This window comes from Erwinia pyri (assembly GCF_030758455.1).
GTDB lineage: Bacteria > Pseudomonadota > Gammaproteobacteria > Enterobacterales > Enterobacteriaceae > Erwinia > Erwinia pyri.
Map to the genome: position 1 here is coordinate 2,852,950 of NZ_CP132353.1, position 228,923 is coordinate 3,081,872.

Annotated in this window: 208 protein-coding genes and 5 tRNA genes (2 of these 213 only partly in view); 90 read left to right on the top strand and 123 right to left on the bottom strand. The window is 54.7% G+C overall.

All coding sequences use genetic code 11. The features are described 5' to 3' along the window. Both Q3V30_RS13450 and Q3V30_RS13455 read left to right on the top strand, forming a co-directional pair. Positions 1 to 182, top strand: partial view of a Kdo(2)-lipid IV(A) acyltransferase gene (locus tag Q3V30_RS13450; RefSeq protein ID WP_306206448.1) — the end only. It extends 739 nt beyond the left edge of the window; the window shows 182 of its 921 coding nt (coding positions 740-921); its start codon lies beyond the left edge, outside the window; its stop codon occupies positions 180 to 182. A 404-nt stretch (positions 183 to 586) separates the two neighbouring features. Further along, positions 587 to 985 (top strand): MysB family protein, encoded by a 399-nt coding sequence (locus tag Q3V30_RS13455; protein WP_306206450.1) that lies wholly within the window; start codon positions 587 to 589, stop codon positions 983 to 985. Between the two features lie 50 nt (positions 986 to 1,035). Here Q3V30_RS13455 and Q3V30_RS13460 read toward each other — a convergent pair whose 3' ends face one another. The 3 genes from Q3V30_RS13460 to Q3V30_RS13470 all read right to left on the bottom strand — a co-directional run bounded on the left by Q3V30_RS13460 (position 1,036) and on the right by Q3V30_RS13470 (position 5,531). Further along, on the bottom strand, positions 1,036 to 1,275 hold the full coding sequence (locus Q3V30_RS13460; protein ID WP_306206452.1) for a YceK/YidQ family lipoprotein: 240 nt from the start codon (positions 1,273 to 1,275) through the stop codon (positions 1,036 to 1,038). 166 nt (positions 1,276 to 1,441) lie between these two features. Further along, on the bottom strand, positions 1,442 to 4,000 hold the full coding sequence (gene mdoH / locus Q3V30_RS13465) for a glucans biosynthesis glucosyltransferase MdoH (protein WP_306206453.1): 2,559 nt from the start codon (positions 3,998 to 4,000) through the stop codon (positions 1,442 to 1,444). Next, positions 3,993 to 5,531 (bottom strand): glucan biosynthesis protein G, encoded by a 1,539-nt coding sequence (locus Q3V30_RS13470; protein WP_306213206.1) that lies wholly within the window; start codon positions 5,529 to 5,531, stop codon positions 3,993 to 3,995. The genes mdoH and Q3V30_RS13470 overlap by 8 nt, the downstream gene beginning before the upstream one ends. A gap of 270 nt (positions 5,532 to 5,801) precedes the next feature. Between Q3V30_RS13470 and mdoC the strand changes: the two genes are divergently transcribed. Then, entirely contained in the window at positions 5,802 to 6,926 is a 1,125-nt protein-coding gene (mdoC, locus tag Q3V30_RS13475; protein WP_306206455.1) for a glucans biosynthesis protein MdoC, read from the top strand. Positions 6,927 to 6,987: 61 nt separating this feature from the next. Here mdoC and Q3V30_RS13480 read toward each other — a convergent pair whose 3' ends face one another. Beyond that, positions 6,988 to 8,457, bottom strand: a complete 1,470-nt coding sequence (locus Q3V30_RS13480; protein WP_306206457.1) for a phospholipase D family protein — start codon at positions 8,455 to 8,457, stop codon at positions 6,988 to 6,990. A gap of 154 nt (positions 8,458 to 8,611) precedes the next feature. Here Q3V30_RS13480 and Q3V30_RS13485 point away from each other — a divergent pair, with 154 nt between their 5' ends. After that, on the top strand, positions 8,612 to 9,796 hold the full coding sequence (locus Q3V30_RS13485; protein ID WP_306206459.1) for a glycoside hydrolase family protein: 1,185 nt from the start codon (positions 8,612 to 8,614) through the stop codon (positions 9,794 to 9,796). A 31-nt stretch (positions 9,797 to 9,827) separates the two neighbouring features. Here the strand turns inward: Q3V30_RS13485 and Q3V30_RS13490 are convergent, their stop codons facing one another. From Q3V30_RS13490 to Q3V30_RS13590, 21 genes are all read right to left on the bottom strand, one after another. Next, entirely contained in the window at positions 9,828 to 9,968 is a 141-nt protein-coding gene (locus tag Q3V30_RS13490; RefSeq protein ID WP_306206461.1) for a hypothetical protein, read from the bottom strand. Between the two features lie 1,205 nt (positions 9,969 to 11,173). Beyond that, entirely contained in the window at positions 11,174 to 12,406 is a 1,233-nt protein-coding gene (locus Q3V30_RS13495) for a beta-ketoacyl-ACP synthase (protein ID WP_306206463.1), read from the bottom strand. Continuing rightward, on the bottom strand, positions 12,403 to 13,134 hold the full coding sequence (locus tag Q3V30_RS13500; protein ID WP_306206465.1) for a 3-ketoacyl-ACP reductase FabG2: 732 nt from the start codon (positions 13,132 to 13,134) through the stop codon (positions 12,403 to 12,405). Before Q3V30_RS13500 ends, Q3V30_RS13495 begins: the two co-directional genes overlap by 4 nt. Beyond that, positions 13,131 to 13,604: a hotdog family protein gene (locus tag Q3V30_RS13505; protein WP_306206466.1), complete on the bottom strand. Its 474-nt coding sequence runs from the start codon at positions 13,602 to 13,604 to the stop codon at positions 13,131 to 13,133. Before Q3V30_RS13505 ends, Q3V30_RS13500 begins: the two co-directional genes overlap by 4 nt. Further along, a complete protein-coding gene (locus Q3V30_RS13510) occupies positions 13,597 to 14,754 on the bottom strand; it encodes a beta-ketoacyl-[acyl-carrier-protein] synthase family protein (RefSeq protein WP_306206468.1) in 1,158 nt (385 codons plus the stop codon). Before Q3V30_RS13510 ends, Q3V30_RS13505 begins: the two co-directional genes overlap by 8 nt. Next, positions 14,751 to 15,320 carry a DUF3261 domain-containing protein gene (locus tag Q3V30_RS13515; RefSeq protein ID WP_306206470.1) on the bottom strand — a complete coding sequence of 190 codons (570 nt, stop codon included), beginning with the start codon at positions 15,318 to 15,320 and terminating at the stop codon, positions 14,751 to 14,753. The genes Q3V30_RS13510 and Q3V30_RS13515 overlap by 4 nt, the downstream gene beginning before the upstream one ends. Further along, a complete protein-coding gene (locus tag Q3V30_RS13520) occupies positions 15,317 to 17,635 on the bottom strand; it encodes an MMPL family transporter (RefSeq protein WP_306206472.1) in 2,319 nt (772 codons plus the stop codon). Before Q3V30_RS13520 ends, Q3V30_RS13515 begins: the two co-directional genes overlap by 4 nt. After that, entirely contained in the window at positions 17,607 to 18,206 is a 600-nt protein-coding gene (locus tag Q3V30_RS13525; protein ID WP_306206474.1) for an outer membrane lipoprotein carrier protein LolA, read from the bottom strand. Before Q3V30_RS13525 ends, Q3V30_RS13520 begins: the two co-directional genes overlap by 29 nt. Continuing rightward, positions 18,203 to 18,625 (bottom strand): acyl-CoA thioesterase, encoded by a 423-nt coding sequence (locus Q3V30_RS13530; RefSeq protein ID WP_306206477.1) that lies wholly within the window; start codon positions 18,623 to 18,625, stop codon positions 18,203 to 18,205. Before Q3V30_RS13530 ends, Q3V30_RS13525 begins: the two co-directional genes overlap by 4 nt. Beyond that, positions 18,619 to 20,325, bottom strand: coding sequence for a glycosyltransferase family 2 protein (locus Q3V30_RS13535; protein ID WP_306206479.1), 1,707 nt, complete (start codon positions 20,323 to 20,325; stop codon positions 18,619 to 18,621). Before Q3V30_RS13535 ends, Q3V30_RS13530 begins: the two co-directional genes overlap by 7 nt. Then, positions 20,319 to 20,666 (bottom strand): ApeI family dehydratase, encoded by a 348-nt coding sequence (locus Q3V30_RS13540; protein ID WP_306206481.1) that lies wholly within the window; start codon positions 20,664 to 20,666, stop codon positions 20,319 to 20,321. The genes Q3V30_RS13535 and Q3V30_RS13540 overlap by 7 nt, the downstream gene beginning before the upstream one ends. Beyond that, the gene (locus Q3V30_RS13545; RefSeq protein ID WP_306206483.1) at positions 20,653 to 21,996 is read right to left on the bottom strand and encodes an AMP-binding protein; all 1,344 of its coding nucleotides are present in this window, start codon (positions 21,994 to 21,996) and stop codon (positions 20,653 to 20,655) included. The genes Q3V30_RS13540 and Q3V30_RS13545 overlap by 14 nt, the downstream gene beginning before the upstream one ends. Further along, complete coding sequence (locus Q3V30_RS13550) at positions 21,993 to 22,553, bottom strand: COG4648 family protein (RefSeq protein ID WP_306206484.1); 561 nt, start codon at positions 22,551 to 22,553, stop codon at positions 21,993 to 21,995. Before Q3V30_RS13550 ends, Q3V30_RS13545 begins: the two co-directional genes overlap by 4 nt. 10 nt (positions 22,554 to 22,563) lie before the next feature. After that, a complete protein-coding gene (locus tag Q3V30_RS13555) occupies positions 22,564 to 22,812 on the bottom strand; it encodes an acyl carrier protein (RefSeq protein ID WP_306206485.1) in 249 nt (82 codons plus the stop codon). Positions 22,813 to 22,834: 22 nt separating this feature from the next. Further along, on the bottom strand, positions 22,835 to 23,101 hold the full coding sequence (locus Q3V30_RS13560) for a phosphopantetheine-binding protein (protein WP_306206487.1): 267 nt from the start codon (positions 23,099 to 23,101) through the stop codon (positions 22,835 to 22,837). A gap of 25 nt (positions 23,102 to 23,126) precedes the next feature. Further along, positions 23,127 to 23,906, bottom strand: a complete 780-nt coding sequence (locus Q3V30_RS13565; protein ID WP_306206489.1) for a lysophospholipid acyltransferase family protein — start codon at positions 23,904 to 23,906, stop codon at positions 23,127 to 23,129. After that, the gene (locus tag Q3V30_RS13570; protein ID WP_306206491.1) at positions 23,899 to 24,627 is read right to left on the bottom strand and encodes a beta-ketoacyl synthase chain length factor; all 729 of its coding nucleotides are present in this window, start codon (positions 24,625 to 24,627) and stop codon (positions 23,899 to 23,901) included. Before Q3V30_RS13570 ends, Q3V30_RS13565 begins: the two co-directional genes overlap by 8 nt. A 371-nt stretch (positions 24,628 to 24,998) precedes the next feature. Next, positions 24,999 to 26,375 carry an efflux transporter outer membrane subunit gene (locus Q3V30_RS13575; RefSeq protein WP_306206494.1) on the bottom strand — a complete coding sequence of 459 codons (1,377 nt, stop codon included), beginning with the start codon at positions 26,373 to 26,375 and terminating at the stop codon, positions 24,999 to 25,001. Then, positions 26,375 to 27,469 (bottom strand): HlyD family secretion protein, encoded by a 1,095-nt coding sequence (locus tag Q3V30_RS13580; protein ID WP_306206496.1) that lies wholly within the window; start codon positions 27,467 to 27,469, stop codon positions 26,375 to 26,377. Before Q3V30_RS13580 ends, Q3V30_RS13575 begins: the two co-directional genes overlap by 1 nt. Next, entirely contained in the window at positions 27,469 to 29,166 is a 1,698-nt protein-coding gene (locus Q3V30_RS13585; RefSeq protein ID WP_306206498.1) for an MFS transporter, read from the bottom strand. The genes Q3V30_RS13580 and Q3V30_RS13585 overlap by 1 nt, the downstream gene beginning before the upstream one ends. Before the next feature lies 1 nt (position 29,167). Beyond that, entirely contained in the window at positions 29,168 to 29,599 is a 432-nt protein-coding gene (locus Q3V30_RS13590) for a MarR family winged helix-turn-helix transcriptional regulator (RefSeq protein ID WP_306206500.1), read from the bottom strand. A 218-nt stretch (positions 29,600 to 29,817) separates the two neighbouring features. Between Q3V30_RS13590 and Q3V30_RS13595 the strand changes: the two genes are divergently transcribed. The 5 genes from Q3V30_RS13595 (at position 29,818) to Q3V30_RS13615 (ending at position 32,738) form a co-directional block, all read left to right on the top strand. Further along, complete coding sequence (locus Q3V30_RS13595; protein WP_306206502.1) at positions 29,818 to 30,654, top strand: AraC family transcriptional regulator; 837 nt, start codon at positions 29,818 to 29,820, stop codon at positions 30,652 to 30,654. A 52-nt stretch (positions 30,655 to 30,706) separates the two neighbouring features. Beyond that, complete coding sequence (locus Q3V30_RS13600; RefSeq protein WP_306206504.1) at positions 30,707 to 31,114, top strand: DUF2000 domain-containing protein; 408 nt, start codon at positions 30,707 to 30,709, stop codon at positions 31,112 to 31,114. 214 nt (positions 31,115 to 31,328) lie between these two features. After that, a complete protein-coding gene (locus Q3V30_RS13605; RefSeq protein WP_306206506.1) occupies positions 31,329 to 32,021 on the top strand; it encodes a hypothetical protein in 693 nt (230 codons plus the stop codon). A gap of 2 nt (positions 32,022 to 32,023) precedes the next feature. Further along, on the top strand, positions 32,024 to 32,212 hold the full coding sequence (locus tag Q3V30_RS13610) for a hypothetical protein (RefSeq protein ID WP_306206508.1): 189 nt from the start codon (positions 32,024 to 32,026) through the stop codon (positions 32,210 to 32,212). 46 nt (positions 32,213 to 32,258) lie between these two features. Continuing rightward, entirely contained in the window at positions 32,259 to 32,738 is a 480-nt protein-coding gene (locus Q3V30_RS13615) for an Hcp family type VI secretion system effector (protein WP_306206510.1), read from the top strand. Positions 32,739 to 32,861: 123 nt separating this feature from the next. Here Q3V30_RS13615 and Q3V30_RS13620 read toward each other — a convergent pair. From Q3V30_RS13620 to uvrY, 6 genes are all read right to left on the bottom strand, one after another. Continuing rightward, positions 32,862 to 32,947 (bottom strand) — tRNA-Leu (locus Q3V30_RS13620). 12 nt (positions 32,948 to 32,959) lie between these two features. Then, positions 32,960 to 33,033, bottom strand: a tRNA-Cys gene (locus Q3V30_RS13625). A gap of 39 nt (positions 33,034 to 33,072) precedes the next feature. After that, a tRNA-Gly gene (locus Q3V30_RS13630) sits at positions 33,073 to 33,148 on the bottom strand. Positions 33,149 to 33,306: 158 nt separating this feature from the next. After that, positions 33,307 to 33,855, bottom strand: coding sequence for a CDP-diacylglycerol--glycerol-3-phosphate 3-phosphatidyltransferase (gene pgsA / locus Q3V30_RS13635; protein ID WP_306206512.1), 549 nt, complete (start codon positions 33,853 to 33,855; stop codon positions 33,307 to 33,309). Positions 33,856 to 33,926: 71 nt separating this feature from the next. Beyond that, complete coding sequence (gene uvrC, locus Q3V30_RS13640; RefSeq protein ID WP_306206514.1) at positions 33,927 to 35,759, bottom strand: excinuclease ABC subunit UvrC; 1,833 nt, start codon at positions 35,757 to 35,759, stop codon at positions 33,927 to 33,929. Further along, positions 35,752 to 36,411 (bottom strand): UvrY/SirA/GacA family response regulator transcription factor, encoded by a 660-nt coding sequence (gene uvrY / locus Q3V30_RS13645; RefSeq protein WP_306206516.1) that lies wholly within the window; start codon positions 36,409 to 36,411, stop codon positions 35,752 to 35,754. The genes uvrC and uvrY overlap by 8 nt, the downstream gene beginning before the upstream one ends. A gap of 237 nt (positions 36,412 to 36,648) precedes the next feature. On the opposite strand from uvrY, the gene Q3V30_RS13650 reads away from it, so the two are divergent. Together Q3V30_RS13650 and Q3V30_RS13655 are read left to right on the top strand one after the other, a co-directional pair. After that, positions 36,649 to 36,873, top strand: a complete 225-nt coding sequence (locus tag Q3V30_RS13650; protein WP_306206518.1) for a DUF2594 family protein — start codon at positions 36,649 to 36,651, stop codon at positions 36,871 to 36,873. A 74-nt stretch (positions 36,874 to 36,947) separates the two neighbouring features. Continuing rightward, entirely contained in the window at positions 36,948 to 37,286 is a 339-nt protein-coding gene (locus Q3V30_RS13655) for a GlpM family protein (RefSeq protein ID WP_306206520.1), read from the top strand. On the opposite strand, the gene Q3V30_RS13660 is transcribed toward Q3V30_RS13655, so the two are convergent. From Q3V30_RS13660 to Q3V30_RS13670, 3 genes are all read right to left on the bottom strand, one after another. After that, positions 37,283 to 37,909, bottom strand: a complete 627-nt coding sequence (locus Q3V30_RS13660) for an acyl-homoserine-lactone synthase (protein WP_306206522.1) — start codon at positions 37,907 to 37,909, stop codon at positions 37,283 to 37,285. The two genes, Q3V30_RS13655 and Q3V30_RS13660, sit on opposite strands and share 4 nt — an antisense overlap. A 128-nt stretch (positions 37,910 to 38,037) precedes the next feature. Continuing rightward, positions 38,038 to 38,760: an autoinducer binding domain-containing protein gene (locus tag Q3V30_RS13665; RefSeq protein WP_306206524.1), complete on the bottom strand. Its 723-nt coding sequence runs from the start codon at positions 38,758 to 38,760 to the stop codon at positions 38,038 to 38,040. Between the two features lie 794 nt (positions 38,761 to 39,554). Continuing rightward, entirely contained in the window at positions 39,555 to 40,253 is a 699-nt protein-coding gene (locus Q3V30_RS13670; protein ID WP_306206526.1) for an extensin-like domain-containing protein, read from the bottom strand. A gap of 206 nt (positions 40,254 to 40,459) precedes the next feature. Between Q3V30_RS13670 and cycA the strand changes: the two genes are divergently transcribed. Next, positions 40,460 to 41,854, top strand: a complete 1,395-nt coding sequence (cycA, locus tag Q3V30_RS13675; protein ID WP_306206528.1) for a D-serine/D-alanine/glycine transporter — start codon at positions 40,460 to 40,462, stop codon at positions 41,852 to 41,854. A 33-nt stretch (positions 41,855 to 41,887) separates the two neighbouring features. Here the strand turns inward: cycA and rutR are convergent, their stop codons facing one another. Continuing rightward, complete coding sequence (gene rutR, locus Q3V30_RS13680; protein ID WP_306206530.1) at positions 41,888 to 42,547, bottom strand: HTH-type transcriptional regulator RutR; 660 nt, start codon at positions 42,545 to 42,547, stop codon at positions 41,888 to 41,890. Positions 42,548 to 42,826: 279 nt separating this feature from the next. On the opposite strand from rutR, the gene rutA reads away from it, so the two are divergent. Genes rutA through rutG form a run of 6 tightly spaced genes read left to right on the top strand, consistent with a single transcriptional unit; the run spans position 42,827 to position 47,845 of the window. Beyond that, a complete protein-coding gene (gene rutA, locus Q3V30_RS13685; RefSeq protein WP_306206533.1) occupies positions 42,827 to 43,918 on the top strand; it encodes a pyrimidine utilization protein A in 1,092 nt (363 codons plus the stop codon). Continuing rightward, positions 43,918 to 44,664: a pyrimidine utilization protein B gene (rutB, locus tag Q3V30_RS13690; protein ID WP_306206535.1), complete on the top strand. Its 747-nt coding sequence runs from the start codon at positions 43,918 to 43,920 to the stop codon at positions 44,662 to 44,664. Before rutA ends, rutB begins: the two co-directional genes overlap by 1 nt. Positions 44,665 to 44,682: 18 nt before the next feature. Continuing rightward, on the top strand, positions 44,683 to 45,069 hold the full coding sequence (rutC, locus tag Q3V30_RS13695) for a pyrimidine utilization protein C (RefSeq protein WP_306206537.1): 387 nt from the start codon (positions 44,683 to 44,685) through the stop codon (positions 45,067 to 45,069). Positions 45,070 to 45,080: 11 nt separating this feature from the next. After that, positions 45,081 to 45,932 (top strand): pyrimidine utilization protein D, encoded by an 852-nt coding sequence (gene rutD, locus Q3V30_RS13700; protein WP_306206540.1) that lies wholly within the window; start codon positions 45,081 to 45,083, stop codon positions 45,930 to 45,932. A gap of 13 nt (positions 45,933 to 45,945) precedes the next feature. Continuing rightward, entirely contained in the window at positions 45,946 to 46,470 is a 525-nt protein-coding gene (gene rutF / locus Q3V30_RS13705) for an NADH-dependent FMN reductase RutF (protein ID WP_306206542.1), read from the top strand. Positions 46,471 to 46,519: 49 nt separating this feature from the next. Then, the gene (rutG, locus tag Q3V30_RS13710; RefSeq protein ID WP_306206544.1) at positions 46,520 to 47,845 is read left to right on the top strand and encodes a pyrimidine utilization transport protein G; all 1,326 of its coding nucleotides are present in this window, start codon (positions 46,520 to 46,522) and stop codon (positions 47,843 to 47,845) included. On the opposite strand, the gene Q3V30_RS13715 is transcribed toward rutG, so the two are convergent. Further along, a complete protein-coding gene (locus Q3V30_RS13715) occupies positions 47,842 to 48,768 on the bottom strand; it encodes a DMT family transporter (RefSeq protein ID WP_306206545.1) in 927 nt (308 codons plus the stop codon). The genes rutG and Q3V30_RS13715 overlap by 4 nt on opposite strands. A 95-nt stretch (positions 48,769 to 48,863) precedes the next feature. Then, complete coding sequence (locus tag Q3V30_RS13720; RefSeq protein WP_306206546.1) at positions 48,864 to 49,052, bottom strand: con-10 family general stress protein; 189 nt, start codon at positions 49,050 to 49,052, stop codon at positions 48,864 to 48,866. 352 nt (positions 49,053 to 49,404) lie between these two features. Between Q3V30_RS13720 and wrbA the strand changes: the two genes are divergently transcribed. From wrbA to Q3V30_RS13735, 3 genes are all read left to right on the top strand, one after another. Then, entirely contained in the window at positions 49,405 to 50,004 is a 600-nt protein-coding gene (gene wrbA / locus Q3V30_RS13725) for an NAD(P)H:quinone oxidoreductase (protein ID WP_306206547.1), read from the top strand. 12 nt (positions 50,005 to 50,016) lie between these two features. Next, entirely contained in the window at positions 50,017 to 50,247 is a 231-nt protein-coding gene (locus tag Q3V30_RS13730; protein ID WP_306206548.1) for a YccJ family protein, read from the top strand. 172 nt (positions 50,248 to 50,419) lie between these two features. Then, positions 50,420 to 51,793, top strand: a complete 1,374-nt coding sequence (locus Q3V30_RS13735) for an NAD-dependent succinate-semialdehyde dehydrogenase (RefSeq protein ID WP_306206549.1) — start codon at positions 50,420 to 50,422, stop codon at positions 51,791 to 51,793. Positions 51,794 to 51,846: 53 nt separating this feature from the next. On the opposite strand, the gene Q3V30_RS13740 is transcribed toward Q3V30_RS13735, so the two are convergent. The 8 genes from Q3V30_RS13740 to Q3V30_RS13775 form a co-directional block, all read right to left on the bottom strand. Further along, positions 51,847 to 53,016 (bottom strand): phospholipase D-like domain-containing protein, encoded by a 1,170-nt coding sequence (locus tag Q3V30_RS13740; RefSeq protein WP_306206550.1) that lies wholly within the window; start codon positions 53,014 to 53,016, stop codon positions 51,847 to 51,849. A 61-nt stretch (positions 53,017 to 53,077) separates the two neighbouring features. Next, on the bottom strand, positions 53,078 to 53,719 hold the full coding sequence (locus Q3V30_RS13745; RefSeq protein ID WP_306206551.1) for a MotA/TolQ/ExbB proton channel family protein: 642 nt from the start codon (positions 53,717 to 53,719) through the stop codon (positions 53,078 to 53,080). Positions 53,720 to 53,738: 19 nt separating this feature from the next. Continuing rightward, the gene (locus tag Q3V30_RS13750; protein ID WP_306213207.1) at positions 53,739 to 55,973 is read right to left on the bottom strand and encodes a TonB-dependent receptor family protein; all 2,235 of its coding nucleotides are present in this window, start codon (positions 55,971 to 55,973) and stop codon (positions 53,739 to 53,741) included. Positions 55,974 to 56,006: 33 nt separating this feature from the next. Then, positions 56,007 to 56,765, bottom strand: a complete 759-nt coding sequence (locus Q3V30_RS13755; protein WP_306206552.1) for an energy transducer TonB family protein — start codon at positions 56,763 to 56,765, stop codon at positions 56,007 to 56,009. Between the two features lies 1 nt (position 56,766). Next, entirely contained in the window at positions 56,767 to 57,174 is a 408-nt protein-coding gene (locus Q3V30_RS13760; RefSeq protein WP_306206553.1) for an ExbD/TolR family protein, read from the bottom strand. 498 nt (positions 57,175 to 57,672) lie between these two features. Next, positions 57,673 to 59,322, bottom strand: coding sequence for a bifunctional glucose-1-phosphatase/inositol phosphatase (gene agp / locus Q3V30_RS13765; RefSeq protein WP_306206554.1), 1,650 nt, complete (start codon positions 59,320 to 59,322; stop codon positions 57,673 to 57,675). A gap of 290 nt (positions 59,323 to 59,612) precedes the next feature. Beyond that, positions 59,613 to 59,700 (bottom strand) — tRNA-Ser (locus Q3V30_RS13770). Between the two features lie 227 nt (positions 59,701 to 59,927). Continuing rightward, positions 59,928 to 60,015: transfer RNA gene (locus tag Q3V30_RS13775), tRNA-Ser, on the bottom strand. A gap of 217 nt (positions 60,016 to 60,232) precedes the next feature. Here Q3V30_RS13775 and yccA point away from each other — a divergent pair. Beyond that, positions 60,233 to 60,889 carry an FtsH protease modulator YccA gene (gene yccA / locus Q3V30_RS13780; protein WP_306206555.1) on the top strand — a complete coding sequence of 219 codons (657 nt, stop codon included), beginning with the start codon at positions 60,233 to 60,235 and terminating at the stop codon, positions 60,887 to 60,889. Positions 60,890 to 61,040: 151 nt separating this feature from the next. Further along, the gene (tusE, locus tag Q3V30_RS13785) at positions 61,041 to 61,367 is read left to right on the top strand and encodes a sulfurtransferase TusE (RefSeq protein ID WP_306206556.1); all 327 of its coding nucleotides are present in this window, start codon (positions 61,041 to 61,043) and stop codon (positions 61,365 to 61,367) included. 61 nt (positions 61,368 to 61,428) lie between these two features. Here the strand turns inward: tusE and yccX are convergent, their stop codons facing one another. Further along, positions 61,429 to 61,707 carry an acylphosphatase gene (yccX, locus tag Q3V30_RS13790; protein ID WP_306206557.1) on the bottom strand — a complete coding sequence of 93 codons (279 nt, stop codon included), beginning with the start codon at positions 61,705 to 61,707 and terminating at the stop codon, positions 61,429 to 61,431. A gap of 88 nt (positions 61,708 to 61,795) precedes the next feature. Between yccX and rlmI the strand changes: the two genes are divergently transcribed. Continuing rightward, positions 61,796 to 62,986, top strand: coding sequence for a 23S rRNA (cytosine(1962)-C(5))-methyltransferase RlmI (gene rlmI, locus Q3V30_RS13795; protein WP_306206558.1), 1,191 nt, complete (start codon positions 61,796 to 61,798; stop codon positions 62,984 to 62,986). A 64-nt stretch (positions 62,987 to 63,050) separates the two neighbouring features. After that, positions 63,051 to 63,368 carry a heat shock protein HspQ gene (gene hspQ, locus Q3V30_RS13800; RefSeq protein ID WP_306213208.1) on the top strand — a complete coding sequence of 106 codons (318 nt, stop codon included), beginning with the start codon at positions 63,051 to 63,053 and terminating at the stop codon, positions 63,366 to 63,368. Between the two features lie 59 nt (positions 63,369 to 63,427). Here the strand turns inward: hspQ and Q3V30_RS13805 are convergent, their stop codons facing one another. Next, positions 63,428 to 63,844 carry a CoA-binding protein gene (locus Q3V30_RS13805; protein WP_306206559.1) on the bottom strand — a complete coding sequence of 139 codons (417 nt, stop codon included), beginning with the start codon at positions 63,842 to 63,844 and terminating at the stop codon, positions 63,428 to 63,430. Between the two features lie 187 nt (positions 63,845 to 64,031). Between Q3V30_RS13805 and Q3V30_RS13810 the strand changes: the two genes are divergently transcribed. Together Q3V30_RS13810 and Q3V30_RS13815 are read left to right on the top strand one after the other, a co-directional pair. Further along, positions 64,032 to 64,673, top strand: a complete 642-nt coding sequence (locus tag Q3V30_RS13810; RefSeq protein WP_306206560.1) for a YccT family protein — start codon at positions 64,032 to 64,034, stop codon at positions 64,671 to 64,673. A gap of 82 nt (positions 64,674 to 64,755) precedes the next feature. Continuing rightward, positions 64,756 to 65,214 (top strand): methylglyoxal synthase, encoded by a 459-nt coding sequence (locus tag Q3V30_RS13815; RefSeq protein ID WP_306206561.1) that lies wholly within the window; start codon positions 64,756 to 64,758, stop codon positions 65,212 to 65,214. 53 nt (positions 65,215 to 65,267) lie between these two features. Here Q3V30_RS13815 and helD read toward each other — a convergent pair whose 3' ends face one another. After that, entirely contained in the window at positions 65,268 to 67,322 is a 2,055-nt protein-coding gene (helD, locus tag Q3V30_RS13820) for a DNA helicase IV (RefSeq protein WP_306206562.1), read from the bottom strand. A gap of 132 nt (positions 67,323 to 67,454) precedes the next feature. On the opposite strand from helD, the gene Q3V30_RS13825 reads away from it, so the two are divergent. After that, positions 67,455 to 67,901: a YccF domain-containing protein gene (locus tag Q3V30_RS13825; RefSeq protein WP_306206563.1), complete on the top strand. Its 447-nt coding sequence runs from the start codon at positions 67,455 to 67,457 to the stop codon at positions 67,899 to 67,901. Between the two features lies 1 nt (position 67,902). Then, complete coding sequence (yccS, locus tag Q3V30_RS13830; protein ID WP_306206564.1) at positions 67,903 to 70,041, top strand: YccS family putative transporter; 2,139 nt, start codon at positions 67,903 to 67,905, stop codon at positions 70,039 to 70,041. Here the strand turns inward: yccS and Q3V30_RS13835 are convergent. Next, entirely contained in the window at positions 70,038 to 70,667 is a 630-nt protein-coding gene (locus tag Q3V30_RS13835) for a TfoX/Sxy family DNA transformation protein (protein ID WP_306206565.1), read from the bottom strand. The two genes, yccS and Q3V30_RS13835, sit on opposite strands and share 4 nt — an antisense overlap. Before the next feature lie 212 nt (positions 70,668 to 70,879). On the opposite strand from Q3V30_RS13835, the gene sulA reads away from it, so the two are divergent. Both sulA and ompA read left to right on the top strand, forming a co-directional pair. Continuing rightward, complete coding sequence (sulA, locus tag Q3V30_RS13840; protein WP_306206566.1) at positions 70,880 to 71,389, top strand: SOS-induced cell division inhibitor SulA; 510 nt, start codon at positions 70,880 to 70,882, stop codon at positions 71,387 to 71,389. 347 nt (positions 71,390 to 71,736) lie between these two features. Further along, the gene (ompA, locus tag Q3V30_RS13845) at positions 71,737 to 72,801 is read left to right on the top strand and encodes a porin OmpA (protein ID WP_306206567.1); all 1,065 of its coding nucleotides are present in this window, start codon (positions 71,737 to 71,739) and stop codon (positions 72,799 to 72,801) included. Positions 72,802 to 72,902: 101 nt separating this feature from the next. Here the strand turns inward: ompA and matP are convergent, their stop codons facing one another. Next, the gene (gene matP / locus Q3V30_RS13850) at positions 72,903 to 73,358 is read right to left on the bottom strand and encodes a macrodomain Ter protein MatP (RefSeq protein ID WP_306206568.1); all 456 of its coding nucleotides are present in this window, start codon (positions 73,356 to 73,358) and stop codon (positions 72,903 to 72,905) included. A gap of 184 nt (positions 73,359 to 73,542) precedes the next feature. Here matP and Q3V30_RS13855 point away from each other — a divergent pair, with 184 nt between their 5' ends. After that, on the top strand, positions 73,543 to 75,297 hold the full coding sequence (locus Q3V30_RS13855) for a Lon protease family protein (protein WP_306206569.1): 1,755 nt from the start codon (positions 73,543 to 73,545) through the stop codon (positions 75,295 to 75,297). A gap of 68 nt (positions 75,298 to 75,365) precedes the next feature. Beyond that, on the top strand, positions 75,366 to 75,884 hold the full coding sequence (fabA, locus tag Q3V30_RS13860) for a bifunctional 3-hydroxydecanoyl-ACP dehydratase/trans-2-decenoyl-ACP isomerase (protein ID WP_056236835.1): 519 nt from the start codon (positions 75,366 to 75,368) through the stop codon (positions 75,882 to 75,884). Positions 75,885 to 75,949: 65 nt separating this feature from the next. On the opposite strand, the gene rmf is transcribed toward fabA, so the two are convergent. The 6 genes from rmf to rlmKL form a co-directional block, all read right to left on the bottom strand. Then, entirely contained in the window at positions 75,950 to 76,117 is a 168-nt protein-coding gene (rmf, locus tag Q3V30_RS13865) for a ribosome modulation factor (protein WP_306213209.1), read from the bottom strand. Positions 76,118 to 76,396: 279 nt separating this feature from the next. Next, positions 76,397 to 76,963, bottom strand: coding sequence for a membrane integrity-associated transporter subunit PqiC (pqiC, locus tag Q3V30_RS13870; RefSeq protein ID WP_306213210.1), 567 nt, complete (start codon positions 76,961 to 76,963; stop codon positions 76,397 to 76,399). Next, positions 76,963 to 78,603, bottom strand: a complete 1,641-nt coding sequence (gene pqiB, locus Q3V30_RS13875; protein WP_306206570.1) for an intermembrane transport protein PqiB — start codon at positions 78,601 to 78,603, stop codon at positions 76,963 to 76,965. Before pqiB ends, pqiC begins: the two co-directional genes overlap by 1 nt. Beyond that, complete coding sequence (gene pqiA, locus Q3V30_RS13880; protein WP_306206571.1) at positions 78,590 to 79,864, bottom strand: membrane integrity-associated transporter subunit PqiA; 1,275 nt, start codon at positions 79,862 to 79,864, stop codon at positions 78,590 to 78,592. Before pqiA ends, pqiB begins: the two co-directional genes overlap by 14 nt. Before the next feature lie 20 nt (positions 79,865 to 79,884). Continuing rightward, the gene (locus Q3V30_RS13885) at positions 79,885 to 81,792 is read right to left on the bottom strand and encodes an ABC transporter ATP-binding protein (RefSeq protein ID WP_306206572.1); all 1,908 of its coding nucleotides are present in this window, start codon (positions 81,790 to 81,792) and stop codon (positions 79,885 to 79,887) included. 6 nt (positions 81,793 to 81,798) lie between these two features. Next, the gene (rlmKL, locus tag Q3V30_RS13890) at positions 81,799 to 83,916 is read right to left on the bottom strand and encodes a bifunctional 23S rRNA (guanine(2069)-N(7))-methyltransferase RlmK/23S rRNA (guanine(2445)-N(2))-methyltransferase RlmL (RefSeq protein ID WP_306206573.1); all 2,118 of its coding nucleotides are present in this window, start codon (positions 83,914 to 83,916) and stop codon (positions 81,799 to 81,801) included. A gap of 146 nt (positions 83,917 to 84,062) precedes the next feature. Here rlmKL and Q3V30_RS13895 point away from each other — a divergent pair, with 146 nt between their 5' ends. Further along, on the top strand, positions 84,063 to 85,175 hold the full coding sequence (locus tag Q3V30_RS13895) for a YcbX family protein (protein ID WP_306206574.1): 1,113 nt from the start codon (positions 84,063 to 84,065) through the stop codon (positions 85,173 to 85,175). 2 nt (positions 85,176 to 85,177) lie between these two features. On the opposite strand, the gene Q3V30_RS13900 is transcribed toward Q3V30_RS13895, so the two are convergent. Next, complete coding sequence (locus tag Q3V30_RS13900; protein WP_306206575.1) at positions 85,178 to 85,723, bottom strand: cell division protein ZapC; 546 nt, start codon at positions 85,721 to 85,723, stop codon at positions 85,178 to 85,180. Positions 85,724 to 85,886: 163 nt separating this feature from the next. Continuing rightward, the gene (pyrD, locus tag Q3V30_RS13905; protein WP_306206576.1) at positions 85,887 to 86,897 is read right to left on the bottom strand and encodes a quinone-dependent dihydroorotate dehydrogenase; all 1,011 of its coding nucleotides are present in this window, start codon (positions 86,895 to 86,897) and stop codon (positions 85,887 to 85,889) included. A gap of 367 nt (positions 86,898 to 87,264) precedes the next feature. On the opposite strand from pyrD, the gene ssuE reads away from it, so the two are divergent. From ssuE to ssuB, 5 genes are read left to right on the top strand one after another with little or no spacing between them, the layout of a single operon-like run. After that, on the top strand, positions 87,265 to 87,816 hold the full coding sequence (gene ssuE, locus Q3V30_RS13910) for an NADPH-dependent FMN reductase (protein ID WP_306206577.1): 552 nt from the start codon (positions 87,265 to 87,267) through the stop codon (positions 87,814 to 87,816). Positions 87,817 to 87,825: 9 nt separating this feature from the next. Beyond that, positions 87,826 to 88,782: a sulfonate ABC transporter substrate-binding protein gene (locus tag Q3V30_RS13915; RefSeq protein WP_306206578.1), complete on the top strand. Its 957-nt coding sequence runs from the start codon at positions 87,826 to 87,828 to the stop codon at positions 88,780 to 88,782. A gap of 13 nt (positions 88,783 to 88,795) precedes the next feature. Next, positions 88,796 to 89,947, top strand: a complete 1,152-nt coding sequence (ssuD, locus tag Q3V30_RS13920) for an FMNH2-dependent alkanesulfonate monooxygenase (protein WP_306206579.1) — start codon at positions 88,796 to 88,798, stop codon at positions 89,945 to 89,947. A 2-nt stretch (positions 89,948 to 89,949) separates the two neighbouring features. Continuing rightward, positions 89,950 to 90,741, top strand: coding sequence for an aliphatic sulfonate ABC transporter permease SsuC (gene ssuC, locus Q3V30_RS13925; protein ID WP_306206580.1), 792 nt, complete (start codon positions 89,950 to 89,952; stop codon positions 90,739 to 90,741). Continuing rightward, entirely contained in the window at positions 90,738 to 91,526 is a 789-nt protein-coding gene (gene ssuB / locus Q3V30_RS13930) for an aliphatic sulfonates ABC transporter ATP-binding protein (protein WP_306206581.1), read from the top strand. The genes ssuC and ssuB overlap by 4 nt, the downstream gene beginning before the upstream one ends. Before the next feature lie 442 nt (positions 91,527 to 91,968). Here the strand turns inward: ssuB and pepN are convergent, their stop codons facing one another. Next, positions 91,969 to 94,584, bottom strand: a complete 2,616-nt coding sequence (gene pepN, locus Q3V30_RS13935; protein ID WP_306206582.1) for an aminopeptidase N — start codon at positions 94,582 to 94,584, stop codon at positions 91,969 to 91,971. Positions 94,585 to 94,832: 248 nt separating this feature from the next. On the opposite strand from pepN, the gene pncB reads away from it, so the two are divergent. The 4 genes from pncB to Q3V30_RS13955 all read left to right on the top strand — a co-directional run bounded on the left by pncB (position 94,833) and on the right by Q3V30_RS13955 (position 100,482). Continuing rightward, positions 94,833 to 96,053 (top strand): nicotinate phosphoribosyltransferase, encoded by a 1,221-nt coding sequence (gene pncB / locus Q3V30_RS13940; RefSeq protein WP_306206583.1) that lies wholly within the window; start codon positions 94,833 to 94,835, stop codon positions 96,051 to 96,053. 179 nt (positions 96,054 to 96,232) lie between these two features. Continuing rightward, positions 96,233 to 97,633: an asparagine--tRNA ligase gene (gene asnS, locus Q3V30_RS13945; RefSeq protein WP_306206584.1), complete on the top strand. Its 1,401-nt coding sequence runs from the start codon at positions 96,233 to 96,235 to the stop codon at positions 97,631 to 97,633. A gap of 301 nt (positions 97,634 to 97,934) precedes the next feature. Further along, positions 97,935 to 99,083 carry a porin OmpF gene (gene ompF, locus Q3V30_RS13950; RefSeq protein ID WP_306206585.1) on the top strand — a complete coding sequence of 383 codons (1,149 nt, stop codon included), beginning with the start codon at positions 97,935 to 97,937 and terminating at the stop codon, positions 99,081 to 99,083. A gap of 208 nt (positions 99,084 to 99,291) precedes the next feature. Then, on the top strand, positions 99,292 to 100,482 hold the full coding sequence (locus Q3V30_RS13955) for an amino acid aminotransferase (protein WP_306206586.1): 1,191 nt from the start codon (positions 99,292 to 99,294) through the stop codon (positions 100,480 to 100,482). Between the two features lie 206 nt (positions 100,483 to 100,688). On the opposite strand, the gene Q3V30_RS13960 is transcribed toward Q3V30_RS13955, so the two are convergent. The 7 genes from Q3V30_RS13960 to cmoM form a co-directional block, all read right to left on the bottom strand. Beyond that, positions 100,689 to 101,318, bottom strand: a complete 630-nt coding sequence (locus Q3V30_RS13960; protein ID WP_306206587.1) for an MBL fold metallo-hydrolase — start codon at positions 101,316 to 101,318, stop codon at positions 100,689 to 100,691. Between the two features lie 44 nt (positions 101,319 to 101,362). Further along, positions 101,363 to 101,911 carry a peptidoglycan L,D-endopeptidase MepK gene (gene mepK / locus Q3V30_RS13965; RefSeq protein ID WP_306206588.1) on the bottom strand — a complete coding sequence of 183 codons (549 nt, stop codon included), beginning with the start codon at positions 101,909 to 101,911 and terminating at the stop codon, positions 101,363 to 101,365. A gap of 186 nt (positions 101,912 to 102,097) precedes the next feature. Next, positions 102,098 to 103,909, bottom strand: a complete 1,812-nt coding sequence (gene ldtD / locus Q3V30_RS13970) for a L,D-transpeptidase (RefSeq protein WP_428979210.1) — start codon at positions 103,907 to 103,909, stop codon at positions 102,098 to 102,100. Between the two features lie 166 nt (positions 103,910 to 104,075). Continuing rightward, positions 104,076 to 108,533 carry a chromosome partition protein MukB gene (gene mukB, locus Q3V30_RS13975; RefSeq protein ID WP_306206589.1) on the bottom strand — a complete coding sequence of 1,486 codons (4,458 nt, stop codon included), beginning with the start codon at positions 108,531 to 108,533 and terminating at the stop codon, positions 104,076 to 104,078. Further along, positions 108,530 to 109,255 (bottom strand): chromosome partition protein MukE, encoded by a 726-nt coding sequence (mukE, locus tag Q3V30_RS13980; RefSeq protein ID WP_306206590.1) that lies wholly within the window; start codon positions 109,253 to 109,255, stop codon positions 108,530 to 108,532. Before mukE ends, mukB begins: the two co-directional genes overlap by 4 nt. Beyond that, entirely contained in the window at positions 109,236 to 110,558 is a 1,323-nt protein-coding gene (gene mukF / locus Q3V30_RS13985; RefSeq protein ID WP_306206591.1) for a chromosome partition protein MukF, read from the bottom strand. Before mukF ends, mukE begins: the two co-directional genes overlap by 20 nt. Next, complete coding sequence (gene cmoM, locus Q3V30_RS13990) at positions 110,551 to 111,339, bottom strand: tRNA uridine 5-oxyacetic acid(34) methyltransferase CmoM (RefSeq protein ID WP_306206592.1); 789 nt, start codon at positions 111,337 to 111,339, stop codon at positions 110,551 to 110,553. Before cmoM ends, mukF begins: the two co-directional genes overlap by 8 nt. Before the next feature lie 127 nt (positions 111,340 to 111,466). Here cmoM and elyC point away from each other — a divergent pair, with 127 nt between their 5' ends. Beyond that, the gene (gene elyC, locus Q3V30_RS13995) at positions 111,467 to 112,255 is read left to right on the top strand and encodes an envelope biogenesis factor ElyC (protein ID WP_306206593.1); all 789 of its coding nucleotides are present in this window, start codon (positions 111,467 to 111,469) and stop codon (positions 112,253 to 112,255) included. Here elyC and Q3V30_RS14000 read toward each other — a convergent pair. The 12 genes from Q3V30_RS14000 to serC form a co-directional block, all read right to left on the bottom strand. Beyond that, a complete protein-coding gene (locus Q3V30_RS14000; protein WP_306206594.1) occupies positions 112,232 to 113,125 on the bottom strand; it encodes a YcbJ family phosphotransferase in 894 nt (297 codons plus the stop codon). The genes elyC and Q3V30_RS14000 overlap by 24 nt on opposite strands. Positions 113,126 to 113,178: 53 nt before the next feature. Continuing rightward, positions 113,179 to 113,925, bottom strand: a complete 747-nt coding sequence (gene kdsB, locus Q3V30_RS14005) for a 3-deoxy-manno-octulosonate cytidylyltransferase (RefSeq protein ID WP_306206595.1) — start codon at positions 113,923 to 113,925, stop codon at positions 113,179 to 113,181. Then, complete coding sequence (locus Q3V30_RS14010; protein WP_306206596.1) at positions 113,922 to 114,104, bottom strand: Trm112 family protein; 183 nt, start codon at positions 114,102 to 114,104, stop codon at positions 113,922 to 113,924. The genes kdsB and Q3V30_RS14010 overlap by 4 nt, the downstream gene beginning before the upstream one ends. An 84-nt stretch (positions 114,105 to 114,188) precedes the next feature. Beyond that, positions 114,189 to 115,397 carry a winged helix-turn-helix domain-containing protein gene (locus Q3V30_RS14015; RefSeq protein WP_306206597.1) on the bottom strand — a complete coding sequence of 403 codons (1,209 nt, stop codon included), beginning with the start codon at positions 115,395 to 115,397 and terminating at the stop codon, positions 114,189 to 114,191. Between the two features lie 83 nt (positions 115,398 to 115,480). Further along, positions 115,481 to 116,470, bottom strand: a complete 990-nt coding sequence (gene lpxK, locus Q3V30_RS14020; RefSeq protein WP_306206598.1) for a tetraacyldisaccharide 4'-kinase — start codon at positions 116,468 to 116,470, stop codon at positions 115,481 to 115,483. After that, complete coding sequence (msbA, locus tag Q3V30_RS14025; RefSeq protein ID WP_306206599.1) at positions 116,467 to 118,215, bottom strand: lipid A ABC transporter ATP-binding protein/permease MsbA; 1,749 nt, start codon at positions 118,213 to 118,215, stop codon at positions 116,467 to 116,469. The genes lpxK and msbA overlap by 4 nt, the downstream gene beginning before the upstream one ends. 35 nt (positions 118,216 to 118,250) lie before the next feature. Further along, positions 118,251 to 120,515, bottom strand: a complete 2,265-nt coding sequence (locus Q3V30_RS14030) for a ComEC family protein (RefSeq protein WP_306206600.1) — start codon at positions 120,513 to 120,515, stop codon at positions 118,251 to 118,253. A gap of 207 nt (positions 120,516 to 120,722) precedes the next feature. Next, positions 120,723 to 121,007: an integration host factor subunit beta gene (gene ihfB / locus Q3V30_RS14035; RefSeq protein WP_013201528.1), complete on the bottom strand. Its 285-nt coding sequence runs from the start codon at positions 121,005 to 121,007 to the stop codon at positions 120,723 to 120,725. A gap of 85 nt (positions 121,008 to 121,092) precedes the next feature. After that, positions 121,093 to 122,769 carry a 30S ribosomal protein S1 gene (rpsA, locus tag Q3V30_RS14040; protein ID WP_306206601.1) on the bottom strand — a complete coding sequence of 559 codons (1,677 nt, stop codon included), beginning with the start codon at positions 122,767 to 122,769 and terminating at the stop codon, positions 121,093 to 121,095. 128 nt (positions 122,770 to 122,897) lie between these two features. Beyond that, positions 122,898 to 123,584, bottom strand: coding sequence for a (d)CMP kinase (cmk, locus tag Q3V30_RS14045; RefSeq protein WP_306206602.1), 687 nt, complete (start codon positions 123,582 to 123,584; stop codon positions 122,898 to 122,900). Between the two features lie 206 nt (positions 123,585 to 123,790). Continuing rightward, complete coding sequence (aroA, locus tag Q3V30_RS14050; RefSeq protein WP_306206603.1) at positions 123,791 to 125,077, bottom strand: 3-phosphoshikimate 1-carboxyvinyltransferase; 1,287 nt, start codon at positions 125,075 to 125,077, stop codon at positions 123,791 to 123,793. A gap of 82 nt (positions 125,078 to 125,159) precedes the next feature. Continuing rightward, positions 125,160 to 126,245: a 3-phosphoserine/phosphohydroxythreonine transaminase gene (gene serC, locus Q3V30_RS14055; protein ID WP_306206604.1), complete on the bottom strand. Its 1,086-nt coding sequence runs from the start codon at positions 126,243 to 126,245 to the stop codon at positions 125,160 to 125,162. 213 nt (positions 126,246 to 126,458) lie between these two features. Between serC and ycaO the strand changes: the two genes are divergently transcribed. The 4 genes from ycaO (at position 126,459) to pflA (ending at position 132,683) form a co-directional block, all read left to right on the top strand. Next, the gene (gene ycaO / locus Q3V30_RS14060; RefSeq protein WP_306206605.1) at positions 126,459 to 128,216 is read left to right on the top strand and encodes a 30S ribosomal protein S12 methylthiotransferase accessory factor YcaO; all 1,758 of its coding nucleotides are present in this window, start codon (positions 126,459 to 126,461) and stop codon (positions 128,214 to 128,216) included. Between the two features lie 356 nt (positions 128,217 to 128,572). Beyond that, positions 128,573 to 129,424, top strand: a complete 852-nt coding sequence (focA, locus tag Q3V30_RS14065) for a formate transporter FocA (protein WP_306206606.1) — start codon at positions 128,573 to 128,575, stop codon at positions 129,422 to 129,424. Between the two features lie 82 nt (positions 129,425 to 129,506). Continuing rightward, positions 129,507 to 131,789 carry a formate C-acetyltransferase gene (pflB, locus tag Q3V30_RS14070; RefSeq protein ID WP_306206607.1) on the top strand — a complete coding sequence of 761 codons (2,283 nt, stop codon included), beginning with the start codon at positions 129,507 to 129,509 and terminating at the stop codon, positions 131,787 to 131,789. A 153-nt stretch (positions 131,790 to 131,942) separates the two neighbouring features. Beyond that, positions 131,943 to 132,683: a pyruvate formate lyase 1-activating protein gene (pflA, locus tag Q3V30_RS14075; protein ID WP_306206608.1), complete on the top strand. Its 741-nt coding sequence runs from the start codon at positions 131,943 to 131,945 to the stop codon at positions 132,681 to 132,683. Positions 132,684 to 132,743: 60 nt separating this feature from the next. Here pflA and Q3V30_RS14080 read toward each other — a convergent pair whose 3' ends face one another. The 6 genes from Q3V30_RS14080 to lrp form a co-directional block, all read right to left on the bottom strand. Further along, on the bottom strand, positions 132,744 to 133,895 hold the full coding sequence (locus tag Q3V30_RS14080; RefSeq protein WP_306206609.1) for an MFS transporter: 1,152 nt from the start codon (positions 133,893 to 133,895) through the stop codon (positions 132,744 to 132,746). 290 nt (positions 133,896 to 134,185) lie between these two features. Beyond that, positions 134,186 to 135,478, bottom strand: a complete 1,293-nt coding sequence (gene serS / locus Q3V30_RS14085) for a serine--tRNA ligase (RefSeq protein ID WP_306206610.1) — start codon at positions 135,476 to 135,478, stop codon at positions 134,186 to 134,188. A gap of 93 nt (positions 135,479 to 135,571) precedes the next feature. Beyond that, positions 135,572 to 136,915, bottom strand: a complete 1,344-nt coding sequence (locus tag Q3V30_RS14090) for a replication-associated recombination protein A (RefSeq protein WP_306206611.1) — start codon at positions 136,913 to 136,915, stop codon at positions 135,572 to 135,574. 7 nt (positions 136,916 to 136,922) lie between these two features. Then, positions 136,923 to 137,534: an outer membrane lipoprotein periplasmic chaperone LolA gene (lolA, locus tag Q3V30_RS14095; protein WP_306206612.1), complete on the bottom strand. Its 612-nt coding sequence runs from the start codon at positions 137,532 to 137,534 to the stop codon at positions 136,923 to 136,925. 184 nt (positions 137,535 to 137,718) lie between these two features. Further along, positions 137,719 to 141,390, bottom strand: a complete 3,672-nt coding sequence (locus Q3V30_RS14100; RefSeq protein WP_306206613.1) for a DNA translocase FtsK 4TM domain-containing protein — start codon at positions 141,388 to 141,390, stop codon at positions 137,719 to 137,721. A gap of 119 nt (positions 141,391 to 141,509) precedes the next feature. Next, entirely contained in the window at positions 141,510 to 142,004 is a 495-nt protein-coding gene (lrp, locus tag Q3V30_RS14105; RefSeq protein ID WP_013201514.1) for a leucine-responsive transcriptional regulator Lrp, read from the bottom strand. A gap of 528 nt (positions 142,005 to 142,532) precedes the next feature. Between lrp and trxB the strand changes: the two genes are divergently transcribed. From trxB to infA, 5 genes are all read left to right on the top strand, one after another. Continuing rightward, the gene (trxB, locus tag Q3V30_RS14110) at positions 142,533 to 143,501 is read left to right on the top strand and encodes a thioredoxin-disulfide reductase (RefSeq protein WP_306206614.1); all 969 of its coding nucleotides are present in this window, start codon (positions 142,533 to 142,535) and stop codon (positions 143,499 to 143,501) included. 138 nt (positions 143,502 to 143,639) lie between these two features. After that, positions 143,640 to 145,409 carry a heme ABC transporter permease/ATP-binding protein CydD gene (cydD, locus tag Q3V30_RS14115; protein WP_306206615.1) on the top strand — a complete coding sequence of 590 codons (1,770 nt, stop codon included), beginning with the start codon at positions 143,640 to 143,642 and terminating at the stop codon, positions 145,407 to 145,409. Next, positions 145,406 to 147,133: a heme ABC transporter ATP-binding protein/permease CydC gene (gene cydC, locus Q3V30_RS14120; protein WP_306206616.1), complete on the top strand. Its 1,728-nt coding sequence runs from the start codon at positions 145,406 to 145,408 to the stop codon at positions 147,131 to 147,133. Before cydD ends, cydC begins: the two co-directional genes overlap by 4 nt. A gap of 32 nt (positions 147,134 to 147,165) precedes the next feature. After that, positions 147,166 to 147,858 (top strand): leucyl/phenylalanyl-tRNA--protein transferase, encoded by a 693-nt coding sequence (gene aat / locus Q3V30_RS14125; protein WP_306206617.1) that lies wholly within the window; start codon positions 147,166 to 147,168, stop codon positions 147,856 to 147,858. Positions 147,859 to 148,209: 351 nt separating this feature from the next. Continuing rightward, positions 148,210 to 148,428 carry a translation initiation factor IF-1 gene (gene infA, locus Q3V30_RS14130; protein ID WP_002211347.1) on the top strand — a complete coding sequence of 73 codons (219 nt, stop codon included), beginning with the start codon at positions 148,210 to 148,212 and terminating at the stop codon, positions 148,426 to 148,428. Positions 148,429 to 148,516: 88 nt separating this feature from the next. On the opposite strand, the gene clpA is transcribed toward infA, so the two are convergent. After that, positions 148,517 to 150,793 (bottom strand): ATP-dependent Clp protease ATP-binding subunit ClpA, encoded by a 2,277-nt coding sequence (gene clpA, locus Q3V30_RS14135; RefSeq protein ID WP_306206618.1) that lies wholly within the window; start codon positions 150,791 to 150,793, stop codon positions 148,517 to 148,519. A 27-nt stretch (positions 150,794 to 150,820) separates the two neighbouring features. Next, positions 150,821 to 151,141: an ATP-dependent Clp protease adapter ClpS gene (clpS, locus tag Q3V30_RS14140; protein ID WP_306206619.1), complete on the bottom strand. Its 321-nt coding sequence runs from the start codon at positions 151,139 to 151,141 to the stop codon at positions 150,821 to 150,823. Positions 151,142 to 151,458: 317 nt separating this feature from the next. Between clpS and cspD the strand changes: the two genes are divergently transcribed. From cspD to ltaE, 4 genes are all read left to right on the top strand, one after another. After that, a complete protein-coding gene (cspD, locus tag Q3V30_RS14145) occupies positions 151,459 to 151,686 on the top strand; it encodes a cold shock-like protein CspD (RefSeq protein ID WP_306206620.1) in 228 nt (75 codons plus the stop codon). Between the two features lie 315 nt (positions 151,687 to 152,001). Beyond that, a complete protein-coding gene (locus tag Q3V30_RS14150) occupies positions 152,002 to 152,901 on the top strand; it encodes a LysO family transporter (protein ID WP_306206621.1) in 900 nt (299 codons plus the stop codon). A gap of 109 nt (positions 152,902 to 153,010) precedes the next feature. Beyond that, positions 153,011 to 154,732: a ubiquinone-dependent pyruvate dehydrogenase gene (gene poxB, locus Q3V30_RS14155; protein WP_306206622.1), complete on the top strand. Its 1,722-nt coding sequence runs from the start codon at positions 153,011 to 153,013 to the stop codon at positions 154,730 to 154,732. Positions 154,733 to 154,792: 60 nt separating this feature from the next. Next, positions 154,793 to 155,800, top strand: coding sequence for a low-specificity L-threonine aldolase (gene ltaE, locus Q3V30_RS14160; RefSeq protein WP_306206624.1), 1,008 nt, complete (start codon positions 154,793 to 154,795; stop codon positions 155,798 to 155,800). A gap of 60 nt (positions 155,801 to 155,860) precedes the next feature. Here the strand turns inward: ltaE and Q3V30_RS14165 are convergent, their stop codons facing one another. Continuing rightward, complete coding sequence (locus tag Q3V30_RS14165; RefSeq protein WP_306206626.1) at positions 155,861 to 156,688, bottom strand: N-acetylmuramoyl-L-alanine amidase; 828 nt, start codon at positions 156,686 to 156,688, stop codon at positions 155,861 to 155,863. Then, on the bottom strand, positions 156,688 to 157,008 hold the full coding sequence (locus Q3V30_RS14170) for a heavy metal-binding domain-containing protein (RefSeq protein ID WP_306206628.1): 321 nt from the start codon (positions 157,006 to 157,008) through the stop codon (positions 156,688 to 156,690). Before Q3V30_RS14170 ends, Q3V30_RS14165 begins: the two co-directional genes overlap by 1 nt. A 107-nt stretch (positions 157,009 to 157,115) precedes the next feature. Here Q3V30_RS14170 and Q3V30_RS14175 point away from each other — a divergent pair, with 107 nt between their 5' ends. From Q3V30_RS14175 to Q3V30_RS14200, 6 genes are all read left to right on the top strand, one after another. After that, the gene (locus Q3V30_RS14175) at positions 157,116 to 157,658 is read left to right on the top strand and encodes a lipoprotein (protein ID WP_306206630.1); all 543 of its coding nucleotides are present in this window, start codon (positions 157,116 to 157,118) and stop codon (positions 157,656 to 157,658) included. A 203-nt stretch (positions 157,659 to 157,861) separates the two neighbouring features. Continuing rightward, positions 157,862 to 158,590 (top strand): arginine ABC transporter ATP-binding protein ArtP, encoded by a 729-nt coding sequence (gene artP / locus Q3V30_RS14180; protein WP_306206632.1) that lies wholly within the window; start codon positions 157,862 to 157,864, stop codon positions 158,588 to 158,590. A gap of 14 nt (positions 158,591 to 158,604) precedes the next feature. Beyond that, positions 158,605 to 159,336, top strand: coding sequence for an arginine ABC transporter substrate-binding protein (gene artJ / locus Q3V30_RS14185; RefSeq protein ID WP_306206634.1), 732 nt, complete (start codon positions 158,605 to 158,607; stop codon positions 159,334 to 159,336). Positions 159,337 to 159,343: 7 nt separating this feature from the next. Beyond that, positions 159,344 to 160,060: an arginine ABC transporter permease ArtQ gene (gene artQ, locus Q3V30_RS14190; RefSeq protein WP_306206635.1), complete on the top strand. Its 717-nt coding sequence runs from the start codon at positions 159,344 to 159,346 to the stop codon at positions 160,058 to 160,060. Continuing rightward, positions 160,060 to 160,728 (top strand): arginine ABC transporter permease ArtM, encoded by a 669-nt coding sequence (gene artM / locus Q3V30_RS14195; RefSeq protein ID WP_306206637.1) that lies wholly within the window; start codon positions 160,060 to 160,062, stop codon positions 160,726 to 160,728. Before artQ ends, artM begins: the two co-directional genes overlap by 1 nt. A 118-nt stretch (positions 160,729 to 160,846) precedes the next feature. Beyond that, positions 160,847 to 161,584 carry a transporter substrate-binding domain-containing protein gene (locus tag Q3V30_RS14200; protein ID WP_306206639.1) on the top strand — a complete coding sequence of 246 codons (738 nt, stop codon included), beginning with the start codon at positions 160,847 to 160,849 and terminating at the stop codon, positions 161,582 to 161,584. On the opposite strand, the gene rlmC is transcribed toward Q3V30_RS14200, so the two are convergent. Both rlmC and Q3V30_RS14210 read right to left on the bottom strand, forming a co-directional pair. Next, positions 161,581 to 162,714: a 23S rRNA (uracil(747)-C(5))-methyltransferase RlmC gene (gene rlmC, locus Q3V30_RS14205; protein ID WP_306206641.1), complete on the bottom strand. Its 1,134-nt coding sequence runs from the start codon at positions 162,712 to 162,714 to the stop codon at positions 161,581 to 161,583. The two genes, Q3V30_RS14200 and rlmC, sit on opposite strands and share 4 nt — an antisense overlap. 57 nt (positions 162,715 to 162,771) lie before the next feature. Next, positions 162,772 to 163,245, bottom strand: a complete 474-nt coding sequence (locus Q3V30_RS14210; RefSeq protein ID WP_306206643.1) for a YbjO family protein — start codon at positions 163,243 to 163,245, stop codon at positions 162,772 to 162,774. Positions 163,246 to 163,590: 345 nt separating this feature from the next. Here Q3V30_RS14210 and Q3V30_RS14215 point away from each other — a divergent pair, with 345 nt between their 5' ends. The 3 genes from Q3V30_RS14215 to Q3V30_RS14225 are packed head-to-tail and all read left to right on the top strand — an operon-like array spanning position 163,591 to position 165,841. Beyond that, positions 163,591 to 164,256 carry a nucleoside recognition domain-containing protein gene (locus Q3V30_RS14215; protein ID WP_306206645.1) on the top strand — a complete coding sequence of 222 codons (666 nt, stop codon included), beginning with the start codon at positions 163,591 to 163,593 and terminating at the stop codon, positions 164,254 to 164,256. Next, positions 164,246 to 164,713 carry a YjiG family protein gene (locus tag Q3V30_RS14220; protein ID WP_306206647.1) on the top strand — a complete coding sequence of 156 codons (468 nt, stop codon included), beginning with the start codon at positions 164,246 to 164,248 and terminating at the stop codon, positions 164,711 to 164,713. The genes Q3V30_RS14215 and Q3V30_RS14220 overlap by 11 nt, the downstream gene beginning before the upstream one ends. Before the next feature lie 24 nt (positions 164,714 to 164,737). Further along, on the top strand, positions 164,738 to 165,841 hold the full coding sequence (locus tag Q3V30_RS14225; protein WP_306206649.1) for a M20 peptidase aminoacylase family protein: 1,104 nt from the start codon (positions 164,738 to 164,740) through the stop codon (positions 165,839 to 165,841). Positions 165,842 to 166,499: 658 nt separating this feature from the next. On the opposite strand, the gene potI is transcribed toward Q3V30_RS14225, so the two are convergent. The 8 genes from potI to Q3V30_RS14265 form a co-directional block, all read right to left on the bottom strand. Continuing rightward, positions 166,500 to 167,345, bottom strand: coding sequence for a putrescine ABC transporter permease PotI (potI, locus tag Q3V30_RS14230; protein ID WP_306206651.1), 846 nt, complete (start codon positions 167,343 to 167,345; stop codon positions 166,500 to 166,502). Continuing rightward, positions 167,342 to 168,304: a putrescine ABC transporter permease PotH gene (potH, locus tag Q3V30_RS14235; protein ID WP_306206653.1), complete on the bottom strand. Its 963-nt coding sequence runs from the start codon at positions 168,302 to 168,304 to the stop codon at positions 167,342 to 167,344. The genes potI and potH overlap by 4 nt, the downstream gene beginning before the upstream one ends. 10 nt (positions 168,305 to 168,314) lie before the next feature. Beyond that, positions 168,315 to 169,448: a putrescine ABC transporter ATP-binding subunit PotG gene (gene potG, locus Q3V30_RS14240; protein ID WP_306213212.1), complete on the bottom strand. Its 1,134-nt coding sequence runs from the start codon at positions 169,446 to 169,448 to the stop codon at positions 168,315 to 168,317. 120 nt (positions 169,449 to 169,568) lie between these two features. Then, the gene (potF, locus tag Q3V30_RS14245) at positions 169,569 to 170,678 is read right to left on the bottom strand and encodes a spermidine/putrescine ABC transporter substrate-binding protein PotF (RefSeq protein ID WP_306206655.1); all 1,110 of its coding nucleotides are present in this window, start codon (positions 170,676 to 170,678) and stop codon (positions 169,569 to 169,571) included. A gap of 419 nt (positions 170,679 to 171,097) precedes the next feature. Continuing rightward, positions 171,098 to 171,577: a YbjN domain-containing protein gene (locus Q3V30_RS14250; protein WP_306206657.1), complete on the bottom strand. Its 480-nt coding sequence runs from the start codon at positions 171,575 to 171,577 to the stop codon at positions 171,098 to 171,100. Between the two features lie 88 nt (positions 171,578 to 171,665). Next, positions 171,666 to 172,568 (bottom strand): 30S ribosomal protein S6--L-glutamate ligase, encoded by a 903-nt coding sequence (gene rimK / locus Q3V30_RS14255; protein WP_306206659.1) that lies wholly within the window; start codon positions 172,566 to 172,568, stop codon positions 171,666 to 171,668. A gap of 18 nt (positions 172,569 to 172,586) precedes the next feature. After that, on the bottom strand, positions 172,587 to 173,309 hold the full coding sequence (gene nfsA / locus Q3V30_RS14260; protein WP_306206661.1) for an oxygen-insensitive NADPH nitroreductase: 723 nt from the start codon (positions 173,307 to 173,309) through the stop codon (positions 172,587 to 172,589). Beyond that, on the bottom strand, positions 173,293 to 173,571 hold the full coding sequence (locus Q3V30_RS14265) for a YbjC family protein (protein ID WP_306206663.1): 279 nt from the start codon (positions 173,569 to 173,571) through the stop codon (positions 173,293 to 173,295). Before Q3V30_RS14265 ends, nfsA begins: the two co-directional genes overlap by 17 nt. A gap of 200 nt (positions 173,572 to 173,771) precedes the next feature. Here Q3V30_RS14265 and Q3V30_RS14270 point away from each other — a divergent pair, with 200 nt between their 5' ends. Further along, a complete protein-coding gene (locus Q3V30_RS14270; protein WP_306206665.1) occupies positions 173,772 to 174,035 on the top strand; it encodes a GrxA family glutaredoxin in 264 nt (87 codons plus the stop codon). Positions 174,036 to 174,125: 90 nt separating this feature from the next. Here Q3V30_RS14270 and ybjM read toward each other — a convergent pair whose 3' ends face one another. After that, positions 174,126 to 174,500, bottom strand: a complete 375-nt coding sequence (gene ybjM / locus Q3V30_RS14275; protein WP_306206667.1) for an inner membrane protein YbjM — start codon at positions 174,498 to 174,500, stop codon at positions 174,126 to 174,128. A gap of 597 nt (positions 174,501 to 175,097) precedes the next feature. On the opposite strand from ybjM, the gene Q3V30_RS14280 reads away from it, so the two are divergent. From Q3V30_RS14280 to Q3V30_RS14290, 3 genes are all read left to right on the top strand, one after another. After that, positions 175,098 to 175,835: a phosphatase PAP2 family protein gene (locus tag Q3V30_RS14280; protein WP_306206669.1), complete on the top strand. Its 738-nt coding sequence runs from the start codon at positions 175,098 to 175,100 to the stop codon at positions 175,833 to 175,835. 2 nt (positions 175,836 to 175,837) lie between these two features. Further along, positions 175,838 to 176,443, top strand: coding sequence for an undecaprenyl-diphosphate phosphatase (gene ybjG, locus Q3V30_RS14285; protein WP_306206671.1), 606 nt, complete (start codon positions 175,838 to 175,840; stop codon positions 176,441 to 176,443). A gap of 488 nt (positions 176,444 to 176,931) precedes the next feature. Beyond that, entirely contained in the window at positions 176,932 to 178,215 is a 1,284-nt protein-coding gene (locus Q3V30_RS14290) for an HAAAP family serine/threonine permease (protein ID WP_306213213.1), read from the top strand. Positions 178,216 to 178,302: 87 nt separating this feature from the next. Here the strand turns inward: Q3V30_RS14290 and Q3V30_RS14295 are convergent, their stop codons facing one another. Continuing rightward, the gene (locus Q3V30_RS14295; RefSeq protein WP_306206674.1) at positions 178,303 to 179,505 is read right to left on the bottom strand and encodes a serine hydrolase; all 1,203 of its coding nucleotides are present in this window, start codon (positions 179,503 to 179,505) and stop codon (positions 178,303 to 178,305) included. Positions 179,506 to 179,778: 273 nt separating this feature from the next. Between Q3V30_RS14295 and Q3V30_RS14300 the strand changes: the two genes are divergently transcribed. Then, positions 179,779 to 180,435, top strand: coding sequence for an HAD family hydrolase (locus tag Q3V30_RS14300; protein WP_306206676.1), 657 nt, complete (start codon positions 179,779 to 179,781; stop codon positions 180,433 to 180,435). Positions 180,436 to 180,556: 121 nt separating this feature from the next. Here the strand turns inward: Q3V30_RS14300 and Q3V30_RS14305 are convergent, their stop codons facing one another. From Q3V30_RS14305 to Q3V30_RS14315, 3 genes are all read right to left on the bottom strand, one after another. Continuing rightward, positions 180,557 to 181,672: a PQQ-dependent sugar dehydrogenase gene (locus tag Q3V30_RS14305; RefSeq protein ID WP_306206678.1), complete on the bottom strand. Its 1,116-nt coding sequence runs from the start codon at positions 181,670 to 181,672 to the stop codon at positions 180,557 to 180,559. 110 nt (positions 181,673 to 181,782) lie between these two features. Beyond that, a complete protein-coding gene (locus Q3V30_RS14310; protein WP_306206680.1) occupies positions 181,783 to 182,445 on the bottom strand; it encodes a DUF3313 domain-containing protein in 663 nt (220 codons plus the stop codon). A gap of 175 nt (positions 182,446 to 182,620) precedes the next feature. After that, positions 182,621 to 183,553 (bottom strand): LysR family transcriptional regulator, encoded by a 933-nt coding sequence (locus Q3V30_RS14315; protein WP_306206682.1) that lies wholly within the window; start codon positions 183,551 to 183,553, stop codon positions 182,621 to 182,623. Positions 183,554 to 183,651: 98 nt separating this feature from the next. Here Q3V30_RS14315 and Q3V30_RS14320 point away from each other — a divergent pair, with 98 nt between their 5' ends. The 3 genes from Q3V30_RS14320 to rimO all read left to right on the top strand — a co-directional run bounded on the left by Q3V30_RS14320 (position 183,652) and on the right by rimO (position 186,026). Then, positions 183,652 to 184,089: a DMT family transporter gene (locus tag Q3V30_RS14320; RefSeq protein WP_306206684.1), complete on the top strand. Its 438-nt coding sequence runs from the start codon at positions 183,652 to 183,654 to the stop codon at positions 184,087 to 184,089. Continuing rightward, entirely contained in the window at positions 184,089 to 184,580 is a 492-nt protein-coding gene (locus Q3V30_RS14325) for a DMT family transporter (protein ID WP_306206686.1), read from the top strand. The genes Q3V30_RS14320 and Q3V30_RS14325 overlap by 1 nt, the downstream gene beginning before the upstream one ends. Before the next feature lie 117 nt (positions 184,581 to 184,697). Further along, positions 184,698 to 186,026, top strand: a complete 1,329-nt coding sequence (gene rimO / locus Q3V30_RS14330) for a 30S ribosomal protein S12 methylthiotransferase RimO (RefSeq protein WP_306206688.1) — start codon at positions 184,698 to 184,700, stop codon at positions 186,024 to 186,026. Positions 186,027 to 186,214: 188 nt separating this feature from the next. Here the strand turns inward: rimO and Q3V30_RS14335 are convergent, their stop codons facing one another. The 6 genes from Q3V30_RS14335 to Q3V30_RS14360 all read right to left on the bottom strand — a co-directional run bounded on the left by Q3V30_RS14335 (position 186,215) and on the right by Q3V30_RS14360 (position 193,044). Then, positions 186,215 to 186,664, bottom strand: coding sequence for a DUF4385 domain-containing protein (locus Q3V30_RS14335; RefSeq protein ID WP_306206690.1), 450 nt, complete (start codon positions 186,662 to 186,664; stop codon positions 186,215 to 186,217). Positions 186,665 to 186,740: 76 nt separating this feature from the next. After that, entirely contained in the window at positions 186,741 to 187,640 is a 900-nt protein-coding gene (gene gsiD, locus Q3V30_RS14340) for a glutathione ABC transporter permease GsiD (protein WP_306206692.1), read from the bottom strand. A 9-nt stretch (positions 187,641 to 187,649) separates the two neighbouring features. Continuing rightward, positions 187,650 to 188,570: a glutathione ABC transporter permease GsiC gene (gene gsiC, locus Q3V30_RS14345; protein WP_306206694.1), complete on the bottom strand. Its 921-nt coding sequence runs from the start codon at positions 188,568 to 188,570 to the stop codon at positions 187,650 to 187,652. A 64-nt stretch (positions 188,571 to 188,634) separates the two neighbouring features. Continuing rightward, positions 188,635 to 190,170, bottom strand: a complete 1,536-nt coding sequence (gene gsiB, locus Q3V30_RS14350) for a glutathione ABC transporter substrate-binding protein GsiB (protein ID WP_306213214.1) — start codon at positions 190,168 to 190,170, stop codon at positions 188,635 to 188,637. A gap of 45 nt (positions 190,171 to 190,215) precedes the next feature. Continuing rightward, a complete protein-coding gene (gene gsiA, locus Q3V30_RS14355; RefSeq protein WP_306206696.1) occupies positions 190,216 to 192,072 on the bottom strand; it encodes a glutathione ABC transporter ATP-binding protein GsiA in 1,857 nt (618 codons plus the stop codon). A 9-nt stretch (positions 192,073 to 192,081) separates the two neighbouring features. Continuing rightward, the gene (locus Q3V30_RS14360) at positions 192,082 to 193,044 is read right to left on the bottom strand and encodes an isoaspartyl peptidase/L-asparaginase (protein ID WP_306206698.1); all 963 of its coding nucleotides are present in this window, start codon (positions 193,042 to 193,044) and stop codon (positions 192,082 to 192,084) included. A 253-nt stretch (positions 193,045 to 193,297) separates the two neighbouring features. On the opposite strand from Q3V30_RS14360, the gene moeA reads away from it, so the two are divergent. The 3 genes from moeA (at position 193,298) to Q3V30_RS14375 (ending at position 196,975) form a co-directional block, all read left to right on the top strand. Further along, on the top strand, positions 193,298 to 194,527 hold the full coding sequence (gene moeA, locus Q3V30_RS14365) for a molybdopterin molybdotransferase MoeA (protein ID WP_306206700.1): 1,230 nt from the start codon (positions 193,298 to 193,300) through the stop codon (positions 194,525 to 194,527). 1 nt (position 194,528) lies between these two features. Further along, the gene (moeB, locus tag Q3V30_RS14370; RefSeq protein WP_306206702.1) at positions 194,529 to 195,281 is read left to right on the top strand and encodes a molybdopterin-synthase adenylyltransferase MoeB; all 753 of its coding nucleotides are present in this window, start codon (positions 194,529 to 194,531) and stop codon (positions 195,279 to 195,281) included. Between the two features lie 149 nt (positions 195,282 to 195,430). Then, positions 195,431 to 196,975 (top strand): sensor domain-containing diguanylate cyclase, encoded by a 1,545-nt coding sequence (locus tag Q3V30_RS14375; protein WP_306206704.1) that lies wholly within the window; start codon positions 195,431 to 195,433, stop codon positions 196,973 to 196,975. A 65-nt stretch (positions 196,976 to 197,040) separates the two neighbouring features. Here Q3V30_RS14375 and Q3V30_RS14380 read toward each other — a convergent pair whose 3' ends face one another. From Q3V30_RS14380 to ompX, 8 genes are all read right to left on the bottom strand, one after another. Continuing rightward, positions 197,041 to 198,636, bottom strand: a complete 1,596-nt coding sequence (locus Q3V30_RS14380) for an ABC-F family ATPase (RefSeq protein ID WP_306206705.1) — start codon at positions 198,634 to 198,636, stop codon at positions 197,041 to 197,043. Positions 198,637 to 198,741: 105 nt separating this feature from the next. Next, complete coding sequence (locus Q3V30_RS14385) at positions 198,742 to 200,229, bottom strand: sugar porter family MFS transporter (protein WP_306206708.1); 1,488 nt, start codon at positions 200,227 to 200,229, stop codon at positions 198,742 to 198,744. A gap of 606 nt (positions 200,230 to 200,835) precedes the next feature. Beyond that, positions 200,836 to 202,389 (bottom strand): efflux transporter outer membrane subunit, encoded by a 1,554-nt coding sequence (locus Q3V30_RS14390; RefSeq protein ID WP_306206711.1) that lies wholly within the window; start codon positions 202,387 to 202,389, stop codon positions 200,836 to 200,838. Position 202,390: 1 nt separating this feature from the next. Continuing rightward, complete coding sequence (locus tag Q3V30_RS14395; protein WP_306206713.1) at positions 202,391 to 203,959, bottom strand: DHA2 family efflux MFS transporter permease subunit; 1,569 nt, start codon at positions 203,957 to 203,959, stop codon at positions 202,391 to 202,393. Beyond that, positions 203,956 to 205,083: an HlyD family secretion protein gene (locus Q3V30_RS14400; RefSeq protein WP_306206715.1), complete on the bottom strand. Its 1,128-nt coding sequence runs from the start codon at positions 205,081 to 205,083 to the stop codon at positions 203,956 to 203,958. The genes Q3V30_RS14395 and Q3V30_RS14400 overlap by 4 nt, the downstream gene beginning before the upstream one ends. 159 nt (positions 205,084 to 205,242) lie before the next feature. Beyond that, complete coding sequence (locus tag Q3V30_RS14405; protein ID WP_306206716.1) at positions 205,243 to 206,358, bottom strand: SLC13 family permease; 1,116 nt, start codon at positions 206,356 to 206,358, stop codon at positions 205,243 to 205,245. Positions 206,359 to 206,382: 24 nt separating this feature from the next. After that, entirely contained in the window at positions 206,383 to 206,835 is a 453-nt protein-coding gene (mntR, locus tag Q3V30_RS14410; protein WP_306206718.1) for a manganese-binding transcriptional regulator MntR, read from the bottom strand. A 350-nt stretch (positions 206,836 to 207,185) separates the two neighbouring features. Continuing rightward, positions 207,186 to 207,698 (bottom strand): outer membrane protein OmpX, encoded by a 513-nt coding sequence (ompX, locus tag Q3V30_RS14415; RefSeq protein ID WP_306206720.1) that lies wholly within the window; start codon positions 207,696 to 207,698, stop codon positions 207,186 to 207,188. 386 nt (positions 207,699 to 208,084) lie between these two features. Here ompX and rhtA point away from each other — a divergent pair, with 386 nt between their 5' ends. The 6 genes from rhtA (at position 208,085) to glnQ (ending at position 212,720) form a co-directional block, all read left to right on the top strand. After that, positions 208,085 to 208,978, top strand: coding sequence for a threonine/homoserine exporter RhtA (gene rhtA / locus Q3V30_RS14420; protein ID WP_306206722.1), 894 nt, complete (start codon positions 208,085 to 208,087; stop codon positions 208,976 to 208,978). A gap of 378 nt (positions 208,979 to 209,356) precedes the next feature. Continuing rightward, entirely contained in the window at positions 209,357 to 209,860 is a 504-nt protein-coding gene (dps, locus tag Q3V30_RS14425; protein WP_306213215.1) for a DNA starvation/stationary phase protection protein Dps, read from the top strand. A 99-nt stretch (positions 209,861 to 209,959) separates the two neighbouring features. Then, the gene (locus Q3V30_RS14430; RefSeq protein WP_306206724.1) at positions 209,960 to 210,223 is read left to right on the top strand and encodes a DksA/TraR family C4-type zinc finger protein; all 264 of its coding nucleotides are present in this window, start codon (positions 209,960 to 209,962) and stop codon (positions 210,221 to 210,223) included. 288 nt (positions 210,224 to 210,511) lie between these two features. Further along, positions 210,512 to 211,258: a glutamine ABC transporter substrate-binding protein GlnH gene (gene glnH / locus Q3V30_RS14435; RefSeq protein ID WP_306206726.1), complete on the top strand. Its 747-nt coding sequence runs from the start codon at positions 210,512 to 210,514 to the stop codon at positions 211,256 to 211,258. Between the two features lie 83 nt (positions 211,259 to 211,341). After that, on the top strand, positions 211,342 to 212,001 hold the full coding sequence (gene glnP / locus Q3V30_RS14440) for a glutamine ABC transporter permease GlnP (protein WP_306206729.1): 660 nt from the start codon (positions 211,342 to 211,344) through the stop codon (positions 211,999 to 212,001). Then, positions 211,998 to 212,720: a glutamine ABC transporter ATP-binding protein GlnQ gene (gene glnQ / locus Q3V30_RS14445; RefSeq protein WP_306206731.1), complete on the top strand. Its 723-nt coding sequence runs from the start codon at positions 211,998 to 212,000 to the stop codon at positions 212,718 to 212,720. The genes glnP and glnQ overlap by 4 nt, the downstream gene beginning before the upstream one ends. Before the next feature lie 181 nt (positions 212,721 to 212,901). Here glnQ and rlmF read toward each other — a convergent pair whose 3' ends face one another. Next, positions 212,902 to 213,834, bottom strand: a complete 933-nt coding sequence (gene rlmF / locus Q3V30_RS14450) for a 23S rRNA (adenine(1618)-N(6))-methyltransferase RlmF (protein WP_306206732.1) — start codon at positions 213,832 to 213,834, stop codon at positions 212,902 to 212,904. 125 nt (positions 213,835 to 213,959) lie between these two features. On the opposite strand from rlmF, the gene Q3V30_RS14455 reads away from it, so the two are divergent. After that, positions 213,960 to 214,589, top strand: coding sequence for a flavin reductase family protein (locus tag Q3V30_RS14455; protein WP_306206734.1), 630 nt, complete (start codon positions 213,960 to 213,962; stop codon positions 214,587 to 214,589). Here the strand turns inward: Q3V30_RS14455 and hutG are convergent. Together hutG and hutI are read right to left on the bottom strand one after the other, a co-directional pair. After that, positions 214,586 to 215,362 (bottom strand): N-formylglutamate deformylase, encoded by a 777-nt coding sequence (hutG, locus tag Q3V30_RS14460; RefSeq protein WP_306206736.1) that lies wholly within the window; start codon positions 215,360 to 215,362, stop codon positions 214,586 to 214,588. The two genes, Q3V30_RS14455 and hutG, sit on opposite strands and share 4 nt — an antisense overlap. Further along, positions 215,359 to 216,579, bottom strand: coding sequence for an imidazolonepropionase (gene hutI, locus Q3V30_RS14465; protein WP_306206739.1), 1,221 nt, complete (start codon positions 216,577 to 216,579; stop codon positions 215,359 to 215,361). The genes hutG and hutI overlap by 4 nt, the downstream gene beginning before the upstream one ends. Before the next feature lie 76 nt (positions 216,580 to 216,655). Between hutI and Q3V30_RS14470 the strand changes: the two genes are divergently transcribed. After that, positions 216,656 to 218,011 (top strand): formimidoylglutamate deiminase, encoded by a 1,356-nt coding sequence (locus Q3V30_RS14470; protein ID WP_306213216.1) that lies wholly within the window; start codon positions 216,656 to 216,658, stop codon positions 218,009 to 218,011. Further along, positions 218,008 to 218,556 carry a HutD/Ves family protein gene (locus Q3V30_RS14475; RefSeq protein WP_306206741.1) on the top strand — a complete coding sequence of 183 codons (549 nt, stop codon included), beginning with the start codon at positions 218,008 to 218,010 and terminating at the stop codon, positions 218,554 to 218,556. Before Q3V30_RS14470 ends, Q3V30_RS14475 begins: the two co-directional genes overlap by 4 nt. Here the strand turns inward: Q3V30_RS14475 and hutC are convergent, their stop codons facing one another. Further along, a complete protein-coding gene (hutC, locus tag Q3V30_RS14480) occupies positions 218,557 to 219,312 on the bottom strand; it encodes a histidine utilization transcriptional repressor HutC (protein ID WP_306206743.1) in 756 nt (251 codons plus the stop codon). It lies immediately after the preceding gene. A 376-nt stretch (positions 219,313 to 219,688) separates the two neighbouring features. Here hutC and hutH point away from each other — a divergent pair, with 376 nt between their 5' ends. The 3 genes from hutH (at position 219,689) to Q3V30_RS14495 (ending at position 224,227) form a co-directional block, all read left to right on the top strand. After that, complete coding sequence (hutH, locus tag Q3V30_RS14485; protein ID WP_306206745.1) at positions 219,689 to 221,251, top strand: histidine ammonia-lyase; 1,563 nt, start codon at positions 219,689 to 219,691, stop codon at positions 221,249 to 221,251. Between the two features lie 10 nt (positions 221,252 to 221,261). Then, a complete protein-coding gene (gene hutU, locus Q3V30_RS14490) occupies positions 221,262 to 222,947 on the top strand; it encodes a urocanate hydratase (RefSeq protein ID WP_306206747.1) in 1,686 nt (561 codons plus the stop codon). 122 nt (positions 222,948 to 223,069) lie between these two features. Further along, positions 223,070 to 224,227 carry a M20 aminoacylase family protein gene (locus Q3V30_RS14495; RefSeq protein ID WP_306206749.1) on the top strand — a complete coding sequence of 386 codons (1,158 nt, stop codon included), beginning with the start codon at positions 223,070 to 223,072 and terminating at the stop codon, positions 224,225 to 224,227. 185 nt (positions 224,228 to 224,412) lie between these two features. On the opposite strand, the gene ybiB is transcribed toward Q3V30_RS14495, so the two are convergent. Together ybiB and dinG are read right to left on the bottom strand one after the other, a co-directional pair. After that, the gene (gene ybiB / locus Q3V30_RS14500; protein ID WP_306206752.1) at positions 224,413 to 225,381 is read right to left on the bottom strand and encodes a DNA-binding protein YbiB; all 969 of its coding nucleotides are present in this window, start codon (positions 225,379 to 225,381) and stop codon (positions 224,413 to 224,415) included. 18 nt (positions 225,382 to 225,399) lie between these two features. Beyond that, complete coding sequence (gene dinG, locus Q3V30_RS14505; RefSeq protein ID WP_306206754.1) at positions 225,400 to 227,562, bottom strand: ATP-dependent DNA helicase DinG; 2,163 nt, start codon at positions 227,560 to 227,562, stop codon at positions 225,400 to 225,402. Between the two features lie 291 nt (positions 227,563 to 227,853). Between dinG and Q3V30_RS14510 the strand changes: the two genes are divergently transcribed. Continuing rightward, on the top strand, positions 227,854 to 228,923 hold the 5' portion of the coding sequence (locus tag Q3V30_RS14510) for an iron-containing alcohol dehydrogenase family protein (RefSeq protein WP_306206756.1). 16 nt of this gene lie beyond the right edge of the window; the window shows 1,070 of its 1,086 coding nt (coding positions 1-1,070); it begins with the start codon at positions 227,854 to 227,856; its stop codon lies off the right edge, out of view.

A 228,923-nucleotide genomic window follows, 5' to 3' on the forward strand; every position in this document is an offset into this window, starting at 1 on the left:
GAAAAGGGTATGAGATGGTGATCTTGCCTGAAGAGCAGGCGATGCCGCTGGATGATGAGGCAGCCACTGCTGCGCGCATGAACAAGGTAGTTGAGCATGGCGTACTGATGGCACCCGAGCAGTATATGTGGCTCCATCGCCGCTTTAAAACCCGTCCTGCTGGCGAAGCCTCTCTCTATTAGTTCTGCAGTTATTCTTTGCACCTTCAGGGTGGCAGGCTTTTTGAGCCTGCCACCCTCTTCTACGCGGCAGGTAAATTATTGCTGCACGCTACAGCTGAGCGTTGCCCTCTGTTAACGCTTCTCTCACATCTTCTTGCTGGCAAAAAATCTGTTCGTTGCCAGGTTAATCCTGCTGCTGCCTTTTGCGCTAACCTTCTCTTGCCGGGAAGTTTGGTGGTAGGATCTGCTTCTGCCCCTGGCTGATTTAAATCTGAACATCGGCTTTTCTGGCTATGATCTCTTCAGTAACTCACTGAAACATGGTGATAAAACCGCCTGATAACTTTTTTTGTTCTCAGGTTTTCCCCTGACCAAACTTCGACTATCCTTCTAAAACCTGAAAATGAAGTTATGGAGAAATCCCCATGAGCATGTTTGCAACGCTGGAAGAGGCCATAGACGCCGCGCGTGAAGAGTACCTTGCGGCAAACCCGGAAGTGGAAGAAGCGGATGCTTCGGTTGGTCAGTTCAATCTGCAGAAGTATGTGATGCAGGATGGCGATATCATGTGGCAGGCCGAATTCTTTACCAATGAAGGCGACGAAGGAGAGTGCCTCTCTCTGCGCAGCGGCGAAGCAGCTCAGGCTATTTTTGATGACGACTTCGACGAGATTGAGCTGCGTCAGGAGTGGTTGCCGGAAAATACGCTGCACGAGTGGGACGAAGGTGAGTTTCAGCTTGAGCCGCCGCTGGATACCGAAGAAGGTAAGGCCGCAGCGGACGAATGGGAAGATGACAACAGCGACTCCGACCGCTACCAGTAATCCTGCCCGATAGCGCAAGCCTGCCAGCCCGGTCAATTCTGCCGGGCTACTTATTCGTAAGGCCCATGACTGGCGTCAACAGGCAACAGCAGCGTATCGACAACCAGCGACAGCGGCAGATCGATAATCGTCAGAAAGCGCCAGGGCGTGTCACGAACGTCCCACTGCACGCCGGGATAATATTGATTACCGTGCCCCTGGCCCGGGAAAGTGCGGCTGATAATGCTACCACAGCCGCTCAGCACCAGCACGCTCAGGGCGAGCAGCAGGCTGCGGAATATCATCTTCATCACCCTTGTCCCTTTCTCTGAATAAAACACGCTATTGTAGAGTAACCCCGCCCTGCCGTTCAGGCAAAACAGGTAAAATTTCCGTCAGATTTTTGTCATGCTTTCCGCCGGGTAAAACATAAAAAAAGGCCGGGAGCGTTCTCCCGGCCTTGATGCTGTTCAACCCTTAAGGTTTTGGCTGAATCGCCTGCGGATTCATTTTCAGCGACTTATAGTAATCGAACCAGTCGTGATACTTGTCGGCATGCTGCCACAAGCGGTAATGCATCCTTGAAAGCGTCACCGGGTCGCTGATCAGCGCCAGGCGACGATCGCGGTCCAGCTTAGCCGGTGATTCACTTAATGCCTGATCGACCTGGCGATCGCGGGCAAATTCCAGCACATCGCTTTTCAGGTGGCGGGAAGTCGCCATTGCGCTGGCGAGGGCGTTAAACGACGGGTTAAACACCGCGTGCATAAAGCCATCCTTCAGCGCGCGCTCGCGGTTCAGTTCGAGGTAGCGATCGGTATCCATCAGCTCTTTCGGCGGCTCGTACTCTTCCGGGATCAGGAACAGCTTGGCGCGTTTAGAGGCGTTACCTGTTGTCGAGCGGCTGGAGTAGACCGAAACGAAAGGCGACAGGATCAGCGAGAAGACGATCGGCGCCAGCCACCACAGGAAGTTCAGGTCAAGCCAGCCCATTCCTGCTGCCCAGACGATACCCAGCGCCATCTGCCAGCCGTGGCGCTTGAACGCTTCGCTCCATGGCGTGGCATCATCATCACGCTGCGGTGAATTCCACACCACTTCCCAGCCCAGGAAGGCGCTGACCACAAAAATGGTATGGAACAGCATACGCACCGGTGCCAGCAATACCGAGAACAGCATCTCCAGGAACAGAGAAAGAGTTACGCGCATCACGCCGCCGTACTGTTTCGCACCTTTAAACCAGATCAGCATGATACTGAGCAGCTTCGGCAGGAACAGCAGAACCATGGTGGTGGAGAAGAGCGCTATCGCCAGCTCAGGGCGCCACTGCGGCCAGACGGGGAACAGCTGCCGGGGCTGCAGGAAGTACTGCGGCTCCATAAGCGTATGCACCACCTGCAGCGCGGTTGAGAGCGCCAGAAACATAAACCACAGCGGCGCAGAGAGGTAGGACATCACCCCTGTCAGGAATACCGCACGGTGAACCGGGTGCATGCCTTTTACCAGGAACAGACGGAAGTTCATCAGGTTACCGTGACACCAGCGGCGATCTCGCTTGAGCTCATCCAGCAGGTTTGGCGGCAGCTCTTCATACGAACCGGGCAGATCGTAAGCAATCCACACGCCCCAGCCTGCACGGCGCATCAGCGCCGCTTCCACAAAGTCGTGGGAGAGGATGGAACCGGCAAACGAACCTTCACCCGGCAACGGCGCCAGCGCACAGTGCTCGATAAACGGCGCGACACGGATAATGGCGTTATGCCCCCAGTAGTGGGACTCCCCAAGCTGCCAGAAATGCAGACCGGCAGTAAACAGCGGGCCATAGACGCGGGTAGCAAACTGCTGGCAACGAGCATAGAGCGTATCCATACCTGACGCTTTTGGCGAAGACTGGATAATACCGGCGTTCGGGTTCGCTTCCATCATGCGCACCAGACCGGTCAGACACTCACCGCTCATCACGCTGTCCGCATCCAGCACCACCATGTAGCTGTACTGGCTGCCCCAGCGACGGCAGAAGTCATCGATGTTGCCGCTTTTACGCTTCACGCGGCGACGGCGACGGCGATAGAAAATGCGCCCTTCGCCGCCCACGTCACGCACCAGCTCCATCCAGGCTTTCTGCTCGGCCAGCGCAATATCGGGGTTATAGCTGTCGCTCAGGATATAGACGTCAAAGTTCTGCTGTTCGCCCGTTCTGACCACCGATTCCCAGGTGGCGCGCAGACCCGCGTAAACGCGTTCCACATCTTCATTACAGATGGGCATGATCAGCGCAGTACGGTGCTCCGGGTTGATCGGCTCATCACCGTTCAGACCGTAAGAGATACTGTACTTGTCCTTGCCCATCATCAGCTGCAGGAAGCCCATCAACGCCGTCCAGAACCCGGCAGAGACCCAGCAGAACAGCACCGCGAACAGGAACAGGATCCCCGTTTGCAGCACGTAAGGCAGGATCTGCAGCACCGACTGCTGCCAGTTCTGGTTGATCATCTCCATAGGATCGATCAGCGCCCAGCCCTGGTAAGGCAAAATGGTTTTCATGTACCACGTCGCTACAACGGTCTGTGCGATGGTCAGCAGCAGCAATATATAGCGGCGGATCGAGCCAACATGTCGCCACTTATCTTCCTGCCGCTGCTCTTCAGCATTGGCATAGCGATGGGTGGATTTGCGGCCACGCACGGAATCCCAGGCGCGCGCAACCGGGTTGGTGCGCCAGGCTTCCGGATACATGGAGGAGCGGCTGTGGCGAGGCATAGCCTTCAGCGTGGTGCGGTTGAGCTCATCGGTGTCGAACTGTTCCCCGCGGCCCAGCGAATCTGGCCAGCTCATCTCAATACGTGATTTGACCGACTCCAGCGGCACGTCGTCAGGACGCTCCGCTGCAGGGGCGCCTTCTGCGAGCGCGTGGTGTAGCTGAACAAACGCCTCCTCGGGCTGTTCAGGCAGCGTCTCGCGCAGCGCCCCTTTCCGCTCCGGGGGAAGGGGCAGCGCATCGATATAGTCAGTGGGTAGTACAGTAGGCTTATTCATTGGCAGGCAACTGATAGCTCCAGGTTTCTGTCAGCGTCTTATCACCGTTCATCAGCGCAGCACGCATCTCGGTAGCTTGCTTGTTGTCTTTAATGCGTAAACGCATTACCAGACGCCAGCCTTTGGTTACCGGATTATAGCGCACGCTGTTTTCCACCAGCTCACCGTTGTTACCGATGCTGACCTGAGGCGTCACCTGGGTGGTATCGGGCAGCTTGCTCATCTCCTGACCGGTAAAATCGACCACAAAGGCTACGGTGCCATCAGGCTGGCGAACCAGGTTAGACTGTTTCACGTCGCCCGTTGAGCGCAGCGTATCTTTCACATAGGCCAAATCTGGCGAATGCAGCTGGCTCTCGTCCCGGGTGAAGTGCAGACGATATTTAAAGTTCATCTCTTTGCCAGGATCCGGCAGGTTTTCCGGCGTCCAGAACGCAACGATGTTGTCGTTGGTTTCGTCGGCCGTCGGGATCTCGACCAGCTCTACGCGGCCTTTACCCCAGTCACCCTGTGGTTCAATCCAGCCGCTCGGACGGAGATCGTAACGATCGTCCAGATCCTGATACTGGTCGAAGTCACGTCCGCGCTGCAGCAGCCCAAAACCTTTCGGGTTCTCGACGGTAAAGGTGCTGACCGCCAGATGTTTCGGGTTGTTGAGCGGACGCCAGATCCATTCGCCGTTGCCGGCATGGATAGAGAGACCGTTGGAATCGTGTAGCTGCGGACGGAAGTTCAGGTTTGGCGAAGGTTGGTTCGGCCCAAACAGGAACATACTGGTCAGCGGCGCCACACCGAGCTTGCCGACTTTATCGCGCAGGTAAACTTTAGACTGCACGTCTACGGTGCTCTCTTTACCCGGGGTGATCAGGAAGCGGTAAGCCCCTGTTGCCCGAGGTGAGTCCAGCAGTGCATAGATCACCAGATGCTTATCAGAAGGTTTTGGACGTTCAATCCAGAACTCTTTAAAGCGTGGGAACTCTTCACCGGACGGCAGCGCCGTATCGATAGCCAGACCACGAGAAGAGAGACCATAGACCTGGCCTGCACCAATAACCCGGAAATAGCTCGCGCCCAGGAAGCTGGTGATCTCGTCATCCTTCTTGTTTTTGCTGTTCAGCGGGTAAAGCACCTTGAACCCGGCAAAACCGAGGTTTTTTACCGTTTCCGGATCGTGCTTTACGTTGCCAAAGTTAAAGTAATCAGGTGAATACTTAATTTGTCGAACCGTCGATGCGGTGACTTCATTAATCTGCACCGGCGTGTCGAAGTACATCCCTTGATGATAGAACTCAAGCTTGAATGGGGTCTTCAGCTTACTCCAGTAGGCTTTGTCACGATTGAACTGAATCTGCTGATAATCCGCATATTTCATGTCGCGCAGTTGGGAAGGCAAATTGCTTTTCGGCGCTTCATACCCTTTCCCAGCCAAATCTTTTGCCTGCTTTGCTACATCATCAATGTTGAATGCCCAGCTTGAGCTGGCATACATTGACAGCAAAACCGTTACGCCAAGCCAGCGCAATTTCATCAGTTTTGGCTTATTTTTCATTTTAATCAGCACATCCCCCCCTTTCGTGTGCTTAAATCAATCCTATCCATCTTAATGGATTATTCAGCATTCCGACAGCTCGGCAATGATTTAGTTCATCGCCTTCTCTGCTGTAAGCGCCTTATTCTCAAGTGTTTAACTGATACAGATTAGCCTGATAGTATACTCGCAAATTCTCGCCTAAAGTGAGCGTTAAGCTTTAGCGTGGTTCAGGGTGAGCCACTGCAATAACGTGTTGAATACTGGATGATTATGACGACAAAGAAACAGGAAAGAGAGTATTTTTTTGATTCGATCAGGGCTTATTTAATGCTGTTGGGCGTGCCGTTTCACGTTTCCCTGATTTATTCCACGCAGTCATGGTCGGTTAACAGTGCACTACCTTCTGAATGGCTTACCCTGCTAAATGATTTTATTCATGCTTTTCGCATGCAGGTGTTTTTCGTCATCTCCGGCTATTTTTCCTACATGCTTTATCTGCGCTACCGCTCAGGAGAATGGCTGAAAGTCAGGCTGGAACGCGTGGGGATCCCGATGCTGGCGGCAATTCCCCTTCTGACGGTGCCGCAATTCTTTATGCTTAAGGCCTGGACCAATAAGATAGGTGACTGGCATGCCTTTTCTCTTTACCAGAAATTCAACGCCCTTGCGTGGGATCTGATTTCGCACCTCTGGTTCCTGCTGGTGCTGGTGGTCCTGACGACTCTAGGTCTCTGGTTGTTCAGATGGCTGCGTGACGGCAAGGGGTCAAAAACAGAGTATTCTGACATTACCTGGACCAAATTAACCTTTGCCATTCTGCTTTGCGCCCTCACGTGGGGAGCGGTTCGTCGTCTGCTGTTCCTGTTTGCTCCGCAAATGTTGGGCGACGGGCTGTTTAACTTTGCGGTGATGCAATCCCTGTTCTTCCTGCCGTTCTTTTTCCTGGGCGCTATGTCCTGGAAGTATCCGGCGCTTAAGGCGCTGTTTGTAAAACCGGTGCCCTGGACATTTATCGGCTCCGCCCTGGCTTTCGTGGCTTATGTCCTGAACCAGACTTACAGCAAAGGGGAAGGCTGGCTCTATGAGATTGACGCCATTGTGTCAATGACCATGGGGCTGTGGATGGTGAACGTGGTGTTCTCGCTGGGCCATCGCCTGCTTAATTCCCATTCGCCTCGCGTGACTTACCTGGTCAATGCCTCGCTGTTTATCTACCTGGTGCACCATCCGCTGACCATCTTGTTTGGTATATTCCTGGTGCCCCACATCAGCAACAACACCGTGGGCTTCTTTACCGGGCTGCTCTTTGTGTTTGGCATCGCGTTTCTGCTCTACGAGATCCACCTGCGTATTCCGCTGCTGCGCTTCCTGTTCTCAGGTAAACCGCAGCGCTGAATAAAAAAGGGCGGATAAATTCCGCCCTTTTCTCTGCTTTTTTACACTGCCCACCGGCAACTTACAGCAGCCACTCGATAGGCAAACGCCATACCAGCCGCACCATCAGTCGCTGCATAAAACGGGTGCGGGGTTCATGTTTATGAACCTGCTCTCTATCCCCTTCTCCCGGATATTCCACCCAGTTCACTCTTCCCCACTTATCCAGGCGCAGCGTCCAGGCGCGCTCCTGTATCTGTCTGATAAAGCGCTGGTGGATGCTGCTGGCCAGTGCTTCGCTCTCGATAACAAAACCCATCTCGGTATTCAGCATGGCTGAACGGGGATCAAAATTGAACGACCCGATAAAGACTTTTTCATTGTCCACGCTGAACGTTTTGGCGTGCAGGCTGGAGCCTGAATTACCGGTGAGGCCACGGTCATGCGGCGCTTCATTTGCGGAGTGAGGCTTCAGTTCATAAAGCGTGATGCCGTGCCGCAGCAGCTTCTTACGCCATTTTGCATAGCCCGCATGCACTATAGAGACATCGTTCGCCGCCAGAGAATTAGTGAGAATGGCGATCTTTACGCCGTGTCTCACCAGCGAGAGCAGCTGCGCCACACCGGCGCGGGTCGGCACAAAATAGGCGGAGATGATATCGAACTGCGACTGAGGTTTGCCAATCACTTCCAGCATGCGCTGCGGCAGTAACGACCCCGCTCTAGCCTTACCCAGCCCTTTACGGGGATCGTCGCTCAGCAAGCGCGTTTTCGCCCACACCAGCGGCAGATCGCCTGCTTCCAGCTGCGTAACAAAGGAGGAGGCGTGGATACGTTCAAGATAACGCTCAACCTTAGGATCGCTGTGCCAGGCTTCAGGCAGCTTTACGGCGGCGTGTGCCCGCTCCTCATTGATATCAACCACCTTGTTAAAGGGTTCAACGGCGCGGCTCTTCCAGTAGCGTTCAAAATCTTTTTCAACTTCCCCAACCACCGGCCCGATGGCCAGTACGTCCAGGTCGGAAAAGAGTGGCGCTTCGCCCGCGCCAAAATACTCATCGCCCACGTTGCGCCCGCCGACAATGGTGGCCTCCCCGTCTACGGTGAAGCTTTTGTTGTGCATACGCCGGTTCACCCTGGCAAAGTCGGTCAGATAGCCCAGCGCACGCAGCGTACGAAAGGAGAAGGGATTGAAGAGGCGGATCTGGATATTTTTATGTTTAGAGAGCTGAGTCAGCGTCTCATCAAGCCCCATGGTGTTGTTGTCATCCAACAGCAAACGGACTTTAACCCCCCGATCGGCAGCCTCCAGCACGGCGCTGAACAGCAGCCGGCCAGACATATCGTTCTGCCAGATATAATACTGAATATCCAGCGTGTGCTCCGCCATACTCATCAGCAGATAGCGGGCGGCAAAGGCATCAAGCCCATCTTCAAGCGGATGGATGCCGCTGTGCTCAGGGTGATTTTCCACCAGCGGCGATACGGCCCGGGTCAGCCGGGAGTGCTCAAAGGCTGGCTCGTAGGGTTCCGGAGTATAGGCTTCAGCCATCAATTGTCCTTAGTTCAGGTAAATTCCTGCTGGATCCATTATTAATGCAGTTGAATGACATTGTCATGCGACTGTTCTGATTGCGGTCAGTTTAGTCAGGTAGTCTAGACTTAGCGCAATGCGTTGTGATAGTCCCTGCGAAGAGGAAGATGCCATGAATACCGACACGCTAACACCTGCGACTCAGCGCCACCGGCCAACGCTGTTCAAGAGCTTCTTTCAGGGCAGCTTTGCCTGCTCAACCGCCTGTCGTGACCAGGGCCGTCGCGTGGATCTGGTGGTCAACAGCGGTCACGATACGCTACTTAATAAAGATTATGCTCAACTGGCTGCAGAAAATTTGCTGACTGCCCGAGACGGCGCCCGCTGGTATCTGATTGAGAAACAGCCTGGCGAATATGACTGGTCCACTTTTTTGCCGATGTTACATGCAGCCAGAAACCACGATATTGAGATGATATGGGAGCTGGCGCACTTTGGCTGGCCCAGCGGGCTGGATATCTGGCAGCCAGAATTTATCGATCGCTTTGCTGCTTTTGCCCGCGCGGCCGCCTGCCTGATGCGTGATGAAGGATTTGAGGCTCCCTTTATCACCCCCATGAACCAGATCTCTTTCTGGTCCTGGGCCGGAGGCGACGTCGCCTGGTTCAATCCTGGCGTAACGGGCCGCGGCAGAGAATTAAAACAGCAGCTGGTTCGTGCCTCCCTGGCGGCTATGCGCGCCATTCGGGAAGAGTTGCCAGCGGCAAAATTCGTGCTGACCGATCCGCTGGTTCACATAGCCTCGTCGGAGCGCTCCGACGCCAGCCAGCAAAATGCCCGTCATCAACATGAAGCTCAGTTTGAGGCATGGGATATGCTTTGCGGTCGTCTGCAGCCGGAACTGGGGGGCGATCCTGCGCTGTTCGACGTCATAGGGGTGACCTGGTATCCCGACAATCAGTGGTTTATCACTGGTGAACCGCTTGAGCCGCATCAGCCCGAATATCGTTCTCTCGCCTCTTTACTGGAGGAGATTTGGCAGCGGTACCAGCGCCCCTTGCTGATTGCGGAAACAGGTGCTGAGGGTGACCAGCGCGTGCCCTGGCTGAAATATGTGGTAGAGCAAACGAGTGCGGCATTAGATAAAAGCGTGCAGGTAGAGGGCATCTCTCTGTTTCCAGCCGTTGACTACCCTTCCTGGGCGGATGGGCGGCGTTCACCCGGCGGCCTGTTTGGTCTGCCCGATGCTAACGGTAACAGAACGATTTATGAACCTTATGCGCTTGAGATCCGCAGTCAGTTAATCAGGATGAAGCAGGCCGATCGGGCCTCACATCCTGAATCCAATCAGGAGTGAAGGCTATCTTAAACAGGGTGCAGGCGGTTGGTCAGGTCATCCAGAGAGTGATGATCAGCACAAAAACGATCAGCGTAAATGAGGTGAGAGCGAGAGCAACGATAGCGAACTGCGCATCGTCCAGTGATAAATGAGGCTCTTCGGGAAAATCGTGTTCAGGATGGTTGTTCATTTTTTATCATCATCTGCTGGCCAAACGTCCCGTGTTTAAAGCCAGTATATTTTATAGGCTCGCCTTCACTGGGCGAAACCGGATGATCCATAAACTATTCAGAGGATTAGCAAAAAATTCGAAACAAAATTTTTGCTTTGACCCTTCCCTGTCAACCTGACTCCTCTCCCCTGACGATCAGGAAGACTGTACTATAGCACAGTCTGACCCTGATAAAATGGTTAGTCTGTTGAGAAGACAGAAATAAAAATTTTCCCTGGCAAGCGAGGCTTAAGCGCTGGAATTCAGCTGCTGAACCGGGTTATGCCGCTATTCTGACTCGTTTCGCTTTAGTCATAAAACGGGCCGCTGCTGCCGCCCTTCGGGATCAGAAATCGTAAGAGAGCGAAAGCTTTAACTCACGCGGGTCTCCCTGACAGATGTAGATGTCATATCTATCCACCCGACCAGTATGGTTGGCACGGTCAGGGGTGATGAGTCTTATATGGCTTGCTTTAAGGGCACGTTGTCTGAGGAATTGCTGTTCTGGTCAGGGATGATGTGTCTTGTGTGGCTTGCTTTAAGGGCACTTATCTGGGGGTAGGGTAACAGGATCAGGGAGAGGGGGCTGAACACAAAAACGCCGTGAACCCTTCCGTGGGGGCTGCGAAGCGGCGACCATGCCGCTTAGCTTTTGCTTATCAGCCCCCTCTCCCTTCCCCCCAGCGTTGGTGTTGCCTGTCAGAGAAAATAAAACCAACGTCCACGTCCAGTATCAAATCTGGTTTTGACCTGTGTGAACGCTAAACCCACCAACAACGCTGAATTTAACGGGTGGCACCCAGGAGTGCCTTAGCCGAGTGTATGCCGCAGGGATGCGGCATCCAGGCTTGCGCTAATGCTAGCTCTATAACTGGTTTAATATTCTGCACTACGGCGTCTCGGATAACGTGCTCTGTGGTGACGCCTTTTCACCGCAGCTGGTTTTGACCCGTGTGAACGCTAAGCCCACCAACAACGCTGAATTTAACGGGTGGCGCCCCGGAGCTCGTTAGCCAGGTCTCTGCCGCAGGGATGCGGCAGCGAAGCCTCCAGGGAGGGATTCACGGCGTCCTGGATAACGAGCTTCGGGGTGACGCCAAATCACCGTAGCTGGTTTTGACCTGTGTGAGCGCTAAAATCAAAGGCAACGCCAAATCCAACCAATGTCCGCCCGCATCTAATCTCTACTCCGTCCAGCGGCGGAAAATCAGCGAGGTATTGATGCCGCCGAACGCGAAATTATTCGACTGCACATAATCGGTTTGCAGCTCGCGCGGCTGGTGCATGATGTAATCCAGCTGGCCGCAATCCTCGGCAGGATCGGTGAGATTCAGCGTGGGCGCAAACCACCCTTCGCGCATCATCTCAATGCTCAGCCAGGCCTCCAGCGCACCGCAGGCGCCCAGCGTATGCCCGAAATAGCTCTTGAAAGAAGAGATCGGCGTACCGTTGCCAAAAATTGCCGCCGTGGCCAGACTTTCGGCCACATCGCCCCGATCGGTTGCAGTACCATGGGCGTTGATATAACCGATATCACCGGCAGTCAGACCGGCCATTTTCAACGCGCCTTCCATACAAACCTGCATGGTTTCACGCTGAGGCTGCGTAATATGCGCCGCATCACAGTTGGTATAAAATCCAACTATCTCCGCATAAATCGTCGCACCACGCGCCTTTGCATGCTCCAGATCTTCCAGCACCAGGGTCCCTGCGCCCTCGCCTATTACCAGACCATCCCGCTGCTTATCGAAAGGAGAAGGCGTAGTTTCTGGCGCATCGTTGCGTTGACTGGTGGCAAACAGCGTATCGAACACCGCCGCTTCTGACGGACAAAGCTCCTCTGCCCCGCCTGCCACCATCACCGTCTGATAACCGTGTCGGATCGCTTCCCACGCATAGCCAATGGCCTGGCTGCCAGAGGTGCAGGCACTGGATGTCGGGATCACCCGGCCACGCAGCCCAAAGAAAAGACCGGCATTTACCGCAGCCGTATGCGGCATCATCTGCACGTACGTGGTGCCAGTAATATTATTGGTATGCTTCTCGGTCAGCATGGTGGCAAATTCGCTCACCGGCCCGGTACTGCCGGTCGATGAGCCGTAGGCGATACCGGTCTCGCCATTGTTCAGAACGGGATGTTCCAGCAGCCCGGCCTGCTCCAGCGCGAGTTCACTGGCGCGGGTCGCCATCAGTGAAACCCGGCCCATTGAACGGATGCGTTTACGCGTGTAGTGCTGCGGCAGGGTGAAATCATCAACCGGTGCGCCTAAAAGCGTATTAAGGCCGTCATAGACCTGCCATTCCGGCATCTTACGCACCGCATTCCGCCCGGCACGCATTCTCGCTGAAATTTCCGGCCAGCTGTTGCCGAACGCCGTCACGCCGCCCATTCCCGTTACCACAACCCGGCGGATCACAGCATGCCTCCGTTGATGGAAATAACCTGACGGGTCACATAACCTGCGATATCCGACATCAGATAACTTGCCAGGCCAGCCACTTCATCAGCCTGCCCCATCCGCTTCATCGGGATCATCTTCATCGCCTCTTCAACCGCAACCGGCTCCATCTGGATCATTCCGGTATCGATCAGGCCTGGTGCAATACAGTTCACGGTGATTTTGCGCTTTGCCAGCTCAATCGCCAGCGCTTTGGTGGCACCAATAATGCCTGCCTTAGCGGCGCTGTAATTGACCTGCCCGCGATTGCCCATCAGCCCGGAAACGGATGACAGCGTAATAATACGCCCCCCTTTGCGCAGACCAATCATCGGCATGATGCAGGGGTGAATAACGTTGTAGAAACTGTCCAGATTGGTATGGATCACGCTGTCCCAGTCCTCTTCGCTCAGGGCAGGAAACGCACCATCGCGGGTAATCCCCGCATTGCTGACCACGCCGTAATAGGCACCAAAATCGGCAATGTCCTGCTCTATCAGCGTGCGGCACTGCTCTCTGTTGGCGATATCAAAACCCAGCGAGCGCCCTTCGCCGCCCGCCTGCTGCATCTGGCGCAGCGTCTCTTCTGCTCCCGCCTGGTCGCTGTGATAATGCACAACGACGCTAAAACCTTCGGCAGCCAGCCGCAGGGCTATCGCCCGGCCAATACCTTTGCTGCCACCCGTGACCAGTACTGAACGCGTCATTGGTTATTACCCTGTTGCATAAGTTGGTTGAGTTCTTCCCGGTCAGGCTGATAAGTATTTAACCTGCCGCTGGCGTAATGTTCGCCATTAATCGTGATGTTACCCTCGAAGCTGCCAATTTTTTCATCGCGCATTAACAGCGTGACGGTAACTTCAAGCGTGGCCCCTGCGGGAAAAACTGCTGCCTGGCAGCGATATCCCCTACCGCCCAACAGCATCCCTGGCGAGGGCTTGTTGTTATTTTGTGCACGTCCGTGCCAGCCGGACCAGACGCCGATGGTCTGAGCGATAATTTCAATGCCGAACCAGGCGGGAAGATCGCCCTCAGCATTGAGAAAAGGCGACAGCACGCCCTCACCAACTGTTACCTGGCAGCAGGCACTCTCTTCGCTTACCCAGAGAACCTCTTCCACCAGCACCATTGGCGCATCATGCGGCAGATAGTCAACCGCCCGTTTGTCATCAACCATTATGCTTTCCCAGAATCAGGCAGGTATTATTGCCGCCAAAGGCAAAAGAGTTACTCATTATGGCGGAGCCGGAGAGCGGGCGAGGCTGGCACAACAGCCCACACTCTGCCAGCGTATCATCCTGAACAGTGAGGGTGAAATCCTGCGGCGGCAGCGGCACAGGCTGAGTAAGCAGCAGCCAGCTTATCGCCGCTTCGCAAATGCCCGCTGCCCCCAGCGTATGTCCGGTCAGATGCTTTGTGGAACTACAGGGAACGGTATCGCCAAAGATCTGGCTGACCACATCCGCTTCGATCCGATCGTTCAGCCGCGTGGCGGTGCCGTGCAGATTGATATACCCCAACGCGCCGGGTGCCAGATCCGCCTGCTTGAGCGCCATCGTAATCGCCCGAATCGCCCCTTCGCCCTGAGGATGCGGCGCGGACATATGGTATGCATCAGAGGATTCCCCCACGCCCAGAATGGCCACGGCCTGAGGCGTTTTGGTCAGCACCATCAACGCCCCGCCTTCGCCGATGGTGATACCGTCCCGCTGCTTACTGAACGGCGCGCATTGCGTGGGCGAGAGCGACTCCAGGCTGTCAAAGCCGTTAACCGGCATGCGGCTCAGCGTATCTGCCCCGCCAACGATCGCCACATCCGCCAGGCCAGCCTCAAGCAACCGCTGCCCGCTGATCAACGCGCGGGCGCTGGAGGAGCAGGCGGTGGAAAGCGTGTAGGCGGGGCCAGACAGCGCCAGATAGTGCGCCAGAAAACGCGACGGATCGCCCAGCTCCTGCTGATAATAGTGATAATTATCAGCCTGCTCTGCGACCCGGTTATCCGCTTCATTCAGGCCGGAGGTGCTGGTGCCCAGCACCACAGCGATACGATCGCGGCCAAAGGTGGCGATCGCCTCATCAACCTGCGGCTGGATTTGTTGCAGAGCGGCCAGCAGTAGCTGGTTATTTCGGCTACGATGCGCGGCAAACGTTTCAGGTATCTCCGGCAGATCGGCATCCACCCTCCCGCTCCAGCAGGGTTTACCGTGCAGCAGCCAGCCGCTGTCCGGACGCATGCCGGGCGCGACACTTCCTGCCAGATTAATGGCCGTAGCTGCCATATCGTTTCCCAGCGCACTGAGCATGCCCACCGCCGAAATGTAAATCATTGTGCATCCAGATGTTGAATAAGTATTTGATAGCCAAACGCAAACTGCTGCACGCTGACAGGTTCACGCCTGTCGCCGCGCTGCAGATAGCGGATCTCGGTAACCAGTTTGCCCTGCTGATCGCGCAGCTGGCGGCGATCTTCTCTATCCTTCAGCGTCCAGCCTGCAGGCAGATGGGGTTGCCATGCCGCTACCGGCCAGTGGCTCAACATAATATCAGCCAGCACCTGGCTGGCTGGCGGCATCTCGGGCAGAACAATCGACTGTTCGGTATGAATGCCGCTGCTGTCGTAAGTTACCCTGAACAGCCGGATCCCCAGCGAGGAGAGCCCCGCCAGCGTCAGCTGCTGACTCTCTGCGCTAAGCAGCACCAGCAGGGACTGCTTTTTGCCTTTAAAAGTCCCGGTGAGCAGCTGTTGCTCAGTGAAGGCGGGTGTAATACCCGGCGCGGGCAGCGTCACCTTAACGCCAGGCTCCAGCCAGGCTTCGGGACGGGTTTCATCCGGTTTGCTGGCACAACCCGCCAGCAGCATCAGGGCAAGCGCGGCCACGGCAGTCGCTCTCATCTCTTTTTCCTTTTAGGCGGCATGGCCAGGGGAGCCAGTAAAAACGCGGTAAAGATGCCGCTGCATAACACAATGCCAAAGCTGGCGATCGCCTGGGTGCTGCTGAAGACCAGCATGCCCAGCGTCAGCAGGGTCGTTGCCATTGCCAGCGTCACCGCCAGCAACGAGGTTATCGGCGTGCCGCGGGGATTACTGAAGAAAAGGGTGTAATTAATGCCAATCCCCAGTACCAGAACCAGCGCCAGCAGGGAGAAGAGGTTCAGTGAATGCCCGGAAAGTGACAATGCAGCCAGCCCGCCCCCCAGCGACAACACCGAGGGCAGCACGCTGATTGCCCCCTGCCGTAAGCCGAGCCGGAAGATATAGCTCAGCGCGATGGCGACCAGCGCCGCCGCAAGCAGCCAGCCCAGTAGCGTGCGGTAAAAGGCAAAGAGCCGATCAAAGGTGGCTTTGCGATCGATCCAACTCACGCCCGGCAGACTTTTAGCCAGCGCGGCCAGCGCGGCGCTGTTGCTCACCCCTTCCACCGGCACCAGCACACCGCTACGGCCTTGTGAAACAGAAAGCCACAGCAGACGCCATCCTTCACTGTTTGGGCTGTTAAGCCATTGCTGAGGCGTTAATGTCATGGCTGAAAGATCGGGCGCGGCAACCTGCACACCCGCCTGCTGCAGCTGCGCCATCACTTGAGGCGCGGCGTTGTTAAGCAGGATGTTATCCTGCTGCTGCTGTCGTAAAGAGGCGAGCGGCAGCAGACGATACTGCTGCAGCCACTGCTGCGTTTTGGCCTTCTCCAGCTCAGGAGCAAGCGCCTCAAGCCGTTGCAGCGTCTGCTCCGGCGTGTCGCCATAAACCACCATCCAGGTCTGATCGGCGCGTTGTCCGCTCAGCTGCGTTACCTGTTTCTCCTGCGCCAGCAGCGCTGGCGGCAGCGCCTGGAGCTGCGAGATATCATCATTTACCTGCAGCTTTACCAGACCAGTGAGTGAAATGGCCGCCACCAGCAGCGGCAGGCCAAGGCGGAGCCGCCGGTCTCTTCGCCAGCTTGCTAACCAGCGCCCCATCAGGGCTAACTGCGGGACCGGACGAACCGGCAATCCCTTCACTAATAGTGGATACCAGCAGATCACCGTCAGGCAGGAGGCGGTCAGCCCCACGGCGGCGAAGAGAGCCAGCTGACGAATTCCCGGGAAGGGTGCAAAGAGCATAATCAGCCAAGCAATCGCCGTCGTGCCTAATGCCAGCAGCAAGGCGCGGATCACTTTTTGCAGGCTCTGCGCAGGCGTGGCCTCCGCACCGTGAACCATACGCTCCGTCAGGTAATACAAGGTATAGTCCGCCGAGATACCGACAATGCTCAGGCTCATAACCAGCGTCATCAGATGCAGTTCGCCAAACAGCAACAGCGTTACGACAATCCCGGCCAGCGCCCCCACACCTACCGACAGGGCGCAAAGCAGTAGCGGACGAAATGAACGAAACACGGAAAATACCAGCAGCAGGACCCCGATAACGGTGGCCACCCCTAGCGTGGAGACATCGTGCTTTGCCTGCTGGCTGGCATAATCACTGAACCAGACCGTGCCCCGGGAAAGCAATTGCGCCTCTGGATAGTTTCTCTCCAGTCGGTTTTTAAGAGCGGCAAGCTGCGCCACAATCGCGCGGCTTTGCTGCATATCGAAAGAGCTGCCGTTGAGTTCACCATGCAGGAAGTACCACACTCTTCCCTGCTTATCGGTGGTGGTCAGCCAGCCCTGGCTCAGGCCAAGTTTTCCGCTGTTTTGCTGTAGCGCCAGCTGCGCACCGCGCACCAGCAGCAGCGGGTCATGCGACAGCTCCTGCCCGCTGACGCCAGCAAAGGCTGAATAGAGCTGTGCCAGCACCCAGTCGCCCTGCGCCGAACCGCCGTTTGCCAGCCTGGCGCGGGTGGCGGGGTCGATCAGCGCATTGCGGTGCTGCCAGGCAAATTTCCCCCAGGCCTGCTGTTTGTCAGCCGCCATCGGTCCCTGAACATTGTGCAGCATCGGCAGCGCCTGTAGCTGCTTCAGATACCACTCCGCTACGGCCGGATCGGGGGTATCGCCAGCGCTGACCAGCCAGACAAGCTGGCGATCCAGGCGCTGCATAAAACCCTGTTGCAGCTCGGGAGGGATCTCCCCCATCGCCTGTTCCGGCAGCAGCGCCAGCACGCTGCTGTTGATGGTCGCTCTGGGCAACAGCATGACCAGCAAGGCTACCAGCACCAGGCAGATCGCCAGCCAGCCCAGCGCAACACGACGTGGCGTATCAGAAAACAAAACGCTGTTGCTCCTCACTGCTCAGGCTGGTCGTGGTACGCTGATTGCTGAGAGAAATTGCCGTTTTGTCACCCTGACGGTCGTTCAGCTCAATTGCCTCCAGCCAGGCTGCCCCCTGCAGGGTGATGCTATTAAATAATTTATCCAGCGGTGAGGTTTTTGGCGTCAGAACCAGCTGCCATCTCCCCTGCCCGCGATCCTGAAAATCCAGCGCGAAGTTCTGCTCCAGCACCTGACGATCGGCGCGGAACAGCGCGCGCAGCAGATGATTGAACTGAAACATCTGTGGGTTACTCTCAGCCGTGACGATCTGCGGGGGCTGGCCGTTCATCACCTGCATCATGCGGCTTTCATCCAGCACCAGCGTCAGAGGGAAAGGCCTGGCCTGATGCCACCACAACCCTTGATCCTGGGCAATCAGCAGCTCGCCGCTCGATTTCAGCGGCGCCATCCCTTTGATCTCCCGTAGCTGGGTAAAGTCAGCCCGCACTACCGCCTGGCTGGCGAAACGTTGCTGAAGATCGTCAAGCGTCACCGCCTGAACAGCTGCGCTTAACAGCAGCAGCCCGGCAAGCAGGCAGCGGATCATGGCTGCACTCCCAGGCGCTCAAACAGGATCGGCGGCGAGACGAAACGCATCTCCTGGCTGCTCTCCTCCACCGCTACCTGAATGGTATAGCCGGTAGTGAGGCGCTTACCGCTCCGGGCGTCAAAGATCTGATAGCCGATACGCAACCGGTTCTCCACCTCTTCCAGCGTGGCGCGCACGCGAATGGTCTGCTCAAAGGTCAGCACCGCGCGGTATTTCACCCGCGTATCCACCACCGGCCAGAGGTAGCCAGAGGCTTTCATTTCCCGATAGCCATAATTAAATTTTCGCAACAGCGCTTCGCGGGCAATCTCAAAATAGCGGAAATAGTTGCCGTGCCAGACAACGCCCATGGCATCAACATCATGAAAAGGAATGCTCATTTCCACTTCAACAGAAAAACGCGGGTCGTTTAACACTGTGATTCCTCTTTCTCATCCGTTTGCGGTTGCTCCGGCAGTTGCCAGAAATCGAAAAAATTAAACCAGTCCAGCGGCGCTATCAGCGCGTGGTGCGCCAGCCTTCCGGCATACCTGTCCACTGCCTGCTGTAAAGCCTGCTGGCGCGTAGCGCGGGGTAATACCAGCGGGTCGGCAAAGGGTTCACAGTGCAGCCGCAGCTTTCCCTCTTCCCGCAGGGCAAACATCAGCAGCACCGGACAGCGCAGCGCAGCAGCCAGCACGAAAGGTCCCTGCGGAAAAGGCGCGGGCTTGCCGAGAAACTCACTCCAAATCACCCGTCTTACCCCGCCTCGCTGGCGATTGACGGCTGTACGGTCACCCACTATCGCTATCCACTCGCCGGCATCCAGCTTCTGCTGCAGCAAAATGGCGGTTTCCGGGCCAATCTCCGTCACCGGCATCACATGCCTGCTCGCCTCTGGCGCTATCTCATCCATCACCTGACGAAAACGCTGCGCATTGTCGGTAAAGACCAGCGCATTGATCACCAGCCCGCTCACCTGCTGCGCCAGCGCCCGGCAGGCTTCAATATCCCCGAGATGCGAGGCCAGGATCAGCCTGCCGCCTGGCTTGCCGCCGGCGATCGCCTCTTCGGCACCGGGAGCAAAATCGATCTCTTTCCCCCAGCGCAGATCGCCCCGCCAGCTGGCAATTTTCTCCAGCATCGATTCGCCAAAACGCAGATAGTGATGAAAACTGTTCACCCGGCCGGGCAGCGAGCGATGTTGCTGGCGGGCATACTGGCGAATATGTTTGATCCACTGACGGGAAGCTGCCCGCTGAGGGCCGCCGGTAAGCCAGTAAAATCCGATCACCGGCCAGAGCAACAGGGTGAATACCCCGCGACCGAAGAGCTGATAAACCCACAGCATAAATCTCAGCCCCGACCGCCCCTTACGCTCCTTTATGCCCGCCCAGTGTTCTTCGCGGCGGCGCTTAAGCAGCGAAGGGATGCGCGGCAGCATGCCGAAAAACAAGCGCGTATGCATCCAGGAGATGCGCAGGTTGTCATGAAGCGCATCGAAATGCGATACGCCATCAACAGGATAGGTGACGCGGGTGGGAATAAAACGGCTTGGCGTGCCGCGCCAGTAAAGGCGCACCATGACTTCAGTATCAAAGTCCATCCGCGCTCCGATGGGATGGCGCGTCGCCAGTGCCAGCGTCGGCGCCAGAGGATAGACGCGGAAGCCACACATGCTGTCCCTGATGGAAAACGACAGGGTTTCCACCCAAACCCAGAAATGGGTGATGTAACGGCCATACAGACGAGATTTGGGGATCGAGTCGTCATAGATCGGCTGGCCGGAAATCAGGCAAGCCGGATGCTGGCGCGCGGCTGCCAGCAGCGCAGGGCTGTCCTCAATCTGATGTTGGCCATCAGCGTCAACCTGCAGCGCATGGCTGAATCCGGCAGCGGCAGCGGCCTGTAGCCCGCGCATCACTGCCGCGCCCTTACCCCGATTCTGCGGCAGACGAATCAGCGTGACGTTAGCATGATCTAATGCGGCCAGGCAGCCCTGCGTAGCCTCATCGCTGCCGTCGTCGATAATAAACACCGGCAGGCTAAAAGGGGCCAGCCTTGCCAGCACGGAAGCCATCATCGCCCCGTGGTTATAGCAGGGGATCACCACGCAGGGGGAAAAGTCCGCTAGCACAGCGTGATCTTCCCGCTGCTGGCGCGCAGGGGCTGTTCGCCGCCCAGGATCTGATAGTCGAACTGCAGACAGCTTTTCTCACTCTGCCAGCTCAGCGTCAGTTTCAGCGTGTGGCCCGGCAGAATGGGCTGCTGAAACTTGATGTTTTCAACCGCCGAAAACTGCCTGTCGGGTGCCAGCATGGTCACGCCGTAATGCATCACCCAGTCAAGCTGGGCGACGCCGGGCAATAACGGCTGCGTGGGGAAATGGCCGCGGAACCAGAAGAGATCGGGTTCCACCTGCAGTAAAACTTCTGCTTTTCCAGCCTGCTGCTGGCGGGAAAGCTCAACGGGCAGCATAAAATAGCTCCTGTATTTGTGGCCAGGCACGCTTGCTTTGGCTGTTATGAGGGATGCTGTTCACAATTCGCCAGTACCTCGGCATGGCAACCGGCTCCAGCCAGCGGTAGAGTTCGTGCCGCCATTCGCGCTTCATCTGCGCCAGCGTGCTTTCATCATAGTGGGCATCCAGCACCAGCACCACGCCAATGCCGTTGCGTTCAGGACGGCTGACTGCCAGCGCCACGGCATCCACCACCTGCGGCAACGCCAGCAGCCTTCGCTCAATTTCACTCAGCGAAACGCGCTTATCTTCAATTTTTACCGTGCGATCGTAGCGGCCGCCGAGCTGGAAGCCTGCGTGAGTAAACAGAAGTTTATCGTCCAGCTGCAATCCTTGTGGCTGGGGGATCAGCGGCGACCTGGCCCACCAGCGCTGTTGGGCATCCTGCAGGAAACTCACGCCGCTAAAGGGTTGCCATAGCTGCTGTTCAGAGGTGCGGCTGCGCACCGCCAGCACGCCAGTTTCGGTGCTGCCATATATCTCCTCTACCGGCTGATTCAGCCAGCTGTTGACCTCCTGCGCGCAGGACCAGGGCAGTTCGCCGCCTGCGGAGACGATCAGCTTGCAGCGTGGCGCAGGCAGGGTGCGGTCCAGCCTGCGTAAAAAGGCCGGACTGCTGATCAACAGGTGATCTTCAGAGGCCGCCAGCGCAGAGAGCTGCTCGCTATAGAGGATCTGACGACACTCAAAGAGCAGCCCCAACGCCAGCGGCAGGATCAGCCGGAAGGTGAGGCCATAGAGATGCTGATGGCTGACCGTGGCGATCACCGTGCATTGCGCAAGGCGATCTCCCCAGTGATCCGCCAGCCAGCGCGCCTCTTCGTCGAGCGCGCGCACCGGCTTGATCACTTGCCGCGGGGTGCCGGTCGAGCCGGAGGTAAACAGGACGACAACGGCATCGGGACAAACCGCAGGCAGAGCGGAACAGCGGGCTGCTTCTGCATCTACAGAGAGAGGAAGCTGGAGGATTGGGCAGTTAAGCGTAAACGAGGCGTCGGTTAACAGCGCGTCAAACTCGCTGCTCTGCTCCTGTAAAAGCGACTCGCGACAGTGGCCGGGGATCACCGGCACTTTTCCGGCATGCAGCGCGGCCAGCAGCGCCACGCTGAACAGATAGCTGTCTTCAAAGCAGAGCGCCCACCTGCGGGCGGGATGTGCCAGCAGACGATGGCCCAACGCCGCCACCGCCTGCTGCCACTGCTGACGGCTGAGCAGCTCCATTCCACGGCGCGCTACCGCCCCTTCAGAGGGCGCGCTCAGCCACTGCGCCATGGGCAGCGTGCTCATGCCTGCTTTCTCATTCGCTGCCGCAGCAGCCATTCGCCCGCCATCAGCAGCCCCATCAACAGATAACTGACCAGCCCGTTCCACCACGTCCACCAGAGAAGATTGTTCATCAGGCAGGTCGCCAGCGCGACGCTCCCGTTAATGATAAAAAACAGCGACCAGATCTGCGTTACCCGCCGTGTCCAGCGCACCGCGCGCGGCGGCAGGTCAGGTTCACGCAGCCGGGCCAGACGCTCTACCAGCGGCATACGGCTGAATAATGAACCAGCAAACAGCATCAGCATCACTGCGTTGACCATTACCGGATACCACAGCAGCAGATGGTTTTCACGCAAAAACAGAGTGCTGAGACTTAACGCCGCACCGGCCAGCGCCAGCCATTTGCCCAGCAGGGCAAGCGCCCCCTGCCGCCCTCTTAGCATCAGCCAGCGCAGAATAAACAACACGGCGGCAAGAGGCAGCAACCAGCGCCAGGCGGGATGCGTCAGCGAGAGCCAGACCATAAGTGGCCAGGCTACCATCATCAGCGTGCTGACGCCCTGCAGGAGTCTGAGCATTGCCCGGAAATTACCCTTCGCGGATCAGCTGATCGACCGCATCAACCACATCCTGAACGGTGCGGACGGCTTTAAACATCTCAGGCTTAATTTTACGCCCGATACGTTTTTGCAGATGCACCACCATGTCCACCGCATCAATGCTGTCCAGCTCCAGATCTTCATATAACCGTGACTCAGGCTTGATAGCTTCCGCGTCGATCTCAAAAAGTTTCACCAGCAGGCCGGTGACTTCCTGATAAATTTCATTCTTATCCATAAATAACTCGTGATGTTGTGGATCAGGCACCCAGCTTGCGCTGAGCCAGAATAAAAGCCGCCAGCGCCGAGACGGAGTAAAAATGCTGACGCATCTCTTCGCTCTCTGCCGAGAGCACCACGCCATAGCGATTCTTCACCGCCAGACCAAGCTCCAGCGCATCGATAGAGTCCAGCCCCAGCCCGTCGCCAAATAGCGGGGCATCGCTCTCTATATCCTGCGTGGCAATCTCTTCCAGATTGAGGGTGTCGATAATCATCTGTTTAATTTCAAGCGCCAGCTCTTCCATACCTGTTTCCGAATAATTTTTAATGTTATGGGGTTAATGCCTGCTGCAAAAATTGGGTCAGATGCCGGGCAGCCAGCGGCTGCGCATCCTCATTCCCGGCCAGAAAGTGTTGACTCTCTATACGCTCTCCTACCGTGACGGTGAACAGCGGTTTTTCTGGCGGGACCTGGTACCAGCGGCTCTGTTTATCCAGCATCCGTTGGGTGCAGCGGATGTGCACAATACGCAAGTCACAGCGGCAACGCACGGCAATATTCGCCGCGCCGCGCTGCAGCTTCAGCGGTTCGCCGTAGCGGGTCCGGGTGCCTTCAGGAAAAATCATGATCGCATCGCCGTTATTCAGCCGCTGCTGGCAGTCTGGCAACAGTGTTTCGGCCTGACTGTTGATCAGGTAACTGGCCGAGCGGATCACCCCGCTGACGAAGAAATTCCGCTGCAGGTCAGCTTTTACCAGGCAGTCCACATCCGGCATCACGGAAGCCAGCATCACGTAATCGATAAGAGAAGGATGATTAGCCACTACCAGACAGCGGCGATCGCGCCTCAGCTCTTCAGCCCCCACAATGCGATAGTCGAGCACCCCCAGCGCGCGGGTGGTGCGCAAAAAGCAGCGGAAGCTGAATGAAATACTACGCCTGGCCCACTGCCGACGGCGCAGAGGGTTTCGCTGGATCAGCAGCAGCAAATTGAACCACACCACCGACAGCAGTACCCCACCCAGACCAAACAGTGAAAAGCAGACGCCGGTCATCGCTATTCGCCAGAGCCTGTTCACTGCAGCCGCGCACCCTGCTTTCTCACTCATCACGACGCGTCCACTGCCAGTTCAGCCTGTCGCCCTTCAGGGTAAAGGTGGCGGCTTCAGCCAGCACGGCATGTAAAAACAGCAGACTTTGCGGCAACTCCCCTTCTTCTTTATGCGCAGCGGGGATCGATTCACAGCAGTAACCCTCACCAGCAGCGAGGAGCAGCGCCACGGCATAGGGGCTGCGTAACGTTTCTGCGGGAAGGTGTTGATGATAAAACTCGGGGATAGCGCCATCGAAATCGACCAGCAGCACCTGCTGATAACCGGCGGCGTGCAGCGCGGTCACTTCAACCAGCCCCTGCTGAAAAGAGTCCACGCCAGCCGACAGCGAGGTGCTGACCAGCGCTTTTGCGGCAGCAATGGTCAGGCTGCCCACGGCGGCATTGTGCACCGACATGGCGAAATCGGTGGGAGAGAGATCCTCTTCACGAGCCAGCGAGGTCAGGATGCGCAGATTACGCTCCAGCTCGCCGTGACGGCTGCTGAACACGATGGCATCCACGCGCTGGCGCTGCAACAGGGCCAGACCGCTCTCCACGGCGGCGCGGCTTCCGCCCATTAAACGACGGGCTGTCATCATCGGCAGAAAGCGTGTTCTGGCCATCGGCTGGCTGGCATCGATATCCGGCTGGCCGCCTGCCCACTGTTGCCAGTCGGCCTGCTCATTCAGTCCCGGCGCCATCGCCTGCCAGTCAAGGAGTGTAAAAGCTAATCTCATACGTCAAATCTTCTTAAAGCGTCCCTGCGGCGATGCGGCAAAGGCATTGCGCTACAGCTTAGCGCTGGCCTGGCCTCATTAGCACTCAGATTTACCCGCAATTGCGAGCCATCCCCGGTTTTGTTCAGCGAGCGGGTATGAAGGGATTGTCGGCAGAGAGCAACGAATCTTTAGCTTCCCTGAAGCATTTTGCACCGGGAAAAAGCTGACTGCTTATTTAACAGCCTGAAAGGCGAGGCGCCCTGAGCAAGAGTGGTAATCCAGCTAATGTCATCGCGGTGAATCACCCTCAGTTCTTACGCTGAATGGCGCTGATGTCGCGCATAATAGCACTCGTTGCTAAAGAATGCGACGCGCTGACGCGCCTTTTATCAGGAGGTCCAGCCGCCGCCCAGCGCGCGATAGAGGTCAATCTGTGCCTGCAGTAAATTATTTTTAACCTGTACCACGTTTAACTGCGTTGTAAAGAGCGTCCGCTGCGCATCAAGCTCGTCCAGATAAGAGGCGTAGCCGTTTTGATAACGATTGCGGGAGATGCGTAGCGCTTCGCTGACCACCTGTTCCTGTTTTTGCAGCTCGACCAGCTGTTGCTGGTAGCGCTCAATAGCATCCAGATCGTTATTCACTTCGCTGAAGGCGTTGCGCACCACTTTTTCATAGCTGTACAACGCCTGGTTGCGGGTCGCCATCGACACATCCACCTGCGCCGTCAGCGCCTCCCGGTTCAGCAACGGCGCCAGCACGCTGCCGCCAATGCTCCACAAGCGGAAAGGATTATCCACCAGTTGATGCAGAACAGAACTTTGCATTGTACCGGTGGCGGTCAGATTAAGAGCGGGCAGGAGCTGGGCACGGGAAGATTGCAGCGTGCCGTCGGCCGCCAGCAGCAGCCGCTCGGCCTGAACAATATCCGGCCTGCGCTGCAGAAGCTGCGACGGCAGAACGGCGGGAAGCGTCTGCGGCGCTACATGATCGAACTTACTCTGCCGCGCGATTTCCCGGGGATTCATACCCACCAGAATACTCAGCGCATTTTCCTGCTGCGCAATCTGATGTTGCAGCACCGGAATTTGCGCTTTAGCCGTCTGGTATTCTGATTCAGACTGCACCCACTCCAGTTTGGAGGTATAGCCCGTTTCATACTGCCGCTGGGCCAGCTTCAGCGAATCCGTTCGTGATGCGAGGGTGGCCTGGGTCACCCGCAGCTGCTCATCCAGCGAAACCAGCGTCATATAACCGGAGGCCACCGAGCTGGCAACGGTCAGTTCAGCAGCAGAGGCGGCGGCCTGTTGGGCGGCGAGCGTGGCTTTTGCTGCATCGATACTGCTGCTGCGCGCTCCCCACAGGTCGACATCATAATTGGCCTGGAGCAATCCCTGAAACACGGCGCCTTCATAAGGCTGGCCCGTTGCTGAAGAGAGTGACCGGGCATGAGAGGCGGAGACGCCTGCATCCAGCGTCGGGAAATTATCTCCCAGCGCGCCGCGCAGCTCGGCCCGATACTGGTCGACTCGCGAACGAGCAGTCAGGATATCGAGGTTATTCCGCAGCGCCTGCTCAACCAGCCGGTTAAGATCGCTGTCACCAAATGCCTGCCACCAGTTGGCCTCCACAGCTGAAGCCGGCCCCACCTGGTTGCGCCACTGTTGCGGGATGGGCAGTGAACCGGGGGCTTTCTCTACTTCTGTGGCGCAGCCGGAAAGCGTGGCGGTGAGTAAAGCCGCCAGCAAGGAAACAGACCAGCGCATTACTTCTCCTCCCCTTTCTGAACGGCATCGGAAGTATCAATATTGACCTCTACGGACATGCCCGGCCGCAGATGCGCGACGTTATCACTGGTGATTTTGATGCGAACAGGAATGCGCTGGGCAATCTTCACGAAGTTGCCGGTGGCGTTGTCTGGCGAAATAGCGCTGAACTCGGAACCGGCAGCCGGAGAGATATATTCGACCTCTCCCGTAAAGCGTTCTTCATTCAGGGCATCAACCGTAAAGCTTACCGGCAGCCCTGGCTTCACCCGCGCCATCTGCGTCTCTTTCATGTTGGCAACCACCCACATCTGTGCCGGTACAAGGGAAGTCAGGCGGGTGCCGGCCGTGACGTAAGCTCCCTGACGAACCGAAATCTGACCGAGCTGGCCGTCGCGCGGCGCGATAATTCGGGTGTTATCCAGATCGATCTGCGCCAGTTCCAGTGCAGCCTGTGCGCTCTCCACATCGGCTTCAAGCGAGGCGCGATTAACCAGTACGGTTTGCAAATCCTGGCGGGAGACCTCCAGCGTCGCCTTCATCTGCTGAACATCGGCCACCGTCTGGCTGTTGCTGGCGCGTGAGGCATCTCTTTCACGAATCGACAGGGAGCCGTCGGAGACCAGATTCTCTACGCGCTTCAGATCGAGCGCGCTTTTTACCGCCTGTGCTCTGGCATTCTCCAGCGCGGCCTGATTACGCTCAATGACTGCCTGAGCGCTGCGCCGCTGCTGAATATTATTGGCCAGCGCGGCTTTCTTTATCGCCAGTTGCGCCTGCGCCTGATGCACCTTCTGCTTATAGATACGGTCATCAATGGTCATCAGCAGTTCACCCTGTTTAACAGGCTGATAGTCCAGCACCTCTACCGAGGTCAGATAACCATTCACCTGCGGACTGATAAATGTCACCTGGCCGCGTACGTAAGCATTCTCGGTTGACTGGATCTGACTGGTAAAAGGGGGAAGCTGCCAGGCGTAAAGGATCACCAATACCCCCACTACTGCGATGCTCGCGCCAAAAGCGACAGATAAAATACGCAGTTTATTGTTTCGTTCCTGTTCAGAGCGCTGGCTCTCTTCCTGCTGACTCATTAATGCCCCGTGCTGATCGAAGTGGTTGGTTGTTGCATGGCCCGCTGCTCGGCTTCCGCCTCACGCTTAGCCTGAAGCCAGTTAAGATATCGCTGACGTGAAAGACGCCACAGCACCCAAATCAGGGTGATAAAGGCCATGCCGGCGGTCAGTAAATAGGTGTCGTTATAGGCGAGGACGTTAGCCTGCAGCGTGGCAACCGTTTGTAGCTGCGCCGTCCCCTGCGCGCCGCGAAGAACGCTGTCGCCGATAAAACTGTTGAACAGGCTGGTGTACTGGCTGAGCCTGTCGGTGACGTTAGGATTGAGCAAGGAGAGCTGATCCGCTATCAGGCTGGAGTGATATTTTTCGCGCCAGGTCTGGAATGTGCCCAGCAGAGCCGAGCCCATCAACCCACCGATATTTTGACTCATGCCGAACAGCACCACCAGGCTTACCAGATTTTTGGGTTGGGTCACTACGCTGCCAATATTCAGCAATAGAGCGGGAGCAATAAAGAAGGTGCTGCTGAAACCTAACAGGAACTGGCTGAAATACATGTTATTGGCTCGTGTTAGCGGGCTGGAGTGCGCATCCATTAATGAAGCCACCATGATCAGCAACAGCGACATCACAATCGGCCAACTCAGATGTTTTACGTTGATAGTCAGTGCGCTGACCACAATACCGGAGAGCACTCCGGCAAGAATGGCCAGCGCCAGATAGTTCATCTGATCGTTGAGCAACCCCACCTGCTGCAGGTAGCCAATCGCTCCGGTGTTCTGTTCCGCCAGCGTCACGCGCAGCATAATCATGACGATGCCTAAACGGAAAATTGCCCCGGTACCCAACCAGCGGGTGTTTATCAGCGGATTACTCCGGTTATGTTCCAGCACCACGGCGGCGATCACCAGCACCAGCCCTGATGCCAGGCAAACGCCAAGCCATGGCGTGCTGGTCCACCATTCAATACGTCCTAGCGACAGCACGGCACAGAAGAGTGCCATACCCGGCGCCATTAAAAAGAAGGTGAGGAAATCCTTCTTTTCGAAAACTTTAATCCTGTCGCCCGGCGGCAGTTTCAGGATCAGCACCGCCCCAAGGCAGACCATCGCCAGTCCCAGCTCAAACAGATAGAGACCACGCCACTCATCAAGCTGTAACAGCTCGGAAGAGAACAGCCGTGCAAGCGGAATGGCTAATTGTGACGCGCCTAATCCAATCGTCAGCGCCTTCAACCGGTGCTTTGCCGGCCACGCCTGTACCTGATAGTAAATGCCCAGGGAACTGAGCGCTGCCCCCACCATGCCATGGGCAGCACGCACGATGATTGCGGAACTGAGATCGTTGACCAGCAGGTGAAAGAACGAAACCAGGGCGTACAAGACCAGAAACGCTTCGGTAAACGCACGCAGGCCAAACTGCTGGCGAAACTTCACCAACAGCAGATTAATAGAAATATTCCCCATCACGTAAACCGCAGGCAGCCAGGCAATTTCATTGCTGTAAGCGCCGAACACGCCCTGAAGGTTAGTGAGATTCGCCGTGACCAGCGCATTACTCAGCGCCCCGGTGATGGAAATCAGCAAGCCGATAAGGCCAAACGCAATGCGTTTAGGGGTGGGATGCAGCGGCGTGGAGGGCGAGCCGGGAAGCATCGGCTTTTCGCCTGGCCCCCATTCTCGCGGGGCGAACGGGTCGGGTCTGTTACTGCCCATGCTATTTCGCCTCGGTGGCTTTCAGCAGTTGCTGAAGCACCCGCTGGGTAACAGCCAGCTCATCGCGGTTGATCCCTGACAGCAGTTCGTTTCTTAACCTGTCAGCCTCAATTTTGAGTTTCTGATAGAGCGCCTCGCCCTGCGGCGTAACGTGCAGAAGACGCTTACGCCGATCCTCCTCCGGCTGAATACGCTCCACCAGCTGCTGCTTTACCAGACGATCTATCAACGGAACCACGCTGGCATCTTCAAGCCCAAGCGCCTGAGCCAGCTCTTTCTGGCTGATTGGCGCCTCCTGAATGGCAATGGTCGCCACCGCCATCCAGCTGCTCATGCTCAGTCCGTTGTCTTTCATGCGGCGATCGACAGCCTGACGCCAGGCGTGGGCCGTTAAATGGAGTAAACGCGAAAAATTGAGTTCCTGAGCATTCAAAATATAGAGGCCTGATAATTAGAGGTCTAACTAAATTAATGGGGTAATTATAATCAAGGATAATAGACGGCAGGAAGAGAGAGGGAGACAAAAAAGTAAAAATTCTGCTGGTTTTACCCTGAAATTGCGTAGCCGTTTCCGGAAGAATTTTCTCAGGATTGCGGGATCTTCAGCGTCGGCTGTATCCTGAGAGCAGAGCTTGCCTGAAGGATCTGCGGATGAATAAACCTGACTGGGTAGAGATGTCAAAAGATGAAGAGATGCCGGTGGAGGCGATTCGCGCCCATTTTACCGGACACGCCTACGATCCGCACTGGCATGACAGCTGGCTGGTGGGCGTCACTGAGCAGGGGGTGCAGCAGTTTCATTCCCGTAAGAAGAAGCATCAGAGTTATCCCGGCACGGTGTTTCTGCTGGAACCAGGGGAACTGCATGACGGCGATGCCGTTGACGAAAACGGTTTTACTTACCGGATGCTCTATATTGACGCCGCGTTTATGCAGCAGCAGTTGAGCACGGTATTCAGTACCGTTCCCGACAGCTTTGAGCTGAATTTTGCCCGCACGCTTTCCGGTGACCGCAGGCTGGCGCACGCCACCTTTCATGCCTTTCAGAGCCTGCACGACCGCGAGCTGAAAATCGTGAAAGAGACGGCCATGCAGCAGCTGTTTGCGGCGCTGACGCAGCATCAACACTGGCGGAAAGCGATTGTCGTGCCGCAGCACGAAAAAACGCTCGCCCTGAAAACAAGAGAGTATCTGCACGACCATTTGCATGAAAATATTGGGCTGAGTGATATTGCGAACGCGCTTGGCGTGGATCGTTTTCGCCTCTCCCGGGAATTTCAGGCCAGGTTTGGTCTGCCGCCTCACGCCTGGCTCGTTCAACTACGGCTGACCCACGCCCGCAGATTGTTATCGCAAGGCAAAGATCCTGCTGACGTTGCCGCACAGCTGGGTTTCGCCGATCAAAGCCATCTGGGGCGCTGGTTCCGCCGCGCTTATCAACTGACCCCTGCCTGGTATCAACGCTGCTGCACAAATCTTCCAGACTGAACCGCCCTCTTCTCTTACCCTGCTGGTTTTCAGCCGTAAGGAGAAGTGCCAGATGAACGATCTGCGTTGCGTTGTGATTTTGAATAGTGGGCTGCCGGTGGGAAAAGCGGTAAATGCAGCCGCCGTGATCTCATTAACATTAGGCCAGCGACACCCCGGATTTGTCGGTCCGCAGCTGGTAGATGGTAGCGGTCAATCGCACCCCGGTCTGATCCCGGTAGGCATCCCGATCCTGGCTGCCAGTAATGAACAGCTGGCGATGCTGGTTAACGAATGTAGAGAACGCGCTTTTGATGCCATCCTTTTTCCCGTAGAAGGACAAATGACCGTGGATTATGCCGCATTTTCTGAAGCCGTCCGGCAGATCCCCACCTCGGACCTGCAGCATCTTGGTTTGGGGATCGTGGGTGAGAAAAAAGCGCTGCGCAAACTCACCGCAAAACTAAAATTGTTTGGTTAAATAACCGCCTCTGAGCGGTTTCACCGATCAGGCGTCCGGAAGCGATCTGGCTTTAACGTCACGAGAGCGATTTGGCTGTTTACATTAAGAGCAGATAACCTTACTTTAAGTATGGATAACCGTTCAGCTCTTTACGGGTAAACCAGGCAGGAACGCCTGGCGGGCGGTTAACTTCTTTTCAGCAAAAGAGGTCAGAAACCAAAAGGATTAGGTTATGTACTACCGAAAGGAAATCATAAGTTATTTACAGTCGAATAAAGTCCTCGCATTGAAACTCGACCACGCATTAACGGGCGTCGGAGAGTTGGTATCACACCAACTGGCTATGATACAAGCAGGCGCAACGCGCGCACTGTATTACACATCCTGCTTTACCGATGAATATCAGGATGTTTGCCAGAAGCAAAAAATTGAGGATATACGATTCAAAAATGGCGTTATTCATCTTCTGCGCAATGGCAATATCGTATATGACATGCTCAAAATTTATTTCGAAGAGTTATTTAATTATAAAACCTCAGATCAAATAGAGCACATCAAACAAATGCTCATGGCTGTAAATATCCATATTGCCGCCAGCTCACTTACAAACGCTGGATTTGCTTTAGCAACAGCATCATTTGTTGCGGCTGGCATGAATCTGAGCCTTGAAATAAGTACCCTAACAGGGCGCAGGGCTGGCGGAGTTGTAGGGGCGACTGGGATCTATGGCGTCGTTCAGAAAGCAGCAGATAGCGCACATCGCCTTCACTTTACCTATCCGGCTTACTACTCTGCACTATATGTTCAGGAGCTGGAAATGATGTACTTTCTGATAGAGCCATTGTTTGAACGGGCCGAGGCGCTTAAAGCACCGTGGGCATCGGACAATGATATTGCAGAGATCATTACCAGGATGATTCGATAATCATGATAAATCTGATCAAACGATTTTTTAAGAGAATGTTCAAATCATTAGTTTCGATGTACGGTCCCGCCATACTAACAATTTTATTCGCAATGGCGCAGGGAGTTTTATTTCCAGATAGTCCAATCTGGTTTGTACCACTATTTTTCGTGTTCGTGATGGTTGTTTTTTATCGCTATGTGAAATGGTAAATACTTACCTGTTACCATTATTGAGATTTCACTGTAAGGAAATTATATGTCAACACCCGCCCACTTATGGCTTGAAGATGAAAACGGTTCTCCAGTTGTCGGCAGCTGTATGATGCCGCTGCGTACAGGTTCCATTGAGCTAAAGTCATTCTCTCACGGTATAACTATTCCTGTTGATCCCAACAGGGGAAAACTCACCGGTACGCGCATTCATCGCCCCATCACGATAGTGAAAGAGTTTGACCAGACTACGCCGCTCCTCTATCGCGCTGTGTGTGAAGGCCGCGTCATGAAAAAAGCCACTATCCGCATGTATCGCACTCTGGAATCGGGCATTGAGGCCGACTATTTCAACATCATCCTGGAAAACGTCAAAATCACCACGGTTTCGCCTTACCTGGCGCCAAATGGCCTGAGCAGCACGCATCTGGAAACGCTGGAAATGCGCTATGAGGCGATTACCTGGAAGTACACGGATGGAAATATTCTCTACCGCGATTCGTGGAACGATCGCGCTACGGCTTAGGATGAAAATGTCCGGCAGCTGAATATCCGGCTGAGATTACAGGCACAAAAAAACCGCCCTCAGGCGGTTCCACGACATTGCACAAAGTGCTTGTTTTTATTCGTTTTAAATCGGTATTCAATATGGTGCCCGGGGCGGGACTTGAACCCGCACAGCCATAAGCCGAGGGATTTTAAATCCCTTGTGTCTACCGATTTCACCACCCGGGCATGGGTGTAAAGTGGAGGCGCGTCCCGGAGTCGAACCGAGGTTCACGGATTTGCAATCCGCTGCATGGCCACTCTGCCAACGCGCCAATCTTGCTATGCCACCAGAACCTCTGGCGACTAAAATTTGGAGCGGGAAACGAGACTCGAACTCGCGACCCCGACCTTGGCAAGGTCGTGCTCTACCAACTGAGCTATTCCCGCAAACACCAACTTGTCATAATCGACTGAAGCTGCTGATTTACTTTATCTTCTGACAGACCAGCTGCCTTTCGATGCGTTGCATTCTACTGTTCTGGCGAAATGAGTCAACATAATTATCCCGACTTTTCTCTCGTTTGCTGCTTTTTAAATCGCATCGATCACTGTTCAAACAAATCGTTACGCGAAGCGTTGAGATATTGAAACATTGACCAGAAAGTCAGCACCGCTGCAACGTATAAAGCGACAACGCCAATTGCCACTACGGTGTTGTCGGGGCGCCAGAGCAGCGCGAACAGCGACAGCATCTGTGCCGTGGTTTTTACTTTGCCTATCCAGGAGACGGCGACGCTGCTGCGTTTGCCAATTTCCGCCATCCACTCACGCAGGGCAGAAATGATTATCTCACGGGCAATCATGGTCGCCGCAGGTAACGTAATCCACCAGGAGTGGAAATACTCTGCCACCAAAACCAGCGCCATTGCCACCATCACTTTATCCGCAACCGGATCGAGGAAAGCACCAAAACGGGTGGTCTGCTTCCAGCGGCGCGCCAGATAACCATCAAACCAGTCGGTGATCGCGGCGAAGATGAAGATCAGCGCGCAAACCAGCGGGCCCCATTCGAAAGGCAGATAAAACGCCAGCACGAAGAAGGGGATCAAAACGACACGAAACAGGGTGAGTAACGTCGGAATGTTAAAATGCATAGTTATGCTAACTGTCTGGGCAGAGTAGAATTTGTCCCTATGTTCCTACATTGCTTCGGGGGTTGCAATGCTTAGTGTTTCAGCGAATAAAAGATTTTCTCCGCCAGTAGCTGCGAGATGCCGGGAACTTTCGCTATTTCTTCCACAGATGCGTTCATCAACGGCTGCAGGCCACCCATGTATTTAAGCAACATCTGCCTTCTTTTAGGGCCTATCCCTTCAATCGTCTCCAGCGCGCTGGTGTTCTTCACTTTTGCCCGCTTATTGCGATGCCCCGTAATTGCATGATTGTGAGAGTCGTCACGAATATGCTGAAGAACATGCAGGGCCGGTGAGTCCGAGGGCAGTGAGAACCCCTCACCTTCCGGCTCAAAGAACAACGTCTCAAGCCCGGCTTTACGATCCGTTCCTTTGGCAATGCCCAGCAGAATGGGGCGCTCTTTATCCCAACCCACATCAAGCTCAGCAAATACGGTTTTCGCCTGCCCTAACTGCCCTTTGCCCCCATCAATCAGGATCAGGTCCGGTATTTTGCTCTCTTCAAGCTCTTTCCCGTAACGGCGGCGCAGCACCTGGTTCATCGCGGCATAGTCATCGCCCGGCGTAATGCCAGTGATATTGTAGCGCCGATACTCAGAACGAAGCGGACCATTGGCATCAAACACTACGCAGGACGCTACCGTCTGTTCGCCCATCGTATGGCTGATATCAAAACACTCCATCCGGTTGATTTCAGGCAGCTCCAGCACCTCTGCCAGCGCTTTAAGCCGCTGATGGATAGTGGACTGTTGCGACAGGCGGCTGACCAGGGCTGTGCTGGCATTCGTTCTGGCCAGCTTAAGATAACGCGCCCGGTCGCCACGAGGTTTACTCTGGATCGCCACTTTACGCCCGGCAAGCTCCGTCAGTGAGTCCGCCAGCAGCTCTTTCTCTGGCAACGTGAAGTCCAGCAGGATATCTGAGGGCAGAGTACGCGCCTGGCTTCCCTGCAGGTAAAACTGCCCGACAAAAGTCTGCACAACCTCAGCGAGATCGGTGCCGCCCGGAACTTTAGGAAAGTAGCTCCGGCTGCCCAGGACTTTTCCCTGACGGATGAACAGCACGTGAAGACAGGCCATTCCTGAATCAAAGGCGACGCCAATCACATCCACATCGTCACCGTTGTTGGAGACAAACTGACGCTCCGTAACGCGGCGCACGGCCTGAATTTGATCGCGCAGCCGTGCTGCCTCTTCAAACTTGAGATCGGTGCTGGCACGCTCCATACGGGCAACCAGCTGATTCAACACCTGGTCATCTTTTCCGGAGAGGAACAGCCGCACATACTCAATTTGTTGCGCGTACTCTTCTTCACTGACAAGGCCGGCCACGCAGGGTCCAAGGCAGCGACCAATCTGGTACTGCAGGCAAGGACGCGTGCGGTTACGGTAAACATTGTTTTCGCACTGGCGAACCGGGAAGACTTTTTGCAGCAGAGAGAGCGTTTCGCGCACGGCATAGCCATTGGGAAACGGGCCAAAGTACTCGCCTTTAGCATGTTTAGCGCCACGGTGGCTCGCCAGCCGGGGATGTGTATCACCACTGAGAAAGATATAAGGATAAGATTTATCGTCGCGTAACAGGACGTTATAGCGCGGCTGATACAGCTTGATGTAGTTATGTTCCAGCAGCAGCGCTTCCGTTTCGGTATGCGTCACCGTAACATCAATCTGCCGGATGCTCTCAACCAGCGCTTCCGTTTTCCGGCTGGCAAGATTGCCGCGAAAATAACTGGTCAGCCTTTTTTTCAGATCTTTGGCTTTACCGACATAGATAACCGTGTCACCCGCATCATACATGCGATAAACGCCTGGCTGGCTGGTAACCGTTTTCAGAAAGGATTTGGCATCAAACTGTTCATTCACTACTGGTTAACGACTCCGCATTGAACAGGCCATGACGGATGGCCAGATGGGTCAACTCAACGTCACCGCTGATGTTAAGTTTACTAAACATGCGGTAACGGTAGCTGTTGACCGTTTTAGGACTCAGATTAAGCTGTTCGGAAATCTCCGCCACTTTCTGACCTTTGGTGATCATCAGCATAATCTGCAATTCGCGTTCCGACAAACTGTCGAAGGGAGAATCTCTCTTTTGCGGCTCGATCTGGCTGAGCGCCATTTGCTGAGCAATGTCTGAAGCAATATAGCGCTGCCCGGAATGAACCTGACGAATAGCGCTGACCACTTCCTGAGGAGCGGCACCTTTGCTCAGATAGCCTGACGCTCCCGCCTGCATCACCCGGGCCGGAAGCGGGTTTTCCGTATGAATAGTCAGCATAATAACTTTGCTGTCCGGGCTGAAACGCACAATTTTCCGCGTCGCCTCAAGGCCACCAATGCCCGGCATGTTCATATCCATCAGCACCACGTCCACATTATGGCTGCGACACCACTTCACCGCCTCTTCACCACAGTTCGCTTCGCCAATAACCTGGAAGCCTTTAATATCTTCCAGTATGCGGCGAATACCAGCGCGAACCAGTTCGTGGTCATCGACAAGAAAAACGCTAATCAACAGCTCTCTCCAGGTGGGCATCAACAAGAGGTGTATGCATGGATTTAAGCGCCGATCTTACCTCTTTTTGCCTGGTGATTGAACTGAAATAACAGGCTCGTCAGCGTGAAAGCTTTTCACTCTGGCTGCCGGCACTCTGCCTTATCGGTGAGGGATATGTGATATACTTGTTAGCGATTTACCATTTCAGCGGGCGTTTATAACCCGTTGAATCAGAGATGACAAAAAGGAGAAATCATGAGCAACACTGACTTTTCAACCAGCGAAGAGACAAAAACCCTGGCGGAAGAGATGGCCTGTATGAAAGCGCTGGTCACCTTCATGTTAAAAGGGATGGGACAGGCCGATGCCGGTAAAGTCATCATTAACATGGAGCGCTACATTGCCCAGCTGACCGATCAGCAGCAGGCGGACGTTTTCAGCAGCACTATCAAACAGATTAAACAGGCTTATCGCCAATAGATCTGCCGTCTGGCCCATTGCTTTTCATTCCCCATTATAAGATGGTTATCTTTTATCTCTGAATGAATGGAACAATGGGCTTACTTTTCAAAGCAGTACTGGGCGCACTGGTAGTGGTGCTCATCGGAATGTTATCAAAGACCCGCAATTACTATATCGCCGGTCTGCTGCCTCTCTTCCCCACTTTTGCGCTGATAGCCCACTACATCGTGGCAACTGACCGTGGTACAGAAGCACTGCGAACCACGATTATTTTTGGCATGTGGGCCATTATCCCCTACTTTATTTACCTGCTTTCGCTCTGGTACTTTGTCGGCATGATGCGTCTTCCTTTTGCCCTCACCAGCGCCGTAGCCTGTTGGTGTCTGGCCGCCTGGCTGCTGATCACCCTGTGGGCCAGATTCCAGCATTAGCGGTTGCGCGCCCCCCAGCTAACAGAGACGCCCAGCGTAGGCAGCACCTCTTCCGGGCTGAACCGGCGGGCGCCATGGAACTTCGCTGCCAGATGGGGCTGCTTTACGGGGATCCTCACCGCAAACAGATTATCCTCTGACTGGATCACGCCGGCTGTTAACGGTTCATATATTACCTGATGCTGTTCAAACATCTGTTCCAGCATGGGGGTAGCCGCACTGTAAAGAGCGTCAATCCCAGAGTGCTCGGCAAGCTGCACGCTGTGCCATAAAATAGTGAGCGGCAGCTCTGGATCAATGTCCAGTTTGGCGGAGAAGCGCGACATTTCCCAAATTGGATCGGAATTTTTACTTTTCCTCTCCTGCATCTCAATGCCTGGACCAGTTTCCGGATCCTGCCACTGCATTAATCTTGCACAACCGCAAATCCCATGCTGAGCATGCCAGGCGATCAGCCAGTTCACATCGGAACGATCGAAGCGATCGTACTCCTGGCCAGGCGTACTCAGACGTGAAGGAATAGACCACCCTTCCCCACGGGCAAAGACGTTGTAACGATAGCTTCCTAATTCTGCCAGTAATGAGGATGGCATGTCCTTAAGCTTGGTTTGGATAATTTTCATTATTAATCCCCTGTCGCATTCCCTCGTGAACGCCGCTCCTCACGGCTCGATCAGGGCTGCTACCCTGCGCGCAGGGTAGACAACCGACTGGCCCCTTGATACTACCAGATCTGGTAGTTGCATCTTTTTTAAAGGAGTCCGATTGCCGCTGCATAAGAGGCCACTTGCGTTTTATTAGGTGCATTGCACTTCTTCTGCATATTTTTTTGATGAAAATTAACCGTATTTTCAGAAATCGAGAGAATAAGTGATATTTCTGCTGAAGTTTTCCCTTCTGCAGTCCACTTAAGGATTTCTAATTCTCGCTGGCTCAGCTGCATATTCGTCACTGACATAGAAATATCTTTAACACGTTGTAACGCCTCAAGCGACAGTACCGTTAAATACTGTAGTTTAAGCTGTTTCTCAGGCGTTAACATAATCTTTTCAAATGTTTTACCTGATGCCATAGACAATATTCCTGTGGCACGATTTTCAGCCATGGCCGACGCTGAGAAGCCGGAGTGAATACCGTATTCTCTTGCCGCATCAAACACTTTTCGGCCACTTTTACTTAATTCTTCGTCCCATAACAAAATTTTTCCTGCGCTCTGGCAAATTTTGATAACTGGGTCTATAAGCGCCAGGTTTTCCTGTTGATAATAGCGCACCCACTTCTTCGGATAACTGCTGAAAATAGTTATCTGAGGCCGGGTAAAGGGCACAGGATGACGAATATAGAGTGCATAATAATCGAATCCCAGTTTCCCTGCCTGCTGTCCGATAAGCGCTGTTATACCTTTCGAATCTGAAAGCTGATTGAAGACTAACTGCATTTCATCACGCCAGCTGAAATAATCTTCAGATTTCATTCAACCCTCGTCCAGACAGTAAGAAACGCTTCTCGGTTTATAAATCTTTCTCTTTGAAAGAGAAAAGTGAATAAAAATGCATAAAAAAGAGCTTATTCCCGTTAATTTCCCCAGGCGCGAGGATAACTGGCAAATAAAAAATCGCGCATCCTGTGACCAGTAAAAAAGCGGCTCATTAAAAAACCCAGTGGCCGTCAGGGAGTTTTGATGAGCCTCTTCATGCCTGTGATTTTTCGCACTGACATCCTCTAAAAGATTACCGTCTCGCTAAACTCACGACCCGATTAGAATAGGATTTTTCCTGAAAATATTCAATAAATTTGACCGCTTACTCTGTTCTGTCGAGTTCTAAAGTTTTGCACAATTTTGCGCTGAATGGAGCAGGCGTATGAACTTTGAGAAACATCCCACCCCGCCAAACAGATGATAAAATGGGGTTTATTTATTGCAATTCAACCGTTTGGCTTTTTGATTATTGATTAATTTTTTTGTACAAAATCCACCATCTTTCCCGACTCGACCAGGGTGGTCTGGCATAACAGTCAGATTTTTCGTAGCTTTTAATTAGAAAGCGGAGCTGCCGTTCATTTTATGAACATCGTAAAAAATGAATATTTTTACTCTGATTAGGTTGAGCGTACGCTTTTTACGGGCCTCCGCGTTTCGCTTTATTTTCTCCATCAAAGAGAGCTGAAGATATTGTCACCGGGCAGAGGTGAAAAAATAGCGCTACTGGCAGGCTTCTTTTTACCGGACCCGCTATCAATTTATGTTGAGGGGAAAGGCCCCCTCATTTAGCGACATACGCCGAAACCACGCATGCCGAGATGAAAATGGTTAGCATGGGCGGCGTTGTAGTCCGGACCCAACGAGTTGCCATAATAGTCGCAGCTCTTTTGAAAAACCTGATGCAGCCAAAGGGAATCTGCTTCCTGCCGGGGCCAGGCTTTCAGTACGCCAATCTGCTTACCGTTGGCTAACCGGAAGCCAGCAATATCCAGCGCGTCTGCGGTTGCGTGCTCACTGAGTCGCCCCTGAGCACGATGATAGATATTGCGACAGGCATAGCTGCCCAAATGATCAATTCGCACCAGAGGTGATCCCAGTTCAGCCGCCGCTAAAGGTTTTGCTGCCTGCGTAATAAACATTGTGGAACTCAAAGCGAGAGAGCAACTTGCCAGAAAGCTTGAGCTCAATCGCACCTCACCAAAGCTCTGTACGCGCACGGGCGCAGGTAACGGACAATTGCCATGGGTGGCGGCTGGCTGGGTAAAGCGTATATAGCCTTCCCGCTGAGCAGTCTGTAATACAGCGAGGCAACCGGCTGGATTATCTGCCAGCCGTTTTATTTTATAGCGAGTGATAAACGTGGGGGCATCGGTCACTCTGAGTGGCGTGAAAGGATTCCATTCGGAAGGAAGATGTTTTGCAAACCAGGGCGCTACAGCCAGCAGCAGTAAAATTACCCCAGCCAAAGCCAATAAACCTTTCATAGTGTTATTTCCTTCGCCTGCTAAACCACAGATTTTGCAGGGATATCAGTACGGCCGTTCCGAATGAAAAAGTGTAGCGGCGTTTTTGTGCAATCAGTCTGGTTATACCGAACTTTACCTGTCTTCAAAGGGGTTTTACGTTAAGATTTGCGCCGTAAAAGCCTTAAGAGCTGACATAACATCACGTAAAGGACAGGAAACCCGTTATGGTTGACCAATCAAAAGAGACGCTTCTTAACGAAGAAGCCCCGGGCGAGCTCCGGCGCAACTTACATAATCGTCACATCCAGCTTATTGCGATTGGCGGCGCCATCGGTACCGGCTTATTTATGGGCTCTGGCAAAACCATCAGCCTTGCAGGCCCGTCGATCATTTTTGTCTATATGATTATCGGCTTTATGCTGTTTTTCGTTATGCGTGCCATGGGCGAACTGCTGCTGTCGAATCTGGAGTATAAATCTTTCAGCGATTTTGCCGCGGACCTGCTTGGCCCCTGGGCTGGTTACTTTACCGGCTGGACCTACTGGTTTTGCTGGGTCGTCACCGGCATCGCCGATGTGGTGGCGATCAGCTCCTATTTCCAGCTCTGGTTCCCCAACTTTTCCATCTGGATGAGCGCCCTGCTCTGCATCTTTGTTTTTCTCTCCCTGAACATTGCCACGGTTAAGCTGTTTGGTGAGATGGAGTTCTGGTTCGCCATTATCAAAATCGTTGCCATCGTAGCGCTGATTGTCACCGGCATTGTGCTGGTGGCGATGCATTACCCTTCGCCCGGTGGTGGCACCGCAGCCATCAGCAATATCTGGGATCACGGTGGGATGTTCCCGAAAGGGCTGAGTGGCTTCTTTGCCGGGTTCCAGATAGCGGTCTTCGCCTTTGTGGGGATTGAACTGGTCGGCACCGCCGCCGCCGAAACGCACGACCCGAGAAAAGTGCTGCCGCGTGCTATAAACGCCATCCCGCTGCGTATCATTATGTTTTACGTGCTGGCTCTGCTGGTGATTATGGCGGTCACGCCGTGGAACAGCGTCGTGGCGGATCGTAGCCCGTTTGTTGAAATGTTCATGCTGATTGGCTTGCCTGCGGCGGCAAGCATCGTTAACTTCGTGGTACTGACGTCAGCAGCCTCGTCCGCTAACAGTGGCATCTTCTCCACCAGCCGTATGCTTTATGGCCTTTCACAGCAGGGCGTTGCGCATCGTCGTTTTGGCCTGCTTTCCAGACGGGCGGTGCCCACTACCGGCCTGTTCTTCTCGTGCCTCTGCCTGCTTGGGGGCGTTGCGCTGATCTATCTGATCCCGAACGTGATGCAGGTGTTCACGCTGGTAACCACCGTTTCAGCCATCCTGTTTATGTTTGTCTGGACGATCATTCTCTGTTCTTACCTTGCCTACCGCAAAAAGCGTCCGGAACTGCATGCGAACTCCGCTTATAAAATGCCGCTGGGCACCTTTATGTGCTGGGTCTGTATCGCATTCTTTGCTTTTGTACTGGTGCTGCTGACGCTGCAGGAAGATACCCGTCAGGCGCTGATGGTGACGCCGGTATGGTTTATTCTGCTGGGGATTGGCTGGTGGTTACGCCAGAGGAAAAAGGCATAATGCCGATCGGCGGGCCGCCAGGCCCGTCGCTATTTACCGCACGCGGATCCCTTCAATCACCATCCGCTGCACATTCTCTACCGTCTGGTTAAAGAAGCTTTCATTGCTAAGCGTCTGACCGGTTACCGCTTCCACCTGACTCGAAAAGTCCGCATAGTGCTGAGTGGTTGCCCATAACATGAAAATCAGATGATGAGGCTCAACGGCCGCCAGCTTTCCTTCCTTTATCCATCCTTCAATCACGGCCGATTTCTCATCCACCAGCGCTTTTAAATCCCCTTCCAGCTCACCTTTAAGCAGGGGTGCGCCCTGCAGCATCTCCATGCAAAACAGACGCGAAGCCTGGGGATGGTCACGTGAAACTTCCAGTTTAAGCCGGATATAGTCCCTGATCGCCTCCAGCGGCTGCTGATCCACGCGCAGCGCGCGCAGCGGCGCCAGCCAGACATCCAGAATCTCTTTCAGCACGGCGATATAGAGCGCCTCTTTGGAAGGATAGTAATAAAGCAGATTCGTTTTTGAAACGTCAGCGCCTTCCGCCACTTTATCCAGACTGGTGCCGTGTACGCCATATTGCGAGAACAGTGCCAGTGCCGCAGTGAGGATTGCCGTACGTTTCGCGGCAACGGCTCGCGAGCGGCGCGTGGGCGTCGGTAACTTATCTGTAGAATTCACTGAGACCTCATTCTCCATGTGGGGTGCCCGGATAATAGCAAACCTCCCGCTGTGGGCCTAATGCACTTAAATAGATCAAACTGCCTGATTTTCGTGCAGCCATTTTTGACCAAATGGTCCATTTCAGACCGCCTGCTCTATAACATTTTAATGCAAATTTTTTAACTTACTGATAATCAATCAGTTAATTTTGTTGGCACAGCCTTTGCAACTTCCTTGCTGAGCGCCGCTTCAGGGAGAGTGCAGGATGCACCGCAGCGCAGGACTTAACCCTAACGCACACCCAGAGGTATCCCAATGAAAATCGGTGTATTTATCCCAATCGGTAACAATGGCTGGCTGATCTCAAACAATGCCCCGCAATACATGCCTACCTTTGAGTTAAATAAAGCCATTGTGTTGAAGGCCGAGCACTACCATTTTGATTTTGCCCTGTCGATGATCAAACTGCGCGGCTTCGGCGGTAAAACGGAGTTCTGGGATCATAACCTTGAATCTTTCACCCTGATGGCTGGCCTGGCAGCGGTGACCTCACGTATCGAAATCTATGCCACCGCCGCTACCCTGACATTGCCTCCGGCCATTGTGGCAAGGATGGCCTCCACGATAGATTCCATTTCCAACGGACGCTTCGGCGTGAATCTGGTGACCGGTTGGCAAAAACCCGAATATGAGCAGATGGGGATCTGGCCCGGCGATGAGTACTTCTCACGCCGCTATGACTATCTGACAGAATATGTCTCCGTGCTGCGGGACCTCTGGGGCACCGGCAAGTCCGATCTGAAAGGCGAGTTCTTTACCATGAACGATTGCCGGTTAAGCCCGCAGCCGCAGAAGCCTGTCAAAGTGATTTGCGCCGGTCAGAGTGATGCAGGTATGGCTTTTTCCGCAAAACATGCGGACTACAACTTCTGCTTTGGCAAAGGGGTAAACACGCCAACCGCTTTCGCCCCTACCGCAACCCGCATGAAGCAGGCGGCGGATGAAGCCGGACGCGATGTCGGCTCCTTCGTGCTGTTTATGATCATCGCCGATGAAACTGACGAAGCGGCGCGGGCCAAGTGGGAGCACTACAAAGAGGGCGCAGACGAGGAAGCGCTGGCCTGGCTGACCACGCAAAGTCAGCAGGACAAAAAGTCCGGCAGCGACACCAACGTCCGTCAGATGGCCGACCCCACCTCCGCGGTGAATATCAATATGGGCACGCTGGTAGGATCTTTCGCCAACGTGGCCCGCATGCTTGACGAAGTGGCAGCGGTTGAAGGAACTCAGGGCGTGCTGCTGACTTTTGATGATTTCCTGCAGGGCATTGAAAACTTTGGCGAGCGTATTCAGCCGCTGATGCAGTGCCGGAGTAATACCATTGAAGCCGCGAAGGAGGTTGCGTAATGATCAGTAAAGAGCCGGTTGTTTGTACCACTGCATCCACGAAAAACAGCATCACGCTGCCAGCGCGCCCAGAAGCTATCGCCTTCCCTCCGGAACAAACTGCACTGATTGTGGTGGATATGCAAAATGCCTATGCCACAACGGGGGGCTATCTGGATCTGGCTGGCTTTGACGTCTCTGCCACCCGCCCGGTAATCGATAATATCAATATCGCGGTCACTGCCGCCCGCGAGGCTGGCATCCAGATTATCTGGTTCCAGAACGGCTGGGATGAACAGTATGTGGAAGCAGGCGGTCCTGGGTCCCCTAACTGGCATAAATCCAATGCGCTGAAAACCATGCGCCAGCGTCCGGAACTGGAAGGCACGCTGCTGGCAAAAGGCGGCTGGGATTATGAGCTGGTGGATCAGCTTCAGCCGCAGCCTGGCGATATCGTGCTGCCTAAGCCTCGTTACAGCGGCTTCTTTAATACCTCGCTCGACAGCATGCTGCGCAGCCGCGGCATACGCCATCTGGTGTTTACCGGCATCGCCACTAACGTCTGCGTGGAGTCCACGCTGCGCGATGGCTTCTTCCTGGAATATTTCGGGATTGTGCTGGAAGACGCAACCTATCAGGCTGGCCCTCCCTTTGCACAGCAGGCAGCGATCTTCAACATAGAGACTTTCTTTGGCTGGGTGTCGGACGTCACAACGTTCTGCTCTGCCTTGCAAAACGAATCTGCCCCCATCAAACAGACGGCATAAGCCCTGAGCGAGAAAATCATGCCAAAGACCATTATTACACCGCCGGGGACGGGCATCCCAATTGCGCCTTTTGTCCCGGGTACGCTCGCGGATGGCGTTGTCTACGTCTCCGGAACGCTGCCGTTTGATCAGGAGAACAACGTTGTTCATGTGGGGGATGCCGCAGCGCAGACCCGCCATGTCCTGGAGACCATTAAAAGCGTGATTGAGACCGCCGGTGGCACCCTGGAAGACGTGACGTTTAACTCTATTTTTGTCACTGACTGGAGCAATTACGCCGCGATCAACAGGGTTTATGCGGAATATTTTCCCGGCGAAAAACCAGCGCGCTTCTGCATCCAGTGCGGCCTGGTAAAACCAGACGCGCTGATAGAGATCGCCAGCATTGCGCACATTGGCAAATAGCGGAGAAGAGTATGCATATTGAGCTCTCTGGTTTGACTCACCCGGAAGCCAGAACGCTGGTCCTCTCTGCCGGGCTTGGCGGTCTGGGGAGCTTCTGGCTGCCACAGATGAATGACCTGCGACAAAAGTATCGCGTGGTCACTTACGATCAGCGGGGAACAGGTCGTTCTCCCGATACGTTGCCGGAAGGATACAGCATGGGCGACATGGCTGCCGAACTGGCTGCTGAGCTGGCCGCGTCAGGCATCGATCGTTATGACGTTATCGGCCATGCGTTGGGTGGCATGGTAGCCATGCAGCTCGCCCTGGACTATCCGCAGCGCGTTTCCCGCCTGGTTATCGTCAATGGCTGGCTGCGGTTAAATGCCCATACCCGCCGCTGTTTCAGCGTTCGTCAGGACCTTCTGCTAAATGTTGGCGTGGAGGCCTATGTCCGTGCGCAGCCGCTGTTTCTTTATCCGGCTGACTGGCTGGCAGAGAATCAGGCCCGTATTGAAGCTGAAGATGCTCTGCACGCCGCGCATTTTCAGGGAACAGAAAATTTGCTGCGCCGCCTGAATGCGTTGATGGCGTGCGATTTTAGTGAGCTCGCCAGCCGTATTACTCAACCTGTTTTAGCGATCTGCTCACAGGATGATCTACTGGTGCCCTGGCGCTGTTCGCAGGCGCTTTATGAAGCACTGCCGCAGGCGTGGCTGGAAAAAATGCCCTGGGGCGGTCATGCGATGAGCGTTACGGATAGCGCGCTATTTAACCAGCTGTTGATGGCGTGGCTGGAGGAGACTTCACCCGCTGTCACTCAGAGTGAACCTTCGTCGACAGAGCAGTCACGCCCTGTCTCCTTTGCTGCCCGCACGCTGTAATAAGGAACTGATTATGTCTCTGGCAACCCTGTCACCTGCTGTTACTGCGGGTGTGGAAAAACAAGATTTTCGTAATGCCATGGCGCGCCTGGGTGCCGCCGTCAACATCATTACCACAGATGGTCCGGCTGGCCGGGCGGGATTTACTGCCTCTGCCGTTTGCAGCGTCACCGATACCCCACCAACTCTGCTGGTCTGTCTGAACCGATCCGCTTCCGTTTATGAGGTATTCAAAGCCAATCAGCAGCTCTGCGTGAACACCCTGGCGGCGGGTCACGAATCCCTGTCGAACCTGTTTGGCGGCAAGACGCCAATGGCGGACCGTTTTATCGCGGCGGAGTGGTCAACCAGCGTCACCGGCTCGCCCGTGCTGGCTGGGGCCGTGGCCTCTTTTGACTGCAAAGTGACTCAGGTGATGAGCGTCGGCACTCACGATGTACTGGTCTGTGAGGCGCAGGCGCTGATTTACAACGATCACACCCATGGCCTGATCTATTTCGACCGGGGTTATCACCGTTTACAGCGGCAGGAAGTCTGAAACGCCGCCCCTGCGGTTAATGCTTTATTCACTTCTTTTGGAGAAGACGATGGCGAGTTCCTGGTTTCCTCAATGGCGTAAACAGTCCGCAACGGCGCAGGGTTTAGTGGCGCCAGATGAAACATTGCCGCTGGGACAAACGGTGATTATGGGGCTTCAGCACGCGGTGGCGATGTTTGGCGCCACGGTGCTGATGCCGTTACTGATGGGGCTTGATCCCAATCTCTCAATTCTGATGTCGGGCGTGGGAACGCTGCTGTTTTTCCTGATTACCGGCGGACGAGTGCCGAGCTATCTGGGATCCAGCGCGGCGTTTGTTGGTGTGGTTATTGCGGTTACCGGTTTCAACGGCCAGGGGATCAATCCCAATCTCGCGGTGGCGCTGGGCGGGATTATTGCGTGTGGCCTGGTCTATATGCTGATCGGCTTTGTTGTGATGAAAGTGGGCACCCGCTGGATTGAAAAACTGATGCCACCGGTGGTCACGGGCGCCGTGGTGATGGCTATCGGGCTGAATCTGGCGCCGATCGCGGTACGCAGTGTTTCTGCCTCCATGTTCGACAGCTGGATGGCGGTGATGACCGTGCTCTGTATCGGGGTGGTTGCCGTGTTCACCCGAGGCATGGTGCAACGCCTGCTGATCCTGGTCGGACTGATTGTGGCCTGTGCGATTTATGCCCTGCTGACCAACGGATTGGGTTTGGGCAAAGCGGTAGATTTCGGCCTGCTTGCCACCGCGCCCTGGCTGGGCTTTCCCACCACAACCTCGCCTCTCTTCGACAGCCATGCCATGTTTCTGATTGCGCCAGTTGCGGTGATCCTCGTGGCGGAAAATCTTGGGCATATTAAAGCCGTTGCCGGGATGACGGGTAAGAATCTTGATCCCTATATGGGACGAGCCTTTGTGGGCGACGGTCTGGCAACGATGCTCTCTGGCAGCGTGGGCGGCAGCGGAGTTACCACCTATGCCGAGAATATCGGTGTGATGGCGGTGACAAAAGTTTACTCCACGCTGGTCTTTGTGGCGGCGGCGGTGATCGCCATTCTGCTGGGCTTTTCACCAAAATTTGGTGCATTGATCCACACCATTCCGGCTCCGGTTATCGGCGGCGCATCCATCGTAGTGTTCGGACTGATTGCCGTGGCTGGCGCGAGGATCTGGGTACAGAACAATGTCGACTTGGGCCAGAATAACAACCTGATCATGGTTGCGGTTACGCTGGTGCTGGGCGCCGGGGATTTCGCGCTGAAAATCGGTAATTTCACCATGGGAGGCATCGGCACGGCGACCTTTGGCGCCATTATCCTCAATGCTATTCTGACCCGCCGTACTGCCGCGCTGAACAGCAGCGGCGTGGTGCATCAGGATAACTAGTTTGCCTTAACGTCATCAGGCGAAGGCTGGTCCTTCGCCTTTTGTTTACGCTTCAGCTTCAACTCGCTTACCAGCACGCCCAGTACGATAAGCGCCCCGCCCAGCAGCGCCGCAGCGGGAAGGCGTTCGCCCGCTATTCTGCCGACAATACCCGCCCATACCGGCTCGCCTGCATAAATAACTGTTGCCCGCGTAGGTGAGACGCTTCGCTGCGCCCAGTTCATGGTGACCTGAATAAGCGCACTGGCGATGCCCAGCCCAATGGCGCTGAAGAGTAAATAGGGCGAAAAGGAGGGAACGGTTTCACCGTTTGGTATCATCAGCATAAACGCCAGCAGCGATGCAAAACCCAACTGGACCACAGTGACTCTTTTCACGTCTACTTTGCCGGCGCTGGCGCTGATTAAAATGATCTCTGCCGCAATCGCCAGCGTACTCAGCAGAGTAGCCAGCTCACCCGCCCCAAAAGCCAGCGAGTTGCCATCGGGGCCAGCCAGCAGCAGCAGGCCAATAAAGGCCAGCGCCACGCCAATCCATGACATAACGCCCGGCAGCCGCCCGAGAAAGAGCCACTGTAGCAGCGGCACCAGGGGCACATAGAGCGCAGTCAGAAAAGCTGATTTACTGCTGGTAATAGTCTGCATCCCATAAGTTTGCAGCCCATAACCGCAACCGATAGCAGCCCCAATCAGCGCGCCTGACTTAATTTCCTGCCGGGTGATCCCTCGTAATGAGCGCCACGAGATTGCGCCCAGCAACAGTGCAGCCGTGGCAAAACGCACGCCGACAAAAAAGAAGGGGCCGCTGAAGCTCATAGCATGATGGACAGCCAGAAACGTACCACCCCAGATCATAGTGATGACGATCAGGGTGATTTCCTGGGGCGAAAAAGCGAGTTTATAGCGCGAGAGTAAGGCAGACATAGCTGGCTCGGACAGGGATTTAACGCCAGTTTGCCGGGCCAGAGGGGTCACTGTCCAGATGTACCGCCGGGAAAACCCGGCGGTTTCAGAAGGCGTTACGCATTATCGGAGGATTTGCTGCGACTTCCCCGACTGTTACGCCCTCCTTTTTCACCCGCAAGAGAGGCGCGCTGAGGGTCATTTTTGAAATTTCCCCCGCTCGCTTTGCCGCCTTTGCGCCCTGCTTCTGATGCTCTTTTACGATCTTCAGCGAAATTTCCCGATCCACCACGATGTTCAGCCATTTCAACCCTCCGAATAGTTAAGCCATCATACTGCATTAGCACGGTCATTATCGTTCTGACCGCTTGAGAACAGAGGCGTGCGGGACGCCCCTGCCAAGTGATTAAGCATAGATTAACAGCACCGACGTGCTAAGAAATTGTGCGAAAAAAGCGCTTGCTCTGCGGATAAAAGCGTCAAACCCTCTGATGAATAATATTATTACTGCTAATATTTTTTATCGTTGTCCCCTGCCTGACTGCTCAGCTTTCAGGCAAATGAACCGCATCTCGCTGCAGAGGCGGCTACCCTCTTCTATACTGTCTCCAAGGCTCACAAGCCGTTCACCCACCAACGACGTTAACGAGGGAACTGATGGCGAAAATTCTTGTGCTTTACTACTCCATGTATGGGCATATCGAAACGATGGCCAATGCTGTAGCCGAAGGCGCCGGACGCGTTAGTGGAGCGGAAGTGACCATTAAACGCGTTCCTGAGACAATGGATGCAGAACGTTTTGCTCAGGTGGGTGGTAAAACGCATCAGGCTGCTGCGGAGGCAACTCCCGAAGAGCTGCCGCAATATGATGCGATTCTGTTCGGCACGCCAACCCGTTTTGGCAATATGGCAGGCCAGATGCGTACCTTCCTTGACCGGACGGGAGGCCTCTGGGCTTCTGGCGCGCTGTACGGCAAACTCGCCAGCGTTTTCGCTTCGACCGGTACAGGAGGGGGACAGGAACACACCATCTCTTCAACCTGGACCACGCTGGCGCACCACGGCATGGTTATCGTGCCGATTGGTTATGGCACCAAAGAACTTTTTGATGTTTCACAGGTACAGGGTGGAACCCCTTACGGCGCAACGACTATCGCCGGCGGCGATGGTTCGCGACAGCCCAGCGAAGCGGAGCTGAATATCGCCCGTTACCAGGGTGAGTATGTCGCCGGACTGGCCGTTAAGCTTAATTCATAACAGGAGATCATTATGGCAACGCAACAATCAAAAGAGCATCGTGTAGGCGAATGGGCAACCCTGCGGAACACCTCCCCTGAGATTGCTGAAGCCATTTTTGAAGTGGCTGATTATGACGAAAAGGTCGCAGAGGGCATCTGGGAACAACAAGGGAGTGATGAAGTGCTTCTTCGCGCCTTTGATAAAACCGATAAAGATGTGCTGACCTGGGACAATATTCCGGTCGAACGAAAAAACGTTTAACCGGTAAGATTAGCAAAAAGGGCGGATTTTCCGCCCTTTTTGCCGTTTTAAAGCTTAAGAAACCTCCGAATAGCCCATACGGTAACGTTGTGAAATTACGGGTTCTCAACCAGGCTTTAACCATCTTTCTTTTTTGCCTGAACGCCAGGCCGATTACACCAAGGAGCGAACTATGTCTTATCAGACAATAAATCCCGCAAGTAATAAGCTGATTAAAACCTGGCCGGACCATAACGAACAACAGGTTGAACAGGCGCTGAAAACCGCTGACGATCTCTATCATTCAGAGTGGTCTAAAGGCCCGATTCAGCCACGCGTGCAGGTACTGAAAAAGCTTGCCGATCTGATTGATGGCCGTGTTGATGAGCTGGCGAAAGCGGCCAGCATCGAGATGGGCAAACTGATCAACCAAAGCCGCGGAGAAGTAAAACTTTGCGCGCAGATTGCCCGCTACTACGCTGAAAATGCAGAGCGTTTTCTTGCGCCGACGCGCTATCCCAGCGATCTGGGTGAAGCCTGGGTCGAGAATCACCCGATTGGCGTGCTGGTGGCGGTTGAACCCTGGAATTTCCCCTTCTACCAGTTGATGCGCGTGCTGGCGCCAAATCTGGCAGCGGGCAATCCGGTTCTGGCAAAACATGCGGCGAACGTCCCGCATTGCGCCACGCTGTTTGAAGAGCTGGTCACGGAAGCGGGCGCGCCGAAAGGTGCCTGGACCAATCTTTTCATCAGCAGCGAGCAGATAGCGGCACTGATTGCTGACGATCGGGTGCAGGGCGCAGCGCTGACCGGCTCCGAACGTGCCGGGAGTGCCGTGGCACAGCAGGCTGGCAAATACCTGAAGAAAACCACGCTGGAGCTTGGCGGGAATGATGTCTTTGTGGTGCTGGATGACTGCGACCTTGATAAAGCCGTGAAGGCTGGCGCAGCGGCCCGTCTCAGCAACTGCGGACAGGTTTGTACCGCTGCCAAACGCTTTATTGTGCATGAAAAAGTAGCTGATGCTTTCCTGGAGAAATTCAGCCAGGCGTTCCGCGAAATCAAAACTGGCGATCCGTTAGATGAGACCACCACACTGGGCCCACTCTCCTCTTCCTCTGCCCGCGATACGCTGGTGAAGCAGGTTGAGCAGGCTGTGACGAAAGGTGCGAAGCTGCATCTAGGTGGAAAAGTCATCGAAGGCGAAGGCTGCTTCTTTGAGCCAACGATCCTTACCGGCATCACCCGCGATAATCCGGCTTATTTTGAAGAGTTCTTCGGCCCGGTTGCGCAGGTCTATGTGGTTAAAGATGATGAGGAAGTGGTGAAACTTGCCAACGACTCGCACTATGGTCTGGGCGGTGCGGTGTTTACGCAAAATATCGAGCGCGGTAAAAAACTCGCTTCGCGCATTGAAACCGGCATGGTTTATATCAACTCTGCCAGCGATACCGCGGCTGAACTGCCGTTTGGCGGCGTGAAGCGTTCCGGCTACGGTCGCGAGCTTTCTGATTTGGGTATCAAAGAGTTTGTTAATCAGAAGCTGGTGGTTGTCAGCGCCGGTTAACATCCAGTAAACAAAAAAGCGGAGCACCCTGCTCCGCTTTTTTTATGCCCCGATTAAGGGCCGCTTCCCAGAGGCTGGGTCTCCGGGTTCAGCTCATGAGCATAATCGCTTTGCCACTGCTGGTTAAACAGGTTATCCAGTCGCCCGGTAAGAGAGATGTCGTTAACCACCACTTCCAGATTCCGCGAATTATCCAGATAACCCCCGCTCCAGTTACTGGTTCCCACCCAGCTGTGGGTGCCATCCAGCGTCATGACCTTACTGTGCAGTACGCGCGCGTAGGGAATCGGACCGCTGCTGGCTTCAGGGATATGCACATAGCGGACGCTGATATTGGGCAGGAGCGCCAGGCTTTTCAGGTAGCTAAGCGCTGGCGGATGCAGGTTCCAGTCAGCAACCATCAGGTTGACCTGCGCGCCGTGCGCGGCGGCAGTGCGTACCGCGTTATCGATCACCGGGTAATACTGACGCACCGGCCCCTGCCCATAAGCCAGCGGCGTGTAATCCATCACCATAATATTTACCTGACGTTTTGCAGCACCCAGCAGGGATGTCAGCGCCAGCTCAGAGTCCACTATCCCTGAAGGATTCCATGCCCGTGGGCTGGCTACCAGCTGGATGCCAGGCCGGTCGGTGAATGGCGGAGAGACGAAGTTATCGGCTTTAACTGCCTCACCAGCGGCGAGCCTGCTCTGAAGCTGCCAGTCATGGTCAAAGAGGCTCTGCGCCTGCTCCACGACTTTGGTCTGGGAGATGAGCAGCCCTGTTTCATGGATATGCTCCAACGAGCGCCAGTCCATATTCTGACTGCCTACCCAGGCCTGTTTTCGATCCACCAGCAGGTATTTAGCGTGTTGAATACCGCCCGTAAGCTGGCCAAAAGGCATCAGGCGAAAGGTCAGATTGGGGATCGCTTTCAGCATGGCCAGCGTTTCCGGTGTGGACATTCCGATCCCTTTCTCCTCCATCAGAACGCGGATCTTCACGCCCCTTTCGCCCGCCTTACGCAAATGATCCAGCGTCTGATTAAGCCGGGAGCCGTTATTACCGGAAACATAAAAGGCGGCAATATCAATCTGCTCTCTGGCATGATCAAACAGCGACTGCCACACCGCCTCAGCGGGGCGAAGGTCGCTTGCGCCGAGCGAAGTCTCTGCCGGCGCATTGAACACCAGTTCCCATAAAGGCGCAGCGGCATGGACACTATTTCCCAGACAAACCATAAGTGCTATTCCCGCAGGCCAACGGCGTGACCTGAGCCACGCCATGTTTTTAACAGAGTATTCAGGCATAACGGTTCTTCTCTACCTCTGCCATCCGCGCGTGCCCTGAACCAACATGTGCGCCAAGAGTTGCACGGATCAACAGGACCTTAAACTGCTCCTGAATGGCTTCCATGCGGCTTTGCAGGAAATTGTTGCCCAACAGGCAGAGCAGCGCAATGGCGATCCCCAGCGCCGTGGCGTTCAACGCCGTGCCCATTCCGGCTGAAACCTGGCCTGGGTCGGAGACACCTGACGCCGCCAGCGCTTTAAATGTATCAATAATCCCCATCACCGTTCCTAACAGGCCCAGCAACGGCGCGGCGGTAACGATGGTTTCCAGCAGCCAGATCCCCCGGTTAAGCGAGGGCTTGCAGTTCAGGTACTGCTGCTCGGTGAGATCGCTTAGCGCTTCACGATCTCGTGCTGTCGCCTGATCCATTACCGGCGTAATCATTCGCAACGCCAGCGAAGGGCGGGAACGAAGATTGTCAGGGAGCTGGTTAATCTGGGTGATGTTATCACCCAGAGCCTGCTGCAGCTGACGCGCATGCCGGTGCGTCCAGCCATAGTAAAGCGTGCGTTCGATCATGATCACTACCGCGATGACCAGCGCGGCATACATCACCCAAAAAATAATATCGTGCATCAGGGTCGCGTTCATCTTTATCCCGTCTTTACTGTCAGAAAGTGGTTTCCAGCGAGGCGTAGAAAGTCCGCTCCTCACCAATGTTGTAGTAAGGCGTATCGCCACTAAGGCCATTCTGCGCCACGGAGTTGCTGGCTACCGTGCGGGCGGAACTCAGGTACTCTTTGTCAAACAGGTTGTTGATGCCAAAACGCAGCGTGGCACTTTTGACAATTTTCTTGTCAATCGGCAGATAGACCCCGGCACCCAGGTCATAAACCGTACGGCCGCCGATTTTCTGGTCATTGGTTAAATCACCGTAAAACGCGCCCGTGTAGCGGCCAGTGACATTGCCGTAGAAGAGGCCGTCGTCATAGCCCAGCGTGGCGTTGAACATATTTTTGGGGATGTTTGCCAACTGCTTACCGCTGGTAGAGAGCGTGCCGCCTTTGGCACTGATGTCATCCTTCTGCTCAGAATCCGTATAGGTGTAGGCGGTGTGATAGTTGAAGTTATAAGGCAGCTTGCCGCCCCACTCCAGCTCCAGCCCTTTATTGACCACGTCACCTACGTTGATCAGGATGTCGTCGTTATCGGCATTTTTGGTGGAGAACTGGCGGTTTTCAAACGTCAGATAGAACAGCGTGGCGCTGACCAGCATCTCTTCATTCTGCAAGCGCCAGCCCAGCTCATGATTCCAGCTCAGCTCAGGCTTGGTGTTAATCGAATCGCCGGTGTTATAGAGCACATAGTTCATTGGCGTGCGCATATTGCGCGTCAGGTTATAAAACAGCTGCTGCTCCGGCACGAATTTCCAGCTGGCGTTAAAGCTGGGCAGAAATTCGTGGTATTTGGCCTCGGTTCTGGCCGGTTCAGCGCTCAGACTGCCGTGGTTCTCCCCAATACGCTGCACATATTCATAGGCCAGGCCGCCGCTGAAGGTCCACTCCGGCGAGAAGAACCACGTATCCTGCGCCCAGATGCGGTGTGCTGGCGTGGTGGTGTTCTGATTACGTCCCTGCACCGTGTTGCCATTGGCATCTTTGACCTGATCCGAGCCACCCGGCTCACCCCACAGCTCCGCTGGATTACCGTCGCTTTTGATACCGATGTAAGGCTGGGTTTGACGCTGGCGAGCACGCTCGTACCAGTAGCCAATGTCCAGGCTGTGCTGGTCGTTAATATCCCAGCGCAGCTTGGTGGTAATACCCGGCCGCCAGGTTTGCGTCCATGACGGTCGGTAATAAGTGTTGCTCTCCAGCTCGCTGAGATCGTACATCCCTGCCCTGTCGCTGGTGGCAGAAAGGGTGCTGGCGGTCTGGCCGTTAAAGCTTCCGCCATTGCCGTAATAATAATAGGGCTGGATAGTCAGCGCTAAATCGTCACGCAGCTGCAGCTTCTGCGTAAAGGAAACAGTCATGTTTTCAAACGGATTACGGTTAATTTTATAATCGTTCGCCACGCTGCCATCAGCGTTATAGGTGATGCCGTGGCGATAGTCATAACGGTGGTCGCTGTTGAACTGATCGCGGCTGGCGGTGTTGTAGTTAACCAAATCCTGACGGTTGAATTTCACAATCAGGTTGCTGCTGTTGCCGCCTTCATCTTCATACAGCGTATTAAACTCCAGCTTATCTGCCCGCTGGCCGCCCTGACCTTTCCACTTGTCCGCCTCGGTATGGGAATAGGAGAGCCAGGCGCTGAAGCCGTCATGCTCGCCAGTTTCCACGCGGGCGAACGTTTTACTCAGGCTGTTGCTGCCCATCGTTTGCTTAACAAAAGCGCCAAACTCTTTGGACGGGCGACGGGTGGTCATCGCTATATTGCCGCCGCTTGAACCGATATGGGGGCCATCCATCTCTGATGATCCCTGAGTCACAAACATGCCATCAATATTTTCGATATCGCCCAGCAGGTTTGGATAGCTGGCGTAGTTACCGGAGTCATTGATCGGGATACCGTCAATCGACAGTCCTATCTGGTCGGAATTCATGCCGCGCATGGTGTAATCAAACCCGCTCAGACCGACGGAATCATTACTGTTCACGTTAATACCCGGGGTGTACTTCAGGCGGTCAATGGAGTTGGTCGCGCCCCCCAGCTTATCGATAGCCTCTTTGGTTACGGTTGAGCGCGCTTTGGCGCTATCCTCCTGCACCATCATTCCGCCGCCCAGCGATTGCCCTTCAACGTTGATGCTGCCTACGTCGGTTGTGGTGGTATCAGCCGCCTGCGTCGACAGCGCGGTCAGAACCGCCAGCGCCACCGCTGAGATCGAAAAACGCTTCATCATTTGTCATCCTTTGGCAATGTTGTGGTTGTTTTAAGGCGCCGAATAGTTGAACGTGGCGCTGAATCTTTTACTGTTTTGTCCTGAATAGGCCTCTGCCGGGAACGGCCTGACCTGCTTCATCGACTGCAATGATGTCAAGGCTGCACGGTTCAACAGCATGTTGGATGCGCGTTTACTGATGCCTGAGGCCAGCACCCGCCCGCTGCGATCAACTTCCAGCCAGACTTCTACCTCTCCTTTCGGACGCTCCAGCGCAGCCTGACGGCCGGTGGGATAGCGTTTGCTCTGTTCCAGCACGCCCCGAAGCGCACTTTCATAACCTTTTTCCTGCGCGCCATTATTGACGGGGGGTTTGGGCGCGGCAGGCGTAGTGGGTTGTTCAGGACGCGTTGCAACTGGTGAAGCGGGAGTGACCTTTTTCACCTGCGCGGTCTTTTGCACCGGCGCAGCCTGCTTTACCGTTTCTCGTTTTTTTACTTCAGGCTTACGCGGCTCCGGCTTGCGAACCGGAGGCGGCGGTGGCGGTGGCGCGTCAACCGGGACGGGCGGCTCCTCTGGCGGCGCAGGTTCAGGTTCTGGAAGAGGTTCCGGCTGGGGTGGTTCAACCGGCGGGGGTGGTTCAGCTACGGCCTCCGGCGCTGGTTCAGCCAGTGCCAGTTCCATGGTGGTTTCATCATAATGAGGCTGAATTTTCAGCGGTGCCTGCTGGCTTGCCTGGTAGATCGCCAGCAGGACGATTAAGCCCGGAAGCCAGCTGAGCAGATGGCGGATGCGATAAAGCCAGAACATATCAGCGCTTCCGGGTGGCAATAGAGATGGAGTAAAAACCGCCCAGTCGCAGGGTATCCATAACCTCCACCAACCGTTCAACCGGCACGCTCTTGTCGCTGCTGACGATCAGAGTCGTTTTTTCATCGCCTTTCTGCTGCTGTTTCAGCGTCTCCACCAGCGAGGCTAACGGCAGATCTTTGCCATCAAGCTGCAGCACGTTATCTGCGCCGAGCGTCAGAATGGCTTTCTGCTGCGGTTTGAGTTCCTGCGTGCTGCGGGCAGAAGGAAGCTGAGTTTTCAGCCCCTGAGAAGGAATAACGTTCAGACTGATCAGCACAAAAAAGACCAGAAGAAACATCATCACATCGATCATGGGGATCAGTTCGATGTGGGCCTTTCTTTTTTTAGGTTCGTTCCAGTTGCGCATGACGCCTCCCATAAAATCGGAGGGCCAAATATAGGTAGCAAATATTTACTTTTTATTACCTTTTAACGCATCGATATACATATTAATGTCAATTAACTGACACAATGGATGGTTCAAGCCTTTGATTTATATCAGTTAAGATTTCAAAGGGAAACTATTACCTTGATTGATAAAATATAAAGATAAATAAAATCAATCACTTGAATTTGTAACCTTTGCAGATTGCATGAAAATAGTGGGTGTAATCCACGCTATGATTGCGATGCAAGCTGCAACAGATAAATTTGCGTTATCTTTTTTTGAAAAATTATTAGGATTAATCTGGCTATATAGTGAAGGGAAAAGGGAGGCGGTAATGCCACACAGGAGTTGAGAAGGGATTAACTGTATATGGACCTGGAGAAAAAGCGCGTAATGGCAGGGCAGCTCAACCTGTGTTATCGGAAAAAAAACCGCTCCCTGAGGGAGCGGTTTTTACTGACTATAAGCGCTTCAGGATTATTTTGATTCAGCCGTAGCAGCATTCTTGCTGCTGTCAGCTTTCTCCGCGTCAGCCGCTGCCGGAGCAGCCTCGCTCTTTGGCTCTGCAGCCGGGGTTGTCTTCGTGTCAGCCGCTTTTTCGCCTGCTGCGTTATCAGCAGCGGCTTTATCTGAGCCAGCTTTCTCTTTGGCAGGCTGGGCAGCAGCAGCTTTGTCTGCTTCCGCTTTGGTTTTTGCAGCCTGCTCCGCTGCTGCTTTATCTGCAGCGGCTTTTTCTGCCGAGGCTTTAGCCTGTGCCGCTTTATCCGCAGCCGCTTTGTCAGCAGCAACTTTTGCCGCCGCTACTTTATCGGCCGCCGGTTCGCTGGCTTGTGCCGGTGCAGGCGCAGCAGCTGGCTGAGGAGCATTTACTGCCATCGGCGTCCCCTGAATCGCTTTATTGAGTACCTGGGTAAACTGATCCCACGGGCAGAAACCGTTGGCATCCGTTGGGCAGCCGTTCATCTGCAGGGTGACGCGCTCAGGTGGGGTATCCAGCGAAAGTGGCGTGGCGTTACGTAACTGTTCGGTACTCTGATAAACGTATTCGACTTTTACCAGCTCACGATCGTTTTTCTTGTCATGCCAGCGCTGGAACTGAATCATTCCGCCAATAGGCGTGCGCTCATTCTGTTCTGGCAAAGTGTAAGGCTTGAAATCTAACGCTGTCAGCAGTGAAGCGATGTTGGAATCATGGCCAACCATCAGGGTCACTTTCGGTGCGCTGGCTTTATCTTCATCCACCAGCATGCTGCGAATGTAGTCAACCAGCGGAGCGGCCACATCACGCGCCACTTCTGGCGAGGTGAACAGCGTATCCTGATAACCATTTTTAATGGCAGAAAGCTCTTTCCACTGCTCAGGCGTTTTGATCTGCCCCCAGGCAACCTGATCCAGCGGCATACCTTCATAATATTGCAGAGTGAACGCATCAACCAGCGAGTTACCTACCTTCAGCGGGCCAGAGACGTTGGGCTCTTTGCCATTTTCAGCGCTGAATTTGTTTTGATTGTCGCTGGAGAGATCGCACTGTTTTTTGCCCTCACAGGCGGGTGCATTTTTGTAATCGATGATTTTTTCAAGACGCTGGAAGGCGGGTTTCAGAGCCAGCTTCTCGCCTGCGCCGTTCATTGCCGTCAACGCCTGCTTATTGAAGGCTTCGCTACCATCGGTAATAACCGGATTGAACACCGGATCCATCGTGCCCATCTCATCCTGATGCGAGACAGGAATATCACAGCCCGGGAAGGCACCGGTAATAAAGAACTGAGCGGTAGCAACCGTGCGTTGCAGGCTGTTGGCATAAGCGTAAACTTCGTCAGTAGTCGGGCAAACATCCTCTTTGAGCAGCCCCTGCTGAGCCAGCCATTCACGGGTATAGCGGCCCATATAGACTTCCAGCACGCCACCTTTAGTTGTTAACTGCCCACCCGGTACGTCCCATTTTGGCCAGGCCTTTTTGCTGGACTGCGCCAGAACGCTGCCATTGTCGGCCAGCGGCGCGCGCAGATTGTGGCGGCTCATCATTAACACTTGCTCAAGCTGGTAATCGTCGTCAGCAGCATAGGCTGAGGTCCCGGCCACTGCCGAGCAGACTGCTAACGCGCAAAGACTGAACTTTTTAATCATGTGTTTTTCCATTGATTCAAGGGTAAAGCACCCGGCCGTATAATGGCGATGCGGTTGGGAAAAAGGCTCGCAACGGCGTTCGCAACGGCGCCTGAAAAAGAGGCCAGGCGTGGGCATTGGTGCTGAGAATATAGCAGAGTATCGCCTTTGCCGTTTAGTCGCATCAGGAGATTGAAAAGAAACGATATGTTTTTTCGGAATGCTTTACCTGGAAGGGGCGCAGAGAGAAATAGCAGGCAGGAAAGAGACAAAGCAAAACGGGCCAGCTTACGCTGACCCGTCAAATTTGATGGTGGAGAGGCAGAGATTCGAACTCTGGAACGGTTTCCCGTCGCCGGTTTTCAAGACCGGTGCCTTCAGCCACTCGGCCACCCCTCCACGCTGTTACCAGTTGCTGTTACCGGGAAGTAGCTGATACCTCCTGAACAACTGATGGCGCGCAGTATAGGGGATAGCGTTTAGTTTGCCAAGACTATTTTTAGCTATTTTGTTGAATCGATGCACTTTTATCCAGGCGGACGGTCATCCCTGCTCTTTTCAGCAGTCGGCCCATTTTTGCTGCGCATAGCAAAACGGGCCAGCTTACGCTGACCCGTCGAATTAGATGGTGGAGAGGCAGAGATTCGAACTCTGGAACGGTTTCCCGTCGCCGGTTTTCAAGACCGGTGCCTTCAGCCACTCGGCCACCCCTCCACAATGAGGCGAACTATAAACATCCTCTTTGGCGATGTAAAGTCAGTTTTGGATCGGATGCCTGAAAAAGCAGCGAATACGTTTTTTTTGCTGTTATTATCGCCACCCCGCTCACAGAAACAGCGGCAGGCCGCGTAAAGAAGGGTAAAACGTCTTTCCCCGCTTCGCTGCGCTCCCTATTCTCACAGGTAAATTGGTGACCCTGAGAGGTATTATTATGGATCGCATTGTTTCAAGTACCCACAGCAGTTCGTTAATTACCACTCACAAGGTGCTGCGCAATACCTATTTCCTGCTGGGACTGACGCTGGCCTTCTCCGCCGTAACAGCAACCCTGAGTACCGTCTTCGCCCTGCCCGCGCCCGGTTTTATTCTGATGCTGGCTGGTTTTTATGGGCTGATGTTTCTGACCTACCGCCTGGCTGACAGCCCGACCGGTATCCTGGCGGCCTTCGCCTTTACCGGTTTCCTCGGTTACTGTCTGGGGCCGATGCTCAACTCGTTGCTCTCAGCGGGCATGGGAGATGTCATTGGTCTGGCATTGGGCGGCACGGCGCTGGTGTTCTTTAGCTGTTCAGCCTACGTACTGACCACCCGCAAGGATATGTCGTTCCTGGGCGGAATGATGATGGCAGGTTTTGTGGTGCTGCTGGTTGCCGTAGTAGCCAACCTGTTCCTCAATATTCCGGCGCTGCATATGGCGATCAGCGTAATGTTTATTCTGTTCTCCTCAGGGGCCATTCTGTGGGAAACCAGTAACATTATTCATGGCGGCGAAACCAATTACATTCGCGCCACGGTCAGCCTGTATGTTTCGATCTACAACATCTTTGTCAGCCTGCTCAGCATTCTGGGAATGTCTCGCAGCAACTAAGCTCTGTTTTATACGCTAAAAAAGCCCCGCCTCTGCGGGGCTTTTTTTGTCACTTGCAGGCACCTCTTTATCATTCCTGCATCCGGGACTATCCAGCCAACAAACCCGTTTGCTAAACTGGGACGCTTGGTAAAACGACAGAGGCAACAAAGTGTTATTTCAGGGTAAAGAAATCGAACGTGATGCGCAGGGTTATCTGAAATCCACTGCGGACTGGTGTGAAGAGATGGCACCCCAACTGGCCGAAGAAGAGGCCATTGAGCTGACAGAAGCTCACTGGGAGGTGGTGCGTTTTGTTCGCGCGTTCTATCTGGAATTCAATACTTCTCCGGCAGTGAGGATGCTGGTTAAAGCCATGGCACAAAAATATGGCGAGGAAAAAGGCAACAGTCGTTACCTGTTCCGTCTTTTCCCCAAAGGCCCGGCCAAACAGGCTACTAAAATTGCGGGTCTGCCTAAGCCTGCGAAATGCCTCTGAAAGTTTTCAACACCGACCTGATAAGTATGCTGCAGCTGTTTCAGGACAGAGTCTTCCCGGTTCAGGCAGTGGTAAAGCTGTCCGGCATTTGCCGCGGCTGATGTGGCTCTTGAAGCACTTTTTCAACGTTTGCGCTTCGGGGGCCGCCCGCTTTCAACCAGCTAATCAGTGCCTGTACCTCTTTTTCCTCGCCACAGGCCAGCACTTCCACGCTGCCATCGTCCAGATTTCTGGCGTAACCTTTTACCCCCAGCTCTTTGGCCTGACGCTGAGTGCTGTAGCGAAATCCAACGCCCTGAACCGTGCCGTGCACCCAGGCTCTTACGCAGACAGTAGTCATATTTCCTCTCCATTGATGACGCAGATTGCATTTTCCCGGCTTGCACCGGACAATAACGTCTGTTTTTCTGACTTTAAGCATAGCAAATATGACTGCTCGTTTGATTCTTGCCAAAGGACGTGAAAAGTCCTTACTCCGTCGTCATCCCTGGGTCTTCTCTGGCGCGGTTGCCCGCCTGGAAGGAAAGGCCGATTCGGGTGAAACTATTGATGTTTGTGACAGCCATGGAGGCTGGCTGGCGCGCGCTGCCTGGTCACCTGAATCGCAGATCCGTGCCCGTGTCTGGAGCTGGGAACAGGATGAGTCGATTGATATCGACTTCTTTATCCGGCGCCTGCAGGCGGCACAGCCGCTGCGTGACTGGCTCGCTGAGCGCGACGGTCTTGACAGCTACCGTCTGATTGCCGGTGAGTCCGATGGCTTACCGGGGATCACCATCGACCGCTTCGACAATTATCTGGTTCTTCAGCTGCTGTCAGCAGGGGCAGAATATCAGCGCGCTGCATTGATCGCTGCCCTGCAGCACTGTTATCCGGAGTGCGCTATTTACGATCGCTCCGATGTGGCCGTTCGTAAGAAAGAGGGCCTTGAGCTGGTACAGGGCGTAGTACTGGGTGAAACGCCGCCCGAGCTGCTGCCGATTGCCGAACATGGCATGAAGCTGCTGGTTGATATCCAGACCGGTCACAAAACTGGCTACTATCTGGACCAGCGCGACAGTCGCCTGGCAACCCGCCGTTACGCCAAAGATCGCCGCGTACTGAACTGCTTCTCATACACAGGCGGCTTTGCGGTATCCGCCCTGATGGGTGGTTGCAAGCAGGTTATCAGCGTGGACACTTCTCAGGGCGCACTGGATGTTGCCCGCCAGAACGTAGAGCTGAACGGGCTGGATTTGTCTAAAGCAGAATTTTTGCGCGATGACGTGTTTAAGCTGCTTCGTCGTTACCGCGACAGCGGAGAGAAATTCGATCTGATCGTGATGGATCCGCCGAAATTTGTGGAAAATAAAAACCAGCTGGCCGGTGCCTGCCGGGGTTATAAAGATATCAATATGCTGGCGATGCAGCTGCTTAACCCGAACGGCATGCTGCTGACTTTCTCCTGCTCTGGCCTGATGCCAACTGATTTATTTCAGAAAATCATCGCCGATGCCGCACTGGATGCACAGCGTGATGTACAATTTATAGAGCAGTTCCGGCAGGCAGGGGATCATCCAGTGATCGCCAGCTACCCGGAAGGGATGTACCTTAAAGGGTTTGCCTGCCGCGTGCTGTGACTTGAAAACGCCGTTCCTGCCCCCATTTTGGTAGCAGAGCAATGTTTATCAGGAGGTCACGATGATAATAGCCAGCAAATTTGGACTCGGTCAGCAGGTGCGGCATAAGCTGCACGGTTTCCTTGGTGTGATAGTAGATGTCGACCCGGAATACTCTTTAGACGATCCGGAGATTGACGACGTAGCCGGCAGCGAGTCGCTGCGGGATGCGCCCTGGTATCATGTTGTGATGGAAAATGAGGCGGGTGAAACTGTTCATACTTATCTGGCAGAAGCACAGTTATCCTGGGAATTGCCCGGCGATCACCCCGAGCAACCGTCGATGGACGAACTGGCTGCTTCAATCCGTGAACAGCTTCAGGCACCGCGTCTGAGAAATTAATCATAAAATCCCCGCCATGCGGGGTTTTTTTTACCTGTTTTTCAGTAACCGGGATTTCTTTACCGTTTGTCCAGCCCCAGACGCGGTATCTCTATTTTTGGACAACGGTCCATTACCACCTGCAAACCAGCCTCTCTCGCCAGTACCGCCGCCTGCTCATTAATGACGCCAATCTGAAGCCAGAGTGACTTTGCACCTACGGCTATCGCCTCCTGCGCCACGCCCCAGGCTGCTTCCGAGTTACGGAAGACGTCAACCATATCGATGGGTTCAGGGATATCTTCCAGCTTCGCGTAGACCTGCTGTCCCAGCAGAGTCTGCCCGGCCAGTTTTGGGCTAACTGGCGTGACTTTGTATCCCTGCGCCAATAGATAGGCCATCACCGCATGGCTGGCTCTGCCAGGTTTTTCGCTGGCGCCTACCAAAGCAATATGGCGGGTGGAGTTAAGAACATCAGCAATTGTCTGGTCGTGCATACACTTCTCCTTTCAGGACGGATAATCCAGTGTATGCCGATTTCGGGCAACGCCAGATTAATTCTCCTGAAGATGACAAATCCTTGAGATACAGCACGAATAAATATGTTAAAATGTTAATATTCTGCAATACTGAAAGACTTTGATACACTCGATGTTATCGCGTCCCTGCCCCTCTGGAGAAAGAATGAAGCTGCGTTTGGTCATTGCAGGCGTTATGGCTCTGCTGGTTGCGGCATCTGCCCATGCAACCACGCTGAAGCTTGCCTCCGATATTGACCTGCTGGTGCTGGACGGCCGCAAAATTTCCGGTTCGTTACTGAAAGGTGCTGAGGGGCTCGAACTTGAGCAGGGACAGCATCAGCTGCTGTTTCGCGTCGAAAAAAGCCTGAATAGAGACGCGCAGAAGAGCACATCGTGGAGCTCCTCTCCACTTATAGTCACATTTACCACCCAGGCCAGTGCTATTACCATCACCCTTCCCCCGTTAACGACGGTTGCGCAGGGAAAAGCGTTCGAAAAGCATCCTGAATTTCAGCTTTTAAATGAGCATGGTGCGGTCATTGAGAGTCAACAGGATCGTCTGCTGACCCATGCCGGGACCAATTACGAACAGGTGATGGTGATTTACAACCTGAAAGGCAACGTCGCTTCCGTTCCCCGCTTTGCGCAGCCGCACACCTCTGGCACATCCTCCGGGACTGACGGACAGGATTACGCCAGTGGCAACCTTCCGGGTGGCCGCATCCTGCAACTCTGGTATCAACAGGTTGACTCCGCCACCCGTCAACGCTTTGTCATGTTAATGCGCGCGTTGCGTACCAGTTGATGTCCTCTCCCTTTTCAGCCTAAACTCGACTGGCTTTATCGGGCAGTTCCCTATTGGTTTGTGGTGAAATCAGGAGGCAGGCATGGATCAAACAACTCGCAGGATTCAGGAAAAAAAACATATTGCGCTGGTGGCGCATGACCATTGCAAAACCTCGCTGATGCAGTGGGTCGATACCCATAAAAATGTGCTGCAGGCGCATACGCTTTACGCAACCGGCACGACCGGCAACCTGATTCAGCGCGCGACTGGCCTGCCTGTGACCGCTATGTTGAGTGGCCCCATGGGCGGCGACCAGCAGGTGGGTGCACTGATATCAGAAGGCAAAATCGATGTGCTCTTCTTTTTCTGGGATCCGTTAAACGCGGTTCCGCACGATCCCGACGTCAAAGCGCTGCTCCGGCTGGCTACCGTGTGGAATATTCCTGTAGCCACCAACCGAGCAACGGCCGATTTCATTATCCACTCCCCGCTGTTCGCTGAGCCTGTCGATATTATTATTCCCGACTATCAGCGCTACCTGCAGGAAAGACTGAAATAAGCGTGCGTCTGTTGCAGAAAAGGCGGCAATAAGCGTGCATCCGCACGCTCTTTTTATGGCTTTCGCAGAACCGGGACACCCAGTCGCTTAATCTCCTCAACAAATCCTGACGGATTCTCTTTATCAAAGAGCAGCCAGACCTGCTCTCTGGCGCGAGTCATGGCGACATAGGCTAACCTGCGCTCTTCGGCATCGGGGAACGCTTCCGGCTGAGGCAACAAGGCCTGCTCCATTACCGATTCCCTTGCCGCCGCAGGAAACCCCTCCTTCCCTGCCTGAAGCCCCAGCAGCACCACGTAATCTGCCTGCTGCCCTTTGCTGGCATGAATAGTCGAGAAATCCAGCCTGAGTTTAGGCCAGCGCGTTTTGGCTTTTTCCAGCAGCGCCGGGCGCAAATAGTGATACCGCGCCAGTAACAGCACCCGCTCATCGGCTGTAGCGTAGCCGCTGATTTTATTCAGCAGCGCCTCCAGCTGCGCTTCAGGAAGCAGCGAGATCGACTTTTTATTGCCTTTGCTCAGGCTGTTGAGCGGCTTTTTAAGCTGATGAGGGTTGCTCTGCACAAAGGTGTTAGCAATCTCACCAATGCGATCGTTGAAGCGATAGGTGGTGTCGAGTACGCAGCGATCCCCTTCGCCAAAATGGTGGTGAAAGGCCGTGGTCAACGTCATCTCTGCCCCGCTGAAGCGATAAATTGCCTGCCAGTCATCCCCCACCGCAAACAGTGAAGTTTGTTTATTTTGCCTTCTCAGCGCGGTCAGCAGCAGCGCCCGTTGTGGAGAGATGTCCTGAAACTCATCCACTAAAATGTGTTTCCACGGACTGATAAACCGCCCTTTATCCAGAATATTAACCGCCTGATGAATCAGCCCAGAGAAATCTACCGCGCCTTCTTCTTTAAGCGCATTTTTCCAGGCTTTTAACAGCGGGGCCATTAATTTAACCCGTTTTGCAAAGAGATCGCGCACCTCTTCTGGTGCAGACTCAATCATGGCGGCCTGCGCGCCGCCGTGCATACGCATCAGCCCCAGCCAGCGTTCAAGGCGACTGGCGAGACGTTTAGCGAGACGCTCCTCTTGCCAGAAATCCCCTTCGTCCAGCTCCCACTCCAGCTCCTCCTTCAGCCACTGGCGCCAGCCATTAGCCTGGGCTTTCTTCTCACTGCATTGCTGACGCCAGGTCTCGATTAACAGCTTATGCCGCAGTGAGGTATCCGTTTCCAGTTTACTGACTGAAGGCGCTTTGTTGCTGCCCTGCTGAATGATGTGTAAAGCCAGTGAATGGAAGGTACGGGCCTGGATCCCCTCACTGTTGAGCCGCTGCTCAATGCGCTCGTTCATCTCTTCTGCCGCCTGACGGCCGAATGCCAGCAGCAGGATCTGCTCAGGCGCCGCCTGCTTACGCAGCAGTAACCAGCCTGCACGTGCCACCAGCACCGAGGTTTTACCACTTCCGGCACCCGCGAGCACCAGTACAGCCTCTTCACCATTGACCACGGCTGTGGCCTGAGAGCGGTTTAACGGGGAAGTTTCAACCGTATTGAAGAAGTCAGCATACTGGGCCACCATCTTCTCTGACCACTCTCTGTTGCGTTTCTGCCGCTGAGCCTCACTGCTCTCCAGCCAGGATAAACAGTAGCGGTAAGCCTCACGACAGTTTTCAAAATCATCCAGCCGTTCGACGGGCAGAGGCAAAGCGGAGAACGCTTCCAGGATCTCGCTACGCCATCCAGCCATGTCGCGCCGTTTAAGCCATCTGTCCTCACCTTCACTCTCTTTTAACCTGATAACCTGCTGCTCCAGCACCCCGGCAGCGATTTGGCTCATCTCCTCGCTCCACTGCTGCCAGGCCTGATTCAGGTAGTGATAAAAACGCTGCGTTTCCTGCCATTCGGTACCATGCAGCCGCACCACTTTTTCCTCAGGCAGGGCAAACTCCAGCTCGCCCCAGACCATGCCACGTTTGCACCTGATCGCTAAGAGCTGATTAAACGGGATGAGATATTCATGCTTTTCACCACTCACCTCGACGCCTGCCGTCAGCAGCCGCACCCGGTTATAGGGATGTTGCGCCAGATGCTTACCCAACGACGTTGCTTTCAGTTCCATGTCCTGCCTCAGGCTGCGGTTGTCTTTACTGCGGTAGTTTACCGGGCTGGAGTGTACCGCTCCAGACTTAAAACGCGCTACAATCAACGCATTGTATTATTGAGTTCCGCGCACCGTAAGGGAAGCAAACCTATGCGTACCGTTTTAAACATTCTGAATTTTGTTTTAGGTGGATTTTTAACCACCCTCTCCTGGCTCTTTGCCACTGTGGTCAGCATCATCTTTATCTTCACTCTGCCGTTAACCCGCTCCTGCTGGGAGATCACAAAACTCTCTTTGCTCCCATATGGCAATGAAGCGGTGCATGTGGATGAGCTGGAGCCGGGCAAAAAAAGCGTGCTGATGAATTCAGGTGGGACAGTGCTGAATATTATCTGGGTCATCTTCTTTGGCTGGTGGCTGTGCGTGATGCATATCATGACCGGCATTGCGCAATGCATAACGATTATTGGTATCCCTGTCGGCATCGCCAATTTCAAAATCGCCGCGATTGCACTCTGGCCCGTGGGTCGCCGCGTAGTGAGCGTTGAAGTGGCGAAAGCCGCACGCGAAGCTAACGCCCGCAGCCGGTATAACTGAGTTGATTTTATCGTTAAGTTCTGGCCTGCGGCGCTACGCTTATAACAGCGCCCTGCTCTACAACCTGCGCATCTTTATTGCGCTGTTGGGTACCGCAGGCGTGCCCTGGTGGCTGGGGCAAATTACCTGGACCATTCCCCTGACTTTAGGGGTAGTGGCGGCTGCGCTGGCTGACCTTGACGATCGCCTCAGCGGCAGATTACGCAATTTATTGATAACCCTGGTCTGCTTCTGTATCGCTTCAGTCTCTGTTGAATTGCTCTCCCCTTATCCCTGGTTTTTCATCGCGGGCCTGGCCGTTTCGACCTGGGGCTTTATTTTATTAGGGGCGCTGGGGCAGCGTTATGCCACTATCGCCTTCGGCGCACTGCTGATCGCCATCTATACGCTTTTAGGGCTGGGCTTGTTCCCGCAATGGTATCTGCAACCCTCACTCCTGCTGACCGGCGCCATCTGGTATAACCTGCTTACCCTGACCGGCCATCTGATTTTCCCCGTACGCCCTTTACAGGAGAACATTGCGCGAAGCTTTGAGGGGCTGGCCCTCTATCTTGAGGCCAAAGCGGGGCTGTTCGATCCCGATACAGAAGAAAATGACAACGCCTCGCTGATAGAGGTCGCCATGGCTAACAGTAAGCTGGTGGCGACACTTAATCAGACTAAAATCTCTATACAGTCCCGATTAAGAGGCGACCGCGGGCAGCGAAGCACTCGGCGGACGCTGCACTACTACTTTGTTGCCCAGGATATTCACGAGCGTGCCAGTTCATCCCACGTGCAGTACCATGCGCTGCGTCAGGAGTATCGTTACAGTGATATCCTTTTTCGCTTCCAGCGACTGCTCACGCTGCAGGCACAGGCGTGTCAGCAGCTGGCAAACTGCATTCTTTTACGTGAAACCTATCAGCACAACAGCCGGTTTGAGCGGGCTTTTGTCCATTTGAATGCGGCGATGGAGAGACTTTCTGCCGCCAGACCAGGCAGCAGCGAAGTCAAAGCGATGCACTATCTGTTAAATAACCTCAAGGCCATCGACGCGCAGCTGGCGACCATCGAGTCAGAACAGATACTGGAAAACAATACGGAAAGCCATGACCAGATGCTTTCCAGCGAGGGGCTGACCGGCTGGTCTGATATCCGCTTACGCTTCAGCAGACATCTGTCGCCCGAATCTCCTCTGTTCCGCCACGCTGTACGAATGTCGCTTCTGCTCTGTGCCGGCTATGGCTTTATTCAGCTGACCGGACTGGAACATGGCTACTGGATCCTGCTAACCAGCCTGTTTGTCTGCCAGCCCAACTACAACGCAACCAAACGCCGTCTGGCACTGCGTATCGCCGGGACGGTGGCAGGCATTATAGTTGGCCTCCCCCTGCTCTGGCTGGTTCCCTCCGTTGAAGGACAGCTGATTTTAATTGTCATCAGTGGCGTGCTGTTTTTTGCGTTCAGGCAATCACAATATGCGCATGCCACCATGTTTATCACCCTGCTGGTGCTGTTCTGCTTTAATTTGCTGGGTGAGGGTTTTGAGGTTGCCCTGCCGCGTATTATCGATACGCTGCTGGGCTGCGGCATCGCCTGGCTCGCTGTGGCCTTTATCTGGCCTGACTGGCGTTTCCGGCGGCTCTCCTCTGTTGCAGAACGCACGCTGAATGCTAACTGTCGCTATCTTGACGCTATTCTGGTTCAGTATCATCAGGGCAAGGATAATCGTCTTGACTACCGGGTTGCGCGCCGTGATGCACATAATGGCGATGCTGAGCTGGCCTCCGTGGTTTCTAATATTTCGGCTGAAAAGAATAGTTCGGCAAGCGTAAAAGAAGCGGCTTTTCGTCTGATGTGTCTGAACCACTCATTTCTCAGCTATATCTCCGCCCTGGGAGCACATCGCGAGAAAATAACGCGCCCCTCTATGCTACAGCTAATGGATGATGCGGTTTGTTACGTCGACGATGTACTGCATATTGATTTGGCAGATGAAACCAAGGCGAAACGATTGCTGGCCAATCTCTCTGAACGTTTAGCGGCAACTGAAGCCGACCCGGAAACGAAAGAACCGCTGGTATTGCAACAGGTCGGCCTGTTAATAGCGCTTTTACCGGAAATTGCTCATTTAAAAAAACAGGTGCTGGCAGATTAGGTTTTACGGGGCTTATTCTGCGTCTGGCAGAGCACTGTTTCATTATACCAGACGCGCAGCTCTTCCTTAATAGCAACAGGCAGCGCTTCGTAATGCATTCCTTGTATGGCCCCATGCAGGGCAAAAAGAATGTTTACCCCCAGATTTCTGTTCATGGCATGCAGCTTGAGCCAGCAGCGTTTTGCGCCCTGCTCTTTAAGCATTTCTACGGTACAAATACCGGCACGTCTGAGTTGCACCTCCAGCTTCAGACTGAGATTGGGAAGATCTTTAAGCCTGCGGATTTTATTTTGCGTGGCCTTTGCCTGAGCAGCCCCCTGTAAACACTTTTGGGAAAGTGCGATCAGCTCTTCGGGCTTTTGCCATAACGGCTCCTCTACCCGATAGTATTCCAGCTCAACAGGGATCCCTCGTTTAGTGAACAGCAACCGCTTCATGTTGTGTTCAATAATGTAGGGTCTGACCTCCTCACAAGCCCGCAGATAGAGTTCACCTTCGCTGACAAGCGCAAAGACGACGCTCTGCACTGACAAGCTGTATCCGCCGAACTGGCTGCGGCTACTGATCTCTCCTAATGCTGAGAGCTGCTGCTTAGCGCTGGCAATTTTACTTTTTGAATCCCGCATATTACGTCCTTTTCCTTGTAAATTACCCTGATAAATCCTCCATTTAGGAAATAAAAAAATAAGCAATCACCGTTACAAGTTCAATGAATAAATAGCGCCGGAACGCTTCACGTTAAGATTTTGCGAGACGTTTCCAGGAAAAATAAGGTTGATCTTTGGACACCTCCGATATACTGTACATTCATACAGTAACCCCTGAGAGCGAAGCCATTATGCAAACGCATTCCCTGAAATCTTCTTCTGTTAAGTCTGGCCGCCGTCAGGCCGTGGATTGTGCATCAGCACAGCCTGGCTCAGCGACTGGATTAATCAGTGAGCTGATCTACAGCGAGGATCAGCCTGGTATGACACAGATGTTGTTACTGCCTCTGCTGCAACAGTTGGGTATGCAGTCGCGCTGGCAGCTCTGGCTGACGCCGCAGCAGAAATTAAGCCGTGAATGGCTGATTCAGTCTGGATTGCCGCTGGATAAAGTGATGCAGATCCATCAGCCGGGTGCTATTACTACAGTTGAAGCGATGATTAAGGCTTTGCAGACGGGTAATTACAGTGTGGTATTAGGTTGGCTGCCGGAAGATATTTCTCTGGCCGATCGGCAAAGGCTTCAGGCTGCTGCTGAAATGGGACAAGCTTTGGGATTAATTATGCGTCCGGATCGGATCATCAGCGCCTCCTCCAGACCGTTTCGCGGGCTAAAAATTCACTCTACTTTGTATCATTAAGTAAAAATAAGATTTTTCTCATGAGAAAATTCTTCTGATGTCCGGATAACCCTCTGATTATGCTATGCGCCTGCGGGACAATGGCTTAGCGCCATTTTTACCCCCTGCTTTTCAGGCATAACCTGTCTGTAGATGTGTAAATTTGTGTACGAAACGCTGTTTTTTTGCTGACCTCCATCACATCATACTTGTAAGTTTGCTGGTACGTTGTAGACTTTACGTCGCCAGGGTGCTCAATAATCTCCCTTTTTTGGATGAGTCATAATCGAGCGTCATAACCCGGCGAAGGATTAATCAAAGAGCTAATTAAAGCTCATTGCCTATTTGGATGATAACGAGGCGCAAAAATGAAAAAGACAGCTATCGCAATTGCAGTGGCACTGGCTGGCTTCGCTACCGTAGCGCAGGCCGCTCCTAAAGATGACACCTGGTATACCGGTGCTAAACTGGGCTGGTCTCAGTACCATGACACTGGTTACTACGGTAACGGTTATGCAAACAACGACGGCCCAACCCACGAAAGCCAGCTTGGTGCTGGTGCGTTCGGTGGCTACCAGGCTAACCAGTACCTGGGCTTCGAACTGGGTTATGACTGGCTGGGTCGTATGCCTAACAAAGGCAACAACGTAAACGGCGCATTCAAAGCACAGGGCGTTCAGCTGGCTGCTAAACTGAGCTACCCAATTGCTGACGATCTGGACATCTATACTCGTCTGGGCGGCATGGTATGGCGCGCAGATTCAACGCAGAACAACAACGGTGTTCGTCAAAGCGATCATGACACCGGCGTTTCTCCACTGGCAGCAGTGGGCGTTGAATATGCTCTGACCCAGAACTGGGCTACCCGTCTGGACTACCAGTGGGTTAACAACATCGGTGATGCACAGACCGTTGGTGCTCGTCCAGATAACGCCATGTTGAGCCTGGGCCTCTCCTACCGTTTCGGTCAGGACGAAGCTGCTCCAGCAGTAGCGCCAGCGCCAGCACCTGCGCCAGTTGTTGAAACCAAGCGTTTCACTCTGAAATCAGACGTGCTGTTCACCTTCAACAAATCTTCTCTGAAGCCAGAAGGTCAGCAGGCTCTGGATCAGCTGTACACCCAGCTGAGCTCCCTGGATCCTAAAGATGGTTCCGTTGTTGTTATGGGTTACACCGACCGTATCGGTTCTGACCAGTACAACCAGAAACTGTCCGAGCAGCGTGCTCAGTCTGTAGTTGACTACCTCGTTTCTAAAGGCATCCCTTCTAACAAGATCTCTGCACGCGGTATGGGTGAAACTAACCCAGTTACCGGCAACACCTGTGACAGCGTGAAAGGCCGTAACGCCCTGATCGATTGCCTGGCACCGGATCGTCGCGTAGAAATCGAAGTTAAAGGCATCAAAGACGTTGTAACTCAGCCACAGGGCTAAGTTCACTTTGATGAAAAAACCCCGCTAAGGCGGGGTTTTTTTATGGCTGTTGCCGGCGACTCAGAAGAGGGGAAACGAAGCCTGCCGCTCTTAATAAAGCCCTACTCTGGCTTACCCAAAATGGCTTTTAAATCCTGTTTAAGAGAAGACATCTGGTTAGCGTATTTCTCTTTACGCTCCGCATCTTCTATCAGTTGAACAATGGTTTCAGAAAGCGTGCTGTTACGCCGCTGTGCCAGACCGGCCAGCCTTTGCCACACCAGATATTCCAAATCGATAGATTTTTTACGCGTGTGCTGATGTTCAGCATTGAAATGGCGTTTACGGCGGGCACGAATAGTTTGCTTCATGCGGTTTTCAAGGGCTGGATTAATATGCTGCGCAATCCAGGTCAGCACATCTACCGGTCGGTTTTCCATGGCCAGCAGTTCATCAACCGCAACCTGAGCAGCGCTGAATTCCAGATAGCGCGTGATCGCTTCGCCCTCCCGGTGTTTTTTCACCAGGTATTTCCATTTCCAACCGCTTTCAAGATTTTCGAGTTGTTGATATTTCATCGGAATCTCATGCTGATTTCGTGACGCGTTTAGAATAACAGCTTTTATTGACCCTGCCGTAAAGAAAACGGGCAAACGCCACATTCTGCGACTGAACATGGGTTGATCTGCATCTCTACGGTGCTTAACAGGCTGAAATCTTGTATAATGCCGCTTTTACTCACATCAGAAAAATACGATAACTTTGACCAACAATCGACTTGAATGGCGTGCCCTACAGCCCGATACAGAAAGCGTTCAGCCCCTTTTCCAGCAGGCACCGGATGACAACTCAAGCTGCTTTGATGCCGTACAGGCGCGCCTGTTTAACGGCCTGAGCCTGCTGCTGCAAACGCCCGCTAAATTACCGTTGATGTTGATTAAAACCGCTGAAAACGTTGAATATCAGGCTTTGCTGCAGAGCGTCCTGACTGAACTCTCCGAAGAGGATGAGGTCACGCTGGCAGGAAGCCACTATCAGGTGGACGGGTTTAAGGTCAGCCTGCGGTCTGCGGAAAATGCAGCGGATAATTTTGCCAGTACGGGCGGCGTGCATTGTGCAGACTGGATTGAAGCTGAGCAGCTGCTGGGCTGCGTTCGTCTGCACAATAATACCCTGGTGCTTGAACCCGGGCTGGTGCACAAGGCTAACGGTGGCATCTTAATTCTCTCCCTGCGCACGCTGCTGGCTCAGCCACTATTGTGGTTACGCATCAGACAGATCCTCACCACCCAACGCTTTGAGTGGCATTCACCGGACGACACGCGCCCGCTGCCCGCCTCTATCCCTTCAATGCCGCTGCACTTTCGTCTGGTTCTGACGGGCGATCGTGATGTGCTGGCCGATTTCCAGGAGATGGAGCCAGAGCTGGCCTCTCTTTGTCTCTATGGTGAATTTGAAGAAAATATTCAGATTGTGGATGGTGAAGATTTCAGCCTGTGGGTGAAATGGCTGCTGTCGGTGGCAGCAGCCGAAGGATATGGCCCGTTTGCTGAAGATTTCTGGCCCGTGCTGATCCGGGAAGCGGTCCGCTATACCGGCGATCAGGATACGCTGCCGCTCTGCCCCGCCTGGATTATTCGTCAGTTGCAGGAAGCTTCGCTCTACAGCCCGGATAACTCCCTCAACGGTGAACAGCTGCAAACTGCGTTAGAAACCCGTTTCTGGCGTGAAGGTTTCCTTGCAGAGCGCGTACGGGATGAGATCCTGCTTGACCAGATTGTGATTGAGACGGAAGGCGAAATGATCGGTCAGATCAACGCCCTGTCAGTGATTGAATTCCCCGGTCATCCCCGTGCCTTTGGCGAGCCTTCCCGCATCAGCTGCGTGGTGCATGTGGGTGACGGTGAGTTTACGGACGTGGAGCGCAAAGCGGAACTGGGCGGCAATATTCATGCGAAAGGCATGATGATTATGCAGGCCTGGCTTATCTCTGAGCTGGAGCTGGAGCAGCAGCTGCCTTTCTCCGCCTCAATCGTGTTTGAACAATCCTATTCAGAGGTGGATGGCGACAGCGCCTCACTGGCCGAACTTTGTGCGCTGATCAGCGCGCTGTCGGGCCAGCCACTGACGCAACAAATTGCCGTGACAGGTTCAGTCGATCAGTTTGGCCGTGTGCAACCGGTTGGCGGGCTGAATGAAAAAATTGAAGGTTTTTTCCATATCTGTCATCAGCGCGATCTGAACGGCAATCAGGGCGTGATTATCCCTCTTGCTAACGTTCGCCATCTCTCCCTGCAACAGGAAGTGGTTGACGCCGTTCGGGAAGGAAAATTCCATATCTGGGCAGTCAGCAGTGTGGAAGAAGCCCTGCCATTACTGACAGGCGCAGAGTGGGATAAGGAAGAAGGCCCTTGTCTGCTACGATCAATACAGGAGCGCATTGCGCAAATCACCCAGCTGGATGGGCGTCATCGCCCATGGCCGCTGCGCTGGCTAAACTGGTTTAACCAGAGCTGATCGGACTTGTTCAGCTTACACCTGTTAGCTAACCTTCGTGATTCATTAAAATAAGGCTTATTGAAAACATGGTAGATAAACGCGAATCCTATACAAAAGAAGACCTGATCGCATCGGGTCGCGGTGAGCTGTTTGGTGCTGAAGGTCCACCTTTACCATCAGGTAATATGCTGATGATGGACCGCGTGGTCAAAATGACCGAAGACGGCGGTAACTACGGTAAAGGTTTCGTTGAGGCCGAACTGGATATCAATCCGGATCTCTGGTTCTTTGGCTGTCACTTTATTGGCGACCCGGTCATGCCTGGCTGCCTGGGTCTGGATGCCATGTGGCAGCTGGTTGGCTTTTACCTCGGCTGGTTAGGCGCTGAAGGGAAAGGGCGTGCTTTGGGTGTGGGTGAAGTGAAATTTACCGGCCAGGTGCTGCCAACGGCGAAGAAAGTCTCTTATCGCATTCATTTCAAGCGCGTGATCAATCGCAAGCTGGTAATGGGTGTGGCAGATGGTGAAGTGCTGGTAGATGGCAACGTTATCTATACGGCTACCGATTTGAAAGTGGGTCTGTTCAAAGATACTACGGCTTTCTGACGGTTCCTGAAATGGAAACCTCCGCTTCAGCGGAGGTTCTCTTCCTTTGATATTGAACAGGCTGATTACGCGGTAACCGTCCTGTCCTCCATGGCTTGTCGCCAACCTCCCAACCAGTGAGATCTCGCATCAATTAATTGATAGGGACACATCTCTTTCGAGCGTCCGGTAATACCGGCCTGATAACCTCGTGAATGTGCCCGTTCGAGCCGATCTCGTTTCTGTCTCTTCATCATGCCTGTAATCCCCTCTTCAGGTCAGGTGGAATCTGGTGGAAAGAAATCTGTGGTCATATAATGCGCAACCACCCTTAAGTTCTACCGCCTGTTGGCCTAAAGATCAATGCGCAAATTTCACGGCAATGTCATATTTCTGTGCATAAGTATCGGGTTGTCAGACTGCGGACAGCTTCAGCCAGCTCTGTAACTCCCTGTTAAGAAAAAAAAAGCCCCCGATCGTGGAAGCGTTATGCTGCCGACAATCAGAGGCTTCATTATAAATATTAATTTTACTTAATTAATGCCACGCACAGCATTAGCCATATCCCCGGCTTCCTGCTGCCACCCTTTAGCCAGCGTTCTGACTAACGCATCGTAACCATCTTCCGTTTGCGGTAGCGTCAGAGCGAAAGAGCGTTTGATAATCTGGCCCTGATGTTCAAGCACCCAGTCACCGCTGATTATCACCTGTCCATCATAACGACCGTGAAAACCGGTCACATTGACGTTAAGCGTGGCCTGCTGCTGGCCCAGCGGCGTGGAAGAGACCAGCCAGCCTGGCAGCTCCTCACCAAGATTAGCGACCAGCGTCTGTTGCAACTGTTGATCCAGCGGGCTGGCCCACAGATTATTGCTGGCAATAACATATTTCACGTCGCTGCTCTGATAAACCAGGCCGTTTCCGGCCAGGTAATCGGGTACTGAGACATGTTCGACAAACACTGCCGGACGCCCACTTTCCGCCTGGCTGCTGGCAGAGAGGGTTTTGCTGGCTGCCGGCAACTGGTAGTAAGTAGTATCTATGGTGCTGCTACAGCCAGCGAGCACCAGCGCCAGCGCAACGGGGATCCATTTCATCATCATTTCGCCCTCTTCGGCTGTGGGTCCTGGCCTGGTTTGGCTTCAAACACCAGAGCATTACTCTTGCTGTTCAACGTTTTCAGTACTGGTTGCAGTTCACGCATCACCTGATCCAGCCGCTGCATATCTCCCACCAGTTTGCTGTAGGCAGGCGAACCAGGCTGAAAGCCTTTCATGCTGCGGTTCAGCTCGCGAAGAGTTTTCTGCATATCCTGCGGCAGATCTTTCATCGACTGGCTGGAGGTAATCTGATTGATGTTATCCAGCGTTTTCTGCAGCTCACGTAGCGTCTGCTGGCTCTGTTTCAGCGTTCCCGTAGCCTGATTAAGCAGCGGATTAAGCGGCAGATTGTTGACCTTATCCAGCGCATCCATCAGTTTCTGTTGGATCTGCGCCAGTCCGCCGCTGGTAGTCGGGATCAGCTTATAACCAGCGAAGGTCTGCGGCCCGGTAACAGGCTTGGCATTCTTAGTAAAATCGAGGTCAATATAGAGTGAACCCGTCAACAAGTTTGCCGATTTCAGAGAGGCACGAAGTCCATTCTTGATGCCATCCTGCAGATGTTTATCAATGTCGAACTCTTCACCCAGCATGCTCTGGAAGCGATCGGGCTCAATGCGGATCAGCACCGGAATGCGATAATCGGTGTCCAACTGCTGAGCAACCTCCTTCGACTGGTACGGCACCTGAGCAACAGTCCCCAGACGAATACCGCGAAACTCAACCGGTGCACCCGGCTGCAGGCCGCGAATAGAGTCGCTAAAGAACATCAGGAAATCTTTATGTACCGTGTAGAGAGAATCCTGAATGCTGCGCTGGTCGTCAAAAAGCTTATATTCGGAGTGATTCTGCGCAATTTGTCCTAATTCCCAGCCATCCGGGACATCAAAGCTGACGCCACCGCTGAATAGCGTGGTCAGCGAGCCCATTTCCACCCGCATGCCGGAGGCCGACATATCAACGGCGATGCCGCTGTCTTTCCAGAAGCGGACATTGGTGGTGACAAGGCGATCGTAAGGCGCAGCAACAAACAGCTGATAGGTCATCATGCGCTTATCTGCGTCAAAGTTACTGGTCTCAACCGACCCTACGCGGTAACCACGGAACAGAACCGGATCCCCCGGATTGAGCTGCCCCGCTTTCGCACTGTCCAGAGTAATGCGGATGCCTTTGGCATCCGGCGGTGCCAGCGGCGGCGAATCCAGTAAGTCATACTGCTCTTTTTTATCGCCTTTCGCGCCAGGTTGTAATTCAATATAGGCACCGGAGAGGAGCGTCCCAAGCCCCGTCACGCCTTCCTTACCAATGGCCGGCTTCACTACCCAAAAAGCGCTGTCGCCTTTCAGCAGCTTCTCCATACCAGAATTGAGCCGGGCCGTGATCTCAACATGGTGCAGATCGTCTGTCAGCACCGCACTTTCTACAGTGCCGACGTTAACGCTGCGGCTTTTAATCGCCGTTTTACCGCCCTCTATCCCTTCGGCATTGGTGGTGATAAGCGTGACCAGCGGCCCCTGATGGCTGAAGTGGTAAAACAGGATCCATGCACCAATCAGAATGGTGACAATTGGGATGATCCAGACCGGTGACCAGCGTTTGATTTGATCAACCGTCGCCACGCCGTGATTATTTTCCTTCAATGCTTGGCTCCTCAAGACTTTTTTCACGTACACGATCCCAGGTCAGACGAGGGTCAAAGGTCATCGCTGCAAACATGGTTAAAATCACCACTATCGCAAACAGCAGCGCCCCCGTTGCGGGATAAATACTCATCAATTGCCCCATGCGCACCAGCGCGGAGAGCACGGCGATCACAAAGACATCAATCATCGACCAGCGGCCAACAAATTCAACGACTTCGTAAATTTTATGCATGCGTTCGCTGTCATGATGCCCTTCGCCTTTTCTACTCGCATCCCAGCACAGCCAGCCAATGGCCATCATCTTTAACGACGGCACCATGATACTGGCGATAAAGATAACCATAGCAACCGGATAGGAACCATCGCCCCACAGCAAAACTACCCCGGCCATAATTGTGGAGGTAGTCTTACTGCCCAGCGCGTCGGTGATCATAATCGGCAGTAAATTAGCCGGTACATAGAGCAATATTGAGGTGAACAGCAGCGCCAGCGTCCATTGCAGGCTGTGTTTACGCCGTGCATGCCCGTTGGTGCCACAGCGCGGGCAGGCAAGCTGCTGAGCAGGAAGAATGGCGGTACAGCAGCGGCACGAACGTAACCCCTGATGAAGACCACTGATAGCTGGTACGGGGTTAGCAGGCAGCTCCGGCATCGGCTGGATCTGGTTCCAGAGCCAGCGACGATCGACGCACTGAAAAGCCCGTAACTGCAACACGCAAAACAGACACCAGGGGATAAAGCTGGTGCCGATGCCGATATCGCCATAAGCCATCAGCTTCACGAAGCTGACCAATACCCCTGCCAGAAAGATCTCTGCCATCCCCCAGGTTTTAATCTGAAAAAGCAGGCGCGCCATAACGCGTTTCAGCGGCAGCGCGATACGGGACGGATTAACCAGCAGCAGAATGATGATCATACAGCAGGCAGGCACCGCCTGAACAAAAAGCATAAACAGGGTTGCCAGGCTGCTGTAATCCTCAGATACCATGACCTGAGGAATGCGCATCAGGGTGATTTCACTGCTCAGCCCCGCCACATGCATATTGACGAACGGGAACAGGTTCGCCAGAACCAGCATAAACAGCGCGGCCAGTGCATAACCAGTGGGCCGCTTCTGCGGCTCCACCCAGTTTGCTGTCAGCGTCGTGTGGCAGCGTGGACAGCTGGCTTTACTGCCCGGCGGCAGGGTCGGCAACTGTGTCATCAGATCACACTGCGGGCACAGCATCCAAAGGTCTGCTTGGTGCGATGAACACATACCTACCTCATACTTAAGCATCAGCCGTTTTTCAACGATTCCAGGTATTCCCAGCGTTCAAAGGCGACTTCCAGCTCCTGTTCAGCCGCAGAAAGCGCGTCCAGCACGGGCTGAGTGATATCATGAGGCTGGCTGAAGAACTCGCCATCCGCCACTTTGGCCTGCAACGCTTCCAGCTTGCTCTCCAGCTCTTCCATTTTCTGCGGCAGCTGTTCCAGTTCGCGCTGCAGGTTATAGCTTAGCTTACTGGCAGCACGTTTCTCTGGCTCTACTTTGCTGGTTTCCTGACGGGCGACCGGCGCAGCTTTTCCCTGGGCGCGAGTTTGCTTATAGGCTGCACGCTGCTTTTGCGCATCATGATAGCCGCCAACAAACGAGCCAATCTCGCCGTTGCCTTCAAAAATCCAGCATTCGGTCACGGTGTTATCCACAAACTGACGATCGTGGCTCACCAGCAGCACGGTGCCCTGATAACCATCCACCAGCTCTTCCAGCAGCTCTAACGTTTCCACGTCCAGGTCGTTGGTAGGCTCATCGAGGATCAGCAAGTTACTTGGCTTCAGGAACAGCCGAGCCAGCAACAGACGGTTACGCTCCCCGCCTGATAATGCACGAACCGGCGTCATTGCACGTTTCGGATGGAACAGGAACTCCTGCAGGTAACCCAGCACATGGCGTGGCTTACCGTTAACCATCACTTCCTGCTTACCTTCTGCCAGGTTATCCATCACCGTACGGTCCGGATCCAGCTCGGCACGGTGCTGGTCGAAGTAGGCGACCTCCAGTTTGGTACCGATGTGGACGCGTCCACTGTCAGCTTTAAGCTGACCCAGCATCAGCTTCAGCAGCGTGGTTTTGCCGCAGCCGTTGGAGCCAATCAGGGCGATCTTGTCGCCGCGCTGAACCTGAGTAGTGAAGTCACGTACCAGCTGCTTACCGCCAACGCTGTAGTTAAGGTTTTCCATCTCAAAGACGATCTTGCCCGAGCGGGAAGCCTCCTCCACCTGCATATTGGCTTTGCCCATCACTTCACGGCGCTCCGATCGCTCGTTACGTAAGGCTTTCAGCGCCCGGACACGACCTTCATTACGCGTGCGGCGAGCTTTAATGCCCTGACGGATCCACACTTCTTCCTGCGCCAGCTTGCGGTCGAACTCCGCATTCTGCATCTCTTCAACACGCAGCGCCTCTTCTTTGCTTGCCAGATAGAGGTCATAGTCGCCCGGCCAGGAAACCAGCTTGCCGCGGTCGAGATCCACAATGCGGGTCGCCATGTTGCGGATAAAGGAGCGGTCATGGGAGATAAAGATGATGCTGCCCTGGAAGGTTTTCAGGAAGCCTTCCAGCCAGTCAATGGTTTCGATGTCCAGGTGGTTAGTGGGCTCATCCAGCATCAGCACGCGCGGGTTGCTCACCAGCGCGCGACCCAGCGCGGCTTTACGCAGCCAGCCGCCGGAAAGTGAGGATAACGGCGCATCGGCATCCAGGCCAATCTGCTTCAGCACGTCATGAATGCGGGTTTCCAGCTGCCACAGATTCTGGTGATCCAGAATAGTTTGCAGGCGGCCCATCTCGTTTAAGTTTTTGTCGCTGGGATCGGTCATCACCAGGTGAGAAATCGCATGATAGGCCTTCAGGTATTCAGCCTGTTCATCCACCCCTTCTGCCACAAAGTCATAAACAGACCCCTGAACGTTACGCGGAGGATCCTGCTGCAGGCGTGCCACCACCAGGTCCTGCTCATAAATGATGCGGCCATCATCCAGCGGCTGTTCGCGGTTGATAATTTTCATCAACGTGGATTTGCCCGCGCCGTTACGCCCTACCAGACAGACCCGCTCATTCTCTTCAATGTGCAGTTCGGTGTTATCCAACAACGGAGCGTCACTGAAGGAGAGGTACGCACCATGAATACTGATTAATGACATAAAATCTTATTCCTTACCGGCGTGAGCGATCAGCCAGCAGTTATGTATTTGACGGTTACGGGCAAAATCCTGCGACTGGGTTTTGGCGGTGATATCCTGCGCAGCAAGATTCAGCTCAGCCAGACCGTCGAGGTCCATTTTGAAACCGCGTTTGTTATTGGAGAACATAATGGTGCCGCCTTTACGCAGCAGCCTTTTCAAATCTTTCATCAGCAGCAGATGGTCACGCTGAACGTCAAAACTCTCTTCCATACGCTTGGAGTTGGAGAAGGTTGGCGGATCGATAAAGATCAGGTCGAACTGCTCATCCGACTCTTTCAACCAGCTCAGGCAGTCCGCCTGCATCAGGCGATGCTGACGGCCCGTCAGGCCATTCAGACGCAGGTTACGCTCTGCCCACTCCAGATAAGTGCGTGACATATCTACCGTGGTGGTACTTTTCGCGCCGCCCAGCCCGGCATGAACGCTGGCGCTGCCGGTATAGGCGAACAGGTTCAGGAAATCTTTCCCCTTGCTCATCTGACCCAGCATTTTACGGGCGATGCGGTGGTCGAGGAACAGACCAGTATCCAGATAGTCAGTGAGATTGACCCACATTCTGGCATTGAACTCGGAAACTTCGAAGAAGTCGCCTTTATCGCCCAGCTTCTGATACTGGCTTTTGCCTTTCTGACGCTCACGGGTTTTCAGTACCAGACGGTTAGAAGGCAGCTCCAGCACGCTGAGCGTGGCCGAGATCACATCAAACAGCCGCTGGCGCGCTTTAGCGGGCTCGATGGTTTTGGGCGGCGCATACTCCTGCACCACGACCCAGTCGCCGTAGCGATCCACAGCAACGTTATAATCTGGCAGATCGGCATCATAAATGCGATAGCATTCAATGCTTTCCTGACGCGCCCACTTTTCAAGCTTCTTGAGGTTTTTACGTAGGCGGTTAGCATAATCCTCCGCAATCTGCCCGACCGCCCCAGCGGAAGGGTTGCTGGCCAGCTGGTAATTTTTCTGCACGCAGTCCAGCGGGCCATTCTTCGCTTTAAACTGGCGATCGGCACGCAGTTGCAGGCAGCTTAAAAGCTCCGGAGAGGCGCTAAATAAGGAGAGATTCCAGCCGCCAAAGTGACTTTTTACAATCCGGCCAAGCTGGCTGTGAAGCGCAATCAGTGCCGGTTCGCTCTCCAGACGTTCGCCGTAAGGCGGGTTGCTGAGCAGTGTGCCCACCGTGCCTTCCGGCAACGGGTTGTTGAGCTTCAGCACATCCTGCACGGTGAAGCTTATGACCTCGCCCAGACCGGCACGACGCGCATTGGCACGAGCGCGTTCAATCACCCGGGAATCGTTGTCATAGCCGTAAAACCGGGATGAAGTTTCCTGCAGACCGCGTCTGGCGCGGACCTGCGCCTCGCTGGTGACTTCACGCCATAACGCGTCATCAAATTTAGCCCATGCGGTAAAGCCCCAGTGTGGGCGATGCAGGCCCGGCGCGCGATCGCTGGCGATCATCGCCGCTTCAATCAGTAAGGTTCCCGATCCACACATCGGATCGATCAGCGGCGTACCCGCCTGCCAGCCGGAACGGAGCACGATGGCCGCTGCCAGATTCTCTTTCAACGGCGCCTGACCGGTTTGCTGACGATAGCCGCGCTGATGCAGGCCTTCGCCGCTTAAATCGAGAGCGATACTGGCGGTATCTTTATTAAGCCAGACGTTGATGCGAATATCGGGCTGCTCGCGATCCACGTCAGGACGCGGCAGATTTTTACGGGTGAAGCTGTCCACAATGGCGTCTTTTACTTTTAACGCACCATACTGGCTGTTGCGGATCACCTCGTTCAGGCCGCTGAAGTGCACCGCAAACGTTTTGTCGCTGCCGAACATCGCTGGCCAGTCGATAGCCTGCACCCCCAGATAGAGGTCCAGATCGCTGTAGACGCCGCATTCAGTCAGCGGCAGCAGAATGCGCGAGGCCAGACGGCTCCACATCAAACTTTGGTACATCAGACGATCGTCACCCTGATAATGTACGCCGCCCTGGACGATCTGGCAGCTTTGCGCACCCATCGCTTCCAGTTCACTTTTTAACAGCTCTTCGAGCCCACGCGCCGTACTGGCAAACAGAGAATTCATAGTGTCACTTATCGTCTTCAGAAAATTGCTGCGCATTATAGCTAATCGCAGGCACATGTCATAAAGTTAGCTTCTTTTCCGCAGGCACCCCGCCGCTTTTCTTGCCTGTCGTTTGTTTTTTCCGCTTTATCTGCCCGGAGAGCATCATGATTAGCCTGTCTCGTCTCTACATTCACCCGGTGAAATCGATGCGCGGTACGCAGGTTTCCCATGCGCAGGCGCTGGAGAGTGGGCTGGCATTTGACCGCATCTTTATGATTACGGAGACGGATGGCACCTTTATTACCGCGCGCCAGTATCCCGAAATGGTGCTGTTTACCCCGGCACCGATCCCGGAAGGGCTATTTCTCTCTGCGCCCGATGGCACCAGCGCCACCATCCGCCTGGCGGACTTTGCCAGCGATGGCGCGCCTACCGAAGTGTGGGGCAACAGCTTCACCGCACTGATAGCGCCGGATGCGATCAATCAGTGGCTCAGCGCCTTCTTTCCCCGCCCCGTTCAGCTCCGTTGGGTAGGCCCGGAGATGACGCGCCGGGTGAAACGCTTTGAACAGGTGCCGCTGGGCTTTGCAGATGGCTTCCCGTTTTTGCTGATTAACGAAGCCTCGCTGCACGACTTACGTCAGCGCTGCCCGGCAGGCGTGAAGCTGGAGCAGTTCAGGCCTAATATTGTGGTCACCGGCGCTACGGCATGGGCGGAAGACAGCTGGTCAACCGTGCGCATTGGCGACATTCTCTTTGACGTGCCAAAGCCCTGCAGCCGGTGCATCTTTACCACCGTCAGCCCCGAACGCGGCCGCAAGCATCCCAGTGGTGAACCGCTCGCCACACTACAAAAATTCCGTACCGCGCTGGATGGCAGCGGCGACATCGATTTTGGCCTTAACCTGATCGCCCGATCCAGCGGGATTATGCACACAGGAGACGAACTTCAGGTTCTGGCCAGTAAGCCGCCCCGCCCTTATGGTGCGGGCCAGGTCTCTGAATCACTGGAAGTAGAAAACAGCAGCGCGGCTAGCGTCGCCATAAGCTGGCAGGGTGAAACCTTCATGGGGAATAACCAGCAGGTGCTGCTGGAGCAGCTGGAAATGCAGGGCTACCGTATTCCCTACTCTTGCCGGGCCGGGATTTGTGGTAGCTGCAGGATGACGCTGGTTTCAGGGGACGTTAAGCCGATGAAGAAAGGTGCCGTTCGTGAAAACGGAACAATCCTCAGCTGCAGCTGTATTCCAGCCGGTAATATCGTCCTGACTGAATAAACTTAAACCGCCTGCGCCAGCTGTAAAAGGCGGGATTGCGCATGCGGCCGTAACCGGTCGTGCATGACTTTGATCGCATCACCCAGCACCATGCCGCGTCCTGCCAGCGTGAGCTGAGGCTGAGCAAGCAGGCAGAGTGCAGCATTTTCACCGCTTTCCACCACCAGCAACACGGCCTGTTCGCCGTTTTCACACAGCTTCACGCTGACCAGCTCACCCGCTGTCGGCGTCCAGCCACCCTGCCGGTGCGTTTCGAAATGCCAGCTTTTTGGCATCAGCGGCTTCAGGAAACGGCAGGCGATCAGCGCGTTCAGTACCAGCTCTGCACGCTGATCTGCGTTCAGCTCGCAGCAGCGGCAATTTTCTTCAAAGGTAAAAAAAAGCGCCGCGTCATCAACGCAGAAGCCTGACGTGGTAAACGCATCAGGGGAGAGCATCTTGCGGGGAAAGCGGGAGCGGAACAGCATCCCATCAGCCAGGTCCAGCATCATGCGGTCGTGTTCTGCATCAAAAAACCAGCGCCAGCTGTCGTCAGGTTTAATTCTCATGATGGATCCCGTTGTTTTAATATGACCCTTCTCGCTCTGGATTTGAAAATTAATGTCAACTCGCCGGCGGGTCAAATCAGGCTAAATAATGGATAAACAGAAGAAAATATAAACGAGCCAGCGGCGAAAATAAAGCCCCTGGCCGTTTTAACTAAGAATTACCTTAGAGATGGGTCACAATTTCTTTTATCAACGGCGGCCCTTTATAAATAAAGCCGGAGTAGATCTGCACCAGCGAGGCGCCCGCCGCGATTTTTTCACGGGCAGAAACCAGGGAATCAATGCCGCCTACGCCAATAACGGGCAGCCTGCCCTGCAGCTCTTTTGCCAGGCTGCGAATAATTTCAGTACTTTTTAACTGCACCGGGCGCCCGCTTAAACCCCCCGCTTCTTCGGCATATTTCAGGCCGCTAACCAGTGAACGATCCAGCGTAGTATTGGTGGCTATCACACCATCAATATTATGGCGCACCAGACTGTCAGCGACCTGCACCAATTCTTCTTCTGAAAGATCGGGGGCAATTTTTACCGCGACGGGAACATATTTGTGATGCAATGTTTCAAGATCTTTCTGTTTTTGTTTAACCGCAATTAAAAGATCGTCCAGTGCTTCGCCATATTGCAGCGTGCGTAATCCCGGTGTGTTTGGCGAGGAGATATTAATCGCAATATATCCGGCATAGGCATAAATTTTGTCCATACAGGTAAGATAATCTTCTTTACCTGACTCTACCGGCGTATCTTTATTTTTGCCGATATTAATCCCCAGTACGCCATCAAAATGGGATTTTTTCACGTTCTCAACCAGGTTATCCACGCCAAGATTATTAAATCCCATGCGATTAATGATCCCCTCGGCTTCCAGCACGCGGAACATGCGTGGCTTGTCATTACCCGGCTGCGCGCGCGGCGTGACGGTGCCGATTTCAATAAACCCAAAGCCCATTGCGCCGAAAGCGTCAATACATTCCCCGTTTTTATCCAGACCGGCAGCGAGGCCCAGCGGATTTTTAAACGTCAGGCCCATACAGTTAACCGGTTTAAAAGGCAGAGACTGGCGCACCAGATGCATTAAAGGCGTACCTGTAACACGGTGCAGCTGCTGTAACGTCAGCTCATGGGCACGCTCCGCGTCAAGCTGAAACAGCGCCTTACGGACAAAGGGGTAGTACATGATCGCTCCTGAATGCCCGAGATAACAGGCCTGGATAGGACAAAAGTTGTTATCGCCTGGCGACAGCAACCCTGAAAAGTGCGTTTTGCGTCACTCTACAGCGCTCCCCTTTATTCTCTGTTGCCGGAGGGCCTGAACGGTCAAAGTGCGGTGCAGTGACGCTGCAGGCGCGGGGGAAAATGGTAAAGTCCTTTACGCGGAAAGTAAAACGTTAGCGTTTAATAATCCTGCCTCTTATGCGCTATTGCCAGAATCCGACTTAAATATGCCGGATAAATCATTTAAGCCTCCTGCTCCTCTCTGTCAGGATAGACCTCACAGTTACCGAATTTCTTAGTTCAATAACTTTTGGTTATAAGGAGAGGTTATGCGCGTTATTACTCTGGCGGGAAGTCCTCGCTTTCCTTCACGCTCTACCGCCCTGCTGACGATCTGTCAGCAGCTGCTTGAAAAACGCGGTGTGGAAGTTATTCCCTGGAATCTGCATAACTTTGCTCCTGAAGATCTGCTCTATGCTCGTTTTGACTCCCCGGCTCTGCTGGCGCTGAAAGAGGATTTAGCCCAGGCTGACGGACTTATCGTGGCGACGCCCGTTTACAAAGCCTCTTTTTCCGGCGCGCTAAAAACGCTGCTGGACCTGCTGCCTGAACGTGCCCTGGAACACAAGGTGGTGCTGCCACTGGCTACAGGCGGTACTGTCGCCCATATGCTGGCCGTGGATTATGCGCTTAAGCCCGTTCTGAACGCCCTGAAGGCACAGGAAGTGCTGCACGGCGTGTTTGCCGATGACACCCAGATCGCCCACTACGATCGTACCCCTGAACTCTCCCCTCTTTTAAAAGATCGAATCGATGAGTCCGTTGAGACTTTCTGGTCTGCGCTGGCTCGCCGCCATCAACCGTTTGCCGTCGCGGTATAAGGAAGAGAGATGACGCTTTTAGCCCGTATTTTTTCTGCCCTGGCGCTGACCAGCGTGCTGGCAGGTTCGGCTGTTGCTGCCGACACAGACGCACCCAAAACGTTTCGCATCGGCTACCAAAAAGGGTCGGTGAGCATGGTATTAGCCAAATCGCATCATCTGCTGGAGAAGCAGTTCCCGCAGACGCAGATTAAGTGGGTGGAATTCCCGGCAGGCCCGCAAATGCTGGAGGCATTAAACGTCAACAGCATCGATCTGGGCAGTACGGGTGATATCCCGCCAATCTTTGCTCAGGCCGCCGGTGCGGATCTGCTTTATGTCGGTGCAGAACCACCAAAACCCAAAGCTGAAGTGATCCTGGTGCCTAAGAACAGCCCGTTTAAGGCGGTGGCCGATCTGAAAGGACATAAAGTGGCTTTCCAGAAAGGTTCCAGTTCACACAATTTGCTGCTGAGAGCGCTGGCAAAAGCGGGATTGTCATTCAAAGATATCCAGCCTGCCTACCTGACGCCTGCCGATGCCCGTGCAGCCTTCCAGCAGGGCGATGTTGATGCCTGGGCTATCTGGGATCCCTACTATTCCGCCGCGTTGCAGCAGGGTGGCGCGCGGGTGCTGACTGACGGTAGCCAGCTCAATCAAACCGGCTCCTTCTATCTGGCAACGCGCCCATTTACGCAGGCAAACGGGCCGTTTATCAGTAAAGTGCTGGCCACCTTCAGTCAGGCTGACGCGCTGACGCTGAGCGACAGAACGCAAAGTATTGAGCTGCTGGCCCAGGCGATGGGATTGCCGAAGCCGGTGGTGGCAAGTTATCTGGATCATCGTCCACCGACCAGCATCAGCCCGGTCAGCGAGAAAACGGCACAGGCGCAGCAGCAAACCGCCGACCTGTTTTATGCCAACCAGTTAATGCCGGTAAAAGTTGAGATCGCCAGCCGTATCTGGCGGCCCACCAGCGCAAACTAATCAGGAGTTCATCATGAGTCTTTCCGTTTTCTGGTTTTTACCCACCCACGGTGATGGCCACTATTTAGGCACGGCAGAAGGCGCCCGCCCGGTCGATCACGGCTATTTGCAGCAGATTGCTCAGGCTGCCGATCGCCTGGGTTTCGGCGGCGTGCTGATCCCTACCGGTCGCTCCTGTGAAGATGCCTGGCTGGTTGCCGCCTCGCTGATCCCTGTCACGCAGAGGCTGCGCTTTCTGGTGGCTTTACGCCCCGGCGTGATTTCGCCCACTCAGGCCGCGCGCCAGGCTGCAACGCTGGATCGTCTCTCAAACGGGCGTGCTTTGTTCAACCTGGTCACCGGCGGAGATGCTGAAGAGCTGGCGGGTGATGGCGTGTTCCTCGATCACACCGAGCGTTATGCAGAATCGGCCGAATTTACCCGCGTCTGGCGCCGGGTGCTGGAAGGAGAAACGGTCGATTATGAAGGCAGGCATGTGCACGTTCGCGGCGCCCGATTAATGTTTAAACCCGTACAGCGGCCGCGCCCGCCCTTATGGTTCGGCGGCTCGTCAGATCCTGCTCAGGACCTGGCGGCTGAGCAGGTTGATGTCTATCTGACCTGGGGCGAACCGCCTGCTCAGGTAAAAGAAAAAATCGATCGGGTGCGGGCTAAAGCTGCTGCCCAGGGGCGGAGCGTGAAGTTCGGCATTCGTCTGCACGTCATTGTGCGTGAAACTAATGAAGAGGCCTGGCAGGCTGCAGATCGGCTGATCTCACATCTGGATGATACCACCATTGCTAAAGCGCAGGCCGCGCTGGCAAGGACAGATTCAGTAGGCCAGCAGCGTATGGCTGCCCTGCACGGCGGCCGCCGGGACAAACTGGAAATCAGCCCTAACCTCTGGGCTGGCGTAGGCCTGGTTCGCGGAGGGGCGGGAACGGCTCTGGTGGGTGACGGCGAAACCGTCGCCGCAAGAATGCAGGAGTATGCCGATCTGGGGATAGAAACCTTTATTCTTTCCGGCTATCCGCACCTTGAGGAGGCGTATCGCGTCGGCGAACTACTCTTCCCTCATCTGGATTTAGCGGTGCCTGAAGTGCCACAGCCTCGCGTCGTTTCCGCTCATGGTGAAGCGGTAGCAAACGATTTCACACCGCAAAAAGTTTCTCAGAGTCAGAGGTGAAGATGAATAAGCCGCTTTCACGTTTGGCTAATCAGCTGGTGCCCTGGGCGCTTCCGGTGCTGCTGATTGTGGTCTGGCAGATTGCCTCTCAGGCTGGCTGGCTTTCCACGCGGATCCTGCCCTCTCCTGAAGCCATTCTGATCACTTTCTGGAAGCTCTCTGCCAGCGGCGAGCTCTGGCAGCATCTTGCCATCAGCAGCTGGCGGGCAGCCGTAGGCTTCACCATCGGCGGTTCGATTGGCCTGATACTGGGGCTGATCACCGGGATGTCGCGGCTTGGCGAACGCCTGCTGGATACCTCGGTACAGATGTTGCGTAACGTGCCGCATCTGGCGCTGATCCCACTGGTGATCCTCTGGTTTGGTATTGACGAGTCAGCCAAGATTTTTCTGGTGGCGCTCGGGACAATGTTCCCCATCTACCTGAATACTTATCACGGTATTCGTAACATCGACCGTGGGCTGGTTGAGATGGCCCGCAGCTATGGCCTCTCTGGCTGGAGCCTGTTTATTCAGGTGGTGTTGCCGGGCGCCCTGCCCTCGATCATGGTAGGCGTACGTTTTGCGCTGGGCCTGATGTGGCTGACGCTGATCGTGGCAGAAACCATTTCCGCTAATTCAGGAATCGGTTATCTGGCGATGAATGCCCGCGAGTTCCTGCAAACTGACGTGGTCGTGGTGGCCATTATTCTCTATGCCCTGCTCGGAAAACTGGCTGATGTCAGCGCGCTGTTACTGGAACGCGTCTGGCTGCGCTGGCATCCCGCTTATCAACTGAAAGAGGACAACGCATGAGCGAGTTAACGCCTTCTCCGGCACGCCTCAATGCCGGAACGCCGCTGGTGATCGGCGGCGTCAGCAAGCAGTACAGAGACCGGACGGTCCTGAATAATATCGATCTGCATATTCCCGCCGGACAGTTTGTGGCGGTTGTGGGCCGCAGCGGCTGCGGGAAAAGTACGCTGTTGCGCCTGCTAGCGGGCCTGGAGAAGACCACGTCAGGGAGTTTACTTGCCGGAAACGCGCCGCTCAGTGATGCGCAGGATGACACCCGCCTGATGTTTCAAGATGCAAGATTGCTGCCCTGGAAAAGTATCATTGATAACGTCGGGCTGGGCCTCAAGGGCAAGGCCTGGAAACAGAACGCGCTGGAGGCGCTGGAAGCTGTAGGGCTGGCCGACCGGGCGAAAGAGTGGCCAGCCGCGCTTTCCGGCGGGCAAAAGCAGCGCGTGGCGCTGGCCCGTGCACTGATCCATCGTCCTGGTCTGCTGCTGCTGGACGAACCGCTGGGCGCGCTGGACGCCCTGACCCGTATTGAAATGCAGGATTTGATCGAGTCGCTCTGGCAGAAGCACCACTTTACCGTACTGCTGGTGACGCATGACGTCAGTGAAGCGGTAGCGATGGCTGACAGGGTGCTGCTGATAGAGGAGGGAAATATCGGGCTGGATCTGCAGGTGGATCTTCCTCGTCCACGCCGCAAAGGATCGGTGAGGCTGGCAGAGCTGGAGGCAGAAGTGCTGGATCGGGTGATGAAGCGTTCGCCGGCGGCAGCGGAAAAACGTTACGCTCAGCGGTGATAAAAGAGGTCAGCAGGTTAGCCTTGAAAGGCTATTACTGAACCTGAAGCGCGGCGAACATAATCGGCTCACAAGTGTGGAAGTAAAACTATGCTGGCGTAATCTGCCGTAAAGATGTGCAATAAAAAACGTGCTGGCATGGCTGGCATAAGCTGCTCACAAAGACGCAAAAAGCGTCATCCCTGACAGCTCGGGCCGCGCCGTCCATGGCGCGGCACGCTTTGTTCCCAGCTTATGCCAGCCACGCTTCACGTCCAGCGATAGCCTTTAAAAGGCAGTAAAGTCATCAGTGCTTAAGTTGAGCAATTTCCTGTTTAAAGCAGATAAGTCATCCGTGCTCAAGTTCAGCAATTGCCTGTCTTAAGCAGAAAAGTCATCCGTGCTTAGTTCGGCTATTGCCTTTCAGGGGCGGATTCTTATCCGCCCCTTTACTCAACGAATATCAGGCATTCAGCGCTTTACTGATTTTCTCGTAAAGATCGCCAGAGAGTTTATCCAGCCCTTTCAACTGCTCCAGCGCCTTACGCATCAGCGCCTGACGGCCAGCATCATAGCGTTTCAGACGAATCAACGGTTCAATCATCCGTGCCGCAACCTGTGGATTACGCGTATTCAGATCGGAGAGGATCTCCACCAGGAACTGATAACCGCTGCCGTTAGCGGCGTGGAAGGCTGAAGGGTTAGCCGACGCGAACGCGCCAATCAGCGCACGAATGCGGTTTGGATTGCTGAGCGTAAAGGAGCGGTGGCTCAGTAAGGCCCGAACGCGGTTCAGCACGTCTGGCGCCGGACTGGTAGCCTGCAGGGCGAACCATTTATCCATAACCAGTCCATCCTGATGCCAGCGCTCATCGAACGCCACCAGCAGCGCCTCACGGCAGGGAAGCTGCGCCGCTACGGCAGCCGCCATTGCCGCCAGCGAATCGGTCATGTTATTCGCCTTGCTAAACTGCGCCTTAACCAATTTGTCCGCCAGCTCAACATCGCCAAAGGCCAGATAGCCCAGGCAGACATTTTTCAACGCGCGCTTGCCAATCTCCGCATGTTCAATACGGTAATCGGTGCTCTGGTTGGCGTTATAAACCGCCAGCCACTCATCAGCCAGCTCGGTCGCCAGCAGGCGTACCAGCGAAGCACGCACATCTGCAATCGCCTGTGGATCGATGATCTCAAACAGCTCGGCTATCTCATTTTCACTTGGCAGCGAAAGGATCAGCGCCATCAGCGCCGGGTCGCTGTTCTCTTCCAGCAGCACCGCGCGGAAGGCGTCAGCGACATGCAGCGGCAGCGAAAGCGGCTGACCCTGTTGTTGGCGGGCGACATTCAACTTGATGTAGGTTGCCAGCAGGCTCTGCGCCGCATCCCAACGGGCAAAGTCATTACGGGCATGGCGCATCAGGAAGGTAAGCTGCGCATCGCTCCAGTTATAGTCAAGCTTCACCGGCGCGGAGAATTCCCGCAGCAGCGAAGGTACCGGCTGGAAATAGACTTTATCAAAGATGAAGCTCTGGAACTCTTCGGTGACGTTGAGCACATTATGGACCGGATGGCCGTTATGCTGCAGCGGGATAACCTTGCCCTCGCCATCATAGAGTTCGATATCCAGCGGGATATGCAGCGGCAGCTTCTCTTTTTGATCGGCAGTGGCCGGCGTTCTCTGCGTGACGTGCAGCGTATACTGCTCCAGCTCGGGGTTGTAATCGTCGCGAATGGAGAGGATCGGCGTGCCGGACTGACTGTACCAGCGGCGGAACTGCGAAAGATCGACATTGGAAGCATCTTCCATCGCCTGCACAAAGTCATCGCAAGTTGCCGCGCTGCCGTCATGGCGTTCAAAATAGAGCTGCATGCCTTTCTGGAAATTCTCTTCTCCCAGCAGCGTATGCATCATACGGATCACTTCTGAACCCTTCTCATACACCGTCAGGGTATAGAAGTTGTTCATTTCGATCACCTGTTCAGGGCGGATCGGGTGCGCCATCGGGCTGGCATCTTCAGCAAACTGAGCGCCACGCATAATGCGGACGTTATCGATACGGTTCACCGCACGAGAGCCTAAATCGGAGCTGAACTCCTGGTCGCGGAACACCGTCAGCCCCTCTTTCAGGCTGAGCTGGAACCAGTCGCGGCAGGTCACGCGGTTGCCGGTCCAGTTATGGAAATATTCGTGGCCGATCACCGCTTCAATGCCGAGGTAATCTTTATCGGTGGCAGTTTCCGCCTTCGCCAGCACATATTTAGAGTTAAAGACGTTAAGGCCTTTGTTCTCCATGGCGCCCATGTTGAAGAAGTCCACGGCGACGATCATAAAGATGTCCAGGTCATACTCCAGACCAAACCGCTCTTCATCCCACTTCATGCTGTTTTTCAGCGAGGTCATCGCCCAATCTGCACGGTCCAGATTGCCGCGATCGACAAAGATCTCCAGCGCAACGTCACGGCCTGAGCGGGTTTTAAAGCTGTCGCGCAGCACGTCAAAATCACCGGCCACCAGCGCAAACAGGTAACAAGGTTTCGGGAAGGGATCTTCCCATTTCATCCAGTGACGGCCATCTTCCATCTGGCCACCGTCAATGCGGTTTCCGTTGGAGAGGAGATAGGGAAAGAGCGTCTGTTCGGCAATAATAGTGGTAGTAAAGCGGGCCAGTACATCCGGGCGATCAAGATACCAGGTAATATGCCGGAAGCCTTCAGCTTCACATTGCGTACAGAGCGCTTCACCCGATTTATAGAGGCCTTCCAGCGCGGTATTCTGGTCAGGATGAATGTCATTGACGATTTTCATCGTGAACGTCTCTGGCAACTGCTCAACGATCAGCGCCCCCTCTTCAAGGCGGTAGTGCGCCCAGGCAACGTCATCTATCTCTAGCGAGATAAGCGTGAGATCTTCCCCATCCAGGCGCAGCTCTGCCCCTTCAGCGCCCAGTTTTTTGACGCGGCTGATGGCGGTCACCTGGGTAGTGCTGGCATCCAGATTGAAAGTCAGATCGATATCGGTAATGGTAAAATCTGGAGCACGATAATCATGGCGATTTTTGGCTTGTGGCAGTTGCGTCATAAGTCCTTCTCACGTCGATAATTAGTTAACCTTTTCAAGTCTATTCCTGTTAGCGCGATGTTGCCATGTAGAATCGCGCTGCGGGGGGAATAGCGCCTTAAAAGACACATCCCATTAACAAGCGCACGGATTGCCCTCGACCTTGTCCGCTGAATTGTGTTGTGATCGGGTTCAATAAATGAGGAATCAAGTTATACTCCTGCGTCATTTCTTTTTTTATAACCAGGGATAACGCTCTTCGCCAGAGGATGCTGAAACGCACCATGACACGACATGCTACCCCGATCCTGACCACGTTGCTGGACACGGACGCCTATAAGCTGCATATGCAGCAGGCCGTGTTCCACCGTTATAAAAAAGTTTCCGTGGTGGCCGAGTTCCGCTGCCGGGGCGACGACCTGTTGGGTATTTATGCTGATGAGATTGTCCGGGAGATAGCCTCAATGCAGGCGCTGGCGCTGACGGATGAAGAGGCCGACTATCTTGCTACCCTGCCTTTCTTTAAGGCGGACTATCTCGCCTGGCTGCGCCAGTATCGTTACGATCCTTCACTCGTCCGCGTTCGCAACCATCAGGGCAAGCTGGATATTCGTATCAGCGGTTCATGGCTGGATGTGATCATGTGGGAAGTGCCGCTGCTGGCGCTGATCAGTGAGGTGGTGCATCGCCACCGCTCGCCGCTGGTTACCGCAGCGATGGCCGTCGATCATCTGCAGACCCGTCTGGCCGATTTCAAAACCATGACGGCCGATCTCGATATGTCCCGCTTTAAGCTGATGGACTTTGGTACGCGCCGTCGTTTCTCCCGCGAAGTGCAGCAGGCGATTGTCGGCACGCTCAAGCAGGAGTTCCCGTGGCTGGTAGGTTCCAGTAACTATGACGTTGCCCGTCGGTTAAACATCACACCGGTGGGCACGCAGGCACATGAATGGTTTCAGGCGCATCAGCAGATCAGTCCGGTTCTGGCAAACAGCCAGCGGGCGGCGTTGCAGGCCTGGCTGGATGAATATCCTGATACTCTGGGAATAGCGCTGACCGACTGTATCACTATGGATGCCTTCCTGCGTGATTTCGGCGAGAACTTTGCCACCCGTTACCAGGGGCTGCGCCATGACTCGGGCGACCCGGTTGAATGGGGCGAGAAAGCTATTGCGCATTACGAGAAGCTTGGTATCGATCCTCGCAGCAAAACGCTGGTCTTCTCCGACAACCTCGACCTGGAAAAAGCCGTGGCGCTTTATCGCCACTTTGGCCAGCGCGCTAACGTTATTTTTGGCATCGGCACCCGTCTGACCTGCGATATCCCGCAGGTTAAGCCGCTGAATATCGTCATTAAGCTGGTAGAGTGTAACGGCAAGCCAGTGGCTAAACTCTCTGACAGCCCGGGCAAAACTATTTGCCAGGACAAAGCCTTCGTTCGCGCCCTGCGTAAAGCCTTCGATCTGCCGCTGGTGAAAAAAGCCAGTTAGTCCCAGCTTTAGAAGAGAAGAGGCTCCCCCCTCTTCTCTTGTTAACACTGCCGAATATCTGAATAAATCTCCCGCAGAACAACGAATTCTTCTTGTGTCTCGCCTGTCGGCAAGTAACATAGCACTACCCCAAATCCGGGGTAATTTTCTTTAATCCTGATTAATAGTGAGAGACTTTTATGAGCGTTGTGCCTGTAGCGGATGTACTGCAAGGCCGGGTCGCGGTTGACAGTGAAGTCACCGTACGCGGCTGGGTACGTACAAGAAGAGATTCAAAAGCTGGTATTTCCTTCATCGCCGTGTATGACGGCTCCTGCTTTAATCCCGTCCAGGCTGTCGTCAATAATTCTCTGAATAATTATCAGGACGAAGTGCTGCGACTGACTACCGGCTGTTCCGTAGCGATCACCGGTAAAGTGGTGGAGTCACCGGGCGAAGGCCAGAGCTTTGAAATTCAGGCGACCCATGTGGAAGTGGTAGGCTGGGTTGACGATCCGGATACCTATCCGATGGCCGCCAAGCGTCACAGCATTGAGTACCTGCGTGAAGTGGCTCACCTGCGCCCGCGCACTAACCTGATTGGGGCGGTTGCCCGCGTTCGTCATACGCTGTCACAGGCTCTGCACCGTTTCTTTGATGAGCAGGGTTTCTTCTGGGTCTCCACCCCGCTGATCACCGCTTCCGATACCGAAGGCGCCGGGGAAATGTTCCGCGTTTCCACGCTGGATCTGGAAAACCTGCCGCGCACGCCTGAAGGGAAAATCAATTTTGACGAAGATTTCTTCGGTAAAGAAGCGTTCCTGACCGTCTCCGGGCAGCTGAATGGCGAAACCTACGCCAGCGCCCTCTCCAAAATTTATACCTTTGGCCCTACTTTCCGCGCGGAAAACTCCAATACCAGCCGTCACCTGGCTGAGTTCTGGATGCTGGAGCCGGAAGTTGCTTTTGCCGATCTGGAAGATAACGCTGCCCTGGCGGAAGCGATGCTCAAGTATGTCTTCAAAGCGGTTCTGGAAGAGCGCGCTGACGATATGGCTTTCTTTGCCGAACGCGTAGACAAAGAGGCGATTACTCGTCTGGAGCAATTTGTAACCACTGATTTTGCTCAGGTTGATTACACCGATGCGGTTGAGATCCTGATTAACTGTGGTGAGAAATTTGAGAACGCCGTCTCCTGGGGCATCGATCTCTCTTCTGAACATGAGCGTTACCTGGCAGAAAAACACTTTAAAGCGCCGGTGGTGGTCAAAAACTACCCTAAAGATATCAAAGCGTTTTATATGCGCCTTAATGACGACGGCAAAACCGTTGCAGCGATGGACGTTCTGGCTCCGGGTATTGGTGAAATTATCGGAGGTTCGCAGCGTGAAGAGCGTCTTGATGTACTGGATGCCCGCCTGGCCGAAATGGGTCTGAATAAAGAAGATTACTGGTGGTATCGTGACCTGCGTCGCTACGGCACCGTTCCTCATTCCGGCTTTGGATTAGGTTTCGAACGGTTAATCGCTTATGTCACTGGTGTGCAAAATGTAAGGGATGTTATCGCCTTCCCAAGGACGCCACGTAACGCCACCTTCTGATTTAACGCATTAAATATAAGAAATTCATATATATACTCAAGGTCAGCTCTGCTGGCCTTTTTTTATTTTTGTAAATTTAGAGATGGTTCACAAAGTTCCGTGTTTTTTACATTTTGTAATACATATTTTCCTCCTGTAACCAGAATAGGAGATTAGTAGCATTTTCGGGCTAGATAATCGTCTCAGTGAATGGAAAGATGCGTGCAGACACAGGAAGACACCAAACTCTCTTCAGGGTTCTGTAAAGAATGGTTGACGGCAGTGGCAGGTGTCCAAATAACTCCAATGAGGGTAATAAAAAATGATGAAGCGCAACATTCTGGCACTGGTTATCCCGGCCCTGTTAGCAGCTGGTGCAGCCAATGCAGCAGAAGTTTATAACAAAGACGGCAACAAGCTGGACCTCTATGGTAAAGCTGTTGGTCTGCACTATTTTTCTGACAACGACGGTAACGACGGCGATCAGTCTTATGTTCGTTTTGGTTTTAAAGGTGAAACCCAGATCAACGACATGCTGACCGGTTACGGCCAGTGGGAATACAATTTCCAGACCAATAATTCTGAAGGTTCTGATGCACAAGACGGTAATAAAACTCGTCTTGGCTTCGCAGGTCTGAAATTTGCTGAGTTTGGTTCAATTGATTACGGCCGTAACTATAGCCTGCTTTACGACCCAATGGGTTGGACAGATATGCTGCCAGAATTTGGCGGTGATTCAGCTTATACCGATATCGGTGTCCTGGGCGGCCGTACTACAGGCGTCCTGACCTATCGTAACACCAACTTCTTCGGCCTGGTTGATGGCTGGGACTTTGCTGTTCAGTATCAGGGTAAAAACGACCGTGATGACATTCGTCGTGCTAATGGCGACGGCTACGCGCTCTCTACCAGCTACACCTCACCAATCGGTTTAGGCGTGTCAGGTGCTTACGGTTCATATGACCGTACCAATGCGCAAGCTTCAGGTGTTCGTGCTGTGACTAATGACGATGGCGATACTGTAGGAACGCTCAATAACGGTGCCGGCAAACGTGCAGAAGCATGGGCAACTGCTATTAAGTATGATGCTAACAACATTTATCTTGCCGCTATGTACGGTGAAACCCGTAATGCAACGCCATTCTCTACTACTGGTGTAGCAGACAATGGAGAAACTGGCGATGTAAGTTCTTTTGCTAATAAAGCACAGAACTTTGAGTTGGTGGCACAGTATCAGTTCGACTTCGGTCTGCGTCCTTCCCTGGGCTACGTCCAGTCTAAAGGCAAAGATATTGGCAATGGCGTTGGCGATGCTGACCTGATCAAATATGTTGAGGTTGGCGCTACTTATTACTTCAACAAAAACATGTCAACCTATGTTGATTACCAGATCAACCTGCTGGATGACAATAACCCACTGGGTCTGAACACCGACGACACTGTTGCACTTGGTCTGGTTTACCAGTTCTGATTGCCTGCCGGGGTGATTCGTCATCCCGCGCAAACTCAAAACGGGGCTTCGGCCCCGTTTTTGTTTACTGCACTTCGCTAATCCCTGCTCCTTTGATCTTCCCCCGCTTCTTTCCCGTAATTTTAAACGCAAACGGTTGGCATTTTGTGCGCCGTGGCGGTAACCTGAGTGCACATTTCGCTCCAGATTACGCTAACGGACTCCGACTATGTTTGAACGCATTGCAGCTGCACCCGCCGACCCCATTCTTGGCTTAGCCGACCTCTTCCGCGCCGATGACCGCCCAAATAAGATCAACCTGGGCATTGGCGTCTATAAAGATGAAACCGGTAAAACCCCAGTTCTGACCAGCGTGAAGAAAGCTGAGCAGTACCTGTTAGAGAATGAGACTACCAAGAACTATCTCAGCATTGATGGCCTGGCCGATTTTGGGCAGTGCACTCAGGAGCTGCTGTTCGGGAAGGATAATGCCCTGGTTGGTGCCAAACGCGCCCGCACGGCGCAGACGCCTGGTGGTACCGGTGCCCTGCGTGTCGCGGCTGACTTTATTGCCACCCAGACCAGCGCTAAGCGTATCTGGGTAAGTAATCCAAGCTGGCCCAACCATAAGAACGTCTTCGAGTCTGCTGGTTTAGAAGTCTGTGAATATCAGTATTACGATGCGGCTAACCACTCGCTGGACTTTGCCGGCATGATTAACGTGCTGCGTGAGGTTCAGGCCGGTGATATCGTACTGTTCCACGGCTGCTGCCATAATCCAACCGGTATCGATCCTACCGCTGAGCAGTGGGCAGAGCTCTCTGAGATGTCGCTGGCTAACGGCTGGCTGCCGCTGTTTGACTTCGCCTATCAGGGCTTTGCCCGTGGGCTGGAAGAGGATGCTGAGGGCCTGCGTATCTTCGCTGCCAGCCATCAGGAGCTGATTGTTGCCAGCTCCTACTCCAAGAACTTTGGCCTCTATAACGAACGCGTTGGCGCCTTCACGCTGGTAGCCAGCGAAGCCGCCGTTGCGGACACCGCCTTCAGCCAGGTTAAAGCCACCATCCGTGCTAACTATTCCAATCCGCCTGCTCACGGCGCCGCGGTGGTTGCCACGATTCTGAGCAACGATGCGCTGCGTGCTCTCTGGGAGCAGGAGTTAACGGATATGCGTCAGCGTATTCACCGCATGCGTCAGCTGTTCGTGAACACCCTGCAGGAGAAAGGCGCGAAAGGGGACTTCAGCTTTATCATTAACCAGAACGGCATGTTCTCATTCAGTGGGCTGACTAAAGATCAGGTGATTCGCCTGCGTGAAGAGTTTGGCGTCTACGCCGTCAATTCCGGGCGTGTTAACGTGGCAGGAATGACGCCAGATAATATGGCTCCACTGTGCGAAGCCATCGTGGCGGTACTTTAAGCTCTGCGTTCTCCTGACCGATGCATAAAAAATGCCTGCTTACAGCAGGCATTTTTTATTGGGGTGTACGGCTCGGGGTGAAACAAGCTTTATCTTAAGAGAGCAGTTAAGCATACAGTAGTGAAGGCATTATCTTCAGAGAGGACTAGCTTGCAGCAGGCATTGTCCTCAGAAACTGGTTTACCTGCTGGAAAGGCCCGGCGCTGTTACTGCAGGAAAGGATTCGAGATCCGTTCGCGTCCCAGCGTGGACTTTGGCCCATGGCCCGGCAGGAAGGTCACATCATCGCCCAGCGGCAGCAGTTTATTGACGATTGAGGCAATCAGATCATCATGGCTGCCCTGCGGGAAGTCAGAGCGTCCCACGCCACCGTTGAAAATCACATCGCCAGAGACCAGCAGGCGTGAAGCCCGGTCAAAAAAGACGATATGCCCTGGCGTATGGCCCGGACACAGCAGGATCTCCAGGTTGATCTGCCCCAGCTGCACAGTTTCACCCTCTTCTAACCAGCGATCGGGCGTCAGCGGCGCACAATAAGGGAAACCAAACATCTGGCTTTGCGAAGGCAGACCCTCAAGCCAGAAGGCATCGGCTTTATGCGGGCCGACAACCGGCACCTGATAGAAGGCAGCGAGTTCTGCGGCAGCTCCGACGTGGTCAAGGTGACCATGCGTCAACAGGATTTGCGTTACCTTTACGCCCTGCTCTGCCACCCGGGCCTGAATAGTTCCGGCATCGCCACCGGGATCCACCACTGCGGCTTCCAGCGTGGAGGGGCACCAGATCAACGAGCAGTTCTGGGCGAATGCCGTTACCGGGATAATTTGATAGTCCATAACGCTCCGTTACCGGCGAGCCATGGCCCTGCCGGAATCTCATCTTACCAGTGCCGTGTCGGCCCGGTATCAATATGCACAAAGTTACTACTCGGATAGTATCCTACACCACCCGCGCGCATGGAAAGCGCCGCTTTGCGTACATTGCTCAATGAAATTCCTTCGATATGAAAATCCATCGCCTGACCCAGGGTGTGATAACTGTGTTTCGCCACCCCTTTACTGTGCGCCCGCAGCGAGTTGTTGGTCGCCAGAGAGCGATAGCCGGAGATCAGCTGAACCGGTTTGCGCGTATCCAGCATCGCCTGCAGCCTGTAGAGCTGGTCGAAAAGTTTGGGGTCGATGCTCTTGATTTTATTGGCCCGGTAATCACGGAAGAAATGGTTAAGGCGCGTCAGCTCATCCTTGTCGTAACTTTTGCCGTTAAAAAACTCCGTTTTGAGCGTTTCACCGGTATGCAGGTTATTCAGTGTTAATACACGGGGACGTGAAGTGGAAAGCGAAGCGAAAGCCTGACCGGGAAGGAGCGCTAAACCCAGCGCAGCCCCACCCAGAGCCAGCCACTTACGGCGATGAGAGTCGAAACTATTCATTAATCTGTGTTACCCAGCTAAATTGTTCTGAAAGGGTGTAAAAGCACACCGTCCCGAACCATAACTGGGGATAAGTACTGAGTCAACACGCTAAATGTGACAGGCAAGACAATTCAACGAATGATTGTCCTGCCTGTAAAAAGCCCGCGCATTTGGCTTAGAGAGGAATACCTGAAGAATCAAGCGTTAGAGCATTAATTGACCAGCAGCGCTCATGCTCTGTACGCCTGAACGCGCCGTCATATCATAATTGTAAATATCTGTGCGATATTGCGCCTTGCCATCTTCCGCTACCCAGGCCGTGAGATAGTAGAGATTAACCGGAATGCGGTGACGAATAGGCACATAACGCGTCTCACCTTCTTTCAGCGTGCTGGAAATTCGGGTGTCGTTCCAGCCCGCATCCTGCAGCAGAAGGTTGGCCAGATCGGACGCCTTATTCACGCGAACGCAGCCTGAACTCAGAGCGCGGATATCTTTCTGGAACAGGTTATGGTTCGGCGTGTCATGCAGGTAGATCGCATCAGAGCTTGGCATATTGAACTTATAGCGTCCCAGCGAGTTCGTCGCGCCCGGTGCCTGGCGAATGCGGTAAGGGAAAGAGGCTGCAGAGACCATGCTCCAGTCAATCATTGAGGGATCGATCACCTCTGCATCATTACTCCAGCCTGAAAGCAGCGTGTAGTTATGCTTGTAGAGATAAGCGGGATCCTGCTTCACTTTCGGCACAATATCTTTGCGCACCAGCGTGGTCGGCACATTCCACGGCGGATTGAGCACCACGTTATTCAGAGCGCTACGCATCAACGGCGTTTTACGATCTGGCCTTCCGACAATAACCCGCGACGCCAGAATCTGATTACCGTTGAGATAATAGATCAGAGAGTAGTTAGGAATGTTTACCATAATGCCGTTATGCATATCATCCGGCAGCAGGCGCAAACGTTGAATATTCAGCGCCAGCAACGAGGCCCGAAGCTGAGGAGAAACGTTCAACCATTCGCGGGTTCTGGGGCCAATAGCGCCATCGGGCTCTAACCCCTGCCAGCGCTGGAAACGCTTAACCGCTTCGACAAGATCAGCAGAGTAGATCTTTGTGGGATCTGCTGGCACAGCTTCGCCCTGAACCTGGCCCACGGCCTCTGGAATGGCAGGCTGAGTATTGGGATCCTGCGGCACCGCAGTTGCCGAAGGGCTGACCGCGATCTCTTCATCAACAAACCCAGCGGGAACCTGTGTAGTGGGCACCGTATCTTCTGTGGGTTTAGGGGTATCGCTGCCTGGCGTCATCATCCCGGTGCGCTGCAAAATTTCACGCAGTGAAGGGACGTCATCACTTAACTGACCCGGTTTCAGCGTCTGCTTATCAGCCAGCTGCGGCCAGGGATGATTGTCCGCCAGCAGCGTTTTCAGCGCCTGATGCATCAGCACATACTGGGGATGCTGAGGGGCTAAAGAGTGGACAAAAACGGCCGTCCCGCCCTGATTAACCGCCCGCTGCCACTGATTAATCACCGAGAGCGCCGGCACTTCAAGCTTATAGGGGACGTTGCTGTAAAGCCATGTCTCCCCTTTCGCTGGCACCGTAGAGACAAACTGCAGATAGCCCAGCATGGCGTCAGAGAGCACCACATCCCGCGCCATACCCGTTATCGCTGGATTAGTCAGCAGCTTAACCCACTGCGTAAACTGCGGCTGTACGCCCGAAATGGCCACTTCCGCCAGCTGCTGCTGGAACTGCTGGACGGCCTGTCGATCCTGCCACATCGGTTGCATATTATGGGCGGCATAGAGCGGTGCGAGTGCGGTGAGATAGAAAGGCTTGTAGCCAGCAGGCAGCGTGGAGAGCAGCTCTCCCCGGGCCTGAGTTGCGGTATAGCTGGCGGGAGCAGAAACAGGTGGGATGCCTGCCACAGCAGGCTGTATCTGCCCCAGGGCCATCACCAGCCCGGCGCTGAGCAGCGTCACTCTTGCACTACTTAATCTTGTCAGCAACATCCCTTGCCCCCTGTTTGATTGCCAAAACAGATAAAGCGCATCTGTTTAAAAGTCATTGTTATCAGTATAGAAAAAGAAAGCGGCATTCGCTGTAAATAGAGCCAATGCCGCAGTAAAGAGTAATCCGCTGCCTGATTTTTTGCTATATCCGACAGCGGAATATTTATCAGGCCCGCCGATCTTCCTCAGGCGCTGATGCGTTGGCGGCGGCAGGCTCTGCTGCAAACCCACGCAGGCCAACAACATGAACGTGTTCAGTGTTATTGACCACTTTACGGACCAGTTTATAGGTAGTGCCCTTCTCCGGACTGATATTCTCCGGTGCTGCAATAATCAGCTGCATCTCAAGACGGTCACACAGCTCAAACAGCGTGGCGATTGATTTCGCATCCAGACGGGCGGCTTCATCCAGGAAGAGTAAGCGACAGGGAGAGATATCCTTGCCGCGCAGTCGGCGAGACTCCTCCTCCCAGCTTTGCACCACCATCACCAGAATCGACATACCGGTGCCGATCGCTTCACCGGTAGAGAGCGCGCCACTCTCAGCACGCAGCCAGCCGTCCGATCCGCGGTTCACCTCAACTTCCATCTCCAGGTAGTTACGGTAATCCAGCAGCTCTTCGCCAATGGTCTGCGGCGTACGTTGCCCCATATCGATTTGCGGATTGAGACGCTGATAGAGTTTTGCCAGCGCTTCCGAAAAGGTCAGTCGGTTACTGTTGAAGAGATCCTGATGCTGTTCGTGCTGTTCAGAGAGCACATCCAGCAGCGTTGAGTGCGTTTCACGTACGTTAACGTTCAGACGGACGCTTTTCACCTGACCAAAGCTGACGGCCTGCAACCCCTGATTCAGCTGACGAATACGGTTTTGCTCACGCTGGATGGTTTTGCGGATGATATTCGCCACGCTGCGCGAACTGATAGCCAGCATCTGTTCACGCGCTGTCAGCTCTTCCGTCAGACGGCCCAGTTCGATCTCCATCTGCTCGATAGCTTCTACCGGATCGTCCGTGCGGATAATATCCTGACGGATTCGCTCGCGCAGATGCTGATAGACCGCAATAAAGAACTGGATCTTACGCTCAGGACGTTTGGGATCTTCAGAGAGACGCAGCACATCACGCAGATGCTCATTGTCCGCCACCGCCAGACGCAGCGCGCCGAGCGCTTTATCCGACATAGAACGCAGTTCATCGCCGCCCAGGTAGGCCAGCTCGCGGCGGTGCAGCCTGCGCTCGACGCCATTATCTTTCACCAGACGAAGCACGGCCACCCAGCCCGCTTTAGCATGCACAACCTGTTCACGCCCCTGATGGTAGTCGCGCTCCACACGCTTCAGTTTCTTCTGCAGCGCATCCATTTCGGCTTCACAGAAGGTGATCTGTTTCTCAAGCTGATTACGACGGGCACGGTTGTTGCTCAGCGCGGCATACAGCTCATCGCGACGCAGGCGGGCACGCTCTTCTGCGCTGGCATCCGCCTGAACGCCGATATCCTGCATCTCCTGCTGCAGTTCTTTCAGCATGTCACGCTTGGCATCGTAAGAGCTTTTCAGCGACGCCAGCACCTGAGAGTACTGGGTGAACTGTGCCTGATGAGCGCGCAACTGTTCACGGGCGCGGGCGCGCTCGGATTCAGCCTGCTCCAGACGTTTACGCAGCTTCTCGTTGAGATCGCTGTTGCCGTCCAACATACCTGCGGAATCAGCGTAGCCGAAGTGCGCGCGTCGCTGTACCACTTCGGTAATAGCAAAGGCCTGCTGACGAGCATTACGCTGAGCCTGCTGTGCCTGCTGATAATCGAGCTTCAGCTGCTCGTGCTGCTCCGGATCGCTCTGCAGTACGGCGATCAGCGTTTCCAGTTTCGCCAGATGATTGCCATGCTGCTGCAGGAAGCGCGCCGCTTCCTGGGCTTCATCAAGCCGTTCAAGCAGTTCGTCATAACGATCCTGCAGCGTGTCGTCCTGCAGCAGACTGATGCGTGGCATCAGACGGTTTAACTGCGCAACGCCCTCTTTAGCCTGATCAAACTGCTGACGCTGCTGCTGATTTTCGCTTTCGTGCGCGGCCAGAGCGCGCTCCAGCTCACCCCGGCGGCCATTAAGCGTGCGCAGTTCCACTTCCGGATCTGCCTCAAAGGCTACCGCCAGATGGCTGCCGATAAAGCGGCTGAACGCCTGATGCAGGCGCTGGGTTTTCTGCACGTCAAAAGAGAGCGTGGCGTAACGTTCTGCCAGCGTTTCCCGCTCAGCGTGTAACTGCTCCAGCTGCTTTTCACGCGCCGCACGGCCAAACAGCGGGACTTTCGGGAAGCGGGAATAACGCCACTGGCGCTCGCCGGACTTCACCACCACCGCTTTCTGCAACTCTTCTACGTTGAACACGCTGTCATCGAAGGATTGCGGGTCCCCCTCTATCAGATAGAGATCTTCCGGGCACTCCTCCAGACCATCCAGCAGATCCTGTACCAGCGAGAGATCCGGCACCACGATACCGTGACGCGCAGGTCCGTAAAGCGCAGAGAAGTACGGCGCATCTTCAATGGTGACATCATCATAGATTTCCGACAGCAGCACGCCGCCGAAACGCTCGGCAAGCGCATTCAGGCGGGCATCTTCCGCGCCGCCCGGCTGGCTGAGCCGCTCAATCTGTTTCTCGGCGTCGCGCTTGCGGGCAGAGATTTCATCACGCTCAACCGTGGTTTCGCGCTCCCGCTCCAGCAACTGCTGCATGAACTCGGTCACTTCCTGGCTGCTTTCCAGCGCCTGCCCGGTCTGCTCGCTAAGCTGCGTCAGGATCTCCTGCGCAGCATGCCACTGCGGCGCCTGCTTCGTCAGGCGGGCGATGCGCTCACGCACCTGCTCCAGCTCCTGACGCATCTCCATCCGGCGTTCACCGGCATCAGAAACGCTTTCAGAGAGCTGCTCAATACGCGCTTCCAGCTCATACTGATAACCTTCCAGATCCTGCGGCTCGAACTGCTGGCCGTGGCGCTTGCAGAATTCATTCAGCAGGCGCTCCGCTTCCTGCTGTTCACGCAGGCGCTGCTCCATCTCAGCCAGGCGGGCGCGCAGGGAGTGAACCTGTTCAGCGTGATAGCGCTGGTTTGCGGCATCACGAAGCAGTTCCCGTCCCGTCTGGTAAGCTTCTGAGCGGCTCACCGGACCGGCAATGCGCCCCACCAGCTCAAACGCCTGTTCAAACTGGCTGTGTGCGGCCTGCGCCACGCTCATTTTCTGTTCAAGTTGCAGCAGTCTGTCGGTGGCTTCCTGCTCTTTTGCCCGGAAGGTCTCCTGCCAGCTCTCGGCATTCTCCACGTTCAGCTCGTCGATCTGGCAAACTTCCTGCGCGCGCTGCAAAGCGCCCAGCGCTTGCTGGTACTGAATGGCGCGAGTCTGCTGCACATCCAGCGCCTGCTGGTAGTCTGCCAGCTGGCTTTTCAGCTCATCCACTTCCAGCTCTGCGGCTTCGCTGCGTGCCTCGTTCTCTTCCTGCACTTCGCGCGCTTCCGCCACCACTTCGTTCTGCTCTTCCAGACGATAGGTCAGCTCATCGATATCGCCTTCGTAACGCTCGATTTTTTCCTGCTGGCGCATGGCGGTCTGCACCAGACTCAGGTGGTCGCTGGCGCTCTGGTAATCAGTTTCCAGATCGCTTTCTGCGCCGTTGTGTTCTGCCAGTTCACGCGCCATTTCGACGTGGCGATACTGCTCGGTCGCCAGCTGTTTGCGGCTGCTGAACAGCTCATTGCGGTGCTGCATTGCGCTGTCCAGATGGATGCGGCGTTCGTTGGCATGGCGCATGTAATCTGCGGCAACGTAGTTAGTTGCCTCGGAAATCAGATGCTTGAACAGATCGCGGTCAGACTGCGTGACGCGAATCGCCTCCAGCGTCATGCGGTTTTCGCGCAGCGCCGCCTCCATATCCTGGAAAGCTTTCCGCACGCCGCTGTTTTCAGGCAGCAGGTAATCGCGCAGTGAGCGGGTGATAGCGCTTGAGATCCCGCCATACAGCGAAGCTTCAATCAGGCGATAGTACTTGCTGCGATCGGAAGCTGAGCGGAGACGACGCGCCACAATCCCCAGATCGAACATCAGCGAGTGATACTCGGTGATGGAGTTAAACTGCTTAAACTGCACGCTCTCCATCGCTTCGAACTTCTCTTTCAGTTCGCTCAGCGGCAGGACGCGGGCCTGACGGGCGTTAACCGTTTCGGTCAGGATCTCCGTGGGGTTGATGGAGCTCGGCAGACCGTGAATGCTGAACGGCTTGATATCCACCTTACGATCGCGCCCCGCCACCTGCTGCAGGCGTACACCCACAATCACGCGCTGATGAACCGAGTTCACCACGTCCAGCGCCGCATAGCAGACGCCCGGACGCAGTTTTCCGTGCAACCCTTTGTCACGGGAACCTGAGGTTGCCCCGGCTTCAGTGGTGTTACGGAAGTGCAGCAGCGTCAGATCGGGGATCAGTGCGGTGATAAACGCCGCCATAGTGGTGGACTTACCTGCCCCGTTACCGCCAGAGAGCGTGGTAACCAGCTCATCCAGATCAAAGGTGCGGGCGAAAAAACCGTTCCAGTTAATCAGCGTCAGCGAGCGAAATTTGCCGCGTTCAATCATTGTTCATTCTCCGCGTTATCAGACGAGCCGCTCTGCGCCTCACCCTCATCATCGCTTTCATCATTCAGCACCAGCCCGCCCTCTATGGGCATCGCTTCACCATCCCGGATCATCCGCAGCTGCGCTTCGCGGGCGTCGTCGCCGCTGCGCACGTCGGCGCCAAAACGAAACACAGACTCGATAATGCGGAATTTGCTGCTGTCATTGCCCATAAACCAGACCATGCCAAGGCGGCGCAGACGGTTCAGTGAGGCGCGCATTTTCTCCTGCAGCTTTTGCCGATCGAGATCCGAACCGGTAGAGCGCTGGTTTACCAGCTTCAGCAGCCTGTTCTCATCCGCCAGCGTCATCAGCTCGTCATAAAGCTCCTGCTGGGTGAAAATGCCTTCATTCGCCAGCCGTTCAGGACTGAGATAGAGATAGCAGAGAATTTTTCCTACCATCATATCCAGTTCGGAAAGCACCGAACGCGGGATCAGCGTGGTTGAGCGGGGACGCAGATAGAAAAAGCCTTCCGGCGCACGGATCAGCTCAACGTTGTAGCGCGCATAAAACTCTTCCAGATACTCCTGATAATCCATCAGGAAAGCGTGCTGATCTAACTCTTCAATGCCAATATGGCGGCCGGCGCGTAACTGGCTGTCCAGCGCCGGGAAAAGGGAATTGGCCAGAGCACTCGCCAGCTTAACCGGCATCACTTGTTCAATATTTATCGATGACATGCGCCTGCACCTTGGCTCCGTAATCATTAATGACCTGCCATTCAGCTGGCAGGCCGGAGAAATCTGCTTCGGCCACGCCTAAACGGACGGCCTGATCGACAACGATACGCGCGACGTCAAAATGACGTGCACGGGGATACTGTTGGAGATAATCACGCATTACCGCGCCGAGGTTCAGCGGCTTCTGCTGCGCTTTATAAATGGCCAATGCCTCTTCAATCATGGCGGCCAGCTGTTCACGAATTTCGTTGAACTCTTCATATTCCAGTTCGGAAGGCAGCTCGCCCGTTACCTCTTCATTGCGTAACACCAGCTCTTCGTCACGCACATCATAAAGGCGTTCGGCATTGGCGTAGGTTAATGTCCAGGGAGAATCAAAATAGGTCTGCACGGACTGACGAAGACGCTGAGCAAAGACGCGGTTTTTATCCATATCAATCGCGGTACGGATAAATTTATGCACGTGGCGGTCATAGCCAATCCACAGATCGATCGCCTGCTGGCCCCAGCTGATAATGCGGTCCAGCTTGTTCTGCAGGTCATACACCAGCTTGTCGATAAAGCCCAAATCGGGGCTGTTCATCGTGGCATCCTGAATGCGCAGCAGGTTCGCCTGCAGCTTGTCGCCAGCGGCTTCCAGCGTATCCTGCAGCTCTCTGAGGGTGCCGGAGGTCTCATTCAGCAGCATTTCACAGCTGGAGATAGCGGCGCGCCAGTCTTTGTTTAACAGCTGGGCGATATCATCCTTCACCGCCTGCTGCTGCTCATCCATGCTGCGCTGGGTGATGTCGATGCTGTCAAAAATTTCGGCAACTGAATATTTCAGCGGCGCAAAAACGTTGCGGTGCCAGTGGAACTCATCTCCATCCTCATCCGCCGCATCGGCAGCCCGCTTGAGTTCGCCCGCCACAATCGAGAGCTGCATAGAGAGCCTGAGGGTGGAAAACTCGCGCTGGCGGATGTAGTAGTCGGTGATGCCGATAGCCAGCGGGGTCAGGCGATAGATGGCGTTGCCCTCCGCCTGCTCACTGACAAAACGGTTAAGCAGACGCTGGCGCACCATATCATTGATGGCGTTATTGGCCCGGACGCCAACGGTCTCACTGGTCTGATCAAATCCTTCGCTGACGTGACGAAAAGCGTCGGTCAGTTCGCCTTCGCTCATTTCACCATCCATGCGCTCCCCGTTCAGGGTGGCGACGGCCAGTAAAAACGCCAGACGTTCGGTTGGCAACGTGACGGAAAAGTCATTTTTTCGCGCCCAGGCAACCAGTTCCGGTACTGTCTGGGAAAATTCACTCATGGTTCGTCCTGTTTATGGGTTTCCGCGCGGTCACGTGGATATAGCGGCCCAAACTTAAAAATGGTTCCTGGCGGCAGAAGCGTTTCTCCAGCGCCAGCACTTCCTCAAATCGTTCAGTCTGCTTGGTTTTATCGCGCATATAGTCATGGAAAACGCGGATGCCGGTTTTGTTCTCTACCGTGAAGCCCGCTTCCTGCAACCAGCGATAGACCTGTTCCGGCTCTCGGGGATAGTCAGGCGACAGCGTTTTCCGTTTGCGCTTGCGCAGGTCGGCCTGCATGTAGCCGAAATTGCCCAATACCAGCGTCTGCATCATCAGCCCGTTGATGTTATAAAACATCAGTGACAGCACGCCCCCCGGGGCGAGTGCATCATAGAGGGCGGCCAGTACGGCTTCCGGGTCGGCTACCCATTCAAGCACAGCGTGGAACAATACCAGATTGACGGGCTTATCCAAATGTTGCGGGGCTTCCTGCGCGCTAATTTGTTTAAATTGCATGTTGCCGCTCACACCTTTTTCTTCGGCATGCGCCCGGGCGCGCTGCAACATTTCTTCGGATAAATCGCAGAGTAAAACGTCATGGCCCAGTGCGGCGACGCCGCAGCCGGTTTGCCCTTCTCCGCCTCCGGCATCAAGCACCTTCAGGGGCCCTTCCGGCAACGTGGCCAGAATTGCCTCCAGCTCCTGCCAGACGATCGCCTGGCGGATACGCCCTTTGGTGGTACCGTAGATGTTCTTCGAAAATTTTTCGGCTATATCATCAAAGTTGCGATCCTGCATAGACGTTTCCAGGCTGGTGAATGGGTGAAACCGGCGGCTATTTTGACATACACTGACCAGGAATGAACCTTTCACTCATCACCAGGCTCTCGGGTGGTGTTTTTTCGGACAAAAGGAACCCGTTTCCATGCTTTTTGCGCTAAAAAAAGTCGTTGGCGGCCTGCTGCTTCCCCTGCCTTTGCTGATTGTGGTGATGGCGATCGCCCTTTTCCTGCTCTGGTTCAGCCGCTGGCAGAAAACAGGCAAAATTATCCTCTCTTTCGCCTGTGCGATCTTGATGCTGATCAGCCTGCAGCCGGTTGCCGACAGCCTGCTTGCTCCCACGGAAAATCGCTATCCAACCTGGCAGAACCGGCAAAAAGTCGGGTATGTGGTCGTGCTCGGCGGAGGCTATACCTGGAACCCTGACTGGGCGCCCGGCTCCAATATGATCAACAACAGCCTGCCGAGGCTGGTGGAAGGAATACGTCTGTGGCGCGCAAACCCCGGCGCAAAGATGATTTTTACCGGCGCTGCGGCGCAGAGCAATCCGGTAAGCTCAGCTGAGGTGACGTCCAGGGTGGCGCAATCACTTGGCGTGCCGCTGAGTGATATTATTACGCTGGATAAGCCAAAGGATACGCGCCAGGAAGCGGAAGAAGTGGCGAAAATAGTGGGAGAACGCCCTTTCCTGCTGGTGACTTCCGCCTCACATTTACCGCGTGCGATGATCTTTTTCCAGCAGCGGGGGTTAAAACCGTTTCCTGCGCCAGCCAACCAGCTGGCTATCCGTTCGCCGCTCAATTTCTGGGAACGGGCCATTCCTTCGCCGCTCTGGCTTGAGCACAGCGACCGGGCAATCTATGAGTGGCTGGGCAGAGCCTGGCAGGCGCTCACCTCCCGGGAGAGTTCATCAGGTGAGCCAGGGGAGCAGTGAATTTGCTGCCTGCTGGAAACGCACTTTGTCGAACTGGCCGGTATGGATCAGCCGGTCGATCTCATCCCACAGCCGGTAGAGCCAGCGCCGGGCCACGAACCCCTCGGCCACTGGCGCCTGCCGGAGATAGTGGAACAGCAGCGATTCTGCCAGCCCTTCGTCGCAGAGGCGGAAGAGTTCATATTCACGCGGTGCCCAGAGCATCATGCCCGGATTAATCATCGAGAGCAGCTGGTCGCTCCAGGCTTCTTTCAGCATACTGTTCAGAGAGAGATTACCGTGAACCAGCACGCAGGGATCGTTGAAATCAGCCAGCAGATTACCGAGATTCTCACGGCTGCGGTAAAGCACCCGCCGGTTCTCCATAGTCAGCTCTTCGGGACGCATAAATCCCAGCGTTGACCAGAGCACCTCCACTCGCTGAGCGTACCAGGCTACCCAGTTATTCTCCTGAGTGCTGTCGACTCTGCCTACCAGCCCGTGGCTGTCGATGCGGTGCCAGGCCAGCAGAGCTTCCACAATCTGATCCTGCAGCTGAAGCCAGCGACCAGGCGTGCGGGTTGGCGCTTCTACAGAGACGCCGCCCATGCGTTCAATCAGCAGGACTTCATGCTGCGGCGGCTGTTGGCTGACGATCAGCCCGTAAACCGCAGGCATACGCAGGGTACTGTCTCGCGCCAGCATGGAGAGCTTATAGGCTTCCTGCGCCGCAACACCTTTTACGTTGAAATATTTAGCGACCAGAGGCAGAGAGTGACCCTGCTGGTCATAAAGCGAATAGAGGCTTGCCCAGGGCTGCTCGCTGATACATTCGAGCCGACTCAGGGTTTCGCCCAAAATCAGTGAGAGTTCTGAGCGTAAATGTTCCATCTCCTCCTCCTTAGTAAAAAGTGGAGAGGGGGCCGGTTAAAGCCCCAACAGCATTACTGCATGGCAGCGCGCACTCGCGCAAGATCTTCAGGTGTATCCACACCCACGCTCGGGATTGCTTTCGCCACGGCAACGTGGATTTTTTCGCCGTACCAGAGTACGCGCAGCTGCTCAAGCAGCTCAATTTGCTCCAGCGGGCTCGGTTCCCAGCTCACATAGCGCCGGATGAAGCCTGCACGATAGCCGTAAATCCCGATATGGCGCAGGAAGTTTTCCCCGATGGTGCCGCGTGAGGCGGCAAAACGCTCACGATCCCAGGGAATGGTGGCGCGGGAAAAATAGAGCGCATAGCCTTTTGCATCCATCACCACTTTTACCGCGTTCGGGTTAAAGGCCTCTTCTGCCGACTCAACCGGCACCGCCAGCGTCGCCATGCCCGCTTCGCTGTTCGCCAGATTTTCAGCTACCTGTCGAATAATGACCGGCGGGATCATCGGCTCGTCGCCCTGCACGTTCACGATGATGGTTTCATCGGCAAACTGATAGCGATCGATAACTTCTGCCAGCCGCTCGGTACCGGAATGGTGATCGGCACGGGTCATACAGACTTCACCGCCTGCGGCTTCAACAGCGCGGGCAACCTCTTCATTGTCGGTGGCTACAATCACGCGATCGGCACCGGACTCCAGCGCCCGCTCCATCACGTGCACCACCATCGGTTTACCCTGAATATCGACCAGCGGCTTGCCTGGCAGGCGCGTGGAAGCAAAGCGCGCCGGGATAATAGCGACAAAACTCATGGGTGGATCTCTTCAAGCGTCAGTGTACGCGCTTCAGTCTCCAGCAGGACTGGAATGCCGTCGCGCACAGGGTAAGCCAGAGCGTCAGGTTTACAGATAAGCTCCTGCTGATCTTTAATGTAATAGAGTTTGCCGTGACAAACAGGACAGGCAACAATTTCGAGTAAGCGATGATCCATGGTTTCTCCCTGGTGGACCCGGTCAGACAGGTCCTTAGAATATCATAGCTGTGACGCCAGCGGGGAGTTCACGAAGCGTAGTTGTTACAGCGGCCACCCTTTTTGCCACACGCTGGCGAGCGGCTCTGGCAGCTGCTCCAGCACCACCGCCTCCGCGCCCTGCCAGCGGGCAAAACGTGAAAGGGTCAGTTTCAGGTCATCAATCAGCACCTGGCTGACCCGGACGCCCGGCTCAAGCCAGAGCTGTTTCACTTTAAGCACTTTTTCCTTACGCAGCATTTTTGCATCGAGCCGCCCTTTCAGCTCACCGCGATGCAGGATCGGCAGGACAAAATAGCCATATTTGCGTTTCGCTTCTGGCGTGTAGCATTCGAGCCGGTAGTCGAAATTAAACAGCTCCAGCGCGCGCTTCCTGTCCCACACCACAGGGTCAAAAGGTGAGAGCAGTGCGGTGTGCGTTGCCCTCGGCCCCTGTTCCAGTAGCGGTAATAGTGAGGCGTGCAGATAGCAGGGTCCTAAAGATTCAACCTCAATGGCTGCCACTTCCCCACTCTCCAGCCACTCCGCCAGCACTTCTCTGACGGGAGCGCGTTTCAGGCGATAGTAGTCGGCCAGCCAGACGTCACGAAACAGGCCCAGACTCAACGCGCTGTTACGCAGCATTTGCCGCACGGCATCCCCTTCGGCAAGGGCATGCAGGCTGTCGTCCCAGTCAGGCATAACGCGCTGGCGCAGATCGTAAACGCGCTGGAAATTGCGTCGTTCAGTCACCATCAGCTCACCGGCAGAGAATAAACTTTCCAGATGTTTTTTATGTGGCTTCCACGCCCACCAGCCAGGTTTCTGGCCGGGAGGCGCGGCGAAATCGGCAGATCGCACCGGCCCGTTTTGTTCGATGTGCGTCAGCAGTTCACTGATTTCATGCTGCCAGCTCGCCACCCATTCAGCGTTATATTTCCAGCCAAGACGATGAGGATCCAGCATCCGGTGGCGCAGCAAGGGATAGTCTTCGGTAGGGATAAAACAGGCTTCATGTGCCCAGTATTCAAACAGCTTGCCGCTGGCAAGTGCCTCCCCCAGCCAGGCTTGCGGATAGTCGCCCAGCCGACTGAACAGTACCAGGTAGGGACTGCGGGCAACCACATGGATAGTATCAATCTGCAACAGCGACATCTGGCGAATGGCGCACAGCAACTCTTCGAAGCGCGCCTTACGTTTAGGTGGGCGCAACAACCCCTGAGCAGCAAGATGAAGCTGACGCGCCTGTGAGAGTGAAAGCTGAATGGAGGACATAGCGCACCTTTGTGGCAAAGATGCATTAAGTTTATACCCTTTCTACCAGGCCGGAGATGAAAACAGCGCCTTTATTCAGGGCGTTAGCGTGAAGCGCGGGTAGTGAGTGCAGCAATGCGGTTCAGCAATGCCTCAGCCGTGCCCGGTGGAAATTCGGCATCTACCGGCAGGAACCACCAGTTTTCTCTGGCAAAAGCGCGTGCCTTCACCGCATCTTTCTCCGTCATCAGCAGCGTCTGCTCTGGCGACGCCAGCCCAGCCAACACCTCCGGCCGATAGTCCTGATGGTCGGCAAACGGCACTTCTTTTAGCGGAACCAGGCCCTGCTGCTGCAGCGTGGCAAAAAAACGGGGCGGATGCCCAATACCAGCCATCGCAACCACGTTTTTAAGGGTAGAAACCGGGCAGGTCATGCCGCTCTTGAGGTTGACCGCGCTCCCCGGAATCAGTTGCATAGGCAGCTCGTCAGCCTGCGCTTCACCACCATTAACAATTGTGGCATCCACGCTTGCAAGCCGGGAAGCCCTTTCCCGCATGGGCCCGGCAGGCAGCCACCAGCCGTTGCCGAAGCGACGTTTACCATCCACCACGACGATTTCGAAATCCCGCGCCAGCGCATAGTGTTGCAGTCCGTCATCGGTGATGATGATGTCGATATCGCCCCGATCGGTCAGCGCCTTGACCGCCTCCTTTCTCACTGGCGATACCGCAACCGCTGCTCCGGTTCGCTGGTAGATCAATACCGGCTCGTCACCCGCCTGCTGCGTAGTGACCTGTTCATGCAAAACCAGCGGATAGCGTTCAGCCTTGCCGCCATAACCTCTGGAAACCACGCCCGGACGCAAACCACGCTGCTGTAAAGCCTGAACCAGCCAGATCACCACCGGCGTTTTGCCGTTCCCGCCAGCGGTAAGATTGCCAACTACCACCACCGGAACGGGAGCGCGCCACGCTTTACGCCAGCCCCAGCGATAGCTGAGGCGGAGCAGGTTGCTGATCAGGCCATAGAGCCAGCTCAGCGGCAGCAGCAGCAGGTAAAGCGCAGAGCGGCCGCTCCAGATGCGTTCTATCATTGCCCGAACTGCATCTTATGCAACTGAGCGTAGACGCCTTTGTGCTCCAGCAGTTCGCTGTGGCTTCCCCTTTCTACAATGTAGCCATCCTCGACCACCACAATTTCATCCGCCTTCTCAATGGTAGAGAGGCGGTGGGCAATCACCAGCGAGGTACGGTTCTTCTGCAGCTCATCGAGAGCGGACTGAATGGCGCGTTCAGATTCGGTATCCAGAGCGGAAGTGGCTTCATCCAGAATCAGTATCGGGCTGTCACGCAGCAAAGCGCGAGCAATGGCGATACGCTGACGCTGTCCGCCAGAGAGCAGCACGCCATTTTCCCCAATCACCGTATCCAGCCCTTTATCCATCTTGTTGATGAAGTCCATGGCGTGCGCCATCACGGCCGCTTTCTCAATATCCTCCCGGCTGTACTGCTCGGTGCGGGCGTAGGCGATATTGTTGGCTACGGTGTCGTTAAACAGATGCACGTTCTGTGAAACCAGCGCCACCTGATTACGCAGCGAGCTGAGCGTGTATTCACGCAGGTCGTGGCCATCCATCAGGATCTCGCCCTGCTGAATATCGTAAAAACGGGTCATCAGGCTGGCGATAGTCGATTTACCCGAGCCGGAGCGGCCAACCAGCGCTACCGTTTTACCCGCTGGAATAGCGAGGTTGATATTATGCAGCGCAGGTGTTTCGCGCCCCGGGTAAGTAAAGGTGACATTGCGGAACTCGACGTCTCCCTTCGCACGTTCAATCACACGGGTGCCTTTATCCTCTTCCTGCTCGCTATCCAGAATAGAGAACAGCGTCTGGCAGGCCGCCATACCGCGCTGGAACTGGGCATTAACGTTGGTCAGGGATTTTAGCGGACGCATCAGCGCAATCATTGAGGAGAACACCACGGTGATGGTACCGGCGGTCAACGTTTCCATCACGCTGGGGAAACTGGCGGCATAGAGCACAAAGGCGAGCGCCAGCGAGGCGATCAGCTGAATAATCGGGTCAGAGATAGAAGAGGCGGAAACCAGCTTCATGCCCTGCTGACGCATACGATTACTGACGCGGTTAAAGCGTTCGTTCTCGACTGACTGACCACCAAATATCAGCACCTCTTTATGCCCTTTCAGCATCTGTTCGGCACTGGTGGTCACGTGGCCCATGGTATTCTGCATACTCTTGCTGATGTTTCTGAAGCGTTTTGACACGGTACGAATGGCAAAAGAGACAATCGGGGCCAGCAGGATCAGGATCAGCGAGAGCTGCCAGCTGTAGTAAAACATCATGATAAACAGGCCGATGATTGAGGCCCCTTCACGCACCACCGTTACCAGCGCGCTTGAGGAAGAGGAAGCGACCTGTTCAGAGTCATAGGTAATGCGGGAAAGCAGCGTCCCGGTGGACTGCTGATCGAAGAACGCCACCGGCATACCCATCATATGGCCAAACAGGCGACGACGCATGCTCATCACCACGTTGCCGGATACCCAGGAGATGCAGTAGCTGGAGATATAACTGGTGACGCCACGGATTAACATCAACCCAATAACCGCAAGAGGCATCCAAAGCAGCACGGAAGAGTTGGCCTTGCCAAAGCCGTCATCAAGTAACGGTTTCAGCAGTGACAGCATTAATGTATCTCCCGCTGCGTTCACTACCAGAGCTACCGCAGCCACAATCAGGCCCGTTTTAAACGGCTTAATCATCGGCCAGAGGCGACGGAATGTTTGCCAGGTGGAGAGATCTTTTTCCTGATGCATTATTTAACCAGCTTTAAATGAAATAGCCGCTCATTCTACCTGGAATCACGTGGTACGCCAAACCACTGATGATACCAACGAGGCATTATTTGCGTTCTTAATCCCCTAACCTGCCAATTTTGCTGGTAAAACGCCAGGCCGATCTGCCCTTCAAGGGCCGTGTCGTACCAGCGATAGTGGTTATTTTTGTAGCGAAATATCACTTTATCAGCGGGTAATTTCCATGCGCTGTAGCGTGCGGCAGAGGCGAGCGCAACCTCGCCCCTTACGGCCCGGAGAAAGGGAGGAACTGAAGAAGTATTGCTGCCGTGATGAGGGACCTGCAGGATATCCGCCCGCAACTTTTCACGCTTGAGCCTTACCAGATCAAGCTCAGCCCTGGCTTCAATATCTCCCGTCAGCAACACCTGCCGTTTGCCATCAGAGATTTTAATCACGCAGGATTGATTATTCCCTGCCTCTTTTTGCCCCGGCGGCGGCCAGAGTACATCAAAGGAGAGCTGCTGCCAGCGCCAGCTTATTCCCTCTTCGCACGGCTGTTCACCATTTCCCCCTCTCCCCCGATGAACCGTTGCGCCAGGAAAGGCAGAGTGCAGCGTTTCGAAACCACCGATATGATCAAGATGCTCATGGCTGAGGATAATATGTTTGAGTTCCAGCCCCTGCCAGCGGAGCCAGGGCAGGATCTGGCTTTGTGCCGCATCCCCACCGGGCCAGCGATTGCCGGTATCATAGATTAATGCTTCTCCCTGCGTTGAGATCACGACAGCCAGTCCATGCCCGATATCCAGCATATCCATCCGCCATTCAGGTTTTACCGCATTCAGCCGCCAGCAAGCTATCGACAGGCACAAGCCCAGCACGGCAGCCGGAGAAGTACGCCACCAACAGAATCGCCAGGCCAGGATCCCTGTCCATGCCAGAAAACTGAGCAGGAAGGCGTGATAGTTCAGCTCCAGCCACCCGGCCGGAAGATGGCGAAGAGGAGTGAAAACACTCTGCAGGGAACAGTCTGCCAGCCACCAAAGCAGCTGGTTCAGATGAGGCACAGGCAGCGACGCCAGTGCGCACAGGATCAACGGCACCGTCACCAGCGTAACAACCGGAACCGCCCAGAGATTGGCCAGCAGGGCAGAGAGACTTATGCCATGAAAAATCAGCATCTGTACGGGCATCAATAACAGAAACAGCCCCAGCTGCAGATGCAAAAGCTGCAGAAGCAGCCAGCGTTTTTTATGGCTGAACCGCCAGGGTAAGGGAAACCAGCTAAACCATAACATCAATCCTGCGACCGCTATTGCCGAGAGCCATAAACTCTCAGAAAGAATGCTTAAGGGATCAAAAAAGAGGATAGAAGCGACGCAGATGCCCCAGACCTGCCAGTTATCGCACCGCATGCCGCTTAAGCGAATCATGTACCAGAGCGAGATAGCAAGCATGGCCCGGATGGCTGGCGGGTTATAACCTGAAAGCCAGGTGTAGGTCAGCGCAACCAACAGGCCACAAAATAGCGGGAAGCGGTAGCCGATCCGGTGCGTGGGAAAACCGAGCTGTATCCCCCTGGCGAACAGCCAGCCGACGCTGGCGGCCAGGCTGATATGCATGCCTGAAATCGCCATCAGATGCGCCGTTCCGGTCTCTCTCAGAAGCTGCGCGATCTCTTTACTCAAATCTCCCCGCTCGCCAAAGGCCAGAGCGGAGAGCAGGGCCTGCCAGCGTAGTTCACCGTAGATCGCCCGGCTTCGCTGAATAACCTTCTGCCGCCAGCCACATTCGCTGTTCAGCGCCTGAAGGCTGAGGATCCTGCCCGTAAGTGGCGTACCGTTTGCCACGGCAAAGCGCTGAGCATCAAACCCGCCCTCATTCAGGCGGGCATGAACCGGCCTGAGATTTAGCGTCATCTGCCACTTCTGCCCGCTACAGAAACTGTCGGCCATACCCTTAGTACTGACCAGCACAGAGATCGGTGGGAAAACCGGTTTACCAGCCAGGCTGGTCACACGGAGCTTTATTCGCTCCGAGTCTGGCAGAACCTGCTCTACGTTTACGATTACCTCTGAGCTTTTTCCCGTAAGGGCATCGATCTGCCATGTCAGCGTTCTTGCAGCTATCGCCCCCCAGATAAAAAGTAAAAGAAGGATAGCTATATCTTTCGCTCTTTTACCTCCGGACATCAGCAGCAGGCATGCCAACACGATCGCTATAGCGTCGTAACGTGCCGTGGGAAGGCGCGGCAGTATAAGCAGGGGTAACGTAGCAATAATCGTCCACATCGCCAGTCGGCTGAGGCTGTAGGGCATAACGGCTCTCCTTTTCCGTACTGCCACTTTATGGCGCTGCGCTGAACGGTGCAGCAGGTGAAACAAAAGTCCTGAACCTACGCCCCAAGCATTCAAAACTGATTACATGCTCATCCTCTTCTCTGTGCACCTGACCGCATAATTTTCACAAATCACAGGCAAAAAAAAACGACACCGAAGTGTCGTTTTATTGCGTAATGCTTAGCGTTAGCCGTAGATATTTGCGCGGTCACGCAGCTCTTTACCTGGCTTGAAGTGTGGAACGTATTTACCTTCCAACTCCACTTTGTCACCCGTTTTCGGGTTACGACCAGTGCGGGGTGCGCGATAGTGCAAAGAAAAACTGCCGAAACCCCGGATTTCAATGCGTTCGCCCTGCGCCAAAGTGGTCGCCATGTGCTCAAGCATCTCTTTGACCGCATCCTCAACGACTTTCGCCGGAATATGAGAGTGCTGGCCAGCAAGTCTTTCAATAAGTTCTGACTTGGTCATAAATCCTCCGGTTAATTCCTGTTGGAAAAGCTCTGACAGTATCGGCTATATCAGGGCAGCATGCACTGCCCTGTTGCAAAAGCAATTACTCGCCTTTAGCTGCTTTGAAGGCTTCAGCCATAGCGTTAGAGAAGTTACCGTCTTCCTGTTTAGTGTTGTTAACAGTAGCGATGGCTTCTTTCTCGTCAGCCTGGTCTTTAGCACGTACAGAGAGGCTAACAACGCGGTTTTTACGATCAACACCGGTGAATTTGGCTTCAACATCATCGCCAACATTCAGAACCAGAGTTGCATCTTCAACGCGGTCAACTGAAGCTTCAGAAGCGCGCAGGTAACCTTCAACGCCGTCTGCCAGTTCAACCGTAGCGCCTTTCGCGTCAACAGCAGTCACTTTACCGTTAACAATAGCACCTTTCTTGTTCAGAGAGATGTAGTTGTTGAACGGATCTTCTGCCAGCTGCTTAACGCCCAGGGAGATGCGCTCGCGCTCTGCGTCAACCTGCAGAACCACAGCAGCGATTTCGTCGCCTTTCTTGTATTCACGCACTGCTTCTTCTCCGGTAGCGTTCCAGGAGATGTCAGAGAGGTGAACCAGGCCGTCGATGCCGCCGTCCAGGCCGATGAAGATACCGAAGTCAGTGATTGACTTGATTTTACCTTCAACACGGTCGCCCTTGTTGTGGGTTTCTGCAAACTGCTGCCATGGGTTAGATTTGCACTGCTTCAGACCCAGGGAGATACGACGACGTTCTTCGTCGATATCCAGAACCATAACTTCAACAACATCGCCAACGTTAACAACTTTGGACGGATGGATGTTTTTGTTGGTCCAATCCATTTCTGAAACGTGCACCAAGCCTTCAACGCCCTCTTCGATTTCAACGAAGCAGCCGTAGTCGGTCAGGTTGGTCACGCGGCCAGTCAGCTTGGTGCCTTCCGGGTAACGCTTAGCGATAGCGACCCATGGATCTTCGCCCAGCTGTTTCAGACCCAGAGAAACACGGGTACGTTCGCGGTCGAACTTCAGCACTTTAACAGTGATTTCGTCGCCAACGTTGACAATTTCGCTTGGATGCTTAACGCGTTTCCATGCCATGTCAGTGATGTGCAGCAGGCCATCAACGCCGCCCAGATCAACGAAGGCGCCGTAGTCAGTCAGGTTCTTAACGATACCCTTAACTTCCATGCCTTCCTGCAGGTTTTCCAGCAGCTGATCGCGCTCTGCGCTGTTTTCAGATTCGATAACCGCACGACGTGAAACCACCACGTTGTTGCGTTTCTGATCCAGCTTGATCACTTTGAATTCAAGCTCTTTGCCTTCCAGGTGCAGCGTATCGCGCACTGGACGGACATCAACCAGGGAACCTGGCAGGAACGCACGAATGCCGTTCAGCTCAACAGTGAAGCCGCCCTTGACTTTGCCGTTGATAACACCGGTAACGGTTTCAGCTTCTTCATAAGCTTTTTCCAGCGTGATCCAAGCTTCGTGACGTTTAGCTTTCTCACGGGACAGCAGAGTTTCACCGAAGCCGTCTTCTACAGCATCCAGAGCTACGTCAACTTCGTCGCCAACCTGGATTTCCAGTTCGCCAGCTGCGTTTTTGAACTGCTCTGCAGGAATTGCAGATTCAGATTTCAGGCCCGCATCAACCAGAACGATGTCTTTGTCGATAGAGACAACAACACCACGAACGATGGAACCCGGACGGGTTTCGATTTCTTTCAGGGACTCTTCAAAGAGTTGAGCAAAAGATTCAGTCATATTGATAATCTTATGGATTCTTCAATTTAACGTCCACCTGACATCCTGCCGGGTGGGGTTGTTTCACATGCCCCATGACGTCCATATCAAAGGGTTAAAAGATTCTGTTGGACCCTGCGGTCCTGGTTTCACTGCGGCAACGATAACGTTTTACGCGCATAATTGAGCGCAGTTTCAATAACTTGCTCAATTGACATGCTGGTTGAATCCAGCACCAGCGCATCGTTTGCCGGTATCAGCGGCGCAATGGCGCGATTACGATCGCGATCATCACGTTCTTTTATCTCAGATAAAAGGCGCTCAAAGTTAACACTAAAGCCCTTTTCCTGCAACTGTAGCATACGCCTGTGCGCTCGCTCTTCCGAACTGGCATCAAGGAAGATTTTTACCGGCGCATCCGGGAAGACCACGGTGCCCATGTCACGCCCGTCAGCAATTAAGCCGGGGGTATCACGGAAGGCGCGCTGGCGACGAAGCAGAGCCTCGCGTACCCGGGGAAAAGCCGCCACTTTAGAGGCGGTATTGCTGACATCCTGGGTGCGAATTTCGCTCGTTACGTCTTCACCTTCCAGAATGACCTGCATTTCTCCCTGGGTAGAGACAAAGCGAACGTCAAGATGCGCCGCGATCGGCACTAATGCCTCTTCAGAAGTGATATCCACCTGATGATGCAAAGCGGCCAGCGCCAGCACGCGATAGATCGCGCCCGAATCCAGAAGGTGCCATTGCAAGGCTTCCGCCATCGCTTTACACAAGGTCCCTTTACCCGCACCACTTGGGCCATCAATGGTGATCACCGGGGCTATAGCCGTCATGTCGTTCTCCTGTCGGTGGAATGCCTGTTGCCTGCTCAGACAAATATCGACGCGCATTATACGCTGCTATAGCTATGATCGTTACCCCTTAAGCATAGTCGCGATCAAATTAATCAGGAGGAATTGCGTGCTTCAGGCGGGAGAAACCTTACAGGACGTGAGTCAGCTCGCAACCCGCTGCACCGAAATGCAGCGGATTTACAGATTTATGCCAATTTGCTGATGCGGGCCAGCTGTTCGAAATAATCGGGGAAGGTTTTTGCCGTGCATTTTGGATCAAGAATGGTCACCGGCGTGGAGGACAACGCCACCAGTGAAAAACACATCGCCATACGGTGGTCGTTATAGGTGCCGATTTCAGCAAACTTGATCGCCTCTGGCGGCGTCACGCGAATGTAATTATGCCCTTCCTCAACTTCAGCGCCGACTTTACGCAGCTCAGTGGCCATCGCAGCCAGGCGGTCTGTCTCTTTCACGCGCCAGTTATAGATGTTACGCATTACCGTGGTGCCTTTAGCAAACAGCGCTGCGGTAGCGATGGTCATCGCCGCATCCGGAATATGATTCATATCCAGATCGATGGCGTTCAGCTCACCGCGGGTACAGGCAATATAGTCATCGCCCCACTCAACGATCGCGCCCATCTTCTCCAGTACGTCAGCAAAGCGAATATCACCCTGCATGCTGTTGCGACCAATACCGGTCACTTTTACCGTACCGCCTTTGATGGCCGCCGCCGCCAGGAAGTAGGAGGCAGAAGAGGCATCGCCTTCCACCAGATAGTCGCCTGGCGAAACATATTGCTGATTGCCGCTGATCTTGAACACGCTGTAGCTGTCGTTGATGACTTCCACGCCGAAGGTGCGCATCAGGTTAAGCGTGATATCAATATAGGGTTTTGAAACCAGCTCTCCTTTAATAACAATTTTAGTGTCATTCGGCGCCAGCGGTGCGGTCATCAGCAGCGCGGTGAGGAACTGGCTTGAAACGCTGCCATCCACTGAGACTTCGCCGCCGGTGAAGCCGCCTTTAAGATGCAGAGGAGGATAATCTGTCTGCTCAAGGTAGTCGATTTGAGCCCCGCCCTGACGCAATGCATCAACCAGATGACCAATGGGACGCTCTTTCATCCGTGGCTCACCGGTCAGCACAATATCGTTCCCGCCCAGGCAAAGTGCTGCGGCCAGCGGGCGCATTGCCGTCCCTGCATTCCCTAAAAAGAGCTCCAATGGGCCTTCCGCACGCAGAGGAGCACCCTGACCCACCACTTCGCAGACAGTCCGATCTTTTGAAAGCGTAAAGCTGACGTTTAGCGCTTTCAGCGCCGTCAACATGTGGCGTACGTCATCGCTGTCCAACAGGTTGGTGAGACGTGTTGTGCCTTTTGCCAGTGCTGCCAGTAATAAAGCGCGGTTAGAAACGCTTTTCGAGCCGGGCAGATTAACGGTGCCGTCTACCAGCGCGATAGGTTGTAAGGTCAGGGATTCCTGCATGTGAAACATATTCTCCATATAAAATGCAATGAAACCCCGCAGCTTCGCGGGGTTTCACACTTCAAACGTCAGATTCGGGTGCTTAACCGTGGCGGCGCTCAAAATCGATCATGAAATCAGTCAGCGCCTGCACGCCTTCCAGCGGCATCGCGTTGTAAATTGAGGCGCGCATCCCGCCCACTACACGGTGGCCTTTCAGCGCATGCAGCCCGGCGGCGAAAGATTCCTCCAGGAAAATTTTATCCAGAGCCGCATCCGCCAGCTGGAAAGGCACGTTCATACGTGAACGGTTAGCCGGAACCACTTCGTTGCGGTAGAAACGGCTGCTATCAATAGTGCCATACAACAGGTCTGCTTTAGCCTGGTTACGCTTGTCCAGCTCGCTGACGCCGCCCTGCTCTTTCAGCCATTTGAAGACTAAACCAGAGAGATACCATGCAAAGGTTGGTGGCGTATTGAACATCGAATCATTGTCGTTGAGCACCTGATAATCCAGGATGGAAGGCAGCTCTTTTTTGGCCTTGCCCAGCAGATCTTCACGCACCACAACCAGCGTCAGGCCGGCAGGACCGATGTTTTTCTGCGCGCCGGCATAAATCACGCCGTAACGGTTGATATCCAGCGGCGTGGACAAAATAGTTGAGGAGAGATCGGCCACTACCACTTTGTCGCCGAAATCTGGCTCTTCATTAATGGCAATACCATCAATGGTTTCATTCGGGCAATAGTGAACGTAGGCCGCGTCGTCAGAAAGGGCCCAGCTACTCATCGGGGTGATAGCTCGCAGACCATCGACCGTGGTTTTCGCTTCAATAACGTTTGGCGTGCAATACTTCAGCGCTTCTTTTATTGCGCTGTGTGCCCAGTAACCGCCATCAACATAATCGGCAGTTGTCTTGCTACCCAACAGGTTCATTGGAACAGCAGCAAACTGCGCGCGCGCGCCACCGTGACAGAACAGGACTTTGTAGTTCGAAGGGATTTTCAGCAGGTCGCGAAAATCCTTTTCAGCCTCTTCGGCTACCTGCATAAATTCTTTGCTGCGATGGCTGATCTCCATAACGGAGGTTCCCAGGCCCTGCCAGTTACGCAGCTCCTGCTCAGCACGACGCAACACTTCTGCCGGCAGCATCGCCGGGCCGGAGCTAAAATTGAAAACCTGACTCATTTCCCCTCACCACTTTCTCAGTTCAATCGATGTCGATTCTGCTATCGGTTTTATCATTGCCCTTCTCTGGCTGCAATGTTTTATCCGGTCAGCCGACCAGTTCCGGAAAGAAGCGGTGTGGCAGAGGCACGAATTTCCCCCCTCGCATAGCGCATCCAGAAGAAACCCCGTATCATTGCGCCCTTTCTGCACAACCCAAAACGAGTGGGCACTATGACGCAAACGTATATTCCAGGCAAAGACGCCGCGCTGGAAGACTCCATCGCACGCTTTCAGCAAAAATTACAGGATCTGGGCTTTAATATTGAAGAAGCTTCCTGGCTGAACCCGGTTCCTCATGTCTGGTCGGTACATATCCGCGACCGCGACTGCCCGCTCTGTTTTACCAACGGTAAAGGTGCCAGCAAAAAAGCGGCCCTGGCCTCTGCGCTGGGCGAATATTTCGAGCGCCTCTCCACTAACTACTTTTTTGCCGATTTCTGGCTGGGCAACAAAATTGCCAACGGTGATTTTGTTCATTATCCCAACGAAAAATGGTTCCCGCTGCCGGAGGATGACAGCCTGCCTGCCGGTATCCTGGATGAGCGCCTGAAAGCCTTTTACGATCCTGAGCAGGAAGTCAGCGCCAGCGATCTGATCGATCTGCAGTCCGGCAACGCCGACCGCGGCATCTGCGCCCTGCCTTTCACCCGTCAGTCCGATCTGCAAACCGTCTATATTCCCATGAACATCATTGGCAACCTCTACGTTTCTAACGGGATGTCTGCAGGGAATACCGCTAACGAAGCTCGTGTGCAGGGACTTTCTGAAGTCTTTGAACGCTACATTAAAAACCGGATCATTGCGGAGTCCATCAGCCTGCCGTTGATCCCGCAGGCGGTGCTGGATCGTTATCCTGGCGTGGTGGAGTCTATTGCCAAACTGGAAGCGGAAGGTTTCCCAATCTTCTCTTACGACGCTTCCCTGGGCGGCCACTATCCGGTGATCTGCGTGGTGCTGTTTAATCCGGCAAACGGCACCTGCTTCGCCTCTTTCGGTGCGCACCCGGACTTTGGCGTCGCGCTGGAACGTACCGTTACTGAGCTGCTGCAGGGCCGCAGCCTGAAAGATCTGGATGTCTTCACGCCGCCTACGTTTGACGATGAAGAGGTGGCAGAGCATGCCAATCTGGAAACGCACTTTATCGATTCAAGCGGCCTGATTTCCTGGGACATGTTCAAAGATGACGCTGACTATCCGTTTGTGGACTGGCGTTTCAGCGGCACAACCGAGGAAGAGTTCGCCACATTAATGGCGATCTTCAAGGCGGAAGATCGGGAAGTGTATATTGCCGATTATCAGCATCTGGACGTCTATGCCTGCCGTATCATCGTGCCGGGGATGTCTGACATCTATCCTGCTGAAGATCTGCTGCTGGCCAATAACAGCATGGGCGCTTACCTGCGTGAGACCTTGCTCTCTCTGCCTGAAACGCAGTGGGAAAAAGAGGATTATCTGGCGCTGATCGAACGCCTGGATGAAGATGGCCACGACGACTTTACCCGCGTTCGTGAACTGCTTGGTTTGGCGACCGGAAAAGATAATGGCTGGTATACCCTGCGTATCGGCGAGCTGAAAGCGATGCTGGCGCTGGCTGGCGGCGACCTTGACCAGGCGTTGATCTGGACCGAATGGACCATGGAGTTCAACAGCTCCATCTTCACGCCGGCCCGTGCAAACTACTATCGCTGCCTGCAAACCCTGCTGCTGCTGAGTCAGGAAGAAGAGCGCGATCCGGTGCAATACCATACTGCATTTGTCCGCATGTATGGTCTGGATGCGGTAGAAGCGGCCTCTGCCGCCATCAGCGGTGAAGCGCCTTTCTATGGCCTGCAAACTGTTGATGAAGATCTGATGGCCTTCCCTGCTCACCAGTCGCTACTGGCAGCCTATGAGAAACTCCAGCAGGCGAAACGCCTTAACTGGAAGTAACCTCTTCAGGCGGTCGGTTATTCATTTAGCCGACCGCCTGCCTGCATTTTTTTAAAACTTTTCACCAAAAGTTAATGAAAGGTGAACCAAAAATTCATTTTTGCAAGTTCCTTAACTTTCCAGAAACAGTCAGGGCGATAAATCCCGCTTATCAAGGTACATCTTGTGCTCTTTTCAACTTATTTTTAGAGTTTTAAAAAGTATTTATTATTTAAATATCAATAATATAACCTTAAAACCTTACAAAATAAGGGTGTTTGGCGCCCATTACTCCGGACCAATATGATCCATATCAATTTCTCACCTATACTCCTTTGTTAGTATCTCGTCGTTGACTAATTTTGGGAGTAGTTAGTGTGAAAGCTGGCAACCCGTTTGACTTAATCGTCCCGTCTGAGATGGCTAAAATAGCCGAAGAAGCTGGCGTCTATAAAGCGACAAAAAAACCCTTCACCACCTTTTTCCTCGCCATTACGGCTGGCGTCTTTATCTCCATCGCTTTTGTCTTCTATATCACCGCAACGACCGGTTCAGCGCCTTCAGGCTTAACCAAACTGGCATGCGGGCTCTGTTTTTCACTCGGTTTGATGCTGGTGGTGGTCTGTGGCGCAGATCTTTTTACCTCAACCGTCCTGACAATGGTGGCAAAAGCCAGCGGACGCATCAGCTGGGCACAGTTAGCACGTAACTGGGTCAATGTTTATGTGGGCAATTTTTTTGGCGCGATGTTTTTTGTTGCCCTGATCTGGTTTGCCGGTCAGGCGATGACAGCCAATGGTGCATGGGGGTTAAATGTTCTGCAAACGGCTGACCATAAAATGCACCATACTTTTATTGAAGCGGTTTGCCTGGGCACGCTGGCTAATCTGATGGTTTGCATGGCGGTCTGGATGAGTTATTCCGGTCGTAGCCTCACAGACAAAATGCTGGCGATGGTGCTGCCGGTTGCGATGTTTGTCGCCAGCGGGTTTGAGCACAGCATCGCTAATATGTTTCTTATTCCGCTGGCGATTATCATCCGCGACTTCTCAGGCCCCGAATTCTGGCAGGCTACTGGCGCCACGGCCGCCCAATTTTCACATCTGACCGTCGGCAACTTTATCACCGACAACCTGATCCCCGTCACCATCGGCAATATCATCGGCGGAGGGTTCCTGGTAGGACTAACCTATTGGGTTATCTATCTGCGCGACGGCGACCATCACTGATTTAAGATCTCCTGATTAAACACCTGCGGCTTAACACCGCGGCAGGAACGACAGAACTCAACGTAATTAAGGTAGGTATCAAATGAGCGAGCACAACGAAAAACAGGTTGCGGCTTGGGAAAGCTTTGCACAGGGTGAATGGCAGAACAGCGTCAACGTGCGTGACTTCATTCAGAAAAACTATACCCCGTATGAAGGTGATGAAGCGTTTCTGGCCGGTGCTACTGAAGCCACTACCGCCCTGTGGGATAAGGTAATGGAAGGCATCAAGCTGGAGAACCGTACCCATGCGCCGGTCGATTTTGATACCGACCTTGCCTCCACTATCACCTCTCACGATGCGGGCTACATCGATAAAAGTCTGGAAACCATTGTTGGCCTGCAGACTGAAGCACCGCTGAAACGCGGTCTGATTCCGTTCGGCGGCATCAAAATGGTGGAAGGCTCCTGTAAAGTATATGGCCGTGAGCTGGACCCGGGTCTGAAAAAAGTCTTTACCGATTACCGCAAAACTCATAACCAGGGTGTGTTCGACGTCTACACACCGGACATCCTTCGCTGCCGTAAATCTGGCGTGCTGACTGGTTTGCCGGATGCCTATGGCCGTGGTCGTATCATCGGTGACTACCGCCGCGTTGCGCTGTACGGCATTGATATGCTGATGAAAGACAAATTTGCACAGTTCACCTCGCTGCAGGCTGACATGGAAAATGGCGTGAACCTTGAAGCCACTATCCGCCTGCGTGAAGAGATTGCCGATCAGCATCATGCGCTGCAGCAGATTAAAGAGATGGCGGCAAAATATGGCTGCGATATCTCAGGCCCGGCCACTACTGCTCAGGAAGCGGTGCAGTGGACCTACTTTGGCTATCTGGCGGCGGTGAAATCCCAGAACGGCGCGGCTATGTCATTCGGTCGTGTATCAACCTTCCTGGATATCTATATTGAACGTGACCTGAAAGCGGGCAGAATCACCGAACTGCAGGCGCAGGAGCTGATTGATCACCTGGTCATGAAACTGCGTATGGTTCGTTTCCTGCGTACCCCTGAGTATGATGAACTCTTCTCCGGCGACCCGATTTGGGCAACAGAATCACTGGCTGGTATGGGCGTTGATGGTCGTACTCTGGTCACCAAGACCAGCTTCCGTTTCCTGAATACCCTCTACACTATGGGTCCTTCTCCGGAACCGAACATGACCATCCTGTGGTCTGAAAAGCTGCCGCTGAATTTCAAAAAATATGCGGCTAAAGTCTCTATCGACACCTCATCCGTGCAGTATGAAAACGATGATTTGATGCGTCCTGACTTTAACAATGATGATTACGCCATCGCCTGCTGCGTCAGCCCAATGATCGTCGGCAAACAGATGCAGTTCTTTGGTGCCCGCGCTAACCTGGCAAAAACCATGCTCTACGCCATTAACGGCGGCGTGGATGAAAAAATGAAAATGCAGGTGGGTCCGAAAGAAGCCCCAATGATGGACGAAGTGCTGGACTACACCAAAGTGATGGAGCGTATGGATCACTTCATGGACTGGCTGGCTAAGCAGTATGTGACCGCGCTGAATATCATCCACTATATGCATGATAAATACAGTTACGAAGCTTCGCTGATGGCGCTGCATGACCGCGATGTCTATCGCACTATGGCTTGCGGTATTGCGGGCCTCTCCGTAGCGGCGGATTCTCTCTCTGCAATTAAATATGCCAAAGTCTCCACTATTCGTGATGAAGATGGCCTGGCTGTAGACTTCAAAATTGAAGGTGAATACCCGCAGTTTGGTAACAACGATTCACGCGTGGATGATATCGCCTGCGACCTGGTCGAACGTTTCATGAAAAAAATTCAGAAACTGCAGACTTACCGTAACGCGGTGCCAACCCAGTCGGTGCTCACTATCACTTCTAACGTGGTGTATGGTAAGAAAACGGGTAATACCCCGGATGGCCGCCGCGCTGGCGCTCCGTTTGGACCAGGTGCCAACCCAATGCACGGCCGCGATCAGAAAGGGGCGGTTGCTTCACTGACTTCCGTGGCTAAACTGCCGTTTGCCTACGCAAAAGATGGCATCTCTTATACTTTCTCCATCGTGCCAAATGCGCTGGGTAAAGATGATGATGTGCGTAAAGCGAATCTGGCCGGTTTGATGGATGGCTACTTCCACCACGAAGCCAGTATTGAAGGCGGTCAGCACCTGAACGTCAACGTCATGAACCGTGAGATGCTGCTGGAGGCGATGGAAGATCCCGAAAAATATCCACAGCTGACTATCCGCGTATCAGGTTATGCCGTGCGCTTTAACTCTTTAACCAAAGAGCAGCAGCAGGATGTGATTACCCGTACGTTTACTCAGAGCATGTAATTTCCTGAGTTATCAGAGGCTCCACGCCAGTGGAGCCTCACAAGTCTTGTTTGCCAGCCCTGCCGGCTTCGGGTGGCTGGCAAAACAGACTTAACGCAGCTTAAAGACTGCGTACCTGCCTGAAGGCAGGTCTACCGTGGAGAATTCATCGCAATGTCAGTCAAAGGTCGCATCCACTCATTCGAATCCTGCGGTACCGTCGACGGTCCCGGCATCCGTTTTATCACCTTCTTCCAGGGCTGCCTGATGCGCTGCCTCTATTGCCACAACCGTGACACCTGGGATACCCACGGCGGCAAAGAGGTCACCGTTGAGGAGCTGATGAAAGATGTCGTCTCCTACCGGCACTTTATGAATGCCTCCGGCGGTGGCGTTACCGCTTCCGGCGGTGAGGCCATTCTTCAGGCGGAGTTTGTCCGGGACTGGTTCAGAGCCTGTCATGCAGAAGGCATTCACACCTGTCTGGATACTAATGGCTTTGTCCGTCGCTACGATCCGGTGATTGATGAACTGCTCGAAGTGACCGATCTGGTGATGCTGGATCTCAAGCAGATAAATGATGATGTGCATCAGATCCTGGTCGGCGTCTCCAATCATCGTACGCTGGATTTCGCCCGCTATCTCTCGAAAAAGAAAATCCGTACCTGGATCCGCTATGTCGTGGTGCCGGGTTATTCCGATGATGATGATTCAGCCCATCGTCTGGGGGAGTTTACCCGTGATATGGGTAACGTGGAAAAAATCGAGCTGCTGCCCTATCACGAACTGGGCAAACATAAGTGGGTGGCGATGGGCGAAGAATATAAGCTGGATGGCGTCCATCCGCCGAAAAAAGAGACGATGGATCGCGTTAAAAACATTCTGGAAGGTTACGGTCATAAAGTGATGTACTGAGTGACACCGGCTGAATAAATAAAAATGGAGCCCTCAGGCTCCATTTTTTTCGTCTCTTACTCAGGCATGAGCCACTGGTGTGGCCTGCTTGTCCGCTTTGCGCAGCAGCATCACCAGGTAGATAAATGCGACCGCAGCGATCATCACAAACAGCACGCGATCGGAGTAGTTTTGCATCAGCATAGAGGTTACCGCCGGGCCTGTCAGGCTGCCAGTGGTGTAGCTCAACAGTAAAGCCTGATTCATTGCCACCAGCTCATGGTGTGCGACTTTTTCGCAGGCCCATGACATTGCCACCGGGTAAAGCGTAAAGCCAGCGCAGCCCAGTACAAACAGAGCGGGAGCCATAGCGGCGTTACCCAACATAGCAATGGCACCAAGGATCACTACAAAGATCTGCACGCGCAGCACCAGCAGGCGACCGTAGCGATCGGCCAGACGCCCTACCGGCCACTGTCCCACTATTCCAGCGCTGACCATCAGCGCCATCCAGTATCCTACCGTAGCATCGTTCATGCCCTGGTGAGAGAGATAAAGCGGCATCAGGCCATAGAGTGAGCCCAGCAGAATACCTGAAATAATACAGCCATTAACGCCAAGACGCGCAGTACGGCGGCGTAACATTGGCCACATGCGGCCAGGCGCTGCCTCTTCGTCATTACCTTTCGCCGTGATCCTGGCAAAGACCAGCGGCAGAATAGCCGCCAACACCACGCCAGTCACCCACGGCAACACATGCAGCAAATCGGTGGAAACTTTACTCACCAACAGCTGCCCGGCTACGGTACCGAGGTAATACACAATCATGTAGGCGGCAAGCAGCTGTCCACGATTGCGCAGCGTGCCGCTGCATAACAGGGCGCTTTCCACCACCACCCAGATCACGGCACAACCGATACCGGCGACGAACCGCCACAGAGTCCAGGCCCAGAAACCGCTCTCCAGCCCGAGCGCCGCAGTCGCCAAAGCAAACAGGATTGAAGCAATATAATAACTGCGATTAAAGCCAAGCGTTTTTATTGTCCAGCCTGCCAGCAGCGTTCCAGCCAGGTTCCCGGTGTAATAAGAAGAGCTTACAACACCTACCTGCCAGGTTGGCAAGAGATCGTGGGTCAGCCAGAGCGGAACCAGAGTATTCAGCACGGCAATAGAAACCGTCATCAGCAAAAGGCCGCAAAGCAGCACAATAACAGGGCGTGACCAGATGGACATTTTTAGTGGAAATACCAGGGAGGAGAAGATTTTGCGCGAATAATGCCATCAGTAAAAATATTGTCAACGGCACACTTTTTACCGCAGCACAATTTGCTGTGAACCGATTTAATTTTTTTATCTACAGTGACTTAGAAGATCGGATTATTCGCAGCGCCAACCAGTTATCTTGATGAAAAATGAGGCTTTTAGCCTTTACGTCGCGTTTGCTGTCGATAACATTTCTTTTTGATAGTTAAAAAAAAACCTGCGGGCATGCCCACAGGTTTTTTAGCAGGAAAAATCGGGGGTTAGCCGATGAAATCCAGGCCTTTCATATAAGGTTTCAGCACGTCCGGCACTGCAATACGACCATCAGCCTGCTGGTAGTTTTCCAATACGGCTACCAGCGTACGGCCAACTGCCAGGCCCGAGCCGTTAAGGGTATGCACCAGACGAGGTTTCTTCTCGGTTTTAGTGCGGCAGCGAGCCTGCATCCGGCGTGCCTGGAAATCACCCATATTGGAACAGGAAGAGATCTCACGGTAGGTATCCTGAGCAGGCAGCCACACTTCCAGATCGTAGGTTTTGCAGGAGCCAAAGCCCATATCGCCCGTGCACAGCAGCACCTTACGGTAAGGCAAGTTCAGCAGCTGCAACACCTTTTCGGCGTGGCCTACCAGCTCTTCCAGCGCATCCATAGAGTCTTCAGGACGAGTGATCTGCACCATCTCAACCTTGTCGAACTGGTGCATACGGATAAGCCCACGGGTGTCACGGCCATAGGCGCCCGCTTCAGAACGGAAGCAAGGCGTATGAGCGGTGAACTTCAGCGGCAAAGACTCTTCTTCAAGGATCTCATCACGCACCATATTGGTCAGCGGCACTTCAGAAGTTGGGATCAGCGCATAATCACTGCTGGAGGCCTCTTCTTCCAGCGGACGAGTATGGAACAGATCTTCACCAAACTTAGGCAGCTGGCCGGTACCGTACAAAGAGGTATGGTTTACCAGATAAGGCACATAAGTTTCCAGGTAGCCATGCTGCTCGGTATGCAGATCCAGCATAAACTGGCTCAGGGCACGGTGCATTAGCGCAATCTGGCCCTGCATCACCACAAAGCGTGAACCGGTGAGTTTGACACCCATGGCAAAATCCAGACCGGAAGCCATTTCGCCCAGCTCCACGTGGTCACGCACGGCAAAATCAAAGGTGCGGGGTGTGCCCCAACGGCTGATTTCCAGATTTTCGCTGTCATCTTTACCCAGTGGGACTTCATCAACCGGGAGGTTAGGAATAGCTGAAGCCATTTCACGAATGGCATTCTGAAGTTCATCCAGTTCCGCTTTGGCCGCGTCCAGGCGTTCGCCCAGCGCGTTCACTTCCTGACGTAATGGCTCGATATCTTCCCCACGCGCCTTGGCTTGCCCGATAGATTTGGATCGGGAGTTACGTTCCGCCTGCAAAGATTCCGTTTCTACCTGCAGAACTTTGCGGCGTTCTTCGTGAGAACGCAGCGTATCAACGTCAAGCTTAAAGCCCCGGCGTGCCAGTTTTTCAGCGACTGCGTCTGGCTCATTACGCAGCAGATTGGGATCGAGCATGCTTGTCCTGTGAATATTTTTTTGAGTGAATGAGGGGCGCATTCGGCGCGCGAATGCGTTGAATTCCTTGCTAACCTTACCGCAACGTCACTTTCAACGATAGCGTTTTGTCGGGCTATTTTGATCCTGCTCAGCCAGCCAGGCGAGCTTTTCACCAATCTTTCCTTCAAGGCCACGGGAGGTTGGTCGGTAGTAGCGCGTTTGCGCCATTTCCGGCGGGAAGTAATCCTCGCCTGCGGCATAGGCGTTGGGCTCGTCGTGCGCGTAACGATACTCAGCCCCCAGCCCCATCTCTTTCATTAGTTTAGTGGGTGCGTTACGCAGATGTTCCGGCACGTCAAAATCGGGGTTTTCACGCGCATCGCGCATGGCTGCTTTGAAAGCGGTATACACCGCATTACTTTTTGGCGCGCAGGCTAAATAGACAATAGCTTGCGCAATCGCCCTTTCCCCTTCTGCGGGGCCTACGCGCGTAAAGCAATCCCAGGCTGAGATAGCAACCTGCATAGCACGCGGATCCGCATTGCCGACATCTTCAGAGGCGATCGCCAGCAAACGCCGCGCCACATAGAGTGGATCGCCACCCGCCGTGATGATGCGGGCATACCAGTAGAGTGCCGCGTCCGCAGAGGAGCCGCGCACGGATTTATGCAGCGCAGAGATCAAGTCGTAATAACGATCGCCTTTATTATCAAAACGGGCGCTGCGCTCACCTGAAACTTCATTGAGCAGTTTAGCCGTCAGCTCGCGTTTGCCCTTGCTGTTTACCTCGGCCATGTCCGCCATCATCTCCAGCGTATTCAGGGCGCGACGGGCATCGCCATTGACTAACTCTGCCACCATGCGCCGGGTATCCGCAGGCAGAACAATATTCTGCTTACCATAGCCACGCTCGCTCTCTTTCATTGCCTGATCCAGCACAATTTCAATGTCGTCACTGGTCAGGGATTTCAGCAGATAGACGCGCGCGCGGGAAAGAAGAGCAGAGTTAAGTTCGAAAGAGGGGTTTTCTGTGGTGGCGCCAATAAAGGTGATGGTGCCATCTTCAATATGTGGCAGGAAGGCATCCTGCTGGCTTTTATTAAACCGGTGAACTTCGTCGACAAACAGGATGGTGCGGCGGCCGGCATCGCGATTATGTCTGGCTCGCTCAATTGCCTCGCGGATCTCTTTTACCCCCGAGGTCACGGCGGAGATGCGTTCAACATCCGCCTGACCATAGCGACCAATAATTTCTGCCAGCGTGGTTTTACCGGTGCCTGGCGGCCCCCACAGGATCATCGAGTGAAGATGCCCCGCCTCAATCGCACGCGGTAGAGGCTTGCCGGCAGCCAGCAGATGTTGCTGACCAATATATTCAGCCAGAGTGCGTGGCCGCATACGGGCGGCCAGAGGCTGAAATTCGTTGTGGGAGAAATCCAGAGACAGATTGCTCAAGCTAACCTCACTGACGCTGATCGTCCAACGTCACGCCTTTTGGCGGTGTAAACTGGAATTTGCTGGCTTCAACGGCCCCGTTTTGCTGCGTTTTAAGCGCATAGCTGCTGCGCTGTCCATCCTGCTCTACGGCGCTGAACTGATTAATGGTGCCGTTGCCAGAGACATTAATGGTGAACTGTTTCAGGTTGCCGTCAGCGGATTTTGGCGTCAGCTCAAAGCTGTCACCCTGCTGAGTGATATTGTACTGCTTCCAGTCGCTGCCCTGGTTACGCGCAATCAGCATGAAAGGCGTGTTGCTGGTAGCATCTTTCAGCCAGGTGGCGCTGACCTGTTCAACAAACGGATTGTAGAACCACAGCGTTTTACCGTCAGAGATCAGTACGCTTTCATCCGGTGCGGTCATATGCCAGTTAAACAGGTTAGGACGCTTAACCCACAGCTCTCCTTCGCCATCCTGAACGGACTGGCCACTACCGTCGGTCACTTTCTGCGTGAAGCTGGCGTGGAAGCTTTTTACTTTACCCAGCCGCTGCTGCAGGTCGGATGTCGCATCAGCCAGCACACTGGCGGAAGCAAAAGCGGCGATCAACGAGCAGGAAATCATTAACTTTTTCATTACGGCATCCTTATTAAAACTTTTCTATCCCGAAGAGCGGGTAAGCCCGGAGATAACTGTAACCAGGCACAGGCAAATGCAACAGGGGATCCGCCTGAATATTTTGTGCAATTAAGTGAGATATGGGGACAGAGTGCGGAAACTCAACGGGCCGGGTTTCCCCGGCCCGTTATTTACGGCAGCACTACATCTCATGCGGCGGCGGTGAAAGTACCTCACGGTTGCCGTTATGGCCTGGCGAGGAGACAATGCCCTGCGCCTCCATCTGCTCGATGATGCGTGCCGCACGGTTGTAACCGATACGGAACTGACGCTGCACCCCGGAAATAGAGGCACGGCGTTTTTCCACCACGAAGCCAACGGCCTGATCGAACAGCGGATCCAGCTCTTCATCGCCATCCAGCCCCGCACCGCCTTCGCTCTCTTCGCCAGCGGTGATGCTTTCGATGTACTGTGGTCGTCCACGGGCTTTCCAGTCCTGCACTACCGCATGTACTTCCTGATCGCGAACGAATGCGCCGTGAACGCGCACCGGCATTGAGGAGTTTGGCGGCATATACAACATATCCCCCATGCCCAGCAGCGACTCTGCGCCAGCCTGATCAAGAATGGTACGGGAGTCGATTTTACTGGAAACGGTAAAAGCGATACGCGTCGGGATGTTGGCTTTAATCAGACCGGTGATCACATCCACAGAGGGACGCTGCGTAGCCAGAACCAGGTGGATCCCTGCCGCACGCGCTTTCTGTGCCAGACGGGCAATCAGCTCTTCAACTTTTTTACCCACCGCCATCATCAGGTCGGCAAACTCATCCACCAGCACCACAATGTAAGGCAGTTTTTCCAGCACCGGCGGCGTGGCGTCCATGCTTTCACCCGGCTTCCAGAAGGGATCCGGGATCGGTCGGCCCATCGCTTCTGCCTGCTCAACCTTCTCGTTATAACCGGCAAGGTTACGCACGCCCAGCGCGGACATCAGCTTATAGCGGCGTTCCATCTCACCCACACTCCAGCGCAGCGCGTTCGCCGCATCCTTCATGTCGGTTACCACCTCGGTTAACAGGTGAGGAATGCCTTCATAGACCGACAGCTCCAGCATTTTCGGGTCAATCATGATAAAGCGCACCTCTTCCGGCGTGGCTTTATAGAGCATGCTGATGATCATGGCGTTAACGCCGACCGACTTACCGGAACCGGTCGTACCGGCAACCAGCAGATGCGGCATCTTCGCCAGATCGGCCACCACAGGCTGACCCGCGATATCTTTACCTAACACCACGGCCAGCGGTGACGGATTGTCGCGGAACTGAGGACACTCCAGCACTTCACGCATGTAAACCGTCTGACGATGCTTGTTCGGTAACTCCAGGCCAACGTAAGGTTTGCCCGGGATCACTTCAACAACGCGCACGGCTACTGCGGAGAGTGAACGTGCGAGGTCACGGGAGAGATTCGAAATACGTGCGGCCTTCACGCCCGGTGCCAGGTCAAGCTCAAAGCGGGTGATAACCGGACCTGGCGATATGCCAACCACTTCCGCTTTAACGCGATAATCGCCAAGACGCGCTTCAACAAGACGTGCCGTTTGCTCAAGCGCAAACATATCCACCGGTTCAGCTTCTACTGGGGGAGCAGTCAGCAGATCCAGCGTTGGCAGCGGCGTGGTCGGTCTTTCCAGCGGTTGCTCATGACGTACCAGGAACGGATGGAAAAGGCTGTCCTGCGCAGGCTTCACCGGCTCAGGTTCAACCGCTGGCACCGGCGCGGATGGCGGCGTCTGCCATGCAGGCGCAGCAGCAGGCTGATGCACTTCAGGTTGAGGCTGAGCAGCCTGCCAGGATGGCGCAGCAGTCGGCTGTTGCGCTTCGGGTTGCCGCTGAGCGGCCTGCCAGGCTGGCGCAGCAGTTGGCTGTTGCGCTTCGGGTTGCGGCTGAGTGGCCTGCCAGGATGGCGCAGTATCAGGCTGATGCACTTCAGGCTGTGGCTGAGCCGCTACAGGCTGCTGGGCCGGAGAAGCATGCCACGAAGGCGCTGCGGATGGCTGCGTCTGTTGGGAAGCCTGCTGAGGCTGCTGCCACTGTGGCGGCTCGGCTGGCGCCTCTGCATGCAGCGTAAATAGCGGTTCGCTTGGACCGTCATCAACCAGATCGTCAAGAGGAGAGAAATCGAAGGCACCGGCGGTATCCAGTTTGAAGGCAGCGGTGGTTTCCTGCTCTGCTTCCTCGCCATAACGCTGATTTTGCTGCATCGCGAACTGGCGTGCCAGGGCAGCCTGCTGCAACGCCTCTTCATCCTCTTGCGCAAACTCCTCGCTATAGCGGGTCTGCTGCTGAGCCATAAACGCTTCACGCAGATGCAGTTCGTCCATTTCCTGCGCGGCATCATGCTGCTCATTTGCCGGAGAAGCGGACGCGTGCTGCTGTTCCTGCTCCCGGGCTTTTTCTTCAGCCATACGCTGAGAAGGCAGCTTAATACCATAAGAAGCCAGCTCACGGCGGGTGGGTAATTTCACCGGATTAGGGCGTGGCAGCGCCGGGCCAATACCCTGCTTAACCTGCGGATTGCCTGCCTCGCTGGTGGCGCTGAAACCAGGCATGAAAGGTGCAGAAGCCGCAGCCACTTTCGCGGCATCAGCTACACCCTGCATTCCCGCTGGCGTCTCCATTGACTGTGAAGGCTGCGAAGAGAAATCAAACGGCGATGCAGAAGAGGCATCACGCCAGTTCCCCATCTGCGGCCCCTCATCTTCATCGTCGATTTGTACTGAGGGCGCCGGCGTTTCGGCTGGCATCTCAAAACGATAAAGCTCAGGCTTTTCTACTCCCGGCGCCGTTTGCTGGGATTGAGCAACAGCAGGAGCGGCGGCGGTCGGCAATACAGGCTCTGCGTTAACGGATGCAGGCGCTGAAAAGGCCGCGGCATCTGATGAAGGCGCGGCAGCCGGAGCCGGTGTACCTGAAACAATCGAAGAGTGTGACGCGGCTGCAGAAGCTGGTGCTCCTGGCGTTGCCGTATTCACTGCAGCCGGAACCGCTGAAGAGGGAACACCTGAAGCCGCTGCGGCAGATTCGCCTGCGGAGGCGGTAGCTGGCTGGCTAAGCAGAGGATCGTTATCCTCCTCTGCCGCGCTATGCTCTGTACCCGGCGCAGTGAACAGCACATCATCGTCGTGGAGGGGCCGAGCTTCTGCCCTCTCGCCACTCCGTTCATCTTCCTCTTCATGCCAGCGCTCATCGGCACGCGAGCGGTTACTGGCGAAAGTGAGCACACCCATCACCACACCGCCGATCTTCTCAGCAATGGTCAGCCATGACCAGCCGGTATAGAGCGTCAGCCCGGCAGCCCAGACGCAGAGCAGGGTTAAGGTACCTCCTGCGCCACTAAACCAGGGGGCCATCGCATTACTTAACAGGCTGCCAATCACGCCGCCTGAAGCAAAATACCAGATGTCATCAGCATTGAGCGCGGCCAGACCGCAGGAGGTGATCACCAGCGCCAGCACGCCAATCAGCCGCAGCGCGACGGCAAAGTAGTCGATATATTCCTGAGAATGGCGCTGCCGGAAGGTGATCCAACAGAGGCCGAGAATAACAGGAGGGATGGCATAAGCCATTACGCCGAAAATGAAGAACAGGGTATCCGCAAGCCAGGCGCCAACGCCGCCGCCCACATTGTGGATAGGTTCATGCCAGGCGGTCTGGGACCAGCTGGGATCGGAAGGATTGAAGCTCACCAGCGCCACCATCAGATAGACGGCGAAAAGAGCAACAATAATCAGTAACGCTTCCAGCAGACGACGTCCACTGCTCAGCGGTTGTAGGGATACTTCTTTATCTTCTGTGTATTCCTGGCTCAAGAGTACTCTCCAGGTGCCTGTAAACTATGGAGGCAACAGCGCCGGGCAAGCCCGACGCTGAACCTGTATGAATTCACAGGAGTGTACCGAAATCTCTCAGGTTTTGCACCTGCCCTGTGTTACCGCGTTTTAATGACTAAGCGGTTACTTTGTTTCACTTCTTCCATGACCACATAAGTCCGGGTGTCATTCACGCCCGGCAGACGCAGCAGGGTCTCGCCCAGTAATTTGCGGTAGGCTGACATATCGGGAACGCGCGTTTTCAGCAGGTAGTCGAAATCGCCTGAAACAAGATGACACTCTTGAGTTTCCTCAAGTTTTTGTACGGCGGCGTTAAATTGCTCAAACACATCCGGCGCGCCACGATTCAGAGTAATCTCAACAAATACCAGCAATGAAGCATCCAGATAGTGGGGATTCAGCTGGGCGGTATAGCCAAGAATAAAGCCCTGACGCTCCAGACGACGGACGCGCTCCAGGCATGGAGTCGGTGATAAGCCTACGCTTTTGGAAAGGTCGACGTTGGAAATTCGTCCATTCTTTTGCAGTTCATTAAGGATATTGCGGTCGATCCTGTCGAGATCTTTACCGGGTCGTTTTTTATTGTCTACCATTATTATTGTCTCTCTAAATGCCTTCCCTTTACTTGCCAGACCCTGAAGATGTTCTGTTCCAGGGTTGTTCTAAGTGAAGTCAGGAGCCTGCTGCGCCTCTGTCGGGCGCCCATCCGTATGACGCATGTTGTCTGTCCACACCATGCGTCATGACCAATGACAGACTGCGTTTATGCCGCCGGATTACCTGAAAGTGGAATGAAACCCTGTTTTGGCAGCGTAAATGCCCTCTGCTTCCTACACTGTTTTCGCAAAAGCGCAGCCGATTGTCAAAGCAAAACAAACAAAACCAGTACAACATGCCAGAAGTATCGCTGCGTGACTGTTTTTAAATAGATATTTTTCCCGGCTACGCACTATGAAGCGACACGTTTCGCCCTGTTTTAGCGCATCCCTCCCCATTCTGGCGCACGCTCTCATTGGTCAAACCTTTTGCAGTCATCGTTAACAAAATTGCAGAACGCTTTTGTTGCCGCGTTAAATTCCCTACAATCAAAAAATGTTTGCCAGACAAAAAATGAGGGTCTCATGAGCACGGCCAGACACAGTAAATTACTTATCCTGGGTTCCGGCCCGGCTGGTTATACCGCTGCAGTGTATGCGGCGCGCGCCAACCTGAATCCGGTGTTGATTACCGGCCTTGAAAAAGGCGGACAACTGACCACCACCACAGAAGTGGAAAATTGGCCTGGCGATCCTCACGATCTCACCGGCCCACTGCTGATGGAGCGGATGCAGGAACACGCTGAAAAATTCAACACTGAGATCATTTTCGACCATATCCATACGGTAGATTTACAGACCCGTCCATTCCGTCTGACGGGCGACAGCGCTGAATACACAGCAGATGCCCTGATCATCGCCACGGGCGCGTCAGCGCGTTATCTGGGGCTGCCTTCCGAAGAGGCATTTAAAGGGCGCGGCGTCTCCGCCTGCGCAACCTGCGACGGGTTTTTCTACCGTAATCAGAAGGTAGCGGTAATTGGCGGCGGTAATACTGCCGTGGAAGAGGCGCTTTACCTGGCGAACATCGCTGCTGAAGTCCACCTGATCCACCGTCGGGACAGCTTCCGTGCCGAAAAAATCCTGATCGATCGGCTGATGGAAAAAGTGCATAACGGCAACATCGTGCTGCACACCAATCAGACGCTGGATGAAGTCATGGGCGACCAGATGGGCGTCAGCAGCCTGCGCCTGCGCTCTGCGCTGGACAATCAGCAGACGGAAGAGTTGACGGTTGCCGGCCTGTTTGTGGCGATCGGCCACAGCCCGAATACCGGCATCTTTAAAGATCAGCTTGAACTGGAAAATGGCTATATCAAGGTCCAGTCAGGCCTGCACGGTAACGCCACGCAAACCAGTATCCCAGGCGTCTTCGCCGCAGGCGATGTCATGGACCATATTTACCGTCAGGCGATTACTTCTGCCGGTACCGGTTGTATGGCCGCGCTGGATGCTGAGCGCTATCTGGATGGATTAGTTAAAAACTCTCAGTAAGTTGTTAACTTCCTGCATCTATCTTGCTTAAGGCGGCCTTCTCAGGTCGCCTTTTTATTTGCCGCATTGTACCATTGCCAGCCTGTTCCCCCTGGTGGGACGTTCCCTCTGTTTCGTTAACCGCTCAGCTGGAAAGGCATGAACAAAACACGGCAGCAACATCTACTTCGCTGGCTGAAAAGCCAGACAGGCCATGGTAAACGCTGGTTAAGACTTTCACTGATTTTAGGGCTGGGCAGCGCCCTGGTGGTGGTCTGTCAGGCCTGGTTACTGGCAACGATACTCCAGTCACTGATTGTTGAACTCCGCCCTCGCGAAACGTTAATCGTCCCCTTTATGCTGCTGTTCAGCTGTTTTGTGCTCAGAGGCATCCTGAGCTGGCTGCGTGAAAAAGTTGGTTTCGAATGCGGCAAAGCGATTCGCTCTACACTCAGGCAAACCGTGCTCGATCGGCTTGGTGCCCTGGGGCCAGCCTGGATCAAGGGAAAACCGGTGGGAAGTTGGGCCACGCTGCTGCTTGAGCAAATTGAAGAGATGCAGGATTACTATTCCCGCTATCTGCCGCAAATGTTGCTGGCCCTCTTCATCCCCTGCTTTATTCTCATCGCGCTCTTCCCGGTAAACTGGGCGGCGGCGCTGATCCTGCTCTGCACCGCGCCGCTGATCCCGCTGTTTATGGCGCTGGTAGGCATGGGAGCTGCAGATGCCAATCGCCGTAATTTCCTTGCGCTCGCCAGGCTTAGCGGCCATTTTCTCGACCGTTTACGCGGTCTGGAGACGCTGCGACTCTTCCATCGTGCCGAGGCTGAAACAGAGAGCATTCGCGCCGCGTCGGAAGATTTCCGTCAGCGCACCATGGAAGTTCTGAGGCTGGCCTTTCTCTCTTCTGCGGTGCTGGAATTTTTCGCATCTTTATCAATAGCCGTAGTCGCGGTCTATTTTGGTTTCTCCTATCTTGGCGAGCTGAATTTTGGGCATTACGGCCCAGGCGTCACCCTTTTTGCTGGTTTTCTGGCGCTGATCCTGGCACCAGAGTTCTTCCAGCCGCTGCGGGATTTAGGGGCGTTTTATCATGCAAAAGCCCAGGCGGTAGGGGGAGCTGACTCGCTGGAGACGTTTTTAACCAGCAGCGATACTCTCGCCCGCGAACGCGGCGATCGGATTATTGACACTCAGCATGGCCTTACCCTGCGCGCGCAGGATTTACAGGTTCTGTCACCGGAAGGTCAGGTGCTGGCAGGCCCGCTGAGCTTCACTCTTGCAGCGGGCCAGCGTATTGCGCTGGTGGGACAGAGTGGCGCGGGCAAATCCTCCCTGCTGAATGTGCTTTCGGGGTTCCTGCCTTATCAGGGATCGCTACAGGTTAACGGCGTTGAGTTGCGCGAGCTGGATCCTGCTTTCTGGCAGCAGCAGCTGGCCTGGGTAGGACAGAATCCTCACCTTCCTGCATCCACCCTTCGGCAGAATATTGCGATGGGGGAGACTGAAGATCGGGAGAGGCTGCTGCGGGTATGTGAGCAGGCTGGGGTAACTGAATTCCTTCCCGGTCTTCCCGCAGGGCTGGAGAGCGAAACGGGTGAGCAGGCTTCAGCCCTCTCAGTGGGCCAGGCACAACGGGTCGCCGTTGCCAGAGCACTCTATAAACCCTGTCGTCTGCTGCTGCTGGATGAGCCGGGTGCCAGCCTGGACAGCCAAAGCGAACGCCATGTTAACTCGGCCCTGCTGCAGGCTTCCTTTAATCAGACAACTTTGCTGATAACCCATCAGCTGGATCAGCTTGAACAGTGGGATGAGGTCTGGCTGATGCGTAACGGCGCTCTTATTCAGCAGGGGCCTCATGCTCAGCTGCTGCGAAGCCCCGGCGCTTTTGCCGATCTGGCCGCGCAGCGTAAGGAGACGGTGGAATGAAAGTGTTATTGCCCTTCTTAGCGCTCTACCGGCGTCATTTCTGGCGGCTTTCGCTGGGAATTTTACTGGCTATCGTCACGCTGCTGGCAAGCATCGGTTTACTGACGCTCTCCGGCTGGTTCCTGGCCGCCTCCTCGCTTGCTGGCGTGGCAGGACTTTACAGCTTTAACTATATGCTGCCAGCCGCTGGCGTGCGCGGCGCCGCGATTACCCGCACCGCCGCACGCTACTTTGAGCGCCTGGTCAGCCATGACGGCACCTTCCGGGTGCTCCAGCATTTACGTACCTTCACCTTCAGCAAGCTGCTCCCGCTCTCTCCTTCCGGCCTGGCCGGTTTTCGTCAAGGCGACCTGCTTAACAGACTGGTGGCCGATGTCGATACGCTTGACCACCTCTACCTGCGGGTTCTCTCTCCGCTTATCGGCGCTCTGCTGGTTATCCTGACGGTGACGCTGGGTCTGGGCTGGCTGGACTGGTCGCTGGCGCTGACCCTGGGCGGCCTGATGCTGGCCACACTCCTGATACTGCCCCCCCTCTTTTACCGGGCAGGACAGCCTGCCGGCCTGGCCATGACCACTTTACGCGGAGCCTATCGCAGCCAGCTCACCGACTGGCTGCAGGGGCATGCAGAGCTCTCTATTTTTGGTGCTGAACCGCGTTTTCGCCAGGCTCTGGACCACACTGAAAAACGCTGGCAGGCCGCACAAAGGCGTCAGGCAAGTCTGATGGGAATTTCTCAGGGGGCATTAACGCTGGTCACTGGCGTAGCCGTGGTGGTTATTCTCTGGCTGAGTGCCGGAGGCGTAGGTGATCATACCCAGCCCGGCGCGCTGATTGCGCTGTTTGTCTTCTGTGCGCTGGCTGCCTTTGAGGCACTGGCTCCGGTGGGCAGCGCTTTTTTACATCTGGGACAGGTGATCGCCTCTGCCCGCCGCGTTACCGACATTATCAGCCAGAAGCCCGCGGTGGAGTTTACGCCCACTCCCTGCCAGCCTCGCCAGGGTATCAGCCTGAGCGTACAGGATCTCTCGTTCAGTTATGTAACGGGTCAACCTGCTCTGCAGAGCTTTTCTCTCGAGGTGGCGCAGGGTGAACATATTGCGCTGCTGGGCCGCACCGGCTGTGGAAAATCTACCCTGTTACAGCTTTTAACCCGTGCCTGGGATCCGCAGCAGGGAGTGATCCTGCTGAACGGCGTGCCGCTGAAGGAGTGGAACGAAGCGGCGTTACGCGCCACCACCAGCGTGGTCACCCAGCGCGTCCATCTGTTCAGCAACACGCTGCGGGAAAATTTACTGCTGGCTTCGCCGGGACGCAGTGATGCTGAATTAGCAGCGGTGCTGGAGCAGGTTGGCCTGAAGGTTCTGCTGGAAAATGATCAGGGACTGAATGCCTGGATTGGCGAAGGTGGACGCCAGCTGTCAGGTGGAGAATTAAGAAGGCTTGGGCTGGCGCGCGCGCTTCTGCATGATGGAGATCTGTGGCTGTTAGATGAACCCACCGAAGGGCTGGATGCTGAAACCGAACAGCAAATCCTTGCCCTGCTGCGCCGGGTTGCAGAGCAGAAAACGGTGATCATGGTGACGCACCGTCTGCAGGGGCTGGCGCATTTCGACAAAATTTGCGTTATGGATAACGGCACCATTACCGAGCAGGGAAATCACCCCGAATTAATCTCAAAACGCGGACGTTACTGGTATTTCCATCAGCGGTTTGCGCTATAGTCATAGCCTCTCGAACCTTTGAGACTGTCACTATGCGCCTGATCCAACTCTCCAGGGAGTCCCTTAACTTTCCGCCGCCGGAAATGGCGCTGCGTGAACCTAACGGCCTGCTGGCTATGGGTGGCGATCTCAGCCCTGCTCGTCTGCTGAGTGCTTACCATCGCGGTATCTTTCCCTGGTTCTCGCCGGGCGATCCTATATTGTGGTGGTCACCCGACCCGCGTGCCGTGCTTTACCCTGAAAAGTTTCACCTCAGTCGCAGTATGAAGCGCTTTCATCAGCGCTCGCCCTACCGCGTCACGCTTAATGAAAATTTTTACGATGTGATTGAAGGCTGCGCCAGCGACCGTGAAGAAGGGACATGGATAACCCATGACGTGCGCCGGGCCTGGCTGAAGCTGTATGAAGCGGGCCATGCTCAGTCGATTGAAGTCTGGCATGAAAATGAACTGGTGGGGGGCATGTACGGTCTGGCGCTGGGTAAAATTTTCTGCGGTGAGTCGATGTTCAGCCGCCGCGAGAACGCCTCGAAAACGGCTCTGCTGGTTTTTAGCCGCTATTTTCAGCAGATAGGCGGAAAAGTGATCGACTGTCAGGTTCTTAATCCGCATACGGCTTCGCTGGGCGCAGAGGAGATTGCCCGCACAGACTATCTGCATGAGGTGAATTCGTTGGCAGATCAGCCGCTTGCAGAGAACTGCTGGCAGCCGCGCACCCTTTTTTAATGCTATTTTTTGATGTTTTCCACGCAAGCAGAGATAACAGTGATATAATATGCGCGTTTGGTATGTCGTCCGCCCTTCGCCTCCTGTTTGTGGCGAGCCGGGATTGGCCTGGCTGGGACTCTGTCACCGTTTGCATTGCGCACAGGAGCGAATGCGATACTCATTCTTAGCCCGCAATTCCCCCGCGCTGACGTCGATACACTACTCATTTTTATTTGTGAGCTTCTCTGCGCAAAGCGCGTAACAGAGGGGCCGATGCTGGTGAAATCACCAACAATTCTTTACATAATACTTGAAATTCGGCATTATCTTGCCGGTTCAAAACTAAGGTTGTAACACCTAGAGGATTCGATGGCCAAAGAAGACAATATTGAAATGCAGGGTACCGTACTGGATACGTTACCCAACACCATGTTCCGCGTCGAGTTAGAAAACGGACACGTGGTTACCGCTCACATCTCCGGTAAAATGCGCAAAAACTATATCCGCATCCTGACGGGCGACAAAGTCACTGTAGAGCTGACCCCGTACGACCTGAGCAAAGGCCGCATTGTCTTCCGTAGTCGCTAATTAGCATTCAGCCGTGCTGCCACCCGTTGCGCAGCACCCATAAAAAAAGGCCGGATTTTCATCCGGCCTTTTTCATATTCACCCAAGCTTAGTGCACTGAGCCTTCTGTCTTGCGCTTCTCGGCGCTGACAAACTGGTAGGTCAGCTCGTTGTTCTCTTTATCGAGCGCAACCGACACCGAACCGCCATCCACCAGTGAACCAAACAGCAGCTCGTTCGCCAGCGGTTTTTTCAGGCTTTCCTGCACGGTACGAGCCATTGGACGTGCGCCCATCGCTTTATCGTACCCTTTCGCTGCCAGCCAGTCGCGAGCCTCATCGCTGACTTCCAGCGAGACGCCTTTCGCATCCAGCTGCGCCTGCAGTTCGACAATAAACTTGTCGACCACCTGGTGAATAACCTCAGTATCGAGGTGTTTAAACCAGATAATATTGTCCAGACGGTTACGGAACTCAGGCGTAAAGATCTTTTTGATCTCTTCCATCGCATCAGTACTGTTGTCCTGATGGATCAGACCAATCGATTTACGCTCCGTTTCACGCACGCCGGCATTGGTAGTCATCACCACCACTACGTTACGGAAATCAGCTTTGCGGCCGTTGTTATCGGTCAGCATGCCGTTATCCATTACCTGCAGCAGAAGGTTGAAGACATCCGGGTGTGCTTTTTCGATCTCATCAAGCAGCACAACAGCGTGCGGATGTTTAATCACCGCATCCGTCAGCAGCCCGCCCTGATCGAAGCCCACATATCCCGGAGGCGCACCAATCAAACGGCTGACGGTGTGACGCTCCATATACTCTGACATGTCGAAACGCAGCAGCTCAATGCCCAGCGCCTTCGCCAGCTGAACCGTGACCTCTGTTTTACCCACACCGGTAGGTCCGGCAAACAGGAAAGAGCCCACAGGTTTACGATCCTGCCCCAAACCGGCACGGCTCATTTTGATCGCTTCGGTTAAGGCTTCAATCGCATTGTCCTGACCAAACACCAGCATTTTCAGGCGATCGCCCAGCGTTTTCAGCGTATCGCGGTCGGTAGCAGAGACACTCTTCTCTGGAATACGCGCGATGCGGGCTACCACAGATTCGATATCTGAAACGTTAACCGTTTTCTTACGCTTGCTGACCGGCATAAGACGTGCGCGTGCGCCCGCCTCATCAATGACGTCAATCGCCTTATCGGGCAGATGACGATCGTTGATATATTTCACCGCCAGCTCCACTGCCGCTCTTACCGCTTTAGCGGTATAACGAACGTCATGGTGCGCTTCGTACTTCGGTTTCAGGCCGTTCAGGATCTGTACCGTTTCATCCACTGAAGGTTCAGTGATGTCGATCTTCTGGAAACGACGAGCTAACGCCCGATCTTTTTCAAAGATATTGCTGAACTCCTGATAGGTGGTAGAACCCATCACGCGGATTTTCCCGCTGGAGAGCAACGGTTTAATCAGGTTTGCAGCATCAACCTGACCGCCAGAAGCGGCACCGGCACCGATGATGGTGTGGATCTCATCGATAAACAGAATGCTGCTATTATCCTGCTCAAGCTGTTTTAACAGCGCTTTGAAACGTTTTTCAAAATCACCACGGTACTTGGTACCCGCCAGCAACGAACCGATATCCAGCGAGTAAATCGTGGCATCTTTCATCACTTCCGGCACGTCGCCCTGCACAATGCGCCAGGCGAGACCTTCAGCAATGGCGGTTTTACCTACGCCAGACTCACCCACCAGCAGTGGGTTGTTTTTACGGCGACGGCAAAGTACCTGAACAGTACGCTCCAGTTCTTTCTCGCGCCCGATCAGTGGGTCTATCCCACCTACGCGAGCAAGCTGATTAAGATTGGTGGTGAAGTTTTCCATACGTTCCTCCCCGCCTGCTTGCTCTTCGTTAACCGGATTTTCCGCGCCAGAGGCCGGTCCCGGTTCATCTTTACGAGTGCCATGAGAAATGAAATTCACCACGTCAAGGCGGCTGACTTCATGCTTACGTAACAGGTACGCAGCCTGTGACTCCTGCTCGCTGAAAATGGCGACCAGGACGTTGGCACCAGCCACTTCGCTGCGGCCAGAGGACTGCACGTGAAAAACTGCGCGCTGCAAGACGCGTTGGAAACTGAGCGTCGGCTGAGTGTCGCGCTCTTCTTCGCTGACCGGCAAGACCGGGGTGGTTTGTTCGATGAAGGCTTCGAGTTCCTGCCGGAGAGCCACGATATCGACGGTACAGGCTTCCAGTGCCTCTCTGGCCGACGGGTTACTGAGCAGAGCCAGTAACAAATGCTCGACGGTCATAAACTCGTGTCGGTGCTCGCGCGCTCTGGCGAAAGCCATGTTTAAACTGAGTTCCAGTTCTTGATTGAGCATAGGCACCTCCCCCAATTATCGCCTTATTCAGGCTTTTTCCAGCGTACACAGCAACGGATGCTCGTTCTCCCTGGCATACTTGTTTACGTGAGCGACTTTGGTCTCTGCCACTTCGGCAGTAAAAACACCGCAGATCGCCTTTCCCTGGTAATGGACCGCAAGCATCAGTTGCGTTGCACGTTCAACATCATAAGAAAAGAACTTTTGCAGTACGTCAATAACAAATTCCATAGGTGTATAATCGTCATTGTTCAGAATAACTTTATACATCGAAGGCGGCTTAAGCCCTTCACGGAGCTTGTCATCTGCAAGGTGTTCAAAGTTAAGCCAATCGTTAGCGTTTCCCATACGTACCCAGTCTCGACTCGTTACTCGCTCAGGCCAGACTACCATTATTAAGGGTAAGTTTAACATGCCCAGAATGCTGGCCCACGCCGGTGATTTTTTGCAGTAAACTGCTGCTACGCGACCTCCATCACACTTTTGGCAATAGCGTTAACTGCCTCAAAGTTTGACGATTTCGTCCCCCTTCACACGTCCCATTTGCTTGACGCTCTATGCCATTTCTCTACAGTACAGGCATAGCTGAATGCGATTTAACCAGCTTAGAGGCTATACGCCTCGTCACCTCACTCATTCGACTGTCTTGCGAGGGATGTAGAAGCATGGAGACGGGTACTGTTAAATGGTTCAATAATGCCAAAGGCTTCGGCTTTATCTGTCCAGTCAGTGGCGGCGAGGATATCTTCGCGCACTACTCGACCATCCAGATGGATGGCTACAGAACGCTGAAAGCCGGGCAACAAGTCCAGTTTGATGTGCATCAGGGACCGAAGGGCAATCATGCCAGCCTCATTGTCCCTGTGGAAACGGAAATGGCAGTCAGTGCCTGACCCTTCCTCACCTCATTCTGAACAACCCTGCGGTAAAATGCCAGCCATGCACGCTGGCATTTTTATGGCTGACGTTCAGCGATTCTTTTAAGATTGGGCTGCTTCAATCCTTTTCAAGGGGAGCATTTAAGAAATTCCCCCCCTCTTTGATAACCCTGCCTGCCATGATAACGCTCTGTGCCATTCAGCTTATGCAGTAAATGCTCTATCCCTCACGCGGGTATGTTCACGGAAACATCTTATTAACATGCTTTACTCCGCCTGGGAATTTCGCTAGCTTGACGCCTCAATTTGTTTCCACGGACGACCAGCACCATGTATTCGGGACTGTTTATCATTCTTGTGCCTCTTATTGTGGGCTACCTTTTACCTGCCAGAAATCTCTCCTTGCTGCGACTGGTCAACAAGCTTCTTAGCTGGATGGTCTACGTTATTCTGTTTTTTATGGGCATCAGCCTGGCCTTCCTGGACGATCTCAGCCACAACCTGCTGGCTATTTTTCACTACTGTCTGGTGAGCGCATTCTGCATTCTGCTCTGCAACCTGCTGGCGTTGCGTCTGCTTGAGTCACGCCGCCCCTGGCTGCATCAGCATCGTCAGGAAGCCCTGCCCTCTCGTTTGCATATGGCGCTGGAGTCGCTGAAGCTGTGCGGCGTGGTGGTGGCTGGCTTTGCCCTGGGTCTCACGCAATGGACGCCGCTGACGTTTGCTTCCCTGGCCAGCGAATATGCGCTGCTGTTTCTGCTTTTTCTGGTCGGTCTGCAGCTGCGCGGCAGCGGCATGACCCTGCGTCAGATCTTACTGAACCGACGGGGAATGATGGTGGCGCTAACAGTTTTTGTCAGCGCGATGGCAGGCGGCCTGCTCGCTGCAATGGCGCTGGATCTGCCGTTGAAAACCGGTCTGGCGATCGCTTCAGGCTTTGGCTGGTATTCCCTTTCTGGCATTCTGATGACCGAATCCTTTGGTCCGGTAATCGGCAGCGCCGCCTTCTTTAACGATCTGCTGCGTGAGCTGCTGGCGATTATGTTAATTCCGGCACTGATAAGCCGCCATCGCTCAACTGCCCTTGGCCTGTGCGGCGCAACCTCAATGGACTTTACCCTGCCGGTCTTACAACGCAGCGGCGGCACGGAGATTGTGCCTGCGGCTATCGTTCATGGTTTTGTCCTCAGCCTGTTTGCCCCTGTTTTAATAGCCTTGTTCTCTTCCTGAGCCGTCTGGCAGCCTTCGGGCTGCCCGCCTCCCTCCTCTGCCCGGCCTGACAACGCTTCGCCTTCGACTATGCTTTACTCTGACAAATTTAAGCCAAACGGAGAAGGGCATGAAACAGACAGTAGCCGCGCTGGTGGCGAAGACTTTGGAAAACGCCGGGGTAAAACGTATTTGGGGAGTGACAGGAGACTCTCTGAACGGGCTGACCGACAGCCTGAATAAGATGGGCACTATCGAGTGGATGCCGACACGCCATGAGGAGGTGGCGGCGTTTGCTGCCGGCGCCGAGGCGCAAATCAGCGGTGAGCTGGCGGTGTGTGCTGGCTCCTGCGGGCCGGGAAACCTGCATCTCATTAATGGACTGTTCGACTGCCACCGCAACCGCGTACCGGTACTGGCGATTGCGGCACACATCCCCTCCAGTGAAATTGGCAGCGGCTATTTTCAGGAGACGCATCCGGAAGAGTTGTTCCGCGAGTGCAGCCATTATTGCGAGTTGGTTTCCAACCCTGAACAGCTGCCGCAGGTGCTGGGTATTGCGATGCGCAAGGCTATTCTGAACCGTGGCGTTTCCGTAGTGGTTTTGCCGGGCGACGTGGCGCTGAAGCTCGCGCCTGAAGCGGCAAAAGATAACTGGTATGCCCCGCAGTTACCCGTGATCCAGCCGCCTGTCGGTGAAATGGCAAAGCTGGCCGCATTACTTAATGACTCCCATAATATTACGCTGATGTGCGGCAGCGGCTGCGCCGGCGCCCATGCGGAAGTGGTAAAGCTGGCTGAAACGCTTAAAGCGCCAGTGGTCCATGCGCTGCGCGGTAAAGAGCACGTTGAGTATGATAACCCTTATGATGTGGGAATGACCGGGCTGATTGGCTTCTCTTCCGGCTATCACGCCATGATGAACGCCGACACGCTGCTGCTGCTTGGCACACAGTTCCCCTACCGCGCCTTTTATCCCGCGGACGCCAGAATCATTCAGATCGATATCAATCCCGGCAGCATTGGCGCTCACAGCCATGTTGATATGGCGCTTATTGGCGATATCAAAACCACCCTTTCGGCCCTGCTACCGCAGCTGGAAGTGAAGCACGATCGGGATTTCCTGGACAAAGCGCTGGAGCTCTATGTCGATGCGCGTAAGGAGCTTGACGATCTCGCTACGGCTAACGACAAGCAGGCTATTCACCCGCAATATGTTGCGCAGCAGCTCAGCCGCTATGCGGATGAGGATGCTATTTTCACCTGCGACGTCGGCACGCCAACCGTCTGGGCTGCCCGCTATCTCAGAATGAACGGCAAGCGGCGCCTGCTGGGTTCCTTTAACCACGGTTCAATGGCAAACGCCATGCCGCAGGCGCTTGGGGCACAGGCGGTAGATAAGCAGCGTCAGGTTATCGCGATGTGCGGCGACGGCGGCTTCAGCATGCTGATGGGTGATTTTCTCTCGGTGGCGCAGCTTAAGCTGCCGGTGAAGTTAGTGATATTTAATAACAGCGTGCTGGGCTTTGTGGCGATGGAGATGAAAGCCGGGGGCTACCTGACAGATGGCACCGACCTGGAAAATCCGAACTTTGCCGATATTGCTGCCGCCTGCGGCGTAAAAGGGATCCGCGTGGAGCGCGCTTCCGATCTGGATGCCGCCCTGCAGGAAGCGCTGGCTCACGACGGACCTGTACTGGTTGACGTGGTCACCGCGAAAGAGGAGCTGGCGATGCCGCCGCAAATCAAGATGGAGCAGGCCAAAGGTTTCAGTCTCTATATGCTGCGGGCGATCATCAATGGCCGCGGCGACGAAGTGGTTGAACTGGCAAAAACCAACTGGCTGCGGTAAAACATTTGCAGGTCTTTTTACGGACGCTACGGCGTCCGTTTTCATCAAAGGAGCGCAAGTGTGATTGATTTACGCAGTGATACGGTAACCCGCCCCAGCGCAGCAATGCTTTCTGCGATGATCTCCGCAGAAACCGGGGATGATGTCTATGGCGACGATCCAACCGTCAACGCGCTCGAAGCCAAAGCGGCAGCACTGAGCGGCAAAGAGGCGTCTCTCTTTTTACCTACCGGCACTCAGGCTAACCTGATTGCGCTTCTCTGCCACTGTCAGCGCGGCGAAGAGTATATCGTGGGTCAGCTTGCGCATAACTACAAATATGAGGCTGGCGGCGCGGCAGTCTTGGGGAGCATCCAGCCACAACCCATCCTGGCCGCCGCAGACGGTACGCTCCCGCTCGACGTGGTGGCGCAGTTCATCAAACCCGATGATTTCCATTTTGCGATCACCCGCCTGCTGAGCCTTGAGAATACGCACAACGGTAAGGTTTTGCCCCTCAGCTATTTACAGGAGGCCTGGGCCTTCACGCGAGAGCGTAAACTGGCGCTGCATATCGATGGCGCGCGTATTTTCAATGCGGCGGTGGAACTGGGCGTGGAGCTGAATGCGCTGACGCGCTACTGCGATACCCTGACGATCTGCCTGTCAAAAGGCTTAGGCACGCCGGTGGGTTCGCTGCTGTGTGGCAGTGCGGAGTTTATTCAGCGGGCACGCCGCTGGCGGAAGATGACCGGCGGCGCGATGCGTCAGTCTGGTATTCTTGCCGCAGCGGGCTTATATGCGCTGGAGCACAACGTGGCGCGGCTGAAAGAGGATCACGACAATGCGGCCTGGCTGGCAGAGCAGTTGCTGGCGATTGGCGTGGAGGTGTCGCGTCAGGATACCAATATGGTATTTGTCCGCCTGCCAGAAGCGCAAATTACTCCGCTCAGAGAGTGGATGAAGCAGCATGAGATCCTGATCAGCACCGGCGCAGTAACGCGGCTGGTTACCCATCTGGATATCGACCGTGCAGCACTGGAAACGCTGGTTGGCCAGTGGAAAGCCTTTTTGCACGCCCGGGCTTAATGTCTGCCGTCAGAGAGAGGCATCACTGGGCCGTGAAGATTAAATTTTTCAGCACTCTTCTTACCCCGCGCCATATTTCTCCAACAGCGCCTTCACGATAGCTTCACTTTCCGCGTCCGGCAGCCCCCGAAAGTCTGCCGCGCGGAAATGCATCTGAAAGGCGGCAATCACTTTCTGCTGTTCGCCTGGCGTCATTTCAGGTGAAGCCTGATAGCCATAAAGCGACAGCAGCGTTAACAGGTGGGCCTGATCCACCGGCTCTCCCGCCTCGCGCCCTGCCAGATAGAATTTTACACGTGATGCTTCAGGCCACGCGCCAATCCCCTGCTTTGCCAGCGCTTGCCAGGGAAAGAGCGGACCAGGATCCTGCTTACGCTGTGGCGCAATATCGCTGTGCCCCACCACATCCTGCGGCAGAATGTGGTAGCGCTGAATGATATCGCGCGCCAGCGGAGTGAGCGTGGCGATCTGCTGTCGGGCGAACGGAAACCAGACCTTGCCAGCCGCTGAGCGCTTATAGCCCTGGTTTTCCAGCTCGATGCCTACCGAAGTATCGTTCAGCCGCGTAGCCCCGCGCCAGAAGCTGGGGCCGGCATGCCAGGCCAGCTGGCTCTCCGGCACCAGGCGTAAGATTACCGGCTGACGCTGCTTCAGTTGAGGCGCGGCCGGAATAAGATAGTGGGCGCTGACGTCACGGTCGGTCAGCGTAGCCAGTGCCGAAGGGAAATCTTCAGCGGTGTAGTGCAAAACCAGCACCTTGATACGTGGCCGGGCGCCAAAGGCGGAATGGCGCGTATCCAGGGTGTAGCCCTGATGAGGCTCAAACCCGGATGGGCTACAGGCGCTCAGCAGCAGGGCCGCCGTCGCTAACGCTAACGCTTGCTTCATCAACTGATTTTGACTGCGGTGCCGGTGACGCTGACCATCAGCATGCTGCTATCTTTGCCTACCGTTTCGTAATCGATATCGATCCCTACTACGGCATTCGCCCCCAGCGCTTTCGCCTGCTCCTCCAGCTCGGCAAAAGCGATCTGACGCGCTTTACGCAGCTCTTTTTCATAGGCGCCGGAACGTCCGCCGACGATATCGCGGATACCGGCAAAAAAATCACGAAAGATATTGGCACCCAGAATAGCTTCGCCGGTCACCACGCCGCAGTAGTCGGTAATGGCGTGCCCTTCCAGGGTTGGGGTAGTGGAAAATTTCATTATCTGAGCTCCTTTTGCTGTTCTTTGGGAGTGTAGCCCTTCTGGTTAAGCAGAGCGGCTATACTTTATGCTAAAAACCGTCATCCAGAAACAATAAGGAAATCAAGATGAAATACCAAGCGATTGCTGCACTGGCTCCACTGGCGCTGCTGCTCAGCGCCTGTACCACCGTTGAACCCGCGTATAAGGACATTGGTACACGTATGGGTCCTTGTGTTGATGGCGGCCCCGATTCTGTTGCGCAGCAATTTTATGACCTGCGTATTCAGCAGCCGACTCAGGGTTTGCCTGGGGCAGAGCAGCTGGCAAAATATCGCCCGTATCTGAGCGATAAGCTTTACGCAACGCTGATGAAAGCCAACAGCGAGGGCAGTAAGGATAGTGACTTAAATCAGGGTGATATTTTTTCAAGCCTGGCCGCCGGCCCGACCTCGGCCAGCGTAGCGGACTCTTCGACCATTCCAAATACCGATGCGCGCAATATTCCGCTGCGCGTAACCCTGAGCCGCGATGGCAGCAACCCTGTCGAGTGGCAGGATGAAGTTTTAATGGTACGGGAAGGGACCTGCTGGAGCGTGGATGATGTGCGCTATGCCAGCCCCAATCCTCATCTGAAAGGCGGTTCGCTCAGCCAGCTTCTGCTGAAATAACGCTTTTCCCTCGTGCCATCTCAGGATGGCACGACCGCTTTCCGGCCTTGTCGCGCACAGTAACAAAAATCCTCAAACTGCACGATCATCTGCCACGCTTGCCGCTACCGGCGAGTCATAAAGTAATTTTCTCCGGCGATGATTGCATAAGTATGCCGTCAACGTTAAAATCCGCAGCATTAATTACTATTCACTTTTAGCGCATGAGTATTCAACTAAACGGTATTAACTGCTTTTACGGTGCCCATCAGGCGCTGTTCGACATTCAACTGGCGTGCCCGGAGGGCGAGACGCTGGTTCTGCTGGGTCCAAGCGGTGCCGGTAAGAGCTCTCTGCTGCGCGTATTAAACCTGCTGGAGATGCCGCGCTCCGGCACGTTGAGCATTGCAGGTCATCAGATCGACTTCAGTAAAAAACCTTCAGACGCCGCCATCCGTGAACTGCGGCAGAATGTAGGCATGGTTTTTCAGCAATACAACCTCTGGCCGCATCTGACCGTGATGCAGAATCTGATCGAGGCGCCCTGCCGTGTGCTGGGTTTAAGCAGGGAGCAGGCTCATGCCCGCGCCGGAAAGCTGCTCGATCGCCTGCGTCTGGTGAAATTTGCCGATCGCTTCCCGTTGCATCTGTCCGGCGGGCAGCAGCAGCGCGTGGCCATCGCCCGTGCGCTGATGATGGAACCGGCGGTCCTGCTCTTTGATGAACCTACTGCCGCCCTCGATCCGGAGATCACCGCCCAGATCGTTTCGATCATTCAGGAACTCTCCCAGACCAACATCACGCAGGTCATCGTGACGCACGAAGTGGAAGTGGCGCGTAAAACGGCCAGCCGCGTGGTCTATATGGAGAATGGTTACGTGGTCGAACAGGGTGATGCCAGCCGCTTTACACAGCCGCAAACCGACGCGTTTGCCAATTATCTATCGCACTAATGCAGGGTATAATGATGAAAAAAGTCGTACTTGCCGCACTGTTAGCGGGTTTAAGCCTGAGCGCAAGCGCCGCGCAGACCATCCGTTTTGCCACCGAAGCCTCCTATCCTCCGTTTGAATTTGTGGATTCTGATAACAAAATTCAGGGCTTTGATGTGGATCTGGCTAACGCGCTCTGCCGCGAAATGAACGCCACCTGCACCTTTACTAATCAGGCCTTCGACAGCCTGATCCCCAGCCTGAAATTCCGCCGTTTTGATGCGGTGATGGCCGGCATGGATATCACGCCTGAGCGCGAAAAGCAGGTGCTTTTCTCCAAAGCTTATTACGACAACTCCGCGCTGTTTATCGCCCAGAAAGGCAAAGTGGCCTCTGTTGACGCGCTGAAAGGCAAACGGGTTGGCGTGCAGAATGGCACCACTCACCAGAAATACCTGACCGAAAAACTCACTGGCGTAAACGCCATTCCCTACGACAGCTATCAGAATGCCATCCTCGACCTGAAAAATGGCCGTATTGATGCGGTATTTGGCGATACTGCAGTCGTTAACGAATGGCTGAAACAAAACAGCAATCTGGCTCCTGTAGGAGAGAAAGTGACCGACAAGGCTTACTTTGGCACGGGCCTGGGCATTGCCGTCCGTCAGGGCAACGCTGAACTGCAGAGCAAGTTCAATACCGCTCTGGAGAAAGTGAAAGCTGATGGCACTTACAAGACCATCTACAGCAAATGGTTCCAGCAGTAATACCTGAATGAATGAACTTTATCCTTTAGTAAGCGCCGCCGGTATGACCGTCGGCCTTGCCGTTTCTGCCCTGGTCGTGGGTCTGATACTGGCGATGATTTTCGCTGCCTGGGAATCAGCCCGCTGGCGGCCAGTTGCCTGGCTGGGCACCGGTCTGGTGATGCTGTTTCGCGGCCTGCCGGAAATTCTGGTTGTGCTGTTCGTCTATTTTGGCGCCTCGCAGCTGTTGCTGACCCTTTCTGACGGTTTTACCGTTAACCTGGGCGTGATCAGCTTCCCGGTACAGATAGCCATTGAAAATTTTGACGTCAGTCCGTTTCTTTGCGGAGTGATTGCGCTCTCCATTCTCTACGCTTCTTACGCGTCACAGACGCTGCGGGGCGCGCTGAAAGCGGTGCCCCAGGGGCAATGGGAATCTGGTCAGGCGCTGGGGATGAAAACGCCCGCCATCTTTTTCCGTCTGATTATGCCGCAGATGTGGCGACATGCGCTGCCAGGGTTGGGCAATCAGTGGCTGGTGTTACTGAAAGATACCGCCCTGGTGTCGCTGATCAGCGTGAACGATATTATGCTGCAGACCAAAAGTATTGCCGCCCGTACGCAGGAGCCGTTTACCTGGTATCTGATGGCCGCAGCCATTTATCTGGCGATCACGCTGCTGAGCCAGCAGGTATTAAAGCGAATTGATGCGCGTGCTACGCGGTTTGAGCAGGGGAATACCTGATGCTGAGCTATTTACCCGAGCTGCTTAAAGGGCTGCATACCAGCCTGACGCTGACGGTGGCCTCGCTGCTGCTGGCGCTGCTGCTGTCGCTTATTTTCACCGTGATTTTATCGCTGAAGGTGGCGGTATTGCAGCATGTTGTACGGGGTTATATCACCCTGTTTACCGGCACGCCGCTACTGGTACAGATATTCCTGATCTATTACGGTCCGGGGCAGTTTCCCTGGGTTCAGAGCATACCGTGGCTGTGGCATCTCCTGTCGCAACCCTGGCTTTGCGCGCTGCTGGCGCTCTCTCTTAACAGTGCCGCCTATACCACGCAGCTTTTTTATGGCGCGATGCGGGCGATACCCAAAGGGCAATGGGAGTCCTGCTCGGCGCTGGGTATGAACCGTAAAGAGACGCTGCGCATCCTGCTGCCCTTTGCGTTTAAGCGTGCCCTCTCCTCCTATTCAAACGAAGTCATCCTGGTGTTTAAAAGTACCTCTCTGGCTTATACCATCACGCTGATGGAAGTCATGGGGCATGGGCAACTGCTGTATGGCCGCACCTATGACGTCACCGTATTTGCTGCCGCAGGTCTGATTTATCTCTGCGTCAACGGCGTGCTCACCATGATGATGCGTCTTATTGAGCGTCGTGCACTGGCCTTCGAGCGTCGCAACTGAGTGCCAATGCCCGGGGAATCCTTCAGAAACAGCCCTTCTTTTACGGTTAATCAGCGGATAACCCCGGCTTCAGGAGCCTCATAATAGCCGGGTTAAGTGGCAGCAAGGACGGTACGTGATGCATAAGCTTGTTTTGACCCTTCTGATAACCTGGATTTGCGGCTACGCGCAGGCTGCCGAGCCTCTACGTTTTGCTTCTGTAGCAAATAATCCGCCCTTTGAGTTTATGAACTCAGATAATCAGCTGGTAGGATTTGATATCGATTTAGCGAAAGCTTTGTGTGAGCGCATGCAGCAGCAGTGTATTTTCACCAGTAATATTTTTGAGCATCTGCTCCCCTCACTAAAATTTCGCCGTTATGACGCGGTGATTTCCGGCCTGGATATCACGGAAGATCGCAAAACCCTCGTAGACTTTACCGACCCCTACTACAGCAACTCCGGTACGCTGGTGACGGCAAAGGGGCTTTACAGCAACATTGAGCAGCTGAAAGGCAAACGAGTCGGCATTGGTGCAGAAACGACCCAGCAGGCTTATTTAAAGACCGCGTGGCCTGAAATTGTGGCGGTGATTTATGATAATTACCAGAATGCGCTGCTGGATATGCGTAACGGCAGGCTGGATGGAATTTTTGGTGACACGCTGTCAGTACAGGAAGTGCTGAAATCCAATCCACAGCTGGGGAAAGTCGGTGCGCCCATCACCGACAGTCGTTATTTCGGTACCGGACTGGGGATTGCCGTCCGAAAAGGCAATAGTGAACTCAGGGAGAAGCTTAATAATGCGCTGCAAAGTCTGAAGGATGACGGTACGCTGCACCAGCTCAGCCTGCGCTGGTTTGATCCATCAGCTTAATCTTGCCTGCGCTGCAATAATGTCAGGACTTCGCTATGGGCCGTATGCGGGAACAGATCGAATAGCTGAACCCGCTCGGCCTGATATTCACTCAACCGCGCGATGTCGCTGGCCAGAGTCTCTGCATTGCAGCTTGAGTAGAGAATATAGGTGGGCGCCATGGTGCTGAGGTAGCGACAAAGCTCCTCACCAATGCCACGACGCGGTGGATTGACCAGCACCAGATCCGGAACCGCGCCCTCACCGGTAGCAAAAGCGGTGGAGTCCAGTGCGGCAAAGCTGACGTTACTCATCCCCATTTGATGGGCAGAACGCCGGGCGCAGGCGATAGCCTCAGCGCTGATTTCAATGCCGGTCAGCTTTATTTCTGGCGTGGCGCAGTGCAGCCCAAACCCACCTACTCCGCAAAACAGATCCCACATGCTGTGAATATGCAGCTCGCTTACCCAGCTGCGTGCGGTGGCATAGAGTTTCGCCGCTACTTCCGGATTGGTCTGGAAGAAGCTCTGCGGGCGTATCCACAGCGGCACATCGTTGAATTTTTCTGCAAGCGCCTGGTTTTCAGTCAGGGCTATTTCCCGCTCCCCTTCCAGAATAGCCATATGTACCGGCTGCAGATTAGCGGAGACCACGCTCAGTTCAGGTAGATCCTGCAGAAGAGCGGGCAATGCTCGTTTCACCTGTTCGAGTTTCGTTTCGGAGCGCAGCACGAAACGCAGCATCATCCCACCATCAAGCGTGCTTTGCGTCAGCAGAATGAACTTCAGCTCTCCCCGCTTACGCGCCACATTATAGGGCGTCAGGCCCGCCTGGGCGATAAAGGGCTTCAGCCGGGCAAAGACTTTCGCAAAACTGGCGGGATAGAGGGGGCAGCTACTTAAATCTACCGGCAGGCCATCACGGTGCATCAGCCCAAAGACCGGGCGCTCCACGCTGCCGCTGACCACCATTTTGGCTTTATGACGAAAGCCCTGTTGGGTTGAGACGACCGGCGGCAGCCAGGTTCCAACGCGTTGATCGGCCAGCAGTTGATGAAGCCGATCCTGTTTCTCGGTGAGCTGCCGGGAATAGGGAACGGTCAGCCACTGACAGGAGCGGCAGCGATCGGCGTCATAGAGAGCGCAGTGCATAATGAAGTTGATTAGTCCGTGAAACGAAAAACGGGCGGGGATTGTATCACTGCGGCATCACCGTTGCCGAAAAAATTGTCGACTCCCTGCGGGAACAAACAGCAGGAATACCAGCACTAAATCTGGCAGCTTCTGCACCATCAGCAGCGGGATCACCTGCGCGCTGTTTTCGCCATTAATGCTGAACAGTTCCGGGTAGATCCAGCCCATTGAGGCGCAGAACATGTAAAGCAGAGCGACAGTTTCAGCGGCGACAAAGCCCCAGCGCGCCCAGTTTCTGCCGCGCATCAGCGCCACGGCGCAGCGTAGTTCAAAGAAAAAGAGGAGCTGGCTGGCGATAAAGATCAGCGTTGAATCCCAGGCCTGAGCGCTGCGATAGACAAAACTGGTTATTCCCTCAACGCCTGCATCCTCTATCTGCAGGATCACGCTCAGCAGCCGCGTGGCGATAATGGCAATTGCCCCCACCAGCACCGGAACCGGCACTGATGATTCAGGCATCCCCTCACCTTCTCTGAGTACCTCTGACATAACCTTCTCCTGCCAACCACCCTTGATGCTCCATAACAGTGCGCGTGCGCCATCATGGGGTTCCACCTGCTTTAGCCATTACAGGCAAAAGAGCGGCGTGAATAATCAGCGAGTGCTTAATCATCACGATCTCATTAAATGAGCCGTCAGACAGAAGGATTTCTGCTTAAGCACTCTGTCGGCAGCACTTTCGTTTAATTGCCTCACTCTGGCATGAGCAGTGCAATTATTCTAAGTGACTCACCTTACAGGTTATTTTTAGCGCAATCAGGGGAATATATCCACCGGGGGAGTGCCCTTTTATCGCGTATTTAGCATTTTCTTTTTTTGGCTGGAGGTCAATTAATGCAGGACGAGGATTTTAACTCAGTGAGCAGGCGTTCCACAGGCTTCGGCGCTTATCTGGCGCTGCTGGTGGCGATATTATTTTTCTCCGGCCTCTTTTACAAGGTGGAGGGAATGAAGTGGCTTGGTGCCTTTGATTTCACCACGCTGGGCGGAAAATTCGGCAGTATCAAAGATGCCGCTACGACCTTTGTTGGCGAAGGAGGCGCAGGCGCCAAAGCGGGCTTCCTGTTTGCCTTGTCGCTGGTGCCTACAGTGATGCTGGCGTTAGGGCTGCTGGAGATTTTTACCCATTACGGCGCAATACGCGCCGCGCATAAACTCCTCACGCCGCTGCTGAAACCTGTTTTGGGCATTCCCGGTCGCTGCGGGCTGGCTCTGATTACGGATCTGCAGAGTACTGATGCCGGCGCCGCCTTAACCAAAGAACTTTATGATGAAAAGCAAATCTCCAAAAAAGATGTGGTGATTATGGCCGCCTGGCAATATTCCGGTGCCGGGCTGATCAATAACTATTTCGCCATCGGTTCTGCGCTGTTTGTTTCCTTATCGGTTCCCGTACTGATCCCGCTAGTGGTGATGTTTGTGCTCAAATTTGTTGGGGCCGCTCTGGTGCGGCTGATATTGAATACCCTGTATAAAAGAGATTTCCCACATGCAGAATAAACCGCTTACCAGTCAGAACCCTTTTGATATCTTTGTTATTGGTGCGCGTAAAGGTTTCCATATCGCCATCCATAATTTAATGCCTAACGTGGTGATGGCCTATGTGATTGCTGAAATGCTAAATTTGCTGGGCATTATGGGGTTTATAGGGCAGATTTTCGCACCGGTAATGGGCGTTTTTGGCCTGCCGGGAGAGGCGATTACCGTGCTGCTTACCGCCTGGCTCTCCTCTTCCGCAGGCACCGGCGTTGCGGTGAGCCTGCTGGCCAAAGGCGTGCTGAGCGGAGCGGATATCACCATCCTGGCACCCGCCATTTTTCTGATGGGTTCCCAGCTGCAGTATATGGGGCGGCTGCTAGGCGTGTCGGACGTGCCGAAAAAATACTGGCCCCTGCTGATGGTAACCAGCATTGTTAATGCGGCGATCTCAATGTTAATAATGCGAGTCGTAGCCTGATTCTTGATAAATGGAGTGTTTAACGTGTTAAAAGTTTTGGAACATTACGCTTATTTGCATGAGATCCCGGAACTGGGGTTTCAGGAATTTAAAACGTCGGCCTATATCAGCAGTCAGTTGAAAGAGGCAGGCTACGCGGTTCAGGATAACTTCAACGCCACTACCGGCATCGTCGCGGTACTCGATAGCGGCTTGCCGGGGCCAACGCTCGCCCTGCGAGCGGATATGGATGCGCTGGGACATGTGATCAATGGCGAAGCCTGCGCACGACATACCTGTGGGCATGATGGCCACTCGTCGGTGGTGCTGACCGCCGCGCAGGAGCTGATTGCTGAAGGTGCAGTGAAGAAAGGACGTCTGAAAGTTATTTTTCAGCCCGCTGAAGAGCTGGGCACAGGCGCACTGGCGATGATCGCCGGCGGCGCTATAGATAATGTGGATATGATCCTCGGCTTCCATCTGCGGCCTGCAGAAGAGTGTGCCGTGGGTACCGCTATTCCGGCCGTCTACTACTCCGCCTGCGTGACTGTTGAAGTAACAGTGCGTGGACAAACAGCGCACGGCGCTCGTCCTCATCTGGGCATCAATGCGCTGGATGCCGCCGTGAGTGCGGTTCAGGCCGTTAACGCGGTGCATATGGCGCCGGGGAAAAGCTGGAGCGCCAAAGCGACGCGCTTCCTGTGTGATGCAGGTGTGACCAACTCGATTCCAGATGAAGCACGCGTGGTGTTCGATCTGCGTGCCGCTGAAAACGAAGATATGGAAGTATTAAAAGCGCGCGTGGAGAGAGCGATTCAGCACAGCGTGGCGGCGTATGGCGCAACAGCTGAGATTATGGTGCTGAAATCGATGCCAGCCGCTGAAATTGATCAGGAGATGACGACGTTAATTTCTGAGTCGATTAAAGAGGTGCTGGGGGAAGAGGCGCTGATGCCGGTGCGCTCCACACCTGGCAGCGAAGATTTCTTCCACTATGCCGTTGAGCGCCCTCATGTGAAGTCGGGTTTCTGGGGCTTAGGCACCGGGCTGGTACCGGGTCTGCATCATCCCGATATGCATTTTGATCTCAATTCGCTCCCGGTTGGGATCCGCATATTCAAGGCCTGCGTGAAGAAAGTGCTGGGTTGAGGGCACGTTGTCTGAGGGGCGATGCGCTGGTCAGAGTGAGAGGAAGAGCACGTTGTCTGATGGTTCACTGTTCTGGTCCGTGGAAGCAGAAGGGCACGTTGTCTGATGATTCTGTTTTCTAATAAGGGCACGTTGGCTGGAAGGCAGGGTAATACGGTCAGGGAGAGGGGGCTGAACACAAAAACGCCGTGAAATCATCCCTGATGGCTGCGAAGCGGCGTCCATGCCGCTTAGCTTTTGCTTATCAGCCCCCTCTCCCTTCCCCTCAACTTTGGTGTTGCCTGCCAGAGAAAACCAAACCGGCTTCTAAATCCAAATCCAGCAGTAAGTCTGGTTTTGACCCGTGTGAACATTGAAATCGAAGACAACATCGTATGTTCTGGGTGGCACCATAGAGCACGTTAGCCGAGTGTATGCCGCAGGGATGCGGCATCCAAGACTACATGGACGTATTTACGGCGTCTCGGATAAGGTGCTCTATGGTGACGCCTTTCCACCGCGCCCGGTTTTGACCTGTGTGAGCGCTAAGCCCACCAACAACGCTGAATTTAAGGGGTGACGCCTTTTCACCGCGCCCGGTTTTGACCTGTGCGAACACTGAACTCACCAATAACGCTGAATTTAACGGGTGGCAGCTTTCTGCCACCCGTCACGCGCATCAATGCCCGCCGCGCGCCTTCTGAATATCCTTCAGCCGCTGCTTCTCTTCATGCGCCATAAAGCGCCAGGCGATAAAGCCAACGATCCCCACAACGAACAGAATCAACGAAGCCAGCGCATTGATCTCTGGATTCACCCCGCGCCGCACGGTGGCAAAAATTTGCATCGGCAGCGTGGTTGCGCCCGGCCCGGTGACGAAACTGGAAATCACCAGATCGTCCAGCGATAGCGTAAACGCGAGCAGCCAGCCGGTGACGATGGCTGGGGCGATCATCGGCACGGTAATCACGAAAAAGACCTTCAGCGGCGTTGCACCCAGATCCATTGCCGCCTCTTCAATCGAGCGATCCAACTCGCGGAGACGTGAGTTGATCACCACCGCCACATAGGCGGTACAGAAGGTGACGTGCGCCAGCCAGATGGTCAGCATGCCGCGATCGGCAGGCCAGCCGAAAGTATTGCCCATCGCCACAAACAGCAGCAGCAGCGAAAGCCCGGTGATCACATCCGGCATCACCAGCGGCGCAGTCAGCATAAAGGCGAAGCCCGTAGAACCTTTAAAACGACCGAAGCGCACGATCACCACTGCGGCTATCGTACCCAAAACCGACGCGGCCGTTGCTGCCAGAGCTGCAATAGTCAGACTCAGCGTCACAGCACTTATCATCGCGTCATCATGGAACAACACGTTGTACCAGTGCAGGGAGAAACTTTCCCACGCCGCAAGCTGAGAGGAGTTAAAGGAGTAGATAACCAGCAGCGCCATCGGTGCGTACAGGAAGAAAAAGCACACCACCAGGATCGCCGTGCGCCACGGAGAACGGATTGTAGGTAACGTAGTCATTCCTTCTCCCCCAACTCTTTATTCTGATGCTTGTGGAACCAGATAATCGGCAGGATCAAAATCAGCAAAATAATAACTGCCAGCGCAGAGGCCACCGGCCAGTCACGGTTATTAAAGAATTCCTGCCAGAGCACGCGACCAATCATGATGCTGTCCGGACCGCCTAACAGCTCCGGGATCACATATTCGCCGACCGCCGGAATAAAGACCAGCATGGAGCCTGCGATAATGCCGCCTTTGGTCAGCGGCACGATAACGCTGAAGAACGTTTTCAGCGGGCGCGCGCCCAGATCAAGAGAAGCTTCCACCAGTGAATAGTCGATGCGGGTTAATGCTGTGTATATCGGCAGCACCATAAACGGCAGATAGCAGTAAACAATGCCTATATAGACCGCCAGATTGGTGTAGAGGATCGCCACAGGATGATCGATAACGCCGGTCCAGATCAGGAAGCGATTAAGAATGCCGTTATCATTCAGGATCCCCATCCAGGCATAGACGCGCACCAGAAAAGAGGTCCAGGAAGGCAGGATCACCAATAACAATAAAATATTACGCGTTGAGGGCGAACTGTGCGCTACTGCCCAGGCAAGCGGATAACCTATCAGCAGACAGATAATTGTCGAGATCGCCGCCACCTGCAGGGAGTGCAGATAAGCGTCAACGTAGAGCGGATCGTCAGTCAGCGTGATGTAGTTGCCCAGATTCATCACCATCGTCAGCTGCCCGTCTGCCCAGGTCACCAGATCGGTATAGGGCGGAATAGCGCGGGCAATATCCGCAAAGCTGATTTTCAGTACGATCAAAAAGGGCAGCAGGAACAGCAGGATCAGCCACAGATAAGGCAGTGCGATAACCAGCTTACGCCCCTGCTTCATCTGTAACTTGCCCAGAAACAGGCTGAACACGCCTGATTTGCGGGTTGGCGGCTCGCTGGCGCCTGAAGAATGTTGACTCATAACTCCCCCACTAAACCGTCAGAACCACGCAGCTGTCCGCTTCCCAGCAGAGATGGATTTCATCTCCCCAGGTCGGCATGCCCTTGCGAAAGCGCCAGCTATTTTGCAACTGGGCACTGATCATCTGGCCGCTGTGCAGCCGCACATGATAGATGGAAAGGTCGCCCAGATAGGCGATATGCACCACTTCACCTACCGCAAAGTTACAGCCATCCGCAGGCACTTCCTCGCACAGCATTACTTTTTCCGGCCGCAGGGCAACGTGTACCGGCACGCCATCCATCACCGAAGCGTCAGAATCGACCTTCAGAGGATGAATCAGCCCCGGACTGGCGATCACCAGTCCGTCAGCCTGACGTTCGCGCAGCACCCCTTCGAACAGATTAACTGAACCGATAAACTCCGCGCTGTAACGGGTAGTCGGATGCTCGTAAATCTCCTCTGGCTCGCCAATCTGCACGAATTTGCCCCGGTTCATAATGGCAATGCGTCCGGCCATCGTCATCGCTTCTTCCTGATCGTGCGTTACCATTACGCAGGTTGCGCCCACGCGCTCAAGAATATCGACCACTTCCAGCTGCATCCTGTCGCGCAGTTTTTTATCCAGCGCGCCCATGGGTTCATCAAGCAGCAGTAGTTTTGGCCGTTTAGCCAGACTGCGGGCCAGCGCCACGCGCTGCCGCTGTCCACCGGAAAGCTGATGCGGCTTGCGTTTGGCATACTCCTGCATGTGCACCAGCGTCAGCATCTCTGCCACGCGGCTGGCGATCTCATTTTTCGGCAGGCGATCCTGCTTCAGGCCAAAGGCGATATTCTGCTCCACCGTCATGTGGGGGAACAGCGCATAGGACTGAAACATCATATTGATCGGTCGCTGATAAGGCGGCACGTGAGAAAGATCCTGACCATCAAGCATGATCTGCCCGGACGTCGGCGGCTCAAACCCTGCCAGCATGCGCAGCAGCGTCGACTTTCCGCAGCCGGAGGCCCCCAGCAGGGCAAAAATTTCGCCTTTGTAAATCGTCAGATTGACATCATCAACCGCATGCTGACCATCAAAGGACTTGGTCAGGTTGCGGATCTCAAGCAGCGGCGTCAGGGCTTTGCCAGCTTTTTGTTGCGGACGGGCGGTTGCGTCGTTCACTACCATTACTCTCCGGCGCTTAACGGAATATGGCTACCAGGCCATATAAAAGACAAAACAGAGGCCGGGGAAAGCGCCTCTGTTGCTTAATCAAAAATGAGTCGGACTCACTTTTGTCAGTTACTTACCACTTTTAACTTTAGTCCATGCACGCGTACGCACACGGTCAAGTTTTGGATCCTGCACTTTCAATACGAACAGCTTCGCCATGGTGTCAGGCGTAGGGAAAATGCCCGGATTGTTGCGGACGCTTTCTTCAATCAGCGGCACTGAAGCCTTGTTGCCGTTAGCGTAGAACACCTTATTTGAGACGTCAGCGATGACCTTTGGCTCCATCATATAGTTGAGGAACTGATAGGCCGCATCGAGGTTTTTGGCATCTTTAGGGATGGCGAACATATCAAAGAAGGCCAGCGCGCCCTCTTTAGGAATGCTGTAGGCAATGTCCACGCCGTTCTTCGCTTCCACCGCACGGTTTTTCGCCTGCAGAATGTCGCCTGCCCAGCCGATAGCGACACAGGTATTGCCGTTCGCCAGATCGTTAATGTACTGAGAGGAGTGGAAATAACGAATGCTTGGACGCAGTTTCAGCAGCAGTTCGGTGGCCGCGCCAGAGTAATCCTTGGGATCGGAACTGTTGGGATCTTTGCCCAGATAGTTCAGGACGGTGGCAAAGATCTCTTCAGGTGCATCCAGGAAAGAGACGCCGCAGCTTTTCAGCTTCTCAAGGTTTTCTGGCTTCAGCACCAGATCCCAGCTGTCTACCGGGGCATCTTTGCCCAGCGCCGCTTTCACTTTTTCAACGTTATAGCCGATGCCGGTGGTCGCCCACAGATAAGGGATGGCGTATTTGTTGCCCGGATCGTGCTGGTCCAGCTTTTTCAGCAGGTCCGGATCCAGATTTTTGTAATTTGGCAGCTTGCTCTTATCAAGCGGCTGGAAGACGCCAGACTGTAACTGACGCGCCAGGAAGCTGGAGGAAGGCACTACCACGTCGTAGCCCGTGCTCCCGGCCATCAGTTTGCCTTCCAGCACCTCATTGGAGTCAAACACGTCGTAGACTACTTTGATACCGGTTTGTTTTTCGAAATTCGGTACGGTATCCGGGGAAATATAGTCTGACCAGTTATAGACGTGCAGCGTCTTATCAGCAGCACTTGCGCCAGCGGAAACCGCCATCAACACGCCAGCAACCACACCTGATAACCATTTCTTACGAAGGGCTCTCATGTTTTCCATCCTCCTGAACAGGGATAATTACAGCCTGAGGCACAAGCTACTTACAGCTGACCTTTTCAGGCTCTACAATGAATGATTATTCAGTGCGCTGTTAAATAGAAAAAACCTATACCTGTAGCGACGTTGCACGCGAAATGCAGCTTCGCAAGAATAGCCGCACTCCTCCCCCCAGGCCAGCCCCCGGCGTAAAAAACGCCTTTTATCGATTTTTAATGCACGTTTCCTCTCTGTGATAGGGCAAAGATGGCACAAACGGCGACAGATATCCGGCATTCAGGGCATAAACCAGCATAAATGCGCGTAGCAAAGCGGAGGGAGGTGCTGAAAATAGCAACAGTTAAACGTGAATGAATATTTTAACGGCGGGAAAAAAGAGGAATGGGCTAATCAGCGATTAACCCAGCAGCGCTTTAATGCAGCAATGAGTGGGTAGAGACGATTTCCGTGCGATCTTCTTCTTCGCCGGGGACCAGTAGCTGGTTAGCAAACGCTTCCAACACCACCATTGAAACCTGCTCTTCACTCTGCTTCATAAAATGCACAAACTGCCCGAAGGTTACCCCGGCAGAGACGCTCAGCGACTGACACACAATCAGCTTTGGCAGATTATCATCCTGGATATCCAGGAAAGCTTTCACCGTTAACGAGCTGGCATTGATTTGCGATAAATCGCCAACTAACGGGATAAGCGCAGTGGGTTTGACCTCAGCCAGGGCTGAGAACAAGAGAACGTTATCGACCAAATCCAGCTTGGCATCAAACACACCGTCGAAATTTTGCATATGCGGCAGATGAAGGGCCTGACAAGAGTCACACTCAAACCAGGTGATGCTTTGCTGATCCAGCCAACGTCGTATTACGTCAATATCTGGAACGACGAGTGAATCCATGTAGTTTATTTCTCTTACCGCCTTAAAATTGCGCCCTAGCTTACGGAAAATCCCTGCCAAATACCACGATGGCGAAAGAAATATGCCTTCAGCCGCCGGTTTTCAGACTGAAGCCGGGGCGAGCCTGTTGTTCAATCCAGGCGATCATCATCGCCGCAATATCGAGTCCGGTAGTCTTTTCAATCCCTTCCAGGCCTGGCGAAGCATTTACCTCCATCACCAGCGGGCCGCGTTTTGCCCGCAGGATATCCACACCGGCAATATCCAGACCCAGCGTGGCGGCAGCCGCAATCGCCATCTCCCGTTCGCGCTCCGTGATCTCCACACTGCGGGCTTTGCCTCCGCGATGCAGATTAGAGCGGAAATCGCCCTCTTTGGCCTCGCGCTCAATAGAAGCGACCACTTCCCCACCGATCACCAGACAGCGGATATCCTTTCCCTGCGCTTCCTTAATGAATTCCTGCACCAGGATATGCGCATTCAACCCGCGAAAGGCGTCTATCACGCTCTCCGCAGCCTGGCGCGTCTCCGCCAGCACCACGCCAATCCCCTGCGTCCCCTCCACCAGCTTGACCACCAGCGGGGCGCCGCCCACCATTTTAATCAGGTCACTGGTATCGTCCGGTGAATGGGCAAAACCGGTTACCGGCATATCAATCCCCTGCCGCGCCAGCAGTTGCAGCGAGCGTAACTTGTCACGGGCGCGGGTAATGGCTACCGACTCATTCAACGGATAACTGCCGCACACCTCAAACTGGCGCAGCACGGCCGTGCCGTAAAAGGTGATGGCGGAGCCTATGCGTGGGATCACCGCATCGAAATGCTCCAGCTGCTTACCACGGTAGTGAATAGCCGATGAACCGGGATTAATGGTCATATAACATGAGAGCGGATCGATCACTTCAACGCTGTGGCCGCGCGAGCGCGCGACCTCAAACAGACGCTTGCAGGAATAAAGTGAGCCATCACGGGAAAGAATCGCAATTTTCACCAGCTGCCTCCGCAGAGCTTAACGCGTTGCCCAACCCTGTTTATGCAGGTAATCCAGCATAAATGGACGACTCTCTTTGAGCAGCGTTTTCTGAATGTGCTCACTCCAGCTTTCCCGACGCGTGTTATTGCCTCGCGACAGGTAGTAGGCTTCATGTTCGGCATCATATTCAGCCAGCACCTGCCGATCGATCGGCTGATAGTGGTTTTCATGTACCAGCATGGCAGTTGGCATACGCGGTTTCAGCTCTGGCGACTGTTCTGGCCAGCCGAGGCAAAGGCCAAAGAGCGGCAGAACAAATTTAGGCAGGCCCAGCAGCTCGGTAACTTCTGCAATGCTGTTGCGGATACCGCCAATGTATACCCCGCCCAGTCCTAAGGACTCGGCGGCAGTCATCGCATTCTGTCCCATCAGTGCCGTATCCACGCAGCCCAGCAGCAGCTGCTCCGCCAGCCCCAACTGCGCTTCCGGATAGATTTGCTGGTGGCGATTGAAATCGGCGCAAAATACCCAAAATTCTGCGGCGGTACCGACATACTTTTGTCCACCTGTCAGACCAACCAGTTTTTCGCGCAGCGTCTTATCGGTAATGCGGATAATTGACGAGCACTGCAAAAAGCTGGAGCTGGAAGCGGACTGGGCAGCGGCCAGAATGGCTTCACGCTGTGCATCATCAATCTGCTTATCAGTAAAGGCCCGAATAGAGCGGTGCGAGCACAAAAGCTCAATGGTCGGCGTCATGCTTATCTCCTGGGGGGGTGTCACGCTTTGCGTTAAAAAGTTCCGGGGCCATCGCTTTTGCCGTACGCCACATCATGACGATTGCCGCAGGAAGCATGAACGCAATACCTGCAAAAATCATCACTGTTGCGGCGAACGGTCCGGAAAAAGGTGCTGGCAAGGGTAGCATTTGATGCAGCGTGAAGTAAGAGAGAACCAGCAATAATCCCCCAACGGCCTCCATGACCAGCACGGGTTTGGGTAATCGACTAAAAGCACGCATGGCGTATCTCCTTACACAGGGTTGTACTACCCTGCCTGCCGTTATTAAAGCCTACCTTGACGATCTCTGCATAGTCTGGACGAATCAGATCAACAGGTAATTCCTTCTTCCTTTCGCCGGGAGATGCGGGCATGATAATCGCCATTAACAGATAAGTTGTGATGTATATCACACTAATTTTGACTTTTGAGGAGAAACCTATGTTTGCAGTGATTTTTGGACGTCCTGGCTGTCCTTATTGTGTCCGTGCAAAAGAGCTGGCTGAGAAGCTGACCGCAGAGCGTGAAGATTTCAACTTCCGTTATATCGACATCCACGCTGAAGGCATCACTAAAGCGGATCTGGAAAAAACCGTCGGTAAGCCGGTTGAAACCGTGCCACAGATTTTCCTCGATCAGAACCACATTGGTGGCTGCACTGATTTTGAAGCTTACGCCAAAGAGAATCTGGGTCTGTTCCAGTAATCTTTCCTTAAATCACCCTCTTCCTCAGGAACCGGTGATTTACGCGTAAAAAAGGCCGATTAAAATCGGCCTTTTTTTCGTCTGCAGTTTTCAGGATTGCTCTTCATGACCCAGTAACGTCCGGGAAAGCATAACCACTAAGGCGCCGGAGCCGCACCAGAAAGCAGCGCTGGTGGTAAAAGCGAACTCCTGCAGCAGAGACCCGCGCGCAGCAAGGGAAAAATGCAGAGCTATCAGCACAACCGGCGTCGCTAAAAAAGCCCCTGCGAGGGCAACCGTTAACGGCGCTTCTTTTGAAGTGAGAGCCGCAATTGCGCCGGGCACGACAAATATAAGCAGGCCCAAACGGGGTTCAGAGTGAATAAGAGTCTCTACATTCATTTCAAACCGCACGGCTACAAACACGAGGCAGTAAAGGACAAAACAGACGATAACGCCTGTCCAGGTCATCCCTTTAAATACCATAGGATCTTCTCCCGGCTAGGTAATTTCGGATAAAACTTAAAGTCGCCGTGACAAATGTTGCGGCTATTACTGGCTGAAAAGAATGAAATGGTGTCCAGCGGCGCTGGCATTAGGCTGTAATTCGTGGAAATTCCTGAATATTGCCGCTGCTCTGCTGACAGCAAGGTCAATATAAAATAAAAAACGAAGTAGTTCAACATGTTACTGGTAAACAGGAGGTTACATCAGGCTAAAAAAAGTCGCATTTTTGTTAAATCCAAAAAACAATCTGTTTATCTCAGCGCGTTTCCCTGACGTAACCCCGCGTTTTCTAAGAAATCTCCTAACCTCCAGAATCCCGCCTGTGCAACGTAATTTTTACTCCTCTAAATGAAAAAAAAATATTTCTACTGTTATCAGAACTTTTGAATTTGGCCGGAGTCATAATTAGTGCCACTGCTTTTCTTTGAAATCCCTAAATTGTGGAGCCCGTTAATCTGATGATTAGCGGGTTTTTTTATTGCTGCTTTCTAAGAATTATCGCAACGCCCTTCTCTTAATGTTTCCTTAATCCCCTTTCCGCACCATAGCACCTCCTCTTCTTAATCACTGACTGTCATGAAATCACCATCCATTCTTAACAGAAGCACAACCGCCAGCGTAATTAGGAACGAAGCTATTTATCTTCTTCCTGCCCGCTTCTATCTTATCCAGCTGATCTTGCTGGGGGTAACAGGGCTGATTTTCACCTGGATTTCCCGCCATGAAGCTTGGGATCTCGCTCTGACACGGGTGTGGTTTGACCCCGTGACGCAGCAATTCCCCTGGAAAGATAATCGCTGGCTGGATCTGATCAATCACCGTTTGTTAAAGGACCTGGTGATCGCCGCTGCGGCAGTTGCTCTGGTAACCGGCCTTATCAAGCGCAATGGCCGTTTAGTGCTGCTCACCGTGCTGATTGGCGTAGGCCCGCTGGTGGTCGGCATTCTGAAAGCGAGCAGCGCGCACTCCTGCCCGTGGGATCTGATGGAATTTGGCGGCAAAGCTGTCTCATTTCCGCTCTTTTCCGCCATACCCGTCGACAGCGGGCCGGGCAGGTGCTTTCCGGGCGGTCATGCATCAAGCGGGTTTGGGATAATGGCGCTCTTTTTCTGGTACTGGCCCCGTCGCCCTCTGCTGGCCTGGGGCTGCTTTGCGCTTGGAGTGACGCTGGGCATGGTGATGGGCTATGGCCAGTTGATGCGCGGAGCGCATTTCCTTTCACACAATTTATGGGCTGGCTGGTGGGTTTGGCTGAGCCAATGTTTAACTTTCGGGTGCGTTTCGTACCTGGTGAATAAGACGAGGAAGATGTAAATATGGAAGAACTTAACCGGACGCTGTTTCTCTGGATCAATGCCACCCCCGCATCCCCTGACTGGCTGCTCTCTCTCGCTACGTTTGTCGCCCGGGATCTTATTGCTATTGTCCCGGTGCTGATCGTCGCGCTGTGGCTGTGGGGGCCTGAGCGTCAGGTCGGTTCACAACGTAAGCTGGTGCTGAAAACCGGTATCGCGCTGGCTTACGCTTTGACTATTTCATGGTGCGTGGGGAACCTGTTCCCTCACGCACGACCTTTTGTCATGGGCATAGGTCACCAGTTTCTGCCGCATGCGCCCGATGATTCCTACCCCAGCGATCACGGTACTGCTATCTTTACTGTCGCGATTGCCTTCCTTTGCTGGCACCGCGTCTGGTCTGGCGTGCTGCTGATAGTGATGGGCATCGCTATCGCCTGGTCACGCATCTATCTTGGCGTTCACTGGCCGATGGATATGCTGGGAGGATTGCTGGTGGGTGGACTCTCCTGCCTGTTTGCCCAGGTGGCATGGTCCTTTTTTGGCCGTCGCTTATTGCAGAATATCTCTTCACTTTACCGACTGGTATTTTCCTTCCCCATCCGGAAGGGCTGGGTACGTAATTAGCGCCCGGCGATCCCTTTGAGACGCGCCGGCGATAATTACGGTTAAATATCCGCCTGATTTATTGCGCAACACATGACAAAATTAAAGATATTCAGTTAATGTGTTGCGCAAATGCTATTATGGAAATAATCACCAAATCGCCTGAAATATTAACGCATTGATAAATAACACTTTAAATCCTCTTTCTTTCTCTCTCCGGGTCACATTGCACATTATTTAACCAACCCAAAACCCAGCTATTGCAGTGCAAAAAACCAATAAAATCCGTATCAGCCCGAGCATTCCTCTGCACTTAAATCCCGATATAGAATATATCGCCAAATATATTCGCTGTAATGTGATTCAGATCGCCTGAACGGCCTCTCTTTCTGCTTTTCTCCTTTTATTTAAATGGTAGAGTGTCCGCGTTTCAGACAGGGATCGGAATAGCGGGTTGTCGCCCCCTGCCTGTCGATAATTGCTTCACTGTTTTCAATCAGGAGATAATGATGGAGTCATCCAGGACGGCCACGCTGGCGGGTAGCGCTGTTGAACAGCCCACCAGCTGGCGCAAAAGTGACACAATGTGGATGTTAGGCCTGTACGGGACGGCCATCGGTGCCGGGGTGCTTTTCCTGCCGATCAATGCCGGCATCGGCGGGCTGATCCCGCTGATCATTATGACGCTGCTGGCGTTCCCGATGACCTTCTTTGCCCATCGTGGCCTGTGCAGGTTCGTGCTCTCCGGCCGCAAACCAGGGGAAGATATTACCGGCGTGGTGGAAGAGCACTTTGGCAACGGCGCCGGTAAACTGCTTACCCTGCTCTATTTCTTCGCCATCTATCCCATCCTGTTGGTTTACAGCGTAGCTATCACCAACACTGTTGAAAGCTTTATGACGCATCAGCTGCACATGCAGGCACCGCCACGATTTTTGCTGGCGCTGATCCTGATTGCCGGTTTGATGACCATTGTGCGTTTCGGCAAAGAGATGATTGTGAAAACCATGAGCGTGCTGGTCTATCCCTTTGTACTGGTTCTGATGGCGCTGGCGCTCTTTTTAATTCCGCACTGGAACAGTTCGATTTTCCATAACGTCACCCTGGCCGGCAGCGGCAACGGGCTGGGAATAACGCTGTGGCTGGCCATTCCGGTAATGGTTTTTTCGTTTAACCACTCTCCGATTATTTCTGCCTTTGCGGTGGCCAAAAAGCAAGAGTATGGCGACAGGGCTGAGCAGAAATGCTCGAAAATTCTGGCCTTCAGTCATGCAATGATGGTGGTGACGGTGATGTTTTTTGTCTTCAGCTGTGTGCTGAGCCTCTCGCCGGAGAACCTGGCTGAAGCAAAATCACAGAACATCTCCATCCTTTCCTATCTGGCGAACCATTTCAATACGCCGCTGATGGCCTGGCTCGCCCCCATTATCGCCATGGTCGCGATTACTAAATCTTTCCTGGGCCACTATCTTGGCGCACGGGAAGGTTTCAACGGACTGATAGTCAAATCGTTAGGGGAGAAAGGGAAAAATCTGCCGGAAGCGAAGCTGAACAGGATTACCGCCCTGTTTATGCTGGTCACGACCTGGATTGTAGCGACGCTGAACCCCAGCATATTAGGGATGATTGAAACGCTGGGCGGCCCGGTTATTGCGGTACTGCTGTTCCTGATGCCGATGTATGCGATCAATAAAGTGCCAGCAATGCGCCAGTACAGCGGCAAAATCAGCAACGTCTTTGTGGTGCTGACAGGGTTAACAGCTATCTCCGCTATCGCTTACGACCTGATTTAGTCCGGCAAAAAGGGGCGAAACCTTTCGCCCCTCCAGAAAAGATCTTTATTTACAGCGCTGTTAACCTACCCTTTACTCTCTGGCTACTCAGGCAAACCATTTGCCGAACCATCCGGTCATTTTCATCATGACAAAATCCCAGATCCGGCTTAAAAATCCGCCCTCTTTAACCTCCTCCATCACCACCAGCGGCCGCTGCTCAATCGTCTTGCCATTCAGCTGAAAGTCGATATTTCCCACCACCTGGTTTTTTCTGAGCGGAGCGGTCAGCTGCGGCTGATTAAGCGTAAAACTCGCTTTCAGATCCTTTATCTGCCCTTTTGGCAGGGTGATGGAAGCATCCTTCGCGACGCCAAGGTTGACCTCTTTCCTGTCGCCATACCAGACGCGCTGGGTTGAAAAAGGCTTGTCCGCTTTTATCGGCGTTACGGTTTCATAAAACCGGAAACCCCAGGTCAGCAGCTTTTCACTTTCGCGGAAGCGGATGGCGTCCGTAGCGGCACCTAATACTACCGAGATCAAACGCTGATCGCCCTGTACCGCCGAAGCCACCAGATTGTTGCCAGCGCCCTCGGTATGTCCGGTTTTAATGCCATCAACCTGCAGGTTGGTGCTCCACAACAGACGATTGCGGTTATGCTGACGGATACGGTTGAAGGTGAACTCCTTCTCTTTATGCAGCGCATATTCCTCAGGCACATCGCGAATCAATGCCTGACCAATCAGCGCCATATCTCTGGCCGTACTGTACTGCCCTTCTGAATCCAGCCCGTGTACGGTTCTGAACTGCGTGTTCTGCAGCCCCAGCGCCTTAACATAGCTGTTCATCAGGCTGACGAAAGAGTCCTGGCTACCCGCGACGTAATCCGCCAGTGCAATACTGGCGTCATTACCAGACTGGATAATAATTCCCTTATTGAGTTCCGAAACCGGGATGCGGTCGCCGGGCTTGAGGAACATCAGCGACGAGCCCTGTAGCTTAGGATTGCCGGTCGCCCAGGCATCTTTGCCTACGGTCACCATGTCATCATTGGAAATTTTTCCAGCCTTGATAGCCTGGCCAATGACATAGGTTGCCATCATTTTAGTCAGGCTGGCCGGGTCAAGCCGATCGTCAGCATGCGATTCCGTCAGCACTTTACCGCTGTTGTAATCCAGCAGTATCCAGGCTTTAGCCTCAATCTGCGGTGCTGCGGGCGCCTCTTCAGCGCGGGCAGCCAGCGTGAAGAGCAAAACGGGTGTGGAGAGAATCAGAGTTTTAACAGTGGCAGAGAGGAACATTTTCTTCATGGCGGGACCCAAATATCCATTTGAAAGGTAACAATTCTCGCTGCGGGCGGACGCAGACCCTGCCACGCTAACGTTTTCTGAGCGGAAAAAGAACAGCATTACTGTAAAGTTATTCAGAGTTTATTAGATAAATCTGGGAACTGTCCCGCCGCAGCTCTTTTTTCGCCCGCGGCGGTAAGTCAAACCGGGCGAAAATCCTAATTTTCGCAAAACAGTTAAGTCGGTCACAAAATTCCGCTAACCTGAATTGAGTCTGCCTCAGGAGTAATAACGATGGATTTAGCTCTTTTCGATCTGGATGAAACGCTAATCTGTGAAGACAGTACCGGTTTGTGGCTTCGCTGGCTGGTGTCGCAGGGCTTTGCTCCCGCCTCGCTGATAGAGCAGGAGCAGGCGCTGATGGCGCAATATTATCAGGGGTCGCTCTCAATCGAAGAGTATATGAATACCACGCTGTCGCCGCTGGAGGGGATGGGCACGTTGACTGTATCCGGCTGGGTAAGACGCTTTATTCAGCGAGATATTCTTCCCCGCGTTTATCCTTCTGCTCGCGAGCGGATGGCATGGCATCAGCAGCGCGGTGATACGGTGATGGTGGTCTCAGCCAGCGGAGAGCATCTGGTGGTGCCGATAGCTGAACAGCTTGGCGCCCACGGCGCGCTGGCCATAGGCGTGGAAATTGTCGATGACCGTTACAGCGGGCAAACCTATGGCACCATGAGCTACAAAGAAGGCAAAGTGACCCGGCTGAATGACTGGCTTGCCATCCAGCAGGAGCGCGCGTTTGCCAAAACCTGGGCTTACAGTGATTCCATTAACGATCTGCCGATGCTGGAGCATGCCGATCACGCCTTTGTGATCAATCCCAGTGAACCGCTGCATCAACTGGCCGAGCAGCGGGGTTGGGAAGTCTGCCGCTGGGTGAAGTAGCCTGCAAGGTAGAGACCCTTAGCGGGCAGCCCGTATCCTGCGGGCTGCCAATTTAAGCCAGTGAAGTCGCTTGCTGATTCAGGCTGCTGTCCGGCATTATTCCCGTCAGGGTTTTGCCGCCTTATTCTTCCAAACCCACCTGCAACAATTTGCCGTCAGATTCATCCGTCAGCACATAGAGATAGCCGTCCGGCCCCTGACGAACATCCCTGATGCGTTCCCCGCGATCCTTTAATAAACGCTCTTTCTCTGTGATCCGATCGCCCTTCAGGGTCAGATGAATAAGACTTTTATCCTTCAGCGCACCGATAAACAACGAACCTTTCCACTGCGGAAAACGCGAATGGTTATAAAAAGTCATGCCGCTGAGGGCGGGAGAGACTTTCCACCAGAAAGCGGGCTGGAGGGTACCCGGCGCGGTTCCCCCCTGGGAACCTGGCACTTTCTCACCGCTGTAATCGATGCCCCACGTTGCCAGCGGCCAGCCGTAGTTCTCGCCTTTACGCAGAATATTGACCTCATCACCGCCGCGCGGGCCATGCTCATTTTCCCATATCGCCTGGGTCCAGGGGTTCCAGGCAATGCCCTGTGGGTTACGCATGCCGTAGCTCCAGATCTCACCTCTGGCACCCTGTTTGCCCACAAAAGGGTTATCTGGCGGAATGGAGCCATCGGCGTTCAGACGCACGATTTTTCCGCTAAGTGCGCCCAGATCCTGCGCGGAAGCGGCCTGGAAGTTATCGCCAAAGGTCACGTAGAGATAGCCTGCGTGATCAAAAACGATTCGCGAGCCGAGATTCGCCCCGCTGGAAAGTGGCGGCTGCTGCCGGAGAATGACTTTAAAATCGTTAAGTCGGGTCATATCGTTGCTGAGCACGCCATAACCCACCACGGCCCCTGCGCGCCCTGAAGCGTCAGCTTCAGTCCAGCTCAGATAGAGATGGCGGTTCTGACTGAAATCTGGTGCCAGCGCCACGTCCAGCAGGCCGCCCTGCCGCTGCGCCCAGACTTCGGGCACGCCAGCAATCGGTTTTGATAACCCTTTTCCCTGCTGCCAGCGGCGCAGCTGGCCCGATCGTTCAGTGATTAATATTCCCTGATTTTCCGGCAGAAACGCCACGGCCCAGGGGTGATCCAGCCCGCTTTGCAGCTCTTTAACCTGTACTTTCGCCGCCAGTGCGGGCCAGACCATAAACGCTGAGACCGCCAGCAGACAAACGCTAAGCAAACGAGGCATACCAACTCTCCTGAAGGGGTGTCTGTTAAATTTAGCGAAGGGCGACCAACAGAGGACTGTTTTTACAAAACCTTAAGCGCCGCAGGAGACGGCGCTTTTCGAACCCGGCTTCAGGGCTGCTGCGGGAAAGCGGTGACGTCATTGATCATCTCGTCCGCCCCCTGTTTTAAGTCTTCAAGCGTAATGGGCGCGCTGTTATTGGGTACGGTTTTACCATAGGCTTTGCGCACCGCTTCAATAACCGGCTTACCGGTCTGGGCATCAATCAGCTGAAGCTCCAGATAAAGTAAGCTGTTTTGGGTACGGTGGCCGGAGGCAGCCATGGTGCTGGCAACCACTGCCGCCACCGGCACCACTTCATAAAATTTCAGATCCTGATTTTCTGCACTCACCGTGGTGATAGCCGTTTTCATAATCAGCGTGCCTGGCCCGGTTGTGGTGACCAGCGGCTTATGTTTTGCCGCTGCTGTTTTAAACTGAGTGTCGACATAGGTTCTGAGACCATCCAGCGTTGTCTGGCTGACACGGGCGGTGGGTTTGGCTACAGGATAATAAACTACCGGGGTGTAATAGATTCCACGGTAATCGGCTGAATGAAAATCTGGTGAAATCCAGCGCAGCGTGGGTTTACCACTGGGTGATTCCGTGGGTTTTAATCGGGAATAGTCTGGCAGAAAGCCGGAAAACTGTTGAGTTTCAGCCACCTTAGACGAACATCCGGCCAGAGCCGTGACAATTACTCCGGCAACCAGACAAAGGCTCAGCACACGCATGGGGGATTCCTTTTAGAGGGAGGAAATATCGGGAGGAGCTGATGGCAAGCTTAGTTTTTTCCTCCGGCATTACCAGCAGAGTAAAAGAGAAACGTGATCGGGAAAGTTATCCTCTGTTTTTGTTCCCGTCCATTCGCTGCCCTAATCCACGGCAATCCCCCTGAGCCGCACGCTTTTAATCATATTTCCAGTAAAGCGGAGAGCCGTAGACTTCAACAAAATAGTCAATGACCGCACGGACATTCAGGGGCGGACGACGTGAATTGGGATAGATAGCGGCAATCTGCTGCCCCTCCGTTTTATTCGCCGTCTCAAATTCAGGCAGAACTTTCACCAGCTCGCCCGTTTGCAAACGATCGCCTATCAGCCAGTCAGGAAAAAGCACAATCCCCATGCCACCCAGCGCAGCGGTGAGCAGCGTCTCCGCATTATTGGAGGTGAGTAAAGCCTTCACCTGATAGTGCGCCCAGGGGGCACTGTTTTGCCGGAACAGCCAGCGATTGGGACCGGCAAAACCTCTGTAGACCAGGCAGTCATGCCCGGTCAGCTCCTGCGGTGTAAGGGGGGTGCCGTGACGTTGCAGATAGGCGGGTGATGCCGCGGCATGATAGCGCTGCGTGCCGAATATCCGGGCATGGAAGGAGGAGTCCGTAAGCGTGCCGATGCGAAAGATCACATCGGTGGCCTCACGATGGGGATCGATATAGTCATCGGTTAAGATCAGCTCAATTTGCAGGCGGGGATAACGTCTGGCGAAACCTGCCAGCCAGGGCGCGATATGCCGCTGCCCGAAAAATACCGGCGCGTTAAGTCTGACCAGCCCTGCGGGTTCAAGCGCCCGGTCCTGAAGTTCCTTGCGCGCTTCGCTGAGCTGTTCGGTCATATTTCTGGCATAGTCAACGAACAGCCTGCCCGCTTCAGTAGGGATCACCGCGCGCGTGGTACGATAAAAAAGCTGTTGCCCCAGCGCCTCTTCCAGCTGATGCACCGTGCGCGACACCAGTGATGCAGAAACCCCTTCCCGCCTGGCCACCTGCGAAAAACTCTGCGCGTTAAAGACGCTGATAAAGAGCTGTAGAGAGCGAATATTTATCATGCCTTCATTCATTGATGCAATTCCTGCAAAGGTGTTTATCAGATTATGCTGTTTTTCATTATACCGCTCTGCACTATTCTCCCCAATCTTAATAATAAGAGAGCAGGTTTATGCAGCTTTTACTGATTTTACTTGTAGTGTGCGGCGGGATGGGATTATCCGTCGAGGCGGGCCTGTTGGGGCCTTTAGGCGGACAGGTGGGCGATTTATGGGCCACTTTCAGCATCTTTGGCGTGGGTGCGGTGCTGACCTTCTTCCTGATGCTCTTTTTCAGCCCGCGTAACAGCCCCTCTTTTTTTGCCCTGCCGGGTTGGCAGTTATTGGGCGGCGTTCTGGGTCCTGTCTATGTCGTTATCCTGACGCTTGCCACCCCTGCCATCGGCATCGCCATGACCATGATTGGCATTCTGGCCGGCCAGGTGTTTAAAAGCCTGATCATTGACCATTATGGCCTGTTTGGCACGCCCCATCGCAAAATCGACGGTAAGCGTATCATTGCTCTGATTTTTATTATTGCGGCTCTACTTCTGGTGGCTGAGGGAAACTGATGACTATTTTAATGATTATCCTGGCGGTACTGGGTGGCGTTACGCTCAGCGTTCAGGCGGCAATTAATGGCCAGCTGGGCAGCAAAGTGGGCGTATTCAAAAGTGCGTTTCTGACCTTCTCTGTAGGTGCGCTGGTCACCGCCTTACTGATTTTATATTTTGAACCCAGGCACGCTATCAGCCTGCTGGACGTGCCGAAATGGCAGCTGCTGGGCGCTTTTTGTGGCGTGCCTTATATCGTTATCATGGTGCTGGCGATTCAAAAAATTGGATCCGCAGTGGCAACCGTGGCCGTTATTTTTGGTCAGCTGGCCATGAGCATGCTTATCGACAGCTTTGGCTGGTTGGGCAATGACGCGATCCCCTTCTCTATGAGCCGCCTTGGAGCGATCCTCTGTCTGGGCATCGCGCTGGCCTTTATTTACTCCAGCAGTAAAAAGCCTGCAGCGGCTTCCCGTAAGGATTTGGCGCAGGCCTCAGCACGCGACTAACGCTTTGTTGCCTCGTTTCTGACAAGAATCACCCTACAGTTCATATTGCTGTATATATTTTGCCGCGAGATGGGTAAAATCCCGCGCAAAATTGCTGTGCAGAACAGGATATGAGCTATGTCGCAAAATACAATAATGGCGCCCCGGGTCGGTTTCGTCTCGCTGGGCTGCCCGAAAAATCTGGTGGACTCGGAGCGGATCCTCACCGAGTTACGAACAGAAGGGTATGAAGTGGTGCCGCGTTATGATGATGCGGAGATCGTTATCGTCAACACCTGCGGCTTTATTGACAGCGCGGTGCAGGAGTCGCTGGAAGCGATTGGCGAGGCGCTGAATGAAAATGGCAAGGTGATTGTTACCGGCTGCCTGGGTGCAAAAGAGGATCAGATCCGTGAAGTGCACCCAAAAGTGCTGGAAATCACCGGGCCTCACAGCTACGAGCAGGTGCTGTCGCACGTTCATCAGTATGTGCCTAAACCTAAGCACAACCCCTTTCTGAGCCTGGTGCCGGAACAGGGCGTAAAGCTGACGCCGCGCCATTACGCCTACCTGAAAATCTCTGAAGGCTGCAACCATCGCTGCACCTTCTGCATTATTCCTTCCATGCGCGGCGATCTCGACAGCCGTCCGATCGGCTCGGTGCTGGATGAAGCTAAACGCCTGGCTGAGGCTGGGGTGAAAGAGCTGCTGGTTATTTCGCAGGACACTTCAGCCTATGGCGTGGACGTTAAACACCGTACCGGTTTCTGGAACGGATCGCCGGTAAAAACCAGCATGGTCAGCCTTTGCGAGCAGTTAGCGAAGCTGGGCGTCTGGGTTCGCCTGCACTACGTCTACCCTTATCCTCATGTGGATGATGTCATTCCACTGATGGCGGAAGGTAAGCTGCTCCCTTATCTGGATATCCCTCTGCAGCACGCCAGCCCGCGGATCCTGAAACTGATGAAACGCCCGGGTGCCGTAGAGCGCACGCTGGAGCGCATCAAGCGCTGGCGTGAAATTTGCCCGGAGCTGACGCTGCGCTCCACCTTTATCGTAGGCTTCCCTGGCGAAACGGAAGAAGATTTCCAGATGTTGCTGGACTTCCTGAAAGAGGCGCGGCTGGATCGCGTTGGCTGCTTCAAATACAGCCCGGTTGAAGGCGCAACGGCAAACCAGCTGCCGGACCCGGTGCCGGAGTCGGTGAAAGAAGAGCGTTACGATCGCTTTATGCAGCTGCAGCAGGCCATTTCTGCTGAGCGCCTGCAGGAAAAAGTGGGGCGTGAGATCCTGGTGATCATCGATGAGGTGGATGAAGAAGGTGCCATTGGCCGCAGCATGGCGGATGCGCCGGAAATCGACGGTGCGGTATACCTGAACGGTGAAAAATCCCTGAAGCCAGGGGATGTGGTTCGTGTGAAGGTGGATAACGCCGACGAATACGACCTGTGGGCCTCTAAAATCTGATGCATTTACCGTCCCGCCGCCACTCTTCAGGCGGGACGGCTTCTTAAGATGTGCCAGCGTGAAGGCGTGTTCTGCTGGCTCCGCTGGCTTTCAGAAAGCCAGCCTGACCAGTTGTTCAGACTCCGCTTGCCACAGGCGCAACGGCCGCGTTCTGTGACTCCTGACAACGCCTTCAGCCTGGCCTGTTTTCAGCCATACTCAGCCTGATGCTTTTTCTTACGGGCTAAATAATCTTTATCCTCCCGCAAGGTATCCCAGCAGCGCTTGAAGATAGCCGCCGCCGCCGCTTTTTCCTCATTCAGTTCATAAGGCAGGATTTCACGATCCACGCCATATTTTTTGCCGCCTTTGTGATTGGCATAACGCCTGGCGCGGGTGTAGCCCATCTGGATGAACTTTCGCGCCATATCCATGCCGACAAAATCGTCCTGGTCGCGGTACGCTTCAAACAGCTCCATGATTTTTTTGGATGAGACTTCCGCAATCGCGGGCGTTTTAAAGCGCCAGTGCGGCAGGATTTCGCTTTTATAAGGCTCCACCATCAGCACACCCTGCTCGCCCCGCCCTACCTGATACCGCTCCGGATGCTGGCGAAAATCGATATTTTTGAAATCCTGCTCATAGTCGAACTCTTTCATCCACTCTCTCCCTAAATAACAGCAAGCCTGGCACAGAAAGTCGCTGGCTGCGCCCGTCAGGGAACGCTGCGTAAAATCAGGTTTTCAGTTTGGGATCCAGCGCATCGCGCAGCCCGTCCCCTAACAGATTAAAGGCGAGCACCGTCAGAAAAATAGCCAGGCTGGGGAAAATAGCCACGTGCGGCGCCATCACCATATCCGCCCGCGCTTCGTTCAGCATCGCTCCCCATTCCGGCGTGGGCGGCTGTGCGCCCAGCCCCAGAAAAGAGAGGCTGGCGGCGGTGATAATCGAGGTGCCGATACGCATGGTGAAATAGACCACGATGGAGGAGAGCGTGCCCGGCAGAATATGGCGCAGAATTATAGTAAAGTCCGATGCGCCAATGCTGCGCGCCGACTCAATAAAGGTCATATGCTTCAGTACCAGCGTATTGCCGCGCACCAGGCGGGCAAAGGCGGGAATACTGAAAATCGCTACCGCCACAATCACGTTCGACATGCCGGAACCCATGATCGCCACCACGGCAATGGCCAGCAGGATCCCCGGAAAGGCAAACAGCACATCGCTGATGCGCATGATGATCCGATCCCACCACCCTTCGTAGTAGCCCGCCAGCAGCCCCAGAATGGTGCCGATGGCTGCGCCTATCGCCACCGAAACAAAGCCGGAGATCAGCGACAGGCGGGTACCCAGCAGTACGCGGCTGAAAATATCCCGTCCGAGGGAGTCCACGCCAAACCAGTGCATTGCCGACGGGCCTTCCGTCAGTCGGTCATAGTCGAAATAATTTTCGGCATCAAAGGGCGCTATCCAGGGCGCGACTACCGCTACCACGATGAGCAGTAAAACAAACACACCGGCCGCCAGCGCGACCGGCTGACGGCGAAACCGCCGCCAGAACTCACGCCAGGGGGTACGGACGCGCTGTACCGTTGGCATCGCGGAGAGCGCCGCGCTACGTCGCCAGTTTTTCATCGCGTGTCCTTATTTATAACGAATCGCGGGGTTGATGGCGGCGTAAAGCATATCCACAACCAGGTTAATAAGAATAAATTCTAGTGAGAACAGCAGCACTTCCGCCTGCACCACCGGGTAATCACGCATTTCGACCGAATCCACCAACAGGCGGCCCAGCCCGGGCCAGTTAAAGACCACCTCCACCACGATCGACCCGCCAAGGAGAAAGCCGAACTGCAGGCCCATCATGGTAACCACCGGGATCATCGCGTTACGCAGGCCATGTTTCACCACCACCAGGGATTCACGCACCCCTTTGGCGCGCGCGGTGCGCATATAATCTTCCTGCATCACCTCCACAAAAGAGGCGCGGGTGAAGCGAGCCATCACCGCGGCTACCGCTGCGCCAAGGGTGATGGAGGGCAAAATATAGTGCCGCCAGCCATCAGCACCCACCGTTGGCAGCCAGCCCAGCTCCACCGAAAAAACCTGCATCAGCAGCATTCCCAGCGCAAACGCCGGGAAAGAGATGCCGGAAACCGCCAGCGTCATGCCCATTCTGTCGGGCCAGCGGTTGCGCCAGACGGCAGAAACGATGCCAATGGTCATGCCAAAAATCACCGACCACACCATGCTGCTCAACGTCAGCCACAGCGTGGGGAAAAACCGTGCGGCAATCTCGGTCGAAACTGGCCGTCTGGAGACCATCGACTGACCAAAATCACCCTGAACCGCATTAATAATGAAATGCCAGAATTGCTGAATAAGCGGCTGATCGAGCCCCAGCTGCTGTCGGACCATCGCCACCACGGTCGCATCAGCTTCCGGTCCGGCAATCAGCCGCGCCGGGTCGCCAGGCAGCAGATGAACAAACAGGAACACCAGCACCGCCACAATGAGCAGCGTGGGGATCAGCCCCAGTAAACGTCTGATAAAATAGTTGAGCATGCGTTGTCCTGCCGCTCAGACAGCCACGCCTCCCACAGAGGAGGCGTGGCTGTCTGTTACGGGATTACTTCAAATCGGCGTCGTCAAAGCTGAACGAGGTGTCCGGCATCACGTAAAAACCGGTGAGGTTTTTGGTATTAGCAGAAACCAGTTTTTCCACCACCAGCGGCACCCATGGGCGATCGTTCCAGATACGGTCCTGCGCATCTTTATAGAGCGCGGCCTTTTTCTCGCCATCCGTGGTTTTCAGCGCGTCGCTCAGATCGTTATCCACCTGTGGGTTGCTGTAAAACGCGGTGTTAAAGATAGTGGGCGGCCAGGATTGCGTGGCGAACAGCGGCGTTAACGCCCAGTTTGCCTCGCCAGTGGAAGCGGACCAGCCGGTGTAGAACATCCGCACCTTGCTCTCTTTCTGCCCCTTATCTTCCACTTCAGCCGCACGCTGACCAGCGTCCATCGCCGTTACGGTGGCTTTAATCCCTACCTGCGCCAGCTGCTGCTGAGTAAACTGCAACACCTTCTGCGCGGTACTGTGATTATGAGAAGACCAAAGCGTAGTGGTAAAGCCATTCGGGTAGCCCGCTTCCTTCAGGAGTTCACGCGCCTTAGCGGGATTATATTCCGGCGCGGGATAGGCCTGAGAATACTGGATGGCTGGCGGGACAATTCCCGTTGCTGGCGTGGCATAGCCCGCAAAGGCTACCTTCACCAGCGCCTGGCGGTTAATGGCGTAATTAATCGCCTCGCGCACCTTCGGGTTATCAAACGGCTTCTGCGTGACGTTAAAGCTGATATAGCGCTGCATAATCGATGGCGACGTCACCAGATCCAGCTTGGTATTCTTCTCCAGCAGTTTGGCTTGCTCATAGGGAACAGGGAAAGCGAAGTTAGCTTCACCGGTTTGCAGCATGGCCGCGCGGGTATTGTTATCCACCACCGGACGCCAGGTAATGGTATCCAGCTTCGGATAGCCTTTCTTCCAGTAACCGGCGAATTTTTTCACCTTCACAAAATCGGTCTGGTTCCAGGTATCCAGCTCAAAAGGCCCGGTGCCCACGGGATGGAAGCCAATCTCTTTGCCATATTTTTTCAACGCCGTTGGCGAGATCATCGCCGCTGCCGGGCTGGCAAGGGTATTAATAAAGGCTGAGAACGGCTGCTTCAGGGTAATTTTAACCGTTGTCGGGTCAAGCACCTCAGTGGTGGCTACTGATTTGAACAGGTTGTAACGCTTGAGATGGTTGTCAGGATTGCTGGCACGATCCAGGTTTACCTTCACCGCTTCGGCGTTAAAATCGCTGCCATCCTGGAACTTGATGCCGCTGCGCAGCTTGATGGTGTAGGTCAGCCCATCTTTGCTGGCATCAAAGCTCTCTGCCAGCACGTTCTGCAGCTTCATCTCCTTATCAAAGCCAAACAGTCCCTGATAAAAGGATTTGGCCACCGCCTGTGACAACGTATCGTTGGCGTCATAAGGGTCGAGGGTGGTGAAATTGGAGCCGACGGCGATCACCGCATCTTTTGCCGCCCAGGCAGGAACGGCGGCCGCGCTGCTCAGTAAACCAGCGGCGATCAGTAACTTACGTTTGCTATGAATCATCATTTTGCGTTCATCTCCTGAAGTCCTTGTTGTTATGCAGCAATATCAGGCGCCGCCAATCAGATGGCGGGCAACATAGTGTCCGGCACTCACCTCGACCAGCGGTGCCACTATCGGTTCGTCCCCCAGCGCACGGATGGGGCTGGGTATCTCATCCACCAGCAGCGCCCGCTCACGACGACGATGGCCCGGATCGGCCACCGGCACAGCAGACATCAGCTTGCGCGTGTAGGGATGCTGTGGGTTTTCAAACACCGACTGGCGGGGGCCGATCTCCACAATCTGCCCGAGGTACATCACCGCTACGCGATGGCTGACGCGCTCCACCACTGCCATATCGTGTGAAATAAACAGAAAAGCGATACCGAACTCGCGCTGAAGATCGAGCATCAGGTTGACGATTTGCGCCTGAATAGAGACATCCAGCGCCGAAACGGACTCATCGGCAATCACCACTTTTGGATTGAGGGCCAGCGCGCGTGCAATGCAGATCCTCTGACGCTGGCCGCCGGAAAACTCATGCGGATAACGCCGTGCATGCTCCGGCAGCAGACCCACCCGCTCCAGCAGCCAGGCAACGCGATCTTCTGCCGCCTGCCCTTTTGCCAGTCCGTGGACCAGCAGCGGCTCCATAATTGAAAAGCCTACGGTCAGGCGGGGATCGAGCGAGGCGTAAGGATCCTGGAAAATAAACTGGATATCCCGCCGCAGGTGGGAGAGTGCCGGCCCCGTCAGGTTATCGATGCGTTTACCGTTAAAAGTAATAGTGCCGCCCTGGCTCTCCACCAGCCGCAGCAGCGAGCGGCCGGTGGTTGATTTGCCGCAGCCCGATTCGCCCACCAGCGCCAGCGTCTCTCCCGGCCGCAGGTCAAAGCTCACATTTTCTACCGCATGTACACGGCGGGTAACGCGGTTGAAGAACCCGCTGCGAATATCGAATCGGGTAACCAGATCTCTGACCTGCAATACCGGTTCAGCTTCGGGCGATACAGTATCCTGAGGCACAACAATGTCGTCGTGGCGCTCTGACGCAAGCAAGGGAAATTTAGCCGGGAAGGGTTGGCCGGTCATGGCGCCAAGTTTTGGCACGGCGGCGAGAAGGGCCTGCGTATAGGGCTGCTGCGGTGAGCGGAAAATAGCTTCAACCGGCCCGGTTTCCACCACGTCGCCGCGGTACATCACCTGGACGCGATCGGCCATCTCAGCGACCACGCCCATATCATGGGTGATAAATATCACCCCCATCTGCATCTCTTTTTGCAGCACGCGGATCAGCTGCAATATCTGCGCCTGGATGGTTACGTCCAGCGCTGTAGTAGGTTCATCGGCAATCAGCAGCGCAGGCCGGCAGGAGAGCGCCATAGCAATCATCACTCGCTGGCGCATGCCGCCGGAGAGCTGATGAGGAAAGCGGGAGAGAACGTTTTTCGCTTCAGGGATACGCACCAGGTCGAGCATGCGCTCAGCCTCTTTTAACGCCTCCCGGTGGCTTTTCCCCTGGTGCAGCCGGATAGATTCCGCAATCTGCTCACCCACCGGGAACACGGGATTCAGCGAGGTCATCGGCTCCTGGAAGATCATCGCCATGTCGGCACCGCGGATAGTACGCAGCTGAGACTGCGTGGCGCCAGCCAGATTAATTACCCGATCGTCACGCCTGCGCAGCCACATCTCACCGCGCTCTATCTGGCCGCCGCCCTGCTCCACCAGGCGCATCAGCGCCAGCGAAGTAACGGACTTCCCTGAACCGGACTCGCCCACAATCGCCAGCGTTTCGCCCCGCTGGACATCAAGCGACAGGTTTTTCACTGCATGAACAACGCCCTCTTCCTGCCGGAAGCTCACGCTGAGGTTTCTGACTGATAATACCTGCCCGGCAGGCAGTTCAGGGGTTACCGCCATGCTGCCTCCTTATTCTTCGCGATAAATGCCCACGTTCGGCGCATCGCCAACATAGCCATAGCCGCGATACATTCCTTCACTGTTGAAAGGCAGCGCCACATTCCCCTCACGGTCCACGGCGATCACGCCGCCGCTACCGCCCAGCACCAGAATCTTCTCCATCACCACCCGGTCGCTCGCCTCTTTCAGCGACAGACCGGCATACTCCATCAGCGCGGCGATATCATAGGCGGCCAGCGTCCGCATAAACACTTCACCGGTTCCGGTAGAGGAGACCGCCACGTTGGCGTTATTGGCATAGCAGCCCGCGCCGATAAGGGGAGAGTCACCCACGCGTCCCGCCTGCTTATTGGTCATGCCCCCTGTTGAGGTCGCGGCGGCAAGATTACCAGAGAGATCCAGCGCCACGGCGCCTACCGTACCGAACTTGCGATCCGGATCCAGAGGATCGTTCGGGGTCTGCGCCGCGCCGTCATGATCGAGCACCGCGTGGTCTGAGTGAAGCGCACGCTGAAGTTGTTCCCAGCGTTCTGGCGTAGAGAAGAAATCGGGTGGCACCTGCTCAAGTCCCTGAAGTGCAGCAAACTGCTCTGCACCTTCGCCGATAAACAACACGTGGGGGCTGGCTTCCAGCACCGCTCGCGCCGCCAGCACGGGATTACGGATGGTTTTTACCCCCGCGACCGCCCCCGCTTCCAGAGAGCGACCATCCATTACGCAGGCATCCAGCTCATGCGAGCCCTGATGGGTAAACACCGCGCCCTTTCCGGCATTGAACAGGGGGCACTCTTCCAGCAGCCGTACGGCCTCTGTCACCGCATCCAGGGCGCTACCACCGCTGGCCAGTAGTGCCTGCCCGGCTGACACAATGCCTGACAGGGCCTGAATATAGTGCTGCTCTTTCTCTGCGCTCATGCTGGCGCGGGCGATGGCGCCCGCGCCACCGTGAATGGCGATGACTGCTCTGACCATAATTGCTTTATCCTGGTTGCCAAATCGGCATGAAAAACACTGGGTTAGAATCAATTCGTTAAATATCAGGCTATTTTTGACTATAGGCAGGCTGTAAAGTGATGTAAAGCAGAATGTTCGCTGGCTGATAATACCCATTGGTTCTATCTCATGCCGTTGGCGGTGGCCAGCGTGACCCGCTGCGCAAATCGCGCCATAATAGAGCCATCTTACTGGATGCCTGCCTGACTTTTCAGGCACGCTGGAGACGCTAATGGAAGCTTTTACTGCGGGACTGATCTCGCTGGATGACGCGCTGGCAACGATGCTGGCGCCCCTTACACCGGTAACAGAGACCGAAACGCTGACGCTGCCCGCAGCGCCGGGCCGCATTACTGCCTGTGCCATAACTTCACCCATTAATGTGCCGCCTTTTGCCAATTCAGCAATGGATGGCTATGCGCTGCGTCTGGCAGAGGCGGGTGCCGCGCTGAAGGTTGCCGGAAAAGCTTTTGCCGGTGCGCCTTTTAAAGGTGAATGGCCAGCCGGAAGCTGTATCCGCATCATGACTGGCGCGCCCATTCCGCCAGGGAGTGAAGCGGTGGTAATGCAGGAGCAGACGGAGCAGGAGGGCGAGGCTATCCGTATTACTGCCAGGGTGGCAGCAGGCCAGAATATCCGGCTGGCGGGTGAGGACATTGTGCAGGGTGCGACCGTGCTGGAAGCGGGGATCAGGCTCGGGGCGGCTGAACTTCCGCTGCTTGCTTCTTTGGGGGTCGCTGAAGTCAAGGTTCTGCGCAAGCTCCGGGTCGCCATTTTCTCTACCGGCGATGAGCTGCAGCCCGTAGGCCAGCCACTGGCGGAGGGTCAGATCTATGACACCAACCGCTTTGCGGTTCACCTGATGCTGGATAAGCTGGGATGTGAAGTGATCGATTTAGGCATTATCCGCGACGACGAGCAGGCGCTGCGGGAAGCTTTCAGGCAGGCGGACAGCCAGGCGGACGTGGTGATCAGCAGCGGCGGCGTCTCGGTCGGCGAGGCGGACTACACCAAAAAGATGCTGGAAGAGCTGGGCGAAATCAGCTTCTGGAAGCTGGCTATTAAACCCGGTAAGCCTTTCGCTTTTGGCCGGCTGAAAGAGAGCTGGTTCTGCGGCCTGCCGGGCAATCCGGTTTCTGCCGCCCTCACCTTTTATCAACTCGTTCAGCCGCTGCTGGCAAAACTGGCCGGAGAGCAAGGCCCGGCATTGCCGCCTCGCCAGCGCGTGAAAGCCGCCAGCAAGCTGAAGAAGTCGCCGGGACGGCTCGATTTCCAGCGTGGCCGCCTGCAGCGTAATGCGCAGGGCGAGCTGGAGGTGCAGACCACCGGCTCACAAGGTTCACATGTTTTCAGCTCCTTCAGCCTGGCAAACTGTTTCATCGTGCTGGAACGAGATCGTGGCGACGTAGAAGCGGGTGAATGGGTAGAGGTCGAACCTTTCAACTTCCTGCTGGAGGGGTAACATGCTGCCGGAACTCAGCGATGAAGAGAGCCTGCGCTACAATCGTCAGATTGTGCTGCGGGGCTTTGATTTTGACGGTCAGGAGAAGCTGAAAGCGTCGAAAGTGCTGGTTGTAGGGCTGGGCGGGCTGGGCTGCGCAGCCAGCCCCTATTTAGCTTCCGCTGGCGTGGGTCACCTCACGCTGCTCGATTTCGACGTCGTTTCGCTCTCTAATTTACAGCGGCAGATTTTGCATCACGACGATCGGATTGGCGTGGCAAAAGTCGAATCAGCCCGCCAGCAGCTCAGCGCCATCAATCCGCATGTCACCCTTGAAACGATTGATCAACAGCAGGATGACGCGCAGCTCGCTGCTCTGATTGCTCGCCATGATGTGGTGCTGGACTGTACGGATAACGTCGCCACTCGTGAACAGATCAATAAGCTTTGCTATGCCAGTAAAACACCGCTGGTCTCCGGCGCGGCTATTCGTATGGAAGGTCAAATCAGCGTCTTTAGCTGGCAGCAGGAGGCGCCCTGCTATCGCTGCATCAGCAGGCTGTTTGGTGATGCCACGCTTAGCTGTGTGGAAGCGGGCGTGATGGCGCCGCTGGTTGGCGTGGTGGGGTCGCTGCAGGCGATGGAAGCTATCCGCCTGCTTACGCACTATGGCAGTTGCGTGGCGGGAAAACTGCTGATGTATGATGCAATGACCCTGCAATTTCGCGAGATGAAGGTGGCGAAAGATCCCGCCTGCGAAGTGTGCAGCCGCTGAGTTTTGCTGCTCCCCGTGACGCCCGTTAGCCGCGGTTTATTGCCACCGCCTGCGCATTTCTCCTCTTTTTTAGGAATAAAAACAACGCCCTTAACTGGCTGGCACTATAGTTAGTGCATGAGACAGCCAGCCAAAGGAGCGTGAAAATAATGACCGGAGAACCTGGTTTACAGCCTGACGTCAGCATGCAGAACTTTCGACGGATGCTGATCGTCTTCCTGGTGGTAATTAGCGGTGCAGTGCTGCTGGTGACCAGCTGGATCGTGCTCAATACCTGGGAACGGATGGTGAATGATACGCAAAATAATGCGCGTAACCTCTCTCAATCGGTGGCACGACAGTCAGAGGACTCTTTTCTTCAGGTCGAACTGACGCTTCAGGAGCTACGCGATCGTATCTCGCTGGTTGGCCTTGATGCGGAGCGGCAAGACAATCTGCGTAACCTGCTGATCGAGCGCAAAAGATCGCTGCCACAGCTGCATGGATTGTTCGTCTACGACAGTAAGGGAAACTGGGTAGTAACCTCTGAGGGACTGGTCCGTCAGCAGAGCAACAATAGCGACCGCGCCTATTTTCGTTACCATCAGCAGAATCCTGGCGATGCCGTGCATATCAGTGGAGTGATCCACAGCCGCACTAACGGCGATCTGATTATTCCGGTCTCAATGCGGCTGAACAACCTTGATGGCTCATTCCGTGGCGTGCTGCTTGGCACGCTGCGTATCGACTATTTCCGGCAAATTTTTGGCTACTACAATCTGGGCGATCGCGGTTTGATAGCGTTGCTGAGTAATGAAGGCAATGTGCTGTTTGCCCGCCCCTTCCCCGACAGCACCATCAACCACAATATTTCCAGAAGCCCGCTGTTTACCGAGCTGCTTAAAACGGCCCCCAACGGCACGGCCACCTATAAAGCGGCGCTGGACGGCGTTGAAAGGATATTTGGTTACGCCAGCCTGAAGCGCTACCCGCTGGTGGTCGCCGTAGGGTATGACCACAAAGCGCTGCTGCGTGCCTGGTTTGCCGATCTGCTGGTTTATCTTGTTTTATGCTGCCTGCTGCTGATGATTATCTTCGCGCTGGGCTATTTCCTGCTGCGTAACCTCAGCCAGAATATTCGCGATCAGGCGGAGCTGACGCGGGTGCGTGACCAGCTCACCACCATGAACCGCACCTTACAAACGCTGGCGCTGGTAGACAGCCTGACCGGGCTGGCGAACCGGCGGCAGTTCGATCTCTATCTTGAACGCTGCCTGGAGCGCGCCAGCAAGTTGCGCAAGCCGCTGGCGCTGCTGATGATCGATGTGGACTCCTTCAAGCGCTTTAATGACACCTACGGGCATCTGGCCGGTGATGATTGCCTGAAACGTGTCGGAGACGCCCTGCTGCAGGTCTCACATCGTTCGGACGACATGATTGCGCGCTATGGTGGAGAGGAATTTGCGGTGATCCTGCCCGGCAGCGATCGTGAGGGGGCCTTACGGTTTGCTGAATCGGCGCTTGCAGGGGTTACGGCGCTGGCTATTCCCCATGAGAGGAGCGATCATCCGGCGAAAATTGTCACGGTCAGCATCGGGCTGCACGTTATGGAGCGAGGTGTAATCGGGGATCCGCGACAGACTTTGATTGGCCAGGCTGATAAAGCGCTTTATCAAGCTAAAACCATGGGTAAAAATCGGGTTGAGGTGCTGTAGGTGAGGCCGTAACAGCCGCATAAAAAAGGGGATCTGGCGATCCCCTTACTCTTCCGGGCAGCAGATTAGTTGTTGATGCCCTGACTGCGCAGATAATCTTCGTAGTTACCGGTGAAATCATTGAATTTGCCCGGCGTCATTTCGATCACGCGGGTAGCCAGCGAGCTGACGAATTCACGGTCATGGGAAACAAATACCAGCGTCCCTTCATACATCTCCAGCGCCATATTGATCGCTTCAATGGATTCCATATCAAGGTGGTTGGTCGGTTCATCCATGATCAGCACGTTCGGTTTTTGCATCATCAGCTTACCAAACAGCATGCGGCCCTTTTCGCCTCCGGAGAGCACTTTAGCGGGCTTCTTGATATCATCCTGGCTGAAGAGTAATCGACCCAGGATACCGCGCACGGCCTGCTCGTCATCGCTCTCCTGCTTCCACTGGCTCATCCAGTCGAACACGCTCAGGTCATCGGCGAAGTCGTGGGCGTGATCCTGCGCGTAGTAGCCAATCTGCGCATTTTCAGACCATTTCACTTCACCCGCATCCGGCTGCAGTTCTCCTACCAGCGTTTTCAGCAGCGTGGTTTTACCGATACCGTTGGGTCCGAGGATAGCCAGCTTCTCGCCCACTTCCAGCAGCAGGTTGACGTTTTTAAACAGCGGCCCCTGGTCGAAGCCTTTGGTCAGCGACTCCAGCTGCAGGGCGTTACGGAACAGCTTTTTATCCTGATCAAAACGGATAAACGGGTTCTGACGGCTGGAGGCTTTAACCTCCTCAAGCTTGATTTTATCGATCTGCTTGGCACGGGAAGTTGCCTGGCGCGATTTAGAGGCGTTGGCGCTGAAGCGGCTGACAAACGACTGCAGTTCGTTGATCTGCGCTTTTTTCTTGGCGTTATCAGAGAGCAGACGCTCACGCGACTGTGTCGCTGCGGTCATATATTCGTCGTAGTTGCCCGGATAAACGCGCAGTTCACCGTAGTCCAGATCCGCCATGTGAGTACAGACCATGTTCAGGAAGTGGCGGTCATGCGAAATAATGATCATGGTGCTGTTACGCTCGTTCAGCACCTGCTCCAGCCAGCGAATAGTATCGATGTCCAGGTTGTTCGTAGGTTCGTCGAGCAGCAGGATTTCCGGATTAGAGAAGAGCGCCTGTGCCAACAGCACGCGCAGTTTCCAGCCTGGTGCGACTTCGCTCATCGGGCCGTAATGCTGCTCCAGCGGAATGCCCACGCCTAACAGCAGTTCGCCCGCGCGCGCTTCTGCGGTGTAACCGTCCATTTCGCCATATTTGACTTCCAGGTCAGCGACTTTGTATCCATCTTCCTCGGTCATTTCTGGCAGCGAGTAGATGCGGTCACGCTCCTCTTTCACTTCCCACAGCTCGCCGTGGCCCATGATCACCGTATCCAGCACGGTATATTGTTCAAAGGCGAACTGATCCTGACGCAGCTTACCGATACGCTCGTTAGGATCGAGCGACACGTTGCCGCCAGAAGGAACCAAATCCCCGCCCAGAATTTTCATAAAGGTGGACTTGCCGCTACCGTTGGCACCGATCAGGCCATAGCGGTTACCGCCGCCAAATTTGACAGAGATGTTTTCGAACAGCGGCTTACTGCCAAACTGCATGGTGACGTTGCTGGAAACTAGCACAGGATTGCCTTTCGTTTGCGATGGAGAATGTGAACCAGCGCGCATTATGCCAAAAAAAAGGGGCGGCGAATACACCGCCACCCCGCAGAGCATGGTTAGTTTTCGTTAATGGCTTTCCAGCTCACGTTTTGGCGCCGGCATCGGCCGGGTTTCCACATCATCGCTCAGCCAGTCGTGCAGGTAATGTTCAATCTGTTCCAGGCTGCGGTTACGGGTTTCCGGTACGCATTTGATCACGAAGACCGCCCCGAAAAGCCCGACAAAGGCGAAGATAAAGAAGGCACCTGACAGCCCCACCGTCGCCAGAAGCACCGGGAAGGCGAGTGAAATAAGGAAGTTGGCGATCCACATGGCGAAAACGGCACCGCCCATAAAGATGCCGCGCAGGCGCGTCGGGAAGATTTCTGACAGCAGCAGCCAGGTAACAGGAGAGAGCGCGCCCTGCTGGAAGCTCAGAAACATCAGCATACCCAGCAGCACCAGGTAGCCACGGAAGACGTCAACTTCACCGTTAATCGTTTCCGGCATCAGGTAGCTTACGGCGCCGATAAACAGCAGGCAGGCGGTACAGCCGAACTGGCCGATCATGGTCATCGTGCGACGCCCAATTTTCCCCAGCAGCCAGATACCCACAAAAGTCATCAGTACCGAGATAGCGCCGTTAGCGATAGTAGCGAACAGCGCCGCATCGGTACTCATCCCCACGGCCTTCAGCATAGTGGGAGCGTAATACATAATGGTGTTAACGCCGGAGAGTTGCTGAATGACCGCCACGCCCACACCAATCAGGAACAGCTTAAACAGCCAGGGCTTTTTCAGCTCACGCAGGCTGGGCGGCGCTCTGTTTTCATCTTCCGTGAGCGTCTCCTCAATTTCGGTCATCTCCCACTCCACGTCGCCTTTGGCGCGCGTGCGTTCCAGCACTTTACGCGCCTCAGCCAGCCGTCCTTTCATCGCATACCAGCGTGGCGTATCGGGCATAAACATCATGCCGAACCAGAGCGCTACGGCAGGAATAGTGGCGATGGCCAGCATCCAGCGCCAGGTGCTTTCGCCGCCCCACGCCGCGTTAAACCCGGCGTTGGAGATATAAGCCAGCATCTGGCCGGAAACGATCATTAATTCCTGCAGCGTTACCAGCTGTCCGCGTTTATTGGCCGGGGCAATTTCCGCAATATAGACCGGCACCGTGGCAGCGGCGCCACCCACGGCAACGCCCAGTACCAGGCGGAAGAAAATCATCCAGTGCACATCCGGTGCCAGTGAAGTTCCTAACGCCCCGGCGGCGAAGATCACCGCAAGGATAATGATGATTTTCCTGCGCCCGGCAGCAGCAGCGAAATGACCAGCGAAGAGCGCGCCAAACGCTGCGCCAAACAGCAGAGAGCTGGTGACCAGGCCGGTGGTGAACGGCGTTAAATGCAGCTCATTCCCCATAAACAGCAGCGCACCGGAAATTACCCCGGTGTCATAACCAAACAGCAGGCCGCCCAGCGTGGCGATAACGGCGATGACTTTTACAAAGGGTTCGGTTGGGGTCTCACTGTTGGGGCCAGAGGCCCGACTGGGGCTAATGTACTGTTCTTTTGCCATGGTGGTTTTCTACCTCTTATTCTTACCGGGTGGAAAGGAACGGGTCAGAGAAGTTACGATGCCGTAACACTCAACTGGTATGGCAAACAATTTAGTTTATTTTTTTCATTTTAATTAACAATGAAAATTAAATTTTGAGACCTGGCGCGCATCTCACCGGCCGTTCTGTGACCAGTAGCGCATATATGAGCTGTAAACCTTGTCAGGAGCCAGGAGTCATGTGCGGGAATGAAACTGTTTAAATTTTATCCATTCACATTTAGAAAATACGTTTCAGTTTGCTGACGCGCTGACCTCTCCTTTCTCCGCCTGCTCGCTGCGTGGGCCACTGATTTAAAAAATAAATGGGTTACGCTGCCACCGCCCGCAATATGTGTCATTAAAACCATACCGGCCACGGGGCTGCGGAAGTGGAAAACAGGAGTCAGGAGTCAGGAGTCAGGAGTCAGGAGTCAGGAGTCAGGAGTCAGGAGTCAGGAGTCAGGAGTCAGGAGTCAGGAGTCAGGAGTCAGGAAAAGTGTAAGAAGGGTATCGCCAGACCATAAACTATTTTCTTTTATGGCCTGACGATCCCTGCACAGCATGAACGCGAGTAGCAGTCGTTTACTACTGAATCGGCTTATCCGCCTGTTCAGCAGGTCCAAACACCGAATAGTCCGGCATCTGCACGTTTTGATAGAGTTCCCAGCCGCCGCCCAGCGCCTTGTAGAGCGCCACCAGGTCCAGGCTGCTTTGCACCCTTGCCTGGGCTGCCTGCTGCTTCGCCTGTGCCAGCTGTCGCTGCGCATCCAGCGCATCAATAAACGAAGAGAGTCCCTGTCTGTAGCTGTCGTTCGCCAGCGTAAAGGCGTTCTGCAGCGCCTCCGCGGTTTGATCCAGCCCCTCAACCCGTTGCTGATCGGTGCGATAGCTGACCAGTGCGTTCTCCACATCCTGCAGAGCCGTCAGCACGGTCTGGCGATAGCCCAGAGCGGCGCTGGCCTGCTCGGCCCTGGCCAGCTTAACGCTGGAAACCAGCCGGCCGCCCTGGAAAATCGGGATGGAGACTGAAGGACCGAAGCTGTAGAAATGGCTGCTCCAGTTATCAAGATAGCTGACGTCGGTATTGCGCATGCCGAACTGGCCGGTGAGGGAAAGGTCCGGGAAGAGCTGCGCTACCGAGACGCCGATGCTGGCGGTAGCGGCGTGCAGCTGGGCTTCCGCCTGGCGGACATCCGGTCTGCGCCTCGCCAGCGTGGAAGGCAGCCCGACCGGCACCACCTCAGGCAATGGCGGCAACGCTTTGTTCGCCATCAGCTCACTATCCAGCGCGCCGGGCGGTTTGCCCGTCAGCACGGCCAGGCCATTCAGCGCCTGATGAATTTGCGACTCATATTGCGGTAGCTGTGCGCGCAGTGAATGGAGCTGAGCACGAGCATTCTCCACATTCATCTGTGGAGCCAGGCCATTGCGCTGCTGGCTCTGGGTCAAATCCAGCGTCTGCTGTGCGACCTCAATCTGCGTTTGCACCGTCTGGCTGACGGATTGCGCGCCGCGAAGCTGCAGATAGGTCCTGGCGACTTCCGCCTCAAGCGAAACCAGCGCATCGTTGCGGCTCTCTACCGACTCCTGCTGCCGCGCGTCGGCCATCTCAACCTGGCGACGCACTTTGCCCCATAAATCCAGCTCCCAGGAGGCATCAAAACTGCCCTGATAGAGCGCAACGGGCTGCGTCAGTTCGTTCAGCGCGGAGCTGATCTCCGGGTCTACCTGATTTGCCTGGTTATAGACGCCGTTGGACTCCAGCTCGCCTTTGATCCCCAACTGTTGGCGTTGAGCAGAAAGATTGCCGTTAACCGAGGGTAGCCAGGCACCGCGCGCCTGATTCAGTTGCTGACGTGAACCGGCAATGCGCAGCACAGCCTGCTGCAGGCTCAGGTTTCCGGCAATGGCGCGATCGATCAGGCTGTCCAGCTGAGGATCGTTAAATGATTTCCACCAGCTCGGGTTGGTCACCGTCGCCTGAGGATTGGAACCGCTGCCGGATTGAATATTGTTAAACGATCCCGGCATCACAGGCTTTGGCGCCTGATAATCAGGCCCGACGGAGCAGGCCGACAGCGCCAGCGCGGTCAGCACCACGCTAAGCCGCGAACGCAGGAAAAGAGGGGAAACGTTCATGTCAGTGTGCTCCAGCACTGCCCTCGCTCTTAATCGGCGTAAGCAGTAAACAAAAAGGAATAAGGACCAGGGCAACAATACTGAGGCCCATAAAGACGTCGATATAGGCCAGAATGCGCGCCTGGGCGATCATCTCCTGATAGAGCTGTCCGGTGGCGATAGTAACCGGATCGCCCACCGCAGAGGTAAAGTCCCTGACGCCCTGTGCCCAGCGCTCTACGGTCAGATTAAACTGCTCGTTGAGCGGGGACATGTTATGCACCATATGTGCGCTGCGCACCTGCTCTCTTTCGGTAATCATCGCTGTGGAGAGCGAGATGCCTATCGAGCCTGCCACGTTACGGCACATGGTAAACAATGCCGAGGCGTCGGCGTTCAGACGCTGCGGAATGGTCACAAAAGCGATGGTTGTCAGCGGCACAAACAGGAAGCCCAGCCCGATGGTCTGCGCGCTACGCATCATCACCAGCGTGGTGAAATCCACATCTGGCGTCAGCGTGGCGGAATAAACAAATGAGACAAACAAGCAGGTAAAACCGAAAGCAATCAGCCAGCGCGTCTGCACAATCGGCATCAGCTTCAGCACCAGCGGGATCGAGAGCACAATCAGCACCGCGCCGGGCGACAGCACCAGCCCTGACCAGGTCGCCGTGTAGCCTAAATCCTGCTGCGCCAGCTGCGGGATCACCACCGAACTGCCGTAAAGGATGGCGGCCATCCCCGCCATCAGGATGCTTGCCACAGCAAAGTTCTTATCCTTAAGACAGTGCAGATCCACCACCGGTTTTTTCGCATAGAGCAGCCAGTAGACGGCACCCACCAGGCCAATAGAGGTGAGCACGGCAAAGGTGATAATGAAATTAGAGTGGAACCAGTCATCATCTTCACCGCGATCCAGCATCACCTGCAGGCAGCCCAGGCCGAGGGTGATAAGACCGATACCGATGTAATCGATATTCAGTTTCCCCTTCGCCTGCTTACGCTCCCACGGCGGATCTTCCAGCAATTGATAAATTGCCAGCACGCTGAAAATCCCCACCGGAATGTTGATGAAGAAGACCCAACGCCAGCTGTAATTATCCGTTATCCAGCCGCCAAGCGTGGGACCCAGTACCGGCGCCACGATAATGGCGATAGAAGAGAGTCCAAACGCCTTGCCGCGATCGGCGGGTTTGAAATAATCCAGCAGTACCGACTGCTGCACCGGCTGTAACCCGCCGCCAAAGAAGCCCTGCAATACCCTGAACAGGATGATCTGCCAGAGTTCGGTAGCGATGCCGCACAGGAAGGAGCAGATGGTAAACATCACGATACAGATCAGGAAGAACTGCTTACGCCCTAATGCCCGGCTGAGAAAGGCAGAGATCGGCAGCACGATGCCGTTAGCCACCAGATAAGAGGTCAAAACCCAGGTGGATTCGTCGTAGCTTGAAGAGAGCGAACCGGCAACGTGCGGCAGCGCCACGTTGACGATGGTGGTGTCCAGAATCTCCATAAACACCGCCAGCGTCACCGTCATCGCGACCAGCCAGGGGTTGCTGGCCGGTTGCCAGCTCTGGCTGTGACTCATTCCACCGTGACCTTAGGTTCAACCGACAGACCCAGCGGCAGCGGTTTATTGGGATCCAGCCCCTTATCCACCACGATTTTCACCGGCACACGCTGAACGATCTTCACGTAGTTGCCGGTGGCGTTTTCCGATGGGAAGGCGGAGAAGCGCGAGCCGGAGCCCATCTGAATACTGTCCACATGCCCTTCCAGCTTCATATCTGGCCAGGCATCCACGGTGATCTCTACTTTGTCGCCCGGATTCATCCGCTCAAGCTGCGACTCTTTAAAGTTGGCGGTGATCCAGACATCCGGCGAAACCAGGGAGAAGAGTGATGACCCTGCCTGAACCAGCGTACCCACCTGCACATTACGTTTGGTGACAAACCCATCGTAAGGCGCGCGCACTTCGGTATAGGAAAGATTGAGGTTGGCGGTATTGAGCTGTGCCTGCGCCTGTGCAACCTGCTGCTGGCGGGCCTCAACATTGGTCTCCTGCTGGCGGATTTGCAGTTGGATCTGCGAAGCCACTTCCACCTGCGCCTTAGCGCTTTCAAGTTCAGCGCGTGCGCTTCTTAACTGCGAGTTGGCGGCGTCGATATTACGCTGCGAGGTGGCACGGGGATCAACGCCGCGCTGACGCTTGTAATCTTCCTGCGCGTTCAGGTAGTTCGCTTGAGCTTTGGCCTGCTGGGCCAGCGCCTGATCTTTCTGCGCCGGATACTGCACCTTAGAGAGCGCCAGCGAAGCCTGCGCCTGATGAAGCTGTGCGACAGCCAGCCCAAGCTGCGCCTGAGCCTGATCGCGTTGCGCCGTATTGTCCCTGGGATCGATAACCACCAGCAGATCGCCCTTCTTCACCCGCTGGTTATCTTTAACCAGCAGTTTCGTTACGTAACCGGAGGCTTTTGGTGCGATGGTCACCGCATCAGATTCCGTGAAAGCGTCATCGGTGGTTTCGATATTGCGCGTAGTGAACCAGAACCAGAGCGCCACAATAATCGCAATCACCACCACCACTGCCAGGATGATCAGCGGCTTTTTACCGGGGCGCTTACGTTCAGGCTGTGAATTGTCCTGCTGCTGCTCTTCGTCGTCCTGCTGACGCTGCTGGTCTTCAGACTCATTGTTCGATTGATTAGCCATAATTCTCATCAGTTAGCAAAGGTCCTGACGGACCTGAAAACATACAAGCTGCCTTAACCATAGATGGAAAACTGACAAAATCAAACGCAGCTTTACGCCACTATACATGAAGCGATTTTAGCGACGTAATCAAGGGGATGAATTCAGATAAACCTGAACTTAAACCGCATTTAATAACAAAAGCAGTCCCCAGCCCGCCGCCATAGCCCAGAGCAGCATGGGCAGGGAATAGAGGTGAAAATGCCACCAGATGGCGCGGTCTTTGGCCATGCGCAGAGCAATCAGATTAGCCAGTGAGCCGGGCAGCAGGCCAAAGCCGCCAATGTTGACCGCCCAGGCAAGCAGCGTGGTGGCCGGCAGCGTGCTCAACAGCAGGATAGTGGCGGGAACATTGCTGATAATCTGCGACAGGCCAATGGCAAGCAGATAGTGCCCGGCAGGCGGTAAGGTAGAGATCTGGTGAAGAGATGACTGCAGAAAAGGCAAATGCGTCAGTAAATGCACATCGATAAACATGGCGATAAAGACCGTAATCAGGCTCCAGTCTAGCGTCAGCAGGATACGCCGCTCCTTTACCAGGAAAATGGCAAACACCAGCAGCAAGCCCCAGATGGCCCAATCCAACTCTAACGCCAACAGAAAGACGCCATACAGCAATACGCTGACGATCAGCAAAGGCCGTTGCCACTGCGGCGTTTCCTGCTCAGCAGCAGATCCAATCTTTTTGCCAGAGAAGCAGCAGGCGGTAAGCAGTAGTAAACTGCCAACCATTACCGCAGCCAGCGGCACCATTTGCCAGACAAATCCGACAAAACCAGTACCGGCATGGCGCCACAGTAAAATATTTTGCGGATTGCCGATCGGGGTTAGCAGCGATCCTGCATTAACGGCCAGTGCCTCAAAAATGATGATTCTGGTTACCGGCAGGGCGGAGTAGCGCCGCAGCGAAAGCGTTAAAGGCACCAGGATAAAAAGAGCCACATCGTTGGTCAGGAAGGTAGAGAGCAGCGCCGAGGCGGCCACCAGAAAGAGTGCCAGCGTACGCTGCCGGTGGAATCTCTTAACCAGCCGCCGTCCCAGCACGTCAAAATAGCCGCTGGTCTCGATGCCTTTGGTCAGCATCAGCAGGCCGCAGAGCGTAATAATGGTCGGCCAGTCAACGGCTGATGGCAGCGCCCGCAGTGAGAACGGGGCAAAACAGGCCAGAATCAGCCCCAGCAAAACTAACAGATGCAAAAAGCGATCGTGCAGAAAAGGTCTGAGGAGCGTTGTCATACAGACTCACTGAACCGGTTATTATTATTGACGGCTTTCGTAAAACTGCTGAAATATAGCCAGCGTTTCATCACTGACATGATGCTCAAGGCCTTCCGCATCGCGGCGGGCGGTATCGGGACTGATCCCCAGCGCCAGCAGGAACGTCTCCACAATGTAATGCCGTTTGCGGCTCTCTTCCGCCAGCGCTTCCCCTTCAGCAGTAAGAAATACGCCGCGATAAGGGACCTGCTCTACCAGTCCACCTCCGGCGAGCCTTTTCAGCATTTTGGCAACGGTAGGTTGAGAAACCCCAAGACGGGCCGCCATGTCGACCTGACGGGCTTCGCCAAATTCGCGGATCAGATCGGAAATCAGCTCAACATAGTCATCGATCAGCTCGCGACGATGGGCCTCACGCACCTGGCGAAAGCCTTCGACATGCTCTTCGATATCTTTTAGTGGCGCGGGCACTGCACTTTTTGCGCGACGACTCATTCAGCTTCCTCTTCTTATTCTCTGATGCCTGTAACGCTCGCACCAGTCATGGGTGCCACATTGTAAACGAAGCTCAAAGAAGCACAAATTTTCGCGTAAATTCACGTAATAGCTCTGGCTACAAAATATAGCCCGTGCTATACCTGATTATAAAGTGAACGGAGGAAATTTGATGAAAAAGCCACTTTTACTCAAGCTGCTTGGTCGCTCACCGTTTACGCTACGCCTGATGCTACTGGAGATGTTAACGGAACAGACCTCGCCTTCTCCTCACAAGCAGCCATAAAAAAATCCGCCACTTTGGGCGGATTTTTTATTGCACCAGCCAGGCTGGGCTTGAGGACAACAGCTTAGAAGCTGTAGCCTACGCCTGCAATCCAGGTGCCAACGTCAACGTTGCGGATGCGGCTCTGCTCGTAACCAACGTCCAGAGCAACGTTTTCGATGCCTGGGTTGAACTGCATGCCAGCACCGTAGGAGAAGCCTACGTCGCTTGAATCAGATTTGTCACGGGCTGGACCATTTTCCTGGAACTTGCCGTAACCGATACCAACAACGCCGTAGATGCTTGCCCAGTCGTTCAGACGGTAAGCAGGACCACCGGTGATGCCGTAGTACTGGCCTTTGTTATAAACGCCAGCGTCAGTGCGGTCTTTTTCGGTGTAGGTGAAAGAGCCAATCCAACCCAGTGGATCGTTACCGTTTTCGTAACGGTATTTCAGGTTGAAGCCGTTTGCTTTGTTAGCAACGCCCTGGTAGTCGCTTTGAGCGTAACCGCCAGAAACAGTGCTTTGCGCCATTGCTGAACCAGCAGAAACTGCCAGTACGCAAGCCAGTGCTGAAAGACATGCAATTTTTTTCATAACCACCTCAAATGTGAAAAGACTTATTCTCCTGACAACGCTGAAAATATAACAAAACTCAGCCAGAAACTCTGCCTTGAATTTGTTGTCCAATACAATGTTTGGTGTAACAGGACGTTAATGATGTATCGTATGTCATTCTTTTCTCTTATATTTATTGAGTTCCCCTCTTGTCTTATCGTTAATGTAAAAAAATGTTCATTAATGTAAAAAAATGTTCATTGAGATAATTCTTAATTAAACCTGACATTTCTTTACCAAATCGGCCCTGTTTTTCGACCCAAATTTACTTTTTTTAGCCTTTGTCGCTACGTTTTCACTGCCCTTCCAGTACACTTCAGGGAACTTTTTCCCGCTTTGATGGACGAATAAGGTTGGTATACAGGATGTCTTCCTTCGACAAATCTCCGATCTGGCTCCCGGTGCTGGTGCTCTTGATAGCGATGACCTCTATTCAGGGCGGCGCGGCGCTGGCTAAAACGCTGTTCCCGCTAGTGGGGGCTCCCGGTATTACCGCTCTGCGTCTGGGGCTGGGGACGCTGATCCTCTGCGCCATCTTTAAGCCATGGCGTCTACGTTTTACCCGACAGCAGCTTTTGCCGTTGTGCCTTTATGGCCTGGCGCTGGGGGGCATGAACTACAGTTTTTATCTGGCGCTGCGCACCGTCCCTCTGGGTATCGCCGTTGCGCTGGAGTTTACCGGCCCCTTAGCGCTGGCGCTGGCTGGTTCCAGGCGTCCGTCAGATTTTATCTGGGTGCTGCTTGCCCTGCTGGGTTTATGGCTACTGCTGCCGATTGGCAAAGCGATCTCCAGCGTGGATCCCAAAGGCGCCCTGCTGGCCGTTCTTGCCGGTGCGTTCTGGGCGCTTTATATCCTTGCAGGTAAACGGGCGGGAGCTGAGCATGGCCCGGCCACGGTAGCGATGGGATCGCTGATTGCCTCGGTGATTTTTGTGCCGCTGGGTCTTGCCTACGCCAGCGCAGGCATCTGGACGCTTTCGCTGATTCCACTGGCGATAGCCATTGCCATTCTCTCCAGCGCCCTGCCCTACTCTCTGGAGATGATCGCCCTGACTCGCCTGCCGGCAAAAACCTTCGGCACCTTAATGAGCCTGGAGCCCGCAATGGCAGCCTTATCAGGTATGCTTTTTTTAGGGGAAGTGTTGTCATTAATTCAGTGGCTTGGCCTGCTGGCCATTATCCTGGCTTCGGCAGGTTCAACGTTAATGATGCGCCCTGCAAAACAAAAAATTGATCCTGTTTGCGAGCTAAGAGAATAAAATCTGTAACCTGGTTATCAGGACGGCTTCTTTTTAATAGCGCGCACTGAGTTGGCGCAGTTTGATTAGATATTGATGAGATAAGTGCTCGCTGAAATATTTAGCAAGAGTTGCTCATTAAAAATAACAGACGGCGCGCTTATGTTCCGCCGTTATAAGAATATTACCTTATATCAGTAAGATAACCACCTTAACGAGAGTGATAATTTTTATCACTCTCGTTGTTTGCTGTAAATTCTCCTTATTAATGGGACTGGTTGAGCAAAAAGGCCGCTGCTATTTAACCAATAGGTAGTAACTTTCCGGCAGAGTGTGAAACCGGTGCTATACTTAATACCGTACTTAATTAGGACAACCAACATTAAGAGGATAATAATGATGAGTACCGCTAAACTGGTTAAAGCAAAATCTTCTGATCTGATTTACACCCGCAACAACGTGGCTGACGACGAGAAAAGAGCCACCATTGAGGTGCTTAATCGTCTGGTTACCGAATTCATTGATTTGTCCCTGATCACCAAGCAGGCGCACTGGAACATGCGCGGCGGAAACTTTATTGGCGTGCACGAAATGCTGGATGGTTTCCGTACGGCGATTACTGATCATCAGGATACCATCGCTGAGCGCGTGGTTCAGCTGGGCGGCGTTGCGCTGGGTACCTCGCAGATTGTTAGCGACAGAACACCACTGCAGAGCTATCCGCTGAATATTCATAGCGTGCAGGATCACCTGAAAGCGCTGGCGGAACGTTATGCTGTGGTGGCTAACGATACCCGCAAAGCCATCAGCGAAGTTGAAGATGAAGACACTGCAGATATCTTTACCGCGGCCTCACGCGATCTGGATAAATTCCTGTGGTTCATCGAATCTAACATCGAGTAAGTTTTGCCTTTTGCCGCGCCTTCTGGCGTGGCGTCATAGAGCAACATTCAGGAGCAGATGAGGCCTTTCATCTGCTCTTTTGCATTGGAGGAGCTAAGTATGGCAAGCGGATGGGCACATGATGATGCCGTTCAGGAGCAGATTGACTCCACTATTGAAGATGCCGTAACGCGTGCACGCCAGGCAATGCACAGCGGTGAAAGCGCAGAATTTTGCGAGAACTGCGGTGAAGCGATTCCGGAAGCGCGTCGCGTGGCTTTACCGGGCGTCCATTTCTGCGTGCAATGTCAGCAGCAACGTGACAAGCAGCAGGCTAGTACGCTTTATAATCGTCGTGGCAGTAAAGACAGCCAGCTGCGCTGAGCGTTAATTATCAAAATCAGATCTGTTTAACAAATTACATCACCTCTCTCTTACTTTTCTTTCTCATTCTCTCCTGTTTTGCTACAAAAGCCATTGCACCAAAATAATGCCACCGCACCATTATTAAGCCCCATAATGGTGCGTCATAAGCATTACCTCTCCCCCTGCCAGGTTAAATTGACTTAACGTGCTGTTTTTAATATATTTTGAAAACCTGGCATAATTTTTTCATATGGCTTGACACCCAATCGGGCAAAGAACTTGCCCGACGGCAAAAAGGATTAAAAGATGAAGTCGATTGTTAAATTTTCCCTGGCTGCGCTGACGCTTGCGTTCTCCCTCTCTTCTACCGCCGCAGAAAAGAAACTGGTGGTTGCCACTGATACTGCCTTTGTCCCGTTCGAATTTAAGCAGGGCGACAAGTATGTCGGTTTTGATGTAGACCTCTGGGACGCTATTGCCAAACAGCTGAACATTGAATATACCCTCAAGCCAATGGATTTCAGTGGCATTATTCCTGCGCTGCAGACCCGTAATATCGATCTGGCGCTGGCCGGTATCACCATCACCGATGAACGTAAAAAAGCGATCGAGTTCTCTGATGGTTACTATAAAAGCGGCCTGCTGGTGATGGTGAAAGCGAATAACGACAAGATCAAAAGCATTGACGATCTGAACGGCAAAGTGGTTGCGGTTAAGAGCGGGACAGGCTCGGTGGATTACGCTAAGCAACATATCAAATCCAAAGATCTGCGCCAGTTCCCCAATATTGATAACGCCTACATGGAGCTGGGCACCAACCGTGCTGATGCGGTTCTGCATGACACGCCAAACATTCTCTACTTCATCAATACCGCCGGTAAAGGCCAGTTCAAAGCTGTAGGCGACTCTCTTGAAGCCCAGCAATATGGTATCGCTTTCCCTAAAGGCAGTGACGACCTGCGTGAAAAGGTGAATGGCGCCCTGAAAACCCTGCGTGAGAACGGCACCTACAACACCCTCTATAAAAAATGGTTCGGCAGCGATCCTAAATAATTTTTGCCCTCTTTTACGCAGGCGTCTGCCTGCGTTTTTTTACCACCAACAAAAAATGGTTTTTTGAACCGGAGAAATAAAGCATGCAGTTTGACTGGAGCGCCATCTGGCCATCGATTCCGGCCCTGCTTGAAGGCGCAAAGCTGACCCTGTGGATTTCGGTCCTGGGGCTGGCAGGCGGCCTGATAATTGGCCTGGTAGCGGGCTTTGCCCGTGCATACGGCGGATGGATATCTCGCAATATTGCGCTGGTATTTATCGAACTGATCCGCGGCACCCCTATCGTGGTGCAGGTCATGTTCATCTATTTTGCCCTGCCGATGGCTTTTACCGATCTGCGCATCGATCCCTTCAGTGCAGCCGTAGTCACTATCATGATCAATTCCGGCGCCTATATCGCTGAGATTACCCGTGGTGCCGTGCTCTCCATTCATAATGGTTTCCGTGAAGCGGGCCTGGCGCTGGGCCTCTCCCGCCGCGAAACACTGCGTTACGTGATTATGCCCTTAGCGCTGCGTCGTATGCTGCCGCCGCTGGGGAATCAGTGGATTGTCAGCATCAAAGACACCTCTCTGTTTATCGTGATCGGCGTGGCCGAACTGACCCGCCAGGGACAGGAAATTATTGCCGGAAACTTCCGCGCGCTGGAAATCTGGAGCGCCGTGGCCGTTATCTATCTGTTTATTACGCTGGTGCTGAGCTTTGTTCTGCGTCGCATTGAGAAAAGGATGAAAATCCTGTGATTGAATTTAAGAACGTCTCCAAGCATTTCGGCGAAACGCAGGTGCTGCATAACATCGATCTGACTATTCAGCAGGGTGAAGTGGTGGTGATTATCGGCCCTTCCGGCTCAGGTAAATCCACCCTGCTGCGCTGCATCAACAAGCTGGAAGAGATCACCAGCGGCGAGCTGATTGTTGATGGCCTGAAGGTCAACGATCCGAAAGTGGATGAGCGCCTGATCCGTCAGGAAGCGGGCATGGTCTTTCAGCAGTTCCACCTCTTCCCGCAGATGAACGCGCTGGATAACGTGGCGTTTGGTCCGATCCGCGTACGCGGCACCAAGAAAGCGGAAGCGCATCGTCTGGCAAAAGAGCTGCTGGGTAAAGTAGGCCTTGCCGAGCGTGCCCATCATTTCCCGTCTGAACTCTCGGGCGGACAGCAGCAGCGCGTAGCCATTGCCCGTGCGCTGGCGGTGAAGCCTAAAATGATGCTGTTTGATGAGCCAACTTCAGCTCTGGACCCGGAACTGCGTCACGAAGTGCTGAAGGTGATGCAGGATCTGGCGGAGGAAGGGATGACGATGGTTATCGTGACGCATGAAGTCGGCTTTGCCAAAAAAGTCGCCTCACGCCTGATCTTTATTGATAAAGGGCGTATTGCCGAAGATGGCAACCCGGATGAGCTGATTGATAACCCACCCAGCGTCCGTCTGCGTGAGTTCCTCCAGCACGTCTCCTGATCGACAGGGCGGAGAATATTCCGCCCTGCTCTCCTGATGATCGTCTTAAAATTCTTAATTACCTTTTGCTGCTATCCAGCCGACTATACTTCCCTGCTGACGCTTCCATGCGCCGCAACTGAAAAACAGGCGGCACAGGTTCGTTTATGGCGAAGATGCGGAGCGTCGTGAACAGACCCGATTAAACGCGGCCCATCTGGCGTTCGCGAGCCGGCTTTTCCATAAAGGTCCAGGCGATAATACGGCTCTGCTTCTGCCCCTGCGCCATCTCAATGGTGCGGTAGGCAGTGACATCCGCCTCTTCAAGCGCGCGCCAGATATCAGGCAGGTTCTCCTTGCGGGAGACCAGAGAAGTAAACCAGATGCACTGACGGCCAAAGTTCAGGCTCTCGGCGATCATGCGGCCGATAAAGGCTTTTTCGCCGCCTTCACACCAGAGCTCATCCTGCTGCCCGCCAAAGTTCAGCGGCGCATTCCTGGCTAAACCCAGGTTACGGACTTTACGCTGGCTCCCCTGCTGGGCGTCCGCTGCTGAAGCGTGAAACGGCGGGTTGCACATCACGGCGTGATAGAATTCATTTTTGTGAATGATACCGTTGAAGATGGCCTGCGGATCTTTCTGGCGGCGCAGGCGGACGCCACGGTTCAGGCCCGGATTAGCGGCAATAATCGCACTGGCGGCCTTCATCGCCTCTTCGTTGACTTCGCTGCCGGTGAAGCGCCACTCATACTCACGGTGGCCAATCAGCGGATAGATGCAGTTAGCGCCACAGCCGATATCCAGAATGGTGAGATTGCGCGGAACAACCCGACGGGTCTCTTCAGCCAGCAGATCTGCAAGGTGATGGACATAATCGGCCCGGCCCGGTACCGGCGGGCAGAGAAAACCTTCCGGGATGGTCCAGCTCTGGATCTGATAGAAGTGCATCAACAGCGCCTGATTCAGCGTCCGCACTGCCGCCGGATCGGCAAAATTCACCGACTCATCACCATACTGGTTGACAGAGACAAACTCCGCCAGCGGAGGATGGCTCTCGATCAGAGCGGGGAAATCATAGCGTCCGCGATGGCGGTTACGGGGATGAAGCTGAGTTTTTTCGACGGTGTTTTTCATGTGCGGCTCTCTGGTCTGAAGGCGCGTAAGATACCTGCTAAGGTCAGGATCGTAAACCATTCCCCGCTTTTTTCCGCGGGCAAGTAGTCTATGATGATGAAATCCCCCTATTTTAAGGAGTTTGCATGACGCGTTCCCGCCACACTTATCAGCCCCGCCTTGGGCATGGCCTGCCACACGATCCGCTGAATGCCATCATCGGCCCACGCCCGATTGGCTGGATCAGTTCACAAAGCGCAAAAGGTGAGCGCAACCTGGCACCCTACAGTTTTTTCAACTGCTTCAACTATAAGCCACCGATTATTGGCTTTTCCAGCCAGGGCTGGAAGGACAGCGTGGCGAATATCGTTGAAACCGGCGAGTTCGTCTGGAACCTGGCGACCCGCGAGCTGGCGGTCGCAATGAATGAAAGCTCCGCCTCGGTGCCGCATGGTGAAGATGAGTTCACGCTTGCAGGGCTGACTCCGCTGCCGGGCACCCAGGTTAACGTCAGCATGGTGGCAGAAAGCCCGGTGAACTTTGAGTGTAAGCTGACTCAGGTACTCCAGCTGGAGGGGGCCGATGGCGAGAAACTGGAGCAGTGGATGGTATTTGGCGAAGCGGTGGCGATTCATATCGATCACGACCTGCTGGAAGAGGGGATCTATCAGACCGCGAAAGCGAACCCTATCCTGCGGGCCGGCGGCCCCAGCGCCTACTATGCCATCAGCGAAGAGCTGCGCTTTGATCTGAGGCGGCCGGATGCACGGCGTTAAGGGAACATCGCTGCTATAAGCGCTTTCAACAGCGGCTGAAGGTTGGCCGCTTTCTCCTCCCGCCAGCCAAACGGCGGCGCTTCATCCATATAGTTACACTGCGCCAGCTCAAGCTGCAACGCATGCTGGTTCTGCTCTGGCTTGCCGTAGGCCCGGGTAATATAGCCGCCTTTGAAACGCCCGTTCATCACCCAGCTAAACTCTGTTTGTGCCTTACAGCACGCCGTTAATGCCTCCGCGATCGCCGGGCTACAGCTCAGGCCGCCGTTGGTGCCCAGGTTGAGATCGGGTAACTTACCGCTGAACAGACGTGGAATAACCGAGGCGATGGAGTGCGCATCAAACAGCAGCGCAAAGCCAAATTTCGCTTTGATTCTGGCCAACTCCTGCTGAATTTGCTGGTGATACGGCATCCAGATAGTCTCCAGATAGCCCTGTCGCTGGGCCAGGGTCGGCGTCATGCCTGGCTTAAAGGTCGGCGTACCGTCAAACAGCGTTTCCGGATAGAGGCCGGTAGTGGCCGTGGTGTAGAGCGCTTCATTGTCTGGCGGACGGTTCAGGTCAATCACAAAGCGTGAATAGTTCGCCACCAGCATGCTGGCGCCGCTCTCGCCAAGAAAATCGTAGAGCTGAGGGATATGCCAGTCGGTATCGGGCAGAGCGCTGGCCGCTTCGCTAAGTCCCTGCTCCACTTCTGGCGTCAGCGCCGTACCGGCATGGGGAGCACTGAAGAGTAGCGGCAGCGTGCCCTGGGTAAATTCGAACGGTTTCATCGTAGGGACTCTCCTCTGAAAATCACCTGGCACGGCAGCTCTCCGCCCAGCCAGTAAACCAGTTCTGCCGGGCGCTGAAGCGGCCAGTGAACGAAATCTGCATATTTGCCGGTTTCCAGCGAGCCTTGCGTATCGGCCAGCCCCAGCGCCTGCGCCCCGTGGAGAGTGACGCCAGCCAATGCCTCTTCCGGCGTCATGCCAAACAGCGTACAGCCCATATTCAGCATTAGGCGCAGTGAGAGCGCGGGCGAGGTACCGGGATTGGCATCGCTGGCCAGCGCCATGGGCACGTTGTACTGTCGGAAAAGCTCAACGGGTGGAACCTGCTTTTCACGCAGCAGGTAGAAAGCGCCGGGAAGCAGCACCGCAACCGTGCCGCTTGCCGCCATCGCCGCCACGTCACTTTCCTGCGCATATTCAAGGTGATCGGCGGAGAGCGCACCGAATTTAGCTGCCAGCGCGCCGCCGCCCAGCGAAGAGAGCTGCTCCGCATGGAGCTTAACCGGCAGACCGAGACGTCTGGCCGCTTCAAATACGCGGGTAACCTGAGCCGGGGAGAAGGCCAGATGTTCACAAAAAGCATCTACCGCATCGGCAAGCTTCTCGCTGGCGACCTGCGGTAACAGCGTTTCGCAAATCAGGGTTATCCAGCCGTCCGGATCCCCTTTGAATTCAGGGGGCGTGGCGTGTGCCGCCAGACAGGTCGCCTGCACCTGAACCGGATGCATTGTTGCCAGCTGCCGGATCGCTTTAAGCATCCGTATCTCGCTCTCCAGATCCAGACCGTAGCCCGATTTAATCTCAACGGTGGTGACACCTTCCGCCAGCAATCTTTCCAGCCGCCAGCTTGCAGAGGTGACAAGCTGGTCGAGGGTCGCTTTACGGGTGGCGTTCACGGTGGAGATAATTCCCCCGCCCTGCGCAGCTATCTCACTATAGCTGACCCCGTTGAGCCGCTGCTCAAACTCATGGCTGCGGTCGCCGCCAAACACCAGATGCGTATGGCAGTCTACCAGGCCCGGCGTCACGATGCCGCCGCCCAGGTTGGTGTGCTTCTCCGCCTTAATCTGTTTTGACGCCTCCCGCGGGCCGATCCAGACAATCTTCTGCTGGCGAACCGCGATAGCGCCGTCCGGGATGATGTTATATTTTCCCTGCTGCATGGTGACGAGGTCCGCCCCATACCAGAGGCTGTCACAGCGAAGCTCACTGCTCATCTTCTCTCCCGGCTTTACTGTTGATTTATAAGTATGTATATGTATATACAACTACATTGCCCGGGAATCAACCATGATGGCTCGCTATTTTGCGCCACGCGTCCTGCTGATGGACGGCTGGCACCACGACGTATTGCTGGAAGTTGATAGCGCAGGATTTATCCACTCGGTGACGCCTGACGCCCTGCCCGACAACGCGCAGCGCCTGAATGGCGCGGTCATTCCGGCCATGGCGAATCTGCATTCACACGCTTTCCAGCGGGTCATGGCGGGTCTGGCCGAAGTGGCTGGCGATCCGCAGGACAGCTTCTGGACGTGGCGTGATTTAATGTACCGTATGGTGCAGCGGCTCTCCCCGCAGCAGGTTGGCGCTATCGCCGCGCATCTCTATGTGGAGATGCTGAAGGGGGGCTACAGCCAGGTTGCTGAGTTCCACTATCTGCACCATGATCCCGACGGAACCCCCTATCCTGAAGATGAGATGATTCAGCAGCTGATTGCGGGTGCTGAACGCGCAGGGATTGGGCAGACGCTGCTGCCGGTGCTCTACAGCTATGCCGGGTTTGGCGCGCAGCCGTCTCAGCCGGGACAGAAACGCTTTATTCAGGATACCGCGATCTATCTGCGTCAGCAGCAGCAAATCAGAGACTCTCTTACTGGTAAGCCGTTACATAATCAGGGCATCTGCTTCCACTCGCTGCGGGCAGTGAGTGAAACACAGATGCGGGAGGTGCTGGCTGCCCTGCCAGACACGCTGCCGGTGCATATTCATGTCGCTGAACAGGAGAAAGAGGTCAACGACAGCCTGGCCTGGAGCGGCGAGCGGCCGGTGAGCTGGCTGCTGAACCGGTTTGAGGTTGACAGCCGCTGGTGCCTGATCCATGCCACCCATCTGGATGAGAACGAAATTGCACGCCTGGCCGCAAGCGGTGCGGTAGCAGGGTTGTGCCCGACAACCGAGGCCAACCTTGGCGACGGCATTTTTCCCGCCACGGCGTATATCGCTCAGGGCGGGCGCTGGGGCATCGGTTCCGACAGCCACGTTTCGCTGGACGTGGTGGAAGAACTTCGCTGGCTGGAGTATGGACAGCGCCTGCGTGACCGCCGTCGTAACCGCATGGTGGCCGGAGAAGATCGCTCGGTGGGCGATCTGCTCTACCGGCAGGCGCTGGCGGGCGGCGCTCAGGCCTGTGGGGTTAAAATGGGTCAGCTTGCTCCGGGCTTCCGTGCCGACTGGCTGGTGCTGGCGGACGATGCCATGCTGGGCACGACGCCGGAGCATTCGCTGCTTAACCGCTGGCTGTTTGCCGGCCATCGCGGGCAGATTCAGGATGTATTTGTCGCTGGCAGGCAGGTTATTCAGCAGGGAGTGCATGCTCAGCAGCAGCAGATTGATGCCGCGTTTCGCGCAGCGGTTGAGGGGCTGAAATGATCCATTTCTTTGACAACGCCACGCTGCCCGTAAGCCGCTGGCGCAACGGCGGCGGCGAGACGCGGGAGATTGTGAGCTTTCCGCCTGACAGCAGCGAATTTAGCTGGCGCATCAGCATAGCCACCATTGCCGCAGACGGTGCCTTTTCGCGCTTTCCCGGCATCGACAGGGTTATCACGCTGCTGGAGGGTGAAGGGGTGGAGCTGAAGGCCGGAAACCGCTATACCCAGCTGCTGCGGCCGCGTCAGCCGTTCGCCTTTGCCGGAGAAGATGAGATTGAGGCCAGGCTGACCAGCGGCGTGAGTACCGACTTCAACGTCATGACCCGGCGCGAAACGCATTGTGCAGAGGTCAGGGTCATCGCAGACGCCTGTTCCCCTGCCCCACAAAACGCAGGCGTGGTCTATGTACTGGCGGGCGAATGGCTAACCGAGACGCAAAGCCTTACCCGGGGCCAGGGAGTCTGGTGGCAGGCAGGAGCGCCCTCTTTCGCACCTATATCTTCCGGGGCGCTTTTACTGCTGGCTGAGATCGCCGGGCGGTAATTAACCGTGCCCTTTAAACCGCCCCAACAGTTTGTAGCGAGAGCCGGGATAGAGCAGCTTAGCGTAGGTGACAATCCTGGCATCGCTCCAGGTCTGGCGGCGGATCAGCAGGCAAGGCTCGTTAGCATCGATAGAGAGCGCGCTGCACTGCTGGCGCAGGGGCAGCACCGCTTCCACGATATGCTCACCTGCCGTTAACGGCGCCGCCCGCATCAGGTAGGTGTAGGGCGTCTGGCTCTGGAAATCCTGCTGCAGATAATCTGGTGCTACCAGCGGGTTGACCAGACGATCTTCCAGCTGCACGGCCAGCTCATTCTCAAAGTGCACGATGATGGAGTGCCAGACCGACTGGCCGGTAGTAAGTCCCAGCACCGAGGCCTGTTCAGGATCCGCTTTGATCTCCCGCAGCTCAAGGATTTTGCAGCTGTGCCGGTGCCCGCGCTGGGCAATCTCCTCCGCAATATTATGCACCTCCAGCATCGCCGTATAGCCCTTGGATTCCGCTACAAAGGTGCCCACACCTTGCATACGTATCAGGTAGCCTTCACCGGTCAGCTCCCGCAGCGCCCGGTTAATGGTCATCCGGCTGACGCCCAGCTCGTTGACCAGTTCGCTCTCTGAAGGGACACGCTGGTTCGGTTTCCAGACGCCTTCCGAAATCTGGCTGATAATCGCCTGCTTCACCCGCTGATAAATCGGCGCGGGCTGGTCGCTCATGGCGGCAGAGAGTTGGGAAATGGCAGTCTGTTCAACCATATAAAACGCTTCCTTGATGAAGATACTTTCGCCAGTTTACTGTTTAGCCTCTTAAATGTATATACATCTCGCGGATGCGCCCTGCACCGCTTCAGGGCAGCAGAGGCCAGCGCAGTGCATCAGAAGGCCTGCTCACTCCCCTCTCTGTTGTTCTGGGCTGGTAACAAAATGCCCGTGATTTGCGGCTGTTTCATCTCTGAACAGGCAAGCCTCGCTGCCAAAAAAGTTTGTGATCAGGCTGGCACAAGCTTTGCTAATTGTATAGACAAGACTATACACATCTGCTTCACTGCAGAAAGTAGCCTGTCGCGGTCTGTGAACCCGACCCCCTGAAAAGGGGTTAGCGCACACCAACTTGTCTATACAGGAGTATACCATGCCAGTCGCCCCCCATTTCTGTCAGCTGATCCCCGGTAAGGTCGAGCTGGCAACGCTGAAACGTATTTACTACGGTAACGTTCAGCTTTCCCTGGATGAAAACGCTCGTGCCAGCGTTCTCAGGGCTTATGAAACTGTCGAAGCCATTGTTCATTCAGGCAAGGTGACCTACGGCATCAATACCGGCTTTGGCAAGCTGGCGCAAACCTCCATCCCTGCCCAGCGGCTCGCTGAACTGCAGCGCAACCTCGTGCTTTCTCACAGCGCAGGCATTGGCGAGCTGCTGCCGGATGATGTGGTGCGTCTGATTATGGCCACTAAAATCGTCAGCCTGGCGCGCGGCCACTCCGGCGTACGGATCGAGCTTATCGACGGCCTGCTGGCGCTGTTCAATGCCGGTGTGATGCCCTGCATCCCCGAGAAAGGCTCCGTGGGCGCGTCAGGCGATCTGGCCCCGCTGGCGCACCTTTCTCTGATGCTGCTTGGCGAAGGGGAAGTGCGCGTAGCGGGCAATTTAATTCCGGCTACCGAGGGGCTGGCGCTGGCCGGACTGCAACCTTTTATTCTGGGTCCGAAAGAGGGACTGGCGCTGCTGAACGGCACCCAGGTTTCCACCGCGCTGGCCCTGCGCGGGCTGTTTGAAGGTGAAAAAGTCTTTGCAGCGGGGCTGGTAGCTGGCGCGCTGTCGCTGGAAGCGATCAAAGGCTCGATCAAACCTTACGACAGGCGGATCCATGAAGCGCGTGGGCAGCATGGTCAGATCGTTGTGGCGGCGGCAGTTTCCTCGCTGCTGGAAGGCAGCGATATTCTGAACTCTCATGCCGATTGTGGCCGCGTGCAGGATCCCTACTCTGTCCGCTGCGTACCGCAGGTGATGGGTGCCTGTCTGGATAATCTGCTTCATGCGGCTAAAGTGCTGCAGATAGAAGCGAATGCCGCCTCCGATAATCCCCTGGTTTTCAGCGATACGGGAGATGTGATCTCCGGCGGTAACTTCCATGCCGAACCCGTTGCCTTCGCCGCCGATATTCTGGCGCTGGCGATTGCCGAAATTGGTGCGATTTCGGAACGGCGTATGGCGCTGCTGCTGGACAGCGGTCTCTCCGGCCTGCCTCCTTTCCTGGTCAACGATGGCGGCGTCAACTCCGGCTTTATGATTGCTCAGGTCACCGCAGCCGCGCTGGCTTCGGAGAATAAATCTCTGGCGCATCCCGGCAGCGTCGACAGCCTGCCGACCTCTGCCAATCAGGAAGATCATGTTTCGATGGCGACCTATGCCGCCCGCCGTCTTGGCGCGATGTGCTTTAACACCGCCGTGGTGGTCGGTATCGAGGCCATGGCAGCCGCGCAGGGCATCGATTTCCATCGTCCTTTGCAAAGTTCGCCGCTGATTGAACAGGAGATGGCTAACCTGCGCAAGCGCGTGGCCTGGCTCGAAAAAGATCGCCTGATGGCGCCAGATATTGAGCAGATGCGGCTGTGGGCAAGCAGCGACAGCTGGCCCGCTCCGGTCGCCGCCCTTTTCCCCAGCTCAGCACCCGCCGTTTCCTCCCCAAATTAAGGATTTGATGATGAGTGACAACCTAAGCAAAGCGGTGGCGCGTGAAGTCCGCGCGCCTCATGGCAGCGAACTCCACTGCGCCAACTGGCTGATTGAAGCGGCGTACCGCATGATCCAGAACAACCTCGATCCCGATGTGGCGGAGCGTCCTGAAGATCTGGTGGTGTATGGCGGTATCGGGAAAGCCGCACGTAACTGGGAGTGCTTTGAGCAGATCCTGCGTTCGCTCAAAGCGCTGCAGCCGGAGGAGACGCTGCTGGTGCAGTCCGGTAAACCGGTTGGCGTTTTTCGTACCCATGCCGATGCGCCGCGCGTGCTGATTGCTAACTCCAACCTGGTGCCGCACTGGGCGAACTGGGACCATTTTCACGAGCTCGATAAAGCGGGCCTGATGATGTATGGCCAGATGACCGCAGGTTCCTGGATTTATATTGGCGCTCAGGGCATCGTGCAGGGCACCTTTGAAACCTTTGCAGAAGCGGGTCGTCAGCATTACAACGGTGACCTGAGCGGTAAATGGATCCTTACCGCCGGACTGGGCGGCATGGGCGGCGCACAGACGCTGGCTGGCGTGCTGGCCGGGGCTTCCGTACTGGCGATTGAGTGCCAGGAGTCGCGCATCGACTTCCGGCTGCGCACCCGTTACGTCGATTACAAAGCCACCACGCTTGATGAGGCGCTGGCGATGATCGACCAGGCTAACCAGCAGAAGCGCGCCATCTCGGTGGGGCTGCTGGGCAACGCCGCAGAGATCCTGCCTGAGCTGGTTAAGCGTGCCAGAGCAGGCGGCATGAAGCCTGATATCGTGACAGACCAGACCTCCGCTCATGACCCCATTAATGGCTATCTGCCGATTGGCTGGTCGCTCTCACGCTGGGAAGAGACGCGAAAAAGCGATGCCAAAGCGGTGGAGAAAGCGGCCAGAGCCTCAATGGCGGTCCATGTGCAGGCAATGCTCGACTTCTGCCACATGGGCGTGCCTACGGTGGATTACGGCAACAATATCCGCCAGGTTGCCCTTGATGAAGGGGTGAAGAACGCTTTTGATTTCCCGGGGTTTGTTCCGGCCTATATCCGGCCGCTGTTCTGCGAGGGTAAAGGCCCGTTCCGCTGGGTGGCGCTCTCCGGCGATCCGGAAGATATTTATAAAACCGATGCCAAACTGAAAGAGCTGTTCCCGGATCACAAAAACCTGCATCGCTGGCTCGATATGGCGCAGGAGCGCATCGCTTTCCAGGGACTGCCTGCGCGCATCTGCTGGCTGGGGCTGGGTGAGCGTCACCTTGCCGGGCTGGCCTTTAACGAAATGGTGCGCAACGGCGAGCTGAAAGCGCCGGTGGTGATTGGTCGTGACCATCTGGACTGCGGTTCTGTGGCGTCGCCAAACCGCGAGACGGAAGCGATGAAGGATGGCTCTGATGCCGTTTCTGACTGGCCGCTGCTGAACGCCCTGCTTAATACTGCCGGGGGGGCTACCTGGGTCAGCCTGCACCATGGCGGCGGCGTGGGCATGGGCTTCTCCCAGCATGCGGGCGTGGTTATCGTGGCCGACGGCACCGCTGAAGCGGACAAGCGGCTGGGTCGCGTACTCTGGAACGATCCCGCGACTGGCGTGATGCGTCACGCGGATGCGGGCTATGAACTGGCGCAGGCGACTGCCGCCAGGCACGAACTGAATCTGCCGATGGTGAAGTAGCCCTTTCAGGTCGGGCGCCCTGCCCGGCCTGCCTCCCGTTCACCGCCAGCGCTGCCCCCCTTTTTATGCTACCTTGATCCAGCCAGATATCAGGAATTCGCGGCTGCAGAGGAGAGGACATCATGACAATTCCCGTTTCGCTGATTGAAGAAGCCACCGGCTGGCGCAGAGAACTGCACGCCCTGCCGGAACTGGGCTATCAGGAACATCAAACCTCGCACAGGGTCGCGGAGCAGCTACGCTCATTCGGGCTGCAGGTGCATACCGGCCTGGCCGGTACCGGCGTGGTGGGTACGCTGGAAAACGGCCCCGGTCCCAGCATCGGGTTTCGCGCTGATATGGATGCGCTGCCGATAACCGAACGGGGTGAGCCAGCCTGGCGTTCGACGCGGCCGGGCGTGATGCATGCCTGCGGGCATGATGGCCACACCGCCATGCTGCTGGCCGCGGCGAAGCACCTCAGCCAGACCCGTCAGTTCAGCGGCACCCTGCATTTCATTTTCCAGCCTGCGGAAGAGAATCTGGGCGGAGCGCGGAAAATGGTAGCCGAGGGTCTGTTTACGCTGTTCCCGATGGACGCTATTTACGGCATGCATAACTGGCCAGGCCTGCCTGCAGGGCATGTTGCGGTGAACAGCGGGGCGATGATGGCGTCGCTTGACGCGTTTGAAATCACCTTACGCGGCAGAAGCTGCCACGCCGCCATGCCGGAAAACGGAGCCGATCCCGTGGTGGCGGCGGCCCAGCTGATCCTGGCGCTGCAGACCATTCCGGCCCGTCGTTTATCCCCTCTGGCTTCCGCCGTCGTCAGCATCACGCAGATCAACGGCGGCGAGGCGATTAACGTGATCCCGGAAAACGTGGTGCTGCGCGGCACGCTGCGCTGCCTGCAGGCCGACGTGCGCAGCAAAGTCCGCAACATGATTGATGAGTTTGTGACGACGTTCACCGCGCCACTGGGTATTGAGGGCAGCATTGAGTATCTCACCGATTATCCGGTGACGAAAAATAATGCGGCAGAAGCGCTGAAGGTGCGCGACTGCGCGCTGACGCTGTTGCCCGCAGAGCAGGTGCACTGGGACGTCAGCCCGTCGATGGCCTCAGAAGATTTCGCCTGCATGCTGGAAGCGTGTCCTGGTGCCTATTTCTGGCTGGGTGCCGATGGCGAGACGCCTTCCCGGCCGCTGCATAACGCGCACTACGATTTCAACGATCGGCTGATCGGCAAAGGCATCGCATTCTGGAGTGCGCTGGCCGGGGAAGTGCTGCCCCGGCGTTAAAAGCGGAGCAACGCGCACTCCGCCTGTCTGCCAGGCGGAACCGCAAAATTTTACTGCCGCCAGGGAATTAAGCGCATGACAGGCAGCCTTCCGCCTGCAAATGGCCTGCCAGCAGAACCGCAAAATTTTACTGGCGGCTGCATCCGGCCTGCGCTTTCAGCGCGTCAGAAGGCAAACCAGCGGCCTCAGTAACCCGCCTTGCCAATCTGCTCCAGCGCATCCTGCCGGTCTGCCGCCCGGCCGGTTGCCACATAGCAGCAGGCGATCTGCTGGCGAAGAGCGTCCGGCACGGCCAGCTCACGGTTCAGGCATCGGGCTGTCCAGGCTGCGGTGGTAGCGGCATCTTTCGCTTCTGGCAGCGTATCGCGTGCTGCCCCCTCCTCCTGCCGTGGCAGCAGCACTTCCGGCTCGCCGCCCGCAATCAGGCTGATCGCCGGACAGCGCTGGGGATTGGCATAGACCTCCCCTTCGGTGCCGTTCAGCAGCAGCGCACGCCCGCCAATTGCCTGGAAAAATTGCCCCACGCGAGGGATATATTCGGGATGGGAGACGCTGGAGAGACGCAACGCGGCATCTTCCGCAAACGGCGTCGCCAGTTTTGCCAGCGTATGCGCACTGTTGCGTACGCCCATACGCCAGCGCAGCGAGAGCTGCCTTTCCAGCGGCGCGCAGAGCGTGGCTACGGTCATAAACACCAGTTTACCCTGCTCAAGCTGCGCCTGCGCCTGCTCAGCAGAGTGCACAGCGGCAACGCCCAGCGCCTGAAAGACCGCTTCGCTGGTGATACGGGTGGGATCGTCACTGACGCCATGCACCACTACCGGAAAACCCAGCCTGCTCAGCAGCAGAGCCAGCAGCGGCGTCAGGTTCCCCTGCTTGCGCGCGCCGTTATAGCTGGGGATAACCACCGGCATGGGGTAATGCACCGGCGGCGTCAGCCTGATGACCCGCTCCTGCATCGCCTCGTAAAAGCCGAGCATCTCCTCTTCGCCTTCCCCTTTGATGCGCAGCGCAATCAGAATGGCGCCCAGCGCCAAATCGGGCACCTCGCCCGCCAGCATCTGGCGGTAAAGCTCACGCGCGGTAGCAAAATCGATATCACGGGCATGGTTTTTACCGCGGCCCACTTCTTTGATGATCTTGTTATATTCCATGCTTCTGCTCTTTGATTATTAGCGACGACGGCGCGGTGAAGGTCTCTTTGCCGCAGGGGCCAGGCTCGCTTTGGGTAATTCGCCTTCCGGCATTGCTGGCTGCTCTATCGGGAAAACCGGCAGCGCCCCCAGCAGGCGGGCACCGTAGCTTTTGCTCAGTAGTCGCCGGTCGTAAATGACAATTTCACCAAAGCAGTCATGACTGCGGATCAGCCTGCCGACCTGCTGGATCAGATTAAACGAGGCGCTGGGCAGACTCTGTACTTCAAACGGGTAACGCCTCAGGCTTTTCAGCCACTCTCCCTCGGTCAAAATAACCGGGCTGTCCACCGGAGGGAAAGCAATTTTATGAATATGCACCTGCGACAGCAAATCCCCTTTCAGATCCAGCCCTTCGGCAAAAGATTGTAACCCTACCAGAATGCTGGTTTCCCCCTGCTCCACGCGCTTGCGGTGCAGCGCCACCAGCGCAGGCCGGGGCCGGTCGCCCTGTACCAGCATCATCAGGCGCAGCTCAGGAAGATAAGAGAGGAACTGCTGCATCGCACGGCCGCTGGCAAACAGCACCAGGATGCCTTTGTGCAGGCCAAGTTTGATTTGCGCCCGGAAGAAGTGCGCCATCTCCGCCAGATGCTTCACTTCGTTAGCGAGCATCGGCTCATACTGCATCTGCGGGATCACCAGCTTGCCCTGCTCAATATGGTTAAACGGCGAATCGAGCGCCACAAAACGGTCGCCCACCTTCTCCGACAGGCCGGACATCTCCTGCAGGCGCTGGAAACTGCTTAGCGAGCGCAGCGTGGCGGAGGTCAGCACCACATGGGGGATTTTGCGCCACAGCAGCTTTTCCAGCTGATCGCTGACGCGGATCCCGGCGCAGTGAAACATCAGGTGGGCGTTGCCATCGCGGATCTCCCTGCTCGCCCATTTAGAGACCGGCGCGCCAGAGGCTTTCTCCATCGCCGCCAGTTTCCAGAGCTTGCTGCTGGCTTCAAACCAGCCGAGCGCTTTGTTCATCTGGATCAGCGCGCGGTGCAGCCTGACCACATCAAACTGTCCGGACTTTTCGCTTAAATCGTTCAGCAACGCTTCCGCCAGCCCGCGCAGGCCATCGCACAGTTTGAACAGGCGGGCGCAGAGGGTCAGCACCTCTTCAGGCAGCAGCCCCATTTCAAAACGGTATTCGCCCTCCTGATTGCCAGGCGGCAGCAGTTGGGCAAGAATATGAGAAAGCTGCTGCAACTGCTCGCGCACCTCTTCACAGTGCGCCTTCAGACGTTCAGGGTTGCTCAGTCCTGGCGGCCTTTTCGGGCGAAACTGGGCCAGGCACTGCTCCACCAGACGGCAGAAGAGATCAAGCTGCAGGGTATTCCAGCCGGGTGTGATTTCCCCGCTCATTTCCAGCGCATCCCGCGCCACGTCAGGCAGATGATGGCCTTCGTCCAGCACCAGCAGCAGATTTTTGGGTGGCGGCAGCACCGATTCGGTTTCCAGCGCCGCCATCACCAGAGCGTGGTTCGCCACCACCACATCCGCGTTTTCTATTTCCCGCCTCGCCACATAGAATGGGCACTCGCGGAACCAGTGGCAGTTGCTGCCAAGACAGTTGGCTTTATCGGTGCTCAGGCGCTGCCAGAGCGAATCTTCGATGGTATCGTCACAGTGATCGCGCAGGCCATCCCACTGATGTCGGTTAAGATTTTTTTCAAGCGTGGTACAGAGCGCCCGTTCATCCTTGCTGGCGGTCATCTGCTCATCTAAAAACAGCAGCAGATCGCCCTGTTTCTCCTCATCGGTTGCCAGAGCGGACAGGTTACGCGGGCAGACATAGCGGCCACGGCCAAAGGCGGCGGTAAAACGCAGATCCGGGATGATCTTTTTCAGCAGCGGCAAATCTTTGCTGAAAATCTGATCCTGGAGCGCCACGTTGGCCGTACTCACCACCAGCGGTTTCTCTTCCGCGCGGCTGACGGCGATCCCGGGGATCAGGTAAGAAAGGGTTTTCCCCACGCCCGTGGGCGCTTCAATCGCCAGATGGCGGCCATCATCCCCCGCCAGCGTTTTCGCCACTTCGGCAATCATCTGCCGCTGCGGCGCGCGGGGAATAAAGTCAGGAATTTGTTGCTGAAGGGCTTTATACCACTCCGCAATTTGCGCTTTTAACGCGGCAGATAACGCCATAACAACCACTTTTTACTGAAACGGCCTGTATTTTTACACAGTATCAGGCCCGCGTCAGCCTTCTTCAGCTGTTGTAGTGAAAGAGCACGGGTACATCCTGCTGATCCTCACATCCGACCTGCTGTGAGCTCGGACACTTACCGGTTCAATGAGTTGTCAGAGGCTTTTTACATTGCCCTCCAGTCTGAGGCAGTCATCAGCCCGCTTTACTTTTACGGATAAAATGCTTTGTGTGTTAACTGGAGTGAAGTACAACTTAAGACGCCCAGTATCAACATTAAAAGGTCAGGCATGTCTGAACAAAATCTGGTTTTTCCTGCACGCGTGCTGCGTGGTGCAGGCGTTATTCATCAGTTAGGTGAGATCTGTCGGGAACTGGGCCAGCGCGCGCTGTTAATTGGCGGGCATCAGGCGCTAAAAGCGGTGGAGCCGCAGGTTCGCACCCAGCTTGCCGATGCTGAAGTCACCCTGCTGGGCTGCGAATGGTTTGGTGGCGAAACCTCACTGGCGCAGATTCAACGTCTGGGGGATCTGGCAACCTCACTGAAGGCGGACGTGATTATCGCTGCAGGCGGCGGGAAGTCGCTGGATACCTGTAAAGCGGTAGGGGCAGAGCATAACCTGCCGGTGATCACCATTCCAACCATTGCCGCCACCTGTTCGGCCGTCACGCCGCTGAGTATTCGTTATGATGATCATGGAAACTTTCACGATATTTTCCCGCTTCCTCAGGCACCGGCAGCGGTGATTATCGACAGCGAGCTGCTGGCGCAGGCGCCCTTGCGCTGGCTGGCGGCTGGCCTGGGCGATACGCTGGCAAAATGGTATGAGTTCCGCGCCGTCAGCCAGCGCCATCCGCCGGTTGATGCCAGTGCGAAGTCTTCGCTGGCACACAGCCTGATTTGCTATGAAGTGATTGCCCAACATGGGGCAAAAGCGTGTGAAGCGGTGCGCAGGGATCTGCCGGATCATCATCTGGATCAGGTGCTGGATGTTATCTTTACCTTTGCCGGGCTGACCTCACTGATGAGCAACGGTGCCCATGCAGCGGCTGCACACGCCATCTATGAAGGCTTTACTTTCTGCGACAAAACCCGCGAATTCGGTCACGGTCTGCTGGTGGGCTACGGTAATCTCTGCCTGCTGGCGCTGGAGAACCGTGCTGATGACGAGCTGCTGCATGAGATGGCGCTGGCCCGCCAGTGTAGCGTACCGCTCAGCCTGAAGGAAATTGCCGATCTGACCGACGAAGAGCTGGCGATGATTGTTCGCGAATCGGTGCAGGCGCCAGATATGGAAAATATGGCGCATCCGGTCACCGTTGAGGCGTTGTATCAGGCTATCAGCCGGGTGGAAGCGCT

What these genes read in the sequence shown, in the direction of transcription:
- Q3V30_RS13455 (WP_306206450.1), top strand. Translation starts at nt 587, where the DNA reads ATGAGCATGTTTGCAACGCTGGAAGAGGCCATAGACGCCGCGCGTGAA.
- Q3V30_RS13460 (WP_306206452.1), bottom strand. Translation starts at nt 1,275, where the DNA reads ATGAAGATGATATTCCGCAGCCTGCTGCTCGCCCTGAGCGTGCTGGTG.
- mdoH (WP_306206453.1), bottom strand. Translation starts at nt 4,000, where the DNA reads ATGAATAAGCCTACTGTACTACCCACTGACTATATCGATGCGCTGCCC.
- mdoC (WP_306206455.1), top strand. Translation starts at nt 5,802, where the DNA reads ATGACGACAAAGAAACAGGAAAGAGAGTATTTTTTTGATTCGATCAGG.
- Q3V30_RS13480 (WP_306206457.1), bottom strand. Translation starts at nt 8,457, where the DNA reads ATGGCTGAAGCCTATACTCCGGAACCCTACGAGCCAGCCTTTGAGCAC.
- Q3V30_RS13485 (WP_306206459.1), top strand. Translation starts at nt 8,612, where the DNA reads ATGAATACCGACACGCTAACACCTGCGACTCAGCGCCACCGGCCAACG.
- Q3V30_RS13490 (WP_306206461.1), bottom strand. Translation starts at nt 9,968, where the DNA reads ATGAACAACCATCCTGAACACGATTTTCCCGAAGAGCCTCATTTATCA.
- Q3V30_RS13500 (WP_306206465.1), bottom strand. Translation starts at nt 13,134, where the DNA reads ATGACGCGTTCAGTACTGGTCACGGGTGGCAGCAAAGGTATTGGCCGG.
- Q3V30_RS13505 (WP_306206466.1), bottom strand. Translation starts at nt 13,604, where the DNA reads ATGGTTGATGACAAACGGGCGGTTGACTATCTGCCGCATGATGCGCCA.
- Q3V30_RS13510 (WP_306206468.1), bottom strand. Translation starts at nt 14,754, where the DNA reads ATGATTTACATTTCGGCGGTGGGCATGCTCAGTGCGCTGGGAAACGAT.
- Q3V30_RS13515 (WP_306206470.1), bottom strand. Translation starts at nt 15,320, where the DNA reads ATGAGAGCGACTGCCGTGGCCGCGCTTGCCCTGATGCTGCTGGCGGGT.
- Q3V30_RS13525 (WP_306206474.1), bottom strand. Translation starts at nt 18,206, where the DNA reads ATGATCCGCTGCCTGCTTGCCGGGCTGCTGCTGTTAAGCGCAGCTGTT.
- Q3V30_RS13540 (WP_306206481.1), bottom strand. Translation starts at nt 20,666, where the DNA reads ATGCTGCCCGTTGAGCTTTCCCGCCAGCAGCAGGCTGGAAAAGCAGAA.
- Q3V30_RS13545 (WP_306206483.1), bottom strand. Translation starts at nt 21,996, where the DNA reads ATGAGCACGCTGCCCATGGCGCAGTGGCTGAGCGCGCCCTCTGAAGGG.
- Q3V30_RS13550 (WP_306206484.1), bottom strand. Translation starts at nt 22,553, where the DNA reads ATGCTCAGACTCCTGCAGGGCGTCAGCACGCTGATGATGGTAGCCTGG.
- Q3V30_RS13555 (WP_306206485.1), bottom strand. Translation starts at nt 22,812, where the DNA reads ATGGATAAGAATGAAATTTATCAGGAAGTCACCGGCCTGCTGGTGAAA.
- Q3V30_RS13560 (WP_306206487.1), bottom strand. Translation starts at nt 23,101, where the DNA reads ATGGAAGAGCTGGCGCTTGAAATTAAACAGATGATTATCGACACCCTC.
- Q3V30_RS13565 (WP_306206489.1), bottom strand. Translation starts at nt 23,906, where the DNA reads ATGAGTGAGAAAGCAGGGTGCGCGGCTGCAGTGAACAGGCTCTGGCGA.
- Q3V30_RS13570 (WP_306206491.1), bottom strand. Translation starts at nt 24,627, where the DNA reads ATGAGATTAGCTTTTACACTCCTTGACTGGCAGGCGATGGCGCCGGGA.
- Q3V30_RS13575 (WP_306206494.1), bottom strand. Translation starts at nt 26,375, where the DNA reads ATGCGCTGGTCTGTTTCCTTGCTGGCGGCTTTACTCACCGCCACGCTT.
- Q3V30_RS13580 (WP_306206496.1), bottom strand. Translation starts at nt 27,469, where the DNA reads ATGAGTCAGCAGGAAGAGAGCCAGCGCTCTGAACAGGAACGAAACAAT.
- Q3V30_RS13585 (WP_306206498.1), bottom strand. Translation starts at nt 29,166, where the DNA reads ATGGGCAGTAACAGACCCGACCCGTTCGCCCCGCGAGAATGGGGGCCA.
- Q3V30_RS13595 (WP_306206502.1), top strand. Translation starts at nt 29,818, where the DNA reads ATGAATAAACCTGACTGGGTAGAGATGTCAAAAGATGAAGAGATGCCG.
- Q3V30_RS13600 (WP_306206504.1), top strand. Translation starts at nt 30,707, where the DNA reads ATGAACGATCTGCGTTGCGTTGTGATTTTGAATAGTGGGCTGCCGGTG.
- Q3V30_RS13605 (WP_306206506.1), top strand. Translation starts at nt 31,329, where the DNA reads ATGTACTACCGAAAGGAAATCATAAGTTATTTACAGTCGAATAAAGTC.
- Q3V30_RS13610 (WP_306206508.1), top strand. Translation starts at nt 32,024, where the DNA reads ATGATAAATCTGATCAAACGATTTTTTAAGAGAATGTTCAAATCATTA.
- Q3V30_RS13615 (WP_306206510.1), top strand. Translation starts at nt 32,259, where the DNA reads ATGTCAACACCCGCCCACTTATGGCTTGAAGATGAAAACGGTTCTCCA.
- pgsA (WP_306206512.1), bottom strand. Translation starts at nt 33,855, where the DNA reads ATGCATTTTAACATTCCGACGTTACTCACCCTGTTTCGTGTCGTTTTG.
- Q3V30_RS13650 (WP_306206518.1), top strand. Translation starts at nt 36,649, where the DNA reads ATGAGCAACACTGACTTTTCAACCAGCGAAGAGACAAAAACCCTGGCG.
- Q3V30_RS13655 (WP_306206520.1), top strand. Translation starts at nt 36,948, where the DNA reads ATGGGCTTACTTTTCAAAGCAGTACTGGGCGCACTGGTAGTGGTGCTC.
- Q3V30_RS13660 (WP_306206522.1), bottom strand. Translation starts at nt 37,909, where the DNA reads ATGAAAATTATCCAAACCAAGCTTAAGGACATGCCATCCTCATTACTG.
- Q3V30_RS13665 (WP_306206524.1), bottom strand. Translation starts at nt 38,760, where the DNA reads ATGAAATCTGAAGATTATTTCAGCTGGCGTGATGAAATGCAGTTAGTC.
- Q3V30_RS13670 (WP_306206526.1), bottom strand. Translation starts at nt 40,253, where the DNA reads ATGAAAGGTTTATTGGCTTTGGCTGGGGTAATTTTACTGCTGCTGGCT.
- cycA (WP_306206528.1), top strand. Translation starts at nt 40,460, where the DNA reads ATGGTTGACCAATCAAAAGAGACGCTTCTTAACGAAGAAGCCCCGGGC.
- rutR (WP_306206530.1), bottom strand. Translation starts at nt 42,547, where the DNA reads ATGGAGAATGAGGTCTCAGTGAATTCTACAGATAAGTTACCGACGCCC.
- rutA (WP_306206533.1), top strand. Translation starts at nt 42,827, where the DNA reads ATGAAAATCGGTGTATTTATCCCAATCGGTAACAATGGCTGGCTGATC.
- rutB (WP_306206535.1), top strand. Translation starts at nt 43,918, where the DNA reads ATGATCAGTAAAGAGCCGGTTGTTTGTACCACTGCATCCACGAAAAAC.
- rutC (WP_306206537.1), top strand. Translation starts at nt 44,683, where the DNA reads ATGCCAAAGACCATTATTACACCGCCGGGGACGGGCATCCCAATTGCG.
- rutD (WP_306206540.1), top strand. Translation starts at nt 45,081, where the DNA reads ATGCATATTGAGCTCTCTGGTTTGACTCACCCGGAAGCCAGAACGCTG.
- rutF (WP_306206542.1), top strand. Translation starts at nt 45,946, where the DNA reads ATGTCTCTGGCAACCCTGTCACCTGCTGTTACTGCGGGTGTGGAAAAA.
- rutG (WP_306206544.1), top strand. Translation starts at nt 46,520, where the DNA reads ATGGCGAGTTCCTGGTTTCCTCAATGGCGTAAACAGTCCGCAACGGCG.
- Q3V30_RS13715 (WP_306206545.1), bottom strand. Translation starts at nt 48,768, where the DNA reads ATGTCTGCCTTACTCTCGCGCTATAAACTCGCTTTTTCGCCCCAGGAA.
- Q3V30_RS13720 (WP_306206546.1), bottom strand. Translation starts at nt 49,052, where the DNA reads ATGGCTGAACATCGTGGTGGATCGGGAAATTTCGCTGAAGATCGTAAA.
- wrbA (WP_306206547.1), top strand. Translation starts at nt 49,405, where the DNA reads ATGGCGAAAATTCTTGTGCTTTACTACTCCATGTATGGGCATATCGAA.
- Q3V30_RS13730 (WP_306206548.1), top strand. Translation starts at nt 50,017, where the DNA reads ATGGCAACGCAACAATCAAAAGAGCATCGTGTAGGCGAATGGGCAACC.
- Q3V30_RS13735 (WP_306206549.1), top strand. Translation starts at nt 50,420, where the DNA reads ATGTCTTATCAGACAATAAATCCCGCAAGTAATAAGCTGATTAAAACC.
- Q3V30_RS13740 (WP_306206550.1), bottom strand. Translation starts at nt 53,016, where the DNA reads ATGGTTTGTCTGGGAAATAGTGTCCATGCCGCTGCGCCTTTATGGGAA.
- Q3V30_RS13745 (WP_306206551.1), bottom strand. Translation starts at nt 53,719, where the DNA reads ATGAACGCGACCCTGATGCACGATATTATTTTTTGGGTGATGTATGCC.
- Q3V30_RS13750 (WP_306213207.1), bottom strand. Translation starts at nt 55,973, where the DNA reads ATGAAGCGTTTTTCGATCTCAGCGGTGGCGCTGGCGGTTCTGACCGCG.
- Q3V30_RS13755 (WP_306206552.1), bottom strand. Translation starts at nt 56,765, where the DNA reads ATGTTCTGGCTTTATCGCATCCGCCATCTGCTCAGCTGGCTTCCGGGC.
- Q3V30_RS13760 (WP_306206553.1), bottom strand. Translation starts at nt 57,174, where the DNA reads ATGCGCAACTGGAACGAACCTAAAAAAAGAAAGGCCCACATCGAACTG.
- agp (WP_306206554.1), bottom strand. Translation starts at nt 59,322, where the DNA reads ATGATTAAAAAGTTCAGTCTTTGCGCGTTAGCAGTCTGCTCGGCAGTG.
- yccA (WP_306206555.1), top strand. Translation starts at nt 60,233, where the DNA reads ATGGATCGCATTGTTTCAAGTACCCACAGCAGTTCGTTAATTACCACT.
- yccX (WP_306206557.1), bottom strand. Translation starts at nt 61,707, where the DNA reads ATGACTACTGTCTGCGTAAGAGCCTGGGTGCACGGCACGGTTCAGGGC.
- rlmI (WP_306206558.1), top strand. Translation starts at nt 61,796, where the DNA reads ATGACTGCTCGTTTGATTCTTGCCAAAGGACGTGAAAAGTCCTTACTC.
- Q3V30_RS13805 (WP_306206559.1), bottom strand. Translation starts at nt 63,844, where the DNA reads ATGCACGACCAGACAATTGCTGATGTTCTTAACTCCACCCGCCATATT.
- Q3V30_RS13810 (WP_306206560.1), top strand. Translation starts at nt 64,032, where the DNA reads ATGAAGCTGCGTTTGGTCATTGCAGGCGTTATGGCTCTGCTGGTTGCG.
- Q3V30_RS13815 (WP_306206561.1), top strand. Translation starts at nt 64,756, where the DNA reads ATGGATCAAACAACTCGCAGGATTCAGGAAAAAAAACATATTGCGCTG.
- helD (WP_306206562.1), bottom strand. Translation starts at nt 67,322, where the DNA reads ATGGAACTGAAAGCAACGTCGTTGGGTAAGCATCTGGCGCAACATCCC.
- Q3V30_RS13825 (WP_306206563.1), top strand. Translation starts at nt 67,455, where the DNA reads ATGCGTACCGTTTTAAACATTCTGAATTTTGTTTTAGGTGGATTTTTA.
- Q3V30_RS13835 (WP_306206565.1), bottom strand. Translation starts at nt 70,667, where the DNA reads ATGCGGGATTCAAAAAGTAAAATTGCCAGCGCTAAGCAGCAGCTCTCA.
- sulA (WP_306206566.1), top strand. Translation starts at nt 70,880, where the DNA reads ATGCAAACGCATTCCCTGAAATCTTCTTCTGTTAAGTCTGGCCGCCGT.
- ompA (WP_306206567.1), top strand. Translation starts at nt 71,737, where the DNA reads ATGAAAAAGACAGCTATCGCAATTGCAGTGGCACTGGCTGGCTTCGCT.
- matP (WP_306206568.1), bottom strand. Translation starts at nt 73,358, where the DNA reads ATGAAATATCAACAACTCGAAAATCTTGAAAGCGGTTGGAAATGGAAA.
- fabA (WP_056236835.1), top strand. Translation starts at nt 75,366, where the DNA reads ATGGTAGATAAACGCGAATCCTATACAAAAGAAGACCTGATCGCATCG.
- rmf (WP_306213209.1), bottom strand. Translation starts at nt 76,117, where the DNA reads ATGAAGAGACAGAAACGAGATCGGCTCGAACGGGCACATTCACGAGGT.
- pqiC (WP_306213210.1), bottom strand. Translation starts at nt 76,963, where the DNA reads ATGATGAAATGGATCCCCGTTGCGCTGGCGCTGGTGCTCGCTGGCTGT.
- pqiA (WP_306206571.1), bottom strand. Translation starts at nt 79,864, where the DNA reads ATGTGTTCATCGCACCAAGCAGACCTTTGGATGCTGTGCCCGCAGTGT.
- Q3V30_RS13885 (WP_306206572.1), bottom strand. Translation starts at nt 81,792, where the DNA reads ATGTCATTAATCAGTATTCATGGTGCGTACCTCTCCTTCAGTGACGCT.
- rlmKL (WP_306206573.1), bottom strand. Translation starts at nt 83,916, where the DNA reads ATGAATTCTCTGTTTGCCAGTACGGCGCGTGGGCTCGAAGAGCTGTTA.
- Q3V30_RS13895 (WP_306206574.1), top strand. Translation starts at nt 84,063, where the DNA reads ATGATTAGCCTGTCTCGTCTCTACATTCACCCGGTGAAATCGATGCGC.
- Q3V30_RS13900 (WP_306206575.1), bottom strand. Translation starts at nt 85,723, where the DNA reads ATGAGAATTAAACCTGACGACAGCTGGCGCTGGTTTTTTGATGCAGAA.
- pyrD (WP_306206576.1), bottom strand. Translation starts at nt 86,897, where the DNA reads ATGTACTACCCCTTTGTCCGTAAGGCGCTGTTTCAGCTTGACGCGGAG.
- ssuE (WP_306206577.1), top strand. Translation starts at nt 87,265, where the DNA reads ATGCGCGTTATTACTCTGGCGGGAAGTCCTCGCTTTCCTTCACGCTCT.
- Q3V30_RS13915 (WP_306206578.1), top strand. Translation starts at nt 87,826, where the DNA reads ATGACGCTTTTAGCCCGTATTTTTTCTGCCCTGGCGCTGACCAGCGTG.
- ssuD (WP_306206579.1), top strand. Translation starts at nt 88,796, where the DNA reads ATGAGTCTTTCCGTTTTCTGGTTTTTACCCACCCACGGTGATGGCCAC.
- ssuC (WP_306206580.1), top strand. Translation starts at nt 89,950, where the DNA reads ATGAATAAGCCGCTTTCACGTTTGGCTAATCAGCTGGTGCCCTGGGCG.
- ssuB (WP_306206581.1), top strand. Translation starts at nt 90,738, where the DNA reads ATGAGCGAGTTAACGCCTTCTCCGGCACGCCTCAATGCCGGAACGCCG.
- pepN (WP_306206582.1), bottom strand. Translation starts at nt 94,584, where the DNA reads ATGACGCAACTGCCACAAGCCAAAAATCGCCATGATTATCGTGCTCCA.
- pncB (WP_306206583.1), top strand. Translation starts at nt 94,833, where the DNA reads ATGCTGAAACGCACCATGACACGACATGCTACCCCGATCCTGACCACG.
- asnS (WP_306206584.1), top strand. Translation starts at nt 96,233, where the DNA reads ATGAGCGTTGTGCCTGTAGCGGATGTACTGCAAGGCCGGGTCGCGGTT.
- ompF (WP_306206585.1), top strand. Translation starts at nt 97,935, where the DNA reads ATGATGAAGCGCAACATTCTGGCACTGGTTATCCCGGCCCTGTTAGCA.
- Q3V30_RS13955 (WP_306206586.1), top strand. Translation starts at nt 99,292, where the DNA reads ATGTTTGAACGCATTGCAGCTGCACCCGCCGACCCCATTCTTGGCTTA.
- Q3V30_RS13960 (WP_306206587.1), bottom strand. Translation starts at nt 101,318, where the DNA reads ATGGACTATCAAATTATCCCGGTAACGGCATTCGCCCAGAACTGCTCG.
- mepK (WP_306206588.1), bottom strand. Translation starts at nt 101,911, where the DNA reads ATGAATAGTTTCGACTCTCATCGCCGTAAGTGGCTGGCTCTGGGTGGG.
- ldtD (WP_428979210.1), bottom strand. Translation starts at nt 103,909, where the DNA reads ATGTTGCTGACAAGATTAAGTAGTGCAAGAGTGACGCTGCTCAGCGCC.
- mukB (WP_306206589.1), bottom strand. Translation starts at nt 108,533, where the DNA reads ATGATTGAACGCGGCAAATTTCGCTCGCTGACGCTGATTAACTGGAAC.
- mukE (WP_306206590.1), bottom strand. Translation starts at nt 109,255, where the DNA reads ATGTCATCGATAAATATTGAACAAGTGATGCCGGTTAAGCTGGCGAGT.
- mukF (WP_306206591.1), bottom strand. Translation starts at nt 110,558, where the DNA reads ATGAGTGAATTTTCCCAGACAGTACCGGAACTGGTTGCCTGGGCGCGA.
- cmoM (WP_306206592.1), bottom strand. Translation starts at nt 111,339, where the DNA reads ATGCAGGATCGCAACTTTGATGATATAGCCGAAAAATTTTCGAAGAAC.
- elyC (WP_306206593.1), top strand. Translation starts at nt 111,467, where the DNA reads ATGCTTTTTGCGCTAAAAAAAGTCGTTGGCGGCCTGCTGCTTCCCCTG.
- Q3V30_RS14000 (WP_306206594.1), bottom strand. Translation starts at nt 113,125, where the DNA reads ATGGAACATTTACGCTCAGAACTCTCACTGATTTTGGGCGAAACCCTG.
- kdsB (WP_306206595.1), bottom strand. Translation starts at nt 113,925, where the DNA reads ATGAGTTTTGTCGCTATTATCCCGGCGCGCTTTGCTTCCACGCGCCTG.
- Q3V30_RS14010 (WP_306206596.1), bottom strand. Translation starts at nt 114,104, where the DNA reads ATGGATCATCGCTTACTCGAAATTGTTGCCTGTCCTGTTTGTCACGGC.
- Q3V30_RS14015 (WP_306206597.1), bottom strand. Translation starts at nt 115,397, where the DNA reads ATGTCCTCCATTCAGCTTTCACTCTCACAGGCGCGTCAGCTTCATCTT.
- lpxK (WP_306206598.1), bottom strand. Translation starts at nt 116,470, where the DNA reads ATGATAGAACGCATCTGGAGCGGCCGCTCTGCGCTTTACCTGCTGCTG.
- msbA (WP_306206599.1), bottom strand. Translation starts at nt 118,215, where the DNA reads ATGCATCAGGAAAAAGATCTCTCCACCTGGCAAACATTCCGTCGCCTC.
- Q3V30_RS14030 (WP_306206600.1), bottom strand. Translation starts at nt 120,515, where the DNA reads ATGCCCTACAGCCTCAGCCGACTGGCGATGTGGACGATTATTGCTACG.
- ihfB (WP_013201528.1), bottom strand. Translation starts at nt 121,007, where the DNA reads ATGACCAAGTCAGAACTTATTGAAAGACTTGCTGGCCAGCACTCTCAT.
- rpsA (WP_306206601.1), bottom strand. Translation starts at nt 122,769, where the DNA reads ATGACTGAATCTTTTGCTCAACTCTTTGAAGAGTCCCTGAAAGAAATC.
- cmk (WP_306206602.1), bottom strand. Translation starts at nt 123,584, where the DNA reads ATGACGGCTATAGCCCCGGTGATCACCATTGATGGCCCAAGTGGTGCG.
- aroA (WP_306206603.1), bottom strand. Translation starts at nt 125,077, where the DNA reads ATGCAGGAATCCCTGACCTTACAACCTATCGCGCTGGTAGACGGCACC.
- serC (WP_306206604.1), bottom strand. Translation starts at nt 126,245, where the DNA reads ATGAGTCAGGTTTTCAATTTTAGCTCCGGCCCGGCGATGCTGCCGGCA.
- ycaO (WP_306206605.1), top strand. Translation starts at nt 126,459, where the DNA reads ATGACGCAAACGTATATTCCAGGCAAAGACGCCGCGCTGGAAGACTCC.
- pflB (WP_306206607.1), top strand. Translation starts at nt 129,507, where the DNA reads ATGAGCGAGCACAACGAAAAACAGGTTGCGGCTTGGGAAAGCTTTGCA.
- pflA (WP_306206608.1), top strand. Translation starts at nt 131,943, where the DNA reads ATGTCAGTCAAAGGTCGCATCCACTCATTCGAATCCTGCGGTACCGTC.
- Q3V30_RS14080 (WP_306206609.1), bottom strand. Translation starts at nt 133,895, where the DNA reads ATGTCCATCTGGTCACGCCCTGTTATTGTGCTGCTTTGCGGCCTTTTG.
- serS (WP_306206610.1), bottom strand. Translation starts at nt 135,478, where the DNA reads ATGCTCGATCCCAATCTGCTGCGTAATGAGCCAGACGCAGTCGCTGAA.
- lolA (WP_306206612.1), bottom strand. Translation starts at nt 137,534, where the DNA reads ATGAAAAAGTTAATGATTTCCTGCTCGTTGATCGCCGCTTTTGCTTCC.
- lrp (WP_013201514.1), bottom strand. Translation starts at nt 142,004, where the DNA reads ATGGTAGACAATAAAAAACGACCCGGTAAAGATCTCGACAGGATCGAC.
- trxB (WP_306206614.1), top strand. Translation starts at nt 142,533, where the DNA reads ATGAGCACGGCCAGACACAGTAAATTACTTATCCTGGGTTCCGGCCCG.
- cydD (WP_306206615.1), top strand. Translation starts at nt 143,640, where the DNA reads ATGAACAAAACACGGCAGCAACATCTACTTCGCTGGCTGAAAAGCCAG.
- cydC (WP_306206616.1), top strand. Translation starts at nt 145,406, where the DNA reads ATGAAAGTGTTATTGCCCTTCTTAGCGCTCTACCGGCGTCATTTCTGG.
- aat (WP_306206617.1), top strand. Translation starts at nt 147,166, where the DNA reads ATGCGCCTGATCCAACTCTCCAGGGAGTCCCTTAACTTTCCGCCGCCG.
- infA (WP_002211347.1), top strand. Translation starts at nt 148,210, where the DNA reads ATGGCCAAAGAAGACAATATTGAAATGCAGGGTACCGTACTGGATACG.
- clpA (WP_306206618.1), bottom strand. Translation starts at nt 150,793, where the DNA reads ATGCTCAATCAAGAACTGGAACTCAGTTTAAACATGGCTTTCGCCAGA.
- clpS (WP_306206619.1), bottom strand. Translation starts at nt 151,141, where the DNA reads ATGGGAAACGCTAACGATTGGCTTAACTTTGAACACCTTGCAGATGAC.
- cspD (WP_306206620.1), top strand. Translation starts at nt 151,459, where the DNA reads ATGGAGACGGGTACTGTTAAATGGTTCAATAATGCCAAAGGCTTCGGC.
- Q3V30_RS14150 (WP_306206621.1), top strand. Translation starts at nt 152,002, where the DNA reads ATGTATTCGGGACTGTTTATCATTCTTGTGCCTCTTATTGTGGGCTAC.
- poxB (WP_306206622.1), top strand. Translation starts at nt 153,011, where the DNA reads ATGAAACAGACAGTAGCCGCGCTGGTGGCGAAGACTTTGGAAAACGCC.
- Q3V30_RS14165 (WP_306206626.1), bottom strand. Translation starts at nt 156,688, where the DNA reads ATGAAGCAAGCGTTAGCGTTAGCGACGGCGGCCCTGCTGCTGAGCGCC.
- Q3V30_RS14170 (WP_306206628.1), bottom strand. Translation starts at nt 157,008, where the DNA reads ATGAAATTTTCCACTACCCCAACCCTGGAAGGGCACGCCATTACCGAC.
- Q3V30_RS14175 (WP_306206630.1), top strand. Translation starts at nt 157,116, where the DNA reads ATGAAATACCAAGCGATTGCTGCACTGGCTCCACTGGCGCTGCTGCTC.
- artP (WP_306206632.1), top strand. Translation starts at nt 157,862, where the DNA reads ATGAGTATTCAACTAAACGGTATTAACTGCTTTTACGGTGCCCATCAG.
- artJ (WP_306206634.1), top strand. Translation starts at nt 158,605, where the DNA reads ATGAAAAAAGTCGTACTTGCCGCACTGTTAGCGGGTTTAAGCCTGAGC.
- artQ (WP_306206635.1), top strand. Translation starts at nt 159,344, where the DNA reads ATGAATGAACTTTATCCTTTAGTAAGCGCCGCCGGTATGACCGTCGGC.
- artM (WP_306206637.1), top strand. Translation starts at nt 160,060, where the DNA reads ATGCTGAGCTATTTACCCGAGCTGCTTAAAGGGCTGCATACCAGCCTG.
- Q3V30_RS14200 (WP_306206639.1), top strand. Translation starts at nt 160,847, where the DNA reads ATGCATAAGCTTGTTTTGACCCTTCTGATAACCTGGATTTGCGGCTAC.
- rlmC (WP_306206641.1), bottom strand. Translation starts at nt 162,714, where the DNA reads ATGCACTGCGCTCTCTATGACGCCGATCGCTGCCGCTCCTGTCAGTGG.
- Q3V30_RS14210 (WP_306206643.1), bottom strand. Translation starts at nt 163,245, where the DNA reads ATGTCAGAGGTACTCAGAGAAGGTGAGGGGATGCCTGAATCATCAGTG.
- Q3V30_RS14215 (WP_306206645.1), top strand. Translation starts at nt 163,591, where the DNA reads ATGCAGGACGAGGATTTTAACTCAGTGAGCAGGCGTTCCACAGGCTTC.
- Q3V30_RS14220 (WP_306206647.1), top strand. Translation starts at nt 164,246, where the DNA reads ATGCAGAATAAACCGCTTACCAGTCAGAACCCTTTTGATATCTTTGTT.
- potI (WP_306206651.1), bottom strand. Translation starts at nt 167,345, where the DNA reads ATGACTACGTTACCTACAATCCGTTCTCCGTGGCGCACGGCGATCCTG.
- potH (WP_306206653.1), bottom strand. Translation starts at nt 168,304, where the DNA reads ATGAGTCAACATTCTTCAGGCGCCAGCGAGCCGCCAACCCGCAAATCA.
- potF (WP_306206655.1), bottom strand. Translation starts at nt 170,678, where the DNA reads ATGAGAGCCCTTCGTAAGAAATGGTTATCAGGTGTGGTTGCTGGCGTG.
- Q3V30_RS14250 (WP_306206657.1), bottom strand. Translation starts at nt 171,577, where the DNA reads ATGGATTCACTCGTCGTTCCAGATATTGACGTAATACGACGTTGGCTG.
- nfsA (WP_306206661.1), bottom strand. Translation starts at nt 173,309, where the DNA reads ATGACGCCGACCATTGAGCTTTTGTGCTCGCACCGCTCTATTCGGGCC.
- Q3V30_RS14265 (WP_306206663.1), bottom strand. Translation starts at nt 173,571, where the DNA reads ATGCGTGCTTTTAGTCGATTACCCAAACCCGTGCTGGTCATGGAGGCC.
- Q3V30_RS14270 (WP_306206665.1), top strand. Translation starts at nt 173,772, where the DNA reads ATGTTTGCAGTGATTTTTGGACGTCCTGGCTGTCCTTATTGTGTCCGT.
- ybjM (WP_306206667.1), bottom strand. Translation starts at nt 174,500, where the DNA reads ATGGTATTTAAAGGGATGACCTGGACAGGCGTTATCGTCTGTTTTGTC.
- Q3V30_RS14280 (WP_306206669.1), top strand. Translation starts at nt 175,098, where the DNA reads ATGAAATCACCATCCATTCTTAACAGAAGCACAACCGCCAGCGTAATT.
- ybjG (WP_306206671.1), top strand. Translation starts at nt 175,838, where the DNA reads ATGGAAGAACTTAACCGGACGCTGTTTCTCTGGATCAATGCCACCCCC.
- Q3V30_RS14290 (WP_306213213.1), top strand. Translation starts at nt 176,932, where the DNA reads ATGGAGTCATCCAGGACGGCCACGCTGGCGGGTAGCGCTGTTGAACAG.
- Q3V30_RS14295 (WP_306206674.1), bottom strand. Translation starts at nt 179,505, where the DNA reads ATGAAGAAAATGTTCCTCTCTGCCACTGTTAAAACTCTGATTCTCTCC.
- Q3V30_RS14300 (WP_306206676.1), top strand. Translation starts at nt 179,779, where the DNA reads ATGGATTTAGCTCTTTTCGATCTGGATGAAACGCTAATCTGTGAAGAC.
- Q3V30_RS14305 (WP_306206678.1), bottom strand. Translation starts at nt 181,672, where the DNA reads ATGCCTCGTTTGCTTAGCGTTTGTCTGCTGGCGGTCTCAGCGTTTATG.
- Q3V30_RS14310 (WP_306206680.1), bottom strand. Translation starts at nt 182,445, where the DNA reads ATGCGTGTGCTGAGCCTTTGTCTGGTTGCCGGAGTAATTGTCACGGCT.
- Q3V30_RS14315 (WP_306206682.1), bottom strand. Translation starts at nt 183,553, where the DNA reads ATGAATGAAGGCATGATAAATATTCGCTCTCTACAGCTCTTTATCAGC.
- Q3V30_RS14320 (WP_306206684.1), top strand. Translation starts at nt 183,652, where the DNA reads ATGCAGCTTTTACTGATTTTACTTGTAGTGTGCGGCGGGATGGGATTA.
- Q3V30_RS14325 (WP_306206686.1), top strand. Translation starts at nt 184,089, where the DNA reads ATGACTATTTTAATGATTATCCTGGCGGTACTGGGTGGCGTTACGCTC.
- rimO (WP_306206688.1), top strand. Translation starts at nt 184,698, where the DNA reads ATGTCGCAAAATACAATAATGGCGCCCCGGGTCGGTTTCGTCTCGCTG.
- Q3V30_RS14335 (WP_306206690.1), bottom strand. Translation starts at nt 186,664, where the DNA reads ATGAAAGAGTTCGACTATGAGCAGGATTTCAAAAATATCGATTTTCGC.
- gsiD (WP_306206692.1), bottom strand. Translation starts at nt 187,640, where the DNA reads ATGAAAAACTGGCGACGTAGCGCGGCGCTCTCCGCGATGCCAACGGTA.
- gsiC (WP_306206694.1), bottom strand. Translation starts at nt 188,570, where the DNA reads ATGCTCAACTATTTTATCAGACGTTTACTGGGGCTGATCCCCACGCTG.
- gsiB (WP_306213214.1), bottom strand. Translation starts at nt 190,170, where the DNA reads ATGATTCATAGCAAACGTAAGTTACTGATCGCCGCTGGTTTACTGAGC.
- gsiA (WP_306206696.1), bottom strand. Translation starts at nt 192,072, where the DNA reads ATGGCGGTAACCCCTGAACTGCCTGCCGGGCAGGTATTATCAGTCAGA.
- Q3V30_RS14360 (WP_306206698.1), bottom strand. Translation starts at nt 193,044, where the DNA reads ATGGTCAGAGCAGTCATCGCCATTCACGGTGGCGCGGGCGCCATCGCC.
- moeA (WP_306206700.1), top strand. Translation starts at nt 193,298, where the DNA reads ATGGAAGCTTTTACTGCGGGACTGATCTCGCTGGATGACGCGCTGGCA.
- moeB (WP_306206702.1), top strand. Translation starts at nt 194,529, where the DNA reads ATGCTGCCGGAACTCAGCGATGAAGAGAGCCTGCGCTACAATCGTCAG.
- Q3V30_RS14375 (WP_306206704.1), top strand. Translation starts at nt 195,431, where the DNA reads ATGACCGGAGAACCTGGTTTACAGCCTGACGTCAGCATGCAGAACTTT.
- Q3V30_RS14385 (WP_306206708.1), bottom strand. Translation starts at nt 200,229, where the DNA reads ATGGCAAAAGAACAGTACATTAGCCCCAGTCGGGCCTCTGGCCCCAAC.
- Q3V30_RS14390 (WP_306206711.1), bottom strand. Translation starts at nt 202,389, where the DNA reads ATGAACGTTTCCCCTCTTTTCCTGCGTTCGCGGCTTAGCGTGGTGCTG.
- Q3V30_RS14395 (WP_306206713.1), bottom strand. Translation starts at nt 203,959, where the DNA reads ATGAGTCACAGCCAGAGCTGGCAACCGGCCAGCAACCCCTGGCTGGTC.
- Q3V30_RS14400 (WP_306206715.1), bottom strand. Translation starts at nt 205,083, where the DNA reads ATGGCTAATCAATCGAACAATGAGTCTGAAGACCAGCAGCGTCAGCAG.
- Q3V30_RS14405 (WP_306206716.1), bottom strand. Translation starts at nt 206,358, where the DNA reads ATGACAACGCTCCTCAGACCTTTTCTGCACGATCGCTTTTTGCATCTG.
- mntR (WP_306206718.1), bottom strand. Translation starts at nt 206,835, where the DNA reads ATGAGTCGTCGCGCAAAAAGTGCAGTGCCCGCGCCACTAAAAGATATC.
- ompX (WP_306206720.1), bottom strand. Translation starts at nt 207,698, where the DNA reads ATGAAAAAAATTGCATGTCTTTCAGCACTGGCTTGCGTACTGGCAGTT.
- rhtA (WP_306206722.1), top strand. Translation starts at nt 208,085, where the DNA reads ATGTCTTCCTTCGACAAATCTCCGATCTGGCTCCCGGTGCTGGTGCTC.
- dps (WP_306213215.1), top strand. Translation starts at nt 209,357, where the DNA reads ATGAGTACCGCTAAACTGGTTAAAGCAAAATCTTCTGATCTGATTTAC.
- Q3V30_RS14430 (WP_306206724.1), top strand. Translation starts at nt 209,960, where the DNA reads ATGGCAAGCGGATGGGCACATGATGATGCCGTTCAGGAGCAGATTGAC.
- glnH (WP_306206726.1), top strand. Translation starts at nt 210,512, where the DNA reads ATGAAGTCGATTGTTAAATTTTCCCTGGCTGCGCTGACGCTTGCGTTC.
- glnP (WP_306206729.1), top strand. Translation starts at nt 211,342, where the DNA reads ATGCAGTTTGACTGGAGCGCCATCTGGCCATCGATTCCGGCCCTGCTT.
- rlmF (WP_306206732.1), bottom strand. Translation starts at nt 213,834, where the DNA reads ATGAAAAACACCGTCGAAAAAACTCAGCTTCATCCCCGTAACCGCCAT.
- Q3V30_RS14455 (WP_306206734.1), top strand. Translation starts at nt 213,960, where the DNA reads ATGACGCGTTCCCGCCACACTTATCAGCCCCGCCTTGGGCATGGCCTG.
- hutG (WP_306206736.1), bottom strand. Translation starts at nt 215,362, where the DNA reads ATGAAACCGTTCGAATTTACCCAGGGCACGCTGCCGCTACTCTTCAGT.
- hutI (WP_306206739.1), bottom strand. Translation starts at nt 216,579, where the DNA reads ATGAGCAGTGAGCTTCGCTGTGACAGCCTCTGGTATGGGGCGGACCTC.
- Q3V30_RS14470 (WP_306213216.1), top strand. Translation starts at nt 216,656, where the DNA reads ATGGCTCGCTATTTTGCGCCACGCGTCCTGCTGATGGACGGCTGGCAC.
- Q3V30_RS14475 (WP_306206741.1), top strand. Translation starts at nt 218,008, where the DNA reads ATGATCCATTTCTTTGACAACGCCACGCTGCCCGTAAGCCGCTGGCGC.
- hutC (WP_306206743.1), bottom strand. Translation starts at nt 219,312, where the DNA reads ATGGTTGAACAGACTGCCATTTCCCAACTCTCTGCCGCCATGAGCGAC.
- hutH (WP_306206745.1), top strand. Translation starts at nt 219,689, where the DNA reads ATGCCAGTCGCCCCCCATTTCTGTCAGCTGATCCCCGGTAAGGTCGAG.
- hutU (WP_306206747.1), top strand. Translation starts at nt 221,262, where the DNA reads ATGAGTGACAACCTAAGCAAAGCGGTGGCGCGTGAAGTCCGCGCGCCT.
- Q3V30_RS14495 (WP_306206749.1), top strand. Translation starts at nt 223,070, where the DNA reads ATGACAATTCCCGTTTCGCTGATTGAAGAAGCCACCGGCTGGCGCAGA.
- ybiB (WP_306206752.1), bottom strand. Translation starts at nt 225,381, where the DNA reads ATGGAATATAACAAGATCATCAAAGAAGTGGGCCGCGGTAAAAACCAT.
- dinG (WP_306206754.1), bottom strand. Translation starts at nt 227,562, where the DNA reads ATGGCGTTATCTGCCGCGTTAAAAGCGCAAATTGCGGAGTGGTATAAA.